This is a genomic window from Sphingobium jiangsuense, assembly GCF_014196495.1.
GTDB lineage: Bacteria > Pseudomonadota > Alphaproteobacteria > Sphingomonadales > Sphingomonadaceae > Sphingobium > Sphingobium jiangsuense.
The window spans coordinates 281,052-491,011 of sequence record NZ_JACIDT010000002.1 but is presented as its reverse complement, the minus strand read 5'-3'; the positions used below and the strand labels follow the sequence as shown (position 1 = coordinate 491,011).

The following is a 209,960-nucleotide window of genomic DNA, read 5'->3' as shown; positions in this document are numbered from 1 at the left end:
CGAAATAGACGCAAAATGTCTCAAACGTCGGAATTTTATTATCGACATTAAAACAGCGGCTTACCCTGAGACGAGACATCGTCTGCAAACATAAGATGAAGCATGTGCTTGGCGTGGCCGTGGCGGCTGCCGTCACGCGGGACCGACTGGACGGCAAAGAACGGGAACCATCCCTCCCGGCGCAGCCCCTCCACGATGTCGATGGTCGGGACATAAACATAGCGCTCCGAACGACTGTCGTGCGCCTCGCGGGCGAAGATGGACGGGACGTGGCGATAGAGCGCTTCGTTATCGAGCGCCTCACGTCCGCTGATCTGGTGGGCGTTGCGGCCGAACCGGGTGGCAAGCTGATGATACATGGCTGAACTCCTTGGGCTTGGGTTTCCGCGCAGCGGAGCGCCGCGCTGAAACCCTGCCCGTCGGCGAGACCGGGGGTGCAACCGGAGTGGGCGGCTTCGCGGGGAACCGGCTGCACGGAACGCGCTCGCGCGAGGAGGAAGCTGGGCGGAAGCCGCTCCGAAGGGCGCTCGGGGCAGCGCCCCAAGAACCTCACAGATGATGCCGGGCCTCTGGACCGTCCGTCTCTCAGGAGCCAGAAGAAGCATGACAAGGCGCCCCCGCTCCGGTGGAGCGGGGGCGCCGTTAGGGGTCAGCGAGACCAGATGAGCGCGTATTCGCCGGCGGTGTCGGTCTCGGACAGAGTGGCGTAGATCGGTGCCGGGAAGGTCGGATCGTCCAGCTTGACCGAGATGTAGTCGCGGCCTTCTCGGCTGGTCTTCTTCCATCCCGCGCCGCATTCGATGGTTCCGACTGCGAGGCGGTAATCGGGCGCCTTGTCGCTCTCCTTGTCGATCGGCCGAAGGGTCGCCTTGGCGTTGAGGGTCAAGGTCTTGATGGTTCCGGTGAAGGAGCCGTTGCCCGCCTGGGTGAAGGTGCCGATGGTTGCCATGTCGAAGTTCCTTTCGTTCTCGGGCCACGACCGCCGCGGCCTCGATGGCGATCGGTGAAGCGGGGATGATCGGACGCGCACCGCTTGCGGCCGGAGCGCAGCGGAGGATGGCGACGCGCGGCTTTTTTGCTTCGCGATGCAAAGCCGAAGGCGGCGGAAAAAAGCTGCGCGGCGGCGTTGCGCCAGGCCGAGCAAGGCGAAGCCGACCCCGGTTAGATCAAGCCAATCGGGAGGCCGCTTGGTCGTGGGCGAAGCGGGGACTGTCGATGACAGCTAACCCGGTGATGATCCACAGAGGCCATGAGCGCCTAGATCGTCAGACGCTCTCAATCGCATCGGTTGTCCGCGTCCGCGCGACGGTGGCGACCGTGTGCAGCTCCGCCAACGCCTGCCGAACGATCTGCCAGCCCCCGGAAATGCCAAGGCCAGCGAGAACCACGGCAACGATGATGTCGGGCCAAGCCGTGCCGGTCCCAAAGACGCCGAGCGCCGCCGCCACCACGGCAATGTTGCCGATCGCGTCGTTGCGAGAGCAGATCCACACCGATCTGCGGTTGGCGTCTCCGTCACGATGTCGCCAGAGCATGACGGCGCAGGTCAAATTGGCGAGCAGCGCGAGCACGCCGATGACGCCCATCGTCTCGGCCTGCGGCAGAGCCCCGGCAAGCGTCATCCAGACCGTGCTTCCAAGCACCCAGAGCGCGAGCAGGAACAGCGATGCCCCCTTCAGCAGCGCGGCCCGCGCACGCCAGCGCAGCGCCAGGCCGGCGACGCCGAGGCTGATCGCGTAGTTGGCGGCATCACCGAGGAAGTCGAGCGCGTCGGCTTTGAGCGATGCCGAGTGGGCGGCGACGCCAGCGACAATCTCGATCGCGAACATGCCGGCGTTGATGGCGAGCGCGATCCATAGCACGCGCCGCCATGCCTCGTCCTTCGCCGGGGGTGTCTCACAACCGCCGCAGCATCCGCCTGCCATATACGTCACCTCGATTCGCTCGATGCGACCGGCTATATGCACCCTGTAGCAACTATAGGGTCAAGGCATGGCGCTCACTATCGGCGAACTGGGCAAGGCGACGGGCACGAAGGTTGAGACGATCCGCTATTACGAACGGATCGGCCTTTTGCCGAATCCGCCACGCACGGGCGGCAACTATCGCGCCTATGGCGAGCCGGAGCTTGGCCGGCTCTCGTTCATCCGCCGCGCGCGCGATCTCGGCTTTCCGCTCGATCAGGTGCGCGCGCTGCTGTCGCTGTCGGACGATCGCGGCCGGGACTGCGCGACGGTTGATGCGCTCGCCCGCGATCATCTTACTGAAGTCGAGCGCAAGATCACCGATCTGACAGCATTGCGCCAAGAGTTGTCCGCGCTCATCACCTCCTGCAAGGGTGGCACGGTCGCGGACTGCCGTATCATCGAGACGCTGGCACCGGCGCCGCATCCCCACGGATAGGGAGCCTATGACCATCACGCCCTTCGCCTATGTCGGTGCGGCCTTAGCCGAGATCGCCGGCTGCTTCTCCTTCTGGGCGTGGCTGCGCCTCGGCAAGACGCCATTGTGGCTCGTGCCGGGCATGATCTCGCTGGCGCTGTTTGCCTGGTTACTGACGTTGGTGGACAGCGAAGCGGCAGGGCGCACCTACGCCGCCTATGGCGGCGTCTACATTGCGGCGTCTTTGGGCTGGCTCTGGGCCGTGGAGGGGCTGCGGCCGGACCGATGGGATGTCATCGGGGCCATTATCTGCCTCGCCGGCGCGGCAATTATTCTGTTTGGCCCTCGCGCCGCTTGAACTCAGGCTTTGACATCGCGCGAATGTGCGAGAGGAGTAGCTTAAAATTACATATCTGCTAATCTGGATATATGGATACCGAGTCGACTATCGCTGTTCTCGGCGCTCTCGCGCAGGCGACACGCCTTGATACGTTCCGGCTGCTGGTGCGGCATGAGCCGGATGGCTTGCCGGCCGGCGAGATCGCGCGTCAGCTCGATGTGCCGCAGAACACGATGTCGGCACATCTCGGCATCCTATCACGCGCGGGGTTGGTGAAGTCGGAGCGGCAAAGCCGGTCGATCATCTACCGTGCCGACCTCGATACGCTGCGGGCGCTCACACTCTTTCTGGTGAAGGACTGCTGCGCCGGAAAGCCGGAGTTGTGCGCGCCTCTCGTCGCCGAACTCGTCCCCTGCTGCTGACGGAGACTGCCATGCCCGCCGATCGCGTGTTCAACGTCCTGTTCCTCTGCACCGGCAATTCGGCGCGCTCGATCTTGGCCGAAAGCGCCATGAACAAGCTGGGCGAAGGCCGCTTTCGCGGCTTCTCGGCCGGGAGTTTTCCAAAGGGCCAGATCAACCCTGTGGCGCTGCGGCTGCTGGAGCGGATCGGCTATCCGACCGAAGGACTGCGCTCCAAAAGCTGGGAGGAGTTCTCCCGGCCCGGCGCGCCGCACATGGATTTCGTGTTCACCGTCTGCGACGACGCGGCGGGTGAAACCTGCCCGATCTGGCCCGGCCATCCGATGACCGCGCATTGGGGGATCGAAGACCCTAGCCATGTGGAAGGAACCGAGATCGAGCGCGAGCGCGCCTTCGTCACGGCGCTGCGCTATCTGGAGAACCGGATCAAGCTGTTCCTCGCGCTACCAATCGGGGCTCTCGAAGCGAAGGCGCTTGGCGCGAAGCTGCATGAGATCGGCCATGCCGAAGGTTCGACCGCGCGGCGCGGAGACGCCGCATGAGGCCGATCGACATCATCATCTATCACAACCCTGAGTGCGGCACGTCGCGCAACGTCCTGGGGCTGATCCGCAACGCGGGTATCGAGCCGCATGTCATCGAATATCTCAAGACGCCGCCGGCTCGCGCGCTGCTGGTCCAACTCATCGAGCGCGCCGGGATCACGCCGCGTGAGCTGCTTCGCGAGAAGGGCACGCCCTATGCCGAACTGGGACTGGGCGACGAAAGCCTGACCGACGACGCTTTGTTGGACGCGATGATGGCGCATCCGATCCTCATCAACCGCCCGCTGGTTGTCTCGCCGCTAGGCGTAAAGCTGTGCCGGCCCTCGGAGGCCGTGCTGGACCTGCTCCCCGCCCCGCAGCGGGGCGCCTTCGCTAAGGAAGACGGGCAGCAAGTCGTCGATGCCACCGGCGCGTTAGTAGTCTGAGCATGGCGACCGTCTCCGCCGACGCTGCGCTGCCGCGTCCCGGCCTGTCCTTTTTCGAGCGGTATCTGAGCCTGTGGGTGGCGTTGTGCATCGTCGCGGGCATCGCGCTCGGCCACGCGCTGCCCAACCTGTTCGGGGCCATCGCCACGGCTGAGGTGGCGCGCGTCAATCTCGTGGTGGCGGTGCTGATCTGGCTGATGATCGTGCCGATGCTGCTCAAGATCGACTTCGGCGCGCTGGGATCGGTGCGCCAGCACTTGCGGGGCGTCGGCGTCACCCTATTCATCAACTGGGCGGTCAAGCCCTTCTCGATGGCCCTGCTCGGCACAATCTTCATCGGCTGGCTGTTCGCTCCGCTGCTGCCGGCAGGCGAAGGTCCGTCCTACATCGCCGGGCTGATCCTGCTCGCCGCCGCGCCCTGCACGGCGATGGTGTTCGTCTGGTCGAACCTCTGCAACGGCGAACCGACCTATACGCTGAGCCAGGTCGCGCTCAACGACATCATCATGGTGTTCCTGTTCGCGCCGCTGGTCGGGCTGCTGCTCGGCGTCGCCTCGGTGACGGTGCCGTGGGACACGCTGCTGATCTCGGTCGGCCTCTACATCGTCGTGCCGGTAATCGTTGCGCAACTGGTGCGGCGGCGCGTGCTGGCCTCGGGTGGGCAGGCCGCGCTCGATCGGCTGCTGGCGCGGCTCGGCCCGGCGTCCCTCGTTGCCCTGCTGACGACGCTGGTGCTGCTGTTCGGCTTCCAGGGCGAGGCGATCGTGGCGCAGCCGCTGGTAATCGCGCTCATCGCCGTGCCGATACTGATCCAGGTCTATTTCAACGCGGGGCTGGCCTATTGGCTGAGCCGCCGGTTCGGCGTGGCGTGGTGCGTGGCCGCGCCCGCCGCCCTTATCGGCGCATCCAATTTCTTCGAGTTGGCCGTTGCGGCCGCCATCAGCCTTTTCGGTCTCAATTCCGGCGCGGCGCTCGCCACGGTGGTCGGCGTGCTGGTCGAGGTGCCGGTAATGCTGTCGGTCGTCGCCATCGTGAAGCGGACACGAGGCTGGTATGAGAAAGGAACAACCGTTTGATCCGTCTCCGCGCGCTGCCCGACCCGACGCATCTACCCGCGCTTGATCTACGCTATGTCCGTGAACGGCCCGCGCTCGGCCTTGGCGGGGGCGATCCGCCGCGTATCCTGTTGCTTTACGGTTCCCTGCGCGAACGGTCCTTCTCGCGCTTCGCGGTCGAGGAAGCCGCAAGGCTGCTCCAACTTTTCGGTGCGGAGACGCGGATTTTTGACCCCTCCGACCTGCCTCTACCCGACCAGGTGAAGGGCGACGATCACCCCGCCGTCCACGAACTGCGTGACCATGCCCTGTGGTCCGAAGGCATGGTGTGGTGCAGCCCGGAGCGGCACGGGCAGATAACCGGCATCATGAAGGCGCAGATCGACCATCTCCCGCTGGAGATGAAGGGGATGCGCCCGACCCAGGGGCGCACGCTCGCCGTCATGCAGGTGTCGGGCGGCTCGCAGTCGTTCAACGCGGTCAACACGCTGCGACTCCTCGGCCGCTGGATGCGGATGTTCACCATCCCCAACCAGTCGAGCGTGGCGATGGCCTGCAAGGAGTTCGACGACGCCGGACGCATGAGGCCATCCAGCTATTACGACCGGATCGTGGATGTGATGGAGGAGCTGGTGCGGTTCACGGTGCTGCTGCGCCCGCACGCCGCACAGCTTGTCGACCGCTATTCCGAGCGAAGGTCGGCTGGCGTGACAGTCGATCCGGCCAACGACCTCTCGGCGATCGCCATCGCGCCGCAATCAAGATAAACCTGTTCCGCGAGCCGGGCAGCGCCCGGCGAGCGACGATTTCTGCTCGCGTGATAAAAGCGGACGCGTCCCGGCACGGGGCGCGTCCGCGATTACCACTCTTCGACGGAAGGCCGGGACCGCTCGCGCGGCCCCGGTCCGATGCCGCTATTCGGCGGCAACGGCGTAGGAGGCTTCCTCGTCCAAGCCCGGCGACTCGGCCGCTTCGGCCTTGGATGCCTGCTCCACGGCCTCGGAGTCCTCGACCGCGACAGTCGCGGTCTGCTCCGCCTCCGGCTGCGCAGTCCGCAGCACAGCGGGAAGCCAGCCGGTCCCGGCCAGAAGCTGCTCGGCGGCTTGCGCCATGTCCGGCTTCTTCATGTCCGCGATACGGCGGGCGGCGTCCTCCGAAACACCTTCGGTTACCGCCTCCACGATACGCGCCTTGGTGACGCGGCCAAGGTAACTGTCCACCGTGGGCGTCCAGTCCTTCGCCACGTCCAGCGCCAGCGCGGTCGCCAGTCTGTCGGCCGTTTGCAGCGTCCGGGGCTTGCGATCCCACGGCAACCGCAGGGCGTTGACGGTGCGGGACGCGCAATGCGCCAGCAGCGCCAGCCGCTTCTCGTCGTCCAGATTGACGATGAAGCCCCACAGGTCCGCCACGTCACGCGGCATCCGCTCGGCCCACGCCTCGCGCGCCTCGCTCGCCCGCGCCGCCAAGGGCGTGTCCTCAATCCCATCCGCATGACTGCCAAGCGGCGTCACAGTCGGACGAACCTCAAGGCAACCGGCCTCCGCATAGCTGTAGAACAGTTGCGCGGTCAGCGTGTGGGTGAGCGCGATCAGAGCCATGTCGGGCTGCTCGCCAAGCGCCACGCGAAGCGCCAGCGTCCGGTGAGCGGACAGGTCGCGGGTGAGGCTGTCGGAAATTGGCTTGCCCGGTTCCTCGTCCTCGAAATCCTGCACGTCCTCATCGCCGTCTTCGGCCTGCTCGTCCTCCCCGGCCTGAGGGTCGGTCGTGCCGGCGTCAGCGTCCGGCTCCGGCTGCGAGTCGGCCAGCGCCTCGTCCTCAGCGCGGACGAAACCGCGCTCGATCCTGACCGTCCCGTCATGGTGAAGCACGACGAACGCGCCGCCACGCGCGATCACGTTGGCGTCGTAGGCGAAGCGCTTCTCGGAAATGGCATCGATCTCGTCGGAAATCGCCTCCAGCTTCTCCGCCACGTCCTCGGGCATCTCGTCATAGGACGAATAGCCTTCGGCAAGCTCGTCATGCTCGGTGGACAGTGCCTCCAACCGCGCCTCGTCATCGTCAGACAAGGTAACGGCCTGCGGATAGAAGCGCCGCATCCCGTGGGCGTGGGGATAGTCGATATGTGCCTCGGCCCATTTCCAGCCCTCGGCCTGAACCTTGCCCGCGATCTCGCGCAGCTTCTCGGTGGCGAGCATATCGAGCAAGCCCGCATCCTCGAAGAACCCGCCCCGGTCCTCGCTGAACAGGTCGCGGATGATGTTGCCGCCCGCCTCGACATAGGCGTCGGCCCCGACGAACACCGCGCGCCGGTCGGTCGCAGGGACGTTGCTCGCGGTCATGTCGCGCCGGATGATCCACGGCTCGCGGTTGTGATGCAGACCCTCGAAAACCTGCTCCTGCCGGGCGTGGTCCTCGGTGATCGCAAAGGCCATAAGCTGGTCCAGCGTAAGGCCATCCTCGCGATAGACCTGCAACAGTTTCGGGCTGACAGCGCCCAAGCGAAGCCGCTGCTTCACCACAGAAGCCGAAACGCCGAACCGCGCCCCGATCTCCTGCGCGCCCCAGCCCTTGCCGTCCGCAAGCTCGCGGAACCGCTCAAACTGGTCGGCGGGGTGCATCGGCGTGCGGGTCACGTTCTCGTCCAGACTGATCTCGGACGGGTCGTTCGCCGTATCCAGCCAGCAGCGCACCGGCTCAGATTTCTTGATCTGCTTGCGCTTGGCCCGCAGCAGCATCGCCAGTCTGCGGCCTTCGCCAGCGGTGACGAGATAATAGCCGGTCGGCGTCCCGTCCTCCTTGATCTCGGGCTCGACGACAAGGTTCTGGATCAGCCCCTTATGCTGGATCGAAGCGGCCAGCGCCTCGATTGCGGCTTCCCCATGCGGCACCTTGCGAGCATTGCGCGGGGACTTCTTGAGCTTGGCGAGCGGCAGGAAGATTTCAACGCCCGACACAGGCGCGGCGGCTGCGGTTTCGGTCACAGCGTTCATCACACTTCTCCTTAAAACCACACTCACCCCGGAATGGGGTGGGCGGCGAAGAAGCGACCGGCAGGCCCGCCGGCGGAGCCGGGCAGCACCCGCAGGGCCGGAACGCAGAGGAGGTAAGCGCGGCACGCGCGTTGCGGCCCGGCGCGGCGGGCCTAGAGGGAAGCGTCGCCCACCCCACCGACGGGGAGAGCTTCAAACGATGCGATCGGGCCGGCGCAGCCCTGGCCCGATCTCCGCAGCTCCGAAGAACTGGACCCGCTCACGGGTTCACCGATCGGCGCGCCAGCGCCGTCCCGCCATGCTGATCGTCACCCGGCAGGGCCGAGACCCGTAGGGGCTCGGTCGGAGCGCAGCGGAGATAGAGCGGCGGTCCCGTAGGGAGGCGCCAACTTGCGTTCCATCACCATCTCGATTATATTTTAATCATACTGATAGAGAGTGCTGCGATGGCCACAGACACGAAAGTTTTGACGGCGCACGTCCCCATCGGACTGGCGGAAAAGGTCGAGGCGATGGCCTCGCGGCTCGAACGCTCGCGCGGCTGGGTGATGAAACAGGCGCTCGCCGCCTGGGTCGATCAGGAGGAGGAGCGTCATCGTATGACGCTCGAAGCCCTGGAGGACGTGGATGCGGGCCGCGTCATCGACCATCAGGCGGTTCAGGCTTGGGCCGATAGCCTCGGCACGGAAAAGCCGCTGCCGCCCCCCTCGGCATGAGGATCAAGTGGACCGGCAAGGCATCCTCCGATCTCGTGCGGCTGCACGAGCATCTGCGGCCGGTCGCCCCGGACCCGGCGACGCGGGTTGTTCAGCAGCTTGCCCGCGCGCCGGATCGCCTACTCGACTATCCCCGGATCGGCGAGAAGCTGGAAGCCTACGAGCCACGCGAGGTCCGGCGGATCACCGTCGGCAATTACGAGCTGCGCTACGAAATCGCGGACGCGACGATCTTCATACTGCGCCTCTGGCACTGCCGCGAGAATCGCAGCTTCGAGTCGGACGAGTGACGATGAGACCGATCACGGCAAACCCTGCGATGCACTACACCGCCGCGCGTTCCTATTTACGCTACGCCGCGACAGAACCTTTGTGCGACGTGCGAACCCACGGCAGCGTGGTGGGATGGCCCTTCCTCGCAAGCTCCGCCGCCGCACGCCTCGTCGCTGGGCCGAATGCCCGGATGACCTGCATGACTACACCAACCGCGTCGCGCCGCGCCGGGCTTCGCCGCGTGAGGATGAGGGGCCGATCGTCGTCACCGATGATTGGCCGGAGCGCGTTCCGATCGGCGACGCGGAATTGCGCGCGATCGAAGGCCACATGCGGCAAGAGCTGGACAAGCTGTTCGGACCATTGCCGTGAAGTGAGGAGTGAAGCGTCATGACCGGCGCCGCCTTGCGACGGAATGAGGATGAGGCGCCGGTCGTGGCGACCGCTCGCGCCGCCCTTTACCTGCGCGTTTCAACCGGCCGACAGGCCGAGAGCGACCTGTCGATTCCCGACCAGCGCCGCCAGATCGAAGGCTATTGCCTGTCGCGCGGCTGGGAGGTCGCGGCCGAGTTCGTCGAGCCGGGTAACACCGCGACGGACGATCGTCGCCCCGCTTTCCAGGCGATGATCGACGCGGCAATGACCAAGCCGCCGACGTTCAACGTCATCCTCGTTCACAGCTTCTCGCGGTTCTTCCGCGACCAGTTCCAGTTCGAGTTCTACGTCAGGAAGCTGGCGAAGAACGGCGTGAAGCTCGTCTCCATAACGCAGGACTTGGGCGACGATCCCATGAGCGTGATGATGCGCCAGATCATGACGCTATTCGACGAATATCAGTCGAAGGAGAACGGCAAGCATACGCTGCGGGCGATGAAGGAGAACGCGCGTCAAGGCTTCTGGAACGGAGCGCGTGCGCCGATCGGCTACCGCGTGGTCGCGGCTGGGGAGCGCGGAGCGAAGATCAAGAAGAAGCTGGAGATCGACCCGATCCAGGCCGAGACGGTGCGGCGCATCTATCGCATGGCGTTGAACGGCGTCGATAACAAAGGGCCGATGGGCCTCAAGTCGATCGCGACCTGGCTCAACGAGAACAACATCCACACCCGCGACGGCGGGCGGTGGGGCTTGGGCGCGGTGCATCAGGTTCTGACCCGCACGACCTATATCGGCCAGCATCGCTTCAACACCCGCGATCACAAGACGAAGACGCCGAAGCCCGAGAGCGAGCACGCCGTCATGGAAGTGCCGGCGATCGTCTCGGAAGCCGAGTTCGAGGCGGTCCAGCGGTCGCTCAAGGCGCGCAGCCCGAAGATGATGCCGCCGATGGCGGTGGGCGGCCCTACGCTGCTCACCGGCATCTGTTTCTGCGCGTGCTGCGGCGGCGCGATGACGCTGCGCACGGGCACCAGCAGCGTCGGGCGGGAATATCGCTATTACACCTGCTCGACGAAGGCGCGGCAGGGTGCGACCGGCTGTCCCGGCGTCACCGTGCCGATGGATCGGCTCAATGAGGCCGTGGTCGATCATCTTGAAGCGCGGCTGCTTGACCCGGCGCGGCTCGAAGCTCTGATGGATCAGATCCTCGAACGGCGCGACGAGTGGGTGAACCAGCGCCGCGAGCATGTCGCCGACCTTGAGCGGCGCGCGACGGAGGCGGAGGCGAAGCTCAAGCGCCTCTATGATGCAATCGAGAACGGAGTCATCGACGTGAGCGATCCGTCGCTCAAGGATCGCATCGCGGAGCTGACCGCGACGCGCGACCAGGCCAAGGGCGACTCCGAGCGTGCCTTGGCGCATATCGCGAAGATCGGTCCGGCGATCACGCCGGAGAGCCTGCGCGCCTTCGCGGCTGCCCTGAAAAAGAAGCTGCGGAACGGCGACGGGACGTTCGCCCGCGATCAGGTTCGCGCGGTCGCGCAGCGGGTTGAAGTGGTGAGCCGGAAGGAGGTCCGCATTCGTGGCCTACGGAGCGAGCTGCTCCGAACGCTAACCGCCGCCTCTGGCGTAGAGGCGGCGGTGCTAGGCGTTCGTGCCTTTGAACCGAAATGGCGCGCCCGGAACGATTCGAACGTCCGACCCTCAGATTCGTAGTCTGATGCTCTATCCAGCTGAGCTACGGGCGCCTGCCCAATTTTCATCGGGGCAGCGCCCCGTGGGTGAGGCGCTGATAGAGGGGGTTGCCGCGTCTGGCAACCCCCTTTTTGCAGAATTATTTCTTCGCCGCGAGCGCCGCCTGCGCGGCCGCCAGACGGGCGATCGGCACGCGGTAGGGCGAGGCCGAGACATAGTCGAGACCGGTCTTTTCACAGAAGGCGATCGAGGCGGGATCGCCGCCATGCTCGCCGCAAATGCCGAGCTTGATGCCCGACCGGGTCTTGCGCCCGCGCTCGGCGGCGATCTCGATCAACTGGCCCACGCCCTCCACATCGAGGCTGACGAACGGGTCGCGGGCGAAGATGCCCTTGTCGACATATTGCGTCAGGAACCGGCCCGCATCGTCGCGGCTGATGCCGATGGTCGTCTGCGTCAGGTCGTTGGTGCCGAAGGAGAAGAATTCGCCCACCTCGGCGATCTCGCCCGCCATCAGCGCCGCGCGCGGCAGTTCGATCATCGTGCCGACCAGATAGTCGATGGTCTTGCCGCGTTCCTCGAACACGGACTTGGCGGTCGCCTCGACCACCGCCTTCATCAGTTCCAGTTCCTTCCTGGTCGCGACGAGCGGGATCATCACCTCCGGAATCGGCGCCTCGCCCGATTTCGCCGCGACGTCCAGCGCCGCCTCGAAGATCGCGCGGGCCTGCATCTCGTAGATTTCGGGATAGGTGACGCCCAGGCGGCAGCCGCGATGGCCGAGCATCGGGTTGAACTCGTGCAGTTCGGCCGCGCGGCGCTTCAGCGTTTCGACGCCGACATCGGCGGCCTTCGCCACTTCCTCGAACTCCGCCTCCTCATGCGGCAGGAATTCGTGCAGCGGCGGATCGAGCAGGCGGATCGTCACCGGCAGGCCCGCCATCACCTCGAAGATCGCGGTGAAGTCGCTGCGCTGTTCAGGCAGCAGCTTGGCCAGCGCCTCGCGCCGCCCCGCCTCGCTGTCGGCCAGGATCATCTGGCGCACGGCGGTGATGCGGCCCGCGTCGAAGAACATATGCTCGGTCCGGCACAGGCCCACGCCTTCGGCGCCGAAATCGCGCGCGGTCTGGCAATCGGCCGGCGTTTCCGCATTGGCGCGCACCTTCAGGCGGCGCACCTTGTCCGCCCAGCCCATCAGCGTGCCGAAATCGCCCGCCAGCTCCGGCTGCACGGTCGGCACCTCGCCCGCCATCACCTCGCCGGTCGCGCCGTCGATGGTGAGGATGTCGCCCTCGGCCAGCTGGCGGTCGCCGATGCGCAGGATCTTCGCCTTGCCGTCGATCGACAGCGAGCCGGCGCCCGACACACAGGGTCGCCCCATGCCGCGCGCGACCACCGCCGCGTGGCTGGTCATGCCGCCGCGGGCAGTCAGGATGCCCTTGGCCGCGTGCATGCCGTGAATATCCTCCGGCGAGGTTTCGACGCGAACGAGGATCACCGCCTCGCCCAGTTCGGCGCGGCGCTCGGCCGTATCGGCGTCGAACACGATGATGCCGCTGGCCGCGCCCGGCGAGGCGGGCAGGCCCTTGGTCAGTACGTCGCGCGGCGCCTTGGGATCGAGCGTCGGGTGGAGAAGCTGGTCGAGCGCGGCGGGATCGACGCGGGCGACGGCCTCTTCCTGCGTGATGAGGCCTTCATTGGCCATGTCCACCGCGATCTTGAGCGCGGCCTTGGCGGTGCGCTTGCCCGACCGGGTCTGGAGCATCCAGAGCTTGCCCTGCTGCACCGTGAACTCGATGTCCTGCATGTCGCGATAATGTTTTTCGAGGATCTCGAACACCCGCGCCAGCTCGGCATAGGTTTCGGGCATCGCCTCTTCCATCGACAGCGGCCTGGCCCCTGCCCGCTCGCGCGCGGCCTTGGTGAGATATTGCGGCGTGCGGATGCCCGCGACCACGTCCTCGCCCTGCGCGTTGATGAGATATTCGCCATAATAGGCGTTCTCGCCGGTCGCCGGGTCGCGGGTGAACGCCACACCCGTCGCCGAAGTGTCGCCCATATTGCCGAACACCATCGCCTGCACGTTGACGGCGGTGCCCCATTCGCCCGGAATGTCGTTGAGGCGGCGATAGACCTTCGCGCGATCCGATTCCCAGCTGCCGAACACGGCGCCGACCGCGCCCCAGAGCTGGTCGTTCACATCCTGCGGGAAGGGCCTGCCCCACAGCTTTTCGACAATGGCCTTATACTCGCCGACCAGCGCCTTCCAATCCTCCGCACCCATCTCGGTATCGAGGTGGAAACCCTTGTCTTCCTTGGCGATTTCCAGCGCTTCCTCGAACGCGCTATGGTCGAGGGCCAGCACGACGTCGGAATACATCTGGATGAAGCGGCGATAGCTGTCCCACGCGAAGCGCGCATCGCCCGAAACGGCGGCCAGCCCCTCGACCGTCGCGTCGTTGAGGCCGAGGTTCAGCACCGTGTCCATCATGCCCGGCATAGAGGTGCGGGCGCCCGAACGCACCGACACCAGCAGCGGGTCGGACGCATCGCCGAATTTCTTGCCCGTGACCGATTCGATATGCGCGATGCCCCGCTTCACCTCGTCATAAAGGCTGTCGGGGAATTTGCCGCCTTCCTGATAATAGCGGGTGCACATTTCGGTGGTGATGGTGAAGCCGGGGGGAACCGGCAGGCCGATCGACGCCATGCCATCCAGATTCGCGCCCTTGCCGCCCAGCAGGTTCTTGTCCCCATTGCCGCCATCATCGACGCCACCGCCGAACCGGTACACATATTTGGTCATTCTATTCTCACCCCTGCACTGATGAAACCCAGGCAATGACACCGCCTGAAACTGAAGGAATTCCCGGATTATCGGGACATGCCCGATTTTTTCGGCATTCCTTTAGCCCGCGATCCTCGAAAAATCAGCAACTTTGTGCACCGCGTCATATATGCGCTGTAGCAAAGCAAGACGGGCCGCCCGCTTTTCCGGTTCGGCCGCATTCACCGTAACGCTGTCGAAAAAGGCGTCGATCGGGGCGCGGAGCGTCGCGAGCGCCACCATCGCGCCTTCATAATCCTCCGCCGCTATTGCTGCATCCGCACGCGGTTCCGCCGCATCGAGCGCGGCGATGAGCGCGGCCTCGGCGGGTTCCCGCTCATAGGCGGAGGGGAAGGCCTCCTCATGGACGCGGATCGCCTCGGCCACGTCTGGATCGTCGAGCGCGGCGCCGGGATCTTCCTCGCCGGTCTGCGACTGGCCGGCCTCGCCCGCCTCCTTCTTCAGGATATTGGCCGCGCGCTTGTACCCGGCGAGCAGATTCGCGCCGTCATCGGTGGTGACGAAATTCTGGAGCGCCTTCACGCGGGCGAGCAGGCGGACCAGATCATCCTCGCCGCCGAGCGCGAACACCGCGTCGATCAGGTCATGACGGACGCCCGCTTCCTTCTGCTGCACCTTGAGGCGGTCGGCGAAGAAATCGAGCAGGTCGCCCTCCGCGACCGGGAAGCGCAGATCGTTTTCGGTGACGATCTGGATCACGCCCAGCGCAGCGCGGCGCAGCGCGAAGGGATCGCGCGAGCCGGTGGGCTTTTCGTCGATGCCGAAGAAGGAGCGCAACGTATCCAGCTTGTCCGCCAGCGAGACGGCGACAGTCACCGGCGCGGTGGGGACGGCGTCGCCCTGCCCGACCGGCTTGTAATGATCGCGGATCGCATCGGCCACCGCGTCGGGCAGTCCTTCCTCACGGGCATAATAACCGCCCATAAGCCCCTGAAGTTCGGGAAATTCCCCGACCATCTCGGTGACGAGATCGGCCTTGGCGAGGCGAGCAGCCTGTTCCGCGAGGTCGGCCAGCGTCTCCCGCGTCATGCCAGCGGAAGCTGGCATCTCAGGCGTGGACGCGCCGGGGCTTGAGACCCCAGCCTGCGCTGGGGTGACGGTGGCGGGGGTGACTATCCCCTCCTCCACCAGCCAGCGGGCCAGCTTCGCCACGCGATCCACCTTGTCGGCGACGGTGCCCAGCTTTTCGTGGAAGGTGATGCGCGCCAGCTTCTTCGCCTGCTCGGCCAGCGGCACCTTCTTGTCCTGTTCCCAGAAGAAGCGCGCGTCGGAAAGGCGGGCGGCCAGCACCTTGCCATTGCCCGCGACGATCGCCGCGCCGCCGTCCACCGCATCGATATTGGCGGTGCAGATGAAGGCGGGCGCCAGCTTGCCCGCGCCATCGCGCAGCACGAAATATTTCTGGTTTATCCGTAGGGTTAGCTGGATAACCTCAGGCGGGACCTCAAGGAAGGCCGGATCGAACCGCCCCAGCAGCGGCACCGGCCATTCGGTCAGCCCCGCATTTTCCGCGACCAGCCCCCTGTCCTCGATCAGTTCGAAACCCGCCTCGGCCGCGAGCGCCCTGGCCCGCGCCTCGATGATCGCCTTGCGCTCTTCCTGATCGACGATCACATGGCAGGCGCGCAGCTTGCCGGCATAATCCTGTGCGCCGCCGATGGTGATTTCGCCCGGATGATGGAAACGATGCCCCAGCGTGCCATAGCCGCTGCGCACGCCCTCAATCTCGATATCGACCAGATCCTCGCCGAAAATGGCGACGATGCCCTGCAACGGACGCACCCAGCGCAGCGACTCGGTCGTCGCCGAAGCGTCGCCCCAGCGCATCGACTTGGGCCAGGGGAAAGCGCGCACGATCGCGGGCACCGCCTCGGCCAGCACGTCGACGGTCGCGCGGCCGGGCTTTTCCACCACCGCGAACCAGACACCATCGCGATCCTCAAGCTGATCCTGCGCCAGGCCCGTCTTGCGCAGGAAGCCTTCCAGCGCCTGCGCGGGCGCGGAGGTGCGCGGCCCCTTATATTCCTCGCTCACCGCCTGCGTCTGCGCGGGCAGGCCATGGGCGATCAGCGCAAGACGTCGCGGCGTCACATAGGAGGTCAGGCGTTCCGCCTTCAGTCCAGCCTCGGCCAGCTTTTCCGCGAACAGGCGCGCCAGATCCTCCGACGCCTTGGCCTGCATCCGCGCCGGGATTTCCTCGCACAGCAATTCCAACAGAAAATCGGCCATCAGAGGCTCCACCCCGGAAATTTCGCTTCCCACTCCGCGCGGTTCTTCTCGATATGCGCCTCGCAGCTGCCCTTGGCGAGGTCGCGAACGCGGCCGATATAGCTCGCCCGTTCCTGAACCGAAATCACACCTCTGGCCTGCAACAGGTTGAAAACATGGCTCGCCTTGATCGCCTGATCATAGGCCGCGAGCGGCACGCCCGCCGCGATGCTCGCCTTGCACTCGGCCTCTGCGTCGCGGAACCAGCGGAACAGCTTCTCGGTGTCGGCGATCTCGAAATTCCATTTCGACATCTGCTGCTCATTGGCGAGGAACACGTCGCCATAGCTCACCGCCGGGCGATCCCCCACCGCGTCGTTGAAGCGCAGGTCGTAGACGCTGTCGACGCCCTGAATATACATCGCAAGCCGCTCCAGCCCGTAGGTCAGCTCGCCCGCGACCGGCTTGCAGTCGAAGCCGCCCATCTGCTGGAAATAGGTGAACTGCGTCACCTCCATGCCGTCGCACCAGACTTCCCAGCCCAGCCCCCAGGCGCCCAGCGTCGGGCTTTCCCAGTCATCCTCGACGAAGCGGATGTCGTGCAGCAGCGGATCGATGCCGATCGCCTTCAGGCTGCCCAGATACAGCTCCTGAAGGTTCGCCGGGGACGGCTTCATGATGACCTGATACTGGTAATAATGCTGGAGGCGATTGGGGTTTTCGCCATAGCGGCCATCCGTGGGTCGGCGGCTGGGCTGGACATAGGCGGCGTTCCACGGCTCCGGGCCGAGGCTGCGCAGCGTCGTCGCCGGGTGGAAGGTGCCCGCGCCGACCTCCATGTCATAGGGTTGCAGGATCACGCAGCCCTGCTTGCCCCAATAGTCGTGCAGGGTCAGGATCAGGTCCTGAAAGCTCAAACTCGCTGCCTTTTCGGCCATCTCGTCCTTCATTGAGCAATGGTGCCGGAATTTCGGCTGCCGCCTTGGCGCATGGCGGCATCAGGGTCAAGTGATTAGCGGACGCGGCGGCGCCCGCGCGGCTTGCGCGCGCGGCCATTAGCGGCCATTAAGCAGGTCATGGAACATAGCTTCACCCATCATGGACAATCGAAACGGCTGAAAAACTGGGCGCGGGCGCTCGCAAACTTTGGCGCAGGGCTCGGCGCGGCCCTCGCGCTGTCGCTGGCGGCCTGCGGCTCCTCGCAGGAAAACAAGGCCGCTGCCTCCGCCTCGCCCACGCAGCTCGCCGGGTCCGCCCGACCTGCCCTGTGGGAATTGAGCGACGAGGATACGACCATCTATCTCTTCGGCACCGTCCACATGCTGAAGCCGGGCATGGAATGGTTCGACGGCGAGGTGAAGGCCGCCTTCGACCGGTCCGACGAGCTGGTGATGGAAGTGGTGGAGCCGGATCCGTCGAAGATGAACAGCATCGTCACCACGCTGGCGCTCAATCCCAACGGCCCCACCATCACCAGCCGCCTGACGCCGGAGGAGAAGGAGCGCTATCTGAAGGCGCTGGCCGACAACGGCCTGCCCGCCGCGACGATGGACCAGCTCGACCCGTGGATGGTGGCGATCACCCTTTCCGTCGCACCGTTGCAGCGGCTGGGCTACGACCAGAATATCGGCGTCGAAAAGACGCTGGAACAAGCCGCGCGCGATGCGGGCAAGACGGTGACCGGCCTCGAAACGGCGGAACAGCAGCTCGGCTATTTCGACACGCTGCCGGAACAGGCGCAGCTCGTCTATCTCAACACCACGGTAGCCGAACTGCCCAAGGTGGAAAGCGAGTTCGACCAGCTGCTGCGCAACTGGGCCGAGGGCAAGCCCGACGCGCTGGCCGAGCAGATGAACGCCTCGCTGGAGGCTACGCCGGAGCTGGCCAAGCTGCTGCTGTTCGACCGCAACGCCCGCTGGGCGGACTGGGTCGCCAAGCGGCTGGAGCAGCCGGGCACCGTGTTCCTCGCGGTGGGCGCGGGCCATCTGGCGGGGAAGAACAGCGTCCTCGACATGCTGAACCAGCGCAAGCTGGCGGCGAAGCGGCTTGTCACCACCGAGGTAGCGCAAAAATAGCGCCCCCCCTACCCCGTTCGGACTGAGCTTGTCGAAGCCCTGTTCTTCTTCTGCCCAGAAGAAAAGCAGCCGTTGACCTTCGGTCGCCCTTAGGATCGACAAGCTCAGCCCGGACGGGCGTTTTGATGTTGACAGCCAATCCAAACCCGCCGGCAGGGCGGTTCGATAGGCAGTTCAGGCGGAGGCGAAAAATGTGCCGTCCGAGCATCGGAGCGCAGCGGACTTGAGGTCCGTGAGCACCGAAGCGCAGGATAGCGCGTTTTGCAGCCCCGCATGGACCGCCTATCGAACCGCCCCTTGCCTTCTCGCGCATTTCTGCTATTGGCCGCCCGTCCGTCATGGTCATCCCTGGAGGCGTGGCGGCATATGTGCACTGTAAAACCTGGAGACATGCAATGAGCGATCAGCTTACGCTGTCGGCCGAGGTACGCGAACGGGCTGGCAAGGGAGCCTCCCGCGCTCTGCGCCGCGAAGGCCGCGTACCCGCCGTCATTTATGGCAATAACGAAGAACCGACCCTGGTCCATGTCGAGGAAAAGCTCCTCAACAAGCTGCTGGGCACCGGCCATTTCTTCAATTCCGTGGTCATGGTGGAAGTGAACGGCAAGGCCGTCCGCACCCTGCCCAAGGACGTCGAATTCCACCCCGTCACCGACCGCCCGCTGCACGCGGACTTCCTGCGCGTCGGCGAGCACACCACGGTCAGCGTCAACGTGCCGGTCGTCTTCGCCAATGAAGCGGCCTCGCCGGGCCTAAAGCGCGGCGGCGTGCTGAACATCGTCCGTCACGAAGTCGAGCTGATCTGCGACGCGGCCGAGATTCCCGACGATCTGGTCGTGGACCTGACCGGCTTCGAAGTCGGCGATTCCATCCACATCAGCGCCGTCAAGCTGCCCAAGGGCGCGAAGACCGCGATCGACGACCGCGACTTCACCCTCGCGACCATCGTCGCTCCGTCCTCGCTGAAGAGCGAAGAAGGCGACACCACCAAGACCGAGGGCGAAGGGGAATAATCCCTTCCCGGTTTTGGCGCGAAAGGCGGGGGAGCGCACATGCAACTCTGGGTTGGCCTCGGCAATCCCGGCACGCACTATGCGCTCCACCGGCACAATGTCGGCTTCATGGCGCTCGACCTGATCGCCGACATGCACCGCTTTTCGCCGTGGAAGAAGCAGTTTCAGGGCTGGGTCGCCGAAGGGCGGCTCGGCCCTGAAAAGATTCTGCTGCTGAAGCCCGCGACCTTCATGAACGAAAGCGGCCGCGCCGTCCGCGCGGCGGTCGATTTCTACAAGCTCGCGCCCGAGGACGTGACCGTCTTTCACGACGAGCTCGACCTCGCGCCGATGAAGGTGAAGGTGAAGCGCGGCGGCGGCACGGCGGGGCATAACGGCCTGCGCTCCACCGACGCGCATATCGGCAAGGAATTCCGCCGGGTACGGATCGGCATCGGCCACCCCGGCCACAAGGACAGGGTCCATGGCCATGTCCTTTCCAATTACCACAAGAGCGAGACAGACGCGCTCACCGACATGCTCGGCGCGATCGGCGCGGAGGCGGAATGGCTCGCCAGAGGCGACGACGCCCGCTTCATGAACGACATCGCTCTTCGCCAGCAAGACGCATAAGGATCAAAGGGATATGGGTTTCAAATGCGGTATCGTCGGCTTGCCCAATGTCGGCAAGTCCACGCTGTTCAACGCGCTCACCGAAACGCAGGCGGCGCAGGCGGCCAATTATCCCTTCTGCACGATCGAGCCGAATGTCGGCAATGTCGCGGTGCCCGATGCGCGGCTGGACAAGCTCGCCGCGATCGCGGGCAGCCAGAAGATCATCCCGACCCAGCTTGCCTTCGTCGATATCGCGGGCCTCGTGCGCGGCGCGTCCAAGGGCGAGGGCCTGGGCAACCAGTTCCTCGGCAATATCCGCGAGGTGGACGCGATCGTCCACGTGCTGCGCTGCTTCGAGAATGACGACATCCAGCATGTCGACAACCGCGTCGATCCCATCGCCGATGCCGAGACGGTCGAGACCGAGTTGATGCTCGCCGACCTCGAATCCCTCGAAAAGCGGGTGCCTGCGGCACAAAAGAAGGCCGCGCAGGGCGACAAGGAAAGCAAGCTCATCGCTTCGGTGCTGGGGCAGGCGCTCGACCTGCTGCGCGAGGGCAAGCCCGCCCGCCTCGTCATCCCCGCCGATGACGAGGAACTGCGCGTGTTCCGTCAAGCGCAACTGCTGACCTCCAAGCCCGTGCTCTATGTCTGCAATGTCGAGGAAGAGAGTGCGGCGACCGGCAACGCCTTCAGCGCGAAGGTGTTCGAGAAGGCCGCCGCCGAGGGCGCGCAGGCCGTCGTCGTTTCCGCAGCGATCGAGGCCGATCTGGTCGGCATGGATGCGGCCGAGCGCATGGAATTCCTCGCCGAACTGGGCCTTGAGGAAACCGGTCTCGCCCGCGTGATCCGCGCAGGATACGAACTGTTGCACCTCATCACCTTCTTCACCGTCGGGCCGAAGGAAGCGCGCGCCTGGACCGTCCACAAGGGCGCCACCGCCCCCAATGCGGCGGGCGAGATCCACAGCGATTTCGAGAAAGGCTTCATCCGCGCCGAAACCATCGCCTATGACGATTATGTCGCGCTGGGCGGCGAGGCCAAGGCGCGCGAGGCGGGCAAGCTGCGCGCCGAGGGCAAGAATTATGTGGTGCAGGACGGCGACGTGATGCACTTCCTGCACAGCTGATCCGCGCGCGCCCCGGCATCATGAGCCTGCGCCCGCAAAGGATCACCGCCAGGCCGCGCTCGCCGTTCGACCGGATCGGCGGGCGGGCGGCCGTCGCTTCCCTCGTCGGGCGCTTTTACGACCGGATGGACGGCAACCCGGCCTATCGCGACTTGCGGGCGATCCATGCCGACGACCTCGACCCGATGCGCGAAAGGCTGACGGATTTTCTGGTCGGCTGGATGGGCGGGCCGCGCGACTGGTTCGATCGCAATCCGGGCGCCTGCATCATGTCGGCCCATGCCGCCATGCCGGGGATCGACCGCCGCACGGCGGAGCAATGGATCGGCTGCATGGAGGAAGCGATGGAGGATGTCGCCGCGCGCGACCCGGCGCTTGCCCGCGCGCTGCTCGACTCAATGCGCTCGATGAGCCTTTCCATGGCCAAAAGAGCCGCCGCCGGGGCGGAACCCGGCCAGCCATGACCGCGCGCCCGCATCCCGCCGATCTGCATCCCATTCGGCCGCCCTCGCCGCGCGCCCCGCGCTTTCCCTTGCCCCACCTTTATGCCATCAGGACCGCATGACACTCTATTTCGACGATCTGGAGATCGGCAAGATCGAACGCTTCGGCCGCTACGAAGTCACCCGCGAGGAAGTGCTGGCCTTTGCCGGGCGCTACGACCCGCAGCCCTTCCACCTCGACGACGAGGCGGCGGCGGCCTCCCTCTTCGGCCGTCTCGCGGCGAGCGGCTGGCACACGGCGGCGATCACCATGCGCCTCATCACCGACCACTGGCAGGCGATCGGCCTCGACAAGGCGAGCCTGGGCGGCATCGGCATGGACGAATTGCGCTGGCTGCGCCCCGTCTACCCCGGCGACGTGCTGAGCGTGGAGACGGAATTGCTGGAAAAAATGCCCTCCCGCAGCAAGCCCGACCGCGGCGTCATCCGCGGGCGCTGGACCACGCTCAACCAGCATGGCGAAGCGGTGATGAGCCAGATTTCCATCGGCATGATGCAACGCCGGCCCTGAAAAACAGGCAGGCGCGCGCGGCCTACAGCCCGCAGATCCAGCGCCCGGAATAGATGCGCTGGCGGCTCTGTCCGGCGGTCACCATCAGATTGGCGGGATAGGAGGAATCCTTGCCCACCGGCGTCAGCGACACCCGGCTCTTGAGCTTTACGGCGACCGAGGCACCCCGCCCATCGAAGCGCATGCCGCTGGCCAGCGCGGTGAAGCCGCCCGCATCGGCGCTGACCAGCCGCTGACGGACGCCCGCATTGCCGACCACCGCCACCGCCTTCGCATCGGCGCGCAGCTCGGCCTTGGCGACAAGGATCGGCTGGTCGGTGCCATCGGTCAGGAAGGTGCAGCCCATCTCCTTCGCGCCGCGCAGCGTGGCCGCGTCCGTTATCGGCTCCAGCGCGATATCCTGATCGGTAAAGGCATCGGCATCCCGCCCCCAGCCGGAGGGCAGCTGTGCGCTCATCAGGTTGACGGGGGCCGGATCGGCGCTGTTCACCACTTCATCGACGGCGCTTTCCGCATCGTCGATGGCGTTCGCCACCACGTTGGACACACTGTTCCCGCCGCCCTCGTTCGCGGACGGCTGCGGGTCGTGCGAGCAGGCCGCGAGCATCAGGGACAGGCCGGACAGCAGAAGGAGAGAACGGACGGTCATGGCCGGGGATTTGTGCAAAGGCAATTATGAAGCTCCGCTGAATTGGGCGGGGGAAGAGCAGGCGGGCGGCATCATTTTCGGCCGAACAGCTTTTCGATGTCGCCATGGGCCAGCTTCACCCAGGTCGGACGGCCATGATTGCACTGGCCGCTATGGGGCGTCACCTCCATTTCCCGCAAGAGCGCGTTCATCTCGGCGACCGACAGCACCCGCCCCGCGCGCACCGAGCCGTGGCAGGCCATGGTCGCCGCGACATGATCCAACCGCTCGCGCAGCGTCAGCGCCTCGTCCGCCTGCGCCAGATCGTCGGCCAGATCGCGCACCAGCCCCTGCGTGTCGCCATTGCCGAGCATCGCCGGGGTCGCCCGCACCAGCATCGCCGAGGGACCGAAGCGCTCCAGCTCCAGCCCGAATTCGCGCAGTTCCTCCAGCCGCGCCTCCAGCCGGTCGCAGGCCGGTTCGTCCAGTTCCACCACCTCCGGCAGCAGCAGCGCCTGCGCGGCGACGCCCGATCCGGCAAGCGCGCGGCGCATCCGCTCCAGCACCAGCCGTTCATGCGCGGCATGCTGGTCGACGATGACGAGGCCGTCCTCGGCCTCCGCGACGATATAGGTCTTGGCGACCTGCCCGCGCGCCACGCCCAGCGGGAACTGCGCCCCGTCGGGCGGCGCGGCTTCGGCGGCCTCCGCGCGCGCGGCGGGGGCGAGCGAGGGCGCGGGCTGCGACAGGTCGCCCGACCAGTAGGACCGCACCGCGTCGGACAGCGACGGCGCCGCCGCCCCGCTCTGCTGCGGCGGGATGCCATAGAAGGAAGGCGGGATCGCCGCCTTCCCCGCTCCCCCGGCAGGCGGCGGCGCGGCGAAATCGAAGATCGGCGTGCGGCCGATCGGCGTCGGAGAAACGGGCTCGGCCCGCCATGCCATCATCGACGCCGCGTCCGGCCGCTGGGCGGAGCGGAACCCGGCATCGTCCAGCGCCCGCTTGATGCCGCTCACCAGCATGCCACGCACCAAGGCGGGATCGCGGAAGCGCACCTCGGTCTTGGCCGGGTGGACGTTCACGTCGACCTCGCCCGGCGGCACGTCGAGGAACAGCGCCAGCACCGGATGCCTGTCCCGCGCGAGCAGGTCCGCATAGGCGGCGCGCACCGCGCCCGTCACCAGCCGATCGCGCACCGGGCGGCCGTTGACGAAGAGGTAGAGATGATCGGCCACGCCCCGGTTGAAGGTCGGCAGGCTCGCCACCCCGGCGAGGCGCAGCCCCTCGCGCTCCAGCGACACGACCACATGATTGTCGGCCAGCGCCCGGTCGATCAGCGCGGCGACGCGATCCTCCCGCCCCTCGCCGCCCTGCACCGCGAGCGTGCGCCGCCCGTCATGCTCCAGCGAGAAGGAGATATCGGGATGCGCCATCGCCAGCCGCCGGACGATGTCGAGGCAGGCGCCATATTCGGACCGGGGCGAGCGCAGGAACTTGCGCCGCGCGGGCACGCGGGCGAACAGGTCCTCCACCCGGATCGCGGTGCCCGGCGGCATCGCATGCGGTCCCTCGCCCGCGAGCTGGCCATTGTCCACGATCCGCCGCCAGCCGTCGGCCCCGCGCACCCGGCTTTCCATCGTCAGCCGGGCGACGCTGGCGATCGACGGCAGCGCTTCACCGCGAAAGCCGAGCGTTTCGACGGCTTCTATGCGCTCGTCGGGCAGCTTGGAGGTCGCATGCCGCTCCAGCGCGAGGGCCATGTCGGCAGGCGCCACGCCGCAGCCGTCATCGACCACCTCGATTCGGTCCAGCCCGCCATTTGCCAGCCTCACCGCTATTCTTTCCGCGCCCGCGTCTATGGCATTTTCGACCAGTTCCTTGAGGGCGCTGGCGGGTCTTTCAACCACTTCGCCCGCGGCGATGCGGTTGATGAGATGTTCGGGCAGACGGCGTATTGACATATGTTCGTGAGTAGCCCAAGCGGACGCTTTCCGCGACCCGGTAACGGACAATTTTTCGCTCGGCATTGTTCGCCTATCGAGGCTGGGAATCACCACACGCACACGCTCCCGCGCGTCGGCAGGGAGCCATCAAAACGGGATATGGCATGGCGGTCTTCTCACGTTTGTTCAAATTCTCCTCGCAGGACATGGCGATCGATCTCGGCACGGCGAACACCGTCGTCTATGTGCGCGGGCGCGGCATCGTCCTCAACGAGCCGTCGGTGGTGGCGGTCGAGACGCTGAACGGCGTCAAGCGGGTGAAGGCCGTGGGCGACGACGCCAAGCTGATGATGGGCAAGACCCCCGACAATATCGAGGCGATCCGCCCGATGCGTGACGGGGTGATCGCCGACATCGACGTCGCCGAGCAGATGATCAAGCACTTCATCGCCAAGGTGCATGGCGGCAAGTCGCGTCCGTGGCGCTTCCCGGAAATCGTGGTGTGCGTGCCGAGCGGCTCGACTTCGGTGGAACGCCGCGCGATTCGCGACGCGGCCAGCAATGCAGGCGCCAGCCAGGTCTATCTGATCGATGAGCCGATGGCCGCCGCGATCGGCGCCGACATGCCGGTGACCGAGCCGATCGGCTCCATGGTCGTCGACATCGGCGGCGGCACCACGGAAGTCGCGGTGCTTTCGCTGCGCGGCCTCGCCTACACCACCTCGGTCCGCGTCGGCGGCGACAAGATGGACGAGGCGATCGTCTCCTTCGTCCGCCGCCATCACAACCTGCTGATCGGCGAAGCCACGGCCGAGCGCATCAAGAAGGAATTCGGCGTCGCCAAGATGCCGGAGGACGGCATCGGCGCGATCATCCACATCAAGGGCCGCGACCTGGTGAACGGCGTGCCCAAGGAAATCACCATCAACCAGGCGCAGATCGCCGAGGCGCTGTCGGAACCGATCAGCACCATCATCGAGGGCGTGCGCATCGCGCTGGAGAATACCGCGCCGGAACTGGCGGCGGACATCGTCGATCAGGGCATCGTGCTGACCGGCGGCGGCGCGCTGCTCAAGGGGCTGGACGATGAGATACGCGACGAGACCGGCCTGCCCGTCACCGTCGCCGAAGATCCGCTGACCTGCGTCGCCGTCGGCACCGGCCGCGCGCTGGAAGACCCGATTTTCCGCGGCGTGCTGCAAACGGCCTGATCCGGCTGAGGGAGAGCTTCTGCGATGGCGCGATCGACGAGCCGCCGTCCCGGAATCAACAGACGGGCTCAATATAGCCTGTTCGCCAGCTATGTGATCGCCATCGCCGGGGCCATAACCGGGCTGGTCGCCCTGGTCCTCGCCAAGGCCGATCCGGCGGGCTTCGCGGTGCTGCGCGCGGGCGCGGCGGAGATCACGCGCCCGGTTTCCGCGACGTTGAGCTCCATGGTCGGCGGCATCGGCTCCATCGACGAGCATGTCCTCGCCTATATCAACGCCGGATCGCAAAATGCCGCGCTGCGCCGTCAGGTCGAGGCCAACCGCGTGAAGATGATCGAGGCGCAGGCGATCGAGCAGGAGAATATCCGCCTCAAGAAGCTGCTGAAGCTGACCCAAAGCACCGATAGCGAGGTGGCGACGGCGCGGCTCATCAGTTCCTCCTCCGCCTCGCTGCGCCGCATCGCCCGCATCAATGCCGGGTCGCGCCAGGGCGTGCAGGCCGGCATGCCGGTGCGCGCGCCCGAAGGGCTGATCGGCCGGGTGCTGGTCGTCGGCCCCAACAGCGCGGACGTGCTGCTGCTGACCGACAGCCAGAACATCGTGCCGGTGCGCCGCGCCAGCGACAATGTCGCCGCCATCTCCACCGGCCTTGACGACGGCACGCTGGAAATCCGTCCGCTGAGCGCGGGAACCAGCCCGTTCAAGCCCGGCGACATCATGGTGACCACCGGCACCGGCGGCCTCTACAGCCCCAATATCCCGGTGGCCGTGGTCGTCGCGCTGAAAGGCGGCTTCGCGATCGGCGTGCCGCTTGCCAGTCCGGCGCGGGTGGAAGCGGTGATGGTAGAGCGGCCCTATGACGCCAACATCCCGCCACCGCCCGCCGCCGACAACGCCGCCGGAGCCACAGCGCCATGAGCGGGGAATCGCTGAACGGCCCGGTGCCGGTTCCCCGCCTGGGCCGCACCCCGTCCCGCCTGCGCATTCACGGCACGCCGGTGCTGTGCGTGATGCTGGGGTCGATGATCCCCGCGCTGCTTCCGCTGATCAGCCAGTCGCCGACGCTGCCGCCGCTCGGCCTGCTTTTCCTGCTGAGCTGGCGCCTGTTGCACCGGGAGATCTGGCCGCTGTGGATCGGCGCGCCGCTGGGCGCATTCGACGACCTGATGAGCGGCAACCCGCTGGGCACGGCGATCTTCCTCTGGTCGGTCATCATCATCGCCATCGAATTCGCCGATGAGCGCCTGTTCTGGCGCGATTACTGGCACGACTGGCTGATCGCCGTCCCCGCCTGCCTGACCTTCCTGGGCGGCAGCTTCCTGATCGCCCGGATGGGCGGCAGCGCCGTCCCTGCATTCCTGCTTCTTCCACAATTGCTCTGGTCGGCTCTCTTCTATCCGCTTATTGTGCGCATCACCGCCGGTATGGACCGATGGCGCATGATGGCATGAAATTTCCAAAGCTGACCCCGAAACATATCACCGAAGCCAGCCTTGCCTTCACCTTCACCCGCCGGGCGATGGTATTGGGCGGGCTGCAGGGCGGCGTCGGCATGCTGCTCGCCGCGCGCATGGGCTGGATCAGCGTGGCGGAGAACGAGAAATATTCGCTGCTGTCGGAAAGCAACCGCGTCAACCTGACGCTCATCCCGCCGCGCCGGGGGTGGATCATCGACCGGCACGGCAAGCCGCTCGCCCGCAACCGCACCGATTTCCGCGTCGACATCATCCCCGACCGGCTGCGCAACAAGGACGCGGTGATCGACACGCTCGCCCGGCTGCTGGCGCTCGGCCCCGACGATGTGGAACGCATCCGCGAGGATCTGGAAAAAGCCGCCGGCTTCCAGCCGGTGCAGGTGTCCGACAAGCTGAGCTACGAGCAATATGCCGCCGTGTCGGTGCGCCTGCCCGACCTGCCCGGCGTCGCCCCGGCGCAGGGCTATTCCCGCGATTATCCAGCGGGGCCGAGCGTCGGCCATCTGCTCGGCTATGTCGGGGTCGCCTCCGCCAAGGATTATGAGGAACGGCGCGATCCCCTGCTCATCACGCCGGGTTTCAAGATCGGCAAGGAAGGGCTGGAGCGCTCGTTCGAGCGCGACCTGACCGGCAGGCCCGGCGCCAAGCGGGTCGAGGTGACGGCGCGCGGCAAGGTGGTGCGCGAGTTGACCACCCGCCCCGACACGCCGGGCAAGACCATCCGCCTCACCATCGATGCGGGGTTGCAGGAATATGCCGGCCGCCGCCTCGCCACGCAGAGCGGATCGGTGGTGGTGATCGACTGCCAGAATGGCGACGTGCTCGCCATGGCGTCGATGCCGAGCTTCGACCCCAACAGCTTTTCCGACGGCATCAGCCATCTGGAATGGAACATGCTGTCGGAAGACGACCATGTGCCGCTGCGCAACAAGACGTTGCAGGGCCTTTACCCCCCCGGCTCCACCGTCAAGCCGATGGTCGCGCTGTCCTTTCTGGAAGCGGGTCTCAGCCCCGACGAGACCGTGCATTGCGGCGGCGCGATCCGCGTCGGCAACGGCCTGTTCCACTGCTGGAAACGCGGCGGCCATGGCGCGGTGAACATGCACCGGGGCATCGCGCAGAGCTGCGACATCTATTTCTATGTGCTCGCCCAGCGCCTCGGCATGCAGGTGATCGCCGACATGGCCCGGCGCCTCGGCCTCGGCCAGAAATTCCCGCTGCCCTACCCTAGCCAGAGCTACGGCACCGTGCCCGACCCGGCGTGGAAGCTGAAGAAATATGGCAAGGAATGGCAGATTTACGACACGGTGAACGCCACCATCGGCCAGGGCTATATGCTGGTGAACCCGACCCAGCTCGCGGTGATGGCCTCGCGCCTCGCATCGGGCAAGATGCTGATGCCGAACCTGCTCTACGGCGCGAAACGGCCCGCCCCCGGCTCGCTCGGCATATCGCAGGAGCATCTCGACATCATCCACAATGCGATGAGCGCGGTGGTGAACGGCGGCGGCACCGGCGGCGCGGCCCGCCTGCCCATTCCCGGCATGCTGATGGCGGGCAAGACCGGCACCGCGCAGGTGCGCCGCATCACCATGGCGGAACGCCGGGGCGGCGTGCGCGGCAATGCCTCGCTGCCGTTCAAGCTGCGCGACCATGCGCTGTTCCTGGGCTATGCCCCCTATGACAATCCCCGCTATGCGATCGCCACCATCATCGAGCATGGCGGCCACACCAACCGCATAGAGGACGCGCCGATGATCTCGGCCGACTGCATCAGCTATCTGGTCGACCCGGTGAAGGCGATGGAGCGGCTGGAAACCTACGAAAAGGGATGGGGTGGCACGCCGCAGCAGCGGCAGAAGGCGCAGATGAACGCCTATCGCCTCGCCAAGGGCCTCGCGCCCACGCTGCCGTCCGTCGACGCGGCGGCCAATGCGTCGGACCCGGCGGCAGAGGGAGCATCCAATGCCGCGGCCGACACCCCGCCTCCTTCGGATGGCGACAACAGCGCGCAAGAGGTGCCGGATTGAGCATCGTCCCCACCACCATCGCCCGCCTGCCCTGGCGCGTCATGCTGATCGTCACGGCGATCGCGACCTTCGGCATCGTCGTGCTCTACAGCGCGGCGAGCGGCAGCATGACGCCATGGGCGATCAACCAGATGGTGCGCTTCGCCGTCTTTTCGGTGATGGCGCTGGTGATATCACGCTTTCCTCCCTCCTTCTTCTCCCAATATGCGCTGCCCGGCTATGTCGCGGTGCTGGTCGCGCTGATCCTGGTGGAGCTGATCGGCGGCGTCGCGGGCGGCAGCCAGCGATGGATCAACCTGGGCTTCATGCAGTTGCAGCCGTCCGAATTCATGAAGCCGGTGATCGTGCTGGCGGTCGCGCGCTTCTACGCGCGCCTGCCGATCAGCGAGATACGGCGCTGGAACGCGATCTGGCCCGCGCTGGTGCTGATCGGCTTCCCCTGGGCGCTGGTGCTGGTACAGCCGGACCTCGGCACCGCGACGATGATCGCGGCGGGCGGCGTCACCGTGATGTTCCTCGCCGGGCTGCCGCTGCGCCTGTTCATCGGATCGGGGCTGGCGCTGGCCGCCGCCATCCCGATCGCGTTCAGTTTCCTCCACGATTATCAGCAGAAGCGGGTGCTGATCTTCCTCGACCCGGAAGCCGACCCGCTGGGTGCGGGCTATCATATCAGCCAGTCGAAGATCGCCATCGGTTCGGGCGGGCTGTTCGGCAAGGGCTTCCTGCGCGGCACGCAGAGCCATCTCGACTATCTGCCCGAAGGCCATACCGATTTCGTGTTCGCGACCATGGCGGAGGAATGGGGGCTGGCGGGCGGCGTCGCGCTGATCGGCGCGTTCCTGCTGCTGTTCCTGTGGGGCATAAAGGTGGCGATCCGCACGCAGGACCGCTTTTCCCGCCTGACCGCCGCCGGCCTCATCACCACGATCTTCTTCTATGTCGCCATCAACCTGATGATGGTGATGGGCCTCGCGCCCGTGGTCGGCATCCCGCTGCCGTTCATGTCCTATGGCGGATCGTCGATGCTGACGGTGATGCTCTGCCTCGGCATCATCATGGCGATCGACCGCGAGAACCGGAAGGGATCGACCGGGAACGGGTGGGGTTGAGGGCTGGCGTTAATCTCACGTCATCCCAGCGCAGGCTGGGATCGTTTGAGGCTGGCTTCCGCGCTATCGAGGAAGATGCCAGCCTTCGCTGGCATGACGGGATGAAGCGACGTCCCCGATCCCCATAGCCAGCGCCGCCGCCTGCCGCTATCACCTCGGCCATGCAGGTCCGTCTCGTCCGGTATTTCCTCGCCCTTGTGAAGGAGCGGCATTTCGCCCGCGCCGCCGATGCGTGCGGCGTGTCGCAGCCTACGTTGTCGGCCGGGATCAACGCGCTGGAGCGGCAATTGGGCAAGCGGCTGGTGCTGCGCGACCGCCGCTTCATCAGCCTGACGCCGGAGGGCGAGGCGCTGCTGCCCTGGGCGCGGCAGATGATCGCCGCGCAGGAAGGGATGACGAGCGCGCTCGCCGCCACCCATGGCGAGGTGAGCGGCCAGTTCCGGCTGGGCGCGATCCCCGCCGCCCTGCCCTTCGCCGGACCCATCGGGCAGGCGCTGCTGGCGAGCCGCCCGGCGCTGGCGCTGTCCGTCCGGTCGCTGACCTCGCGCGAGATCGTCCGCGCGCTAGCCGAATATGAGATAGACGGCGGCATCACCTATCTGGATCATGAGCCGCCCGCCAATGTGCTGAGCGTGCCGCTCTATACCGAGAATTACCGGCTGCTGGTCCGCGCGGGCGGGCAATGGGACGGGCGCGAGACGGTGAGCGTCGCCGAATTGCCGGAGCTGTCGCTGTGCCTGCTGCATCAGGGGATGCAGAACCGGCGCATCCTCGACGCGCGCATGGCCGAGCACGGCATCGCGCTGCACCCGCGCATCACGGCGGATTCCTATGTCGCGCTGTTCTCGATGGTGCAGGCCGGGCCGTTCGCGACGATCATTCCCGAAGGCTATGCCGCGCTGTTCCCGGACCTACGCTGGGCGCGGATGCTGCCGCTGACGGAAAGCGTGGCGGCCAGCCGCGTCGGCCTCGTCGTGCTGGACCGCGCGCCGCTGACCCCGCTCGCCAGCGCGGCGATAGAGGCGGCGCGCGCCCTCTCTTGATAGACAATCTCTATCAAACATGGTGCAGATCGATTTGACCTGCACCGCGCATCGGCGCATTATCGGCCGAATATCATAATTGGAACGGGTTAGATGACACAGGAAGGCGGCATCGCGGAGATAGTCGTGCGCCATCAGGACGGGAAAACCCCGGCGCGCGGCGCTCTGCTCCCCATATTGCACGATATTCAGGCCGAATATGGCCATATCAGCGAGGAGACGGTGCGCGAACTCGCCGCCGCGCTCAACCTCACCCGCGCCGAAGTGCATGGCGTGGTCAGCTTCTATCATGATTTCAACAGCAAGCCCGCGCCCCTGCCCGCGATCAAGCTGTGCCGGGCGGAAGCCTGCAAGGCACGCGGGGTCGAGGCGCTGGTCCCCGATGCCGAGCGCGCCGCCGCCGGGCGGGTGAAGATAGAAACGGTCTATTGCCTCGGCCTCTGCTCGGTCGGCCCCTCGGCGATGGTCGGCAGTGACGTGCATGCCGCCCTCACCCCGGAAAAGCTGAACGCGTTGATCGAGGAGGCGGCATGAGCACCGAAAAGAGCATCGTGCGCATTTCCGACGATGCGCTCGCCCTCGCGCTGGGCGCGGACAAGGTTGCGGCCGCATTCGAGAAGGCTGGCGCGACGGTGCAGCGCGTGTCGAGCTGGGGCATGCACTGGCTGGAGCCGCTGATCGAGATCGACGGCGTGGGCTATGGCAATGCGGCGCCGGGCGATGTCGCGACGATCCTCGCCGGGAGCGCGCCTTCCATCGGCCGGATCGAGGATCACCCGTTCATCGCGGAACAGCAGCGCCTGACCTTCGCCCGTGCAGGGAAAACCCGCCCCTTGAGCCTTGAGGATTATGCCGCAACCGGCGGCTGGATCGGCCTCGACAAGGCGCGGGCGATGAGCGCGCAGGCGATCGTCGAGGAGGTGAAGGCGTCGGGCCTGCGCGGGCGCGGCGGCGCGGGCTTCCCGGCGGGCATCAAGTGGGACACGGTGCGCAATGCGCGCGCGGACCAGAAATATATCGTCTGCAACGCCGACGAGGGCGACAGCGGCACCTTCGCCGACCGCATGGTGATGGAAGGCGATCCCTATATGCTGATCGAGGGCATGGCCATTGCGGGCCTCGCCGTCGGCGCGGACAAGGGCTATGTCTATATCCGCAGCGAATATCCGCATGCGATCGCGAAGATGCGCGCCGCCGTGAAGCATTGCGCGCACATCATCGCGCCTTTCTCCATCGAGATACGCATGGGCGCGGGCGCCTATGTCTGCGGCGAGGAAACGTCCTTGCTCAACAGCCTCGAAGGCCGCCGGGGCGAGGTGCGCGCCAAGCCGCCGCTGCCCGCGATCAAGGGCCTGTTCGGCAAGCCCACGGTCATCAACAACCTGCTCACCCTCGCCGCGATCCCGTGGATCATCGAGCATGGAGGGCAGGCCTATGCCGATTACGGCATGGGCCGGTCGCGCGGCACCATACCGGTGCAGATCGCGGGCAATGTGAAATATGGCGGCCTCTATGAGACGGCATTCGGCATCTCGCTCGGCGATCTGGTCAACCGGATCGGCGGCGGCACGGCGAGCGGCCGCCCGGTCCGCTGCGCGCAGGTCGGCGGGCCGCTGGGCGCCTATGTGCCGGTCGAGCAGTTCCACCTGCCCTTCGACTATGAAGCCTTCGCCGCCGTCGACGCGCTGATCGGCCATGCCGGCATCACCGTGTTCGACGACAGCGTGGACATGGCGCAGATGGCCCGCTTCGCGCTGGAATTCTGCGCGGCGGAAAGCTGCGGCAAATGCACGCCCTGCCGCCTCGGCTCGACGCGCGGGGTCGAGGTGATGGACCAGATCATCGCCGGACGCGATGTGGAGAGGAATCTCGGCCTGATCGAGGATCTGTCCGATACGATGAAATATGGCTCGCTCTGCGCGCTGGGCGGCTTCACGCCCTATCCGGTGATGAGCGCCATCAAATACTTCCCGGAAGATTTCAAAAACCGGGATCTTACGCGCGAGTCAGAACGCGCCGGAGAACACGCATGACCTACCAGCCCCAGGCCGATTTCGGCACGCCCGAAAGCCGCTCCACCGAGCAGGTGACGCTCACCATCGACGGTCGCCCCGTCACCGTTCCCGCCGGAACCAGCGTGATGCGCGCCGCCGCCGAGATCGAATGCTCGATCCCCAAGCTGTGCGCGACCGACAGCCTCGAAAGCTTCGGCTCCTGCCGCCTCTGCCTCGTCGAGATAGACGGGCGGCGCGGCACGCCCGCCAGCTGCACCACGCCGGTCGAGCCGGGCATGGTCGTCCACACCCAGACGCCGCATCTGCAAAAGCTGCGCAAGGGCGTGATGGAGCTTTATATCTCCGACCACCCGCTCGACTGCCTGACCTGCGCGGCCAATGGCGATTGCGAGCTTCAGGACCAGGCGGGCGCGGTCGGCCTGCGCGAGGTGCGCTATCCGGTCGAGGCGACGCATCTGGGGCAGGCCAAGGACCAGTCCAACCCCTATTTCGATTTCGACCCCAGCAAGTGCATCGCCTGTTCCCGCTGCATCCGCGCCTGCGACGAGGTGCAGGGCACGCTGGCGCTGACCATGCAGGGGCGCGGTTTCGATTCGAAGATCAGCGCGGGGCTGGCCTCGGATAATTTCCTCGGCTCGGAATGCGTGTCCTGCGGCGCCTGCGTGCAGGCCTGCCCCACCGCGACGCTGGTGGAGCGCAGCGTGGCGGAGATCGGCACGCCCGACCGCGCGGTCGTCACCACCTGCGCCTATTGCGGCGTCGGCTGCACCTTCCGCGCGGAGATGCGCGGCGAGCAACTCGTCCGCATGGTGCCGTGGAAGGACGGCAAGGCCAATCACGGCCATAGCTGCGTCAAGGGCCGCTTCGCCTGGGGCTATGCCCAGCATGCCGAACGCATTACCGAGCCGATGATCCGCGACAGCATCGACCAGCCCTGGCGCGTGGTGAGCTGGGACGAGGCGCTGGGCTTCGCCGCGACGAAGCTGAACGCGATCAAGGCGCGCTACGGCGCGACCGCGCTGGGCGGCATCACCTCGTCCCGCTGCACCAATGAGGAGACCTTCCTCGTGCAGAAGCTGGTGCGCGCGGGCTTCGGCAGCAACAATGTCGATACCTGCGCCCGCGTCTGCCACTCCCCGACCGGCTATGGCCTCAACAAGACCTTCGGCACCTCGGCGGGCACGCAGGATTTCGACAGCGTGGATGAAAGCGACGTCATCCTCGTCATCGGCGCCAACCCGACCGACGCCCATCCGGTATTCGGCAGCCATATGAAGCGCCGTCTGCGCGGGATCGACGGCCGTCCGCCGGCGAAGCTGATCGTCATCGATCCGCGCCGCATCGATCTCGTCCGCTCGCCCCATATCGAGGCGGATCATCATCTGGCGCTGCGCCCCGGCACCAATGTCGCGGTGCTGACCGCAATGGCGCATGTGATCGTCACCGAGGGGCTGGCCGACGAAGCCTTCATCCGCGAGCGCTGCGACTGGGACGAATATCAGCATTGGGCGGAGTTCGTCTCGCTGCCCACCAACAGCCCGGAGCATCTGGCCGCCGTCACGCAGGTGCCCGCCGAAACGCTCCGCGCCGCCGCGCGGCTCTACGCCACCGGGGGCAATGCGGCGATCTATTACGGCCTCGGCGTCACCGAGCACAGCCAGGGCAGCTCGACCGTGATCGCGATCGCCAACCTCGCCATGGCGACCGGCAATATCGGCCGGCGCGGCGTGGGCGTGAATCCGCTGCGCGGGCAGAACAATGTGCAAGGGTCGTGCGACATGGGCAGCTTCCCACATGAGCTGTCGGGCTATCGCCATATCTCGAACGCCTCCGTCCGCGCGCTGTTCGAGCAGGACTGGGGCGTGGAGCTGCCCCCGGAGCCGGGCCTGCGCATCCCCAACATGCTGGACGCCGCCGTCGAGGGCACCTTCCGGGGCCTTTATGTGCAGGGCGAGGATATCCTCCAGTCCGACCCCAATATCCAGCATGTCGCGGCGGGCCTCGCGGCGATGGACTGCGTGATCGTGCACGACCTGTTCCTCAACGAAACCGCCAATTACGCCCATGTGTTCCTGCCGGGGTCGAGCTTCCTCGAAAAGGACGGCACCTTCACCAATGCGGAACGCCGCATCCAGCTGGTGCGCAAGGTGATGACGCCGCTCAACGGCATGGCCGACTGGGAGGTGACGCAGGCGCTGGCGAACGCGATGGGCCTGGGCTGGAGCTATGCCCACCCTAGCGAGATCATGGACGAGATCGCGCGCCTGACTCCGACCTTCGCCGGGGTCAGCTTCGATCGGCTCGACAAGGAAGGCTCGCTGCAATGGCCGGTCAACGAGGCCCATCCCGACGGCTCGCCGATCATGCATGTCGACGGCTTCGTGCGCGGCAAGGGCCGGTTCGTCGTCACCGACTATATCCCGACCGAGGAAAAGACCGGGCCGCGCTTCCCGCTGCTGCTCACCACCGGGCGCATCCTCAGCCAGTATAATGTCGGCGCGCAGACGCGGCGGACGGAAAACAGCCTGTGGCACGGCGAGGACCAGCTGGAGATCCATCCGGTCGACGCCGAGGATCGCGGCATCCGCACCGGCGACTGGGTGAAGCTGTCGAGCCGCGCGGGCGAAACCACGCTGCGCGCGCTGGTGACGGATCGCGTCGCGCCCGGCGTTGTCTACACCACCTTCCACCACCCGGACACGCAGGCCAATGTCGTCACCACCGACTATTCGGACTGGGCCACCAATTGCCCCGAATATAAGGTGACGGCGGTTCAGGTCGGCGCCTCCAACGGCCCGACCGACTGGCAGCGCGACTATGACGAGCAGGCCCGCCGCTCGCGCCGCATCGCCCCGGTGGAAGCGGAGGCGGCCGAATGAGCGCGGGCGCCGACACCACCGCGACGCTGATCCGCATGGCCAACCAGATCGCGCAGGGCCTCGCGCGTGAGGCCGATCCGGCGGCGGCGGCGGCCGAGCATATCCGCCTCTATTGGGAACCGCGCATGATCAAGGCGTTGCTGGCCACCGGGGGCGCGGGCCTCTCGCCCATCGCCCAGGAAGCCTATGGGCGGCTGGCGGGGGCATGAGCGCGGACGACCGCTCCGCCCCCCTTCCCCAGCGGCCCGCCTCGCTGAAGCGCCTCGACCGGTCCGGCGCCGTCCGGCGGATCGGCCGCGCGATCGCGATCGAGGCGCCCGTCTCCATCGAATATAACGGCATCGCCTATGCGGTGATGATGGCCAGCCCGGCCGATATCGAGGATTTCGTCACCGGCTTTTCCCTTTCCGAAGGGGTGATCGGCTCGCCCGCCGACATAATCGCGCTGGAGGTAGCGGAAATCCCGCTCGGCTGGGTGGCGCGGGTGATCCTGACGCCCGAATGCGGCGACAGGGTGCTGGATCGCGCCCGCAACCGGGTGAGCGAGGGCAGCTGCGGCCTGTGCGGCCTCGAAAATCTGGAGCAGGTGATGCGCCCACTGCCTGCCATCGACACGGTGCCCGCCGCCGACGCGCCGACGCTGTTCCGCGCGCTGGACGGGCTCGCCGGCCATCAGCCGCTGTCGCGATCGACCGGCGCGGTGCACGCCGCCGCCTTCTGCTCGTCCGAAGGCGCGATCCTCATGGCGCGGGAAGATATCGGACGGCATAACGCGCTCGACAAGCTGGTCGGCGCGCTGGCGCGGCAAGGGACCGATCCGCGCACCGGCTTCTTCCTGCTGACCGCCCGCTGTTCCTATGAGCTGGTCGAAAAGACTGTGCTGGCCCGCTGCCCGCTGCTGGTGACGATTTCCGCGCCCTCCAGCCTCGCCATCGACCGTGCCGCCGCCCATGGCCTCACGCTCGTCGCGCTGGCCCGGCCCGACGCGATGCTGGCCGCGCACGATCCGCACGCGCTGTTCGGGTGAACCGGTCCGCCCCGGCGGCGGGGCCCTTCCGGCTTTATTCCCGTTGCCGAAACCTTCCCTTGCTTCATAAGTTGATGGAGAAAGGAGAAGATCATGACCGACGATATTCGCGCTGCGATGTGGAAGGCGATGGCGCAGAGCCCCTTCCTGATGGTGAAGCTGGATACCGGGCACGACCATGCCGAACCGCTCGTCGCCCAGCTCGACGAGGATGTGCACGGCAAATTCTGGTTCTACACCACGCGGGACAACCGCATCGCGCCGGGCGGCCCGGCCATGGCCCAGTTCGCCGCGCGCGATCATCGCCTGTTCTGCTGCATCTCCGGCACGCTGGTCGAGGAAGCCGACCCGGCGGTGATCGAGCGCTACTGGTCGCCGACCATCGACAGCTGGTATGACGGCGGCCGCAGCGACCCGGACCTGCTGATGATGCGCTTCGACCTCAAGGAGGCCGAGATCTGGCAACCCGACAGCACCCTGAAGGGGCTGTTCCGGCTGATGTCCGGCAAGGGCGGCGATCCCCGGAAAATGGGGCAGCATGACGTCGTTTCGCTGGAATAGGTTTCACTGGATAGGGGGCAGGCGCACCCGCCCTGCCCCGTCTGTTATCGGGAGACATATCATGGGATTTCTGGTTCGCCTGGGCCTTCTCGCCGGTGTCGGCACGGTTCTCTACAAGATGTTTCGCCGCGAGTCCGATGGCGCCGACAATGGCGAGGCCGCGCCGGTATTCTCGTCGGGCGTGGTGCGCAATGCCGGGCGCAAGGAACATAAATATGCGGAAGAAGACCGCCCGTGGGACAAGGTGGACGAGCAATCCGACGAATCCTTCCCGGCGAGCGATCCTCCGGCCAATTACTGATCCCGGCCCGCTGCCGCTCCTTCCATCGCCTCAAGGGGCGGGAGGCGGGTCTTGCCCGCTTGCCTTTGCCTGACGCTGCTGGCATTGCCAGCGAGCCGCTCGCACGATGTGGATAATCTTTCCGGGAACGAATGATGGAAGAGGCCGCGCTCTGCTTCCCGCCGGTGGCGGATCGCCGGACGAGGGTGCTCATCCTCGGCAGCCTGCCCGGCGCGCGCTCGCTGGCGCTCAGCCAATATTACGGGCATCCGCGCAACCATTTCTGGCCGATCGCGGCCGGGCTGACCGGCATCGACCTTCCTGCCCTGTCCTATGAGGACCGGCTCGCCGGATTGCTGGCGCGGCGGCTGGGTCTGTGGGACGTGGTGGCCGAGGCGGTCCGTCCGGGTAGCCTCGACCAGCATCTGCGCGCGATCCGTGCCAACAGCCTCGGCGAGTTCGTCGCCGGCCTGCCGGAGCTGCGCGCGATCGGCTTCAACGGCACCACCGCGAGCCGGATCGGCCGCAGGCAGTTGGAGCAGGATGCGGGCTTCGCGGACCGCACCGTCGCGCTGATCGACCTGCCCTCGACCAGCCCCGCCAACACCATGCCGCTTTCGCGCAAGGCCGAGCTGTGGCGGCAATTGGCGGCGTATATCGAATAGGACGGGTTGCATGCGGAACGCCCCGGCAGAAGACGGGTTGCGGGCAATAGCTGACCTGATCCTCCCCGATACGGGGAGGGGACCACCCGCAGGGTGGTGGAGGGGCATGCTCCATCAAGCGTAACTCCAGCGGCCTGTGCCCCTCCACCATGCTCCGCATGGTCCCCCTCCCCCAAAGGGGGAAAGGCTGCCAACCATCCAAAGCAGACGTTCAGTATAGGGTACGGAAACCATGCATCAGCCCAGCCAAAGCGCCCGCAGCCGCCCGCTAAAGCCTTCAGGCTGACACGAGGAAGCGCACCCGCAGGTCCAGACTGAACCCAGGAGCACTGGTCATCGCGAAGCCAAGTGTTTGAAAAGAATGGGGCGATCGACGGGATCCGAACCCGCGACCTCTGGTACCACAAACCAGCGCTCTAACCAACTGAGCTACGATCGCCACATTATCGACCTCCGCCGTGCGGAGAGGGGCCAATTAAGCGCGCCTGTCGGCAGCGTCAAGCATCCTTTTGCAATCGGGATGCCGCTTTTTCATTTTTCATGTCCCTGAGGACGAAAGCAAAAAGAGCGAGGCCGGAACCTCGCTCTTTTCATGCACCGGCGGGGGAATTTCCCCTTGTTGCCGGGCCAAAGCCCCGGCGCATGCCCTTCCGTCACAGGATATGCGCGGAAGGGACGCGCGCGGGTTGCAGGATCAGTTGACGGCGTCCTTCAGACCCTTGCCAGCCTTGAACTTGGGCTGGGTGGAAGCGGCGATGGTCATCGTCTCGCCGGTGCGCGGGTTGCGACCGGTCGACGCCTTGCGCTTCGAAACCGAGAACGTGCCGAAACCGACCAGGCGAACCTCATCCCCCTTCTTCAGGGCGCCGGTGATCGCATCGAACACGCCTTCGACCGCCTTGGTGGCATCAGCCTTGGAAAGACCGCTGCTCTCAGCGACCGCACTGATAAGATCCTGTTTGTTCATGCCTTGGGAACCCCCTTATCTGGCTTCAGTTGGGAATCAGTTGTGAAGGGCGCCATAAAGGCGTGGTTTTTCGCGTCTGTCAAAGGATAAAGCGCAAGAATGCGCCGGATTCAGGGGCATTGCGCCCATATTCCTCCGTCGCACCCGCACGATGCTCAATGCCGCAGCGCAACATCCCCCTCGCCGCCGGATGAGGAAAGCGGCTGGGCGGCCAGATCGTCCTCCTCCGACCAGGCGATCGGCTCCAGCGGGGCGGCGAGCGCCCGCGCCAGCACTTCATCGACATGCGACACCGGCACGATCTCCAGCCCTTCCGTCACATTTGCCGGGATTTCCGCCAGATCCTTCTGGTTGTCCACCGGGATGAGCACGGTCTTGATCCCGCCGCGCAGCGCCGCCAGCAGCTTTTCCTTGAGGCCGCCAATGGGCAGCACCCTGCCCCGCAGAGTCACCTCGCCGGTCATCGCCACGTCTTTTCGCACCGGCACACCGGTCAGCGTGGAAACGATGCTCGTCACCATGCCGATACCGGCCGAAGGACCGTCCTTGGGCACCGCCCCTTCGGGCAGGTGGATGTGGATATCCTTGCGCGCGAACACGCTGGGGCGGATGCCGTAGCCGGGCGAACGCGCCTTCACATAGGAAAAGGCGGCCTGCACCGATTCGGTCATCACCTCGCCCAGCTTGCCGGTGGTGCGGATCTGCCCCTTGCCGGGCACGGTGACCGATTCGATGGTCAGCAGCTCGCCGCCCACCTCGGTCCAGGCGAGACCGGTGACGGCGCCGATCTGGTTCTCCTCCTCCGACACGCCATGGCGATATTTGCGCACGCCCGCGAAGTCGTGGAGGTTTTCCGGCGTGATCGCGACCGCCTGCTCCTTGCCCTCCAGGATCTTGCGCAGCGCCTTGCGGGCGAGGCGCGCGATTTCCCGCTCCAGCGTCCGCACGCCCGCCTCCCGCGTATAATAGCGGATGAGGTCGCGCAGCCCTTCCTCGGTGACGGTGAACTCGCTTTCCTTCAGGCCATGGGCCTCGATCTGCTTGGGCACGAGGTGCCGCTGCGCGATCTCGACCTTCTCATCCTCCGTATAGCCTTCGAGGCGGATGATCTCCATCCGGTCCAGCAAGGGCTGCGGCAGGTTGAGGCTGTTTGCGGTGGTCACGAACATCACGTCGGAAAGATCGACGTCGATCTCCAGATAATGATCCTGGAACCGGCTGTTCTGCTCCGGGTCCAGCACCTCCAGCAGGGCGGAGGCCGGGTCGCCCCGGAAATCCTGCCCCAGCTTGTCGATCTCGTCGAGCAGGAACAGCGGGTTCATCGTGCCCGCCTTCTTGAGGTTGGTCACGATCTTGCCCGGCAGCGAGCCGATATAGGTGCGCCTGTGGCCCCTGATCTCGGCCTCGTCGCGCACGCCGCCCAGCGACTGGCGCACGAACTCGCGTCCGCACGCCTTGGCGATCGACTTGCCAAGCGAGGTCTTGCCCACGCCCGGAGGACCGACGAGGCACAATATCGGCCCCTTCAGCTTGTTGGTGCGCGCCTGCACCGCGAGATATTCGACGATGCGGTCCTTGACCTTCTCCAGCGCGAAATGATCGGCATCGAGGATTTCCTGCGCGCGGACCAGATCGTTCTTGACCTTGCTCTTCTTGCCCCAGGGCAGCCCCAGCAGCACGTCGAGATAGTTGCGCACGACCGTCGCCTCGGCCGACATGGGCTGCATGGTCTTCAGCTTCTTCAACTCGGCATTGGCCTTCGCCTTCGCCTCCTTGGAAAGCCTGGTCTTGTTGATCTTGTCCTGCAGTTCGGCCAGTTCGTCGCCGTCCTCGCCGTCGCCATTGCCCAGTTCGCGCTGGATGGCCTTGAGCTGCTCGTTCAGATAATATTCGCGCTGGGTCTTTTCCATCTGGCGCTTGACGCGGCCACGGATCTTCTTTTCGACCTGCAACACGCCCAGTTCGCCCTCCATGAAGGCGAACACCATCTCCAGCCGCTTGGCCGGGTCGGTTTCGGTCAGCAGCGCCTGCTTGTCCGACACCTTGACGTTGATGTTGGCCGCGACCGCATCGGCGAGCCGGCCCGGCTCCTCGATCTCGCGCAACTGCATCGGCGTTTCGGCGGGCAGCTTCTTGTTGAGCTTGGCGTAATTCTCGAACTGGTCGGCGACCGAGCGCATCAGCGCGGACACCTGCGGGCCGGTGGCGGCCTCTTCGGGCAGCGCATCGACATCGGCCGTGACGAAGCCGTCGGCCGGCGAGGTCGCGATCAGCTTCGCGCGCTGCTTGCCCTCCACCAGCACGCGCACGGTGCCGTCGGGCAGCTTCAGCAATTGCAGCACCGTCGCGATGACGCCCACGTCGTACATGGCGTCGCGATCGGGCTCATCCTCCGCCGGGTCGAGCTGCGAGACGAGGAAGATTTCCTTGTCCGCTTCCATCGCCTTTTCCAGCGCGACGACGCTCTTGTCGCGCCCGACGAACAGGGGAACGATCATATGCGGAAACACGACGATGTCGCGCAACGGCAATAGGGGCAGTTGTGTGTTCAATGCTTTCTCCATCGTGCCGCCGGCAGCGGCATCGGGATCAAATATGTGGTCTGCGCGGCGGCAATCAATGGCGGGGTGCGTTTTGCCGCAAAATCACGCCGGTTCATGGCGCTCCACCGCATGCGGACCGGTGACCGCTCAGAACGGCAGCTTGAAGCCGGGGGGCAGCGGCAGGCTGCTGGTCATCTTGGCCATTTCCGCGCCGCTCACCTCGTCGGCCTTCTTGCGCGCATCGTTGAACGCGGCGACGATCAGGTCCTCCAGGATCGGCTTTTCGGACGGGGAAAGCAGGCTGTCGTCGATGCTGAGGCCGACGATCCGGCCCTTGGCGGTCGCCCGCACCTTCACCACGCCGCCGCCGGAAACGCCCTCGACCTCCAGCTTGTCGAGATTTTCCTGCGCCCTCGTCAGCTCTTCCTGCACGCGATTGGCCATGCCGAGGATTTCATTCAGATCTTTCATGCGCTTGCGCTCCATTTCGCATCGTCATCGATCGGCAGCAGTTCGGCATCGGGAAACGCCTCCATCGCCGCCTTCAACACCGGGGTTTCGAGAATCGCCTTCTTCGCGGCCTCCTCTTCCGCCGCCTTCCGCTCCGCCAGGCTCGGCTGCGCGTCGCCGCCGACGGCGGACAGCTGCCAGCGGGCCTGCGTCACCGCATCGATCGCCTGCTTCATCCGGTCGATGGTTTCGCGGTCCATCGGCCGGACCGGCTGGAAATCCAGCTCCGGTGGCTCATAACGCACTGGGCGGATCAAATGCTCCATCTCGTCGGCGACCAAGGCATGATTGCCGTCCCACAACCGCTTCACCAGCGCCTCGAAGCTGGCGGGCATGGTGGAGGCGGGCGCGGGCGGGGCCGCCGGCGCGCTTTCCGCCGCCGGGGCGGAGGCCGCGCCCGCAAAGCCGCCGCCCTGGCTCAGCATGCGGGCAAGGTCGGAAGGATCGGGCAGGCTCGCCGCATGGACGATGCGCAGCAGCGCCATCTCGGCGGCCTCCATCGGCATGACAGCGCGGGAAACCTCCTCATGTCCCTTGAGCAGCAGTTGCCAGAGGCGATGGAGCGGCGCGAAGCCCAACTGGCTCGCCCAGTCGGCCAGCGCCTCCCGCTCTTCCGCCGACTGGATGGGGTCGTCATGGCGCCGCCCGGCCTTGGCCATGGTGACCGCATGCACGATTTCCATCAGCCCGCGCAGGATCGCCAGCGGCTCGACGCCCAGTTCATGCTGGTCGGCCATCGCCCGCAGCACGTCCTCGCCGCGCCCTTCGAGGATCAGCCCGAACAGACGGCGGATCGCGCCCCGGTCGGACAGGCCCAGCATCTCGCGCACCTGGCCTGCGGTGACGAGCGCACGCTCCCCTTCCCCGCCGCCGCCCAGCTCCGCATGGGCGATCGCCTGGTCGAGGATCGAGAGGCCGTCGCGCGCGGAGCCTTCGGCCGCCTGCGCGATCAGCTTGAGCGCATCGGGCTCGGCCGCGACGCCCTCGGCCTCGATCACATGGGCGAAATGGTCGGCCAGCTTCTCCGCCGAAATCCGCCGCAGATCGAAGCGCTGGCAGCGCGACAGCACGGTGATCGGCACCTTGTTCACCTCGGTCGTGGCGAACAGGAACTTCACATGGGCGGGCGGCTCCTCCAGCGTCTTCAGCAGCGCGTTGAACGCGTTCTTCGACAGCATGTGCACTTCGTCGATGATGTAGATCTTGAAGCGCGCCGACACGGCGGCATAGCGCACCGCCTCGATGATCTCGCGCACATCGTCGACGCCGGTGTGGCTGGCCGCGTCCATCTCGATCACGTCGATATGGCGTCCTTCCGCGATCGCCTTGCACGGCTCGCACACGCCGCAGGGGTCGATGGTGGGGCCGCCCTGCCCGTCCGGCCCGACGCAGTTCAATGCCTTGGCGATGAGGCGCGCGGTCGACGTCTTGCCGACGCCGCGCACGCCGGTCATCAGGAAGGCATGGGCGAGACGGCCGCGCCTGATTGCGTTGCCCAGCGTCTGCACCATCGCATCCTGACCGATCAGCTCGCTGAACGTCTGCGGCCGGTATTTGCGCGCCAGCACGCGATAGGCGGTGTCGGTCCGGGCCGGGGCGCGGGTCTGGGGCGGAGGGGATTCGTCAAACATCGGACCCATCTGTAACGGCTGGCGCGGCGCTTGTCGAAGGATGGATGGGAGGGAAATGATCCATGCGCCGTTTCGGCGGCACCGACGGAAAAGCCGGAAGGAAACGGGCCAGAGGAAAGGAGGTGGGAGCCGGAACGACCCGCAGCAAAATCGTTGTGGCTGCTTCCGTCAGGACCTGACCAGGTTGGCGACGGCTGCGTCCGCCCGACTCCCGCTGGCCATATGGCCGCTGCCGCCGGGAATTGCAAGAGGATGCCCGCCCGGCCTCAATCCCTGAATCCTCATATCCCCTGCAAATTGTGATATTCCCCCGGTATCCGCACCGTCAGCGTCTCCATGTCGCCGGGAATGTCGATCTGGCAGGCAAGGCGGCTGGTGCGCGTCGCGGCGGCGGCGAGGTCGAGCATATCCTCCTCCGCCTCGCTCGCCGGGCGCAGGCGCGCGAAATCCTCGGCGGAGACGATCACATGGCAGGTCGAGCAGGCCATCTGCCCCTCGCAGGTGCCCTCCAGCGGCTGGCCCGCCGCCTGTGCGATGTCGAGCAGATTGTCGCCGGCCGGCGCCTCGACCTCCTGCACCTGCTGACCGTCGGCGCTGATAAAGCGGACGAGCGTCATTCCTTCATAGTCTCCCCGTTATTAGCCCCCTTGCCGCCCCCTTCGACCGGGACGCAGCCCTGTGCGCGGGCCGCCTCTTCCATCTTTTGCGCCGCCGCATCGATTTCGGCAAGGGTGGTATAGCGTCCGAAACCGAGACGGATCGAGGAGCGCGCCTCCCGGTCGGACAGGCCGAGCGCGCGCAGCACATGGCTGGGGCGGCCCGATCCGCTGGCGCAGGCGGACCCCAGCGACAGCGCGACGCCCCGGCAGTCGGACAACAGCCGCGCGGCGTCCAGCCCATCGCGCCGCAGGTTGAGATTGCCGTGATAGCGCGCCTCCGCGCTGCCGTTGAGGGTCCAGCCCGAAAGCCGCTCCCGCGCGCGCTGCCACAGCGCCTCGACATGGGCGGTGTCCTCTTCCCGCCGCGCGCCCATCAGCCGCGCCGCCTCGCCCAGCCCGACGCACAGCGCGGGCGAGAGCGTGCCGGGGCGCAAGCCTTCCTCCTGCCCGCCGCCATGGAGCAGCGGCGGCAGCTCCAGCCCCTCGCGCAGCCAGAGCGCGCCGATGCCCTTGGGGCCGTAGATCTTGTGGCCGCTGATCGCGATCATGTCGGCGCAAGCGGGCAGATCGACCCGGCCGAAGCCCTGCACCGCATCGCACAGGAACAGCGCACCCACTTCATGCGCCAGCCCGGCGAGCGCCTCGGCCGGCTGGATCACCCCGATCTCGTTATTGACCAGCATCACCGCGAGCAGCGCCGCGCGCCCGTCCAGTTGCGCCGCGACGCTCGCCGGGTCCAGCAGCCCGTCCGGCCCGACCGGCAGCAGCACCGGCTCGAACCCCTCCTCGCCCAGCGCCAGCACCGTGTCGCGCACGGCGGAATGTTCGGTATCGGCGGCGAGCACGCGCACGCGCCGGGGGTCCAGCCGCCGCGCCCGCCGCGCCGCGCCCTGTATCGCGATGTTGAGCGCCTCGGTCGCGCCGGAGGTGAAGATGGCGCGCCCCCCTTCCGGCATCAGCGCCGCCACCCGCCCACGCGCGACCTCGACGGCGGCGGCGGCGGCGCGGCCCGGCCTGTGGGCGCTGTGCGGATTGGCGAAGCGCTCGCGCAGCCATGGCTCCATTGCCGCGAACACCTCCGGCGCGAGCGGGGTCGTCGCCTGATAGTCGAGATAGATCGCATCCTTCATGCCGCCGCCTCCACCCCGGCGATCGCCCGCCATTGCTCGATGAAGCGCCGCACCTGCGCCTGCGTGGTGGAACGGCCGAAGCTCACCCGCACCACCTCGTCGGCGGTCTTGTCGTCCCAGCCCATCGCCTTCAATACCGGGCTGGTCTTGAGCGTGCCGGACGAGCAGGCCGACCCCGCCGACACCGCGATGCCCGCCATGTCGAAGCGGATGAGCTGCGCCCGCGCCGCCTGCCCCGGCATGCGATAGCTGGCGATGGTGGGCAGGCGCTCCGCCCCCTCCGCGACGACCTGCCCGCCACTCGCACGGATCGCGTCGTCGAGCATTACCCGCAGCCGCACCGCCTCGGCCAGCCAGTCGCGGCTTTCCTCCAGCGCGGCGGCCATCGCCAGCACGCCGGGCAGATTCTCGGTGCCGCCGCGATAGCCCTGCTCCTGCCCGCCACTCGGGTGCAGCCGCGTCAGGTCGCGCACCAGCAGCGCGCCGACACCGGGCGCGCCGCCGAATTTGCAGGCGCTGATCGCGATCATGTCGGCGGCAAGCGGCAGGTCGATCTTGCCCGCGCCCTGCGCGCAATCGCAGAACAGCAGTCCACCCTGCGCGTGGACGGCCTCGGCCAGATCCGCGATCGGCTGGATCACCCCGGTTTCGCTGTTCACCTGCTGGATCGCGTGGAGCGCCCCCGGCTCGGTCGCCGTCACCCGCCCGTCGGCATCGACCGGCAGGCGATGCGCGTCCTTCGTCACCCGCAGCACCGCGTCATGCTCGACCGGGGAGGTGACGATGCGCACCGCCTTCGACCGGGTGAGCGCGATGGCGATCGCCTCGCTCGCGCCGGAGGTGAAGAGGATAGCCCCGTCCCACCCCAGCGCCGCCGCGATCCGCGTCCGCGCCTCCTCCAGCGCGGCGCGCGCGGCGCGCCCTTCCGCATGGGGGGAGGAAGGGTTGGCCCAGCGCTCCAGCCCCTCGGCCATCGCCCGCCGCGCCGCGCCGCTGACCGGCGCGGTCGCCGCATGATCGAGGTAGATGCGTTCAATTCGGGACAAATTGGCGGGACTGCCCAAGGCGCTGCACTCATTTTATTGCGAAAAGCGGATGCGATCCTATATAGGCGCACAACCGTCTGTCGCCAGCGTCGATCGCGAGGGCAGGCCCGATATTCACATTCCAGCTTTTTGCAGGTGCCATGCCCGACGTAATTTTCCCCGGCCCGGAAGGGCGCCTCGAAGGCCGCTTCAGCCCCCCGCCCCGCCCGCGCGCGCCGGTCGCGATGATCCTCCACCCCCATCCGCAGGGCGGGGGCACGATGAACGACCGCATCACGCAGGCGCTCTACAAGACGTTCCAGAAGCGCGGTTTCGCGACGCTGCGCTTCAACTTTCGCGGCGTGGGCCGCAGCCAGGGCACGTTCGACAACGGCATCGGGGAATTGTCCGACGCCGCCGCCGCGCTCGACTGGGTGCAGAGCTTCCATCCCGAAGCGCAGACGACCTGGATCGCGGGCTTCTCCTTCGGCGCGTGGATCGCGATGCAGCTTTTGATGCGCCGCCCGGAGATACGCGGCTTCATCTCGGTCGCGCCGCCCGCCAACATGTACGACTTCTCGTTCCTCGCGCCCTGCCCGTCCTCCGGCATCATCGTGCAGGGAACGAATGACGAGGTGGTGACGGCCAATGCGGTGCAGAAGCTGGTCGACAAGCTGCGCACGCAGAAGGGCATCACCATCCACCATGACGAGATCAAGGGCGCGAACCATTTCTTCGAGCATGAGCTGGAACAGCTGATGATGTCGGTCGACAATTATCTCGACATGCGCCTGGCGCCCGACAGCCCGATCAAGTGATCCGGTTGCAATGACGGAATGAGGGCCGGTCCTGCGGGATCGGCCTTTTTTTTCTTTGGGCAAGTACCGGCTGGAAGCGGACGCCCCCAACCGTTCGGGCTGAGCTTGTCGAAGCCCTGTTCTTGTTCTTCTCCAACGCAGAAAAAAAGGACAGCCGTTGGGCTTCGCCCGCCCTACGGGTCGACAAGCTCAGGGCGAACGGAGGTGGGTGCCGCTCTCATTTTCCCGTCATGCCAGCGCAGGCTGGCATCTCAGGAGGCGGCGCGCGGCATCGCCTGCGGCCCCAGCCTGCGCTGGGGCGACGGATCGGGGACGCCCGCGCGCGCCCTCCCTAAAGCACCCGGCTGTCATAGGCCCATTGCAGCAGCGCCTGCCTCTGGCGCGCGCGGCAGAAAGGGTTGCCCGGCTCGCAATGTTTCAGCACCTGCGCCTTGTGGCGGCTGAACGCCCGCCAGCGCGCGATCTGGCGGCGGTCTTCCTCCAACATGCGCCTGCCGGAATAATAGCGGCAATACCATTGAAACCAGCCGCGCGGGTCGTCGGGGTGGATCCAGCCCTTCTCCACCCAGACGCGCAGCGGCACGCTCGCCCGCACGCCGAAATGGTTGAGCGTGCAGTCCGCCCGGCCCGCAGCCAGTTTCGCCCGCTCGAACCAGTGCGCGGGAAACTCGTCCCGGCAATCGGTCATATATTTGCCGCAGAACACGCCCAGCTCCAGCATCTCCACCGGGGTCAACTCCGGCTGGAAGGCGGGGTCGAACGCCTCCCCCATCGGCGCTGTCCGCCTATAGCGATAGCCCCGCTGCATCCGGTCGTTGACGATGATCTCGACGGCGTCCTCCATGGCGTCAGGGCCCGACCGGCACCGTCCAGATGGCGACATTGCCGAACATCACCAGCGCGGCGACGATCATCAGCCAGCCCTGCCTGCGGTTGCGGGGCTGCTTCACCAGCACCCACACGCCTCCGGCGGCCAGCATCAGCCCCGCCAGCATCAGCAGCGACAATAGGGTGCCGGACCAGGACGACAATTGCGCAACGCTATTCATGATCTTTCCTTTTCTCCCCGTTCCCCGCATAGTCGCGCAACTGTCAGGTGGCAATTCCACGACAGGGGGCCTAGATAGGCCGCGAATCGAATCACCTCGAATGAAGGTTCGCCTCCACCATGCGCATTGCCATTGCATCCGACCATGCCGCCATAGAGCTAAAGTCGCAGCTCGCCGACTGGCTGCGGGAACAGGGGCATGAGGTCAGCGATCTCGGCCCGGCCGACGCCAGCAGCGTCGACTATCCCGATTATGGCTACAAGCTGGCGCAGGCGATCGCCACCGGCGCGGCGGAGCGCGGCGTCGCGCTGTGCGGATCGGGCATCGGCATCTCCATCGCCGTCAACCGCAACCCGGCCTGCCGCTGCGCGCTGGTGGGCGAGCCCCTGTCCGCCGCCCTCGCGCGCGAGCATAACGACGCCAACATCATCGCGATGGGCGCGCGCCTCACCGGCCCGGACATGGCGAAGGCCTGCCTTTCCGCCTTTCTTTCCACCGATTTTGCCGGCGGGCGGCATCAGCGCCGCGTCGACAAGCTGACTACCCCCGCGCTCTGAGCCAGAAAGGATTTCGCCCATGAGCACCGCCGCCCTCGAAGCCGCAAACGACATCCGCGCCGCCGATTTCTTCAGCGCCGACGTCGCCACGCGCGACCCCGCCGTCGCCGCCGCCATCGGCAAGGAACTGAAGCGTGAGCAAGGCCAGATCGAGCTGATCGCCTCGGAAAATATCGTCAGCAAGGCGGTGCTGGAGGCGCAGGGCTCGGTCTTCACCAACAAATATGCGGAAGGGTATCCGGGCAAGCGCTATTATCAGGGCTGCGAACCGTCCGACGAGGTGGAGCGGCTCGCCATCGACCGCGCGAAGCAGCTGTTCGACTGCGGCTTCGTCAACGTGCAGCCGCATTCGGGCGCGCAGGCCAATGGCGCGGTGATGCTGGCGCTGACGCAGCCGGGCGACACGATCATGGGCCTCAGCCTCGATGCGGGCGGGCACCTGACGCACGGCGCGCGTCCGGCGCTGTCGGGCAAATGGTACAACGCCGTCCAATATGGCGTGCGCGAGGACACCCACCTGATCGATTACGACCAGGTCGAGCGGCTGGCGGTCGAGAGCAAGCCCAAGCTGATCATCACGGGCGGCAGCGCCTATCCGCGCCACATCGAATTCGCCCGCTTCCGCGCGATCGCGGACAAGGTCGGCGCGCTTTTCATGGTGGACATGGCGCATTTCGCGGGTCTGGTCGCGGGCGGCGAGCATCCCACCCCCTTCGGCCATGCGCATATCGTCACCACCACCACGCACAAGACGCTGCGCGGCCCGCGCGGCGGCATGATCCTGACCAATGACGAGGCGATCGCCAAGAAGATCGATTCGGCGGTGTTCCCCGGCCTTCAGGGCGGCCCGCTGATGCATGTGATCGCCGCCAAGGCGGTCGCGTTCGGCGAGGCGCTGCGCCCCGAATTCAAGACCTATGCCAAGGCGGTGATCGCCAATAGCAAGGCCCTGGCCGGGCGGCTCGAACAGCGCGGCCTCGCCGTGGTTTCGGGCGGCACCGACACGCACCTCTCGCTCATCGACCTGCGCCCCTACGGCATCAGCGGCAAGGATGCCGACGAGGCGCTGGAGCGCTGCGGCATCACCTGCAACAAGAACAGCGTGCCAGGCGACCCGCTACCGCCGACCAAGACCAGCGGCATCCGCGTCGGCTCGCCCGCGGGCACGACGCGCGGCTTCGGCATCGCAGAGTTCGAGGCGATCGGCGACATGATCGCCGATGTGCTCGCCGGGGTGCGGGACAAGGGCGAGGCGGGCGACCCCGCCGTCGAGGCCGATGTCCGCGCCCGCGTGCAGGCGCTGACCGCCCGTTTCCCGATCTACGAGGGCTGATCGGCCGTGAAATGTCCCGACTGCAATGGGGAATGGGAGACGTCGCCGTCTTTCTGCTCCCATTGCGGCCGGACCGGCGGCGACACGACGCCCGCGCGGACGCTTTCCGTTTCCGCCCCCTCCCAGTCCCGCCTGTCACCGGAACGCGCCGCCTATAGGGAGCGCCTGCCGGAACGGAAGCCCTTTCCGCTGGAATGGGTCTTCCCGGCAATCCTGCTCGGCTCGCTGGGCGCGCTGATCGGCTGCATCCTGCCCGGCCAGCCGTGGCAGCCGGGCGCGCTGATCGGCTTCCTGCTCGTCGCCCTGCCCAAAAAGAAGTTGAGTTGAACGCTTATGCGATGCCCCTTTTGCGGCCATGAAGACAGCCAGGTAAAAGACAGCCGCCCGACCGAGGACGGATCCGCCATCCGCCGCCGCCGCCAGTGCGAGGCCTGCACCTCCCGCTTCACCACCTTCGAGCGCATCCAACTGCGCGACATCTGGGTGCTGAAAAGCGAGGGACGGCGCGAGCCGTTCGAGCGCGACAAGCTCGCCCGGTCGCTCGACATCGCCTGCCGCAAGCGCCCCATCGACGCCGCGCAGATCGAAAAGCTGGTGTCCAGCATCCAGCGGCGGATCGAGACAAGCGGCGAGAGCGAAGTCACCAGCGCCTATATCGGCGAACTGGTGATGGACGCGCTCAAGGCGCTGGACAGCGTCGCCTATATTCGCTTCGCCAGCGTCTACAAGGATTTCCGCGAGGCCAAGGATTTCGAGGATTTCGCCAGCACGGTGAAGGAAGTCGGCGGTGAGTGACGCCGCCGCTGCCGCCGCCCCCAAGCCGGTCATAGTCCTTGTCCGCCCGCAGCTGGGCGAGAATATCGGCAAGGCGGCGCGGGCGATGCTGAATTTCGGCCTCACCGAAATGCGCCTTGTCACGCCGCGCGACGGCTGGCCCAACCCCGATGCGGGCCCGGCGGCGGCGGGGGCCGACAGCGTGCTGGAACAGGCGCGGGTCTATGAAAGCCTCGCCGAGGCGGTCGCCGACTGCGCCCATGTCTATGCGACCACGGTGCGCAAGCGCGGCGTCACCAAGCCGGTGGTGACGCCGGAGGAAGCCGCGCGCGAAATTCACGCGGCGCAGGGCCGCAGCGCCTATGTGTTCGGGCCGGAACGCTCCGGCCTCGAAACCGACGATGTGGCGCTGGCGCGGAAGATATTGACGGTGCCGATCAACCCGGATTTCGGATCGCTCAACCTCGCGCAGGCGGTGATCCTGTGCGCCTATGAATGGTCCAAGGGCGCATGGTCGAAGGGCGCGGAGCTGGTTTCCCCGACCGAGGAAGAGCTGCTGCCCCCCGCCCCGCAGGAGGAGCTGGAGGGCATGATCACCCAGTTCGAAACGCTGCTGGATGGGGCGGGCTATTTCTTCCCGCCCGACCGCGCGCCCGCGACCAGACGAACGTTGCGCAATCTGCTGACCAAGCCGGGCTGGAACCATCTGGAGGTGCGCACGCTGCGCGGGGTCCTTTCCTCGCTGGCCAATCCGCGCCCGCGCTGAGCGGCTCCGGCCATTGGCCCGGCGCGTCCCGTCCAGCCCGGTTGACAACGTTTCCCTTTTCGCTTGAACAAGGCTCCCTCCCCCGATTAGAGCTCAGGCTCGACAAGAGGAGAGACGCCGATGACGACCCGCCGCGACCTTATGACCGGCGCCCTGCTGGGGGCCATGCTGGGCGCGCCGCTGGTGGCCCCGGTCGCCGGCCTTGCCCAGACCTTCCGCGCCATCCCGCAACGCGCGTCCGCCCGCGTGATCATCGACAATGATTTCGCCGGAGACCCCGACGCGCTGGTCGCGCTCGCGCATCAACTGCTGACGCCCAAGACGCGCACGGTGCTGATCACCGCCTCCGGCCTCGACCAGAAGCTCGCCGGCAAGGCGGTTGCCGGGCGCAGCGCGGCGCTGGGGCGCGATATCGCCATCGACCTGATGAAACGCGCGGGGCTCGTTTCGCCGCCGCCCGTGCTCGCCGGGCCGGAGAGCTTCGGTGCCGGCGATGCGCAGATCACCGATGCGGCGCGGGCCATCGTCGCCGAAGCGATGCGCGAGGACAAGCTGCCGCTCTTCATCACCTGCGGCGGCCCGCTCACCAATGTCGCGGCGGCGCTGCGGCTGGAACCGGCCATCGCGAAGCGGATGACGCTCATATGGATCGGCGGCGGCGCCTATCCCAAGGGCGGCTGGGAATATAATCTCGCCACCGACCCGGACGCGGCGCGCCATGTGATCGAACGAAGCACCCTCCCGCTCTGGCAGATCCCGCAGAACGCCTATCGCCAGATGCAATATTCCGTCGCGGAAATGGCGACGGCCTTGCGGCCGATCTCGCCCTTCTCCGCCTGGCTCTATGACCGCTTCACCTCGCCGCCGGACTTCATCGACGTGAGCGGCGCCTGGCCGCTGGGCGACAGCCCGACCGTGCTGCTATCGGCGCTATCGCCCGAGAGCAGCCGCTTCGAGGATCGCCCGGCGCTGCGCATCGGCCCGGACATGAGCTATGGCGCGCCGGTCGAAGGCCGCATGGTGCGCGTGTTCGAAACGCTCGACGCGCGGCTGACCTTCGCGGATTTCATCGCCCTGCTGCGCCTGCATGCGGACGGCGCGCTGCCCGCCCCGGCCTGAGCGAAGGCGGTTCAGGCCCGGAGGCGGTCGAACTCCGCCATCTCATAGCCGATGGACGCCTCCACCAGTTGCTCCCACAGCGCGGCGATCACCTCGGCGGGCGCGCCCAGCCTCTCCGCCTCGGCCCGCGCATTGGCGATGACCTGCGCCTTGCGCGCCTCGTCGCGGACATGGCCGCGCTCCGGCTTGATCCGGGCGGCGGCGCGCATATGGGCGAAGCGCTCGGCCAGCAACGCAACGAGCCGGCGGTCGATCCCGTCCACCCCGGCGCGCACCTGCTCCATCGTCTGATAGTCTTCCGCGTTCATGCCCGCCGCGTTAAAGCCCTTGTTCCCGCCTGTCGAGGGTTGACATCGGCCTTCCCATTCTTCATAGGCGCGCCTTCGCAATTGGCTCCGCATCCCGGTGAAGCGGTGGCCCTGCCCCTGAAACATGGCAAGCAGGCGATACCGGGGCCATTCACCTTCCCCGAAAAGTGGGAACCGGTTTTCGGATCAGGAAGGTGAACACAAACGTTAGAAGCAATTTGCAAAGGACATGTCATGACGAAGCGCACCAGCGCCAAGTATAAAATCGACCGCCGGATGGGCGAAAACATCTGGGGTCGCCCGAAAAGCCCGGTCAACAAGCGCGAATATGGCCCCGGCCAGCACGGCCAGCGCCGTAAGGGCAAGATGTCCGACTATGGCATTCAGCTGCGCGCCAAGCAGAAGCTGAAGGGCTATTATGGCGACATCACCGAGAAGCAGTTCAAGAAGAACTACACCGAAGCCTCGCGCATGAAGGGCGACACCGGCCAGAACCTGATCGGCCTGCTGGAACGCCGCCTCGACGCGGTCGTCTACCGCGCCAAGTTCGCGCCGACCATCTTCTCGGCGCGCCAACTCGTTTCGCACGGCCACATCTATGTGAACGGCGTGAAGTGCAACATCGCCTCGCGTCTGGTGAAGCCGGGCGACGAGATCACGCTGGGCAAGAAGGCCCGCGAAATGGCGCTGGTGCTGGAGGCGCAGAGCCTGCCGGAACGCGACATCCCCGATTATGTCGCGCCCGACGGCCCGGCCAAGGTCACCTACACCCGCGTTCCGGCGCTGGACGAAGTGCCCTATCCGGTGAAGATGGAACCGAATCTGGTCGTCGAATTCTATTCGCGCTGATCGCTTCGGCATCGAAAAGTTTCAGGAAAGGCGGCCCGCGGGTCGCCTTTTTTATTCACCTCATAAGCAATGCCGATTTTTTTCGCGGCATCGGCCAGCCTTCGATCGAAGGTCCACAGGCGAACGTCCTGGTTCAAAATGGTAGCCGCGAGCAAATTCACATCGACATAGCCGAGTCCAAGGCTGAAAAGCCGCCTTGCCTCGATGAATGAGAGGATTTCCTCCGTTTCGACAGAGGAAACCGAAGGCAAGAGCGACAAGTCTGCCAACGTCCGCCTTCGGTCCGAGATAGAGCCAAGCGCAAGCTCACCAATGATATAGGGATGGATCACCACTTCGGATCGCATGAGGCAATCCACCAGCTTTGGCTCTCCTTGCCTGAAATGCTGAACCCAAACAGACGTATCGGCAAGAATCATCCCTCACCCCGGCGGCGCGGAGCGATTTCCAGATCGGGGCTGCTACCGCCAAGCCTCGCCAGCCTCTTGGCAGCTTCCCTCTCAACCAAAGCCTTTACCCCTTCCCGATAGATGAGCTGTCGGTCTGTGGTACCGAGATAAAGACCGGCTCGACGCAATAAAGCCTCATCAGCCCGATCCTTCTCGATAATTTTTTCCGATACCGGTTGCCCGGCTCGCTCAAACTCTACAGTCTTGCTGCTCAGATCAAGATTCGCGGTTTTCCAACCCGCATCACGCCATGCAGTCGTTTGCGAATGGCCCCTTCCTTCCTGATTTGCCCACCACGCCTGATAGGTATAGGCACTTTTCGGCAAGGGACGCGCCAATATCCTCTCTATTTCCGAGAAACTTGCTTTCCAATGGGTTGAACGGAGATTTTTGAGATGGTTGCGCAAAGGTTCATATATACTCATCGCATTTCCTCCTTTATGATATATAGTGTATATCTTAGTATATATCAGCTCAATATATAAACTCCTCCCCTTGCCCTCCGCCCTTTCCGGTGCGACATTCCCGCTCTCACGAAAAGAGCAAGGGACTTTGTCGTGCGCATCACCACCTCCATATTGGCGCTGGCCCTGCTGGGCGGCGCATCCGGCGCGCAGGCGCAGGACATTTCCGTCGAGACGATGAAGGCCGTCACGCAGGAGCTTTCCTCCGATGCCTTCGAGGGCCGCGCGCCCGGTTCCCCCGGCGAGGAAAGGACCGTGGCCCTGCTGGAGCGCGAATTCGCGAAGGCGGGCCTCCAGCCCGGCAACAGGGGCAGCTGGGTGCAGGACGTGCCGCTGGTCGAGATCACCGCGAAGAACGTCACTCCGCTGATCTTCACCGGCGGCAGGACGCCGCTCTCCCTCGCCTATGGGCCGGAGATGGTCGCCGCGACCTATCGCATCACGCCCCATGTCGCGATCAAGGACAGCCCGGTCGTGTTCGTCGGCTATGGCATCAACGCGCCCGAAAAGGGCTGGAACGACTATGCGGGCCTCGACGTGAAGGGCAAGACCGTCCTCGTCCTCGTCAACGATCCCGACTATGCGATGGAGGGGCTGGACGGCCCGTTCAGCGGCCGGGCGATGACCTATTATGGCCGCTGGACCTATAAATATGAGGAAGCCGCACGGCAGGGCGCGGCCGCCGCGATCATCATCCACGACACCGTTCCCGCCGCCTATGGCTGGAACGTCGTGCAATCGAGCTGGACCGGCCCGCAACATGTCGCCGACGCCGCCAACGGCCATATGGACCAGAGCGAGGCGATCGGCTGGATCACGCTCGACAAGGCGCGCGAACTGATGGCGGGTGCGGGGCAGAATCTCGACGCGCTGATGGCGGCGGCGAAACGGCCCGGCTTCAAGGCCGTCGATCTGGGCGTGAAGGCCTCGCTTTCCTTCGACAACGCGATCGGCAGGCATCGGTCGAAGAACGTCATCGGCCTGCTGCCCGGCAAGGCCCGGCCGGACGAATATGTGCTCTACACTGCCCATTGGGATCATCTGGGCCGCTGCACCCCCGCGCCCGATGGCGACGACATCTGCAACGGCGCCATCGATAACGCGACCGGCACCGCCGCGCTCGTCGCGCTGGCGCAGGCCCATGCGAAGGCGGGCGCGGCCGACCGCAGCATCGTCTTCCTCGCGGTGACGGCGGAGGAATCGGGGCTGCTCGGCTCGGCCTATTATGCGGCGAACCCGGTCTTCCCGCTCGAAAAGACGGCGGGCGGCGTCAATATGGACGCGCTGTCCATGGCCGGCCTCGCCAGGAATGTGACGGTGATCGGCAAGGGCAAATCCGGCCTGGACGCCTATCTGGACCGTGCGCTGGCGAAGCAGAAGCGCGTCGCCAGCGCCGAACCGACACCGGAAAAGGGCTTCTACTACCGCTCCGACCATTTCAGCTTCGCCAAGCTCGGCGTGCCGATGGTCTATTTCGAGGGCGGCGAGGATCTGGTGAAGGGCGGCAAGACGGCGGGCCTGAAGGCCGCCGAGGACTATACCGCCAACCGCTATCACGGCCCGAAGGACGAATATGACCCCGGCTGGGACTGGACCGGCACGATGGCCGACCTGCGCCTCTATTACGACATAGGCCGCGCGCTCGCGACCACGCGGGACTGGCCCAACTGGGCAGAGGGCGACGAATTCCGCGCGATCCGCGACAGCAGCGCGGAGCGGCGGAAATAGGGGCTTTGCTGGCTTGCCCCTATCGTCACCCCAGCGCAGGATGGGGTCGCAGGCCCCGTGGCGCGCCGTCTCGACAGATGCCAGCCTGTGCTGGCATGACGTGACGGGGATGGCGGGAACGGGCCGAAATAAAGCGCCCATCCCGCCATCGCGGGGCTGTTCCGCACGGGCGGATCGGTTATAAGCGCGCCGCCTGCACAACAGCGAACGGAGCCTTCCCATGACCATCCGCATGCCCGCCGAATGGGAACCGCACGATTGGCTGTGGGTCGGCTTCCCGTGGAACGCCGACGAATGGGGCGGCGCGGAAACGCTCGCCCGCGCGCAGGCGCAGCTTGCCGCCTTCGCCGATGCGGTGCGCACCGGAGGCGGGGATGTGGGCAAGGGCGAGGAAGTGCGCCTCGTCTGCAATGACGAGGAAGGCGCCGCGCTAGCCCGCTCGCTGCTCCGCTCCGACGCCACCGTGCTGGTCGAACGGATCGGCGATGTCTGGCTGCGCGACACCGCGCCGCTCGCCGTCGAGCGCGGCGACGGCAGCCGCGCGCTCGCCGATTTCGGTTTCAACGGCTGGGGCGGCAAATATCAAATGCCGGGCGATGAGGATATCGGCGCGCGCCTCGCGGCGACGACCGGCCTCCCCTGCTCCACCATACCGCTGGTCTTCGAAGGCGGCGCGGTCGACACCGACGGCACCGGCCTGTTCGTCACCACCGAGCAATGCCTGCTCAACCCCAATCGCAACCCGACGCTGGAGCGGGAGCAGATCGAAACGCTGCTGGCGGGCAGCCTCGGCCTGTCCGACATGCTGTGGCTGGGCGACGGCCTCGTCAACGATCATACCGACGGCCATGTCGACAACCTCGCCCGCTTCGTCGCGCCGGGCGTTCTCGCCATCCCGCAGGCGACGGCGGCGGACGACCCCAACGCCGCCATCTATGCCGATGCGGCCGAGCGCGCCCGCGCCCATGGGCTGACGGTCGCGCCGATGCCCTCCCCCGGCCGCATAGAGGTCGACGGCGAGGTGATCCCGGCGAGCTATATGAATTTCCTCATCGCCAATGCGGTGGTGGTGGTGCCGGTCTATGGCGCGCCCAATGACGGGGCGATCCTCGATGCGCTGGCGCCCTTTTTCCCCGGCCGCGCCATTGTGCCGCTGGCCTCCGACGCCATATTGGCGGGCGGCGGCAGCTTCCACTGTACCAGCCAGCAAATGCCATCGGCACCGGCCCGGTTATAAGAACCGGACCAATGCCGATCTTCTTTGTTTGTCGTGATTTCCGAGTCAGCAAGGGACACTTGCTTTGAAATCACTCTAGCCGCGGATAAAGCCCATGACCAAAGTCACCGTCGCCGCGCTGCAACTCGCCTTCGGCGAGGACCGCGCCGAGAATATCGAGAAAGTGTCCGACGCCGTGCGCAAGGCCGCCGCGCGCGGGGCGAAGATCATCCTGCCGCCCGAACTGTTCGAAGGCCCGTATTTCTGTACGGTCGAGGACGAGGCGCTGTTCGCCCGCGCCCTGCCGCTCGCCGAGCATCCCGCCGTCGCGGCGATGCAGGAGCTGGCGAAGGACTTGCAGGTCTATATCCCGACCAGCTTCTTCGAGCGCGACGGCCAGCATCATTATAACAGCCTCGCGATGATCGACGACGCGGGCGAAATCATGGGCGTCTATCGCAAGAGCCATATTCCCGACGGGCCGGGCTATGAGGAGAAATATTATTTCCGCCCCGGCAATTCGGGCTTCAAGGTGTGGGAAACGCGCTACGGCACGATCGGCGTCGGCATCTGCTGGGATCAATGGTATCCCGAAACGGCGCGGATCATGGCGCTGATGGGCGCGGAGATGCTGTTCTTCCCGACCGCCATCGGTTCCGAGCCCTATGACGACAGCCTCGACACCAGCCGCATGTGGCGTCGCGCGATGGTCGGCCATGCGGTCAGCAACTGCATGCCCGTGATCGCCGCCAACCGCATCGGCACCGAGGGCGAAGGCGCGAGCGAGCAGAGCTTCTACGGCCACAGCTTCATCACCGACGAATGGGGCGATTTCGTCGCGGAGGTGGAAAACTGGCAGACCGGCGCGCTGGTCGCCACGCTGGATCTCGACCGCGCGCGCAAGCATCGCGCGGGCATGGGCTTCTTCCGCGACCGCCGCCCCGATCTCTACGGCCGTCTGGCGCAGGATATCTGATTGCCCCGTTCCGCGTCCCCGCCGGTCCGCCCGTCTGCCGGCCATGTCTATGCGATCGCGCTCGGCTCCAACCAGCCGCGCTCGCGCAGCCTGACGCCCAGGGCGCTGGTGGAGCAGGCGATGACGACACTGTCCCGCCCGCCCTTCCGCCTGCTCGCCCGCTCCCCAATCATCGAGACGCCGCCGATCGGCCCTTCGCTGCGGCGCTATGCCAATGCGGCGATCCTGATCGAGGCGGACGCCCTTGCGCCCGCCGAGATGCTGGCGTTGCTCAAGCGTATGGAGCGCGCCGCCGGACGCCGCCCCCGCCGCCGCTGGGGCGCCCGGCCGCTCGATCTCGACATAGTGCTGTGGAGCGGCGGCTGCTGGACCGGCCGCCTGCTCACCATCCCCCACCCGGCCTTCCGCGCGCGCGATTTCGTGCTGATCCCGCTCCGCAGCGTTGCGCCGCACTGGCGCGACCCGGTGAGCGGCCGCACGGTGACGCAGTTGCTGGCTCGACTCAAAAAGCCCAAGGCTTTGGAACCGAGGCGCGGCTGAGCCATCCATAACTCCGCAAGCTATCGAAGATGGTGGTGAGCCCTGCTGGATTCGAACCAGCGACCTACTGATTAAAAGTCAGTTGCTCTACCGACTGAGCTAAGGGCCCCTGAGGTCCGCCCGTGCGTACCGTTTCAGGAAGTAGGGTGCACCTAATGAGCATCCTGCGGCGGGTCAACCGGAAAAAGCGCGCGCGAAAAGCGGATATTCCGGCGGCGGTTGCTTCGCGGCACTCATCCGGCGGCTTGTGCGTTGATCGCCATTATCGCCTCCATCCTCCCTCCGGGTCGGGCGGGGACAGGGCGCGGACGAACGGGAGACATGCAGCTATGGCCGGTCCATCCTGGATTACACCGCTTGCCGACGGGCTGTATCTTCCCGGATGCGATGTCTGGATCGATCCGGCGCACGCGGTCGGGCGGGCGCTCGTCACCCATGGCCATGCGGATCATGCACGCGGCGGGCATGGGGAACTGTTCGCCACCCGTGAAACCGCGGCGATCATGGCGCTGCGCTACGGGGCGCCGGCAACCGTACATGAGGTCGCCCTGCGAGAGCCCATCGCGCTGGGCGACGGCGTCACCGCTACCTTCTTCCCGGCAGGGCATGTGCTGGGTTCCGCGCAGATCCTGCTTGAGCGTGGCGGCGAGCGCATCGTCGTCACCGGCGATTACAAGAGGCGCCATGACCCGACCTGCCTGCCGTTCGAACCGGTGGCCTGCGACATATTGATCACCGAGGCGACCTTCGGCCTGCCGGTGTTCGTGCATCCGCCGATCGAGGACGAGTTGGCCCGGTTGCTGGACGCGCGCGCCCGTCATCCCGATCGCTGCGTGCTGGTCGGCGCCTATGCGCTGGGCAAGGCGCAGCGCCTCATCGCCGAGTTGCGTCGCGGCGGATATGACCGCCCCGTCTTCCTGCACGGCGCCCTCACCCGGATGTGCGAGCTGTACGCCGCCTTCGGCGTCGACCTCGGCATGCTGGAAAATGTGGAGGGAAAGAGCAAGGCGGATCTGGCCGGTCAGATCATCCTGTGCCCACCGTCCGCGCTCAAGGACCGGTGGAGCCGGCGCATGCCCGATCCGATCACCGCCATGGCGTCGGGCTGGATGCGGGTGCGCCAGCGGGCGGTGCAGCGCAATGTCGAGCTGCCGCTCGTCATTTCCGATCATGCCGACTGGAAGGAGCTGACCGGCACCATAACCGAGCTGGCCCCTGCGGAAATCTGGGTCACCCATGGCCGCGAGGACGCGCTGGTGCACTGGTGCCGGACGCGGCAATTGCGGGCCCGCGCGCTCGATCTGGTCGGCTATGAGGATGAGGACGATTGAGCATGAAGGCGTTCAGCGCATTGTTGACCAGCTTGATCTACACACGGTCGCGCAACGACAAGATCGACCTGCTCGCGCGCTATCTGCACGACACTCCGGACCCGGACCGGGGATGGGCCCTGGCCGCGCTGACCGGCGGGCTCGATTTCCCCGCCGTCAAATCCGCCGCCATCCGCAAGATGGTGGAGGAGCGCGTCGACCCGGTGCTGTTCGCTCTCTCGCGCGATTATGTCGGCGACACGGCGGAGACGGCCAGCCTGCTGTGGCCCGGAGCTTCCGCGCCGGAGCCCGCGCCGAGCCTGTCGGAGGCGGTGGCGGCGCTCGGCGCGATGACGCGGGCGAGCGTCGGGCAGGACCTCGCCGCATTGCTCGACCGGCTGGATGAGAATGGCCGCTTCGCCCTGCTGAAGATGGCCACCGGCGGCATGCGCATCGGCATATCCGCCCGACTGGCGAAACTGGCTTTCGCCCAGGCTTTCGGCGTCGATATCGGCGAGGTCGAGGAAATGTGGCATGTGTTGACGCCACCCTATGCCGCCCTGTTCGACTGGGCAGCGCGGAACGAGGCGAAGCCGGATACCAACGCCCTGCCCGTCTATCGGCCCTTCATGCTCGCCGTTCCGCTTGAGGGGCGCATGCTGACGCTGGCGGATTTCGCCGTGGAGTGGAAATGGGACGGCATCCGGGTTCAGATCGTCCATGCCGCCGGAGAAACCCGGCTCTACAGCCGGGGCGGCGACGACATCACCCATGGCTTTCCGGAGATCACCGGTGACTTCCACTATCCCGCGGTGCTGGATGGAGAACTGCTGGTCCGCGGCTCGCATCAGGGCGGCGCCGAGGGCGGCGCGGCAAGCTTCAATGCGCTTCAGCAGAGACTGGGGCGCAAGACGGTTCCGGCCCGCATGCTGGAGGACTATCCGGCCTTCGTCCGGCTGTACGACGTGCTGGTGGACGGGGACGAGGATATGCGGCCGCTGCCCTGGGCGGCGCGGCGCCTTCGTCTGGAACAGGTGGTGGAGCGGCTGCCGGCGGACCGCTTCGACCTGTCGGCGCTGATCGAGGCCGAGGATTTCGACGGGTTCGCCCTGTTGCGCGACAGCGCGCGCGACGCGGCGATCGAGGGGCTGATGCTCAAGCGCCGGGATAGCCCCTATGTCGGCGGGCGGCGCACCGGGCTGTGGTATAAATGGAAACGCGATCCGCTCACCGCCGACTGCGTGCTGATGTATGCGCAGCGCGGATCGGGCAAGCGGTCGAGCTTCTATTCCGATTATACCTTCGGCTGCTGGACCGCCCCGCCGGAAGAAGGCGGCGAAATCGTGCCGGTGGGCAAGGCCTATTCGGGCTTTACCGACGAAGAATTGAGGTGGCTCGACAGCTTCGTGCGGAAAAACACGGTCGGCCGCTTCGGGTCCGTCCGCGAAGTCGCAAAGACGCTGGTGCTGGAGGTGGCCTTCGATTCCATCCACGCGAGCAAGCGGCATAAATCGGGGCTGGCCATGCGCTTCCCCCGCATCGCCCGCATCAGAAGGGACAAGCCGGCCAGCGAAGCGACGCAGCTCAGCGAGATGCTGGCGCTGGTGATTTGAGGGGCGGTGCGAGTGCTCTTCCCGGCCGCGCATTTGCTTGGGGAGGACCGAAATCTTTTGCGCAGGCCGGCGGACTGAATGGCGCCATCGGCCCGCACGATTATGAGGCGCTCGACGCCTCCATCGTCAAGACCATCGTGCCCGAAGCCATAGCGGCTGCCTGACCGGCCCCGCCGCATAAGGGGCGGATGCCACAATCTCCGATTGGATTCCTGCGCGATTCGCATTATGAGCGCGCGAGAGCGGGCGCTGACGCGCTTGCTCATGATCGCGCCGGTGCCTCGGAAGAGGCTTAAAACGGGAAGGCGGTGCGGATGGTCCTTTGGGGGATTGTCCAAGTCCGCAGCTGTCCCTGCAACTGTAAGCGGCGAGCGCGATGCACATCGCTTCCCTCCATTGAGGGCGGCAGCCACTGGGCCGGACGCTAAGTCATGCGAGGCCTGGGAAGGCGTGCATCAAGCCCTGACCCGCAAGCCAGGAGACCTGCCGGCGTCATGGTCGCTCTTGCCTGGGTCCAGGGGATGGTCGAGGCACGGTGAACTCCGTCTGAGCGACGAACCGTTGCGGCTGGGGCCGCAGGGTCAGTGCCGCGCGGACGAATTGCGCCCGTCCGCCAGGCTCGGACCGACCGTTCGCTCGCCTGCCCGGCTTCTCGTCGGGCATCGACCCGCCGGTTGCCCCGCTTGCCGCCAGTTGCTCGGCGCCGGGGGAATTTCCTTGAAACAGACAGAAGAACGCGCCGTTGGCGAGCGCCTGCGCGCGACGATCGGGAGAGGCGGCGGCCGGGTCCTGCCCCGGCGCACGGCTTTCGACCGCGCGCCCATTGAAATCGCAGAAGGAGAAGACGCATGAGCAAGGTGCCCACCACCGTCATCACCGGCTTCCTTGGCGCGGGCAAGACCACGCTCATCCGCCATCTGCTCGCTCATGCGAAGGGCCGCCGGCTCGCGCTCGTCATCAACGAATTCGGCGATGTCGGCGTCGATGGAGAGCTGGTGAAGGGCTGCAACGACGCGGCCTGCCCGGAGGAGGATATCGTCGAGCTGGCCAATGGCTGCATCTGCTGCACCGTAGCGGACGACTTCCTGCCAACGATGCAGAAACTGCTCGACCGGCCCAGCCCGCCCGATCACATTATCATCGAGACGAGCGGCCTCGCCTTGCCCAAGCCGCTGGTGAAGGCATTCCAATGGCCCGACATCCGCACCCGCGCGACGGTGGACGGGGTGGTCGCGCTGATCGATGCCGATGCGGTGGCGGCGGGGCGCTTCGCCACCGACGAAGCGGCGCTGGCGGCCGCGCGCGCGGCGGACCCCAATCTCGACCATGACAGCCCGCTGGAGGAATTGTTCGAGGATCAGCTGGCCTGCGCCGACATGGTGGTGCTCAACAAGACCGATCTGGTCGACGCCGCCACGCTGGCGCGGGTCGAGGCGCAGGTCGATGCGGAAACCCGGCCGGGCGTAAAGATCGTGCGCGCCGATCATGGCGCGGTCGATATCGCCGCACTGCTCGGCATCACCGCCGCCGCCGAAGACGATCTCGACGCGCGCCCCTCCCACCATGAGGCGGAGGGCGAGGATCATGACCATGACGATTTCGACAGCTTCGTAGTGAACGGCGCGGAAGCGGCGGACGTGGACGCCCTCGTCTCGCGGCTGGGCGAGCTGATCGCCGCGCATGACGTGCTGCGCGTCAAGGGCATGGTCGCGGTGGCGGGCAAACCCGTCCGCCTCGTCGTGCAGGCGGTCGGCCCGCGCATCCAGCATTTCTATGATCGCGGCTGGCTGGCCGGGGAAGCGCGCCGCACGCAACTGGTGGTGATCGGCCAGAAGGGGCTGGACCGCGCCGCCATCGAGGCCGGGCTGGAAGGCGTCATCGGCTGATGCACCTGCTGTCCGCCACGCCCGGCACCATCTCCAGCGGAGAGGAGGCGATCGACCTCGATCAGCCGCCGGGCGATATCGTCATCCTGACGGTGGCGGACAGCGAGCTGGCCTGCTTCGCCAAGGCGGCGGCGCGGCTGGGCGAAGGCGCGCCCCCAGAAAATACCCCAAGCGTCCGCCTCGCCAACCTGCTCCAGCTTCGCCATCCCTATTCGATCGACCTCTATGTCGAAAAGGTGATCGCGAAGGCGCGGTTCGTCTGCGTCATCCTGCTCGGCGGCAAGAGCTATTGGCCCTATGGCGTGGACGAGATCGCGCGGGTGGCGCGGGAACGGGGCATCGCCTTTGCCGCCATCGCCGACGGGCGGGAGGCGGACCCGGCGCTGGACACCGCCTCCACCGTGGCGGCGGAGGCGCGCGAGCGGCTGCGCGATTATCTGCGGCAGGGGGGCACGGCCAATGCGCTTTCCTTCCTGCGCACCGCCGCGCGGCTGATCGGCACGGATGCGGGCGTGCCCGACGACCCGGTGCCCGTTGCCGATGCGGGCCTCTATCTTTCCGGCGTCGAGCGGCCCGGCCTCGCCGACCTTCGCGCGCGCTGGCGGGACGGCGCGCCGGTGGCGCTGCTGGTCTTTTATCGCGCGTTGATGGTCGCGGGCACGCTCGATGCCGTCGATGCGATGGCGGACGCGCTGGCGGAGCGCGGGTTCAATGTAGCCGCTGTCCATGTCCGCGCGCTGCGGGAGCCGTTCGCGATCGACTGGCTGGGCAGCCTGCTGGGCGGGATCGTGCCGGACGTGATCGTCAACGCGACCAGCTTCGCCGCCTCTTCCTCCGGCGATCCGCGCACGCCCGGCATTTTGGAGCGCGCCGACTGCCCGATCCTTCAGGTCGCCTTCGCGGGCGTGGAGGAGGCCGACTGGCAGGCGGCGGCGCGCGGCCTCGGCCCGCGCGATCTGGCGATGAACGTCGCGCTGCCGGAGGTGGACGGACGACTCTTCACCCGCGCGGTCGCGTTCAAGGCGACGGAGCGCTTCGACGAGGTGACGCAGTGCGGCATCGTCGTGCCGAAGGTCGCGCCGGACCGGGTCGCCTTCGTCGCCACCCTCGCCGCCAATTGGGCAAGACTGCGGCGCACGCCCGCGCGGGAGCGGCGCATCGCGCTGGTCCTCGCCAACTATCCCAATCGCGACGGGCGGATCGGCAATGGCGTCGGCCTCGACACGCCGGAAAGCGCGGCGGCCATCCTCTCGGCACTGAAAGGCGCGGGCTATGATGTCGGCGCGGCGCCGATGGACGGCGCGGGCCTGATGCGCCTGATGACCGGCGGCGTGACCAACGCCCTCGCCTCGCTCGACCGGCCCGGCGAGGTCGCGCTGCCATTGGCCGACTATGAGGCCGCCTTCGCCACCATCCCCGATACCGCCCGCCGCGCGATGCTGGACCGCTGGGGCGAGCCGGGGGGCGATCCCTTCGTGCGCGACGGAGCCTTCCACCTCGCCGTCCATCGCTTCGGCAACATCGCGCTCGCGGTGCAGCCCGCGCGCGGATACAATATCGATCCCAGGCAAAGCTATCACGACCCGGCGCTGCCGCCGCCCCACGCCTACCTCGCCTTCCATATCTGGCTGGAGCGGCATTTCGGCACGCAGGCGCTGGTCCATATCGGCAAGCACGGCAATCTCGAATGGCTGCCGGGCAAGGCGGTGTCGCTGTCGCGGGACTGCTTCCCGGAGATATGCGCGGGGCCGCTGCCCCAGCTCTATCCGTTCATCGTCAACGACCCCGGCGAGGGCACGCAGGCGAAGCGGCGGATCGGCGCGGTGATCATCGACCATCTTACCCCGCCGCTGACGCGCGCCGAAAGCTATGGCCCGCTCAAGCAGCTCGAAGCGCTGGTCGATGAATATTATCTCGCCGCCGGAATGGATCCGCGCCGGATCGAGCGGCTGCGGCGCGACATACTCGACCTCGCGCGCTCGCAGGGGCTGGACAAGGATGCGGGCGCGCTCGGCGATGATGACGACGCCCTCTCCGCCATCGACAATTATCTGTGCGAACTCAAGGAATTGCAGATTCGCGACGGCCTCCACATCTTCACCCGCTCGCCGGAGGGGCGGCTGCGGCGCGACCTGCTCGTCGCGCTGGCGAGGGCGCCGCGCGGGCTGGATCATGACGGGCAGGCCTCGCTGCTGCGGGCGCTGGCCGGGGATCTGGCGCTCGGCTTCGATCCGCTCGATTGCCGCATGGGCGACCCCTGGGACGGGCCAAGGCCGGAGCGACTGGCCACGCTCTCCGCCGATCCGTGGCGCAGCCATGGCGACACGGTCGAGCGGCTGGAACTGCTCGCGGCGGAACTGGTCGACGGCGCCACCCCGCCCGGCCCCAAAAGCGCCGCCGTCCTCGCCGCAATCAGCGACGACCTCGCCCCGCGCATCGACCGCTGCGGCGCGCGGGAGGGGGAAGCCCTGCTCGCCGGGCTGGACGGGCGCTTCGTCCTGCCCGGCCCCTCCGGCGCGCCGACGCGCGGGCGGCCCGACGTGCTGCCCACGGGCCGCAATTTCTATTCGGTCGACACCCGCGCCGTCCCCACCGCCGTCGCATGGGAACTGGGCCGCAAGTCGGCGCAGCTTCTGGTCGACGATTATCTCCAGCGCGAGGGCGACTATCCCAGGGCGGTCGCCCTGTCCGCCTGGGGCACGGCCAACATGCGCACCGGCGGCGACGACATCGCACAGGCGCTGGCGCTGATGGGCGTGCGCCCGCGCTGGGAATGGACCTCCGGGCGCGTGGTCGGCTTCGAGATCATGACCGTCACCGAACTGGGCCGCCCTCGCGTGGACGTGACCTTCCGCGTCTCCGGCTTCTTCCGCGACGCCTTCCCCGAACAGATCGACCTGATCGACAGCGCCGCCCGCGCGGTGATGGCGCTCGATGAGCCGGAGGAGGACAACCCCGCCGCCGCCCGCCATCGCGCCGAGATCGCGAAGCTGGTCGAGGGCGGGGAGGACGCCGCCCTCGCCCGCCGCCGCGCGGGTGCGCGGGTGTTCGGATCGAAGCCGGGGGCCTATGGCGCGGGCTTGCAGGCGATGATCGACGAGCGGATATGGCATGACCGCGCCGACCTCGCGAATGTCTATCTCGACTGGGGCGGCTATGCCTATGGTTCCGGCGTCGAGGGCGATGCCGAGCGCACCCTGTTCGCCGCCCGCCTGACGGACGCCGACGCGGTGATCCAGAACCAGGACAATCGCGAGCACGACCTGCTCGACAGCGACGATTATTATCAGTTCGAGGGCGGCATCGCGGCCGCCGTGGAGCATCTGAAGGGCAAGGCCCCGCGCAGCTATCACAACGACCACAGCCGCCCGGAACGCCCCGTCATCCGCACGCTGGAGGACGAGATCGGCCGCATCGTGCGCGGGCGCGTCACCAACCCCAAATGGATCGCGGGCGTGATGCGCCACGGCTACAAGGGCGCGTTCGAGATCGCCGCCTCGGTCGATTATCTCTTCGCCTTCGCCGCCACCACCCATGCGGTGAAGGACCATCATTTCGACGCCGTCCACGCCGCCTTCATCGAGGACGAGGCAGTGCGCGCCTTCATGGCCCGCGCCAACCCCGCCGCGCTGCGTGAAACCGCCGCGCGCCTCGCCGAGGCGCTGGAGCGCGGGCTGTGGAAACCCCGATCGAACAGCGCGGGCCTGTTGCTCGCCCAACTTGCGGAGAAGGACTGATGGCCGAACGGACCGACGAACAGCATAATGAGAAGATGAAGAAGAAGCAGGCCGCGCATGAGAAGATCATGGCGAACAAGACGATCGAGAAGGGCCTGCTGATCGTCCACACCGGCAAGGGCAAGGGCAAGACCACCGCCGCGCTCGGCATGGTGGTGCGCGCCATCGGCCATGGCAGGAAGGTCGGCGTCGTCCAGTTCGTCAAGGGCGCGATGACCACCGGCGAGAAGGCGGTGTTCGACGCCTTCCCCGCCAATGTCGAGTTCCGGCCGATGGGCGAGGGCTTCACCTGGGACACGCAGGATCGCGCCCGCGACATCGCCCTCGCCCGCACGGCGTGGGAGGAGGTGAAGCGGATGATCGCCGACCCGTCCTACGACATGGTGCTGGCCGACGAGCTCAACATCGTGCTGCGCTACGACTATCTGCCGGTCGACGAGGTGGTGGAGGCGCTGACCGCCCGCGCGCCGATGAAGCATGTGATCGTCACCGGCCGCAACGCCCCTGACGCGCTGGTCGAGGCCGCCGATCTCGTCACCGAGATGACGCTGATCAAGCACCCGTTCCGTTCGGGGGTCAAGGCGCAGGCGGGGATCGAGTTTTGACGACGATCCGATTGACGCGATGCAGCATGCGCATTATCCGGTGTGCAGCGACAGGTTCCCCCTGACCGGGGATTAAAACGGGAACGGGGTTCGAGACCCCGGCTGCCCCTGCAACTGTGAGCGGATAGCCTCGTGCCACATGCCATTGGGATCATCGCAATCCCGAGAAGGCGGCACCAACCGGCGATGACCCGCGAGCCAGGAGACCTGCCTTTCGCCGTCGTCCTTCGCGCGGACAGGGTGTGCCGGGCGGACGGGGGTGAACCCGCGTGACGACAGGTCCGGGCCTCGCGCATCGTGCGCGAAGCGTGTCGTCGCGCCTTTCCGGCACGGCGTCCCGCTTCCGCAAGAGCGCAAGCCCTTGTCGTGAGGTGTTCGCTTGGTGTTGCCCAGATATGGTTCCGCATTCCTCTCCCTTCTCCTCTGTCCTCCCGCATTCGCGTCCGACGATGCCGATGCCGAAGCGGGCGCCGGGGCGGATACCGCCGCGATCCTCGTGACGGCCACGCGCGTGGCCACGCCCGTCGATCAGGTGCCCGCGTCGGTGACGGTGCTCGACAGGAGCGCCATCGACCGCGCGCAGGACATCGGCATGACCGAATTGCTGCTGCGCACGCCGGGCGTCAGCATGAGCCGCAACGGCGGTTACGGCACGGCGACGTCGCTGCGGATTCGCGGCGCGGAAGCCGGGCAGACGGTGGTGGTGATCGACGGCGTGAAGCTCAACGATCCCTCCAACGCGGACGGCAGCTATAATTTCGCGAACCTGCTGGTCGGCGATGCCGCGACGGTCGAGGTGCTGCGCGGCCCGCAGTCGATCCTCTGGGGCAGTCAGGCGATAGGCGGCGTGGTCAATGTCGTGACGGCACGACCGGCGCGCGCCCTCGAAGGCAGCTTCGATGTCGAGGCCGGTTCACGCCAGACCGTCAGCGCCCGCGCGGCGCTGGGTGGCAGGAGCGGCCCGGTGACATGGCGTCTCGGCGCGCAGAGTTTCACGACCGACAGCATTTCCGCGATCAGCCCCGCCTTTAATGGGAAGGAGGCGGACGGCTATCGAAACCGCGCCGCGCAGGGCCGGGTGGAAATCGCCCTTGCGAGCAATATCGCCGCCGATTTTCACGCCTATTATTCCCGCGCCCGCACGGAGTTCGACGATACCACCGCGGACAGCCCGGCCTATGCGTTGAACCGGGAATTCGTCGGCTATGCCGGGTTGACGGCGGATTTGCTCGACGGGCGGTTCCGCAACCGCTTCGGCTATGGCTATACCGAAACCGACCGCGACAATTACGATCCCCGTCGCGCCCGCGCGCAGACATTCGATGCCAATGGCCGGAACGAGCGCCTCGAATATCAGGGCAGTTTCGCGATCTCGGACAGGGTGACGGCGCTGTTCGGAGCCGAAAACGAAAAGTCCCGCTTCCGCAGCGTCTCGCCATCGGGTTCGCTGTCGACACCGATCCCGGCGCCCGCGCGCGGCGAAGCCGAACTGACCGGCTTCTACGCGCAGTTGAGCGTGCGGCCGCTCTCCGGCCTGACGCTCAATGGCGGGGTGCGCCATGACGATCATAACCGCTATGGCGGTAAGACGCTGTTCTCGGCGGGCGGCGTCTGGACCCTGCCGACCGGAACCGCGATCCGCGCCAGCTATGGCGAAGGGTTCAAGGCGCCGACGCTCTACCAGCTGTTCAGCGAATACGGCAATACGACGCTGGAGCCGGAACGCGCCCATGGCTGGGAAGCCGGTCTGGAACAGCAGCTGTTCGACCGCCGCTTCGCCATGGGCGCGGCATGGTTCGAGCGGACAACGACACAACAGATCGTTTACAATCCATGCTCGTCCGCGCCGGATCCCATGCTCTGCCTGCAACCGGGGACGACTATCGCCCGCGCGGGCTATTACGCCAATGTCGCGCGGGCTGAAGCTCATGGCGTCGAAGCGCGCGCGGCCCTGTCATTGGGCGCGCTGACAGTGGACGGCAACTATAGCTGGACCGTCGCGGAGGACCGTTCCGCCGGCAGCGCGACATTCGGCAAATGGCTGCCCCGCCGCCCGCGCCACATGGCGAACGGTTCGATCGGCTATGCATTGCCTATCGGCCTCGATCTGGGCGCGGCGGTTCGCTGGTCCGGCGCAGCCTATGACAATGCCTCCAACTCCATCCGCCTCGCGCCCTATACGCTGGTCGACTTGCGCGCCGAATACAGGGCCGGACCGCAGATGCGGCTGTTCGCGCGCGTCGAGAACCTGTTCGACAAGGAATATATGACCGCCTGGCGCTACGGCACGCCCGGCCGCAGCATCCATGCCGGCATCCGGGGGAGATTCTGATGGACGCACATGATCATCGCTTCGTTCGTGAGGAGGCCCGATGCTCACGCCTGTAAGCAATGGTCCCGCCGTGGTCGCGTGCAGCACCTGCCGCCATTCGGCGGAAGCGCGCGACGATGCGGAGGGGATGCGCGGCGGCGCGCGGCTTGCCGAGGCGCTGCGCACCGTGCGGGAAACGGACCCGCGCTATGCGGCCATCGCGGTGCAGGAGATGCCCTGCCTCTTCGCCTGCAAGGACTTCTGCACCGTGCATCTACGCGCGCCCGGCAAGGTCAGCTATGTGCTCGGCCGCTTCACGCCGGATGAGGAGGCGGCACGCGCGATCCTCGATTATGCAGCCCATTATACCGCCAGCAAATTTGGCCGGGTGCCTTTCTCCGACTGGCCGGAAGGCGTGAAGGGCCACTTCATCACCCGATCGCCGCCGGAAGGATTTGTCGCCACATGAGCTTTGCCACCATTGCCGATTTCGACGCCGCGCTGGCCGACCTGTCCCGCCCCGACGAAGCGGCGACCGCCGCCGCGCGGGCACGGCAGGCGGTGCTGACCAAGCCCGCCGGGTCGCTGGGGCGGCTGGAGGACATCGCGCTGTTCCTCGCCGGGTGGCAGAGGCGCAAGCGTCCGGTGCTGGACCGGGCGCGCGCAGTCGTCTTTGCCGGGAACCACGGCATCGCGACACGGGGCGTCAGCGCCTTTCCGGCGGATGTCACCGCCCAGATGGTGGCGAACTTCGCGAACGGCGGCGCGGCCATCAATGCGCTGGCTGACGCGGCGGGTCTGGACCTGCATGTCGTGCCGCTCGATCTGGACCGGCCGACGCAGGATTTCACGCAAGGCCCGGCAATGAGCGAGGCCGACTGTCTGGCGGCGCTCTCAGCCGGGGCAGAGACGGTCGAACCCGGCCTTGACCTGTTCGTTCCCGGCGAGATGGGCATCGGCAACAGCACGGCGGCGGCGGCGCTCTGCGCGCGGTCGTTCGGCGGCACCGTCGCCGATTGGGTCGGCCCCGGCACCGGGCTGGATGCGGCCGGTGTCCGGCACAAGCTGGCAGTGATCGAAACGGCGCTGGCCTTTCACGCCGATGCGCCGCTTACCCCGTTCGAGACGCTGCGCCGCCTCGGCGGGCGGGAGATCGCCGCCATGGCCGGCGCGATCCTGCGCGCCCGGCAGCTGCGGGTGCCGGTGGTGCTCGACGGCTTCATCTGTTGCGCGGCGATCGCTCCGCTGGCGGCGGCGATACCGGCGATCACCGATCACTGCCTTGCCGGGCATTGCTCGGCCGAGCCGGGGCATGTCCGGCTGCTGGAGCGGCTCGGCCTCGATCCGTTGCTGCGCCTCGGCATGCGGCTGGGCGAAGGCAGCGGCGCGACGGTGGCCGTGCAGATCGTCCGTGCAGCGCTGGCAACGCACAACGGCATGGCAACCTTTGCCGAAGCCGGGGTGAGCGGCGGCGCATGAGCGGCTTCCTGCTCCACTTGCTGCGCCATGGCGCACCGGAACAGCCGGGCCTGCTGATGGGCCGCACGGATGGTGCGCCCTGCCCCACGGGCATAGCCGCCTGCGTGGAACAGGTGGCGGAGATACCCTTCGCCGCCATCGTGGCGTCGGACCTCGGCCGCGCCTCGGCGGCGGCGCAAGCAATCGGCGCGCAACGGGCCTTGCCCGTTACGGTCGATCCGCGCTGGCGGGAACTGGATTTCGGCGCATGGGATGGGCTGGCCCCGGCGGCGATCGACAACGACGCCATGGGACGCTTCTGGAACGATCCCGACGCCTGCCCACCGCCTCAGGGGGAGCGCTGGTCGGCGCTCACCGCGCGGGTGTCGGACGCGCTCGACACCCTGCCCGCGCGCGACACGCTGATCGTCACCCATGGCGGGGCGATCCGCGCCGCGCTGGCGGTGCTGTTTGGCTTCGACCAGCGCCACCTCTGGGCGTTCGACCTGCCCTATGGCGCGCTGCTTTCCCTGCGCGTCTGGCGCGGCACGCCGCGTTCCGCGCAGATCATGGGGCTATGGCCATGAAAGGGCTTGTCGTCGCGCTCCAGTTCCTCACCCGCCTGCCGACGCCGCGCATCGCCGTATCCTCCGACGAATTCGCCGCATCGATGCGCTGGTTCCCGGCGGCGGGCGCGATCGTCGGCCTGATCGTCGCGGGCGGCGGCTGGCTGGGCGGGCGGACCGATCCATGGATCGGCGCGCTCATCGCGCTGCTGCTGTGGACCGGCGTCACCGGTGCACTCCACCTCGACGGGCTGGCCGACATCGCCGACGCCAGCGGCGCCGCGCACAAGGACCGGGAACGACTGCTCGCCGTGCTGGCCGACCCGCATGTCGGCAGTTTCGGCGCGGTTGCAGTGGCCCTGCAACTGCTCGCCAAGCTGGTGCTGCTGCACGCGGCGATCGATCAGGGACAGGTCGCGGCGATCGCCTGCATTCCCTTCGCCGCGCGGATCGGCCCATTGGTCTGGAGCCGCTGGCTGCCGCCGCTGCATGAAGGGCTCGGCGCCCGCTTTCGGGGCGCGGTCCGCCCGATCGACCTCGCGCTGTGGGCCGCCGCACTGCTGGTCGCGGCGTGGTTCTTTCCAACTTTTCTCGTCGTCCTCCTGTTCTTCGCCTTATGGGGCTGGTGGATTTTACGGCGGATCGGCGGCATTTCGGGCGACGGCCATGGCGCGGGAATCGAGATCGGCGAAACCCTGCTGCTGCTGGCGCTGACCGCAAGCGGAAGCACCGCATGAAGCCGCGCTGGACATGGCATGGCGGCGGCGTTGCTGCGGCACGGGCGCATTTCGGCGGACAGGACTGGCTCGATCTTTCGACCGGGATCAATCCCTATTCCTGGCCGGGTGCATCCAGTGTGGAAGTGAACTGGCGCCGCCTGCCCGAAGAGGACGATCTGCGCACGCTGGAGGCCACCGCCGCCGCCCATTTCGGCGCGGACCCGGATCATGTCTGCGCACTGCCCGGCACAGAAATCGGACTGCGCCTGATCGGCGACCTGCTTCCCGGCCCGGCGCGCCACCTCGCCCCCGGCTACCGCACCCATGGCGAAGTGATGGAAGGCGGCATGCCGGTCGCCCGTGCGCAGTTGGCCGACGCCGACGGCGCAACGTTGATTCTCGCCAACCCGAACAATCCCGATGGCCGCCTGCTGACGCGCGCCACGCTGCTCGACCTGCTCGACCGGCGCGGCGCGACAGGCTGGCTGGTGGTGGACGAGGCCTTTGCCGACTGCCACCCCGCGCACAGCCTTGCCGCAGAGGTGGCGGAAGACCGGCGCCTGCTGATCTTCCGCTCGTTCGGCAAATTCTTCGGGCTGGCGGGGGTGCGGCTCGGCTTCCTGATCGGCCCGCGCGCCATGGTGGCGCGGCTGCGCGAGCGGCTGGGCGCCTGGCCGGTCTCCGCCGCCGCCATCGCCATCGGCACGGCGGCCTATCGCGACGAGGCATGGATCGCCGCGACCCGCGCGCGGCTGGCCTGCGAAGCGGAAACGCTCGACCGCGTCCTCATCCGCCACGGCCATCGGCTCGCCGGGGCCTGCCCGCTGTTCCGGCTGATCGAGACAGATGACGCGATGGCGCTCTTCGAACAGCTGGCGCGGCAGGCGATCCTCACCCGCCCCTTCGAGGACAATCCCGGCTGGCTGCGTATCGGCCTGCCCGGCGGCGAGGCGGCGCTGGCGCGGCTGGAAGAGGCGCTCGACCATGGCTGAGCCGGTGGCGCTGGCGGCATTGATGCTGGATGCGGCATTCGGTTGGCCCCGCGCGCTACACGCCCGCATCGGCCACCCGGTCGGCCTGTTCGCGCGCGTGATCGAAGGCTGCGAGCGGCGCTGGAACCGTCCGGCCCTCCCCGCCGCCGCCCGCCGCCTGCTGGGCATCGCCACCGTGGCGATCCTGCTCGGCGTGGCGGGCGGCAGCGGCTGGCTGCTCGCGCGCGGCGCCGACACGCTCGGCTGGTTCGCGACCGCCCTGCTCGCCTGGCCCGCGCTGGCCCAGCGCAGCCTGTACGATCATGTCCGCCCGGTCGCCGATTGCCTGCGCCGGGACGATCTGACGGGCGCGCGGCAGGCCGTAGCGATGATCGTCGGGCGCGATATCGAAGAACTCGACGAAAGCGGGGTCGCCCGCGCGGCGATAGAAAGCCTTGCCGAAAGCTTCTGCGACGGGGTGACCGCGCCGCTGTTCTGGCTGCTGGCGGGCGGCCTGCCCGGCATCTGGGTCTATAAGGCGGTCAACACCGCCGACAGCCTGATCGGCCATCGCGAGGAGCGCTGGCGCGCTTTCGGCTGGACGGCGGCGCGGCTCGACGATCTGATGAACCTTATCCCGGCGCGGATCGGCGGCGCGCTGATCTGCCTCGCCGGGCGCGGCGGCTGGCGCGTGATGTGGCGCGATGCGCGGCGGCACGCCTCGCCCAATGCGGGCTGGACCGAGGCGGCGATGGCGGGCGCGCTCGGCCTTCGCCTCGCCGGGCCGATCGCCTATGACGGGGTGATGCAGGACAAGGAGTGGATCGGCGAGGGCCGCGCCACAGCGACCGCCGGCGACATAGACCGCGCGCTGCGGATCTATGTCGGGGTCTGCCTGCTGCTATGGCTGACTGCGGGGGGAGTGGCGATATGGGCGCGCTGATGCTGCAAGGCACCGGGTCGGATGTCGGCAAGTCGGTGCTGGTCGCCGGGCTGTGCCGCGCCTTCGCCAATCGCGGGCTTTCGGTGCGTCCGTTCAAGCCGCAGAACATGTCGAACAACGCCGCCGTCACCGTCGACGGCGGCGAAATCGGCCGGGCGCAGGCGTTGCAGGCGCTCGCCTGCCGGGTGGAACCGCATACCGACATGAACCCGGTGCTGCTGAAGCCGCAGGCCGACCACACTTCGCAGCTCATCGTGCACGGCCATGTGCGGGGCACGCTCGGCGGCGGCAATTTCCGCGAGAAGCGCGGCTCGCTCCTGCCCGAAGTGCTGGAAAGCTGGCGGCGCCTGCGCGCGCACTGCGACATCGTGGTGGTCGAGGGCGCCGGCTCCCCCGCCGAGATCAACCTGCGCGCGGGAGACATCGCCAATATGGGGTTCGCCCGCGCCGCCGATGTGCCGGTCGTGCTGGTCGGCGATATCGACCGGGGCGGCGTCATCGCCGCGCTGGCGGGAACGCGCGCGGTGCTCGACCCCGCCGACGCCGCGATGATCCGGGGCTTCGTCATCAACAAGTTCCGGGGCGATCCGGCCCTGTTCGCGGACGGCTATCGCCAGATCGAGGCGCTGTCGGGCTGGCGCGGCTTCGGCGTCGTGCCCTGGCTTCCCCCCGCCGCGCGCCTGCCCAGCGAGGACGCGGTGGTGCTGGAACGCCCGGCCCATGACAACGCGGGGAAACTGAAGATCGCCTGCCCGATCCTGCCACGCATCGCCAATTTCGACGATCTCGATCCGCTCAAGGCGGAAAGCGCGGTCGAACTGGCGATGGTGCCGCCGGGCCAGCCGATTCCGGCCGATTGCGCGCTGATCGTCCTGCCCGGTTCCAAGGCGACGATCGCCGACATGGCCGCGCTGCGCGATCAGGGGTGGGATATCGACATCCTCGCGCATCATCGGCGTGGGGGCAGGATCCTCGGCATATGCGGCGGCTACCAGATGCTGGGCCGGCGCATATCCGACCCGCACGGCATCGAGGGGCCGCCGGGCGAGGTAGCGGGTCTGGGGCTGCTCGATTGCGAGACGGTGCTGACGCCGCGCAAGGCGCTGCGGCGGGTCGAAGGCGTGGCGCTCGGCCGGCGCTTCGCCGGTTTCGAAATGCATATGGGAGAGACGTCGGGCGCCGACTGCGCCCGTCCGTTCGCCATGCTGGCGGATTCGCATCCCGATGGCGCGCTGAGCGCCGACGGCCGCGTGATGGGCAGCTATGTCCATGGCGCATTTTCCGGCACCGGCCTGCGCGCGGCGCTGCTGGAGACGCTGGGCGGCCGGTCCGATGGCCATGACCACGCGGTAACGGTCGATGCCGCTCTCGACGCCATCGCCGCCGAACTCGAAACCCATCTCGATATGGACGGCCTGCTCCGGCTCGCCAGGGGAGAAAATCATGCCTAGCCTGTTCGTGATCGGCGGCGCGCGCTCCGGCAAGAGCCGCTATGCGCAGGAACGGGCCGAAACGACCGGCCTTTCCCCGATGTTCATCGCGACGGCACAGGCCTATGACGATGAGATGCGCGAGCGCATCGCCCGGCATCAGGCCGATCGCGGCCCGGAATGGCAAACGGTCGAAGCCCCGCTCGATCTCGCCCAGACCATCAAGGCGCACGGCGCGCCCGACCGGGTGGTGCTGGTCGATTGCCTGACCTTGTGGGTCAGCAACCTGATGCTGGCCGAGCGGGACATTGCGGCCGCGACCGGAGATTTGGCCGAGGCGCTGGGCGGCGCCAAAGGCCCGGTCATTCTCGTCGCCAATGAGGTCGGGCTGGGCATCGTGCCCGACAATGCGCTGGCCCGCCGGTTTCGGGACGCGGCCGGGATCGTCAACCAGAAGGTCGCGGCGCTTGCCGACGAAGTGCAATTCCTCGCGGCGGGCCTTCCCCTCACCCTGAAGCAGAATCGATAATCGGGACGCGGCTTGCAATCGGCGGCGCTTGGGCCTAAGGGCGGCAGGTCCGTCGTGCATGCGCGCGGCGGGCATGATCGCGCCGGTGCCTCGGAAGAGGCTTAAAACGGGAAGGCGGTGCGGATGGTCCTTTGGGGGATTGTCCAAGTCCGCAGCTGTCCCTGCAACTGTAAGCGGCGAGCGCGATGCACATCGCTTCCCTCCATCGAGGGCGGCAGCCACTGGGCCGGACGCTAAGTCATGCGAGGCCTGGGAAGGCGTGCATCAAGCCCTGACCCGCAAGCCAGGAGACCTGCCGGCGTCATGGTCGCTCTTGCCTGGGTCCAGGGGATGGTCGAGGCACGGTGAACTCCGTCTGAGCGGCGAACGAGCGGCAAGGCCGCAGCGACGGGATTCCGTCGGCCGCGTTCGCGTGTCCGGCCTCCTTTCGCTGCAACCGGCTGGCGGTCCCGCCTCCGGTCCCCAAGCCGTTCGTATTGGCAGTCGAGCCCGGTCGCCTCGCAGCGGTCCGGGCTGCGATAACGAACGGAGAAATGAAGATAATGACTGGTAAGAATCACGTCCTTTCATTGGGATGCGGCCTGCTGACGCTGGCGGCCGCGCAGGCGGCGATGGCGCAGCAGACCTCGTCCGTCACCACGGTCGAGGATCGCGACACCATCTTGGTGACGGGCCAGCGGGAAGCGGGCATAAGCCTGGAAACGCCGTCCACCGCGGGCACCCGGCTCGGCCTGACCGCGCTGGAAACGCCCGCCAGCGTCGCCGTGCTGTCGGGCGACATGATCCGCGATTTCGGCTATCAGACGGTCGCCGACGCGACCAGCCGCGCGCCGGGCATCTCGGCCGTTCCCTTTCCGGGCACCGGCAACAACGCGCTCAGCACGCGCGGCTTCTACGGCGTCAATTCGATCACCCAGACCTATGACGGCATGCAGCTCTACAATGCGGGCGGCGTCATCACCTTCCCCTTCGATCCATGGAATGTGGAGCGGATCGAGATCCTCTACGGCCCGGCCTCGGTGCTCTACGGCGCGGGCGCGATCGGCGGCGCGGTCAATGTGGTGTCGAAAAAGCCCGACCCGGAACATAGCCGGATGCAGGCGCAGCTTTCCTATGGATCGTGGAACACCACCCGCGCGGCCTTCGACGTGACCGGCCCGGTCAGCGATCGCCTCTCCTACCGCCTCAACGCCAGCTACAACCAGTCGGACGGCTGGATGGATCGCGGCCGCTCCCGCAGCTTCGCGGCATCGGCCGCGCTGCGGTTCCAGGCGACCGATACGCTGGCGATCAGCCTGGTGGACGATTATGGCGACATCCGCCCCAGCACCTATGAAGGCACGCCGCTGGTCAACGGCAGGATCGACGAGCGCCTGCGCCGCCAGAACTACAATGTCGCGGACGCCCGCATCCGCTTCGAGGAGAACCGGGCGCGGATCAACGTCGAATGGTCGCCGTCGGAGAATTTCACCTTCCGCAACGACGCCTATATGATCCACCAGTATCGCGAATATTTCGAGAACTACACCTACACCTATCTGCCCGCCACCGGCGCGCTGCCGGAACGGGTGCGGCAATCGCAATATCGCGATATCGTCGCGTGGCAGCATCAATATGGCGACCATGGCTTCGCGACGATCGACAGCCGGATCGGCGGCGCGGAAAATTCGCTGGCGGTCGGTTTCGACGTCAACCATAACCGCTACAACCGGCACGACAACGGCACCTATACCGGGTCCACCACCGTTCCCGCGCTGGATTTCGATCCGGGCGTCTATGCGCAGGCCCCCGGCGCCACCTATCGCCGCCCGCAATATATCGCCACCGTCGACCAGATCGGCTTCTTCGCACAGGACCGGCTGAAGCTGGGCGAGCAGCTGTCGCTCGTGGCGGGCGTGCGCTGGGACCGCTATCGCATGAAGCGCCGCAGCCAGCCCGCTTCGGCCAACGACCCCGCGCCCAACAGCATCAACGGCGCGGGCTGGAACGCGGGCATCGTCTACAACCCGCTGCCCACCATTTCGCTCTACGCGCAATATGCGACCGCCAACGATCCGGTGACGTCGCTCGCCAGCATCTCCGCCTCGCAGATCCTGTTCGACCTCTCGCCCGGCCGCCAATATGAGGCGGGCGCCAAGGGGTCGCATCTGGGCGGGCGGATCGAATGGACGCTTGCGGCCTACAAGATCGTCAAGAAGGACCTGCTGGTGCCGGTGCTCGGCAATCTCAGCCAGAGCGAGCAGGTCGGCCGCCAGTCGTCGCGGGGCGTCGAAGCCTCGCTGACGGTCACGCCGCTGCCCGGCTGGTCGCTGGTGGCGAACGGCACCGTCCTTGATTCGCGGTTCGACGATTTCTTCGCCACGGTCGGCGGCGTGCGCACGTCGCTGAAGGGCAATCGCCCGCAATTCGTGCCGGAAAAGACGGCCAATGTCCGCACCAGCCTCGACGTGACGCCGACGGTGCAGCTGCGCGCGGAATGGCAATATGTCGGCAAGCGCTACACCGACAACACCAACCTCTACGTGCTGCCCGCCTATGACGTGACGGCGGTGGGCGCGCGCTGGCTGGTGACGCCCGCGCTCAAGCTCGACTTCCGCGTCGATAATCTGTTCGACGAGATCTACGCCGTGTCGAGCTATGCGGGCAACGGCACGCAGCAGATACTGGGCGCGCCGCGCAGCTACACCGGCACGCTCAGCATGGTGTTCTGAACCATCGGGGGCGGAGCGGCGCGCCCGCTCCGCTCCGTTTCCCGCGAGGCGGTTCATGAAACCTTGGCATTTCGGTCCGGTCCTGATCGTGCTGGCCCTGCTGCTTGCGGGCGGCCTGCTGCTGCGCGGCGGCGTGTCCTCCGCTCCCGTGGCGGCGACGGGGAATTTCGAGTTTCGCGACGATCTGGGCCGGTCCGTCACGGTCGGCAAGCCGCTGCGCCGGGTCGCGATCTTCAACCGCTATGATGTGGAGTTCGTGCGCGCCATCGCGGGGACGCAGGTGATAGCCGGGGTGGACGCGGGCACCGCGAAGGAACGCGCCTATTGGCCCGGCCTCGAAAAGACGGCGATCATCGGGCAGGGCCAGTCCAACCCCAATTATGACGCGATCGCCGCGCTCCGCCCCGACCTCGTCCTCATCCCCCGCAACGGCAGCTGGGCCGAGGCCGAGCGCGTCCTCCAGCCGCTGGGCATTCCGGTGGCCGTCCTCACCGCCTGGGACGTGCTGAAGCATGAGGAGAACGTCACCCTGCTCGGCCGCCTGTTCGAGCGGCCGGAGGAAGCGGCGGAGCTCAACCGCTTCTATCGCCATTGGCGCGACCTGCTGGAAGAGCGGCTGAAGGGCGTGCGGCGCAAGCGCGTCTATATGGAGGAGGTCGCGGATTACCGCACCCTGCTGCCGGGGTCGGGCTGGCACGACATGATCGAGACGGGCGGCGGCCTCAACATCTTCCGCGATGTCATGATCACCGGCGAGAACAAGGCGCGGGGCAATGTGCAGGGCTTCACCGTCGACCCGGAACAGGTGATCGCCCGGTCGCCGGAGGTCATCGTGAAATTGCAGCCCGGCCAATATGCGCCCCATCCGCGCGACTTTTCCCGCGCCGTGCTGACCGGCATCGCCACCCGCCCCGGCTTCGCCACCCTCCCGGCGGTGCGGGACGGACAGGTCTATCACATGTCCTATTATCTCGCGGGCGGCTGTTCCAAGATCATCGGGGCGCTGCAAATCGCCAAATGGCTCTATCCCGACCGGTTCCGCGATGTCGATCCCGAAGCGGTGATGGCGCAATGGCTGATCCGGTTCCAGCATGTCCCGGCGCAGAGCGGCTACAGCGCCCGGCTGACGGACGGTGCATCATGAAGGTGGGGCGGCAGGCGTGGCTGATCGGCGGTACGGCGCTGCTGCTGATCGTGCTTGCGCTGTTCACGACGATGCAGGGCGTGACGCGGATCGGCCTGGGCGAGGTGTTGCGGGCGCTGGTTGCGCCTTCTTCGCGCGGCGGCCTTGGGGAGCAGGATATCGCAATCCTCACCGGCCTGCGCCTGCCGCGCACGTTGCTGGCGATCATCGCGGGCGCCGCGCTGGCGAGCGCCGGGGTCGCGATGCAGGGCATCACCCGCAACCCGCTGGTCAGCCCCTATACGCTCGGCATTTCGCCTGCCGCCAGCTTCGGCGCGTCGATCGCGATCCTGACGCTGGGCGATCATGGGGCGGTGCTGGTCGGGGCGGCGTTCCTCTCCGCGCTGCTCTGCGCCGCGATCGTGCTGGGGCTGGCGACGCTGCGCGGGATCAGCGGCACGGTGCTGGTGCTGGCCGGGGTCGGGCTGTCCTATCTGTTCGGCGCGCTCACCGCGACCTTGCAGTTCGTCGCCACCGAGCAGCAGCTGGCGGTCATCATCCACTGGGCGTTCGGATCGGTCAACGGCGCCAGCTGGAACGCGGTGCTGGTCGCGGGATCGGTGCTCCTCGCCACCTTTCCGCTGCTATGGGGGCAGGCATGGGCGCTCAACGCCTTCGCCGCCGGGGGCGACGAGGTCGCCGCTTCGCTGGGCTTCCGGGTGATGCGCGTGCGGGTGATGGTGACGCTGGCCTCGGTGCTGATGACCGCCGCGATCGTCAGCTTCGCGGGGGTGATCGGCTTCGTCGGGCTGATCGCGCCGCATGTCGGGCGGCTGCTGATCGGCGGGGATCACCGGCTGCTGCTGCCCTTTTCCGCGCTTGCCGGGGCGCTGCTGCTGCTGCTCGCCGACCTTGCCGGGCGGACGCTGTTCGCGCCGGTGACGGTGCCGGTGGGGATCGTCGTCGCCTATCTCGGTGTGCCGCTGTTCCTGCATCTGCTGCTGGGCCGCAGGAGGAGGACGGCATGACGCTGACGGCCCGATCCCTGCGCCTGCAACGCGGCGGGCGTACCCTGCTGGACGGGATCGACCTCGCCCTTGCGCCCGGCGAGCTGCTGTGCCTGCTCGGCCCCAACGGCGCGGGCAAGAGCAGCCTCATCCGCTGCCTCGACGGCATATGGAAGCCGGGCGGCGGCACGGTCGAGGTGGACGGCCACCCCCTCTCCCGCCTCCCGCGCGAGGCTCTGGCCCGCGCCATCGCCTATGTCCCGCAACAGGGCGGCGAGACGCTGGGCCTCAGCGTGGCGGAGATGGTGACGCTGGGCCGGGCCGCGCATCGCCACCGGGAAAGCGCCGCCGAACGCCGCGCCATCGTCCGGTCGGTGCTGGCGCGCTTCGGCCTTGAGCCTTTCGCCCTGCGCCCCTTCGACGCGCTGAGCGGCGGCGAGCGGCAGCGCGTGCTGATCGCCCGCGCGGTGGCGCAGGACGCGCGCTACATGCTGCTGGACGAGCCGACCAGCGCGCTCGACCTGCGCCACCAGATCGACGCGCTGCGGCAGGTGCGCGAACTGGTCGACGCCAGCGGGATCGGCGCGTTGATGGCGATCCACGACCTTGGCGCGGCGGCGCGCTTCGCCGACCGGATCGCGCTGATGAGCGAAGGGCGGCTGGTCGCGGTCGGCGACTGGCGCGCCGTCCTGACGCCCGACCGGCTGCGCGAGGTGTTCGGCGTCGCCGCGCATGTCGGCGAGATCGAGGGCATACCCTATATCCTGCCTGCGGAGGTCCGATGATCGCCCTGTCCTGTCTCGACCAGTCGCCCGCCGTCGAGGGCCGGTGCCATGCGGAAACCATCCGCGACACGGTGCGCTTCGCGTCGCTGTGCGAGGAACTGGGCTTCCGCCGCTATTGGCTGGCCGAGCATCATAACAGCCCGGCCAATATCGGCTCCGCGCCGGAGATACTGGCCGCCGCCATCGCCATGGCGACGCAGGACATCCGCGTCGGCAGCGCGGGCGTGCTGCTGTCGCATTATGCGCCGTTCAAGGTGGCGGAGCAGTTCCGCGTGCTGGAGGCGCTGGCCCCCGGCCGTATCGACCTCGGCCTCGGCCGCTCGCCCGGCGGCAGCCTGGAGGCCGCCGGCGCGCTGCGCCGGGGCGATCCGGCGGATTTCAACAGCATGGATTTCGACGAGTCCGTCCGCGAGCTGCTCGGCTGGCTGGCCGATCGCCCGCCCGCCGCCCACGCCGCCGTGCGCGCCTTCCCCGCGACGCCGGGACAGCCGGAACCGTGGATACTCAGCAGCTCGCCCAGAGGCGCGGCGCTCGCGGCCTCGCTCGGTCTGCCCTATTGCTTCAACATCTCCCACGACCAGAATCATCATCTGGCCCGCGAGGCGGTGGAGCTTTACCGCAAGCGCTTCCGGCCCGGCGACCGCTTTCCCCGGCCGGTGCTGGCGCTGTCGGTCTGGGCCCTCGCGGCGGACAGCGCGGAGGAAGCGCGCTATCTCTATGGCCCCCGCGCGCATTGGCGCATACAGCTCGACCGCAGGGAACGCTCCGGCATGCTCTCGCCGGAAGCGGCGGCCGCCATCCGTTACAGCCCCGCCGAGCGAGAGCGGATCGAACGGACGCTGGACTATAGCTTCGTCGGATCGGCCAGCGACATAGGCGAAAGGCTGGCCGCGCTGGCCGCAGACCATCACGCCGACGAAATCGTCATGACCTGCTGGACGCACGATCCCGCCGACCGCCTGCGCTGTTTCAAGCTGATTGCCGACCGGCTCGGCGTGGAGAAAAGAGGATGAACGAGAACCCCCTGCCCACGGCGCTGCTGCTGGCGCGCTCGGCCATCGCCGCCGCGCCGCTGGCGGAAATGCGGCAGCTCGCCGACAGGGTGATGGCGCAGGGCCGGGTGGCGGCCGCGCATATCGCCTTTTCCGAACAGGGCGAACCGGCGCTGCGCGATGTGCTTCTGGCATTGGTGGGGGAAGGCGCAGCCTCGATCCTGATCGTTCCGGTCATGCTGCCCGCAGAGCCGAGCTATCGCGCCTGGCTCGCCCGCTCGATCACGCGCTGGCGGAGTGAGGACGGCCGGGCCTGGCCCGACATCCGCATCGGTCCGACGCTGGGCAGCCTGCCGGAAATGGCGGGCCTGCTCGCGGCGGCGATACGCGGCGCAAGCGAGCAGCAACCGGAAGCGCCCCTTCCCCCGAAGGCCCGCGAAGGGTCGATCGTGCCCGCACAGAAACGTCGCGTGCTCGTCTGCCATGGCGGCCCCTGCACGGCGGCGGGCGCACCTCTCGTCTGGGGGCATCTGCGCAACGAACAGGCCCGCCTCTCTCTGCGCACGGAAGGAGACGGGATGATGAGCGCCAAGGCGAGTTGCCTCGGCCCGTGCAATCTCGCCCCGGTCGTTCAGGTCTGCCCGGAGAACGTCTATTATGGCGGCGTCGACGAGCAGGCGATCGACGCCATCATCCAGTCCCATATCCTGAACGGGACGGTCGCACCGGATCATGCCTATGCCGCCGACGGGCGGAAGCAGTTCCTGCGCTGAGCGGCGATCAGCCGGCCGGTCGCTTATCCCGGCCCGGCATTACCCTTTCGAGGCTGCTCATGAACGCGTCGACGATCGGCGGCTTGGGCGCGCGGACGCGGGTTGCGACGATCAGGGGGCGCGTCCACGGCTCCGCGTCGACGTCTATCTTCACGATCCGTCCGGCGCGCAGATCGCGCGCCATCAGCATTTCCGGCAGGATCGCCAGATGCATCCCTGCGTCCAGCATGGCGACCGTGAAGATGACAGAGGTGGTCTCGATCTCCGGCCGGGGGCGCGGGACGCCCGCCGCGCGGAAACTGGCCTCGATCGCCTGCTCCACCGCGCCGATATTGGCCCCGGCCAGCCATTTCGCGCCGCTCAGGTCCGTCAACGACAGCCGGCCCCGCCCTGCAAGCGGATGTTCGGCCCCGGCAAGCACGACATAATGTATATCGCCCAGGGCTTCCTCGCGGATCAGCGGATCGGGCCGGTCCACCTGACGGACCGCGACGATCACGTCCAGCTTGCCCAGCAGAAGATCGCTGACCATCATCTCGTAAATGCCCGCCATCACGCTCAGCCGCACGTCCGGCCGCTCGACCGTCAGCATGCGGACGGCGCCGGCGACGACATCGGCCGCCGCGCTCGGCCCCACGCCGATGCGCAACCGCCCCTGCCGTCCGCCCAGCATATCGCCCAGATCGGCGCGGAAGCGGTCCGTTTCCGCCGCGATGGTGCGGGCATGGGGCAGGAACAGTTCGGCATAGGCGGTCGGGCGGACGCGCCGCCCGTCCCGTTCGAACAGACGCACGCCCAGTTGCGCCTCCAGCCGCAGGATGCTCTTGCTGATCGCCTGCTGGCTCAACCCCAGCGCCTGCGCGGCGGAGGCAAAGCTGCCCATGTCATAGGCGGCAAGGAAATGGCGGACCTGACGTGATTCCATTTCGCAGCGATACACAACCAATGGTTGCTGAAAAAGATAATTAGTTGTTGGATCGCCCTCCCCTTCCTGCGTCATGATCGGCGCACAAGGAAAGAGGGACCGATGCAGATAATTACCGAAAAGCAGCCGATCGTCGCCGATCAGGCCGGTGTGTGGGAAGGCGAATATGTCCACCTCGACGCCGATCACAGGATCATCGACCGCCACAAGTCCCGGCTTGTCTGCCGCCTGATGGACGGCCCGGACGGCGAGGCGAAGCTCAGCCAGACCAATATCTACAGCTGGGACGACGGCACACAGGAAATCCGCTATTTCGACGGCACCTTCCGGGGCGATCGCATCTGGATCAACAACGACCTGATCGACGGCTTCGTCGGCGCGCTGAACTATGACGAGACGAACCGCACCATCATGGTCGGCTGGACGCGGACGCACGAACCCGATTTCCGCTATTATGAGATGATCACCGTCGCGCAGGACGGCAACGCCAAGAACCGGACATGGCACTGGTATCGCAAGGGCCGCCTGTTCCAGCGCACCGTGATCAACGAGAACAGGGTTTCCCGCGACTGGAAAGCCTATGACGACCCGAGCTATTACAGCTATCGCCCGAGGGCACTGTGAGCCGGGCGGCGCTTTCCCGCAGGGCGATGCTGGGTGCAGCGGGGGGCCTCGGCCTCTCCGCCACGCTCGGCGTTTCCGGCAATGCCCTGGCGGCGGGCGCCGCCGGACCCGGCGCCGATGTGTCGATCCCGCCGGACGGGCGCTATCCGGTGGTGCCGCTGGCGAAGGAAAGCTGGACGCTGGGCGTGGCGCAGGCGCGCTCCATGCCGGTGGACCTCGCTCGGGTGGACGCAAGCCGCCGCGACAATCTCAACCACATGCTCGGCCTGATCGATGCCGCCTTCGCCTTCGGTGCGGGGCCGGACCTGCTGTTCTTCCACGAATTCCCGATCACCGGCTTCGGCGCGGGGTGGACCCGCAAGGACGTGCTGCGCCTCGCCATCGAAATCCCCGGCGAGGAAACCGAGGCGATCGCGAAAAAGGCCCGGCAGCACGGCATCTATATCGTCTTCGGTTCCTATGCCCGCGATCCCGACTGGCCGGGCCATGCGCTGTCGATCACCACGATCATCGGCCCGGACGGAAAGATCCTCGCGCGCGACTGGAAGGCCCGCAACATCAAGGGCGTGTTCGGCGGAGAGATAGAGCTGTTCACGACGACGATCTACGACGTGCTGGACCGCTTCGTCGAAATGTACGGGCGCGACGCGATCCTGCCTGTCACCCGCACGCCGATCGGCAATCTGGCAACCAGTTCGGTCCAGCGGGAGCCGGAGCTGTTCCGCGCGATGGCGATCAAGGGGGCGGAGGTGATACTGCGCACCGCAACCGGCGGCTTCGTGCCTGCCGATATCGCGGCGACCTCGCTCTACAACGGCGTCTATACGGCGGTCTGCAACAATGCGATCTCGCCCGGATCGCCCTTTTTCGAGGACACCAACGCGGGCGGCTCTGCGATCTACGGGCCGGATGGCGAGGCGATGGCGATGGCCAGATCGCCCAATGAGACGCTGGTGAGCGGGCGCATCCCGATCGGCGCCTTCCGCGCGCGGCACCGGCAGCCAACCATCCATCCTCAGCTCTATCTGGATGTGCTCGGCGGCTACACGCCCCGCTTCCCGCCCAATCTGTTCGACAGCTATCAGCCCGCCGACCTGAAGGACGCCGGGCGCTATCTGCGCGACAAGGGCGTGTGGAAATGACCGGCATCGTCCGCAGCATCGCCGGAACGATCCTCTACACCAGCACCATGGCCGGGCGTGATGGGCAGGAGCGCGGCCGGGAGCATTTCCGCATCGACATCCACAAGGACGGCTGCCGCACCATCGCCGCCCATGGCGAGATCGACGACGCCCCCGCCGTGGTGCGCGACGTCAACCTGCGCGTCGACCGCGAGGGCCGCCCGCAGGAAAGCTTCGTGCGGATCGCGGTGGGCGGCGCATTCCGGGGATCGGGCTGGTTCCGCTTTTCGGACCGGCTGGCCGAATGCGAGGCGATGACGGCCGTCGAGGGCCGCGTGTCGCAGCAGATCGACCTGCAATCGCCGCTCGCCGCTTTCGGCAATCATGCGATGATCAACGACGGCTTCCTGCTCAACCTCTACGACCTGTCGCGGGGGCCGGGCGTGCAGATGTTCCGCGACATCCTGCTGTCCTCGCCCGATCATCGCGGCGCGACCGGGCCGATGCTCTTCCCGATCGACCTCGCGATCGAATTTGTCGGGCGGCAGCGGCTGAGCGTCGCGGCCGGGGATTTCGACGCGCTGCATTTCCGCTTCACCGACATTCCGGGCCTGTTGCAGGAACATCCGCCCTATGACCTGTGGAGCACGGACGATGGCGACTATGTGCTGCTGAAGGCAACGGTCGGCGGCTATATGCAGACGGCTTATGAACTGGCCACCTATGAGCCGGCAGTCCATGAACCGACCGGCCATGAACCGGCCCCCGGCGACCGGACGGAGGCGGGGCTGTGATCGCCGCCTGGCTGCTCGTCGCGCATATCGCGGTGCTCGGCTACTGGCTCGGTTCCGAGTTCGTGATCAACAGCACCTATCGCTATGTCTCCTACAGCGGCGCCATGCCCTTCGCGGAACGGGCGCGGCTGATGGACCATGTGATGGAGGTCGACCAGCATGTCCGCTATGCGCTGGTGTTGCAGGCGAGCCTCGGCCCTGCCATCGCCGCGCTTTACGGCTATATCCCCGGTGGTGAAGCGGCCGCGATCGGCTTCGGCCTGTTCGGCGCCCTGTGGTTCGCCTTTGTCGAGCTGGTGCACCGGCTGCGGCACAGGCCCGTCGGCAGGACGCTCGGCGCGATTGATCGCGGGTCGCGCTATGTGCTGATGGCGGTTCTGGTGGCGATCGCGGCGGGGCTGGTCGGCGGCGCATGGCCGATGCCGCCATGGCTGCGCTGGAAGCTGGCGCTGTTCGCCTGCGTCATGCTGTGCGGCGTGGGCATCCGCCTCGCCCTGATCGCGCATTTCCGCACCTGGGCCGTCATGGCGCGCGAGGGGCCGACCGAGGAGACGAACGCGATCATCCGGCGCACCTATGTGCGGGCAACGTCCATTCTGCTGCTGCTCTGGGCGTTCATCGCCGCGATCACCGTGCTGAGCATCTGGAAACCGGCATGAGCGACCGCGCGCTGATCGAAGCGCTGACCGCCCGCCTCGGCGCCGAAGCCGTCCGCATCGACGAGGAGGCGCTCGCCCTCGCCTCCAGCGACCTGCATGTCACCGGCGAGCGGCCGGCCGCCATGGTCGTTCCCACCGATGCGGCGCAGGTGGCCGGGGCCATCGAGGCCGCCGCCGCGCTCGGCTATGCGGTCGTCCCGCGCGGTGGCGGACTGAGCTATACCGGCGGCTATGCCTCGCCGCATGCGAAGGCGATCACCGTCGATATGCGCGCGATGAACCGCATCCTCGACATTGCCGAAGACGATCTGACGATCACCGTTCAGGCGGGGGTGACGTGGAAGCAGATATATGACGCGCTGAAACCGCGCGGGCTGCGCCTGCCCTTTTTCGGGACCTTTTCCGGCGCCGGAGCGACGGTCGGCGGCGGGCTGAGCCATGGCGCGCTGTTCTTCGGTTCGGCGCGCCACGGATCGGCGGCCGATATCGTCCTCGGCATGGAAATCGCGCTGGCCGACGGCACCCTGTTGCGTACCGGGCGGGGCGCGCTGTCCCGTCCCGCCCGGCCGTTGTTGCGCGGCTTCGGCCCCGATCTGACCGGCCTCTTCACCCATGACGGCGGCATGCTGGGCATCAAGACCGAGGCGAGCTTCCGCATGATCCGCACGCCCGCCGGGCAGGACCATGCGAGCTTCGCCTTCGCCACGCTGGAGGAGGCGGCGGACGCGCTTTCGGAAATCGCCCGCGCCGATCTCGCGGAGGAAGTCTATATTCTCGATCCCGGCGCGGTCGACGCGCTTCCGGCGGATGCCACGGCCATGGCAAAGACCGCGCTGTCGGTGGCGCGGGAGGCAGGCGGCACGCTGAAGGCGGCGAAGGCGCTGGCATCGCTTGCGAAGGGCGGCACCGGCTTCATCCCGGCGGGGCATTTCTCGCTGCACCTGACCGTGGCAGGCCGCATTCCCGCAGCGGTCCGGGCCGATCTCGACGCCGCGACGCGCATCGCCACCGAGCGGGGCGGCGTTCCCGTCGCGCCGACCATCCCGCGCGTCGCCCGCGCCGCCATCTTCGCCGATCTCAATGGCGTGATCGGGCCGAAGGGCGGACGCTGGGTCGCGCTCAATGCCAAGGTCGCCCATTCGGAGGCGCGCGGGCTGATCGCCGCCTTCGAGGCGCTGATCGCCCCTCATGCCGGGGAGATGGCCGCCCATGAGGTGCACGTCACCCGGCTCGTCTCCGCGCTCGGCACGGGCTGCTTCAGCTTCGAAGCGGTGTTTCACTGGCGGGACAGCTGGCTGCCCCTGCATCGCGCAGCGGCCGAACCCCGGCATCTGGCGGGTTTCGGGGAAATGCCGCCCGCCGATCCGGCCGCGCGGGCGCTGGTCGACCGGCTGCGCCGGGAAACCGTGGAGATGTTTCGCGAACGAGGCGCGATCTCCAGCCAGATTGGACGCACCTATCCCTTTCGCGAGGCGCTGTCGCCCGCACCGGAGCGCCTGCTCGCCGGTATCAAGGAGATATTGGACCCAAGGGGCCTCATGAATCCGGGGGTTCTGGGCTTTGCCTGAATTCCGTCGAGAGAAGAACGAGATGAAAACCACCTCCATCACCACCCTTGTTTTTGGCGCCATGATACTGGCCGGATGCGGCGGCAACGGCGGGAATGGCACCGCGCCTGCCCGAACCAATCCGGTCGCCGCCTGCCTGACCTGCCACAGCTTCACCAAGGGGGTGAAGCGGCCCACCGCGCCCAATCTGCATGATATCGTCGGCAAGCCGGCGGGCAGCGAACCCGGCTTCCGATATTCCGATGCCCTGAAAAACAGCGGGATCGTCTGGACCCGCGAGAAGCTGGACGCCTATCTCGCCGATCCCCGCGCGCTCGTGCCCGGCACCCGCATGATCTACGCCGGGGAGCCTGACGCGGCGAGGCGCCAGGCCATGATCGATTATATGCAGAATGGAGAAGGCGACCAGGCACAGTAGAAAATTTGTCCGGACATATTGAAAATGGATGGAAGTGCGCTAGCCTTTTCCCGGACCTAAAAAGGGGAAGAACATGATCAGAAGCTGTTTCCTTGCCATGAGCGGCCTTGCGCTGGTCGCGGCCGTGCCCGCCGCCGCGCGGACGCTCGATCCGGACAGGCCCGAAGATGCGGTCGAGATCATGAAGCGCGCCCAATGCGGCGCGAAGGACGGCGAACCCGCCGTCTATTACTGGACCGGCAGGGTCTATTCCCGCGTGACGGGCGAGCCGGACCGGCTGCTCTTCACCGGCGAAGGCATGAACATCCGCCAGTGCGCGACCGTTACCGACGCGAAGCGCGGCAAGGGCTATCGTCAGGTAAGCCGTGAGGTGATGCTGTTCACCGATCCCAGAACGGGCGAGATCGTCCGCCAATGGACCAACCCGTGGACCGGCGAAACCGTCGAGGTGATGCAGATCGCCAATGATCCGGTGAACGTCCCCGCCGCCTTCCCCTATGCCGCCGACGGCAAGCCGTTCCGGCTGACCCACAAGCGCATGGGCCAGTGGCTGGCGATGCCGATCGAGGTGCCGCTCTTCTATCACAACGTCCTCGCCGGGGAGTATCAGGATTATGTCGGCGGCAAATATCATGCGATGGAGATTTTCGACTTCGTCGCCCGCGCCGACGAAATTCTGGACACGAAGAGCCAGACGGTGTCGCCGTCCGTCTCATGGGTGCGCATTTCCGACTGGATGCCGTGGATGAAGATGCGCGGGCGTCAGGGCCAGCTCGTCTTCAACGCGGTCGGGACGAAGCTCGCCAGCTTCGACGCGCTGCCCAAGGTGCTGAAGGACGAGATCGCGGCCAATTATCCCGCCTACAGGCAAGCGCCGCCGACCGACGACACCCGGCCCAACGAAACGACATGGACGGCCTTCCGCAAATGGATCGAGGAACGGCGCAAGGCCGATCCCGATAGCGGCAAACAGGCCCATTGAGATGGCGGTGACGCGACGCCAGACCCTCCTGACCGGAGGCGCCGCGCTGCTCGCGGGCGCTGCCCCCCGCGCCGCCTGGGGGCGCACGGAGGCCGATGTCCTCATCATCGGCGCCGGGCTGGCCGGGCTTCACGCCGCGTCCCTGCTGGAGGCGCAGGGCGTGCGGGTGATCGTGATCGAGGGCGAACGCCGGGTGGGCGGGTGCATGCACACGCTCGACGATCTGCCCGGCGCGCCCGAAGCGGGCGGCGTGCAGATCGGCAGCGGCTATCACCGCATCATCGGCCTGACGAAGCGGCACGGGATTCCGCTGGAACCGGCGCCCTCGATCGACCGGAACGTGCTGTATCATATCGGCGGCCGTTCCGTGACCATGGCGGACTGGCCCGGATCGGACGCCAACCGCCTGCCCGCGCCGGAACGCGCCATCCCGCCCGGCGCGCTCGGCCCGGCCTTCGGCGCACGCATGGCCGCGCTGCCGACACCACAGAGCTGGATGGAGCCGAACGCCGCCGCGCTCGACATATCCTATGCCGCGGCGCTGGCGCAGGCCGGGGCCAGCGCGGAGGCGATCCGGCTGATCGACGCCAATCTCAACGGCAACAGCGTCCATTCCCTCTCGGCGCTGCATGTCGCGCGCACGGCGGCGATATTTCGCGCAAGCCCCGGTCCGCTGCTGATGATCGGCGGCGGATCGCAGCGCCTGCCCGAAGCGATGGCGGCGACGCTGGCGACCCCGCCCCGGCTGGGGCAACAGGTCGCCGCGATCGCCGAAAGCCCCGAAAACGTCACCGTAACGCTGACGAACGGCAAGACGATCACCGCGCGCCATGCACTTTGCACCATCCCTTTCGCGGCGTTGCGGACGATCCCCATCGAGGCGCCGATCAGCCGCGATCTTGCCGCGCTGATCGCGGGCCTGCCCTATAGCCGCGCAAGCTTCGCCTATTTGGCCGCAAGCGACGCATTCTGGAAATCGGACGGCCTGCCCGAAACGCTGTGGAGCGACGATCCGCTGATCGGGCGGGTGTTCGCGCTGGGCGAGGACCCGCCGATGCTCAAGGTCTGGCTGTCCGGCCCGAATGCCGGCCGGCTCGACCGGATGCCCCGCGACGTCGCGGCCGGCGCGATCATCGCGCGGATCGAGGCCGCCCGCCCGGCGGCGCGCGGCAAGCTGCGGCTGGCAAGGCTCTTCAGCTGGCAGCGCAGCCCGATGGCGCGCGGCATCTATCATCATATCGCCCCCGGCCAGGCGGCGACGCTGGCGGCCGGATGCCGCGCGCGGGGGAACCGCCTTCACTTCGCCGGGGAGCATCTGGCACAGGGCAGCTCCGGCATGGAAGGCTCGCTCGAATCCGCGGAACAGGCGGTCGCGACGATGCTGGGACGGCTGGGGACATGACCATGTAGCGCAGCGGCGAACCGCTCCGTCTCGCACCATGATTTCGGACATCGCTATGGCGATCCGTCCGCCATATTTTGGCACCTTTATATTCGGTATCCATTTGGTTTTACTTTGTAAAATCAGAAAAATATTTCGAATTCATCGCGAATATTTGTCTGGACAAATTTTTCCGCAACGACAATGCTGCCAGGCAAGAGAACAACGAACACGCATTAACGGGGAAGGGAAACAGGGAATGAGAAGAACGGGATTTTCCGCCTATAGGGGCACGCTCGCGCTTTCCGTGGCGGCCATGGCTCTGGCGGGGACGACAGCGGCCGCCCAGACCGGCGCGGGGGCGGCGGATGCCGGGGCAGGTACCGGAGCAGGCAGCGGCGACGCGATCATCGTCACCGCGCGCAAGCAGGCCGAAACCCTGTTCGAGGTGCCGATCGCGGTCAGCGCGTTCAACAGCGCCTCGATCCAGGACAAGATGGCGCAGGACATCACCGATCTGGCCGAGTTCACGCCCGGCTTCCAGATTCAGGAAGCCTTCGGCCGCGACGGCGACCGCCCGGTGATGCGCGGCGCGTCCAACATCCTGTTCAGCGACGGCAAGGTGGGCATCTTCCTCGACGGCGCCCCCTATTTCGGTGATTTCTCGTCGCTCGACCTCGCGAATATCGAGCGGGTCGAGGTCATCAAGGGGCCGCAATCCGCGGTGTTCGGGCGCGGCACGCTCAGCGGCGCGATCAATGTGGTGCTCAGGCGGCCGACATCGGAGTTCGAGGGCCGCATCGCGGGCACCATCGGCAATTTCGACCGGCGGGAGATAAGCGCGTCCCTTTCCGGGCCGATCACCGGCGGCATCGGTTTTCAGGTCGGCGCGAAGCTGTTCGACATTGACGGCCAGTGGCGCAACGCCGCCGTCGCCGGCGAAAGGCTGGGCGACCAGAGCACCCGCCAATATACCGCCGGCCTGTTCCTCGACCCGACCGAGGACCTGAGCGCCTCGGTGCGCTGGCTGCACCAGAAGGACGATGACGGCCATTTCGCGATCGGCCTCCAGCAATCCGGCGCCAATAATTGCTACCTTGCCACCCGTTCCTATTATTGCGGCGTGGTGCAGCCGATGAACAGTTTCGGCATCAACACCGACCGCCTCGTCCGCCCCGGCCTCTACCGCAACGCGGACCGCTTCATCGGCGACATTTCGTGGGACATCGGCGGTTCGGGCTACGAAGCCTCGTTCCAGGCCGGCTACAGCGACCTTGTCGAGGTGATCGGCGTCGACCAGACCTATGACCCGCGCGGCTTCTACTTCCTGCCGCAGGCGATGTGCGGCCAGTCCTTCTATGCGCTGCCCAATCAGGATTGCCGCAAGTCGAGCTTCGAGGCGACCACCGGGACGCGCCGCAAGACGCAGACCTATGAAGGGCGCCTGTCCTCGCCCGTCACCGATCCGTTCCGCTGGCGCGTCGGCATGTTCCACAGCATCGACAAGCAGCGCGGCATGCGGGACTATCTCGAACTCAACGAAGTCGGCCCGGAACTGCTCGACGATACGCGCCGGGTCCGGAACCTCGCCTTCTTCGGCGGCATCGATTTCGACGTCACCAGCGAACTGACGATCGGCGCGGAGCTGCGTCACCAGATCGACAAGGTCCGCAACGTCACGCCCACCTATCGCGTGGGTGATGTGTTCGACGCGGCCTATCTGGCGACCGTCACCCTGCCCAACCCCAACCAGACGGTGGGCGTCGCGGCGACGCGTTCGGCGACCTTCAAGGCGACCCTGCCGCGCATCACGATCAACTGGAAGCCGCAGCCCGACCTGTCCTTCTACGCCCAATATTCGCAGGGCAATTCGCCGGGCGGCTTCAACAAGGTGACGGCGCCCGAACCCATTTACGACGAGGAAAAGCTGATCAACTACGAGATCGGCATGAAGACGGCGAAATTCGGCTTCGATTATCTCAACGTCTCGGCCTTCTGGCAGGATTACAAGAACCAGGTGCTGACCAACACCTATGTCGCCAACAATGTGGTCGATTCCTACAGCGTCAACATCGGCCGCACCCGCATTCGCGGCGTCGAGCTGGAAGGGCAGCTGCCGCTGGTGGGCAGGATATTGAAGCTGCAGTTCACCTATACCTTCCTCGATGCGGAAATCCGCAAGGGCGTGGAGCCGGAAAGGGCGCTGCAACTGCTGGGCACGGCCTGCAAGACCGGCACGGCGATCAATCTCGACCGGCCCGGCTGCCGCGAGGCGGCCTCAATCGCGGGCAATCGTCCGCCGCTGGTGGCGAAGCATACCGGCACGGTCGGCCTACGCTTCGAGCATGAGGCCGCCAATGGGTGGACGGTGTTCTCAGGGGCGGACCTCATCTACCGCAGCAGCTATTTCGCCCAGACCCTCAATCTGGCGCGGAGCGGCAATTCGACCAAGCTCAACCTGCAACTGGGCGTCAGCGACGAACGGGGCCTGCGCATCTCCGTCTATGGCCGCAACGTGCTGGGCGACGAAACGCCGGTCGGCATATTGCGCTATCTGGACTTTCCGGCGGCGCGCACGCCCACCGGCGATTATGCCCGCGCATTCGGCATCACGCCCGCGCGCAAGCCCGAATATGGCCTGACCGTCAGCAAGTCGTTCTGACGCCGCGTCATCACCGACCGGGGACAGGCCACTCCGCAGACGGCCTGTCCCCTTCCCTCTTGCCAGCCGGAGCAAAGCCGTGCCTGCCTATATGATCGTCACCGCGACAATTTCGGACCGCGACGCCTTCCTCTCCGGCTATGGCGCGAAAGCCGCCGCGCTGGTCGAGCAATTCGGCGGCAAATATCTGATACGCGCGCCCGGCGCGCAGGCGCTGGAAGGCGATTTCGGCGACGGCGGGTCGATCGTCATTTCCGAATGGCCGAGCCGCGAGGCCGCGCTCGCCTTCTGGAACTCGCCCGAATATGGCGAGGCGAAAGCGTTGCGCGAAGGCATCGCCCGTTGCCAGGTCCTGCTGATCGAAGCCCCGGCCCTTGCCGGATGATCCCGGAGAGAAAGGAACATCATGTCCGGATTTTATGCCATCATCACCCATGACAAGCCCGGCGCCACCGCGACGCGGATGGAAAAGCTGAAGGAGCATCTCTCCCATATCGAGGCGGGGCTGGACCGGCTCGCCGTCGCCGGACCGCTGCGCGATGCGCAGGGCAATTTCACCGGCTCGCTGCTCGTGGTAAAGGCGGAGAGCGAGGCCGACGCCCGCGCGCTGCTGGAGCAGGACCCCTATTACAAGGCGCAGATCTGGTCCGACATAGAGATCCGCGCGTTCAACGCGGCGGCAGGCGACTGGGTCGGCGGCAAGAGCTGGTGAGGAGCGAAACGATGGTGCGCGTTGCAAGGATAGAGACGACCGGCGGACCGGAGGTCATCCGCTTTCACGATGTGGACCTGCCCGCCCCCGGCGCCGGAGAAGTCCGCGTGCGCAACACGGCGGTGGGGCTGAACTTCATCGATACCTATCACCGGCGCGGCATTTACCCCGTCACCCTGCCCGCCGAGCTGGGCGTCGAGGGCGTCGGCGTGGTCGAGGCGGTGGGGGACGGCGTTACCGGTTTCACCCCCGGCCAGCGCGTCGGCTATTTCGGGCCGGAGCGCGGCGCCTACGCCACCCATCGCCGCATCACCGCCGCCTCTCTCTTCCCCCTGCCCGACGATATCGACGACGAGACGGCGGCGGCCGCCCTGCTGAAGGGATGCACCGCCGAATTCCTCGTCGAGCGCTGCGCGAAGGTGGAGCCGGGCTGGCCGGTGCTGGTCCATGCGGCGGCGGGCGGAGTCGGCCTCATCCTCGTCCAGTGGCTGAAGGCGGTGGGCGCGACCGTGATCGGCACCGTCAGCACCGAGGACAAGGCCGCGACGGCGCGCGCGGCGGGCGCGGACCATATCGTCTTCTACCGGAACGAGGACACCGCCGCCCGCGTGCGCGAACTGACCGGCGGCGCGGGCGTGCGCGTGGTGTTCGACGGCGTGGGCATGTCGACCTGGGAGTCCTCGCTCGACAGCTGCGGCATAAGGGGCCTCATCGTCAATTACGGCAATGCCGACGCACCGGTGGGCGGCGTCAATCTGGGCATATTGGCGCTCAAAGGCTCGCTCTACAATTCACGGCCGATGCTCTACCATTATTATGCAGAGCCTGAGGAACGTGCCGCAGGAGTGGCGCGCCTGTGGGAAATGCTGCGCAGCGGCAAGGTGAAGATCACCATCGGCCAGCGCTACCGGCTGGAGGACGTCGCGCAGGCGCATATCGATCTGGAAGGCCGCCGGACGACAGGATCGACCCTGCTGCTGCCCTGAATCCTGTCATTCTGACATCGGACATTCCGGCCAGGAAAAACCGTTCGGCTGAGCCTGTCGAAGCCCTGTTCTTTCTTGGAGTGAAGAGGAAAGCAGCCGTTGGGCTTCGCCCGCCCTACGGGTAGACAAGCTCAGGGCGAACGGAAGGGAAACATAGCCGCTCTCTTCCCAAGGGAAATTTTCGCAGCCCGCCTCACTCCCACTTTCACCCCCCGATTTCGATCAGTTCTATCAACTCCCCGGCCACGCCGCGCACCGTCGCCGTTCTTCGGCCGCCGTAGAGCGCGCCCTCGCGCCGGACGGGCGGGGCGATGAAGGGGGCGTCCAGCGCGTCGAGATCGTCGACCGCGAGGGTGATCATCGCGTTGCCGGGCGGCAGCATCTCCGGATCGCCCGGCCGCGCCGTCGCGGCGGCGGGATAATCGTCCACCTCGACGATCGGCAGCCGTCCCTTCTGCACCATGGTGATGGTCGTGCGATAGTCGGCGTCCAGCCCGAACGCCTTGTTGATCATCGAATAGGCGAGCGTGTAGCTCGACGAGATATCGAGCTTCAGCGCCCGTTCGAACCATGCAAGGCTCGCTTCCCGGTCGGGCGTGGCGAGGATGACGATGAAGATATGATCGGTGAGCGACCGCGCTTTCGGCAGGTCGGATGTCGGCGTATCCTCCGCCACCTCGTTGAGGTAGAGCATCTCGCGGCCCCGCCCCGTCACCTGCATCGGGATGAAATAAGGCAGCCCTTCCAGCGCCTTGGGCGGCCCCACTATGTCGAAGCCGCTGCCGCTCAGGCGGTCGGGCCAGCCGAACACATCCTGCACCGTGAACTCATAGGCGGCCCAGCCATAGCTGCGGGTCGGGCGGAAATCCTTGGGCAGCGGCGCCTCGACCAGCCGGATGAAGCAATGCGCCCCGCTCTGCGGTTGCAGGGTCGCGAAGCGCGCGCCCGCGCTTTTCGGGCATCCCCAGCTTGCGGCGAGATCGGCGTCGATCGTGCCCCGCTCGACCGGTACCAGCCCCAGACAGCCCTGGTAATCGGCCAGCGCGGCGTCGAGATCGGGGGTCGACACCACGCCTCCGGCGATCCGCCCATGCGTCAGATAGCCGCCGCTCATCGAAACCGGGCCTTGCGCTTTTCGAGAAAGGCTGCGACGCCCTCGGCGAAATCCTCGCCGCTGAAGGCCGCGTCGAACAGCGCCCGCGTTTCGGCATCGTCGTCGCTCTGCCCGTCGAGAATGCGGCGGACCATCTTCTTGGTGTTGCGCACGCTGAAGGACGAGGCCGTGGCAACCGTCCCGGCCAGCGCCTCCGCCGCCGCGACGGGATCCTCGTCCACTATCTCTATGAGGCCGATGCGCTGTGCCTCCTCCGCGCCCAGCAGCTGCGCGGTGAACAGGATGCGCTTCGCCTGCGCCGGGCCGACCAGATCGACCAGCAGCTTTGTATCGTGCAGCGAATAGACGAGGCCGAGCTTCGCCGGAGTGATGCCGAAACGCGCGCGCGGCGAGGCGACGCGCAGGTCGCAGGCGATCGCCAGCCCGCAGCCTCCGCCGACGCAATCGCCGTCTACGGCAGCAATCACCGGTTTATCGGCGCGCGCCAGTTCATGTTGCGCGCGGCGGATCGCCTCCTGATTTTTCGCGCGCCATTCCGGATCCAGCGCGCCCGCGCCGAATTCCGCGATATCCGCGCCCGCGCTGAAGGCGCCGCCCTCGGCGGAACGGAGGATCACCACCCTGACCGCCTCGTCCGCCATCGCCTCGCCGAGCCGCTCCGGCAGCGCTTCCCACATCGCCTGGGTGAACGCATTGCGCTTCGCCGCCCGGTCGATCAGCAAATGGGCGACCGCCCCCCGTTTTTCCAGATGAAGGCTCATGCCGGATCCACCTTTGCCAGATGCTGCGCGATCGCGTGGCGGGTGGTGATCCACACATCCTTCTTCGCCGTCGCGTGGCGGAAAAATTCCTCCAGCGCCCAGATGCGCCCCGGCCGGCCGATGATGCGCAGATGCAGGCCCAGCGACATCATCTTCGGATTGCCCGCCTCCCCTTCGCGATAGAGCTGGTCGAAGCAGTGCTTCGCATAGTCCAGCCATTGCGCCGGCGTCATCGCCGGGTCGGTCCACATTTTCATATCGTTGGAATCGAGCTGATAGGGGACGATGGCGATCGGCCTGCCCGGCACCGTTTCCCGGTCCCAGAAAGGCACGTCGCCCGAATAGTCGTCCATATGATAGGCGAAGCCTTCCTCGATCAGCAGGCGGCGCGTGTTGTCGGTGTGGAAATAGCGGCTCAGCCAGCCATAAGGCCGCACGCCCACGGTCTTTTCGATCGAGGCGACCGCCTTGCGGATGAAGTCGCGTTCCTCGTCCTCGCTCATCTTGAACTGATGCACCCAGCGCCAGCCATGGCTGACCGGCTCATGCCCCAGTTCCGCTATGGCCCGCGCAATTTCGGGATGATTTTCGAGGCTGAGCGCCGCCACCGTCCAGCTGGCGCGGATATCATAATCGCGCAGCAGCTTCACGACGCGCGGGGCGCCCGCCTTGATCCCGTAGAGATAGTTGGATTCATTGCCATAATTGCGGATGGCCGATTTGATGTGGATGCCCAGCTCGTCGACCGGCTCCATGCCGCGGTCGCCGCGCGCCACGGTCATCTCGGACCCTTCCTCGACATTGACCACGACCGACAGGGCGAGCTTCGCGCCGTCGGGCCAGTCGATCCGTTCCTCTTTCATCAATGCATCTCCTCGCCGCCAGAGACGTTGAGCGCCTCGCCGGTCACATACACCGCGTCGTCGGAAGCCAGCCAGGCGCAGGCGGCGGCGGTGTCGCTGCCCAACCCCGGCCGCCCCATCGGGTTCTTCCGCTTCATATTGTCGAGATAGGCTTCCACGCTGTCGAAGCCGAGCAGCTTCGAGAAATATTCGTTCTGCCGCGCGCCGAGGCCAGTGGTGACATGGTTGGGGCAGACCGCGTTGACGGTGATGCCATATTGCCCCAGCTCGATCGCGTTGGAACGCGTCAGGCCGACCATCCCGTGCTTGGAACTGGTATAGGGCGCCATGTGGGGAAAGCCCGATTTCGCCGCCTGGCTGGCGATGTTGATGATGCGGCCGCCCCGCCCCCCGGCGATCATCGCCTTCGCCGCCGCCTTGGTGCCGTAGAAGGCGCCGGAAAGATTGACGCCGATCACCGCCTCCCATTCGCTGGCGGTCGTTTCCAGCAACGGTTTCATGATATAGCCGATGCCCGCATTATTGACCCATATGTCGAGCGAGCCAAACGTCTCGACAGCCGCCGCCGCGAGCCTCTCGCATGACGGCTCCGAGCGCACGTCGCAGGGCACTACCGCCGCCCGCGCGCCGCGCCGGCGCAGTTCGCCGGCCACCGCCTCCATCTCGTCGGTGGTGCCGATATCGCCCGCGCCCATATGCTCGGCGGGCTTACCGAGGTCGGACACGATGCAGTTCGCGCCTTCATCGGCGAAGCGTTGCAGGATCGCCTGCCCCAACCCCTTTTCGCGGCCCGATCCGGTGACGACGATGGTTTTTCCCTCGAACCGGCGCATCAGAGCGTCTCGGTCAGCAGGAATTGCGGATCGTCGGCGAAGCGGCGGAATTCGGCGGCGACCTTCTGCACCGCTTCGCTCGCCGCGTCGGCGCCGAACGCCTCCATGCCGGTGATGTCGATCACCTCGACATAGGCATAGGGCGGCGGCGCGTCGCTGCTCAGCAGGCCGGTCGCGCGATGCACCTGAAAATCCCGGACGGAGGGCAGCGCGTTGACGCCCGGAATATCGGTGGCGCGCGCCCATTCTTCATAGGCGGCCGGATCGGCATCGGCTTTCAGGTTGAACAATACGATGATGCGCATGGGATATTCCTCCTTGCTCCTCACATCAGGGGGGACGGCGTGTAACCGGCAAGACCGGCGTCGAGGCGGCGGGCAAGCGCGATCAGCGCGGCCTCGCCCCGTTCGGGTCCGACCAGCTGGACCGAGACGGGCAACCCATGCTCGTCCAGCCCGGCAGGCAGGCTGATGGCGGGCAGCCCCGCGATATTGGCGAGGCCGGTGAACGCCGACTGCGTGACCGGCGGGCGTCCCCCATGCGGGAAGGCGGCCTGCGGCGTGGTCGGCATCAGCAGCGCGCCATCGCGCCCGACCGCCGCGCGCACGGCCTCGCGCGTGCGGGAGAGGATCGCGCGGGCGCGCTCGACCTCCTCGTCCGGGCGGCCTTCGGCATAATCCAGCATGAAGCGCAGTTCCTCGGACAGCTTGTCCGGAGCTTCCGCGCGCGCGTCGCCCAGATGGCCGATCAACTCGCGCGCGGCGATGACGAAGCCGGCAAAGCGAATATCGGCGGCGCCGTCTTCCAGCGCCAGCATCCGGCGCGGCAGGGCATCCAGCAGCGCCAGCGCGCGCGCATGGGCGTCGAGCACCGCCGGATCGCAGGCGATGTCGTCGAAATTCTCCAGCAGCACGAGATGACCGGGCGCTGGCCCAGCTTCCACGGCATCGCACAACACGCACAGCAGCTCTTCCAGATCGTCGAGCGAATGGGCGATCGGTCCGATGACGTCGAGCCATTCGCTCAGCGGCGCCAGCCCGGCATCGGATATGGCGCCATGGGTGGGCTTGAGGCCGTACAGGCCGTTATAGGCCGCCGGAATGCGTATCGAGCCGAGCGTGTCGGTGCCCAGCGCGGCCACGCACAGCCCCGCCGCGACCGCCGCGCCGCTGCCGCCCGACGATCCGCCGGGGGTATGGCCGATGCGGTGCGGGTTCATGGTGCGGCCGAACCACGGATTGTCGGTCGTCGCGCCCAGCGCGGCCTCATGCATGTTGAGCGTGCCGAGGATGATCGCCCCGGCAGCGCGCAACCGCCGCACCGCCTCGGCGTCCTCGCTCGCCACCATGCCCCGCCGCAGCGCCATGCCGGCATTCCATTCCAGCCCCCGCACCGCGATGTTCGCTTTAACCGCGATCGGCACGCCCTCCAGCGGACGCGCGCGCGCTTCGCCGATCAGACGGCCGCTTTCCGCCGCCGCCGCGCGCGCGCCTTCGCGATCCACCTCGACATAGGCCCGGATCTGCGGATCATGGGCGTCGATCCGCGCCAGATAATGGTCGACAACCTGCGCGGGCGTGGCCGTGCCCGCCGCATAGGCCGCGCGCAGCCCGGCTATGTCGAGCCGGTGGAGGTCGCTCACAGCTTGCGCTCGTCGATCAGGCGGATCGGCTTCTGCCGCACGTCGATCTGCGTCGCGGCGGCCGTTTCGCCCGGCCCGACCAGCTTCACCCCGACCTCCACGCTCAGCCCCTGACGCAGCACCGCCGCCAGTTGCGCCATGTCGGTGCCGCCATGGCTCTCGATCGTCACCATCATCTCGTCCCGGCCGGAGGCGTCGCGGGAGACATGGCACACATATTCGCCGGTCAGGTCGGAACGGTTCTCGATCAACGCGCCGATCGCGTGCGGGAACACGTTGATGCCGCGCAGCTTCACCATATTGTCGCTGCGCCCCCGGAAACCGGCGATGCGCTTGAACACCATCCCGGTCTGGTTCGCGCCCGTCAGCTCATGGGTGATGTCATGGGTGTTGAAGCGGATGCAGGGGGCGATATCGTCCTTGAACAGGCAGGTGACGACCATGTCGCCGGTCTGCCCCGTTTCCACCGGCGCGCCGCCATCGATATCGAGCAGTTCGAGATATTGCGCGTCCTCCCACACATAGAGGCCGTCGCGCTCCGGCCCCTCGCCCGCGATGGAGCCGGTATCGCCGACCCCGTACCAGTCATAGGCCTTCGCGCCGCCCCACGCCTTTTCGACGCTGGCGCGGTCCTCCGTGCCGAGATGGCCGCAGATCATCCGGATGTTGATCCGGTCCAGCAGCCCTTCGGCCTCGGCCACCTCGGCCAGCTTGCGGATATAGTCGATGAAGCCGACCAGCACGGAGACGTTGAAATCCGCCATCAGCCCGATCTGGTTGGTGGAGCGCGTCTCTATGCCGGTTCCGGCGGAAAGGAAGATCGAGTTGGTGAAGTGGATCACCGCCTCGCGGATATAATGGCCGCCGTTGATCATCCCGTGGCCATAGACGGACTGGACCACATCGTCAGGGCGCAGGCCCTGCCAGCGATACATGCGCCCGACCAGCAAATTGGTGATCTCGCGTCCCTTGGGACCGAACAGCAGCGCCTGCGGCCGTCCGGTGGTGCCCGATGTGGTATGGAAGATCACCGGCGAGCGATCCCCGCCGCTCCCCACTCCGCCGAAGTCGCCATAGGGCGGATGGTCGGCGATCGAGGCCATCAGGTCGCTCTTGTCGTAGACGGGCAGCTTGACGATATCCTCGATGCTCCGGATATCGCCCGGCTCTATTCCCTTCGCACCCCACAGCCTCTGGTAGAAGGGGATTTCCCAGCCGCGTTTCATCAGCTTGAGGAACCGCCGGTCCTGAAGCGCGTGAAGCTCGTCCCGGCTCATCGCGGTGTAGCGCGAGACGAAGGCGTCGCCCACCGGATAATCCTCAAGCATCTGCTTGGCGTCGAAGGCTTCGAAATAGGTCGGAAAGGTCATAGTGGCTCCGGACAGGTGAAATAGGCAAGAGGATCGGAAAAGAGACGCGGATCAGGCTCGCCCGCCGCCAGCTCCCGCGCCAGACCGCGCTTCGCCGCGGTCTGTTCCGCCGTCATCGGCGCATGCGGATGGCCCAGCGTATGCGGGATGGCGCGTTCCACGACGGTGCCGTCGGTGCGCGTCACCACCAGCCGCTGCGGCGACAGCGCATTGGGATCGTCATTGCCGTCGAGCGTGACGGCCAGCCTGCCCGCCAGCGCCGCGATCGCGGGGTCGGTGAAGGTCGCGGGCACGAAGCGGCGCGGGTCGATGCGCCCTTCGCCCAGCATCAGCGCGACGAGCAGCGGCAGGCACAGCCGCGCATAGGCCGGGGTCATGTCGGGCCGGAGCGGGCGGCCGACCAGCCGCTCGATCAACGGCGGGACGAAAGCCTCCACCTTCGCGACGGAGGCGGCGTCGATCGCCCCTTCGCGCAGCAAGGCATCGAGCGTCGCCAGCACCCCATGGCTGGCGCGCCCGGACGGAAAGGGCTTGATGCTGACCTCGGCAATACGCCAGAGGCTTCCCAGCCCGGCGACATAGGGCGCCAGATCGCCCTCATCGAACAGGCTGAAATAGCCGAACGGCCCTTCCAGCGCGTCGTGCGGCCCGGTAAGGCCCGCCTTGACCAGATCAACCGCGCCGATCGCCGCGCGGGCCGCGCCCGCTATCTGCAACGGCAGCGCGATCGAGCCTTCGACATGTGCCTGCATCGTGCCCGCGCATTGCGAATAGGCGAGGCCGAGCACATCCTCCATCCGGTCCACGCCGTCGATGCGCGCCACGGCCAGCGCCGCGCCGATGCATCCCGCCGTCGCGGGACGGAAGAAGCGCAGGGGCGACGTCGCCGCCAGCCCAAGGCCGCTCGCCACATCGACGCCGACCGCCAGCGCGACGAGCGCCTCTTCCGGATCGCATCCGCCGCGCCGGTCGATCGCCGCCAGCACGGCGGCAGTGACGGTGGACAGCGCATGCACGACCGCCGGTTCGTGCACCGCATCCCATTCGAGGCAATGGATCTGAAAGGCGTTGACGAACGCCGCGCCCGCCGCCGGCAGCCTGCCGGAACGCGCGATCAGCCGGGCGTCGGTCCCCTGCCCCCAACCGCCCGCCGCCGCCAGCACGCCCTCGGCGCCGGGCGCGGTCGACCCCGCCGCCCCGGTGGCGAGCGTATCGCCGAGCAGGTGCAGCGCGGCGTCCCGCACCGGCGGCGGGAGCCGGTGCGGCGCGCGAGCGAAATCGAGAATATGGCGGGTCGCGCTCACAGCCATTCCTCCATGATCCGCCGGATATCGGCCAGGCTGTCGCCTTCCAGCACCGCCGCGATCATCGCTTCGGCCTGCGCGCCGTCGACGCCGCCCCAGTCCATCAGCGCCCGCGCTTTCCCGACGACGCCGCTTTCGGGGAGCGGCCGTTCCGGGTCGCCCCGCGCATCCGCCAGCGTCACCTGCCCCTGCGCGCTCGCCACCGATGCACCGAAATGGACGGGATAGGCATCGGTAAAGACCGGGCTCTCGACGACGCGCACCCGTGCGCGCGCCTCGGCCAGCGCGGCGATTGCGTCCGGTTCGAAGTCGGCGAGCTGCGGCACGCCGCGCTCCGCCACGATCGCCACCGCATGCTGGAGCGAGAATTTCGCCTCCATCACGGTGGCGGGATCGGGCCGGTCGCAAAAGACGAGCGCGTCGCGATAGGTGGAGACGGTCACGTCGCCGGTCAGCTTCCCCTGCGCCTTGAGGTCCAGCGCCGCGTCGATCGCCGGATGGGCATGGCGGCAGGCGCCCCATGGCTTGAAGCTCACCTCGTCGATCCGCCAGCCGTCCACCAGACGCAGCGGCCGGGGCGCGTCGCAGGTCGCCGCGAACAGCCCCTGCGGCCCTTCCAACACGAAACGCGGGCCGGTGATGCCCGCCATCGCATGGCGCGCGGCGGCCTTCCCTGTCGCCATCGCATGGGCGAGATGCCATTGCTTGGCCATCACCGGCTCGTGCCGCATCTGCCACAGCCCGCCCGTTACCGATCCGGCCAGGCCCAGCGCCGAAACGAGCTGCGCGTCATCCGCGCCGCCATGGCACGCGGCAGCGGCGGCAGCGCCGAACGCGCCCGCCGTCGCGGTGTTGTGCCAGAAGGCATAATGCCGCCCGTCGAACATCGCACCGATGCCTATCATCGCCTCATAACCGCGCACGCCCGCGTCCAGCGCCTGATCCAGCGTCCCTCCGCTCTTGCCGAGCAGGGTCGGCCAGATTACAGGGCCGGGGTGGAGAATCGCCGTGCGGTGCACATCATCCATTTCAAGCACATTGCCCAGCCAGACCGCCCGGTCCGCGACGCCCGCGCCCGGCAGCGCGGCGACGATGCGCGCGACGTCCGTCCGCCGCGCTCCGGCGGCGCACCCGATCCAGTCCAGCAGGTGGAGCCGCGCCTTTGTCCGGACAATTTTATCGACGGGACGCCGCAAATGCTGTGCAATCCGTTCAATCAGGCTATGATCGGTTGCATTCACAGAACGAACTCCGAAACGAAACGATTTGGCAGAGGATTGCAGACTTGTCGGCCACAGTTGGGAAAATAGCGCAAAAAGGCAGCAAAAAACCGCGATATCAGGAGCTTGCCGAGGATTTGCGGGCGGAGATACTGAGCGGCGAATATCCCGATCCGACGCAATTCCCGACCGAAAGCGCGCTGTGCGCCCGCTACGGCGTCAGCCGCTTCACCGTGCGGGAGGCGCTGCGTTCGCTCCAGACCGAGGGGCTGATCCAGCGGCGGCGCGGTTCGGGCACGGTCATCCAGCCCGCCTCGGCGCGAGGCGGCGCGCTGCATCAGCCGCTGTCCAATGTCGGCGAAATCCTGCAATATGCGCGCGACAGCAAATATCTCTTCACGCCGATGGGCAAGGCCCTGCTGCCCAAGAAGTTCGCCGTGCATATCGGCGAGGTGGCGAGCGGGCGCTGGCATCATTTTCGCGGGCTGCGCGTCCGGCAGGGCCAGTCCGGCCCCATCGCGCTGACCGACGCCTATATCCACCCCGATCTGGAAGCCGCCGCGAGCCAGATCAAGCCCAATGAGGATACGATCTTCCGCCAGATCGAGCGCCTTTCCGGCATCCGCATCGCGCGCGTGACGCAGGACATTCAGGCCGTTCCCGCCAGCAGCACGGTGGCGGCCGAACTGGGCGTCCCGCGCCGCAGCCCCTGCCTGCGCATCCTGCGCTGCTATCTCGACGCCACCGGGCGCATTCTGGAAATCTCCGCCAGCCATCATCCCGGCGACCGCTTCGCCTATACCATGCATATCGAGGTCGAGGGATAGGGGATCAGCCATCGGTGTCCAGTTCCGGCACGCCCAGTTCCGGCGCTGGCGTGGGAGCCCATGCCGCTTCCCCGGCGAAGCGGATCGGCGGCGCGATCTGGTGCGCGCCGTCCGCCTCCACCAGCAGGCCGCGCCCGGCGACCTGCGGGTCCCGGAAGACCTCGCGGAAATCGAGCACCGGAGAGAAAGCCACGTCCTTGTCGGCGAACCATGCGACCCATTGGTCGCGGGTGCGGGCGCGGAAGCTTTCGCGCAGGAAGGCGACCAGCGGCGCCTGCGCCTCGCCGGGCGGTTCCGCCCCCAGCGGCGCGAGATCGGGCCGCCCCAGCGCGTCGAGCAGATTGGCGACGAATTTGAGTTCCCGCCCGCCCAGCACGACATGCCGCCCATCCGCCGTTTCATAGACATTGTAGAAGGCGGCCCCGCCCAGCGAACGCTGCGTCGCGGAACGAGGCGGCTCGCCGCCTGCGATCGCGTCACCCACGATATGCGCGCACCAGGGCAGCATCGCGTCGAACATCGCGATGTCGACATAATCGCCCCGCCCGCTCTTCTCCCGCCCGATCAGCGCCATCAGCACCGCCGACAGGCCGGTGAGACCGGCGGCCATGTCGGCGGCAGGCACGCCCGGCACGACCGGCGCGCCGTCGGGGCCGTCATTCACCGAGAGGAAGCCCGCCATCGCCTGTACCGCCATGTCATGGGCGGCATGATGCGCGCGCGCGCCGCTCTGGCCGAAGGCGGAGATCGAGCAATAGACGATGCGCGGGTTGCGCGCGGCGACGGCCTCATACCCGAAGCCCAGCCGCGCGATCACGCCCGGCCGGAAGGATTCGAGGAACACGTCCGCCCCGTCGATCAGCGCCCAGAGCGCCTCGCGCCCCGCCTCGCTCTTGAGGTCGAGCACGACGCTCTGCTTGCCGCGATTGAGGTTGCGGAACCAGATCGACTGCCCCTGCTCGAAAGGCGGCTGGTCGCGCGCGGGGTCGCCCGCGGGCGGCTCCACCTTCACGACCTGCGCGCCCTGATCGGCCATCATCATCGACAGCATCGGCCCCGGCAGGAATTGCGACAGGTCCACGACCTTTATGCCCGAAAGCTTGCCCATCGGATCAGACGACGCCCTTTTCCCTGAAACCCTCGATATCCGCCGCGCTGAAACCGGCCTCCGCCAGCACCGCGTCGGTATCCGCGCCCAGCAGCGGCGCGGCGCGATTGGGCAGCCGCTCCCCGTCGAGCCGGATCGGATTGGCCAGCACCCGCATATCCGCACGATCGGGATGGGGCGCGGTGTCGATCATCCCCGTTTCCCGGAGGAACGGATTGTCCAGCGCCTGATCGAGCGCATAGACCGGCGACACCGGCATATGTCCCGACAACAGGTCGACCCAGTGCGCGACCGGCTTTTCGCTGAAGATGCCGTCGAAAATGGCGGTCAGCGCATCGCGGTGCGCCAGCCGGTCGGCGGGGGTGCGGAAACGGGCGTCCTCGCCCAGTTCCGGGTGGCCGATCCGGTCCAGCAGCACGTTCCAGAATTTGGGAAGCTGCGCCATCACGAACACCCATCCGTCCGCCGCGCGGAACAGCTGGCTCGGCGTCACCGACGGATGGGCGGAGCGTTCCGCCCGGCCGGTCACATCGCCCGCGTTGAGATACCACATCGCCGGATAGCTGGTCTGGTGGATGGCGGCGGAGAGCAGGTCGACATCGACATCCCGCCCCTTGCCGGACCGCTGCGCATCGAGCAGCGCGCCCAGCAGGCCGATGGTCATGATCGTGCCGGTCATGAAATCGACCAGCGACAGCCCCGCCCGCGTGGGCGGCGCGTCCGGCTCGCCGGTCAGCGAGAGCCAGCCCGCCTCGGCCTGCATCAGATAATCATATCCCGGCCACCGCGCCCTCTCATTGTCGCGGCCATAGGCGGAAAGATGCGCGCAGACGATCGCCGGATTGACGTCCTTCAACTGCGCATGGGTCAGGCCCATCCGCTCCGGCAGGTCGCCGCGCAGATTGTTGACGACCGCATGCGCGGATCCCGCCAGCCGGTGGAGGATCGCCTTCCCTTCCTCCGTGTTGAGGTCGAGCGTCAGCGACCGCTTGTTGAGGTTGAAGGTCTGGAAGAAGAGGCTCTCCCCGTCCCGCAGATAATGCGGCCCCACCGCGCGGGCGGTATCGCCGCCGCGCGGGGGTTCGATCTTGATGACGTCCGCCCCCATCTGCGCCAGGAACATGGTGCCATAGGGACCGGCGCCATATTGCTCGGCGGACAGGATGCGGAAGCCGGCCAGAGGAAGATCGGCCATTATACCGGGTTCCTTTTCAGCCATTGCTTGGCGATGATCATCCGCTGCATCTCGTTGGTGCCCTCGCCGATGCACATCAGCAGGGCGTCGCGATAGAAGCGCTCGATCTCATATTCCTTGGAATAGCTGTAGCCGCCGAAGATGCGCATCGCCTCTTCCGAATTGCGGACCGCCGCTTCGGAGGCGAAGAATTTGGCCATGCCCGCTTCCATGTCGCAGCGCTCGCCGCGATCATAGGCGCGCGCGGCCTGCTCGACGAGCAGGCGCGCCGCCTCGGCCCGCGTCACCATTTCGCCGAGCTTGAGCTGGATCGCCTGATGCTGCGCGATCGGCTTGCCCATAGTCTTGCGGATCTGCGCATATTCGGTGGCGAGGCGCAGCGCCCCTTCGGCAAGGCCCACGCCCCGCGCCGCGACATTGATGCGCCCCAGCTCCAGCCCGCCGGTGGCCTGGAAGAAGCCCTCGCCCTCGACGCCGCCGATCAGGTTTTCGGCCGGGACGCGGTAATTGTCGAACACCAGCTCGGCGCTGTCTATGCCCTTATAGCCCAGCTTGTCGAACTTCTTGCTGACCGAAAAGCCCTCCCCCTTGGGCGCGATGAAGAAGCTCATCCCCTTGTAGCGCGGCTCGGCCCTGGGGTCGGTCTTTACCAGCAGCGCGAAGCAACTGCCGTTCACGCCGTTGGAAATCCACGTCTTGGTGCCGTTGATCACATAATCGTCGCCGTCGCGCACCGCGAGCGTGCGGATGGCCTGTAGGTCGGTGCCCGCATCGGGCTCCGTCAGCGCGAGACCGCCCCGGATCTCGCCGCTGGCGAATTTGGGCAGCCATGTGCGCTTCTGCTCCTCGGTGCCGAAGCGCTCGACCGCCGCGGCCATGATGAGGTGCGAATTGACGATGCCGGTTATCGCCATCCAGTAGGAGGACACGCGCGTGATGATCTTGGCATAGGTGGTCGCGGGCAGGCCCAGACCGCCATATTCCTGACCGATGGTCGCGCCGAAAAGCCCCATTTCCGTCATCTGCTCCACCAGCGCGGCGGGCCAGATGTCGTTATGGTCGTGGTGCATGACCACGGGCCGGACGTCCCGCTCGATCCAGCGATCGATCGTCTCCAGCAGCGCGGCTTCATCATCTGCGTCGATGTGCCGCTGAATATGTTCGGACATGGTTTCTTTCCTCAATCGTCCGCCGGGCCGAAACCGCGCTTCCAGATCAGCATGGTCCGGTTGAAGGTGCACACCACCGTGCCGTGCTGGTTCTTGCCGATCGTCTTGACGGTGACGATGCCCTGTTCCGGACGGGAACTGGACTCGCGCTTTTCGATCACCTCGCTCTCGGCATAGAGGGTGTCGCCGGGGAACATCGGGTGGGTCATCTTGATATTGTCCCAGCCCAGATTGGCGACCGCCTTCTGGCTGAGGTCCGAAACGCTCATGCCGACCATCAGCGCCACGGTCAGCGGCGAACAGATCAGCGGCTTTTCGAATTCGGTCTTCTTGGCGAATTCATAGTCGAAATGCGCCGGATGCGTGTTCATCGTCAGCAGCGTGAACCACACATTGTCGGTGTCGGTGATGGTCCGTCCGGGGCGGTGCTCATAGATATGGCCCACCACGAAATCCTCATAGTAGCGCCCGAATGTCTCACGGAAGCGTCCGGGGCTGACTTCGATCACACCTTCACGCATGTTGATTGCCCTGCATTGCCAATATCCTCTGATATCGCCGCATGATCGGTGCTTCGAGCATGCGGCCGTTGAAACGAACCGCGGCGCCGCCGGCCGCGTCGAAAACCTTTTGCGCCTCCAGCGCCTCGGCGATCTGCTCCGGCGTCGGTCGGAACACCGCGTTGATGACCGCCACTTGCGCCGGATGGATCGCGGCCTTGGCGGCGAAGCCCAGCGCTTTTGCCGCCTCCGCCTCCGTCTTCAGCCCTTCGGCGTCGTCGAGCTGGATGAACGGCACGTCGATCGCCGGAATGCCCGCCCCGGCGCAGGCCATCACGAACGCGCCCCGTGCGGACCGCAACGGCTCCCACGCCAGCGCGACGCCAAGCTCCGCCGCGAAGTCGCCGCCGCCGAACATCATCGCGGCGACGCCGGGGGCGGAGGCGATCTCCGCCGCCGCGTCCAGGCCCTTCACCGTCTCGATGAGCGGCACGATGCCCGGCGCGCGGTTTCCCAGCACGCCGAGGATCACGCCGACCTCGGCCGCGCTTTCGACCATCGGGACGAACAGCAGCGACGGCAGCGCCGCCGCATCGGCCAGAGCGATCAGGTCCTCCAGACCCGCCCGCGTCCTGACGCCGTTGATACGCAGGACCAGCCGCTGGCCGTTCCCCTCGCCCCCCCCCTCACCAATCGCCGCGACGGCGGCCGCGCGGGCCTCCGCCTTGGCCGACTCGGGAACCGAGTCCTCCAGGTCGATGCACACCGCGTCCGCCCCCGCGTCCAGCGCCTTGGCATAGCGTTCCGGCTTCGATCCGGGCACGAACAGCATTGATGAAAGTCCGATGGCCGCGTTCACTCTGGCATCCCCTGCTTTGCTGCGCCTAAGAATTTGTCCGGACAAATTATAAGTCAAGTACAAAAGCTGAAAGCCGCATTTTTTCGCTCAGAACGGTTTGACTGCGCCCAGATAGGAGGTCGCGATCAGCAACGCGTAGACGATGAAAACCCAGATGCGGGTGCGGTCCATGGTGCGGCGGAGCGGAATCTCGGTGGCGTCGCTCGACCCTTCCTTCAGCAGCCGCCCGAGCTGCGGCCCCACCGGCTTGAAGGCGACGTCGATCATGATCGCGGCGACGAAGATCAGGCCGAACAGCAGCGCCTTGGTCGCCAGCCATTGCTCGGCGAGCGGCGCGCCTGTCGCCAGCGACACCGCGCCCAGCGCCAGATAGCCGAGGGTGATCGCGTTCTTCAGCCAGAATTCTATCCGCCGGTTGCGCGCAGCGCGCGGCGTCATGTCATGGAAATGCGCGTCCCAGACCAGCCACAGCCATGCAAGGCCCGCGACCCAGGCGCCCGCCAGAATGAAGCCGGGCACCGCCCAGAAGCCGCCCATGGTCACCACCGAAAGCGACACCGGCACCATCAGCGCCCAGGCGGTGCGCGGGGTCATGTCGATCAGCACCAGCAGCTTCAGCAGCGCGATTCGCTGGTCCAGCGTGTAGAGGTCGCGCTTGCGGAAATGCTGCCCCGCGAGGAACACGCCGACGTCGCCGCCCAGCCACAGCACGAACAGGAACAGATGGAAATAGACCATGCTCGGATAAGCCAGATCGGCGAGTGTCATCTTTTTTTCTCCCCATGCGGATCAGAGTCGCTTGACAGGCACCTGCTTACATGAAAATTTGTCCGGACAAATAAAAAATTATGTCCGCAGGCAGAATGCCCGAGTGGGATTATAGAAAGGGAGAATGACATGAAGCTTCATGCGCTTGTCGCGACTACCGCCCTGTCCGCCGGCCTCGTGTCGGCGCCGGTTTTGGCACAGACCGCTGCGACCGAAACGGCTTCGGCCGAAAGAGCCAATGGCATCGAGGACATCGTCGTGACGGCGCAGCGCCGCACAGAGAGCCTTCAGGATGTCCCCATCGCGATATCGGCCTTTTCCGCCGACCAGCTTCGCAATCAGGGCGTTTCCAACACGCTGGAACTGGGCCGCTTCGTTCCGAATCTGGTTTCGATGAACAATACCGGCGTGGGCACGGCCAACGCCTTCTACCTGCGCGGGCTGGGCAATACCGAAACCATCCCGACCTTCGATCCGCCGGTCGGCACCTATGTCGACGACATTTACCTCAGCCGCCAGAACGCCAATAATATCAATCTGTTCGACGTAGAACGGGTCGAGGTGCTGCGCGGCCCGCAGGGCACGCTGTTCGGCCGCAACACGACCGGGGGCGCGGTCAGCGTGATCCTGCGCGAGCCGGGCGACCGGCTGGGCGGCTTCGCCGAGGTCGGCTATGGCCGCTTCGACAAGAAGCTGGCGCGCGCGTCGCTGGATATCCCGCTGGCCGACAGCCTGGCGATCAAGCTGAGCGGCTATTGGCAGGACGACGACGGCTATACCAAGAACGTCACCACCGGCGATCGCATCAACGACGATGACGGCTGGGGCGTCCGGCTGGGCATTCGCGGCGAACTCAGCCCCTCGGTGCGCTGGAACGGCTCCTATGCGCATATCGTCGCCAATGGCGAGAACATCCTGAATTTCCAGTGCAATCCGGGCAATCCCAATGACTGCAAGGGCCGATTCGCCACCACCGGCATTCCTTCGGGCAAGAGCGCGGCCGATTCGCCCTTCGCCTCGCTGGCGATCAGCGGCCGGAAGAAGAATTTCCTGCTCGGCAACTACACCACGACCAACCTCGTCACCTCGAATCTGGAATTCGATCTGGGCGACAAGATGACGCTGAACCTGATCACCGGCTTCGTCAGTCAGGATCAGCAATATGCGCTGGATTTCTACGACGGGCGAAGCGGTCCCTCGCTCTCCAGCCCCAACCCGCCGGTCATGGGCTATGTGCGGGGCGGCTTCTCCATTCTCAACGACGGCGAGCATGACCAGTTCAGCCAGGAAGTGAAGATCAACGGCAGCGTCGGCGACGGTATGCTCGATTATGTCGCGGGCGCCTTCTATCTGGTCGAGAACAACCGCACCGACTTCGCCGACACCTTCACCCTGTCGCCCGCCGCCACGCTGGTCCTTGCCGACCGGATGCTGCGCAACCGGACGGAGGCGCTGGCGGGCTATGCGCAGCTCGATTTCAACGTCACCGAACGGATCAAGCTGACCGCGGGCATACGCTATACCGACGAAACCAAGACGGTGAGCCTGCATGACAACCGCGCCAGCTGCAATGACGGCACGGTCGAGGCGACCTGCATGGATACGATCAACCTGATCGGACCTTCGGGCCTGCGCGTTCCGGACAAGCTGAAAGCGAAGCTGTGGACGCCGCGTTTCGCGGTCAATTTCAAGGCGACCGACGATATATTGCTGTTCGCTTCGGCGACGCGCGGGTTCAAGTCGGGCGGATGGAACGCGCGGGCGACCGCCGCCAACTCCTTCCTGCCCTTCGGCCCGGAAAAGGTGTGGAGCTATGAAGCGGGGGTCAAATCCGACTGGCTCGACCGCCGGGTGCGCGCGAACGTGACCTTCTTCTACACCGACGTCACAGACCTCCAGACCCCGTCCGCGCTGGTCAATCCCAATGGGTCGGCCACCTTCATCACCCGCAATTTCGCAGACATGCGGAACAAGGGCATCGAGGCCGAGCTTGCGGTCGTGCCGGTCGACGGCCTCAACCTCTATGTCAATGCGGGCTATCAGGACGCGAAGTACAAGATCGACCGGAACGCGCCCGATTTCGACGAATATGGCATCCAGTCGGTCTATGCGCAGCAGCGCGCCTGCCAGGCGCTGATCGCCGCCGGCGCCATTCCCGGCGGAACCGGCACGACGGCGGCCTGCGGCGCGGGCATCGTCACCCCGTCCGGAGAGATCGCCGACCCGACTCGCACGCCCAAATGGACGATCGCGATGGGCGGCAGCTATGAAATGCCGCTGGGCGGCAGCGGCATGGCGCTGGTTCCCTCGGTCAACGCCAGCTATCGCGGCAAGCAGGAAACCAATGCCGCGAACTACACCATCTATTCGGGCGCGATCACCGGCACCAACGGCACCTATCCGGCCAATCCCTATGGCGGGGAGATCCTGACCGGGTCGTTCGCGCCCTCGGTATGGTTCGTCAACGCCAGCCTCGCGCTCAACGGGCCGGAAAAGGCGTGGCAGCTTTCCGTCGCCTGCACCAACTGCTTCAACGAGACGGCGGCCAACACCTCGCTGGTGAACACGCGCTATATCGACCCGCCCATGACCTGGACGGTTCGCGCGCGCTATAATTTCTAGAAACGGAAACGGGCGGAACGGCAGGGTCGCGCCGTTCCGCCCCATAAGGCAGGTATGCTTTCACGATGTCGCGATATGATAGTGCTCTGGACGGGAACGGCCTCCACATGACGATGGCAACGGGCGAACGCTCGGAATTCAGACTGGGCGCGAAACCGCTCGCGGCGGCACTGGTCGGCGTGGCCTGCGGGGCCTCGCCCATTCCCTTCAACGTCCTGCCCCTCGTCATGGGCCCGATCAGCATGGAATTCGGCTGGGATTTCGCCGCCATCAGCGCGGGGGTGACTGTCTTCGGCATCATCGCCGCGCTGCTCGCCCCGGTCTATGGCGGCCTGTCCGACCGATTCGGCGTGCGCCCGGTCGCGCTCTGGTCGCTGTTCCTGTTCGGCGTGATCTTCGGCTCCTTCTATTTCCTGCCCGCATCCAAGATCGGCTATCTGCTGTTCTGGGCGGTGCTCGGCGCGATCGGCATCGGTTCCACCCCGGTGACGTGGAGCCGGGCGATCAGCATGTGGTTCAACCGCCATCGCGGGCTCGCGCTCGGCATCATGCTGCTGGGCACCAGCCTCGCCGCGATGGTCGTGCCGCAGATCGCGCAAAAGGCAATCTCGGCGGGCGGCTGGCGCATGGCCTTCCCGGTGGTGGCGCTGCTGCCGCTGTTCATCGCGATTCCGCTCGGCTTCCTCTGGTTCCGCGAGCCGCGCCCCGACGAATGCCCCGAAGGCGTGGCCGACGCCAGCGGCGCAATCATCGGCATCACCTTGCGGGAGGCGGTCGGCGGCTATCGCTTCTGGGTGCTGCTCTCCTCGATCCTGCTGACCGCCTTCGCCTATGGCGGTGCCCATATCCACATCGCGCAGATCGTCGGCATGCACGGCTTTTCGGCGGAAGTGGCGGCAAGCGTGCTGGGCGTGGTCGCCATCGGCATCCTGACCGGGCGGCTGCTCGTCGGCTTCCTGTTCGACCGCTTCTGGGCACCCGGCGTCGCCTTTCCCGCACTGCTGCTGCCCGCGCTGGCCTGCTGGCTGCTGATGGGCACGCAGGCCGATTTGAGCCACGTTATCGTCGGCGGCTTCCTGCTCGGCTTTGCAGCGGGCACGGAATCGGACGTCATCGCTTATCTTGCCGCCAAATATTTCGGCATGGCGCATTATGGCCGCATCTATGGCGTGCTCTATATGCCCTTCGCCATCGGCTCGGCCATTTCGCCGATCATCTACGGCATGGTCCGCGACTCGACCGGCAACTACGACCTCATCCTCTCCGTCGCGATGGTGACGTTCCTGGCCGGCGGCGCGCTGCTGCTGGCGCTGGGCCGCTATCCCGACCTCAAGGCACTTCGTTCAGGGAATTGACATGACCACCCTTGCTTCCGCGCCCGATACCCTGCTTTCCACGATATCGGCGGCCGTCGGCACCGCCGCGCTGATCACCGACGCGGCCGAGCTGCGCTATTATGCGCAGGATGTTTTCAGCAACGGTCCCGATCTGCTGGCGGTGTTCCGCCCGTCCGACACGGAAATGCTGGCGCGCGGCGTGGCCGCCGCCACCGCCGCGGGCGTCGCCATCGTTCCGCGCGGCGGCGGCATGAGCTATACCAGCGGCTATCTGCCGGGCGAGGCGGGCGCGCTGCTGATCGACACCGGCGCGATGAACCGCATTCTCACCATTAACGAAGAGGACATGACCGCCACGGTCGAGGCCGGCTGCACCTGGGACAAGCTCCAGCGCGCGCTGAAACCGAAGGGCCTGCGCGCGCTGGCATGGGGCACGTTGTCGGGCATCAACGCCACCGTGGGCGGGGGGATGAGCCAGAACGGCGTGTTCTGGGGCGCGGCGGGCGGCACGGTGGTGGACGCCGCGCTGCGGTTCGAGGTGGTGCTGGCCGACGGCTCGATCCTGTCGACGGGCAGCGATTTCTTCCGCCCGTTCGGCCCCGACATCACCGGCCTGTTCGCCGCCGATTGCGGCGCGCTGGGCGTCAAGGCTACGGTCACGCTGAAACTGGTGCGCGAAGGCACGGCCTTTGCCTACGGCTCCTTCTCCTTCCCCGACGCCACCGCCTATTTCGGCGCGATGAGCGAGATCGCGCGCGAAGGGCTGGCGACCGAGAGTTTCGGCTTCGATCCCTATCTTCAGGCGCAGCGGATGAAGCGGGAAAGCCTGACGAAGGACGCCAAGTCGCTGGTCAACATGATGAAGGCGCAGGGCTCCGTCTTCAAGGCGCTGAAGGAAGGCGCGAAGGTGGTCGCGGCGGGCCGGTCCTTCCTCGATGATGTGCCCTTCTCCCTCCACCTGATCTGCGAGGGGCGCCATCAGGGCGCGGTGGATGCCGACATGAAGGCGATAGAGGCGATCGCCGTGAAGCATGGCGGCAAGACGATCGAGAACAGCATCCCCAAGATATTGCGCGCCAACCCCTTCCCGCCGGTCAATTCGATGGTGGGTCCGGACGGCGAGCGCTGGGTGCCGGTCCACGGCTTCCTGCCCCACAGCCGCCTGGTCGAGGGGTGGAACCGCATTCAGGCGCTGTTCGACGCCAATCGCGCAGAGATGGAGGCCCATGGCGTCGCGGCCGGGGCGATGCTGGCCGCCGTCAGCCGTTCCACCTGCCTGATCGAGCCGGTGTTTTTCTGGCCCGACGCGCTGGAGGATATTCATTGCCGGTCGCTGGAGGCCGACCATCTCGCCAAACTGAACCGCTTCCCGGCCAATGCTGCCTCGCGCGCGGTGGTGGACCGGCTGCGCGGCGAGATCATCCGCATCTTCCGCGATCTGGACGCCACCCATTTGCAGATCGCCCGCGCCTATCCGCTGAAGGAAGCGAGCGATCCGCGCGCCTGGGCGATCTTGCAGGCGGTGAAGCGGGCGGTCGATCCGAAGGGGCTGATGAACCCCGGCAGCCTGGGGCTGTAGGCGATGACCGCGATCAAGCCCTATGCCGCGCTCGCGCTCCAGATAGCCGCCCGATCGGTGGAGAGCCTGCCCGACCGCGCGGCGGCGAGCGCGCAGATGCTCGCGATGATCGGCGAGATCGGCCCGAAACTGCGCGCATCCTCCATCTTCATCCAGCAATATGGAGGCAGTCCGGTGCGCCTCGCCGTGCTGCCGGAATATTTCCTGACCAGCTATCCCGGCCGCATCTCCATCCCCGATTTTGCCGAAAAGGCGGCGCTGGACATGGACGGGCCGGAATATGAGGCGCTGGGCGAGGTCGCCGCCGCGCAGAATCTCTATCTGGCGGGCAATGCCTATGAGCGCGACCCGCATTTTCCCCGCCTCTATTTCCAGACGAGCTTCGTCGTCGCGCCTTCGGGCAAGGTCGTGCTGCGCTATCGCCGGCTGAATTCGATGTTCGCGCCGACGCCGCATGACGTCTGGTCGAAATATCTGGACATTTACGGGCTGGACGGCGTTTTCCCGGTGGCGCGGACGGAGATCGGCAATCTGGCCGCCATCGCTTCGGAGGAGATCCTCTATCCGGAGATCGCGCGGGCGCACGCGCTGCGCGGGGCGGAGATATTCGTCCACTCCTCTTCGGAAATCGGATCGCCCCTCGCGACGCCGAAGCAGATCGCCAGGCGCGCCCGCGCGTTCGAGAATATCGCCTATGTCGTCTCCGCCAACACCGCGGGGATAGAGGGCACGGCGATGCCGCTCGCCTCGGCGGACGGCCATTCGGTGGTGATCGACTATAAGGGCGTTCCACTGGCGGAGGCCGGCCCCGGCGAGACCTTCACCGCCTTCGCCGATCTTGACGTCAGCGCCTTGCGGGCGCAGCGTCGCAAGCCGGGCATGACCAATTTCCTCGCGCGCCAGCGGCTGGAACTGTTCGCGCCGGTCTATGGCGGCCCCTCGCCCCAACCGGCCGACAGCCTGATCGCCGACGGGGCGCTCGTCACGCCGGATCGCGACCATTTCCTCAGAGTGCAGGAACAGGTGATCGACCGTCTTTCCAAGGAGGGACTGATATGAAACAGGATGTACCCCCGCCCTATACCGCCGTCGCCCGTCATGCGGTGTTTCCGACGCCGAGCCATGACGAGGCCGCGCGCTATAATTTCCTGACCGCGTTCAACAAATATCTGGCGGGCACGATCGGCATCGGCAACAAAATCGCCTATGACAGCCGCGTCCTTCCGGCCTTTCGCGAGGAGCATGGCCGCGACCCGGCCGACCGCTTCGAAATCCGCGACGCGATGAACGAGGACCCGTGGCACCGATACTGGTCGGCGCTCAAGCGCAATTCGATGGAGATGCGCCAGCAGAACGGCCGCTCCATCACGCTGCGCCAGATCGACGAGCTTTCGGCGAAGGTGCGCCAGTTCAACGAAGGGCGCGACACGCTCCAGCTCGACCCCGGCCTGCCGGCACCGCATTATATGGACGCGGCCGACATCCATTGCATGCCCGGCAACTATCAGGGCGAGGAACGGCCCGGCGACATGTCTGCGGGCGCCAATTACGACAGCGGCCTGTTCGCCACCACCGGCGGCGGGCTGGGCGCGCTGTCCGACGGCGGCGGGCAGGCGCTGGTCGAATGGATACGCAGGGAGCGGCCCGGCTGGACGCCCCGTCGCATCCTCGATCTGGGCTGCACGGTCGGCCATAATATCGTGCCGCTCGCCCTCGCCTTCCCCGATGCGGAGGTGATCGCGATCGACACCGCCGCCGCCGTGCTGCGCTATGCCCATGCGCGCGCGCAGGCGCTGGGCGCGACCAACATCACCTTCATCCAGATGAACGCGGAGGATATGAGCCGCTTTCCCGACGGCCATTTCGACTGGGTGCAGACGACGATGTTCCTGCACGAGCTGTCCGGCAAGGCGCTGCCGCAGGTCATCCGCGAAAGCGCGCGCGTGCTGGCGCCGGGCGGGCTGATGTTCCATCTGGAACAGCCGCAATATAGCGACGACATGCCGCTGTACGAACAGTTCATCCGGGATTGGGACGCGTTCAACAACAACGAGCCTTTCTGGTCGGCGATGCACGCGCTCGATCTGAAGAAGGTGATGGAGGAAGCGGGCTTCCCGCCTGACAGCCAGTTCACCGCCCGCGTGCTGGCGGTGGTGGACCGCACCATCTTCCCGCAGGCCGCCGAAGGCGCGCAGGAAGATCATGGCCGCGCCGCCGCGTGGAACGCCTATGGAGCATGGAAGCCGGAAGCATGACCGAGGAAAGCATAGACTGGATCGCCCGCGCGGGCAGGCGCGCCAAGGGCAGGCGCCCCGATACGCTGCACGATTATAATGCGGAAAGGACGCTCTCGATCCTGCTCGCGGTGGCGGCGGAGGTGTCCGTCCTCAAGGAGCGGCTGGACACGGTCGAGCGGCTGCTCGATACGAAAGGGACGATCAGTCGCGCCGATATCGAAGCCTATCAGCCGGCCGGCGAGGCCGCCTATGAACGCGCCGTGGCCACGAAGGAATATGTCGCCCGCATCATGCGCGGCATGCAGCAGGAAATGGAAGCGATGCAGGCCGCGCCGGAACGGCCGATGGCGGAAATCAGCGCGGAACTGAGGGACAGCTGATGCGGCACCGGACGATCAGCGGCCGCATCGCCTATACGTCGAAAAAGCCGGAGATGCTGGACCGGCCGCGCGGGCAGGAATGGTTCAGCTTCACCCATCATGGCGACGGCAGCACCATATTCCGCGCGCGCTGCGAGATAGAGGAACCCGCGCCGACCGTGCTGCGCGATATCGTCTATGCGCTGGACAGCGAGGGGCGGCCACGGGATCTGCACGTCCATCTGACGGTCGGCGACGCCTATATGGGGTCGGGCTGGATGCATCACAGTCCGGGCGAGCAAGGCGGGCTGATCGAATGCGAGAGCTTCGGCCCCTCGATCGGGCGGCTGTCGCAGAAAATGCCCTATAGCGGCGCGATCGACGGTTTCGGCACGCATCCGATCGCGGGCGACGGCTATACGACGCGCTGCATGGATATATCCAAGGGCCCGCACCGCCGCCCGATCCGCGTGTTCCTGCCCTCCCCCGACCATCGCGGCGCAACGCCGCCGATGATCGCGGAGGTCGGCATCGGCCTCGAATATGTCGGGGACGAACGGGTTACGGTCGCGGCGGGCAGTTTCGATTGCCGCCATTTCCGCTTCGTCGACGATGAAGGCCCCGGCATGGGCGGCATGCCCCACCCGCATTACGACATGTGGGTGACGGCCGACGCGGACTCGATCTTCGTGCAGGGCGGCGTCGGCGGCTATATGCAGACATGGTACGAACTGGTCGAGCTGGAGCGCTGACGGCCATCCGCCTTATTCGAGCAACTGGTTCATCTCGATCAGCGTGCCGTCCGGGTCGAAGAAGTTGCAGCCCTTGAGGCGGATTGGCGGCGCGCCGTTGCGGCCGGGATAGATCTGCATGCGGGGCGGCGCGGTCATGGTGACGCCCTGCAGTTTCGCCGCCGCCGCGCAGCGCCCCTCGACATCGTCGGTATTCATCACGATGACATGCCCGCCAATCCCCATGCGCCGGGGATAAGGCCCCGGATCGGCCAGCGGCGGATCAATCCACTGCATCAGCCCGATCCATCCCATCCACGCATCATTGCCGTTGAGCAGCACCAGCCGCGCCTTCGCGCCCGGCTCCCCTGCGGGTAGCGCAACGCCCGATGTCTCGACGATGGCGTCATAATTGACCTTCAGCCCGGCAACGTCGCGATAGAGGCGGAGCGACGCCTCGATATCGCGGACGATCAGGGTGACGCGGCGCACATCGGTCGGCACCGGCTCAGCGGGCGCGGCCACGCCCGGCGATGTGTTCGCCGTCCGGGCGGCAGCGGGCGTAGCGGCCAGCACCAGCGCCAGCGCAATGGCCCACGGCCAGACCCTAGCCACCCAGCGCTTCCTCCGAATAGGCGGCGAGCGGCAATGCGTTTCCGCTCTGGCGGATGATCGCCTGCTTGCGGAAGAAGCGCAGCAGGCCACTCTCGCCCATGCGCGAGGGGCCCAGGCCGCTTTTGCCGAAGCTCGATTTCTCCGCTTCCCACACAAGGCCGGTCAGCGACCCGTCGTTGATCGACACGCCGCCGGCATTCAGACGCACCGCCACAGCCTCGGCTTCCGCGGCACTGCCTGCCAGCACGGCGGCGGACAGGCCGAAAATGCCGCTGTTCGCCTGCTCCACCGCCTCATCGACCGTGTCGAACGGTGTCACCGGCAGCACGGGGCCGAAGCTCTCCTCGGTCATGATCGCCATGTCCGGCGTCACGTCGACCAGCACCGTGGGCCGCAGATAATAGCCGCCGCCCAGCACCTCCACCTGCCCGCCCGCGAGCAGGCGCGCACCCTTCGCCACCGCCTCGTCGATCTGCGCCTGCACGATCTGCGCCTGCCGCGCGAAGATGAACGGTCCGATATCCCCCACATGGATATCGGGATAGTTGAGCCGCGCTTGCCCCGCCTTACGGACCAGCGCTTCGAGAAACGGCCCGGCGATCGCGCGGGCGACATAGATGCGCTCGATCGACTGGCATGCCTGCCCGGTGTTGAGCACCGAGGCGCGCAGCGCGGTGTCCGCCGCCTTTTCCGGATCGGCGCTGGCAAGGACGATCATCGGGTCCTTGCCGCCCAGTTCGAGGCTGGCCGGGATGAAGGCGCGCGCGGCGGCCTCCCCCACCTTGCGTCCGGTCGCCACCGATCCGGTGAAGGCCACGAAATCGACATGCTCGATCAGCGCCGCGCCGGTGGCGCCGTCGCCTTCGATCAGGGCCAGAACCGCGGCCAGTTCCGGCACTTCGGCGATCGCCGCCATCAGCGGGCGGATGAAGCGCGGCGTCACCTCCGACGGCTTGATGACGACCGCGCATCCGGCGGCGAGCGCCGGAATTGCGTCGATCAGCGCCAGCGTCAGCGGGAAATTCCACGGGCTGATGACGCCGACCAGCGCATAGGGCACCAGCCGGGTGGAGGTGGTGATGGACGGAATGCCGGTCGGCTGGTCCTTCACCTGCGCCCTCGCGATGATCGCCGGGGCGCTGTCGGCCCAGCGGAGCAGCGTCTTCGTCATCGCATCGACCTCGATACGGGAGATCGCCGCGCGGCCGGTATCGGCGGCCAGCGCGTCGGTCAGCGCCGCCTTGTGCCGCTCCATCGCCCCGGCGAGCGCCCGCAGCGCCTCCGCGCGGGCTTCGGGCGGGCAGGCGCCCCAACCGGCCTGCCCCCGGCGCAAGGTCGCGGCAAGCCGTCCCACCGCCGCCCCGTCGAGCGGCTCTATGCTGTAATCCGCCTCGCCGGTGCGGGGGTTGACGACATCCAGCCTCATTGCTGCCCCTCCCAGGCGGATATGATTTCCTCGCCTGTCGCGAACCATGCCTCGGGCCGGGCGGCAAGCGCGCGCAACAGCCCCTCGAACGCACCGATGCGATAGGGCAGCGCCATGATATAGGGCGTGATATGCAGCGGCAGCACGCGCCCGCCATGATCGGCGGCTTCGGCGGCGAGCCAGTCGAACGCGTCGATCATCTGTTCGGCATAGCTGTCCGCCGACTGCTGCTGCACGGTGATGATCTGCCGGTCGGACAGCTCATGGTTGAGCGGCAGGTTGACGAGGCCGTTGGCGAAGCGCCACGGCAGTTCGTCGTTCACCCAGTCGCAGCAATAGCGCAGCCCGGCCTCGGCGAGCAGCTTCGGCGTGTTCCAGCTTTGCGAACGCGCGATCGAGAGCCACCCCGCCGGACGCCGCCCCGAAACGCTTTCCAGCGCCTCCAGCGACCGCGCGATCAGCGCCCGCTCCTCCTCTTCCGGCAGGTTGCTGTCTATGGTGCCGTTCATGTCGGTCGAATGGGCGATGATCTCATGCCCCTCGGCAAGGATATCCGCGATGACCGAGGGATAGCGCTCGGCTATCGCGCCGTTGGTCGCGACCGACGCCTTCACCCCCGCTTTCCGGAACGCGTCGAGCAGCCGATAGAAGCCCACGCGCGTGCCATATTCCCGCGCCGTATAGTGGCGATAATCGGGATAGCTCGTCTGCATATGCCCCGGCGCGCGGAACGGCGTGTCGGATGGCGTCATCGGGAACCATTCGAGACTGACGCACAGCCAGACCGCGACGGATTTCCCATCCGGCCAGCGCACCAGCTTGCGGTCGAAGATCGACGACCATGGGTAGAGATCATGGTCATAGCCCTCGCGGCGGCGAGGATAGTCGAGATAGGCGGGATCAAGCGCCATGGGCGGCCTCCGCATAATGATGCTGGTAATAATGATCGGCGATTTCGCCCGCGCGCGCGATCCATGCGCGCCCGTCCTGCGCGATATGGCGCAGCACCTCACCGAACGGGCCGATGCGGTGCGGCTGGCCGATCAGATAGGCGTGCAGCGGAATGCACATGACGGTGCCGGACGTCTCGCCCTCCTCCGCCAGCCGCTCATATTGGCGGATCAGCGTGTCGGCATAGTCGCGCGGCGACATGTTGTAGACGAAGAAGCCGTAATGGTCGTTCACCTCCAGGCTGTAGGGCATGGAGATCAGCCTGCCGCTCTTCACCTTCACCGGCTGCGGCTGGTCGTCATGATAGAGGTCGCAGGTATAGTCGAGGCCATATTCGGCGATCAGGTCGAGCGTGCGTGGCGTGTGGGTCAGCGCGGGCGCGAGCCAGCCGCGAATGGTCTGCCCGGTCGCCTCGCGCACGGTGCGGATCGAATCCTCGATGATCGCGCGTTCCTGCGCCTCGTCCATGCCGTAGGCGTAGCGGGTGTTGTAGATGCCGTGGCTGAAGAACTCCCAGCCGCGCTCATTGGCGTCGCGCACCACTTCGGGATGATGCTGGCACAGCGCAACCGACAGCGAAACCGAGCCGGGAAAGCCGTATTTCGACATCATCTCCGCCATCCTCCAATGGGACACGCGGTTGCTGTGATCGCGGTGGCTGTATCCGACCACGTCCGGATGCGGCTTCGTCCAGCTCTTGCGATGCGGATTGGCCGGCGGGTCGATCTCATAATATTCGAGATTGGGCGCCACCCACACCGCGACCTTCCTGCCGCCAGGCCAGACGATCTTCGGCCGGTCGCGATAAGGGGCGAAATCGTAAAGGCCGGGGTCGGCTTTCTGAATGTCGCCCATCAGCGCGCCTCCAGCCAGTCGATCACCGCCTGCACCGGCTCGACATCGGCATATTTGAGCTGCAGGTCGGTGAGATTGGCGAAATGATAGCTTTCATGCTTGTCCGCGCAGGTCTCGATCGGCACGATGGTGCGGAAGCCGTAGGACAGCGCATCGACGGCCGTGGCGCGCACGCAGCCCGACGTGCTGCCGCCGGTCACCACCACGGTGTCGACCTTGTGCCAGCGCAGATAGCTGTTCAGCGGTGTTTCGAAAAAGGCCGACGGCATCCGCTTGGTATAGTGCAGGTCATTCGGATCGATCTCGCAACGCGGGTCGAAGGCGTGCCGATCGCTGCCATATTTGATGTTCTGGAGCGAATCGGGCGTATCGGTGCGCGTGCCCCACACGCCCGCATCCCCTGCATCCTCCTTGTAGCCGACCCGGCTCCAGATCACCGGCATGCCCTTCGCCCGCGCCAGCCGGGAAATATGGTTCACATGGTCGATCTGGCGCGGGTCCGTCTCATAGGCGGTCCTGAACAGGTCGATCCGCGTATAGGCCTGCTGGAAATCGACGTTCACGATCGCCAGCTTCTCCCCGAATCCGAATTTGTTGCGCGCCGGATTCGCCATGACTTCCTCGAAAATCTGGCGCGCGGTACGCCCATCGCAGACCATTTGCGTTCCGATCGTCGTCATCATCAAGCTCCCATAAAATCGCGATTCCCACACTAATGCGCAAAAAAGACTTGTCGAGATCAATTTGTCCGGACAAATTAGAAAGCATGACGATCACCCGCCACTTCATCCGCGTCGGCAAGCGCCGTGTCCATTACCGCAAGGCCGGTGCGGGACCGACCCTGCTGATGGTGCACCAGAGCCCGCGCAGCTCCGCCGAATATGAGCCGCTGATGCGCAAATGGGCGCCGCATTTCACCTGCATCGCGCCGGATACGCCCGGTTTCGGCCAATCCGACCCGCTGCCCGGCGACCCGGACATAGAGGCTTTCTCCACCGCGCTGATCGAGTTGATGGACGCGCTGGGCATCGAGCGGACGGCCGCCTACGGCTTTCATTCGGGTGGCATCATATTGGTCGGCGCGGTGAAACGGCACCCGGACCGCTTCACCGCGCTGGCGACAGGCGGCTATGCCGTCTGGACGCCGGAGGAACGGGCGATCTTCGACAAGGACTATCTGCCCCCGTTCCGGCCGAGCGCCTATGGCGAGCATCTGACCTGGCTGTGGAACCGCATATTGGAGCAGACATGGTTCTTCCCGTGGTTCGATGTGCGCGACGGCGCGCGGATCAGCGTGGCCCATGACGATCCGGCAAGGGTCGATGCGGTCGTGCGCGAAATGCTCGACAGCGGAGACGCCTATCGCGCCGGCTATGGCGCGGTGCTGCGGGCGCCGCGCGACATCCCGCCGGCCGACGCGCCGACCGTGCCGGTGCTGATCGCCGCCTATGACGGCGACCCGCTGCAAGCGCATATCGCCCGCCTCGGCCCACTGCCGCCGAGCTGGCGCGCGGAGGCGGTGGCGACCCCCGCCGATCTGGAAGAAGCGAGCCTCACCCATCTGCTCGCGGCCCCGGCCCTGCCCTGCCCGCCAATTGCGGAGAGCGGCGACGGCGGTTTCCTTCCCGTCACCGGCAACGGCTTCGACGGGCTGATCCACTGGCAGGGCAACAGGAATGCCGACACCGTCCTGATCCACGCCCCCGGTCGCTCGGCGGAACTGCTGCGGATCGAGGACGCGCTGGCGATCGACCTGCCCGGCCATGGTCTTTCGGATGATTGGCGCCAAGACTTCACCCCCGGTCTGGACGACTGGTGCGCGATCGTCACGGCGGCGATCGCCGGACTTTGCGGCGCACATGCGCCGGCCATCATCGGGGAAGGCCATTGCGCGCTGCTCGCCGCCGCCGTCGCCCGGCAGGCCGGGGCCTCCGGCTGGGGGGCGGTCGATGCCCACCTGCCCCTGCCCGGACAGGACCGGCACTGGGCGGAACGCGCGATCCCCGACCTGACGCCCGACCGGCACGGCAGCCATCTCAACGCCGCATGGGGCGCAGTGCGGGCGGGCCATTTCTTCTGGCCATGGTTCGAGGCGAAGGCCGCCAACGCCATTCCCTTCACGCCATCGGCGGCCGCACCCGAAGCGCTCGCCAGGGAGCATCGCAGCCTGATCCGCGCCCGCGCCGGCCGCGCGCTGCTCGGCACGCTGGCCGCGGCAGACCGCGACGCGCTGATCGCCGCCGCCCCTCCACTGACCCGATGGCACCGGGCCGAATGGGCGAGGAAGCGGAGCGACATCTGGTCCCCGAAAAATATTCAGGAAGGAGAATGATATGGGTATTCGCGAGGAAATGCCGCTGCTGGCCCGCCATGAAGGCGTGTGGGACGGCGTCTACAGCTATTACAATGCGGCGGGCGAGAAGATCGACGAGCACAAGTCGCGCCTCTTCTGCCGCTTTCCCGAAGGCGGGGAATTTCCCTATCACCAGACCAACCATTACACCTGGGCCGACGGCCGCACCGAAGTGCGCGACTTCCCGGCCAGCTATCGCGACAATCGCGTCTGGTGGGACAATGATCTGATCAAGGGCTGGGCCGCCGAGGTCGGGCTGGACGAATATAACCGCACCGTGATGCTCTACTGGCAGCGTCAGGGCGACCCCAGCCTCTATCTCTACGAGATGATCCAGCTGTCGGACGATGGCCGGTCACGCTGCCGGACATGGCACTGGATTCGCGACGGGCAGCTCGAAACGCGCACCGCGATTCAGGAAAAGCTGGTCAGCCGCGACTGGGCGGCGGTCGAAAAGGACATGGAGGCCACGCCTGTCTGAACCACAGACCCTGTTCGGGAAGATCTGGGACAGGCACGTCGTCGCGACGCTGCCCGGCGGGTCGGACCTGCTCGCCATCGACCGGATTTTCCTGCACGAGCGCACCGGCGCCGCCGCTCTCAACAGCCTGAGGGCGGCGGGCCGTCCGGTCGCCGATCCGGCGCGGACATTCTGCGTGATGGATCATATCGTCGACACCCGACCCGGCCGGGGCGACCAGACGCTGATGCCGGGCGGACAGGCGTTCATCACCGAAACGCGCAGCGCCGCGCGGGAAGCGGGCATCACCCTGTTCGACGTCACCGATCCCGATCAGGGCATTGTCCATGTGATATCGCCGGAACTCGGCATCGTCCTGCCCGGCTGCACGCTGATCGCGCCGGACAGCCACAGCTGCACGCAGGGCGCGTTCGGCGCGCTGGCATGGGGCATAGGCTCGTCCGAGGCGGAGCATGCGATGGCGACCGGCACGCTGCGCATGGTCCGCCCCCGGACGATGCGCGTGCGCTTCACCGGCATGCCGGGTCCGGGCGTCACGCCCAAGGACATGATCCTGACGCTGATCGCCCGTTACGGCGCGGGCGGCGGCAAGGGCTATGCGGTGGAATTCACCGGCGAGGCGATCGACGCGCTCGACATGGAGGGGCGGATGACGCTCTGCAACATGGCGACCGAATTTTCGGCGATGACCGGCATGATCGCGCCCGACGAAAAGACTTTCCGGTGGCTGCGCGGCCGCCGTTACGCCCCGCGCGGCGCAATGCTGGAACGCGCGCTGGCCGACTGGAGGACGCTGGCATCCGACCCCGGCGCCCGGTTCGACAGCGAGGTGGAGATCGACGCGGCCACCATCGAGCCGATGGTGAGCTGGGGCACCTCGCCCGAACATAGCGTCGGCATTTCCGGACAGGTGCCGGACGATCCGCCCGAACGGCCGATCCGCTATATGGGCGTACAGCCGGGCCAGAAACTCGCAGGGATACCGATCGACGCCGCCTTCATCGGCAGCTGCACCAATGGCCGCCTGTCCGACCTGCGCCGCGCCGCCGCGCTGCTGAAGGGCCGTCATGTCGCGCCGGGCGTCAGGGCGCTGGCCGTTCCCGGCTCCATGGCGGTGCGCCGCGCCGCCGAGGCGGAAGGGCTGGACGCTATCTTCACCGATGCGGGCTTCGAATGGCGGATGAGCGGCTGCTCGATGTGCTTCTATGCGGGCGGGGAAAGCTTCCCGGCGGGATCGCGGGTCATCTCCTCGACCAACCGCAATTTCGAGGGGCGGCAGGGACCCGCTATCCGCACCCATATCGCCAGCCCGGAAACCGTCGCCGCCAGCGCCATCGCCGGGCACATCGCCGATCCGAGGGAGTTGGCGCAATGAAGCCCTTCACCACGCTGACCGCATTGCCCGCGCCGCTGTTGCTCGACAATATCGACACCGACACGATCATCCCCTCGCGCGAGATGAAGAGCACCGGCAAGACGGGGCTGGCCGGCGGGCTGTTCGCGCCGTGGCGCTATCGCACGCCGGGCGGGCGCGATCCGGACCCGGACTTCGTGCTCAACCGCCCCGATCATGCGGATGCGCAAATCCTGCTGGGCGGCGGCAATTTCGGCTGCGGGTCGAGCCGCGAACATGCGGTATGGGCGCTGGCCGAATATGGCATCCGCGCGATCATCGCGCCCGGCTTCGCGCCGATCTTCGCCAGCAACTGCACCCGGAACGGCATCGTCCCCGTCACGCTCGATCGCGCGACGATCGAGGAAATCGCCGCCTCGCATGCGCCGGTGACGATCGACCTCGCCGCGCAGACCGTCCGTCAGGAGGGCGGCGCCTGCTGGCCGTTCGACATCGGCGCGGAGGCCAAAGCGATGCTGCTGGAAGGGCTGGACGCTATCGACCTCACCCTCAAGAACCGGGCGGAGATAGCGGCCTTCCAGCAGGCGGACCAGGCCAGCCGACCGTGGATCTACCTTGGAGACATCGGACAATGACGCGCATCCACATCAGCGAGGTCGGCCCCCGCGACGGCTTGCAGAGCATCGGCCGGGTCGCGCCGCTCGAGGCCAAGAAGGCGTGGATCGCGGCGGAAGCGGCGGCGGGCGTGCCGGAAATAGAGGTAGGCAGCTTCGTGCCCCCTTCCCTGTTGCCGCAGATGGCGGACACGGCGGAACTGGTCGCCTTCGCCCGGCAGATAGAAGGACTTGCCGTCGCCGTGCTGGTGCCCAACCTCAAGGGCGCGGAGCGCGCGATCGCGGCCGGGGCGCAGAAAATGTCGCTGCCCTTTTCCATGTCGGAAACGCACAGCCTGAAAAATGTGCGCAAGGATCATGCGGCGATGATCGCCGAGATCGGCGCTATCGCCGATCTGGTCGCGGCCCGGCCGGAAGCGGCGCGGCCGCATTTCGAGGTCGGCCTCGCCACCGCCTTCGGCTGCACGATCGAAGGGCCGGTGGACGAGGACAAGGTCGTCCGTCTCGCCGCCGCCGCGATCGAGGCCGGCGCGGCGGAGGTCGGCCTGTCCGACACCACCGGCTATGCCAACCCGACGCAGGTCAAGCGCCTCGTCCGCCGGGTGAAGGCGGAAATCGGCGCGGACCGGCTCAACACGTTGCACCTTCACAACACACGGGGCCTCGGCCTCGCCAATGCGCTCGCGGGGCTGGAGGAGGGCATCACCACGCTGGACGCATCGCTGGGTGGCCTCGGCGGCTGCCCCTTCGCGCCGGGGGCGTCCGGCAACATCGTCACGGAGGATCTGGTCTTCATGCTGGAAGCCATGGGATATGAAACGGGCATCGATCTCGAAAAACTGATGCAGGTGCGCGCGATCATCGCCGGCGCGCTGCCGGGGGAACCGCTTTACGGCTTCGTCCCCGATGCGGGCCTGCCGCTCGGCTTCGCACAGGTGGCGGCATGAACGCGCCCGCGCCGCTGGCAGGCCTCAAGGTCGTCGAGTTCACCCATATGGTGATGGGTCCGGCGGCGGGCGCGATCCTCGCCTCGCTGGGGGCGGAGGTGGTGCGCGTCGAACCGGCAGAGGGGGACAAGACCCGCACCCTGCTGGGATCGGGCGCGGGCTATTTCCCGATGTACAACCGCCACAAGAAAAGCATCAGCCTCGACCTCAAGTCCGACGAGGGGCTGGCGACGGCCAGGGCGCTGGCGGCGGAGGCCGACATAGTGGTCGAGAATTTCCGCCCCGGCGCGCTGGACAAGCTCGGCCTCGGCTATGAGGCACTGGCGGAGGCGAACCCGCGCCTCATCTATTGCTCGGCCAAGGGATTCCTGCCCGGCCCCTATGAGAAGCGCACGGCGCTCGACGAGGTGGCGCAGATGATGGGCGGGCTTGCCTATATGACCGGCCCGCCCGGCCGCCCGCTGCGCGCCGGGTCGAGCGTCATCGACGTGACCGGCGGCATGTTCGGGGTGATCGGCATCCTCGCCGCGCTGGAGGAACGCCATCGCACCGGGCGGGGCAGGCTGGTGCAGGCGTCGCTGTTCGAAACGACCGTCTATCTTGTGGGCCAGCATATGGCCCAGTTGGCGGTGACGGGTCAGGCGGCCAGCCCGATGCCCGCGCGCATTTCCGCATGGGCGATCTACGACGTGTTCGAAACGAAGGACCATCCGGTGTTCATCGGCGTCGTCACCGACTCGCTGTGGGAGAAATTCTGCGCAATCTTCGGGCTGGACGAATTGTGGGCCGACGAAAGCCTGCGCCGGAACAATGAGCGGGTGCTGCAACGCGACCGGATTCTGCCGCGCATCCGCGACCTGATTGCCGGGTTCAGCCGCGCCGAGGTGATCGAGCGGCTGGAAGGCAGCGGCCTTCCCTTCGCGCCGATCGGCAAGCCGGAGGACATGTTCGACGACCCGCACCTCAACGCCATCGGCGCACTGGAGCCGGTGACCCTGCCGGACGGGCGCGTCACCCGGCTGCCGACCGTGCCGATCGCGTTCGACGGCCAACTCGTCGCCCGCGCTTCGGCCCTGCCCTTGCCCGATGCCGATGGGGAAGAGGTGCGCTCCGGCCTCTCCTCCGCCGCCGCCAGTGCTGCCACCCGGTAGCGGAACGGCCCGACCTCGTTTTCAGCGCAGGTTCACCATCGCCATGCTATGGGGGAAAGGATCCCATCCCCATTTCCGGTGACGACCATGAAACCAAGATTCGCCCTTCTCGCCCTGCCCCTGGCCCTTGCCCTGACCCCCGCCAATGCCGGCGCGGCGGACCGCACGCCGGAGGCGCGGCTGGCCGAGCATCTCAAGGGATATGAGCCGTCGGGGCCACCGACCCGGTGCATCCCGCTGCGCAATATCCGTTCCAGCCAGATTTTCGACCGCACCGCCATCGTCTACGACATGGGCGGCGGCCTGCGCTATCTCAACCGCCCCAGCAGCGGGGAAAGCTCCCTGCGCCGGGGCGACGTGATGGTGACGGATACCCGCTCGCCCGACCTGTGCAGCATCGATATCGTGCGGATGTACGATTCCGCCTCGCGCATGCAGACCGGCTTCGTCGGGCTGGGCGAGTTCATCCCCTATCGCAAGGCCAAGGCCCCGAAATAGGTCGGAGCCGGTTGCGGCGGGCGATCGCGGCTAGACCTCCGCGCGGGGCGGGGCTTCGCCTTGCCTGAAGGGGGCAGGATCGACGCTGCAAGGCTGGTCCTGCAAATTGTGGAAGCGTTACCCGACCGACAGGCGCGGGTCCTCCTTTATCAGGCGGTGCGGACGGACGACACCAGCTGCCGCAGCGCCAGGGTGGCGACCAGCACGCCGAGCGCACCGCCATAGACAATCTTCATCATGAGGGCCATGGCCCAGCCGATGGCCGGAAAGGCAGCCATGCCGATCGAAAAGGCGAGGAAGCCGCCCAGAACGGCGCCAGCCAGAGCGAATAATGCGGCACGGATCAGGATAGGCCGCAGCGCCGGCGCATTACCGAGCCGCTTGCGCGCAATCAGCGCCGGGACCAGCGCGCTCATCAGCGCGACCGCGATACTCTGCGGCACGAAATCCAGCGCCAGATTGTCGGGCGCCATCCAGCCGAGCGGACGCGGCGCGGTTCCGAAGACGCCGAGGAAGAAGGCCAGGCTCAGCACGCCGTTGATGACGAAACTGATAGCCGCTTCCCGACGGATGGAAACAGCCGGGGTCATTGCGCCGAACCCTTGCCCAAAAGCCCGCGCATCTCCATCCAGGACAGGAATTGCGGCAGCAGGCCCATGGTCGTGGTGCCGGGCTTGCCCATGCCGAAGCCGTGGTCGCCGCGCTCATAGGCATGGAGCTCCACCGGCACATGCGCCCGCCGCCAGCTTTCGACCAGCGCGTAGGAGGGAGCGGCGAACAGGCTGTCGTCATTGGCGATGGCGGCGAACATCGGCGGCGCGTCGGACGGCACCTCGCGCGCCAGCATCGGGCCATAGACATAGCCGATAAAGGACGGGCGATCGGCCCCCTTGCCTTCCAGCGCTGCATTGAGCGTGGTCATCGCGCCGGCGGAAAAGCCGATCATGCCGACCCGCCGCGGATCGACGCCCCATTTGCCCGCGCCGTCGCGCACCAGCTTGAGCGCGGCCAGCGCGTCGAGCGTGGCGCGCGGTTCGGTGATGCCCGGCGCGGCGGCCGGATCGCGCAGCGACTCCGCCATGCGCTTGCCCATATAGGCGGAAGCTTCGGCGGTATCGGCCGGGGTCGGGTTCAGCCGATATTTGAGGACGAAGGCGGCAACGCCATGATCCGCCAGCCAGCGCGCGACGTTCCAGCCCTCATGATCCATCGCCAGCAGCATGAAGGCACCGCCGGGCGCGACGACGACCGCCGCGCCGGTCGCCCTGGCGGGATCGGGCAGAACCGGGGTGACGGTCGGCACCGTGACGTTGCGGACAGCCAGATCCTTGCCGAAGCGCACCCATTTTTCGGTCGATTCCCTGGGCACCTTCATCTTCGGATAGAGCGGAATGGCATCGGGTTCGGCCGGCGCCTGGGCGGGGACCGGGACGGGCATCTGCGCAGCCGCCGGAGCGGCCATCAGCAGCGCGGCGGCAAGAACGAAGCGTGTCATGGCAAACCCTCCCCTACAGCGCGTTGCGGCGGGCGATCGCGGCATAGACCTCCGCGCTGGGCTTCGCCTTGCGCGCGAAGGTTGCGGGGTCGACGCTGTGCAGGCCGAAGCGCACCTTGTAGCCGAAGATCCACTCGAAATTGTCGAGTAGCGACCAGTGGCAATAGCCGAGCACCGGCACGCCGTCGTCCATCGCCTGCTTGAGCTCGGCCAGCGCGGCGGGGATGAACTTCGCGCGGATGGCGTCGTCATCGGTGCCCACGCCATGTTCGGACACGAGGATGGGCACGCCGGTCGCCTCATGCGCATAGCGCACCGCCCCGGCGAGCGAGGGCGCCCACACCTCGGTGCCGCCCCAGTTGACCACAGATCCCTTGGGCGCGGGCAGGCGGCCCTTGTCCGTCCACAATGCGCGTTCATAATTCTGCACGCCCAGGAAATCGTCGGACCTGGCGACATCCAGCCACGCCCCGTACATGTCCCGTCGCATCGCATCGCGCAGCGAGTTGCGGCCCACCGCCTGATCGTCCATCATCGCCAGCGACAGGCCGACCGGCAGGTCGCCGCGCGCCGCCTTGATCGCCGCCCTGGCCAGCGGATGCGCGGCCAGCATGCCGCGCTGGATATCGGGCAGGTCCTCGACGCCCGCGACATTGGCGCTGACGAAGCGCGGCACGCCCAGCCGCTTCGCCGCCGTTTCCAGCGTCAGGCGCTGAAGGTCCCACACCTTGGGCGGCAGCATCGGCTTCAGCAGCAGCAGGATGTTCGGCTCGTTGAAGGTAATCGCGCTGTGAAGGCCCGGCGCCAGCGCGCGGGCGGCCTTGTCGCAAAAGCGGGCGAACAGGTCGGGCGCTTCCGCACTGGTCCATCCCCCCTGCGCGCTGAACCAGCGCGGCGCGGTGAAATGGCTGAAGGTCGCGACCGGCTGGAGCCCGCGCGCATGGCAGCCATCGACGATGCGCCGGTAATGATCGAGCATCGCCTGCGAGAACAGCCCCTTTTCCGGCTCGATCCGCGCCCATTCGATGCCGAAGCGATAGGCGTTGAGGCCCAGTGCCTTCACCAGATCGAGGTCGGTTTCCCACAGGTCGAAGCTGTTGCACGCATCGCGCGACGGTTCGGCGAACACGGTCGGCTGCTGGTTTTCCAGAAACCAGAGGTCGCTTGCGATATTATTGCCCTCGATCTGGTGCGGCGCGGTGGCGACGCCCCAGAGGAAGCCCTTCGGAAAATCCGGGCTCGCGGCGGCCGCTTTCCCCTTCGCCGCCAGCGCGGGGGCGGCCATCATCGCCGCGCTCGCGGCAAGCAAGGTCCTTCGATCGAGCATTTGTTCCTCCCTCGGTTTTATACGTGATCGCGCAGGAAAGCGCGGATTTCGTCGGCCAGCCGCCGATCGCGGGTGCCCAGATGCGTGGCCATGCTGTAATGGTTGTGGCCGGACATTATGGCGCCGCGCGGCATGGTGCCGTGACGCTCCAGCCTGTCCCGCATCAGGCCGAGAAATTCCGCCTGAAAGCGCGGCGGGTCATATTCCGCGCAGGCGACGAACAGCGGCAGCGCCGTTCCCGCCACCGCCTCCAGCGGCTTGCGGTCCGCATAGTCCGCCCGGTCCCCGTAATAGAGCGTATCCCGCTCATCGAGCGGCGTGTAGCCATAGAGGCCGGAAAGCAGCACGGCCCCGCGAAGGTCGCGCGCCGCCCTCTCCCCCGCGAGCCGGAGATAGCCCGCGACATGCACCGCCCCGGCGGACGTGCCCATCAGCACGATCCGATCCGGGTCGCCGCCATGGGCCGCCACATTCGCCTTCAGCCAGTCCACGACCGCCGCGACGTCCTCCGAACCCGAGGGCCAGATATTGTCGGGCGCGAGGCGATAGTTGATGACGCAGCCCATGAAACCGGAGGCGGCGGCCCAGCGCCCGACATGGGCATTGATCCAGCTTTCCGCGCCGCCCTTGTCCCCCATCAGGAAGCCACCCCCATGGACGAACACCAGCACCGGTAGCGGAGCGTCGGCACCTTCCGGGCGGTAGAGGTCCAGCCGGTGACGCTCATGCGCGCCATAGGCGATATCGACCGCATGGGGCGACGTGGCGGCGGCGAGCGCCTGCTGCTCTTCCTCATACAGGCGGCGAACGGCATCCAGCACGCCGGGGTTGAGCACCGTCCCCAGCGCGGCGATCGCCTCGCGCCGGGCATCGGGAAGAATATGGTCCTGCGTCGTCATCATCGGCACCCCACGTCAAAGCTTTGCAGATCGCGCGCCAGATCGACCGGCCCGGCAAAATGCCGCCCGATTCCTTCCCGCAACGCCGGTTCGGAGTCGGACAGCGCGCCCGGCACCGCGAAATGGGTCAGCACGACGCGGCCCACCTTCGCGCTCGCCGCCATGGCGCCGATGTCGGACGGCGGCAGGTGATGGGTGGCGAGATGCTTCTGCATCGAGGCCAGCATGTCGGCCGACGCATCGACGCGCCGCGCGGCGATATCCCGCACCAGCCGGTCGAGATCGATCACCTCGCTCACCAGCATGTCGCTTCCCTCGGCCAGACGCGTCACCGCCGGGCTGGGGCCGGTGTCGCCGGTATAGGTGATGCTGCGCCGCCCCAGCGAGAAACGGTAGCTGAGCGAGATATTCGCCCGGTCCGCCTTGCCGTCATGGTCGAAATGGCTGTTGGCCACGGCGTGCACGCGCAGGCCGCCGTCCAGATTCAGCACCTGCCCGTCGCTTATCTCGACCGCGCGCACCGAACCGGCGGGGTCGGGCGGCGGCACGCCCAGCCCGAAGCCGATGCGCGCGGGCGGCGCCATGGAGGCGACGATGCCGTCCACCACGGCCTTGATGCCGGGCGGGCCGTAGACGGTGAGCTGCCCCGGAAACTGGTTCATCCAGCGCAGGCCGATGACGGCGGCCAGTCCGCCGCTATGGTCGAGATGCAGATGGCTGATGAAAACGGTGCGGATCGTCCGCATGTCCAGCCCGATCCGCGCCAGCTGGCCGACCGTGCCGTCCCCGGTATCGACCAATATCGGCCGATTCCCCGCGAGCAGCAGGTTGGCGGGTTCCGAGCGGTCCGGCGTCGGCACCGGGCCGCCCGCCGTGCCCAGCGTCGTCCAGCGCAGCGCCGGGCACCGGTCGCCCGTCTGGGCAGGGGCAGCGACCGGCGCTATCGCCAGCAGCGCCGCCACGGCGATCATCGGCCCCGCATATCGGGCAGGCCATGCTTTCATCCGATCCTCCTCCTGTCGGTTGTTGACGGCGGGGGCATTGGCTGTCCCTTCGCCTTCCCTGCACGGGAATAAGGGGCCGGGCAAGCCATTCGCCGCCCGGCCCCGCCGGATCAGAATTGCAGCTGCGCCGACACGCCCACGGTGCGGCGGCCTTCGCGCGTCAACCAGTTCACATAACCGCCTGCGTCCGAGAAGGGCAGCGTGATGACGGCGGCGTGGAAGCGCTGGTCCAGCAGGTTGCGCACGAACGCGCCGATCCGCCAGTTGCCGTCCGGGTGGCCGATCCCGGCGTTGAGGCCGATTGTGCCATAGCCCTTCTGATAGGCATAGGCTTCCGCCACCGCATATTGCACCCGGCTGCGGTAATAGAAGTTGGCGGACCAGTCGACCATCAGCCTGTCATTGATCGGCAGGCGCACGTCGGCCCCGGCCGTCGCGCTGTATTTGGGCGCGCCCGACAGCGGCTCTCCGGCGGCCTGCAATAGCGAGGTCACGCCGTCGGCGGCGAGGTAGCAGCTGTACCCGGCCTTCACGACCTTCGGGCAGGCGGTCACATAATCGGTGAATTTCGTCTTCGAATAGGTGAAGCCGCCGGTCAGAGTCAGCTCGGGGCTGACCTTCCACGCCAGATCGGTTTCGAAGCCCTTGGCGGTGAAGCCGCCCGCATTCTCCGTCACGAACTCCACGCCGTCGAACACCGAGGTCTGGAGGTTGTTATACTTGTCGAAGAAGATGTTGGCGTTGAACGTCACCGCGCGGTCGAACATCTGCGACTTCATGCCGATGGTGATGTCGCGCACCGTCTGCGGCGCCACCTGCGTCCGCCGCCCGGTCAGGCCGGTGAAGGTGACCGTCGGCCCCAGATAGCCGCGCGCGATGGTGCCGAAGAACATGAGGTCGGGATTGACCTTGAACTCCGCACCCGCGCGGCCGGACCAGTCGCCCTTCTTCACGTCGCCATATTGCGTCGCGGTCGGAGTGTAGGGCGCGACGAAGCTGCCCCCGACGACCGTGCCCGACGGATAATTGGGATCCTCGATCGAGAAGAAGGACGCCTTCACCCAGTCATATTGATAGCGGAAGCCGCCGATCAGGCTGAACTGCTCGCTCAGCCGGTATTTGCCGTCGAAGAAGGCGGCAAGCGAGTCCGAGCGGGTCTGCGTGTTGCTCTGGCCGCCGGAAATGCTGACGATCGGGCCGCCGAAGGGCGCGCCGGGACGGAGTTGGGCGCGGCTATAGTCATTGCCGTCGCCCACCTTGCGCTTGGAGCCGTAAACGCCTGCGGTGAATTCCAGCGCGCTGCCGGAGGGGGAGCTGAGGCGCAGTTCCTGCGACAGGAAGGACTGGTCGACGCCTTCCTGCTGCGCAGTGAACACGCTGGTGCTGCTGCCGTCGATGGCGAAGACCTGATCGCCTTCGTTGAGGCGGCGCCAGGCGGTGATCGAGGTCAGCTGATATTCGCCCAGGCCGATATTGACCTCCAGCGACGCGCCGTAATTCTCTTCCGAGGTATAGCCGTCATAATCCTCGACCGACTGCATATTGTCGATGCCCGGCGTCACGCCCAGCGCGGCGAGATTGCCGAAGCGGGCGGCCATCAGCGGATTGGCGAAGCTCGGCAGGCGGTTGAGCGTCCAGAGCTGGCCGGGGCCGGTGCGCTTGATCTTCGAATAGTCGCCGATCAGGTAGATGCTGAGGCCGTCGCTCGCTTCCAGCAGATATTTGGCGCGCGCGCCATAGCTCTTTTCCCCGCCCCACTTCTTGTCGAGCACGACATTCTTCAGGAAACCGTCATTGCTGCGATAGAAGCCGAACACCGCCAGCGCGCTGTTCTGGCTGACCGGCAGGTTGACGCTGCCGTTGACGTTCCATTCGTCCAGCTCGCCATAGCTGGCGAAGGCCTTGCCGCTGAACGCGCCGATATCCGGCTTTTTGGTGGTGATGTTTACCACGCCCGAAGAGGCGTTCTTGCCGAACTGGGTGCCCTGCGGCCCCTTCAGCACCTCGACCCGCTCCAGATCGCCCAGGCTGTTGACCGGGTTGCCGAAGGGGACGACGACATTGTCGACGACCGTGCCGACATTCTGCTCCGACGAGCTGGTGAAGCCCCCCGCGCTGCCCACACCACGCAGGCGGAAGCCGGAGTCATTGGGTGAGGAACCGAACTGGACGCCCGAAAACTGATACTGGATGTCGGCCAGCTTCTGGAAGCCGCCCTCGGCCAGCTGCTCGCCGCTGACGGCGGACACCGCGATCGGAACATCCTGCAACCGCTCCGCGCGGCGGGTGGCGGTGACGATGATGTCCACGCCGTCGGACGACGCATCGGCCTGCGGCACCTGCGCCCCGCCGCTCTGCGCCAATGCGGGCGCGGAGAGCGCGATGATGCCGACGCCCGTCAGCATGGCGATGGAAAGACTGGAAACACGCATGATTTTCCTCCCCTTATTATACCGTGAAATCAGGATATTACTGTTCATCTATCACTCGGTTCGTCAGAATGCCGATATTGCCGATCTCGACTTCGACCTTGTCGCCCGCCTTCATGTAGAGCGGCGGCGTGCGCTTATCGCCGACGCCGCCGGGCGTGCCGGTGGCGATGACGTCGCCGGGGGCGAGCGGGGTGAAGGCGGAGATATATTCGATGACGGTGCCGATATCCCAGATCATGTCCGCGATCGGCTGGTCCTGCACCAGCTGGCCGTTGAGGCGGGTCTGGACGCGCAGCGCGCCCAGATCCCCGATCTCATCCGGCGTCACCAGCGCGGGGCCGAAGCCGCCGGTGCCGGGAAAGGTCTTGCCGGGCGTGAACTGGATATTGTGCCGCTGCCAGTCGCGCGCCGAACCGTCGTTGAACGGGGCGTAACCCGCGATATAGGCGTGCGCATCGGCGCGCTTGACCTTGTGGCAGGGCTTGCCGATGACGACCGCCAGTTCGCCTTCATAATCGAAACGATCGGTAACGGCGGGCTTCACCAGCGGCTGGCCATGGGCGACGAGGCTGTCGGCATAGCGCACGAAGATCGCCGGATGCTCCTTCTGCTCGCGCCCGGTTTCCTTCACATGGTCGGCATAGTTGAGGCCGACGCAGAGGATTTTCGCCGGGTCGGGAATGACGGGCAGCAGTACGATATCAGCAGCAGCGAAGCGCGCGCCGTCCTTCAACGCCGCCAGAGTGCCCTCGGCCAGCGCGGCCTTCAGGCTTTGCGGGCCGCCCGCAGCCGCCAGCTCGACAATCTCCCCGCCATCGAGGCGCCCGAAGCCGGGGGCGCCATCCGGGCGGCGGAAGCTTACATATTTCGTCACGATCCTGTCTCCTGCGCCGCGCTTTGCGGCGGTACTTTCCGATGGTCCAAGCAGCGCGCCCGCCCCCATGGCGGCAAGCGCCGTGCGGCGATCAAACTTCAAGGGAAGCGGCTTCCCAGTCCCGGCGATGGCGGAACATCTCCTCGGCCTTGCGCAGACCGTCGAAATCCTTGTCCGACATGCCCCACTGGTCGATGCGGTTCGGCGGCCAGGTCCAGTCCTCCGGCGCGCCGGGCGCATAATCCTCCGGCACCTTCTCGACGGCGGTGGAAAACTCGATCACCGGGCCGAAGGGGGCGATGAAATAGGCGAAGACATTGGCGCCCGGCCCATGGCGGCCCGGCCCCCAGGCCGGGACCATGCCATGGTCGCGCAGCCGCCCGATGCCGCGCATCACCGCATCCATATCCTCCATCTCGAACGCGATATGGTTGAGCGAGGAAAAGCCCGCGCGGGCGAAGGCGGTCGAATGATGGGATTCGTTGCAGCGCACGAACACCATGCCCTTCGTGCGGTCGGACACGCGAAAGCCCAGCGCCTGCTCGACCAGATGGCCGGTCGCCTCGGCATCGGCGGAATTGAACACCACATGGGTCAGCTTGACCGGCAGGTCGCGGCCCTCGATCGGTTCGACCTCCTCCGCCCCGGCGAGGAAGCGCAGCACCTCGCCCTCGGCCAGCTCGACAAGGATACCCTCGCCGCCACCCGGATCGTTGGAGAGGACCGGCCGCGCGGCGAGGCCCGCCGCCGCGACCGAGCGCTTCAGTTCCTCCAGCCGCTCGCCCGAACAGACGAAGGTGGTCGAGCGCAGGAACGGCTCGGCCGCTTCCTCCAGCGCGACGAGATAGGGAAAACCGCCTGACCCGCGCAGATAATGGGTGCCGCCGCGCACCTCCGCCGGGGCCATGCCCCATATGTCGGTGAGGAAGGCGGCGGCCTCCGCCGCGCCGGTCAGCGCGAGTTCGACGCTGCGTAGCTTCATGACTGCACTCCATGGGAAAGACCGGCGGCGGCGATGCCCGCGCAGGCGCAGGCTTCGTCCATCTCGCCGGTGTCGCCGCTGATCCCGACGGCGCCGATCACCGTTCCTCCCGAGATACGAATGAGGACGCCGCCGGGGGACAGAGCGAGCTGACCGCCGGTGACGGCAACGACGCTCTGAAAGAAAGCGGGATTGTTGGCCGCGCGCTGGGCGATGACGCAGGTGTCGGCGCCCATGCCGAGCGCGCCCGTCGCCTTGGCCCGCGCGATATCGAAGCGGAACAGGCTGGCGCCGTCCTCGCGGGCGAAGGCGACCGGATGGCCGCCCGCGTCGAGCACGACGACGGCGAGCGGCTGCGCGCCCTCTTCCCGGCCCTTGGCGAGCGCGGCGTCGATGATGGTGCGGGCCTGAGCAAGCGTCAATGTCATGCGGCGATCTCCTGATCCAGCGACGTGCGGGCGATCAGCGCGTCGCGCTGGCGGATCAGGCCGGCGCCGTCCCCCTTCGCCGTGCCGAACACATAATGATCGGGCCGCACCAGCACCGCCTCGGCGCCATGGGCGTCGAGCCATGCGGCGATCGCGCCGCCATCCTCCAGCCGGTCGAGCACCACGGCGGTCACGCCGCCTGCACCCTCGACCGCGGGCCGACGCGCGAACAGCCGCCAGCCGCCCCCGGTCACATCGTCGAGCAGCCGGCCGCCGACGCGCGGTTGGATGAAGCGCTCGCCCGCGCCCGGCGTCCCCACAGCGACGATGCCGGTCGAAATGGCGGGGATGAGGTCCGCCGCCGTGCCATGCTCGCTGTCCTTCGCCGCCTCGCGCATCCGCGCGTCGCGCCGGGCGGCTTCCTCCGGGTCGAGCATGCAGATATAGCGCCCCACCTCGACCGCCGCCGAGATGACGGCGCGGACATGGGGATCGCGCTCCGGCTGATAGCTGTCGAGCAGCGCGTCGGGCGCGCGGCCCTTCAGCACCAACTCCAGCTTCCACGCCAGATTGGCGATGTCGCGCAGGCCGTGGCACATGCCCTGCCCGAAAAAGGGCGGCGTCTGGTGCGCGGCGTCGCCCGCCAGGAACATGTTGCCGATCCGCCATTGCTCGGCGATCAACCCGTGGAAGCGGTAGGTCGCCGCGCGCACGATCCGGTGCGGCACGCCTTCCAGCCATGGCTCGACCAGCGCCGCCACCGCTTCGGGCGCCATCATCGCCTGATCGTCCTCGCCGGGCAGCAGCATGAATTCCCAGCGGCGATGGTTGCCGCGCCCCGGTACGGCGGTCGCGGGCCGCTTCGGGTCGCACATCATGATGGAGAGCTTTTGCAGATCGGTGCCTTCGGGCACGCCCCACAGGTCCGGCACCCGGATCGGCCCGTCGGCCTCCACGTCCACCACCAGCCACGGCTCCTCGAAATCGAGGTCGTCGAGGCGGATATCCAGCGCCTTGCGCACGGCGCTGCGCGATCCGTCGCAGGCGATCGCATAGCGGGCACGAACCTGCTCCGTCCCCGCGTCCGTCTCCAGGCGCAACGTCACGCCCTCCCGGTCCTGCTCCAGCCCTTCGAACGCGGCGCCCAGCCGCAGCGTCACATTGGGATAGACCGCCAGCGCATCGCGCAGATGATCCTCCAGTTCCGGCTGATAGAAGAAATAATCGTTCGCCCAGCTATAGGGGCGCGGGCGGCCCGCCGTGCCCATATAGCGGATCACGCCATGATCGGCGCCGACATGCAGATGCCCTTCGGTGTCTCGCATGTCCGGCGCGACCCGGTCGATCACGCCCGCCGACTGGAATAGGCGCATCATCTCATGGTCGAGATGGACCGCGCGCGGCAGCGGATAGGGGCGCGCCTCCTTTTCGATCACCAGCACCGAAAGGCCGGTCTTGCCAAGAAGATTGGCCGCAAAGGCCCCTACCGGCCCGCAGCCGATAATCGCTACATCAAACATTTTCTGGCTCTTTATTCTATGATTTTCAGGCGATTACGCCTTGATATGCAGGCGCCTTGTAAAGATCGCCGCCCTTCATGATCATTCGGATGCGGTCCTTGTCCTGAAGGATTGCGATATCCTGCACCGGGTCGCCGTCGATCAGTAGCAGGTCGGCGAGCCAGCCCTCGCGCACCTGCCCGACATCGATGCCCATCAGCTCGCCGCCCAGCCCGGTCGCCGCATGCAGCGCCTCGGCGGGGGTGTAGCCGTAATGGGCGACGAAATGCTCCAGATCGCGGGCGTTGCGGCCATTGGGGTTGAACGGGAAGCCATAATCGCCGCCGATCAGCACGCGCACGCCGCGCCGCTTCAGCTCCGGCACCAGCTTCGCCTCCAGCTCCAGCCGTTCGGCGGCGCTCGCCTTCATCGCGCTCATGTCGATGTGCGGCGGCGGATTGGCCTCCAGCGCGCCGACCGACACGCCGGGGCCGGGCGCGTAGAAAATCTCGTCCTTCTTCGCCGCCATCGCCTCGATCGCGGCTTCGTCGGCGAAGGAGCAATGATAGAGGATGCGCGCGCCCGCCTCCAGCGCGAGGGCGATGGCGCGGGGGCTATAGGCATGGGTGGCGATCCACAGCCCCTGCTCCCGCGCGGCCTCGCCCGCCGCGATCATTTCCTCGTCGGTGTAGAGAATGTCCTGCGCGGAACCGGGCTTCAGCGCATCCTCGCCGGACACGACCAGCTTCACCGAGCGGACGCCCTCGTCCTTGCAATAGGCCATGAAGGCGCGGATCGCCTCCGGCCCCCGGCCGTTGAACACGTCGCCGGTCTCGACGCCCTCGGCCCCTTCGGGGCTGCGCTCCAGCGTGGAGGGGACGAGGCGCGGACCCGGCGTTTCCCCCGCCTCGATCACACGCGCCAGTTCCGGCTCGATCCGGTCGCCGAGCGCGCCCGCCGAATAGGCGCTGGTAAAGCCATGGTCCAGCAGCACGCGGGCATTGCGCCACGCCGCGACCTTCAGTTCCTCAGGCGGCAGGATGAACTGATGATAGATTTTCTCGACCGAAGAGCCCCAGGTCAGATGGGTATGGGAATCGACCATGCCGGGCATCAGTGTGCCGCCCTCGCCGTCGATCACCCGGTCGGCCGCGACCTGCGCGATGGCGGTTTCGTCATGCAGCACCGCGGCGATCCGGTCGCCTTCGACCAGCACCGCGCCGGGAACGGAGGGCGCCCCGGTGCCGTCGAATATCGTCACGTTGCGGATAAGGACGCGCACTTCAGTCTCTCCCCGGTCATGCTGTTGTGGGGATGGTATGCCTCCGTTAGCGATGAAAGAAAAATAATGATTTTTGGCAACGTCATAGCTTGGAGCTATGGACAAGAATGTCGAAAAGCTGCTGGCCGAGGCGCGAAAGTCGCGCGCCCTTCACCTTGCGCACGCCGACGCTGCGCTGGAAAACCGCCTCGCGGATGGAGACGGCGCGCAACACGCCGATGGAAAGCTCGGCCGCCGCGACCTGCATCGGCAGGATCGTCATGCGGTTGCTGCCGCGCACGATCGCCTTTGTCGTCAGCAGGGAATCGCAACGGATGCAATCCTGCGGCACGGCCACGCCCGCCGCCATGAACAGCGCGTCGATCTGCCGCCGGAAGGCACCGATGGCCTCGGGCAGCACCCATTGCATCGCCATCACGTCGCGCAGCGACACTTCGGCGGGCAGATGGTCGTTGGCGCGCCCGACGATCAGCGCGAACGCATCGCGGGAGAACATATGCTCTTCCAGCTCCTCCGGCGGCTCCTCCAGCCCGGTGGTGACGAAGGCAAGCTCTATCTCCCCGCGCAGCAGCAGCGCGGCCAGTTCATGGTCGGGCTTTTCCACCACATGCAGCGCGAACCGCCCGACCTTCTCCTCCAGCAGGCGGATGGTGCGGGGCAACAGGCTGACCAGCGCGCCCGGCGTGCCGCCGACGCGCAGCGGCCCGGCCAGCCCGTTGCGGGCGAGGCGCAGTTCCTCCTCCGTATCGCGCAGCAGGCCGTCCATCGCCTCGGCGCGGCGGAACAGCACCTGCCCTTCCGCCGTCAGCGCGATGCCGGTGCGCGACCGTTCGAACAGATGCACGCCCAGCGACTGCTCCAGCTGCGCGATGGCGTTGGACACCGACGGCTGCGAGATGTTGAGCAGTCGCGCGCCGCCGCTGATGGAGTTGGCGCGGCACACGGCGAGGAAGGTCTTCAGCGCTCTGGGGTCGATCATGCCCCCTGCCTAAAGCGATTTGGCGCGGGAGGAAACATCCGACGGCGTTCAGTTGGCCAGGCTGTTGCCATAGCCTATCACCACCGTCGCCAGCACCAGCAGGGCGATGCCGCTCCACACCGTCGCGCGCACCGACCGTCCGGCATCCTTCCATTCGCGGAAGGCGAAGCCCCATAGCGTGCCGAAGATGATGATCGAGGCCATGTGCAGCGTCCAGCTCGAAAAGCCGAAGCGGCCCATCTGGCTTTCGCCCATGGTGTAGAAGAAGAACTGGAAATACCAGCTGATCCCCGCCAGCGCGCAGAGCAGATAGTTGACCAGCATCGGCGGACGTTCGCCGGTCTGCGGGTCCGCCCGGCCCAGCCATTGCGCGGCGGATTTGTTGCGCCGGATCAGCCACAGGCACCACACGCCGTTGGTGACGAGCCCGCCGAACATCACGAGGCAGAGCGTGGGCAGGCCCGTCCACAGCGGCCCGGTGCCCGCCGCCGCGCTCAGCGCCTTGATCGGCTCACCCGCGGCAAGGCCATAGGCGAAGCAGGAGGACATGATGCCGGAGAAGATCGCGACCACCAGCCCCTTGCGGAAATCGAATTCCGCCACGCTCTGCGCCTTCTGTTCGGGCGAGAGCATCGCGTCCTTGCGCGCGCCCGCGACCGCGACGGTAACGATGCCCGCCAGCGTGATCGCAAGGCCCAGCAGCACGATCCGCCCGGATGTGGCGGCGAGGATGTCGCTGGCGAAATGCCCCTGCACGATGGGCGGGATCAGCGTGCCGAACAGGGTGCTGAGCCCCAGCACCACCGCCATGCCGAGCGAGAGGCCGAGATAGCGCATGGTAAGGCCGTAGGTCAGCCCGCCAAAGCCCCAGAGGAAGCCGAACAGCATGCACAGGCCAACGGTGCCGACCGGCACCCGCGCCATCACGCCGGGCAGGTCCTCCGTCTGCACCCAGGCGAAGAACCACGGCGCCAGCAGCCAGGAGAAGATGCCGCCGGTCAGCCAGAAAATCTCCCAGTTCCAGCGCTTCACGCCGCGATAGGGAACGTAGAAGCTGGCCGAGGCGAGGCCGCCGAGCCAGTGATAGAAGACGCCGAGCAGGGGATTGGGGGTCATAGCGCAAGTCCCAGACGATAGAGGCGGTTGGCGTTGCCGGCGAACAGCGCGCGGCGGTCGGCTTCGGGGAAATCGGCGGTGATCGCGTGATAGGCTTCCATATAGCGGTCGATCGGGCCGAACAGCTTGTCGGTCGGCGCGTCGCTGGCGAACAGGCAGCGGTCGACGCCGAACAGGTCGATCGTCTCGCGCACCAGCGGCTCGATCGTCTCGCGCGTCCAGTCGCGGCGTATGAAGCCCATGCCCGACAGCTTGACCGCGACATGCGGGATCGCCGCCAGCGCCTTCATGCCCCGGCGCCAGTCGCCCAGCCCGTCGGCATCGCCCGGCACCGGCATGCCCATATGGTTGACGATGACCGGAATATCGGGGTGGGCGGCGATCAGCCCGGCCAACCCCGGCATCTGCGCGGGATAGCATTGCAGGTCGAAGGAGAGGCCGTGCTTCGCGAGCAGCCCATAGCCCTTGCGCCATTGCGGATCGACGGTCAGGTCGACCGGCCCATAGGTGCGGTTTGGGTCGCGATGCCAGTTGACGATATGGCGGATGCCCTTCACCCGGCTGTGCGCTGCCTGCCTGCCCAGCAGCGTATCGACATCGGGATCGTTGAGCGCGGCGAAGGCGACGAAGCCGGTGGGCAGCCCCTCCGCCTCGGCAAGGCCGTCGAGCCACACCGTTTCCTCCAGCGCGCTCGCCGCCGCCGCGCCCGCATCGACATGCACCGCGCCCACGACATTCCAGCGCGCAAGGTCCGCGCGATAGTCCGCCACGCCATAATCGCGGGCGATGGCCTCGACATTGCCGTTCGGCCCGGCGTCGGAAAAGGGCGGCGTCAGCCAGTCATAGCGCAGGCGTGCAAGATCCCACAGATGGATATGGGCATCGACAAAGGGGATCATGGTCCTCTCCGCAAGATGGGGCGCGGGCCGGCTCTGAGGGCCGGTCCCGCAAGCCCGTGACGATCAGAAGGTGGTGCGCCCGCCCGATGTGTCGAAGGTGGACGCGGTGGTGAAACTGCATTCCTCCGACGCCATGAAGCAGATCATCGCCGCCGATTCCTCGACCAGCCCCAGCCGCCCCATCGGGATTTTCGACCGCATATAATCGACCTGGCTCTGCGGCAGCTGGTTGAGGATCGGGCTTTCGAACGTCGCGGGGGTCAGCGCGTTGGCGATCACGCCCCTGCCCGCCAGTTCCTTGCCGAGGCTCTTGGTGAAGCCGATCACCCCGGCCTTGCTCGCCGAATAGGCGGACGCATTGGGGTTGCCCTCCTTGCCTGCGACCGACGCCACGTTGACGATACGGCCATAGCCGTTGGCCAGCAACAGCGGCACGATCGCGCGATTGCAGTAAAACAGGCCGTTGAGGTTGATGTCGATCACCCGCTGCCAGCTGTCGATCGGGAAATCCTGCACCGGCACGGTCGCGCCGGTGATGCCCGCCGAGCAGACAAGAATATCTATCTTTCCAAGCCTTGCATGCGTTTCCTGCGCGGCGGCCTCAACCGCTGCCGGGTCGGACACGTCGAGCGCGACGCTGTGCGCCGCGCCGGTTTCCCGCACCGCCTCGGCCAGCGCTTCGGCGTTGAGATCCCACAGCGCCACCGTGCCGCCCTCCGCGACGACGCGCCGCGCGACCTCCTTGCCCAGCCCGGACGCGCCGCCGGTGATGACCGCGCAGCGCCCGGCATAGCGACCCGCGAACAGGCTCATCCCAGCACCTCATCGCCGAGGTGCCGCCATTCCACCACCTGCTGCCGCTGGGTGCCGAGCTTTTCGATGCCCAGCTGCATCACGTCGCCGGCTTTCAGGAAGATCGGGTCGGGTTTCTTGCCCTCGCCCACGCCCGGCGGCGTGCCGGTGATCAACAGGTCGCCGGGGTAAAGCGTCACATAATCGCTGACATAGGAAATGAGCTGCGCGACGGTGAAGATCATCGTCCGGGTGTTGCCGGTCTGCATCCGCTCGCCGTTGAGGTCGAGATGCATGTCGAGATCCTGCGGGTCGCCCACCTCATCGGGCGTCACCAGCCAGGGGCCGACCGGGCAGAAGGTGTCATGCCCCTTGCCCTTGCTCCACTGGGTGCCGCGCTGCTTCTGGTTGAAGCGCTCCGACACGTCGTTGACCAGCACATAGCCCGCGACCTTCGACAGCGCCTCTTCCTCGGAGACGTTGCGGCAGGTCTTGCCGATGATCACGCCCAGCTCGACCTCCCAGTCGCCATGGGTGGAGCCCTTGGGCAGCATCACCTCGTCATCCGGGCCGGTCAGCGAGGACAGCGCCTTCATGAACATCACCGGCTCGGTCGGGATCGGCAGGTTGGATTCGATCGCATGATCCTCATAGTTGAGGCCGATGGCGACGATCTTGCCGATGCCCTTCAGCGGCACGCCACGGCGCGGCGCGCCCTCCACCACCGGCAGCGCGGCGGCGTCCGCGGCAAGGGCGGCGGGCAGCGTCTCGATGCTGAGGTCGGCGACGACGCCCGACAGGTCGCGGATAGTGCCGTCCGCATCGACAAGGCCGGGCCTTTCCTGCCCCCGCGGGCCAAAACGACATAATTTCATGGGGATGCTCTCTCTTCTTCAGATCAATGGGTATAAGGGCGATGCATCGCGATATCGCGGTTGAGTTCGACGCCGAAGCCGGGCGCATCGAGCGCGCTCGCCTTGATACGGCCCTTTTCCGGCACCGGCTCGCCGATCAGCTGCGGGTGGAACATCGGCACCACCTCGGTCGGGCCGGGGTGCATCATCAGGAATTCGGCGAAGGGCGAGTTGTGGCGGGTGATGACGAAATGATAGCTGTAGACTGACGAGCCATGCGGCACGACCATCTTGCCGTGCGCGTCGGCCAGCGCGCTGATCTTGAGGAGTTCCGTGACGCCGCCGCACCAGCCGACGTCGGGCTGAATGATGTCGCAGCACTCCATTTCCAGCAGCATGCGAAAGCCCCAGCGGGTCGCCTCATGCTCGCCGGTCGTCACCAGCATGCCCTTGGGCACGTTGCGCTTGAGCGCGGCATAGCCCCAATAATCGTCGGGGCTGATCGCCTCCTCGATCCATTTGAGGCCGAGGTCGTGCGCGGCGATGGCGAGGCGGGTCGCATAATCGACGTCGAGCGCCATCCAGCAATCCCACATCAGCCAGAAATCCGGCCCGACGCGTGACCGCATCTCGGCCAGTTCCTCGATATTCCTGCGAAAGCCCTCCGGCCCTTCCGCCGGGCCATGATGCAGCGGCAGCTTGCCGCCGATGAAGCCCAGTTCCTTCGCCACATCGGGCCGCGCGCCGGTCGCGTAGAAATGCAGTTCGTCGCGCACCGCGCCGCCGAGCAGATGATAGACCGGCTCCTGCCGCAGCTTGCCGAGCAGGTCCCACAGCGCGAGGTCGACGCCGGAAATGGCGTTCACGACGAGGCCCTTGCGGCCATAATATTGCGTCGAGAAATACATCTGGTCCCAGATTTTCTCATAATCGGTGGGGCTGCGCCCTTCGAGGAAGCGGGCCAGATGCTTTTCGACGATGAACGCGGCCGGTTCGCCGCCGGTCGTCACCGCAAAGCCGATGGTGCCGTCCTCCGCCTCAATCTCCACCACCAGCGTGCCGAGCACGTTGATGCCGAAGCTCTGGCGCGACCGGCGATATTCGGGATAGCGCGCCATTGGCGTCGCGATGTGATCGTCGATCCAGTGGCCCTCGCCCTGATCATGATAGTCGGCGCCGCCGCCGCGAAGCGTGAAGGCGCGGACATGCTTGATTTTCGGCAGAGTGACGATCGGCACGCAGAAACTCCCTCTTCTCGCCTCCGCCCAATATGTGGGACCAGGAAGCAAAAACTTTCACAATATGGTCTATTCGCGCATAATGTCGGACGGACAAAGGATCGGCAGCATCGCAAAGAATCACGGCTGGCCCTCTTCACCCTTGTTTTTCTCATTTTGTGGGATAGAGTATTAGTAGATGAGACATAATTCGTCAAACCCGGAATCGACCGACCGCGAGGAAAAGTCCAAGGTGCAGGGCAGCCAGACATTGCAGCGCGGGCTGGACATGCTCGATCAGGTCGTGGACGGGCCGGTCAAGCTGGCCGAACTGACCGGGCGCATGGGCCTCACCCGGTCGACCACCCACCGCCTCGCCAATGCATTGGTGGAGCGGGGTTTCCTCGTCTTCCTGCCGCGCGAGGGCTATCAGCTGGGGCCCAAGCTGCTGCAACTCGGCTTCCTCGCGCAGAGCCAGGCGGACGTGGTGCAGATCGCCCGCCCGTATCTGGAGGCGCTGGCCGCCGCGAGCGAGGATGTGGTGCATCTGGGGCGGCTCGATCATGATTCCGCGCTCTATCTCGACAAGATACCGGGCCGCCGCCGCGTCGAGATATCGAGCCGCATCGGCGACCGGCAGCCGCTGACCTCGACCGGCCTCGGCAAGGCGCTGCTGCTGGACGATGCGGAAAGCAACTGGCGGCGGCTGTTCGATATCGATCAGGCGGCGGGCACCCATCCCGTCGACTATGATGTCTGGCTGGCGCGGATGAAGGATTATGCCGCGCAGGGCCGCGCATTCGACCTTGAGGAAAACGAGGATCAGATACGCTGCGTCGCCGCGCCGGTGCGCGATGCCTCCGGCGCGATCGTCGCGGCGATCAGCCTGTCGAGCGCGGCGCAATATATGGACGATGCGCGCATGAACGCGCTCAGCGACGATGTGCGCGACACCGCGCGCAAGATCAGCGCCGACCTGGGCTGGACGCCCGGCGCCAGACCACCCCGCCGCCCCGCGCGGCGATAGCCTCCCCATCGAAAGGAACCCGCGTGAAGCTGCTTGAAGGCAAGACCGTCCTCATCACCGGCGCATCGACCGGCATCGGCCGCGCCGCCGCCATCGGCGCGGCCCGCCACGGCGCCGATGTCGCCCTCAACTACGCCCATAGCGACGGCCCGGCGCAAAGCTGTGTCGCGGAGATAGAGGCGCTGGGCCGGCGCGCGCTGGCGGTGAAGGGGGACGTCGCCGATCCGGAAACCGCGCGGGATTTCGTGGCGAAGGCGGTGGACGCGTTCGGCAAGGTCGATGTGATGGTCAGCAATGCAGGCATCTGCCCGTTCCACAGCTTCCTCGACATGCCGGCAGAGGTGGTCGAGCGCACCTTCCGCGTCAACCTGCACGGGGCCTATTATATGGTGCAGGCCGCCGCCCGGCAGATGGTGGAGCAGGGCCATGGCGGCGCGATCGTCGCGGTGTCGTCCATCTCCGCGCTGGTGGGCGGAGAGTTTCAGACCCATTACACGCCGACCAAGGCGGGCGTGCATTCGCTGATGCAGTCGACGGCGATAGCGCTAGGGAAATATGGCATTCGCTGCAACAGCGTGCTGCCCGGCACCATCCTGACCGAGATCAACAGGGACGATCTCGCCGACGTTGAAAAGCGTCGCTATATGGAGGCGCGCACGCCGCTGGGGCGCCTCGGCCAGCCGGAGGATCTGGCCGGGCCGATCGTCTTCCTCGCTTCCGACATGGCCGCCTATGTCACCGGCGCGGCGCTGCTGGTCGATGGCGGCATGTATGTGAACCTGCAATAGCGCCATGAACGAAAGCACCCCTTCCCGCCGCGTCGCGCTGTTCGTGACCTGCCTCGTCGACCTGATGCGCCCGCGCATCGGCTTCGCCGCGATCCGCGCGCTGGAGGCAGCCGGGTGCGAGGTGATCGTGCCGGAAGGACAGACCTGCTGCGGCCAGCCGGCGCTCAACAGCGGCGATCGCGACCATGCCGCCGCCCTCGCCCGGCGGACCATCGAAGCGCTGGAGGGCTATGACCATATCGTCATCCCTTCCGGCTCCTGCGCGGGGACGATCCGCTGCCATTATCCGGAGATATTGGCGGATGACGCGCATTGGTTGCCCCGCGCGCAAGCCGTCGCGGAGCGGACATGGGAGATCATGGCCTTTCTCGACGAGGTCTGCGGCTGGCGGCCCGAAGCGGCACGGTGCGAGGGCCACGCGACCTATCATGACAGCTGCTCCGGCCTGCGCGAACTGGGGGTGAAGGCGCAGCCGCGCCGCCTGCTCAAGGCCGTCGAGGGCCTCACCCTCACCCCGCTTGCGGGCGAGGAGACATGCTGCGGCTTCGGCGGCACCTTCTGCGTCAAATATCCCGCCATCTCCAACGCCATCGTGGCGGAGAAAGCCGCCGCCATCGAGGCGACCGGAGCCGGGCTGCTGCTGGCGGGCGACCTCGGTTGCCTGATGAACATGGCGGGCAAGCTCCACCGCGACGGATCGAAGGTGCGCGCCTTCCACGCGATAGAGCTGATCGCGGGCATGGGCGACGGCCCCGCCATCGGGGAGGATGCATGACCGGCTTCAAGACCCGCGCCGACGCCGCGCTGGCCGACCCCGTGCTCAAGCTGGCGGTCGAGCGCACCGCGGGCACGGCGGAGGCGAAGCGCGCGCTCGCCGTCGAGGCTTTCCCCGATTTCGAGCGCGCGCGCGACCGGGCGGCGGCGATCAAGGATCATGTGATCACCCATCTGGGCCATTATCTCGAACGGTTCGAAGCCAATGCGATCGCCGCCGGGGCGCAGGTGCATTGGGCGCGCACGGCGGACGAGGCGTGCAGGATCGTCATCGGCATCTGCAAGGCGGCCGGTGCAAGGACCGTCGCCCGTTCCAAATCGATGCTGGGCGAGGAGATCGGCCTGCCCCATGCGCTGGCCGAGGCCGGGATCGGCCGGATCGAAACCGACCTTGCCGAGCATATCATCCAGCTGGCCGACGAGCGCCCCTCGCACATCATCTGGCCCGCGATGCACAAGACGCGCGAGCAGGTCTCCGCGCTGTTCCGGGCGAAGCATCGCGCGCCGCATGAGGAAGAGAGCATCGCCGCCATGGCCGAAAGCGCCCGGCGCGAGCTGCGATCCCGCATGCTGGGCGCGGATGTCGGCATATCCGGCGCGAATTTCCTGATCGCCGACACCGGCGCCGTCTGCACCGTCACCAATGAAGGCAATGCCGAGCTCTCGCTGGTGCCGCCGCGCGTGCATGTCGTGACGGCGGGAATAGAGAAGATCGTGCCCTCCATGGGCCATGCGATCCCGCTGCTGCGCCTGCTGGCGCGCTCCGCCACCGGGGCGGCGCTGACCCAATATACGACCTTCTACACCGGCCCGAAGCGCCCCGGCGACCGCGACGGGCCGGAGGAGATGCATATCGTGCTGGTGGACAATGGCCGCACCGCGATGCGCGAGGAAGGGCTGGCGGAGATGCTGCGCTGCATCCGCTGCGGCGCGTGCATGAACCATTGCGTCGTCTTTCGCCAGATCGGCGGCCATGCCTATGGCGGCACCTATCCGGGGCCGATGGGTGCGGTACTGACACCGGCGCTCGACGGGCTGGAACGCAGCCGCGACCTGCCCCATGCCTGCACGCTCAACGGCAAATGCCAGGAGGTCTGCCCGGTGCGCATCCCGCTGCCCACGCTGCTGCGCGGCTGGCGGGAGAGAAGCTGGCGCGAGGGGCTGGAGCCCGTGTCGGCCCGCTGGGGCGTGGGGCTGTGGGCCTCTATCGCGCGGCGGCCGCGCCTCTATCGCGTAGTGGCGGCGCTGGCGGCGGGGTCGCTGCGCCTGCTCGGTAATCGGGGCTGGATCGCCCGCCTGCCGCTGGGCGGCGGCTGGACGCGCCATCGCGACATGCCCCGCCCGGAAGGCCGCACCTTCATGGCCCAATATCGCAAGGAGAAGCGCCGATGAGCGCGCGGGACGCGATTCTTGCCCGGCTGAAGGGCGCGTCCTCCCCCTCGCTGCGCGCGGAGGCGGACGCGCTGCTGGTCGCGCCGGAGCGCCCCGCCGTCGATGCCGCCGCGCTGGAGGCGGAGTTCCTCGCCCGGCTCGCATTGCCGAGCGTCAGCGCCACCCATGACGCGATCGAGGACCTGTCCGCCCTGCCCGATGCCGTCGCCCGCTATCTCGCCGCACAGGACGAGCCTCCCGCGCTCTGCCTGCCGCCCGACCCGCGCCTCGCGGCCTGCGACTGGAGCGGCTTCACGCTGCACGAGCGGCCCGCGTCCGACGGAGCCGCCGTCCTCGCCGTCGCCCGGCGCGGCATCGCCGAAACCGGATCGCTGATATTCGAGACGGGTCCGCAGGCCCCGATGCTGCCCAATTTCCTCGCGCTGCATCATATCGTGCTGCTGCCGGTCGAGGCGATCCACCCTTATCTGGAGGACGCGCCGCTCGCCGGGCCACAGCCGCGCGCGCATTACTGGATCACCGGCGTGTCGGGCACCACCGATATCGAGGGCACCTATGTGCGCGGCGCCCACGGCCCGCGCTTCCTGCATGTGATCCTGCTGCGGGGGTGCTGAGCGGTGGTCTTTAGGGTTTGCGTTCTCGGCCAATCCATCCATTCCTGTCGCGTCATGCCAGCGCAGGCTGGCATCTCAGGAGGCGATGCGCGACATTGCCCGTGACCCGGCCTGCGCTGGAGTGAACGGCAGAGGTGAAGGTCGCCTGACCATCACTGGCGCCTAGTGGGCCATCCCCGATGGCGTCCCTGTCCTCTGCGCATCCGACTGCACCGGGAAAGGCGGCATCGCCTTCGCATCTCCCTCGACGCGATCCGGCGGCATCAGGTCGGCGCACTGGTAGAACAGCGGATCATAATAGCCGGCGGGCGCGAAATACCGGCTCAGCCATTCGAACAGCCACCCGGAGGACAGCATATCTCTTCTCCTCTCCCCCGCTTTTGCGAAGTGTTATGGGGATGATCCTATCACCATCCCGCGCAAGATAAAGAAGAGAAATGCAGGCGATGGAGACGATCCGCGCCCGCCGTCCCGCACCCCTGCCCGACCGGAAGCACGCAACGCCCCCGCCCGCCTTCAGCAGGCCGAAAGGCCGCTTTCCAGCCCGGCGATCAGATCCCGCTCCGCCTCCAGCCCGACCGACAGGCGCAGCAGCCCGTCGCCGATCCCGGCGACCGCCCGCGCCTCTTCCCCCATGTCCGCATGGGTCATGGTCGCGGGATGCGCGACGAGGCTTTCGACCCCGCCCAGCGACTCGGCCAGCGTGAACACCCGCACCGCGGCGATGAAGCGCTTCGCGGCCTCGGCCCCTCCGACAAGGTCGAAGCTCAGCATCGCGCCGAAGCCGCGCTGCTGGCGGGCGGCGACCGCATGCCCCGCATGGGAAGGCAGGCCCGGATAATGGACGGCGGCGACCGCCGGATGCGCCTCCAGATGCCGCGCGATCGCCATCGCATTGGCCTGCTGCATCTCCATCCGCGCGAACAGCGTGCGCAAGCCGCGCAGCGTGAGCCACGCATCGAACGGCGCGCCGCCGCAGCCGACGACATTGGCCCACTGGCGCAGCTGCGCCGCCTGATCCGCATCGGCGGAGATCACCGCGCCGCCGATCACGTCGGAATGGCCGTTGATATATTTGGTGGTCGAATGGATCACATGATCGGCCCCCAGCGCCAGCGGCTGCTGCAAGGCGGGCGACAGGAAGGTGTTGTCCACCGCGACGGCAGCCCCGGCGGCCTTAGCCCGCGCGGCCAGCGCGGCGATATCGACGACCCGCATCAGTGGGTTGCTGGGCGTTTCGATCAGCACCAGCGCCGCTCCCTCGGCCAGCGCGGCGGCATAGGCGGCCTCATCCCCCTGATCGACGAGGCGCAGGCGGATATGCCCGCGCTCCGCCCGCGCCTTCAGCAGGCGCATCGTGCCGCCATAGCAGTCATGCGGTGCGACCACGAGGTCGGTGGGGCGCAGCCGCCCGACCAGCAGGTCGATCGCCGCCATGCCGCTGGAGGTGACGACCGCCCCCGCCCCGCCTTCCAGCTGCGCCAGCGCCTCGACCAGCAGGTCGCGGGTCGGGTTGGCGAGGCGGCCATAATCATAGGCGCGCGGCTGCTCATATCCCGCGAATTCATAGGTGCTCGACATGTAGAGCGGGGGCGCCACCGCGCCGAAGGCAGGATCGCTCGCGACCCCATGGGCGGCTGCGATGCTTTGGGGTTCCAGACCTGTCCTGTCCTGCTCGCTCACGCGGTCACACTCCTTTTGCTGTTCGCCTTTTGTCGTTCGTCTGTCCGTCGCCGCCTCCCCCCAAATCCGGCGCAGGCACCATAGCCCTGTTGCGCGCCTTGGGTAAGGGCCGTTTCCCGCCCTGCCCCAAATGCGCATCCCGGCCATGGGAAGCGCGCAGGGGCGCCCCCATGGCCGGGCGATTCATTCAGCGCGGCGCGGCGTCAGGCCGCCAGCAGCTCATCGGCCGGTCCGAAGAATTCATAATGGATCCGGTCGGACGGCACGCCCGCCAGCGACAGGCTGGAAACCGCGGCGCGCAGGAACGGGCGCGGGCCGCAGATATAATAATCCGCCTGCGCCACCGGCGTATTGTCGATCAGCCAGCCGTCGGTGATGATGCCCGCATGGTCGTAATCCTGCCCGGCCACCTCGTCGGCGAGCGGCGTCTGGTGGAAATCGACGACGGTGATCGCCTTGCCGCGCGCCGCCTGCGCCCGCACATGGTCGCGCATCGCGTGGGTATGGCGGTCGTGGGTGCCGTGGACATACCAGGTCGGCAGGTCCGGGTGCCGCGCGGCGATGGTTTCCAGCATCGCGACCATCGGGGTCAGGCCGACGCCGCCGGACAGCAGCACGACCGGGCGCTCCGGGTGCTCGTGCAGGAAGAATTCGCCGGCGGGCGGGGCGACCTTCAGCACCGTGCCGACACCGGCCTGCTCGTGCAGCCAGCCCGAAACCAGCCCCTGCGGCTCGCGCTTGACGGAGATGCGGTAGGTCTGGCCGTTGGCGGCGGCGGAGATCGAATAGTTGCGCTTGATCGGCGGGTGGCCGGATATTTCGAGCCAGAACGTCAGATACTGGCCCGGCTTGTGATCCATCACGCCCTGCCCGTCGACCGGACGCAGCACGAAGGACTTGATGACGCTGCTTTCCTCGACCACTTCCTCGATGCGGAAATCGCGCCAGCCGTTCCAGCCGCCGGTCGCGTCCTTCTGCTCGTCATAGATACGCTCTTCGCGGGCGATCAGGATGTTGGCGAGGAACCAGTAGGCCTCCCCCCAGGCACCCAGTATCTCGTCCGTCGCCGCGTCGCCCAGCACGGCCTTGATCGCGCCGAGCAGCGCGTCGGCGACATAGGGATAATGTTCGGGCAGGATCTGCAGGCCGACATGCTTCTGCGCGATCCGCTCCACCGCCGGGGCCAGCGCGCCCAGATTGTCGATATTGCTGGCATAGGCGAGGATCGCCGCCGTCAACGCGCGCGGCTGCGACCCCGCGTCGCCGTGGTGCGACTGGTTGAACAGGTCGCGGATCTCCGGGTTCTGGAACATGCGCGAATACATTTCCCGCACGATGTCCAGCCCGTGCGCTTCCAGCGCGGGCACCGTGGCTTTGACGAGCGTAATGGTCTGCTCGCTGAGTGTCTGTGACATCAACTTCTCCTGTAGGTGAACGAAATAGAAAGGAATCAGATGGTTGGAAGCCGTCCGGCGCTCAGCCGTCCGGGGGCTGGTTGTAGAAATCGACCTGCATCGTCATGGCGCCGACCGGGGTGACGAAATGGGGTTGCCGGGGCTGGATCACCATCGGGCATCCGGGGTCGAGGAGCGTTTCGGAAAACGGCTCCAGACAGGTATAGCGCAACCGCCCCTCCACCACCCGGATCACGCCCCAGACGCCGTCCTTGGTCGAATGGCGGTTGCGGAGCGCTTGCGGAAGGCTGTCCTGATCGAATATCGGGGTGGAGCGATAGGGAACCGGCCGGGTCATTGCCGCGCACTCTCCTTCGCGGAAACGACATGGGCCTTCGCGGAAACGACATGGGCCTTCGCGGATACGGCATGGGGGACGGGACAGCGCCCCGGCGCGGGGCCGAGGCGGAAGAACATCGCCAGTTGCAGGCTCTCGGCGATCCGCGCCGCCTTGGCCTGCAACGCCGCGGCGACATCAGGCGCCATCATCTCGTCGGTGGTGGCCTGCCACAGCGCCAGCCAGCGGTCGAACAGCTGCGGCGTGATGCGGTCGCGATGCTTGAGATGGGCGGGCACCGGCTGCCCCTTGTAGCGGCCGCTGGTCAGCATGACGGAGGACCAGAAGGCGGTCAGCTTGTCCAGATGCTCCGGCCAGTCGGCTATGGCGTCGTTGAAGATCGGCCCCAGTTCGGCGTCGGCGCGCACGCGGGCGTAGAAGGCATCGACCAGCCTTCCCAACCCCTCTTCCGTCATCCCCAAGCCGGCCATCGCCGCGACTCCAAATCATGTATTACGGATACATCTATACGCATGGACAAAAACATGCAATCATTATACATGATTTAAACGGGCATAGGTGAGACAGGAAACGGAATGCGCCTCACGCGCTATACTGATTATGCGATGCGTGTGCTGCTCTATCTGGGCGCGCGGCCGGGGCGGCTGTGCTCCATCGCCGAAATCGCCCGGTCCTACGACATATCGCAGAACCATCTGATGAAGGTCGTCAACGATCTGGTGAACGCGGGCTATCTGCACAGCGTGCGCGGCCGCAATGGCGGCATCGCCCTTTCCCGTCCGCCGCAGGACATCAATGTGGGGCAGGTCGTCCGCCATACCGAGGACGGATTCGACCTCGTCGATTGCGGGTCCTGCGTCATCGCCCCGGCCTGCGGCCTCACCGCCGCGCTGCACAAGGCGCTGGCGGCCTTTCTGGCGGTGCTGGACGACTACAGCCTCGCTGACCTGCTCGACAAGCGCGACATGATGGAAAGCCTGCTGGCCAGCTGGTCCGCCCCGCCGGGGCAGGCGGCCTAGGGTCGATCGATATTCAGCCCATGCGGGCCTGCAAATCGCGCTTTTCTGCGCTTCGGTGCTCACGGACCTTAAGTCCGCTGCGCTCCGATGCTCGAAAATCACGATTTTGACCTACGGTCGCCTTCGGTTTCGGCTCCACCTGAACTAAATATCGATCGACCCTAGTTTCTGCCAGCCCGCATATTCCTGGGCATCCAACCGGTTAAGGCCCACATTTGCACCGGATATAATCGCCCCGATTTTGCGGCTGGACGCGGCAGCGGCTCTATGACAGTTTGCCGCCCATGGCGCGTACCCCTTTTCTGCTGCTGGGCCTGATGACGATGACGGCATGCAGCGTCGGTCCCGATTATCGTCCCAAAAGCGCGGCGGAGCTGGGGGTGCCGGATACATGGTCCGTCACGGCGGAGACGGAGGCGGAGGACCTCAACCGCTGGTGGACCCGCTTCGACGATCCGCTGCTCAGCCAGCTGGTCGAGCAGGCCGCCAGGGCCAATCTGGATATCGCGCAGGCCATAGCCCGGCTGCGGCAGGCGCGCGAGGCGCTCGTCGCCAGCCGGGCGGACCTGTTCCCCTCGCTCAGCGGCTCTGCGGGCTATAACCGGACGGAGCCCGTACGGGGCGGCGGCGCCACCGTCACCCTGCCGGACGGCACCGTAACCACCACCGGCGGCCAGGGGCGGGACAGCTTCTCGGCGGGCCTCGACGCCAGCTATCAGCTCGACCTGTTCGGCGAGGTGCGCCGCTCGGTCGAGGCCAGCCGCGCGCAATATGAGGCGAGCGGCTTCGATTACGCCACCGTCCTGCTGTCGGTGCAGGGCGAGGTCGCGCGCAACTATGTGCTCGCCCGCGCCTATCAGGCCCAGCTCGACAATGCGCGGGCCAGCCTCGCCATTCAGGACGACAATCTGGAGATAGCGGGCTTTCGCGTGCAGGCGGGCCTCGTCTCCTCGGTCGATCAGGAACAGGCGCGCGCCAGCCGGGCGCAGAGCGCGGCGAACATTCCCCAGATCGAGCAGCAATATAACGCCGCCGTATCGCGCATCGCGGTGCTGACCGGGCAGGCGCCAGGCGCGCTGAAGCCGGCGCTGGCAGAGGCGCGTCCGATCCCCACCGGCCCGCAGGCCGTCGGCATCGGCATCCCCGCCGACCTGCTGCGCCGCCGCCCGGATATCCGCGCGGCCGAGCGCGCGCTGGCGGCGGCGACCGCGCAGATCGGCGTATCGAAGGCGCAGCTTTTCCCCCGCCTGACGATCAGCGGCAGCCTCGACGCCAATTCCTCCGATTTCAATTCGCTGTTCGACACCATCACCGGCGGCCTGTTCGCGGGCATCAGCCAGACGATCTTCAACGCCGGGCGCCTGAGCGCGCAGGTGCGGTCGAGCCGGGCGGCCGCCGACGGCGCGTTCGCCGCCTATCGGTCCGCTATCCTGACCGCTCTGGAGGACACCGAGAACGCCAGCGTCGCGTTGCGCGCCGCGACGCAGCGGGAGGCGCTGTTCGCCATCGCCTATGACGCCGCGCTCAATTCCGCGTTGCTCGCCCGCAGCCAGTATCGCTCCGGCCTTACCGATTTCACCACGCTCAACACGCAGGAAGCGGCGCTCGTCTCCGCGCGCAACGGCCTTGTCCAGGCGCGCGCGGACAAGGCGGCGGCGCTGATCGCCCTTTATGCCGCATTGGGCGGCGGCTGGGATGCCTCCGTCACCCCCACCGCGCCGCCCAGAGACGATTGACACAGGAACAGGCCGACCATGGCAGATCAGGACATCGAAGAATTTCTGGGCGTGAAGCCTCAGCCCGCATGGCGTCGCTACCTCAAATGGGGAATAGCGGCGCTCGTCCTCATCCTGCTGCTGGTCCTGCTGATGCGCTATTTCGGTGGGTCGGGAACGCCCAATTACGCGACCGCGAAGGTGGAGCGCGGGCAGCTCGTCACCACGGTTTCGGCCACCGGCAAGCTGGCGCCGACCAGCCAGGTCACGGTCGGCTCGCAGCTTTCCGGCCTCGTGACGCGAGTGCTGGTCGATGTGAATGATCGCGTCGTCGCGGGGCAGGCCCTTGCCGAAATCGACCCGGAACAGATCGAGGACCAGATCCGCCAGAGCCGCGCGCAGCTCGCCGCCAATCAGGCGCAGGTGGAGCAGGCCCGCGCCACGCTGGCCGAGGCGCAGGCCCAGCTCGCCCGGCTGGAGGAGGTGCGCAAGCTGTCGGGCGGACGCGTGCCGTCCGACACCGAATTGCAGGCCGGGCGCGCCGATGTGCAGCGCGCCAATGCCGCGCTGAAGGTGGCGCAGGCCAATGTGCTCGCCAGTCAGGCGTCCCTCTCGCAGAACCAGACGCAGCGGTCGCGCGCGATCATCCGCTCGCCCGTATCCGGCGTCGTTCTGGCGCGGCAGGTCGACCCCGGCCAGACCGTCGCGGCCTCGTTCAACACCCCCACCCTCTTCGTCATCGCCGAGGATCTCAGCAAGATGAAGCTGGAGGTCGCGATCGACGAGGCCGATGTCGGCGCGGTGAAGGAAGGGCAGAATGCGACCTTCACCGTCGACGCCTTTCCCGGCCGCACCTTCCCGGCGACCATCACCCGCGTCGAGATAGGGTCGAACCTGTCGGCGCAGGCGGCGTCCTCCTCTTCCTCCTCGACCAGCGGCACCTCGTCCAGCACCGGGCAGGTCGTGTCCTACGCCGCCGACCTTTCGGTCGCCAATCCTGAGCTGCAATTGCGGCCGGGGATGACCGCCACGGCGGACATCGTGACGTCCGACAAGAAGGCGACGCTCCTCATCCCCAACGCCGCCCTGCGCTTCACCCCGCAGGAAGGGGACGCCGCCGCGCCGCAGAGTTCGGGCGGCATCACCGACGCGATCAGCTTCCGCCCGCCGCGCCGGGGCAACCGGGGCACGCGCAGCGCGACGATCGGCCGGGGCGCGACCCAGACGGTGTGGATCAAGGGGGCGGACGGCAAGCCGCAGGCGCTGGAAATCGTCACCGGCGATACCAACGGATCGCAGACCGAGGTGCTGTCGGACAATCTCAAGCCCGGCATGGAGGTCATCACCGGCCAGCTCGAAGGGTCGGAAACGCCCGCGAGCCAGGGGAACCGGCGCGGTGGCTGATCCGGCGCTCATCAGCCTGCGCGGGATCACCAAGGTCTATGGCGAGGACCCGACCGCCTTTCAGGCGCTCAAGGGCATCGACCTCGATATCGAGAAGGGCGATTTCGTCGCGGTGATGGGACCATCCGGGTCGGGCAAGTCGACGATGATGAACATCCTCGGCTGTCTCGACGTGCCGTCGGCGGGCGCGTTCCTGTTTCGCGGCGTCCATGTCGAAAATCTGGACCGCGACCAGCGCGCGCTGCTGCGGCGGAAATATTTCGGCTTCGTCTTTCAGGGGTTCAACCTGCTCGCCCGCACCTCGGCGCTGGAAAATGTGGAGCTGCCGCTGCTCTATCGCGGCGATGCGAAGGCGGCGCGGCGGGACGCGGCGATGGCCGCGCTGGGCAAGGTCGGGCTGGCGGACTGGCACCACCACACGCCCGGCGAGCTTTCCGGCGGCCAGCAGCAGCGCGTCGCGATCGCCCGCGCGATCGTCACCAATCCGGAGGTGCTGCTGGCCGACGAGCCCACGGGCAATCTCGACACCGAGCGGTCGATCGAGATCATGGAGCTGCTCGCCGACCTCAACCGCACGTCCGGCGTGACCATCTTGATGGTGACGCACGAGCCGGAAATGGCCCGGTTCGCGCGCACCATCGTCCATTTCCGCGACGGCCTGATCGATCGGGTGGAAACGGGCGGCGCGGCGGTGGCGGCAGGCTGATGTTCGGCACCATCCTCCTCCTCGCGCTGCGGTCGATCCGGCGGCATGTGCTGCGCTCCTTCCTCACCATATTGGGCATCGTCATCGGCGTCGGCGCGGTCGTCACCATGGTGACGCTGGGCAAGGCGACCACGGCGGCGGTGCAGCAGCAGATCGCCGCGCTGGGCACCAACATCCTCCAGATCCGGCCCGGTCAGGGCTTCGGCCGCGGCGGCGGCGGGCCGCGCCCCAAGGATTTCGACCCGGCCGACATCACCGCGATAGAACAGCAGATCGCGGGCGTGCTGGCCGTCGCCCCGCAGGCCCAGTCCACCGCGACGGCGATCTATGAGGGCGCGAACTGGTCCACCACGATCAACGGCACGACCTCCGCCTATTTTCAGGTGCAGCCCTGGCCGCTCGCCTCCGGGCGGCTGTTCACCCCGGCGGAGGAAGAGGCGGGCAAGTCCGTCTGCATCATCGGATCGACGGTGGAGAGGAACCTCTTCCGCAGCGCCCCCGCGCTCGGCAGGCGCTTCCGCATCGGCGAGGTCAGCTGCGACGTGATCGGCACCCTCACCTCGCGCGGGCAGGCCGGTTTCGGCGGCGATCAGGACGATGTCGTCATCATGCCGATCAAGGCGGTGCAGCGGCGCTTCACCGGATCGACCGACATCCGCATGATCCTGGTCGGCGTGGACGAAGCCTATTCGACCGAGCAGGTGCAAAGCGCGCTCACCAATTTGCTGCGCGAAAGGCGGCGGATCGGCGGCAGCAAGGAAGATGATTTCAACATCTTCGACACCAAGCAGATTTCCGAGACGCTGACCGGCACCACCACGTTGCTGACGCGGATCGTCGCGGCGGTGGCGGCGATCAGCCTCGTCGTGGGCGGCATCGGCATCATGAACATCATGCTGGTGTCGGTGACGGAGCGCACGCGGGAAATCGGCATCCGCCTCGCCATCGGCGCGGTCGCGCGCGAGGTGCTGATGCAGTTTCTGGTCGAATCGGTGGTGTTGTCCTGCCTCGGCGGCATCATCGGCCTGCTGCTGGCGCAGGTCGCGATCGCCATCGCCACGCCGCTGATGCAGGTGCCGTGGACCTTCGACCTCCAGATCAACCTCGTCGCCTTCCTGATATCCGGCCTGATCGGCATCGTGTTCGGCTATTTCCCGGCGCGCCGGGCGGCCAGCCTCAACCCGATCGACGCGCTGCGCCACGAATAGCGGGCGCCACGAATAGCGGGCGCCACGAATAGCGGGCGCCACGAACAGCAGCCGGCGACGCGGCTCAGGCGCAGGTGGCCGGCGTCACGCCGTTTGCCGAATGGATGCCGCTCAGGTCGCGCTCGTCGCGCACGCGGAACGCCGCGAACTCTGTCACATCCTGCAAGGACAGCGGCAACAGGCCGATGATCGGGCGGTAGCGATAGGATATCTCGACGAACATCACCGCGCTGCCCGCGTCCGCCGTGACCCGCCAGCTGGGCGGCCCCATGCCGGTGATGGTCGTGCCGTTATTGCCATCGCCTTCCCGGCCGAACACCGGATCATGCGCCTTTGTGCCGAAGCAGCGTTGCCAGTGGATCCACTGGTGCCCGTCGCTCTTGCGTTCCAGGCTCGACAGGATGATGCGGCTGCTCTGCGGCAGGTCGATCTGGTTCCCCGCCTGCAACACCGCGCCTTCGAACAGGTCCTGAATCTCCGCCTCGGTGATCGGCTTGTTGCTGAGCACGGACTGGTCGCCCATGCGCGAGGCGTTATCCGCCAGCAGCGCGGCGATCTCGCTGATCTTCTTCCGGGTGAGGACATAATTGGTATATTCGATGCCCAGCGTCATCAGCAGAAGCAGCAAAGGCAGCGAAAGCGCGAACTCCACCGCCGCCACCCCCGCCCGGTCGCGGCACAGCGCGCGAAGGGAGCGCCGCCTGATCATGGACAGGTCCTCAGGACGGAGGCCGGCTGGTCGGCGAAGGGCTGGTTGCGCAGCGTCGTTCTGGACTGCACCTCCATCGTTGCGGGCCAACCCAGCAGCGGCGCCATCGGGAACAGGCGCGGCACGCTGACATGCGCGGTATAGACCACCACGTCGCGCGCATTGCCCTGGCTGTTGCGCGCACCATCCTCATCCTGCACGTGGTTGCCGTTCCAGTCGTCATAGGTTTCGCCATTGTCGCACACGCCATTGTCATTGGCGTCGATATAAGGCTCCTCCGCGGCCTGCACCTGATCGTAGGAACGGAACGCCCGCCGGGTGAAGTGCACCGTGCCGCCGGTCCCCACATTCAGCACCTGGCTGCGGACCCGCTGGTCGATCACCGCCTGTTTCGTCGCTATCGCGGCGCTTTCCAGCGTGGAGGACCGCCCGGCGCGCTGCATCTCGCCGTCCAGAACCGACTGGATATATAGGCGGTGGCCGATGTCGAACACACCCATCAACAGCAGCAGCAGCACCGGCGCGACGGCCGCGAACTCGATGAGCGCCGCCCCGCGTTCGTCGGCGCGCAGGCGCCCGTGGAAAGCCCGCGCCACCATCAGTCGGTGATCCGCAGCTGCGCGATCTTGCTGGCGATCTGCGCGAAGGTGGCGTTGAGCTCCGCCGCGTTGGTCGCTTCATAGGCGCGGCCGGGCGTGGCGCAATCGCTCAGCATTTCGGTCAGTTCGGTGCCGAAGGCGATGACCCACAGGGTGATGCCCTTGCTCTTCGCCGCCGTGCAGATCGCCTCGGTCCGGGCCGCCACCGTCGCATCCTGCTGGTCCTTGGTCTGCAAGCCCGCCGAACGCCGCCGGTCCAGCGCGGGCCAGCCATAGGCGTCATAATGGTTGACCTCGGTGTCGGTCTGCCCGTCGGTCATGAAGATCATATGGCGCGAGATGCTCCCGCCATTGCTGGCGACCGCGTTCTCGCTCGCGAAGATGCCGGTCGGCGAAAGCAGCCGCGCGCCCCAGATCAGGCCGATGTCGTGATAGGTCTGGCCCGACGGAGTCAGCTTGCCCAGATAGGTGTTCAGCGCGCTCCGCGTCGTGATGGTGCCCAGCTTGGAGGCGGTCCAGGGGCAGACGCCGTAGGTACCGGACATATAATCGCCGACATTCTGATAGTTGGATGTCGTGCGGACCTCCGGCAGCGAGTAGGCGGTCATCGAGGTACGCGCATACACCAGCTTCGGCATGGCCGGGCGCCACTGGGTGCGGGGATCGCTCGGGTTCGGCACCAGATCGATATCCATGTCGAGCGCGCCGGTATAATCCGTGCCCGTCACCGTGTCCCGCTCCTCGATGCAGCCCGTCCAGGCCACCGTCCGCGAGGCGTGATTGTTGTTGAGGGTGGCCGTGATGCTGCCGCCTTTCATGAGGCCGTTGGCAAGATCGCCCTTCAGCGGCCGGACATCGAACGTAACCGGCTTGTACTTCCACCAATAGTTGGTGGTGTCGCCGGTGGTGGTCGTCACCGGTTCCGGGATGGTAACGACCGTCCACGTATCGATGTACATATTGTATCGGGTTTCGGTCAGCACGCATTTGCCGCCGGATATGGAAACGGAATAGGTGCTGCCGTTGCGCGTGCGCTTCTTGTCCTGCTCCGTCTGCTCGCCGGTCACGCCCTGCGAATTGGTGTAGGGCGTTTTACGGACCGAGCCGACATTGACGGTGGTGTTGATCGTCATCGCATTGGCCGGCGCAACGCAATCCTCCAGCGGCAAATTGCTCTTGATCGTCTCGATCGTGCCGGATTGCCAGACCACGGCCGTGTTGTATGTCTGCGTCGGGCTGGTGGTGCTCTTGCCCGGCGTGATGGTGGTGCCGTCGGGTTCGCGGGACTGGTAGGTCCAATAATCGACCATCCAGTCCCGCTTCAGCAGCAGGCCGACATTCACGCTTTCCGAATAGGGCACGAAGCCATAGCGCACGACGGCACCGGACGTTCGCGCATTTTCCAGCGTATCGAAGAAGGAGAGCACCGCCGCGCGCATGGCGACGATGCGGCTGTCCGCGTCGCCGGGATTGGGGTCGGCCATGGAGCCGGTGGTGTCCAGCACGAACATCACGTCCGTATTGGGCAGTTGCAGCTCCGCCTTGCAGGTGACGTTCAGCGGCATCTGGGTAAAGCCGAAGACGCGCATCAGCGTCATCGGGATCGATCCGCTGGCGGTGGCGACGACGCTGCCGTCGCTCTGCCCGTTCAGTGCGACATCGATATTCTGCGTGCCATATTTGCCGGAAGGGAAATTGGTATGGAAGAATTCCAGCCCCTTCTGCTGGTTCTCCGTCTTCCACTGGATGCCGCTCATGGAACCGCGCGCGGCGAGCACGGCGGCGTCGCAGGCCTGCTGCATGCGGGACTTGGCGATATAGACGCGCCCGATATCCAGCCCGCCGCCCAGAATACCGATGATCGGCAGCATGGCGGCGGCGGCCATCACCATGGTATTGCCCGCCTGATCCCGCGCCAGCCGCCTGAGGCTGATATTTCCTCTCTCTTTCGAGAACATACGAACCACCCCCCGTCTTCGGGTTTTCACCCAAATTCAAGGATCTGTTAGAATAGTCTGGTTAATTTGAAGTAAACCTCAATGATGCGCATCCGCGCGGCAAAAAACCGGCCGCCGTAATTCATTCGGCTCAGGCCAATCGCGGCACCGGAAAAGGCGCATCGGCGCGGCGGGATCTATCCCTTTCGCGGTCCGTCTCCCGCTACCGGGATGATGAGGATGAAGTCCCTTCCGCTCAGGCGCAGGCAGGATCGAGCTTGCCCCGGCCCTCTCAGTAGCGCCCGACCTGCGCGACAAGGCTGCGCGCCGCCTGCACATAGGCGGGGCCGCCGCAGACCGTCCACGCCTGCGGCAGGCGGATGCGCGGAATATCCTTCAACGCGGGATGGTGCAGCATCTCTGTGCCCTGGTCGCCCACCTGGTCGGTCGCGCTGTCGACGATGATGAAATCGGGCCGCGCGGCGACCAGTTCCTCTATCGACAGGCGGGAAAGCGGCGGCTTGCCCAGCCTGCCCGCCAGATTGACCAGCCCCGCGCGCCGCATCAGGTCGTCGATCAGCGTACCGGTGCCGGTCAGGAAACCGCGCCGCTGATAATAGGCGGCGACCCGCCCCTTGCCGGGCGCGGGCAAGGCATCCAGTTCGCGCTGCATATGCGCGACCAGCGCCTCGCCGCGCGCGGGATTTCCGACGGCGGCGGCGACCTTGCGGGTCTGCTCGACAATATCCGCGAAGCTTTCCGCCGTCCGCAGGTCGAGCGAGCGATAGCCCCGGTTGCGCAGCGGAACCATCACCGCGCTGCGCCGGGCGGGCATGCCGACGACCAGATCGGGGTCGATCGCCAGAACTTCCTCGGCGGACTGGCCGAGTATCCGCAGGCCCCGCGCCTGCGCCGCCGCCGCCGACATTTCGGGCTTGTCCGCATTGTGGGTGAGACCGGCAATCTGCCCGCGATCGGCCAGCGCCAGCAGATACTGGTCGGCGCACAGGTTGAGCGACACGATCCTGCGCGGCGGCTCTTCCGCCCGCGCGGCGGGCATGGCCCGGCCATGGGCCAGCATCGCCGCCGGCGGAGCACCCGCCAGCAGTAGGGGCAAGGCGAAAGCGTAGGGGAAAGGCTTTATCTGCGGCATCGGGCCGCATTCTTTAGCAGTGCGCCTGCGGGACACAAGGGCGACGGACGGTCGGGCCTCGCGTCCCCGGCCCCTAAAGATCCCGCACCAATCTTATCGCGTTTCGCACGATAGCGTCGGCCAGATCCTCGGAGGCCGGATCGATGATCTCGTTGTCGGGCTGGATCATCGCGCGGGAGCGCAGCAGCGCGAACCCGTATATGGCGGACCAGAGGGTGGCGATCATCACCCCGATATCCTCATCCTTCCGCCCTCCCCGGTACTCCACCACGGCCTGGCGGATAAGCTCATAGCCCTTGCGCTGGGCAACCTATCTAATCGTTGATTAGTTATCATTGGTTTTGCAGCGGCAGGCTGTTTCCCGTAGTCCCTAACCTGTTCGCGACATTTGACCATCTACCCAATGCGGGCCTCCTCATCCCTGCGGTGGTCACTATGCCGTCCATCTGCGCCGCCGCGATGGTGATCGGCTGGCGCGCCGCCGAACTCATCCGGCAGGACTGGCAGGGCCGCTGATCCCGGCACGCGCGGAGCCGGGGTCAGAACCCGTAGCGCAATGTCAGGCGCACATTGCGCGGCTCGCCGTAAATTGAGAATTATTCGCATCCCGTTGCCGCGCCTTCTCGAAACGATGCGTGCGGGGCGTGCCGCGATGACGCAGCATCGCGGCAACCGATGGCCGGCAGTGTCACTTTCCTGGCTGAAATGTGGCTGGGGCGGCAGGATTCGAACCTGCGCATGGCGGTACCAAAAACCGCTGCCTTACCGCTTGGCTACGCCCCAATATGGGTGCCGGACCGGCGCCGTCCGCCCTTGCCCGACCCTATGTCTGCCAGCGCATATAGCGGCTATCGCGCGAAAGGGAATATGGGTTTTGCAATATTCTGCCCTCGCTGTTCGCTCCCTTCCCCGGCCCGCTTTTTCGCGGAAAGCGGATGATCGGCAAGCATTCGCAGGGCCATGTCCCGCCCCGGCATGGTTCGCGCCGCCTTCCCGCTTGCCAATTCCGGCGAAAGCGGCCAACAACAACCTCCCATGACTGGCACCGGTTCGACAGCATCCCCCCTCTTTCTGCGCGAGGATGAAATCCGCCGCGGGATAGAATTGCTCTATTTCGGGCATAGCCATCTGACGCGCTCGGTCGATGCCATCCTTGCCGAACAGGATCTGGGACGGGCGCACCAGCGCGCGCTCTATTTCATCGCGCGCCAGCCCGACCTGATGGTCAGCGAATTGCTGGCGCTGCTCGCCATCACCAAGCAATCGCTGGGCCGCGTGCTCAATGAGCTGGTGGAGCGCCAGCTTGTCGAAACCCGCCCCGGCAAGCAGGACCGGCGGCAGAAGCTGCTGCACCTCACCATCGAGGGCGCGAAGCTGGAAGCCCGCCTGTTCGAGGCGCTGCGCGCAAAAATGGCCTCCGCCTATGTGCAGGCGGGGCAAGGGTCGGTGTCCGGCTTCTGGCATGTGCTGGAAGGCCTGATCCCCGAACAGGACAGGCAGATGGTCGCCGCCCTGCGCGACCACTAAAGCGTTTTCAAGTCAGATGGCACATCTGACGGCTCGGAAAACGTGGGAAACAAGGAATTTCCAGTTTCTGTCCGGTTCAATCTGAACAGGACAGAGTCTAGGAGCGGTCTCTGTTCAGCCCATGCGGGCCTGCAAACCGCGCTATCCTGCGCGTCGGTGCTCACGACCCTTTAGGTCGCTGCGCTCCGGTAGCTCGGATAGCATGTTTCTCGGCTCCGCCTGAACTGACTGTAGACCGATCCTGAAATATATCAGCCCGCCGAAAGCCGCTCCAGTTCCTCGCCCCGGTCGCGCGCGGCGCTCAGCGTGTCGCGGATGAGCGCGTCGAGGCGGCGGTCCTTGTCCATCACGTCCAGCCCCTCGCGCGTCATGCCGCCCTTGCTGGCGACACGGTCCGCCAGCGTGCCGGGGTCCGTGTCGGCCTGCGCCGCCAGCGCCGACGCGCCTTCCACCATCGCGGTGGCGAAACGCAGCGCCTGCCCCTCTTCCAGCCCCAGATCGCGGGCGCCCCTCGCCAGCGCGTCGATGAAGCGGAAGAGGAAGGCCGGGCCGCAGCCGGTCAGCGCCGTCACCAGATTGAACTGCTCTTCCCCGGCGATCCATTCGGCCAGCCCCAGCGGCACCATCAACGCCTGCACCGCCTCCCGCCGCGCGGCATCGAGCGCCGGGTCGGCGTAGAGCGCGCACACTCCCTTGCCCAGCGCCACCGGCGTGTTGGGCATCACCCGCACGACCGCCTCGCGCGGGGCGACGGCCTCCGCCAGGCGCCCCACCGATACCCCCGCCAGCAGCGACACCAGAATCAGGTCCTCGCGCCAGCGCGCCTTCAGGTCCGGCGCGACGGCCGCCAGTTGCTGCGGCTTCATCCCCAGCACCACCAGCGCCTCTTCGGGCAGGCGGTCGGGAAAGGAGGAGATCACGCGGACGCCGTTGCCCACCGGCTTGCCGCTGGGCCGCAGTACCGTGACATGGGCGGGCGCAAGGCCGCTTTCCAGCCAGCGGGACAGCATGGACCCGGCCATATTGCCGCATCCGACCAGAAACAGCGGCCGATCAAAGCGTTCGAGCATCGTTGCAACCTTTCTGCTTTCGGGCGTCTTGGGCAGCACGCGACGGAGCCCCCCCCCCCCCGGCCTGCGCCGGGATGACGGGAGCGCCCCTACGCCTCCCCGCGCGTCTCGATCATGCTCGCGATGATCGCTTCGGCCGGGGTTTTCCCGCCCCACAGCACGAACTGGAACACCGGGTAGAAGCGTTCGCATTCGTCCAGCGCCGCCTCGACCAGCAATTGCGCCTGATCGAGCGTCAGCGTCTCGCTGCTGCCGAGCAGCGCGCCGTGACGGAACAGGACGACGCCGGTGGACGACCACAACTCGAAATGCCCCAGCCAGAGCTGTTCGTTGATCAGGCCGATCGTCTCGTAGATCGTGCCGCGCTTGTCTTCCGGCACCCGGATGTCGGGCATGGCGAGAAGCTGGAGCACCTGATCTTCCTGCCGCCAGATGGCGCGGATTTCATATTGCGCCCAGCTGCCCGGAATCTTGGCGGAAATCTCGTCTTCGCCATTTTGCTGGAAGGTCCAGCCGTTCGCCTCGAAATAGCTGGCAAGCATGTCCAGCGGCTCGGCCTCCTGGCCATCCTGCTCGAATTCGTCGTTCCCCATCATGCAATTTCTGTTTTTCTGCGCCTTGTCGCGGTGTCCGGCGCATCATCTATCATCTTGCGATGCCCGTTGATACCGCAAAAAGGTGGAAAAACCTGTGGATAGTCTGTCGATAAGTCGCACGCGCCGTAGCCGGGCGCCACGGCAGATGGGGGCGGGCAGTCTCAGTCGCCCTTGCCCTTCGCCTCCAGCGCGTCGAGGCGGGCCTTCAGCGCCTCCACCTCCTCACGCGCGGCGGCGGCCATCGCCTTGACCGCGTCGAATTCCTCGCGGCTGACGAAATCGAGTCCGGCCACCCAATGCTTCGCCTTTTCGCGGGCATTGGCCTCGATCTCGCGGCCCATCCCGGCCAGCGTCCCGGCGGCGCCGTTGATCACCCGGCCCAAATCGTCGAAGAAACGGTTCTCGCTTTGCATGACAGCCTCGGAAAAATGCGGTTAAGCGGCCATCATATACGGGTTTTGAGGGCGGGAACAACAAAACTCGACGCGTCGGGGTTCAACCTGTCGATCGAATGGTTCAGCACGCCGGCGAACACCAGCCAGGCGAGATAGGGCAGCATCAGCACGGCGGCGATCGTGCGAATGCGCGCGAACAGGGCCGTCGTGACGATGGACAGCGCAAGAATGAAGAGCAGCAGCCAGAAGGCCTCCGTCACCATATGGGCGCGGAAGAAGAGCGGCGACCAGGCATAGTTGGCGGCAAGCTGGACCAGGAAGGTGCCGATCGCCGCGCCGCGCAGCCGCGCGCCGCGCGCATGCAGGATGACCGCCAGCGCCAGCCCCATCAGTATGTAGAGCAGCGTCCACGCCACACCGAACGCCCAGCCGGGCGGCATGAAATCGGGCTTCGCGAGCGAGGCGAACCAGCGATTGCCGTAGCCGCTGTCCGCTATCCTGCCGGACAGCATCCCCAGAAACACGATCGCCGGAACCGTGAACAGCGCCCATCGCACATAGGACATGCGCAACTGGGCCTGCGACGCGATTTCATTCATTCCTGCCCTTCCGCTCGCCGGTGCCGCCGGGGAAAGGAAAGCGCCGCAACTGCCGCGCAGTGCCTCGAATCCCCATCACCTGTTACGAATGTGGGCAGATTCGCGTTGCACCGCAAGATATTTGTCGGATCCCGCAAAGAGACAGGAAAGGCGCGGTTGTGGCCATGCTTATCTCGTCATGCCAGCGAAGGCTGGCATCTGTGGAGATGGCGCGCGACAAGGCCTGAGACCCCGGCCTGCGCCGGGGTGACGGTAAGGGTGAACCACCTCAAGCGCCGGGGCGGTGCGCCGCGATCAGGAATTCGACATTGCCCTCCGGCCCGGTGATCGGGCTGGGCGCTACGCCTTCCACCGCCCAGCCCTGCCCTTCCAGCCAGCCGCGCACCTGCGCGCAGACCCGTTCGTGCACGGCAGAATCGCGTACCACGCCGCCCTTGCCCACTTCCTCGCGGCCCGCCTCGAACTGCGGCTTGATCAGCGCCATCAGCCGCGCGCCGGGCGCGGCGAAGTGCATCGGGCGCTCCAGCACCTTGGCCAGCGCGATAAAGCTCGCGTCGCAGACGATCAGGCCGATCGGTTCGGGGATATGCTCCGCCGTCAGGATGCGCGCGCTGGTCTGCTCGTGCACGATAACGCGCGGGTCGGTACGCAGCTTCCAGGCGATCTGGTTGGTGCCGCTGTCGACCGCATAGACCCGCGCCGCGCCCTTGGTCAGCAGCACGTCGGTGAAGCCGCCGGTAGAGCTGCCCACGTCCATCGCCACCGCGCCGGCTACGTCCCAGCCGAAATGGTCGAGGCCATGGGCGAGCTTGATGCCGCCGCGCGACACCCAGGGATGGTCGCGCCCGCGCACCTCCAGCGCACTGTCGGCGGCGAGCTGCTGCCCCGCCTTGTCGATCTTGCGCTCGCCGCTGAACACCAGCCCGGCGAGGATCAGCGCCTGCGCTCTGGTGCGGCTTTCGGCAAGGCCGCGATCCACCAGCAACTGGTCCGCCCGCGCCTTCCTGCTCATGCGCCCGCCCCTTCGGCCAGCCCGGTGAGCAGCGCGGGCGTCAATATCTGCGGCAGCTCGCGCGCTTCCCCGCCGCCCGCCGGATACCAGAGATAGAGCGGCACGCCGGAGCGGCCATGCTGCTCCAGAAAGCGGGTGATCGCAGGGTCGCCTCTGGTCCAGTCGCCGACGATCAGGCGCACGCCCGCCTTGTCGAACGCCCGGCGCACCTCGGCGCGGTCGATCGCGGCGGCTTCGTTGACCTTGCAGCTGAGGCACCAGTCGGCGGTGAAATAGAGGAACACCGGCCCGCCGCCCGCCCGTGCCTGCCGCAGCGCCTCGGCGCTGAACGCATCGCCCGGCACGTCGCCGTCCGGACGGGCAAGCCCTTCGCGCGCGAGCAGGCCGACCGCGCCGCTGCCCGCGACGACCGCCAGCGCGCAGGCGGCGGCGATCGCCAGGCCACTGGTGTGGCGCCCGCCCCGCTGCCGCCGCCCCAGCCACCAGAGCAGCGCCGCCACCAGCGCCGCCGGCACCACGCCCAGCGCCAGCCCGGCCCCGCCCGCCTGCCGCCAGAGCAGCCAGAGCAGCGCGAGGGCGGTCGCGAACATCGGGATGGAAAGCCAGCGCTGCACCCGCTTCATCCACGGGCCGGGGCGCGGCAGGCGCGCGCGCAACGCCGGAATATAGGCGAGCAGCAGGAAGGGCAGCGCGATGCCGAGGCCCAGCCCGGCAAAGACCGCCATCGCCACCCCGGCGGGCAGCACCAGCGCCGTCCCCAGCGCCGTCGCCATGAACGGGCCGGTGCAGGGCGTCGCGACGAAAGCGACCAGCACGCCGCTCCAGAAATCGCCCGTCAGGCCGCGCCGGGTCGTCAGCGCGCCGTCGACCTGCACCGGCGCCAGCTCGAACAGTCCGGCAAGGTTGAGCGCGATCGCCACGCACAGCGCCAGCAGCGCGACGATCACCGCCGGGCTTTGCAGCTGGAACGCCCAGCCGACGCTCTCGCCGCTCGCCCGCAACGCCAGCACCGCCACGCCCAGCGCCACGCAGGTCAGCGCCACGCCAGCCGTATAGGCCCATGCCTCGCGCCGGGCATGGGCGGGCGACGCGCCGCTGCGCAGCAGGCTCATCGCCTTGAGGCTCAATATCGGAAACACACAGGGCATGATGTTGAGCAGCAGCCCACCCAGCACCGCGCCGCCAAAGGCGAGCAGCGCCAGCCGCCAGACGCCGCCATCGCTCCCGGCAATTGCGGGAACCGGTCCCGGCGTGGCGCGGATCGCGATGCCCTGATCCGCGCCGATGCGCAGCACGCCTTCCAGCGCCGCCTTGGGCGCCGCGAAACCGTCGAGCGCGATCACGAGGCGATCACCCTCCCGCCCGATCCTCTGCGGCGCGGCATAGCTTTGCGCGCCGCTGGTCAGCGGGAAGAAATGCGCGTCCTTCACCGCCGCGTCGCGCGGAAAAGGGATGCCCAGGCGCAGGCCACCCGCGCCGTCGCCCTCGAACCGGGCCTCTCCGCCCAGCGGACGCGGCAGGGCGCGGCGATACGCATCGAACGCCGCCCGGTGCACGGCCTCTTCCTGCCCCGGCCTGCCCACCGTCAGGTCGAGCGCCAGATCACCCTGTTCCGGCACGCACACCGTATCGGAGCAGACCAGCCAGCTGCCCCGCGCCCGGATCGGCAGCGTCGCGCCGGGCTTCAGCGTCGCGGGCAGCTTCAGGTCCATCAGGATCGCATAGCGCCCCTTGTAGACATGGTTCATCAGCCCGGACACCAGCAGCACATCGGGCACCGGATAGCGCATCGGCCCCACGGAAACGCCCGGCGGCAGGGTCCATTTCAGCTCGGTCGGCACGCCCGCATCGCCGGGGTTTTCCCAATAGCCGTGCCAGCCCGCCTCCGGCTGCATCACGAGGGCGAGCGTCACCGTCCCGCCCGGCGCGGGGGTCGGATTTTCCGCTTCCAGATGCCCGGCCATATGCGGGCCGCCGCCCGGCAGCAGGAGCTGGGATGGGGACTGGGCCCGCGCACCCGTGCCGCCAGCCAGCAGTGCCGCCGCGATGATCGTCAGGAAGAAAGAGAAAATCCGCATCATGCCTGTCTTCAGCGGCTAGGCCGGTCGGCCCGTCCAGTCAACTTATAGCGACCAATGCCGGGCCCAGCCGCTCCTTGAGGCTATCCACCAGCAGGCGCACCTTGGGCATCAGGTGCCGCCGTTCGGGGTAGACCGCCCAGATCGGCTCCTCGCGGCGGCGATAATCGGGCAGCACCTCGACCAGCGCGCCTGAGGCGAGATGGCGCAGCACATAGAATTCCGGCAGTTGGCAGATGCCGATGCCCGCCAGCGCCGCCCGCGCCACCGCCTCGCCGCTGTTGCAGCGCCAGCGCCCCTTGGGCCGGAACACCCGATCCGCGCCGCCGACCTCGAAATGCCAGTTGGCCGAGCTGCCGATCAGGCAGTTATGCCCCTCCAGATCCTCGATCTCCTGCGGGGTGCCCGATGCGGCGAGATAGCCCGGCGAGGCGCAGCTGTAGAGGCGCCGGGCCGCGATGCGGGTGCGGACCATGCGGGAATCGCTGAGGTCGCCGGTGCGGATCGCGAGGTCATAGCCCTCCGCGATCAGATCCACGATGCGGTTGCTGAGGTCCAGCGTCACGCTCAGCTGCGGCCAAGCGAGGCAGAAATCCTGCACGATCGGCGCGACGAAGCCCTCGCCCAGCGCGGTCGAGCAGGTGATGCGCAGCTCGCCGCCCGGCTCGCCGGTGGCGCTCAGCGCCGCGAACGCTTCCTCCCGCTCGGCGATGATGCGGCGGCAATGGTCGACGAACACGCGGCCATTCTCGGTCAGCACCACCTTGCGCGTGGTGCGGTAGAACAGCTGCGCGCGCACCTGCGCCTCCAGCCGGGCGACGGCGCGGCTGACGGTGGAGGTCGGCATTTGCAGCATCTTGGCCGCGTTGGCGAAGCTGCCGGTAGTGGCCACCGCCACGAATTCGTCTATACCATGCCAGCGATTGGACATTATTCCATTTCCGCAACAGTGAATTGCCTGTACGCGTCTTTATTGCACTCGGCCCCCTCTCGTAAAGACAGCCGCAAAGAGGAGTCACACAGATCATGAAAACCCGTGCAGCCGTAGCTTTCGAAGCCAAAAAACCGCTGGAAATCGTCGAACTCGACCTCGAAGGGCCGAAGCCCGGCGAGGTACTGGTCGAAATCATGGCGACCGGCATCTGCCATACCGACGCCTATACGCTCGACGGTTTCGACAGCGAGGGCATATTCCCCTCCGTGCTCGGCCATGAAGGCGCGGGCGTGGTGCGCGAAGTCGGCGCGGGCGTCACCTCGGTCAAGCCGGGCGACCATGTGATCCCACTCTACACGCCGGAATGCCGCCAGTGCAAAAGCTGCCTTTCGGGCAAGACCAACCTGTGCACCGCGATCCGCGCGACGCAGGGCAAGGGCCTGATGCCGGACGGCACCACCCGCTTTTCCTACAAGGGCCAGCCGATCTTTCATTATATGGGCTGCTCGACTTTCTCCAACTTCACCGTGCTGCCGGAAATCGCCGTCGCGAAGATCCCCGAGGACGCGCCGTTCCAGTCGAGCTGCTATATCGGCTGCGGCGTCACCACCGGCGTCGGCGCGGTCGTCAACACCGCCAAGGTGCAGGTGGGCGACAATGTCGTCGTCTTCGGCCTGGGCGGCATCGGCCTCAACGTCATCCAGGGCGCGCGCCTCGCCGGCGCGAACAGGATCATCGGCGTCGACATCAACCCCGACCGCGAGGAATGGGGCCGCCGCTTCGGCATGACCGACTTCCTCAACTCGAAGGGCCTGTCGCGCGAGGAGACCGTCGCGAAGATCGTCGAGCTGACCGATGGCGGCGCCGACTACACCTTCGACGCCACCGGCAATACCGAGGTGATGCGTACCGCGCTGGAGGCCTGCCATCGCGGCTGGGGCACCTCGATCATCATCGGCGTCGCGGAAGCGGGCAAGGAGATCAGCACCCGCCCGTTCCAGCTCGTCACCGGGCGCAACTGGCGCGGCACCGCGTTCGGCGGCGCCAAGGGCCGCACCGATGTGCCCAAGATCGTCGACATGTACATGACCGGCAAGATCGAGATCGACCCGATGATCACGCACGTCATGGGCCTTGAGGAAATCAACACCGCGTTCGACCTGATGCACGCGGGCAAGAGCATCCGCTCCGTCGTGGTGTTCTGATCGGAAACAGGAAGGGGACGCCCCATGTTCAGCCATGTCTATTTCGGCTCCAACGATATCGAGAAGTCGAAGAAATTCTACGACGCGGCGCTGGGCGCGCTCGGCTATGCCGCGGCGCCCTATCCCACGGGCGTGATCTATCCTTCCGAAAGCGGGGCGATCATCATCGCCCCGCCCGCCAATGGCGAGGCGGCCAGCTTCGGCAACGGCCACACGCTCGGCCTGAAGGCGAGAAGCTATGCGGAGGTGGATGCGTTCCACGCAGGCGGCGTCGCGGCGGGCGGCACGTCGGAGGGCGAGCCGGGCTTCCGCCCGAAATCGCCGGGCAATATGTACGGCGCCTATCTGCGCGATCCCGACGGCAACAAGATCTGCGCCTTCGCCCCCAATGTCGGCCCCAGGGAATGAGCGGCATGGAAACCATCTCCACCAACAGGAGCTTCAGCGGCACGCAGGGCGTCTACAAGCATGCGTCCAGCGCGACGGGAACGGAGATGACCTTCTCCGTCTTCGTGCCGGATCATGCGCCGGGGGCGAAGCTGCCGGTGCTCTGGTATCTGTCCGGCCTCACCTGCACCCATGCCAATGTGACGGAAAAGGGCGAGTTCCGCGCTGCCTGCACGGACGCCGGGATCATCTTCGTCGCGCCCGACACCTCGCCGCGTGGTGAAGGCGTGCCCGATGACCCTGAGGGCGCCTATGATTTCGGCCTCGGCGCGGGCTTCTACGTCAATGCGACGCAGGCGCCCTTCTCCACCCATTATCATATGCGCGACTATATCGAGACGGAACTGCCCGCCCTCATCGCCGCGCAATTCCCCGCCGACATGGACCGGCAGGGCATCACCGGCCACAGCATGGGCGGCCATGGCGCACTCACCATATCCTTGCGCAATCCCGGCCGTTTCCGCTCGACCTCGGCCTTCGCGCCGATCGTCTCGCCGCTCAACTGCCCCTGGGGCCACAAGGCGCTGGGCGGATATCTGGGCGAGGATCGCGCGGCCTGGACGGACTATGACGCCTGCGCGCTGATCGACGGCGGCGCGCGCCTGCCCGACCTGCTGGTCGATCAGGGCGAGGCCGACAGCTTCCTTGCCGAGCAGCTCAAGACCCATTTGCTGCGCGAGGCGTGCGACCGGGCGGGGCAGCGCGCGACCATCCGCATGCAGCCGGGCTATGACCACAGCTATTATTTCATCTCAACCTTCATGGCCGAGCATGTCCGCTGGCACGCCGGGCGGCTGAAGGGATAAGGCGCGCCCTGTAATCGACAGGCACTGGCGGCGGCGGCTTGCCGTAACGCAACGATGCGCTATCCTCCCTTTCCGTAGCGACAGGCCAATGAAGGCAGGGAGGATAGCGCGATGTGCGACGAATATAGCGAAGCCGAAAATGCGCGATGGCTGACCGCGCGTCAGGGGATCGACCGGCGCCAGTTCGGCCTGGCGGGCGCCAGCGCCGCCGCGCTGGCCCTGTTCCCCGGCTGCGCGTCCGGCGCGGACAAGCGAGCGGAGTTGGAAACGGCATCCCGCACCGTGAAGATCCCGACGCCCCATGGCACCGCCGACGCCTTTTTCGCCTACCCCGTGCAGGGCAAACGCCCCGCCGTCATCATGTGGCCGGACATCGCCGGGCTGCGCGAAGCCTATGAAGTGATGGGCAGGCGGCTCGCCGCCGCGGGCTATGCGGTGCTCGTCGTCAACCAATATTATCGCTCCGCCCCCGCTCCGATCCTCAAGGATTTTGCCGAATGGCGCAGCGAGGCGGGACAGGCGCGGCTGAAGCCGATGATCGCGGCGATCGACCCGGCGGCGACCGTCAGCGACGCGGGCGCTTTCGTCGACTGGCTCGACCGGCAGGCGGAGGTCGATACCGGGCACAAGATCGGCAGCTGCGGCTATTGCATGGGCGGCCCCTTCACCATCCGCACTGCGCTGGCACGGCCTGATCGCGTCGGCGCGGCGGCCTCCTTCCACGGCGCGAACATGGTGAACGACACGCCGGACAGCCCGCACAAGCAGTTCGCGAAGATAAAGGCCGCGCTGCTCATCGCCATCGCGCAGAATGACGACGAGCGCCAGCCCGACGCCAAGAACGTGCTCAAGGCCTCCGCGCAGGCCGCGGGCCTCCCCGCCGAGATAGAGGTCTATCCCGCCCAGCATGGCTGGTGCACGATCGATTCCCCGGTCTACGACCCGGTGCAGGCGGAAAAGGCCTGGGCGCGCATGCTCGCGACCTATGAGGCCAATCTCTGAGGCGAAGCGGGCGGCGGGACGGTTTGCATTCAGCCGTTTGAGGCAAGGAGCAGACGCTCATCTTTACCGTCACCCCAGCGCAGGCTGGGGTCGCAGGCCATGTCGCGCGCCGCCTCCTGAGATGCCAGCCTGCGCTGGCATGACGGGAATAAATGGCGGGTTTTAGGTGGTTATGCGACATTAGCCCTTCCCCTTCAGGGGAGGGGAGGATCAAGTCAGCTCTTAACCCGCAAACCGCCCGTCCCTCAATCGACCCGGCGCAACCCCGCCGCGAACGCCTTCGCCTTGGCGACATAGGCCGCCGCGCTTTCCCGCAGTTGGGCGATGTTGCTTTCATCCAGCTTGCGCACCGCCTTGGCCGGCACGCCGACGATCAGGCTGCCCGGCTCGAATATCTTGCCCTCGGTCACCAGCGCCCCGGCGCCGACGACGCAATTTTCGGGGATGACCGCGCGGTTGAGGATCGTCGCACCCATGCCGACCAGGCTGTTGTCGCCGATCGTGCAGCCGTGCAGCATCGCATGATGCCCGATCGTCACCCCTTCGCCGACGGTGCAGGGAACGCCCTCGTCGCTGTGCATCACCACCTGTTCCTGCACATTGCTGCGCGCGCCGATGGTGATGGGGGTGTTGTCCGCGCGGATGACGACGCCGAACCAGATGCTCGCCTCCGCGCCCAGCCGCACGTCCCCGACAAGATCGGCGGAAGGCGCGACCCAGGCCGAACCGTCCTCGGGCAGAACCGGCGAATGTCCGTTGAACTCGTAAAGCGGCATCGCGCCTACCCTCTTCCTGTTGCGGCCGGAACCGGCCGGCTTGTCGAGGTCCGTTTACCCGGCGGCCCCTGCTTTAACAAGATCGGGCCCCCGTTTTAACGGGGCGGTGACGGCGGGAGAGCCTGACCCGCCGCCACCGCCCCATCGCTCCACCGGCAGCACCGGCCCAAGGCCCGCCGCCGGTAGCGCCTGTCCGCTCAGAAGGCGTAGGAGAGGGAAAGCTGGAGCACCGGATAGACCTTGTACTGGTCGATATCCCGCTCGATCTCGCGCTGTTCGTCGGCGATGCTGTTGAGGAAAGCCGGGTCGCTCGCCAGCCCGCCGGTCGCCTTCAGGTCGCGGATGCGCGGCGTGCCGTGGAACATCACGCCGCCGTCGACGCCGAACTTCACGCCCTGGCTGACGCCCCCGCCATAGCCGAGGGTCAGCATCGGCGCGAATTCCTTCGCCTTCACATGGCCCGACAGCGTGCCGATCTGCGCCGGGGTGTAAAGGTCGCCGCCGATCTCGACCGCCTGCGTCGGGCTGGCCTTCAGGCGAATCTTGTTCTTGTCGATGCGGAAACCGGCGCTGAGGCGGAAACCGCCCTCGAACGGATAGACGTCCGCCATCAGGCCATAGGAGGCCAGCTTCAGCTTGCCGTCATAGGTGATGTCGCTGCCGTCGACCGAGTGGCTGACGCCGAGGAAGGTCGCGCTGCCGCGCACGCCGAACATCGGCGACAGGCGTGCGCCGACCTCCGGCCCGATGCCGAGCGTGCCGCCGGTGATGCCGATCGAATAGCTCGAATCCTGCGCCTGCGCCGTGCCGGCCTCAAGCATCGCAAGAGCCCCGGCGGCCCAGAAAATCCCCTTTTTCATGATGATAGCTCCCTTATTTGTGATTGAGCGCGCTGCTGATATTCTGCCCGTCAGAGCGAATCATCCTCAAATCTGATGAAAAGATTGGGAATTGATGAAGGGCGAGAGGGTGGGACGATCTGCATGAGCCATGGCGATCTGTACGACGCCATCTTCGATGACGAGGCCTATTCGCAATTGCCCGCGATGGTCGCGGCGGTGGCGGGCGGACGTTCCTGCACCCTCTATCATTTCCATCCGCAAAACCCGCTTCCCGATCTCCAGTTCTCCTATTTCTCCCGCTCGTTGATCGACGATTTCATGTCCGATATTTCCGACGACATCTGGATGAACGCCGGAATGGCGACGGGGATCGTCAACAAGGCGATCGCGCTGGACAGCTTCGTGCCGGAACCGGTCTATCGCGCGTCCTGGCTTTGGAACGACCTGTTCCGGGCCCATGGCGACGACACCGGCCACAGCCTCGGCATCGTCCACAAGATGGACGGCATGGTGATGTGCAGCGCGATCCAGCGCTCCTTTTCCTCCGGCGCCTTCGATCGGGAGGAGGTGGCAAAGCTGGACCGGCTGGCGACCGACCTGCACCGCGTCTATCGCGCCCGGCATGTGATGCGCCGCCAGAGCGAGCGCCTCTCCCACCTCGCCGAGCTGCTGCACAGCGGGGGCGAGAAGCTGCTGCTGGTCGACGGCGAGTTGCGGGTGATCGAGGGAAGCCCGGCGGCGCTGCGCCTGATCGAGCGGAAGGACGGCATCGACATTCAGGAAGGCAGGCTCTGCCTCGCCGACCCGCACCTGACGCTGGCGATCCGCAAGGCGGCGGAGGACACCATCCATCGCCGCCCCACGCAGCGGGCGACCTTCCTCTGCCTGCGCCCATCCGGCGCGTTCCCGCTGCACCTGCTGGTGCTGCCCGCCATGCACGCCGCGCGCTCCTCCTGCGTCATCGTCATCAACGACGGCCAGATGCGGGAGGACAGGCTGCAACTCTGGCTGCACCAGCATTACGGCATCACCCCCGCCGAAGCATCGGTGGCGCTGGCCCTGCTGGCGGGCCGCTCCCCCGAAGAGATCGGCGAGACCCGCCAGGTAAGCGTCGCCACCGTGCGCAGCCAGATCAGGCAGTTGCTGGAAAAAACGGGCACCAACAGCGTGACCCAGTTCATCATCCTGCTGAACGCGATAGGCTGAAATGCTCTCGCCGGGGGGGCACGTGGCCCGGCACGATATAAGCCGGTCGGTTGGCTGGTGAAAATCGAACAGGAGGCAGATACGAAGCCGCTTTCCTTCGGTGAGGGCAGTCGATCCCAAAGGATCGCACCACGCCGACCACGCTGATGCGAGTGGCCGTCAAGGGAACCGGCAGGTTCGCGATAAATGTTGGGAAATGGTGGAGCCGAGGGGGATCGAACCCCTGACCTCGTCATTGCGAACGACGCGCTCTCCCAGCTGAGCTACGGCCCCGATGCGCCCGCCTATAAGCGAGCAATTTAATGGTGGCAACGCCCTTTTTTACAAAAAGGCGAGAGAATTTTTCATGCAGGCTGCGTGGCGAAACCGATGGTGAGGAAAGCGGGAACCGGGCCATTCCACGCGCCGTCCTCCAGCGTGCCGTCGACATCGGGATGACGACCGCGAGAGCGGCCTTCTTCCTCGCCGCGCCGCCCGCTCTCCGATCGGCGGCCTTCCGCGCGCCTGCCCCCGGCCTGCCTGCCTTCCGCCTGCTTGCCCTCGCCCTGCCTGCCTTCGCCCTGCCTGCCTTCGGACCTGCGCGGTTCCGCCTTGTCCTGCGGATCGCGGCGGTCGCTCCGCCCCTTGCGGCGCTTCCGGTCGGCGGGCGCGGCGTCCTCGGCGAAATCCTGCGCCGAATCGGCTTCGCCTTCCCCACCGGACGCATATTCGATCGCCGTGCCGATCAGCTTCTGGATATTGTCGATCGCCTCGGCATCGTCCTTCGTCACGAAGGTATAGGCGGCGCCCTTCGCTCCGGCGCGGCCGGTGCGGCCGATGCGGTGGACATAATCGTCCGGGTGCCAGGGCGCGTCGAAGTTGAACACATGGCTCACGCCCTTGATGTCGAGGCCGCGCGCGGCGACGTCCGACGCCACCAGGATGTTGACCTCGCCGCTCTTGAACCGCTCCAGCTCGGCGATACGCGCGTTCTGGTCGATATCGCCGTGAATCTCGCCGCTGGCGAAGCCATGGCTCCTGAGGCTCTTGTTCAGTTCGCGCACGGTGGACTTGCGGTTGCAGAAGACGATCGCGTTGGTGACGTTCCCGTCCCGCAGCAGGCTGCGCAGCTTTTCCCGCTTCTTGCGCGCATCCACCTTCACCAGCCATTGGGTGATGTTGGCCGAAGCCGTCGCCGGGCGCGCCACCTCGACATATTTGGGATTGGTGAGGAACTTGTCCGACAGCTTCTTGATCGGCGGCGGCATGGTCGCGGAAAAGAGCAGCGTCTGCCGGTTGGCGGGCAGCTTGGTGCAGATGTTCTCGATATCGGGAATGAACCCCATGTCGAGCATCCGGTCGGCCTCGTCGATCACCAGCAGGCCGCAGCCGGTCAGCAGGATATTGCCCCGCTCGAACAGGTCCATCAGGCGGCCCGGCGTCGCGATCAGCACGTCGACGCCCTTTTCCAGCGCCTTCACCTGATCCCCCATCGACACGCCGCCGATGAGGAGCGCCATGCTCAGCTTGTGATATTTGCCGTATTTCTCGAAATTCTCGGCCACCTGCGCGGCCAGTTCCCGCGTCGGTTCGAGAATCAGGGAACGTGGCATGCGCGCGCGGCTGCGCCCATGGGCGAGGATGTCGATCATCGGCAGGACGAAGCTGGCCGTCTTGCCGGTGCCGGTCTGGGCGATGCCGATCAGGTCCCGCATCATCAGGACGGGGGGGATCGCCTGCGCCTGAATGGGCGTGGGCGTATCGTATCCGGCCTCCGTTACGGCCTTCAACAATTCTTCAGAAAGGCCGAGATCGGCAAAATTCATCCAGTTTTCCCGGAATCCGAAACGCCAGGCACCATGCCCCGCTATAATCGCGGGCCATTGTCAAAAAAGGCGATATTGTCAAGAAAATCCATGCGGGAGAGGTGAAGAAAACGTCCCCCTACTTGTCCGGCACCAGCCGCTTGAATTCCGTGATCGTGCAATTGGCGCCGCTGCGCGCCAGCAGACGGTCGCGCCCGGCGCAGAGCGAACCATCGTCATCGGGCTGGATGTAGAAGCCGGAATAGAGCGCCTCCGGCCGGCATTCACGGCTGAGATGTGCCCGCAGGCGGCTTGCGTCGCGCAGCATCAGATCGACGCCGCGCGACGATGTGATCGCCGCCGCCCGCAGCTGGGCGAGCTGCACGCATTTCGGGCCCTTGCGCTCCTCCCACTTCATCGCCTGCGGCGGCGCGGGCGCGGGCGGCAGCGGGTCGCCGCGGCGGCGCGGGCGCTGCATGTCCGGCGGCGGCAGGCCCGGCCGCACCATCGGCACGCGGATGATGACGCGCTGCTCGATCGTCATCTGCGCCAGCTCGACCGGCGGCATCGCAGCAGCTGGGACAGCAGCAGGAGCACGGGCAACGGCGGGCGGGAAACCGGAGTCGCGGGCCCCTGCCCCGCCTTCCGTCACGGATGCAACGGCGGGGATCGAAACGGACAGCAGCAGAAAAGGCACCAAGATCACGATCACCCTTTTTCGCGTCTACAGGTCGCGACGACACACCCCATTAAAGCGATTTCGCAAGTGGAAACAATGCCGCCCAAAAATCACGGAAAACGCAGAATCCATCCGGGCATAGACAAGCGCTGTTGAACAGCAGGTGAATTGCGACAATATGCCGGCCATGAGCAATCCCTCCTCCCCGGCAATCCCCCTCGAACGGTTACACGCCATTCTCGGCCCCAAGGGCCTCATCACCGACGCCGACGCCATCGCGCCCTGGCTGACCGACTGGCGCGGACGCTTCCATGGGCAGAGCCCCGCGATCCTCGCCCCCGCCACCACGCGGGAGGTCGCCGCCGTCGTCGCGCTGGCGCAGGAGCAGGCAATTCCGCTGGTGCCGCAAGGCGGCAACACGTCGATGGTCGGCGGCGCCACCCCGCCGGCCAATGGGCGCGCGCTCATCCTGTCGCTGCGCCGCATGAACGCGATCCGCTCGCTCAGCGCGGAGCATAACCGCGCGGTGTGCGAGGCAGGCGTGATCCTTTCCACCCTGCACGAGGCCGCCGAAGCGGCCGGACGCCGCTTCCCGCTCAGCCTCGGCGCCAAGGGCTCGGCGACCATCGGCGGGCTGGTTTCCACCAATGCGGGAGGCACGCAGGTGCTGCGCCACGGCACGATGCGCGGGCTGGTCGAAGGGCTGGAGGCGGTGCTGCCCAATGGCGAGGTCTATGAGGGGCTGGAGCCGCTCAAGAAAGACAATCGCGGCTATGACATCCGCCACCTGCTGATCGGCGCGGAGGGGACGCTGGGCGTCGTCACGGCGGCGACGCTGCGCCTCGTCCCCGCGCTCACCCGCACCGCGACGGCCTGGGTCGGGGTCGAAAGGCCGCATGACGCGCTCGCGCTGCTGCGGTTGCTGGAACGGCGCTTCGGCCAGACGATCGAGGGGTTCGAGGTGATCGCGGGCGACTGCCTCGGCCATGTGCTCTCCCACATTCCCGGCACGCGCTCGCCGATCGGGACGCCCTCGCCCTGGCATGTGCTGATCGAGTTCGACCTGAGCGAGGCCGCTGACGGCGCGCAGGGGGAACAGCGAATCCTGTCGGCGCTGAGCGAATTTCTGGAAAGCGGGCGCGGCCTCGACGCCACGCTCGCGCAGAACGAGGCGCAGGCGCAATCCTTCTGGCGGCTGCGCGAATCGATATCGGAGGCGGAGCGCGCGCAGGGCCCGGCGCTGCAATTCGACATCAGCGTGCCGGTGGAGGCGATGCCCGACTATATGGTGGAAACCGCGAAAGCCGCGCAGGCACGCTTCCCCGGAACCACCGCTTCCTCCTTCGGCCATCTGGGCGACGGCAACGTCCATTTCCATGTCCGCGCGCCCAAGGGCACCGCCGACGGCCCGGCGTGGATCGCCCGGCAGGGCAAGGAGATCAGCCGCTTCGTCCATGACGCGGTGGAGGCCGCGGGCGGCTCCATCTCCGCCGAGCACGGCATCGGCCAGATGAAGCGGGCGGAGCTCGGCCGCCTCGCCTCGCCCGCGCGACTGTGGGCGATGCGCGCGATCAAGCAGGCGTTCGATCCGCGCGGCATCATGAACCCGGAAAAGCTCATCCCGCTTGCATCGGAAGGCTGAGGCATTTATCGCCAGCCCCTGACGGTCGCAAGCGAGCCTTCCCGGCGCCCGCGAGCGACAGGCGGGCACCCCGTTCAACATCGTGGCCCGTTCAGCATCATGGAGACGATTATGGCCAGCGCGCCGAATGCCAATCTGCCGATTTTCTATAACGACCTCGTGCCGCTCAACAGCAACGAGCATGCGAACCACCGCATCCGGCCGATCGACGCCGCGCCCTTCCTGAAGGATCAGCACGCGGTCCCGCTGACCATCGACGAGTTCGTTTCCGCCCAGCGCTTCGTGCCGATCATCTTCTCGGCGGGCGAGGATCCGGTGCCGCTGGCGCTGATGGGTCTGAACGAAGGGGTCAACACCTTCCTCGACGAGGAAGGCAAGCTGCGCGGCCCGGCCTATGTGCCTGCCTATGTGCGCCGCTATCCGTGGATGCTGGCGAAGCTGCGCCCCGACAATGACGAGCTGTCGCTCTGCTTCGACCCCAGCGTCGACTGGATCGGCGAGTTCGAGGACGGCGAGCCGCTGCTCGACGAGAACAAGCAGCCGACCGAGATCACCAAGGGCATCCTCAAATTCTGCGAGGAATTCGAGCAGGCCGCCCAGCGCACCTCTATGTTCATGAAGGACCTGAAGGAACTGGGCCTCATCATGGACGGCGAAGTGGCGATCCAGATGCCGAACAACGACCAGCCGTTCGTCTATCGCGGCTTCGGCATGGTGAACGAGGAAAAGCTGCGCGAACTGCGCGGCGACCAGCTGCGCAAGATCAACCAGAACGGCATGCTGCCGCTGATCCATACGCACCTCTTCTCGCTTCAGCTGATGCGCGAGATTTTCCAGCAGCAGGTCGAGCAGGGCAAGCTGCCCAACGTCCCGGCCCCCGCGCCCGCCGCCTGACCGCCCACGCCCGGAGTCGCCCGGCCGGATTCGGATGATCCGGCCCGAAAAAGGCGTCGCCGGGGCACCGGGCCTTCAGTTCAGCGAATTTAATACGCCCCCGATCGGTTCGGGGGCGTATTTTTTCATATGTTAAAAAAGAGCGGTTTTCCGCCATTTCAAGAATATAGGCCCTGTCATTTCCACGGATGGACAGAAAAAAACGGGGCGGGCTGCGTCGATAGTCGGCCAAGAGTGGTTGAAAAATCACGCCACCTCCCTTAATTAAACACTGTGCTGGTGCCTGTTCCCCTTTCGGGCACAGCATGGACGCCTTCTCTTGAGGGCGTCTCCTCCCTGAACCTGGCCACCCTATGCTTGCATAGGGTGGTTCTTTGTTTTGTGGTGGATGTACTGGAAAATCCCGGCTTTTTCGGCCTTCCCGCCACAGCCCGGCATCACCCGCCCCGACGGCCTCGCACCCCCGCGCATCTGGCGCGTCACTCGTCCCGCTATTCGGCGGCTTCGGACCAGCGGTCGCGACTCAGCTCGCGCTCCAGCGCCTCGACCAGCCGCGTCAGCGCCCCGCGCATCCGCGCCAGCCCGGCGCCCGGTTCCTCCAGCGCCCCGTCCAGATAGAGGTCGCGGGATATCTCGATTTGCAGCGCATGCCGCCCACGCCCCGGCTGCCCGTGCCGCTCGATCAGATAGGACCCGGCATAGGGATGGTTGAGCGCGACCCGCAGCCCCTCCGCCCGCAGCACGGACCCGGCCATTTCGGAGAGGCGCGCGGAGGCCGACGCGCCGAACCGGTCGCCGATCACCACGTCCGCCCGCTCCCCGTTCCGCCCGGAGGGAAGCAGCGGCGGCATGGAGTGCACGTCGACCAGCAGCGCCTGCCCATGATGGCGGCAGAGGCGGTCCAGCGACCGCTCCAGCTCGCCATGATAGGCCCGGTGCATCTGCGCGATGCGGCTGCTCGCCTCGTCCCAGCCCATGGCGCCGCGCCACAGGTCGCCCGATCGCGGCAGGCTGCGCGGAAAGAGGCCCAGCCCCCCGCGCTGCTTGGCGCTCTGGATCAGCGGCTCGCCATGCGGGATGCCGTGAACCAGCACCGGGTCGATATCGCGCGGATCGCGGTTGAGGTCGATCACCGCGCGCGGCACCCGCGCCACCAGCGCGCGACAGCCGCGCGCCGCCAGATCCTCGATCAGCAGGTCGGCATGGCGGTCCTCCAGCCGTTGCAGGTGCGAGAGGCCCATGCGGCTGCGGGCGAGGACAGCCGGAGCGTAAGCCCGCCCGGCATGGGGAACGGACAGCAGCACGGGCCCCGCCGCGCCCTCGCCCGGCCCCGCCCCGCGCCATTCGAACAGAGGACCGGCGGCCCACGGCTCCATGCTGCCTGTCACATTCCTCACCGCGCCTGCTTCTCGCCTGGTCCCATCCGTTTTTCCGCGTTTCGTCCCGCCATGTTAAGCGCTTATCCACAAATGCAAAGCATAAGCTGACGTGCATTGACAGGGTGCATGTCGGCTGGCAGCACTCGTGGCAAAGGAAAAAGAGGTGCAAGGGTCGATGATCCGTATTTTGCTGGCGGAAGACGATGACGCGATGCGGCAATATCTGGCGCGCGCGCTGGAACGGGCGGGCTATGACGTCAGCCCCGTCGACCGGGGCACGGCCGCGCTGCCGCTGCTGGAAGCCGAATCGTTCGACCTGCTGCTGACCGACATCGTGATGCCGGAAATGGACGGCATCGAACTGGCCCAGCATGCCGCGCGGGTCGCACCCGACATGCGTGTGATGTTCATCACCGGCTTTGCCGCCGTCACGCTGAAGGCGGGCAATGCGGTGCCGCAGGCCAAGGTCCTGTCCAAGCCCTTCCATTTGCGCGATCTGGTGCTGGAGGTCGACCGCATCTTCGGCCTCGAAAGCGCCAAGGGCCTTTAAGCGCCCTCCCTCCGGCGCAGGGTCGATCGACATTCAGTTCAGGTGGAGCCGAAGCCGAAGGCGACCGTAGGTCAAAATTGTGATTTTCGAGCATCGGAGCGCAGCGGACTTAAAGGTCCGTGAGCACCGAAGCGCAGAAAAGCGCGATTTGCAGGCCCGCATGGGCTGAATGTCGATCGACCCTAATCTTCGATAATCGCTTCCATATTCTCCGTCACCGGCATCGGATGGCCGCGCATCGCCGCGTCCAGCCGCTGGCGGTCGAGCTTGCCCTCCCACGCCGACACCACCACCGTCGCCACCGCATTGCCGACGAAATTGGTGAGGCTGCGGCATTCGCTCATGAAGCGGTCGACGCCGAGGATCAGCGTCATCCCGGCGACGGGCACCGAAGGCACGATCGCCAGCGTCGCCGCCAGCGTGATGAAGCCCGCCCCCGTCACCCCGGCCGCGCCCTTGGAACTGATCATCGCGATCAGCAGCAGCGCGACCTGCTGCCCAAGGCTCAGCTCGACATTGGTGGCCTGCGCGATGAACAGCGCCGCCAGCGTCATATAGATGTTGGTGCCGTCGAGATTGAAGCTGTAGCCGGTCGGCACCACCAGCCCGACCACGCCCTTCTCGCACCCGGCTCGCTCCATCTTCTCGATCAGGCTGGGCAGCGCCGCCTCGGACGACGAGGTGCCCAGCACCAGCAGCAGTTCTGACCGCAGATAGACGATGAGCCGCCACACCGAAAAGCCCGCCATCCGCGCGATCACGCCCAGCACGATCAGCACGAACAGCAGCGAGGTGAGGTAGAAGGTTGCGACCAGCCCGGCCAGATGGGCCAGCGCGCCGAGGCCGTATTTGCCGATGGTGAAGGCCATCGCGCCGAAGGCGCCGACCGGCGCGGCCTTCATCAATATCGCCACCAGCCGGAACACCGCATGGCTGGCCGAATCGAACAGCTCCATCAGCGGCCGCGCCTTCTCGCCGATCATCGTCAGCGCAATGCCGAACAATATCGCGACGAACAGCACCTGAAGGATATGCCCGTCGGCCACCGCCGCGACCAGCGTCGCCGGGATGATATCGAGCAGGAAGGCGACAAGGCTGTTTTCATGCGCCTTCTCGGCATATTGGGCGATGCGCGACGCATCCAGCGAGGCCGGATCGATGTTCATCCCCGCGCCCGGCTGCGTCACATTGGCGACGATCAGGCCGACCACCAGCGCCAGCGTCGATACGGTGATGAAATAGAAGAACGCCTTGCCCGCGACCCGGCCGACGCCGGACAGCTCGGTCATCCCGCCGATGCCGGTGACGACCGTCAGGAAGATGACCGGGGCGATGATCATCTTCACCAGCTTGATGAACGCATCGCCCAACGGTTGCAGCGCCTCCCCCGTCGCGGGCGCGAGGACGCCGACGAGCACGCCCGCCGCGATGGCGATCAGCACCTGCACGTAAAGATGGCCGTACCAGCGGACCGGCGCCTGTGGCGGGCCGTCCCTCGTGATCGCCATATTCACCATTTCCGCGCCCCCGTCCTGCATTTTCCATCGCGACAATCCATCGCCGTTCCGCCCCTAAAAAAAATGCCGCAAGACTTCAATCAGGGCTTGCGCAAACAGCCGATCGAGGCTAACTGCGCGTCTCCCGGTGAGGGCGTGTAGCTCAGTGGTAGAGCACTATGTTGACATCGTAGGGGTCGCAAGTTCAATCCTTGCCACGCCCACCATGAAAGGCCCGCAAGTCCAAGGACTTAGCGGGCTTTTTCACGCCCGAAGCACGGCAATATTCTCATGTCCTTGCGTGAGTTTTGCGTGAAGCGCCGGGCCGACCTTCTTGGTGAGGTCGCTCACAACGTCCTCGATGCCGTCGCGGATGGTGCTGAGATAGTCAGGATCGAAGATCGCATAGCGGCTGGACGTCTTGCCCAAAGGGCGGTGCCCCAGCGCGATTTCCAGCTCTATGAGGTCGACGCGTCGGTTTGCGAGGATCGTCGCCATGCTGTGGCGCAGTAGCTTCGGCCCCCAGCCGTCGGGGATGCCAAGCTTCTCGCGAGCGCCCAGCCACCCCTTCTTGACGCTGGCGACCTTGTATTGCTCGATCAGGTCGATCTGCTGGTCCGGGTCGAAGGTTGTCCGCTCGCCACACACCAGCCATTCATCGGTCGCGCTAAGCCATGAATGCAGCAGGTCGACCACCGGCATGACCGGGCGGACCTTCTTGGTCTGAAGACGCCCTTCCGGGTTAAGCGCGAACCGGCGCTCGTTCTGCATCCATTGGCCTCGTTCGCGGGCGACGCCCATGTCCAGAACCGCGTCGGGCCGGGCCAGAGTCGTGATCGCGCCAATGAGATAGCGACGCAGCGGCAGCAACCTATCGGCGTGCCCGTTGTAATTGCCCGCCCCTCGGATGGAATAATCCAGCAGCTCAGCGATCGCGTCGACCGAGAGGCGATAGGTCCGCTCCGGCGTCACCTGATCGCGGGTCTTGTGCTTGAGGGGTGGCACATAGCGCAGGCGGCGAGAATTGAACGCGTGGTTGAGCGCCGCCTTGAGCTGGATGATACTTTCCTCGACCGTGGATGCAGAGCGCTTGCGGCGCTTCCCCTCGATCCAGTTTCCACTTTCGTCCTTCTTCCGGGCGATGATCGGATCGGCCAGCGCCCATTCCCGGAAGCGCTCAAGGAAGCGATCGTCCAGATGGTCGGGCAGGAACGGATCTATCAGACGCCCGGCGTCTGCTTCCGCGTCGAGGAAGCGGGACATGAGCTTGAGCCGGGCCTTGATCGGATCGGCGCTGATCTGCTTGCTGCCATGTTCCAGCCAATAATCGGCCATCGCCTCGGGAACGCTATAGCAATCCTGTTCGGCGGTCGTGGGCCGGTGGACCGCCAGATAATGCTCGTCCAGCTTATCGCAGGCTAATCGAACATCTGCCGTGCCCGTGCTCTTGCGCTGGTTGCGCCCGGCTGCGGCGTCGTACCACCAGATATACCAGTTTGCGGAAGAGGGCTTGCCGCCCGCGCCTCTGACGTAATCGAGCCAGAATTCGCCCCGCTGGTAGATGCCACCTTTTTCCGTCGCCATTGCGCTTGTTCCTTGAGGATTTGGGCCTTCGCTTCCGCAAGCCGCTCGATCATCCCCAGATCGGCCAGCAGATCGAGCTGCCCTGGCGAGAGGGTGATGCCGCGACCGCATTGAAGCGCCCGTGAAACCTTGCGATCAAGGTCGATCACCGATTCGGTGCGAGTTCGTTCAATCGCCATGGCAGACTCCCCCAGCCGCCGGATCGGGGCAACCCCCATTCGAGGTTAACGAACCGTCCCGTTTTGACTCGATTTCCGGCTCGTGCGCCGCAACACCCAAGAGCGCCTGCCGTGCGTGGTGCCCACGATCATCCATTGCGGGCGTCACGCCCGCGCCTCCACGAGCCGCAGACGCCCCTGCCCTTTGCGCTCCGCAACATAGGCGTCGATCGCCGCCCGCCCGCCTTCGCTCAGCCAGCGCCGGGCGACCGCCTCGACATAGACCAGCACCTTGCATGAGCCATGCGGCGTCCGGTGAGGCAAATATCCGCGATCCTCATGGTAGCGGCGAATGCGGCTGGTGATGAACTGGATCAGCCCACGCGGGCGCTTCCCCTTCGTGTATCCGGCCATTTCGGCAATCTCCAGCGCGCTGACGCCCTCGATCAACTTGCGGCGGTCGGACATCAGGCGCTCGCTGACCATGCGTTCCAGCATCGGTTCGACAAGCGCTGGCAACGCCTCCTGCAATTCGGCGTGCGTGACCCGCTTCACGATCCCGCCCAGCGTCGAACGGGCGGCTGGCGCGAAACTGGTAACGGTCCCGTCTGAGGTATAGGAGCCTGTCCTGATAACCGATGGCAGGACTTCCTCGAACATCCACCGCTCCATGCGCTCGGCTTCCGGCAATGCGCTGGTGGCGATAAGTCGAAGCACGTCCGGTATGAACAGGATGCGTGTCGGCTGCATCCGCCCAAGGCTATCCTTGATGGGGTGGCGTTTCACCACCCCACGACAATGCTGCTTCATCGCGTTGGTCGTGTCCGCATAGCCAAGCCTTTGGCAAACATCCTTGCCGACGAACCCCGGCTCCCCATCCATGATGACGGAGCGAATTGGCGAGCCTTCAAAACTCAAATCAATGACAGCGTTCATACCCGCGCCTCCTTCGCGCTGGTGCGCCGCTCGCGCTTCCGGCGCGGCGGGATTGTCTTGATGGTCGCGGCGTACTCCGCGAACAGGATGATGATGTTCTGAGCGAGGCCGGGACTCAGGCGACTGAACAGGAAAAGTTCTGCCAGATTGAAGGCGAGGCACTGCCACAGGAGAAAACGGACCCAGCCGCGAGACCGGACTTCGCGATCAGGAAACCATGCGGCGCTTGTGAATGCCCCGAGTACGCCCAGCCAGACGAATGCGACCCATGCCCAACCAATCTCCGGTGCGAAGTACGCAGCATAGCAGAAGGCGAAAAACCAGAGCGCACGATGCACCGCGTATTGCGTCTGGCGCATGATCTGGCAGGCGAGGATGATCGGCGGGTGAAACAGCGTTTTACCTAGCCAGACATCAAGGCGGGAAAGGAGCATCATTGCTGCACCCCTTCGTCCTCATACGCCATCAGCAAGGCGTCTTTCATTCGTAATGCCCGTTCTTCCGCGCCTTTGACCTTCTCGATGTAGCTGGCCCAATATCGCTGATCCCCTTTCAGCAGCGCCGAAAAGAGCCTGTCGGGGTCGAAGTCCTCGGGTGGCTGGATCATGATCTTGGTCAGGGCTGTGAACATGCTGGCGCCTGCCCAAAGAACCTCATCGGGGAAAGCCTCCGCAATCGTCTGCAAGGCATAGGCGCAGGGCTTCGGCCCGTGCTTGCGCAGAACCCTTGCGATAGACGCGGTGAAAGCCACCTCGCCCGGCAGCCAGCTTTGCGAACCGGTGCGGCGCGAAACCGTGAAGCCTGCGGCCTCGACCAGATCGCGAATTTCTATCGCCTCAGCGTCGCCGCTGGCGATTGCCGCGTGGAAGTCGTCCAGCCGGTTCATGGGCTTGCGGGACCGGTTCATGGCGACGAACATCGCCGCCTCGTCGGCTACCGTGCCATATACGCCGACACAGCAGGGCAGGAAGGGAATATCCCCGCGCATGAGCGCAGCGGCCAGCCGGTGCTGCCCGTCGATCACCCATAGCGAACCGTCGTCCCGCTTCGATACGACAAGCGGCAGGCACATGCGCCAGTCCCAGCCGTGCGCGATCTTCTTGATCAGCGCCTGGCTGGCGCTGTTCTCGGTGGACCGCTGGTAGCTGTCATCAAGGTTCAGTTCGGACGGGTTCCTGTTCTCGATAGAAGGCGGCATGCCTTTTGCCGTGGGCCACTTTTTCGGGGTGCTGCTCGCTGAGCTTACCGGCAGGGCGCGAACGGCTGATTTCTGCGGTTTTTGGGTGCTGCTGGCCGCTTTGCCGGCGGGGTTACCGGCGGCGGTGATGGCCGAGTACGAATCACCCCTCAAAAGTGCGGATTTCTGCGGCTTTTGACCGGTGACGGGACCATTTTGCGCGTTTCCGAATCGACCCCCCTCTATGCTTGCTTGAAGGTGCCGGATACGGTGGGTGATGTCGTCCGTATCGTCCTCGCGCGGGGCTACGTCAGCCTCGGCCTGCGAACCCGCACTGCTCTTCGGAAGGAGCGCGTATGCCTTGGCGTCCTTCTCGTCCAGTTCCTCAAGCAATCCCCGTGCCTCGGCGGGCGGACGAGTAAAGAGAACACCTTTGCGCTCGATCACGATATAGCCGACCAGCACGCGCGCCTGCACCTTGTCAGTGCCGGCACGGCTGTGGATCAGAAACGTACCGTTGGGTTCACGCTTATTGACCATCTTGGGCTTGATCCATTCGGGGATGGTATTCGCGCCCTTGTTGATCCATGACTGAACGGCGACGGCCTCAATCGTCATCGCGCGCGCCTCCCCGTTGAGCCGGGCGGCTGGGGGACAGGGTTGCCGCCCGGCTCTGCTGATCGCCGGGGGCTTGGCGATCAGGGTGGGGAACAGTGATGCGCGCGATTTCCTCGAACACATAGAAGGCGGTGCCGGGACGCTTTATGCTCTCCTGCATGGCGGCGGCGCGCGCCTCGTCCTCGGTCTGGTGACGGAAACGCGGCATGCGCGCCCCGGCCCGGCAAACGGCATAGGGATAGGCTGTGCCGTTTCTGATGACCGCCCTGGACATCAGCGGCTCACCGTCGCGACTGCATCGCGCAGGCGACGCTCCGCCTCATAGAGAAGATGCGAGCAAAGGTTCGCGTCCTCCCCGGTAGAGTGATCGAAGCCGCCGATTTCTATAATTCCACGGATCATCGCCAGCGCGACATATGCCGCTTCGTGCAACTGATCACGGCCCCTGCGGACATCGCTGTCGACCGGTTCACGACCACCCAAGGCGATCTGGGCGGCACGGAATTTATTGCCGACCTCTACAGCGGCGGCAAGACGATCGGCAAACGAGCTATGGGGATCGCTGACCAGCGCGTCATGCGCGCGAAGGGCAGTCAGATAGGCTTCGTATGCCTGCGTTCCCGCCTGTTCATCGTTCGTGGACATGATCGTATCTCCTTCAGGCCGCCACAGGGGCGGGCTGGACAGGGAATAGGTTCCGAATATTCTCGCGATGGGAGGGCGTATGGTCCCGACCATCGCGCCGCCCGCCGCCATCATTGCCGTCGCCGGGTTCCCACATCGCGCACGACCGCGTTGCATGGGTCGGCGGCTGGACGGAAATGACCGCGCCATCGCGCCCGATCTGGACATCGGGCGACATGACTTCGCAGACACCCGTGTCCGCGTCGCTGTCGTCAGGAACCGGGATAAGGGCGTTGGGCGATGCCCCAGCGCGCCAGAAAGCGCAGGTACGGCAGATGCTATCTTTCATCGCACACCCCGCACAGCATAAGCCTTGTCGATAAAGCCGCCCCGACCGCAAACCATCGTCGCATTCACCCATGTTACGCGACCGGGCGCGAGGCGACGGATATGACCCCGGCGAAGATGTGCTCGGGGGCTGGTGCCAGTACCAGTGGCGCCAGCCTCGCCTTCGCCTGTCCCGTCGATGGTCAGGACATGGAAGTCCTTGAGCGGCATTTGCCCCCGAGCGATTCGCCGACGGTTATGCTCCGGGGAGGCGGGTTGTCGTTCCGCACGGACGTTCCGGCAGGCCAGCACATTGCACAGATCAAGATAGGCGTTCACCTCATCCTGAAGATCCGCGCTGATGTGATCGAGTGTTACCGCCATCCCCAGCTTGGCATGAGACGCCGCGATTGCCTCAGGCAGCAGGGCAACCGTTCGGGCTTCCGGTTTGGGCGCGGCGGCCAGCTTCGCGGAGACACGACCCTGAGCGATCATTTCCGCCCGAAACGGCGACGGCCTGCTATCTGGCCGATATTCCGTTTCGTATGGGATGAACATCGCCGCCGCTGTCGGCATCCACATCTGCTGGTTATCGAAGAAGGATATTGAGACCACTGCCACGCCGGGTTGGTTGCCTAGGTTCGACCATCCCGCGAGAGCCGGAGGAAGATCGTCCATCCAATCCCATGCAAGCGCGATCCGGCGCGAGGCCTTCACCGCCGTGTATATGCTGTTGCCCCAATCCTTGCTGTTAGCCTCATACTCCAGAGCGACAACCGGGAACGGCGGCTTGAACAGCACGCCCGGAACTTCAGGCCGAGGCTTCGAGCGGTCCAGCAGTTCGCCGCTGTCGCCCAGCACGAACACCTCTGCCTGCTGCAATTTCCGGGCGAGATATTGCATTCCCGCATAGGCACCGGGTGCGTCGGGACAAGGGAAATCCAGCAATTGCTGGATCGCCTTGGGCGTGTAGTTAAGCGCCTGCATTTGCGCCTCCATCCAAGGGCACAAGATTGAACCCCTTCCCGCGCCGCGCGCCTTCGGACAGGACGGCGATCGCTTCCTTGAAAATCGCGTCGCCATCCGCACCAGCAAGAAGGCCGTCGTCGCAAATCCCCGACAGCCGCAGCTTTTCGAGGCAGTCCGACATATTGCGGGCCGGGAGAGCCAAGATGGCGTAGACCGCATCGCACCATCGTTCGAGCGTTTCGCAGGCGCGCTCCTCGTCGCCGCTCCGCAGGGCTTCTTCGTTGGCGCAGTTGGCTTTTTCTTCCAGCGCATAGGCATGCTCCCAGATCGCGTCCAAAGGATGCGGCTGGTCGATGATGATGCAGGTCATGGGCGGGCCTCCATCGCTTCGAGGCTCTTGATGGCAGTCCAGATCGTGAGGGCGTCCGTGCCCTCCATCTCCATCATCTCGTCGATGTCAGGAACCGAGGCGCCAAACGCCGCAGCGATCGTGCCGATGGTGTCGACCTTGCAAAAGAGAGCGTAGCGAAGCTTCAAAGCAACGCCCATCGGCGTCTGAGCAATCGAACGATCCAGGATACCACCATCCGCAGGATCAGCGGGGGACACGCTCGCAAGCCCTTCCGCGCCCGCGTCCAGAAAAAGGCGAGCCATCCTCGAAAATGCCGCGATGATTTCGGCGTCTGCATTGGCGGTCGACGGGCCGCGCCCTCCCCCGCCGGACAGGCGTTCGATGTCGCTACGGATCGGCTGGGTAAAGGACGGCTTACTCATGTTCGCCATTCCTCTTTTCTTCCATCATGATGGCGGCCGCATTGATAAGCGACTGGATGCCGAAAAGAGCATCGCACAGCATTTTGCCGGACATCGAGGTCAGTTCGGTGTTCGGGTATTTGGAATTGAGGGAGTTATCCTCATATGCATTCGCGAGGCATTCCAGCATCGCGGAGGCCCAGTTAAGGGGCGTCGTCGGGCATTCATGGAAGTGCGCGTAAAGGGAGGTTTTAGCCATGACGCAGCGCCTCCATGTCGGCGCGCCGGATTTCCGTCGCCATCACGTCGCGCTGGATGCTGCGGCCGAGGTCGCCCCAAAGGAGACCGATCGCCTCGGTACAACCCGGCGAACGGCGGGCCAAAACTCCGGTGATCGTGATCAGGGCGGCATATATGCTCTTTGCGAGCCTTTGGGCATGCGCATCTTGTTGCGCAATATCCTCAAGTTGCTCCGCGTACATAGACGTGAAACCCGCGAGAATGACCAAATCCCGATCATCTTCCGGGATCATATCGAACATCGGCCAAGCGCTGTCACAGAATGCCGTGTAGGTAATGTCGTGGACAGCTCGGAAAGCTGACTGCTTCCGCATGTGATAAAGGCGATCCGCCAAACAGAAGGTTTCTTCAACTTCGCCGATCAGGCTGGCGAACGCGGCGATCGGGGTTTCCTGCTTCTCCGCAGGATGCAATTCTTCATCTCGCGAAGCGGCATCGCTCCGCGCCGGGGTGGCGTCGGCCATATCGGGGTCTCCTGTTCAGAATGACAGGGGTAGCCCGTGCGGACACCCTGCCTGCATCACCGTCTTCGGCCCGTGGGCGATCAGGTGATGAGGCATCAATACATTAAGGATTGACTAAGTCAATACACTTTGGATTGCCTTATTGCATTTGTCCGATCCACACGATGCGCCCTCGAATCAGTAGGCCGTCGCGTGGCAAATCGTGCGATCGGCCGCCCACCGCGTCAGAATATACCGACACACGATCGTTCGGCAGCGCCAGCAGCCTTCTTATCATTGCCGTCCCGCCCAATGAGATAAGCCAGATGGCGTCCTGAATATCGATGTCCTTTGATCCAGTATCTACCAGAAGCAGCGCCCCCTCCTTGATCGTTGGCGCCATAGAGGAATCTGGCGCATTAATTGAGCACACCAAGTCGCGCTCTACCTTGGCGACCTCCGCAATGAGAGACAAACTAAACGCCTTAAACCAGAAATCCTGATTTGCATTATGGAACAGAGGAAGGTCGGTAAAAGTTACATCAAAATCTTTTATGGAGTAATGATGAACCAATATCTGACCAGTTTCTTCAAATAATCTGTCCTGAAAATCACGGAGATCAGAATCCAATTCATCCGGCTTGTTCATATGCGCAATCATCTTTTCGCTATCATCCATGTCTGGATTTTTTTCCAGCCCAAGCAACCAGCCAGCAGATACCCCAAAAGCTCTTCCGTATGCCTTGGCGTGGTCTTTCCCAAATCCTCGCGTTCCATTCTCATGGTGGCGATAGGTTGACACGTTCCATCCAAACGCCTCCGCCGCTGCTGCGGCAGACTTAAATTGGGCGGATCTCCTGGCTGCGCGCAGCCGATCATTTTGCTCTGTGCTCATAACCCCTCACATAATGGATCGGACAATACATTAGGGATTGATGTTTAACGATCCATTGCGTATTGTTTTCGGATGTCTTGTATTGATGATATTTTTTCCGTCTGGCCCAGTGCGGCGGCGATGGCCCGCGACATCGGCGTCCCTGATGTAACGGTCCGGCAATGGCGAAACCGCAGCAGATCAATTCCGGTTCGCTATTGGGCAGCGATAATTGACGCCGCCAAGGACCGAGGGGTGGCTCTCAGTTATCAGGACTTTATCCCACCCGCCGAAGCGGAGTGAGGGGAGTGGCCCGCGAGCGATTCCGAAATCGCACCTCGCCCCGGTATGAAGCAGCTATCGCGGCTGCCGAAGAGGCGCGTCTGCGGCACAACCTGTCCGAGGTCGCAGGGCGACATACGGTCCTGCGAAAGCGGGGACCGCGCGAAATGGTGGGCCTGTGCCCGTTCCATTCGGAGCGGACGCCCAGCTTCGAGGTGAACGACGCCAAGGGCACATACCATTGCTTTGCTGGCGAGACTGGCGTCATCACCTATGACGGCACGTTTCCAATAAGGGATCTAGCGGGGGGTTGGCATCGCCTGCTGACAACCGGCGGCAAATGGGTTTACGCGCCGATCCGCTCGTTCGGTCGCCAGCGACTCTGGCGGATCGAACTTACGCGCAACGGTGTTTCTAAAACCATTCGCGCGACCGATGGCCATGAATGGCTGATCAGGGACCGCGCGTCGAAGGTTCGGACGGACCAATTGTTGCCCGGCGCCCGACTTCAGGCCGTATTTCCTGCAAGGCGGTCAATCGAGGTCGACCCGGAAGGTGTGCGGCATGGCATCGTTTTCGGAGACGGAACATTAACGCCCGACTGCGCTGTCGTTGATCTCCACGGCGAGAAGATAGACGATTTGCTGCGTTGGTTTCCAAACCACCCGACATGGACCGGCACACGCGCTGAGGGGCAACCTTATATCAAAGTGCGCGGCCTCTGCCCGCTCATGAAAAGCCTGCCGGTTGCAACGGCAAGCCCTGCTTATCTGGCTGGCTTCATTGCAGGGTATCTCGCCACTGACGGGCATATAGCCAAAGACGGTTCGGTAACGCTAGACTGCAAGGAAGCTGAGACGTTGGAAGGCGTTCGGACGATATGTCATAAGCTTGGGATCGGCACCTACGGCGTTCGCCAGCATATGCGGCTCGGCTATGGCGAAAAGCCATCAGCGATCTGCCGCATTAACTTCCCGGCCGGCGCTGTATGTTCCAAATTGTTATTGCGTCCAACCGCGCTCGCGCGTCTCGCTAGCTCGACAAAAAGGTTCGCGCGCTTGCGCTGGCAGGTCGTTTCCGTCGAGCCAACTGACGATATCGAAGAGGTGTTCTGTGCCAACGTGATCGGCACCCACGCCTTCGCAATCGAGGACAACATACTCACGGGAAATTGTCACGGCTGCGGTGCTGGCGGCGATGCCATCCGGTTCCTGATGGACAAGGAGAGCATGCGCTTCACCGAAGCGGTGGAATGGCTGCTGGGCGATAGCTTGCCGGTGATATCGGACGAAGAGCGGACCCGGCGCCGGGAGCAGAGCGCGGCCGATCTGGCGGCACGCGTCGAGCTGGCCCGGTCGATCTGGGCAAGGTCGGTGCCTGCGGCCGGGACGCCCGCCGAGGTCTATGCCCGATCGCGCGGGATCACCATGCCCCTGCCCTCGACCGTTCGCTTCGTGATGACCCCACGCTGGCGCAATGAGGAGACGGGCGAAGTCGGCCGGGATTCCCCGGCCATGGCCTGCGCCCTCCAGGACGCCACCGGGCGGTTGGTGGGCGTCCAATGCATCTTCCTCGCGGAAGGCGGCCGCCGCAAATATGAGCGGGTCCGCGCTGATGGATCGAAGGCGAAGGCGAAACTGACCTTCGGCGTGGTCGTTGGGTCGACATTCAGGATCGGCCCCGATGTCGATCATATTCTGCTGTGCGAGGGACCGGAGGATGGCCTGACCCTGCGGCAGCAGGCCCCGGACAAGACGGTATGGGTATCTTGCGGTACGGCCATGCTCTCACAGGTCGGGCTTCCATCGCACATCGAGAGCATCACGTTAGCCGGGGACAATGGGGCTGCTGGTCGCAAGGCCGTCGATGACGCGACAGCCGCTTATCTCAAGCTGGGTCTATCCGTGAATTCCATCTTCCCCGATGACGGGTTCAAGGACTGGAACGATCAGCTTCGCGGGGTGCGGGGCTGATGATCGACATCGAGGACAAGATCAGGGATTCGGAATATGCTCGGCCCGAACCCCTCCCGCTTACTGGCGAAGTCATTCCACCGCAGGATTTCCCGGTCAGCTCTCTTGGCCGGGTGATAGGCGGTGCCGTCACCGCCATATCAAGGAAAGTGCAAGTTCCCGTCGCGCTGGCGGCCAATTCGGTGCTCAGCGCCTGCTCGCTAGCGGTCCAGCCTCATGCAAATGTGATCTTGCCGACGGGGCAGGATCGCCCGATCAGCCTGTTCCTCGTGACGGTCGCCAATAGTGGCGACCGCAAATCGACGGCTGACGAAATTGCGACCGATGAGATTGCGCGGTTCCAGCGCGAGTTGCAGGAAGAGCATGCCGGGCGCGAAGTGGAATTGTTCGCGAAAAAGTTGGCATGGGATACCGCGAAAGCGGAGGCTCTAACGCATTCCAAGAAAAAGGGTCGTGACGCTGTAGAGCAAGCCCTGCTTGATCTTGGGCCGCGCCCGTCCGATCCCATGACGCCAGTGATGACCGTGCGAGTCGGCACGACGCAGGGCCTCATTAAGCAATTCGAAACGGCGCGGCCCTCGCTCGGTCTGATGTCGGACGAGGGCGGCTCATGGCTGGGCGGTTATGGCCTATCCGAAGACAATCGCCTGTTCACGGTGTCAACCCTGAGCGACCTTTGGGATGGAAAGCCAGTTCAACGCCTCACCGGCAGCGAAGGCGTGACATCCCTCTACGGTCGCCGCCTGACCTTTCACATGATGATCCAGCCTGTCCTTGCAGGCCGCCTCCTTGGCGATATCGAATTTAAGGGGCAAGGGTTCCTGAGCCGCCTGCTGGTGACGCAGCCCATAAGCCTCGCAGGGACGCGCTTTGTCGATCCGACCGCCCCGGTTGATCCAACAATCGCTGAAGATATCGCGGCATTCAATCAGCGCCTCGCCAATGTCATTCGCGCGCCGTTGCCAATAGATCAGGACACGAGGGCGCTAAGGCCGAAGCGGCTGCCCTTGTCGCACAATGCTCAGCAGCTCTGGTGGTCGTTCGCGAACGAGATGGAGGAGCGCATCGCCGACGGCAAGGACCTTGAGGACGTGCGAGGGTTCGCGACCAAGCTGCCTGAACAGGCAGCGCGCATCGCGGCAGTGCTGGCAGTGTTCCAGTTCGGCCTACGAACGGAAGCGATCGAAGACGATTTCATGGCCTGCGGCATATCCGTCGCGCGTTATTACCTGTCTGAGGCCGTGCGACTGATCGGCGTGGCATCGCCCAACCCGATACTGGTCGACGCCCAGATCGTTTCCGATTGGCTTCGCAAGAGCTGGACTGAGAACCTGATATCCATCGGAGCCATTCAGCGGCTCGGTCCCGCACCGATGCGCAAAAGAAGTGCGGATCAGGTTCGCGACATCATCGCAGCGTTGGTGCGGCACGATCACCTGTCAGATAGGCTGCCGAATGGCGGGATGGTGTCAGGGAAAAAGGTCCGTGAAGCATGGAGAGTGCAGGTTCGCCATGCCTAAAATCGCAGTCTCGCAATCTATCGCAAATCGCCCTGCTATAGTTTCGGCAGTCCGCGGCCGGTTGAAAGCCGCAGAAATAGGCCACTTTTTTGCCAGCCGACTTCGCAAAGTGCCAACTATCGCAACTTTCGCAGCTATCGCAGGGGGTGAGACTGATATTCTTTCACCAGCGTCGAGGAGGCGATCGAACGATCATCCACATTCCGGTCCATAACTATCGCAACCTCGCTGCTATAGTGCTGCGATAGTTTTCATTTTTAGCCTTAAAAATCGCATATCCTTATGGATATGGGAAACGGTATCCTATTGTTTTATATATATAAATAGGGAATATATTATGAATATGGACAGGGAAAATGACACCGATCGCAAGGGGTCTGCGATAGTTGCGAAAGTTGCGATAGAACCGACACCATTCCAGTTTCGCCCCTATATTCCTCAGAAGTTCGCCCACCTGCATCGCTGGGGACCTTGGCTGCTCGACGCAGAGCGCCTTGTTCTGTGCCTCTGCCGGGATCACGATGAACCTCTACGTTCGCGCTATGAGGTTGATATTGAGAGGATCGAGACGGCCGAGGATTTGTTGTTTTGGATCAGCCACATTGCAATGAAAAACTAGGGCGATGCGGAGACTGTCGGCACCCTCGCGCTGGCGCTCGATGCTCTTTTCTGTCCCCGCCACCGCCTTTACGGCGGCCGGCGACACCCTGCACGCGATCTGCTGAAGCTGACGATTGAAGGGGAATGGCAATGACCGAAGTCTTGCAAACGCTCGGCGATTTGTGGCGGCAACGTGATCCGCTGCGCCACAACCTTCCCGATGCAGAGCGGCATGACATCGGGCGACGGGCAACCGAAATCGGGCACAGTCTCAACGCGGCAGGCGGCTACGCGCTGATGCGGAAAACTTTCGATCAGTTCGAGCGCGCCCATGGCGAAAATGCTGGAGGGTGGCTCGCGCTCCGCTGGGACGGGATTGGCGGGTTTTACGCATGATCGCTCACCGGGACATCGAGGACATGATCGCCCGGTTCAAGACCGCTCTGCCCGGCTGGTGGTACACGCTGGGCGAGTGCGAGCGGTCCTGCGATGCCTCATGCGCCCCGACGCGGGACAGCGCCGATCTGGCGCTGATCCCGTTCGATGAGCGGTTCAATTCCGGGTTCCATTGTGACCTGCCCCAGCCGTCCACGCTGGCGGACGCGCTAGAGGCGGTGATGAGTGCTGCGCTGTCGGCAAAGGCAGTTGCCCGGAAGGAGGTCCGCCCATGAAATCCCAGCGCCCGACCCCGGCCGATATCGCCGCGTCGCTGATGGCGGTGAAGCTGCTCATCAAGGGCATGAACGGCGCTATGCCCACCTTGCAGGCCGAGATGCGTCGGGAGGCCTGCGAGCGAATTGACGACGTGATTACCGATCTGGGGAGCCTGCTGCGGTGACGGACAAGGGAAGGAGATTCGAGGTGGTCAACCGCGACGGCGAGGTCTTCGAAGGAACGACGATGGCCGAGGCGCGGGCGAAGATGATCGCTGCAGCCCGCGACGAGATGGCGCGGCGCCATGCCGCAAACCCCGATGCCGTGCCGCAGTTCAACCTGCGCATGGCGCGCCTCGCTGCCGCGCGCAAGCGGGAGCAGCAACGGTTCGACCATCTCGTGATGGGCAAGCCGCGCCCGGTCGAGCGCGTCACCGAGGGCCGGAAAAGCGGGCGGCGACGCCCCAAGACGGTCGAGCGGCCGGTGCGGCTGGAACCCGGCATCGAGGAGGCGGTGCAGCTTCGCGAGGCGTGGGATCACAAGGTCTACGGCACGCCGGAGACTCATGAGCGCGCCAGCCGCACGCATAGCGGCGCCCTCGCCCAGCTCAACCGCAACGGCACGATCACGAACGACCAACTGGAATGGGCCGCGCAGATCGCCAACGTCTATCGGAGCCTTGAGGCTGATGTGGCCGTGAAGGTGGCGAGCCTTGAAGCGCGCGTCGACCAGTCGCGTCGATCCGGGGATGCCGCCGAAAGCGTTTATCGGGTCCGCATGCACCTGGCCTATGGCTATTGGCGCGACATGATCCCGGTGCCCAAGCAACTGGTACTCGACATGATCGTCGGCGACGCCATCGGGTACACGATCGCGGCGCGAATCTACCGGGTCCACAATCGCCGCGCCAAGCGCCTGTTGCTTGAGGCGCTGGACCGCTGGCCTCGCTGTGTGGCGCATGCGTTTTCGATGGTCGATCATGCGACGGCCGACGCGATGAACCATGGGCGGACGGTTGATCCTGTGTGGCTGGACGGCCCCAGCAAAGCCTATTGGGGGCAGGTTGACCCAACCGCGCCGCCCACGACCGGACAACCGGCCATCATCGGGATTGACCTTGCCAGCCGTCCCGATTTGTCCGGGCCTGTGCAGACACTCGATCCCGCCTTTCTCGACGAGCGCGGGCTTCTGCGAGAATGGTCGGAAATAGCGGAGATCATCCGGGCAAGGCTGGTGGAATAGATGGCGATAATTTCACGAATCGATTACCATGATTTCTCAACTTATGGAGAAACTATGAAGGTACATGTCTTTCAATCCGGTGCGGGTGTCTACGGATTTACACAAGATCGCGAGGGAGCAAACCTCCCGCAGCAAGCCAAGCCGTGGTCGCATTTCAAGGAAACTGTGCTTAGAGCAGGAATTATTGGTGTGAACCCCGAAGAGGCAATCGCTCAGATCCAGTCTAAGGGATATTACATCACCAAGGCGGGCGTCCAATTTAGAGAGGTCCAAGCATAGCGCTGAGCAAAAACTGCTTGCAAGCGGCCACGAAAAATGCCAAAAACGGCCTTGGATTAATCCGCCCGAAGCAGTTCGTGGCGGATTTTTTATTGCCATTTCCGGCTGATTTCCGTGGTTTCCCGCTCTGGCTGGTTTCTCCCGGTGCATGCGCCGTCCCAGCTATCGGGCTTGTGGCCCCGCCTACTTCGGTTGGCGGGGCTTTTGCGTTGGAGGTGACCATGGCCCAGATCGACGCCATCACCCTTCATGTTCGCAGGCGATGGTTCTTCCGCCCTGCCCTGTACGTCCTGATGGCTGCCGCTGCCGTGCGGCTGCCCTGCGACCAGAGGCGCGCGGGGCGATGGCTGGCGGATCATGCTATCGTGATTGAGGTGGTGTGATGGCTGGCGCCATGTCTGCCCGCCAGTATCGTTTCAGTCAGGCGGCAGAGATCATCGGGATATCGAGAGCCGCCCTCCGCAACTGGATGACGCGCAACCAGCTAGACCTGTTCGATGAGCGTCCGGCCAATGGCTGGCGTTCATTCAGCGAAAATGACGTGATGATTCTCGCCCTCGCGGCAAAGCTTGTGGCGTTCGGCGCATCGGTCGATGATGCAGTAATGGCTGCCAAGGGCGTGCTGACCAATATGGGTGGGCATCCTATGTATTATTGGGCGGCGCCGTCCAGGTTCGGCGGCTGGATCATTTCTGACGAGGATGCCGTTGTGCAGGACGCAGCAATCGGCGGTGCTGTCATCCGTGTGACCTTCACCTAAGGGCTTGATGCTGATGCCCAGCCGTCCGCCGACTGACCGCGCCCGGCCTCGCGAGCGCGTCGAGAGACTGCGCGGGCGCAAAGCGGTCG

General features: G+C 66.4%; 212 protein-coding genes, 6 tRNA genes, 1 other RNA gene, 2 pseudogenes and 3 riboswitches. Of the genes and pseudogenes, 121 read left to right on the top strand and 100 right to left on the bottom strand.

Translation table 11 applies throughout. From position 1 onward, the window contains the following. Positions 1–74 precede the first annotated feature (74 nt). The 3 genes and pseudogenes from GGR43_RS04885 to GGR43_RS04875 all read right to left on the bottom strand — a co-directional run. Positions 75–359 (bottom strand): annotated as a pseudogene (locus GGR43_RS04885) (DUF932 domain-containing protein); the annotation flags it as partial. 290 nt (positions 360–649) lie between these two features. Beyond that, a complete protein-coding gene (locus GGR43_RS04880; RefSeq protein WP_188070800.1) occupies positions 650–949 on the bottom strand; it encodes a DUF736 domain-containing protein in 300 nt (99 codons plus the stop codon). A 316-nt stretch (positions 950–1,265) separates the two neighbouring features. Further along, entirely contained in the window at positions 1,266–1,925 is a 660-nt protein-coding gene (locus GGR43_RS04875) for a cation efflux transmembrane domain-containing protein (RefSeq protein ID WP_188070799.1), read from the bottom strand. 67 nt (positions 1,926–1,992) lie between these two features. On the opposite strand from GGR43_RS04875, the gene GGR43_RS04870 reads away from it, so the two are divergent. The 7 genes from GGR43_RS04870 to arsH all read left to right on the top strand — a co-directional run bounded on the left by GGR43_RS04870 (position 1,993) and on the right by arsH (position 5,936). Continuing rightward, complete coding sequence (locus GGR43_RS04870) at positions 1,993–2,403, top strand: MerR family transcriptional regulator (RefSeq protein WP_188070798.1); 411 nt, start codon at positions 1,993–1,995, stop codon at positions 2,401–2,403. Between the two features lie 7 nt (positions 2,404–2,410). Next, positions 2,411–2,740, top strand: a complete 330-nt coding sequence (locus tag GGR43_RS04865; protein WP_188070797.1) for a YnfA family protein — start codon at positions 2,411–2,413, stop codon at positions 2,738–2,740. Between the two features lie 71 nt (positions 2,741–2,811). Then, the gene (locus GGR43_RS04860) at positions 2,812–3,144 is read left to right on the top strand and encodes an ArsR/SmtB family transcription factor (protein ID WP_188070796.1); all 333 of its coding nucleotides are present in this window, start codon (positions 2,812–2,814) and stop codon (positions 3,142–3,144) included. An 11-nt stretch (positions 3,145–3,155) separates the two neighbouring features. Continuing rightward, entirely contained in the window at positions 3,156–3,686 is a 531-nt protein-coding gene (locus GGR43_RS04855; RefSeq protein ID WP_188070795.1) for an arsenate reductase ArsC, read from the top strand. Beyond that, entirely contained in the window at positions 3,683–4,114 is a 432-nt protein-coding gene (arsC, locus tag GGR43_RS04850) for an arsenate reductase (glutaredoxin) (RefSeq protein ID WP_188070794.1), read from the top strand. Before GGR43_RS04855 ends, arsC begins: the two co-directional genes overlap by 4 nt. A 2-nt stretch (positions 4,115–4,116) precedes the next feature. Beyond that, positions 4,117–5,190 carry an ACR3 family arsenite efflux transporter gene (gene arsB, locus GGR43_RS04845; RefSeq protein WP_188070793.1) on the top strand — a complete coding sequence of 358 codons (1,074 nt, stop codon included), beginning with the start codon at positions 4,117–4,119 and terminating at the stop codon, positions 5,188–5,190. Further along, positions 5,190–5,936 carry an arsenical resistance protein ArsH gene (arsH, locus tag GGR43_RS04840; protein ID WP_188070850.1) on the top strand — a complete coding sequence of 249 codons (747 nt, stop codon included), beginning with the start codon at positions 5,190–5,192 and terminating at the stop codon, positions 5,934–5,936. The genes arsB and arsH overlap by 1 nt, the downstream gene beginning before the upstream one ends. A gap of 147 nt (positions 5,937–6,083) precedes the next feature. Here the strand turns inward: arsH and GGR43_RS04835 are convergent, their stop codons facing one another. Beyond that, positions 6,084–8,159 carry a ParB/RepB/Spo0J family partition protein gene (locus GGR43_RS04835; RefSeq protein ID WP_188070792.1) on the bottom strand — a complete coding sequence of 692 codons (2,076 nt, stop codon included), beginning with the start codon at positions 8,157–8,159 and terminating at the stop codon, positions 6,084–6,086. Between the two features lie 446 nt (positions 8,160–8,605). Between GGR43_RS04835 and GGR43_RS04830 the strand changes: the two genes are divergently transcribed. From GGR43_RS04830 to GGR43_RS04815, 4 genes are all read left to right on the top strand, one after another. Then, the gene (locus GGR43_RS04830; protein ID WP_188070791.1) at positions 8,606–8,875 is read left to right on the top strand and encodes a CopG family ribbon-helix-helix protein; all 270 of its coding nucleotides are present in this window, start codon (positions 8,606–8,608) and stop codon (positions 8,873–8,875) included. Then, positions 8,872–9,165 (top strand): type II toxin-antitoxin system RelE/ParE family toxin, encoded by a 294-nt coding sequence (locus tag GGR43_RS04825; RefSeq protein WP_188070790.1) that lies wholly within the window; start codon positions 8,872–8,874, stop codon positions 9,163–9,165. The genes GGR43_RS04830 and GGR43_RS04825 overlap by 4 nt, the downstream gene beginning before the upstream one ends. Before the next feature lie 115 nt (positions 9,166–9,280). Then, the gene (locus GGR43_RS04820; protein WP_188070789.1) at positions 9,281–9,520 is read left to right on the top strand and encodes a hypothetical protein; all 240 of its coding nucleotides are present in this window, start codon (positions 9,281–9,283) and stop codon (positions 9,518–9,520) included. An 18-nt stretch (positions 9,521–9,538) separates the two neighbouring features. Then, complete coding sequence (locus GGR43_RS04815; RefSeq protein WP_188070849.1) at positions 9,539–11,239, top strand: recombinase family protein; 1,701 nt, start codon at positions 9,539–9,541, stop codon at positions 11,237–11,239. Here GGR43_RS04815 and GGR43_RS04810 read toward each other — a convergent pair. The 4 genes from GGR43_RS04810 to GGR43_RS04795 form a co-directional block, all read right to left on the bottom strand. Further along, positions 11,195–11,271, bottom strand: a tRNA-Arg gene (locus tag GGR43_RS04810). The genes GGR43_RS04815 and GGR43_RS04810 overlap by 45 nt on opposite strands. A gap of 86 nt (positions 11,272–11,357) precedes the next feature. Next, the gene (gene ppdK / locus GGR43_RS04805; protein ID WP_188070788.1) at positions 11,358–14,024 is read right to left on the bottom strand and encodes a pyruvate, phosphate dikinase; all 2,667 of its coding nucleotides are present in this window, start codon (positions 14,022–14,024) and stop codon (positions 11,358–11,360) included. Positions 14,025–14,126: 102 nt separating this feature from the next. Then, a complete protein-coding gene (gene glyS / locus GGR43_RS04800) occupies positions 14,127–16,295 on the bottom strand; it encodes a glycine--tRNA ligase subunit beta (RefSeq protein ID WP_188070787.1) in 2,169 nt (722 codons plus the stop codon). Then, a complete protein-coding gene (locus tag GGR43_RS04795) occupies positions 16,295–17,212 on the bottom strand; it encodes a glycine--tRNA ligase subunit alpha (protein WP_188070848.1) in 918 nt (305 codons plus the stop codon). The genes glyS and GGR43_RS04795 overlap by 1 nt, the downstream gene beginning before the upstream one ends. A 138-nt stretch (positions 17,213–17,350) precedes the next feature. Here GGR43_RS04795 and GGR43_RS04790 point away from each other — a divergent pair, with 138 nt between their 5' ends. The 6 genes from GGR43_RS04790 to GGR43_RS04765 all read left to right on the top strand — a co-directional run bounded on the left by GGR43_RS04790 (position 17,351) and on the right by GGR43_RS04765 (position 22,099). Further along, the gene (locus GGR43_RS04790) at positions 17,351–18,349 is read left to right on the top strand and encodes a TraB/GumN family protein (RefSeq protein WP_188070786.1); all 999 of its coding nucleotides are present in this window, start codon (positions 17,351–17,353) and stop codon (positions 18,347–18,349) included. Between the two features lie 395 nt (positions 18,350–18,744). After that, positions 18,745–19,362: a 50S ribosomal protein L25/general stress protein Ctc gene (locus GGR43_RS04785; protein ID WP_188070785.1), complete on the top strand. Its 618-nt coding sequence runs from the start codon at positions 18,745–18,747 to the stop codon at positions 19,360–19,362. Positions 19,363–19,401: 39 nt separating this feature from the next. Beyond that, complete coding sequence (pth, locus tag GGR43_RS04780; protein ID WP_188070784.1) at positions 19,402–19,974, top strand: aminoacyl-tRNA hydrolase; 573 nt, start codon at positions 19,402–19,404, stop codon at positions 19,972–19,974. Between the two features lie 13 nt (positions 19,975–19,987). Then, a complete protein-coding gene (ychF, locus tag GGR43_RS04775; protein WP_188070783.1) occupies positions 19,988–21,085 on the top strand; it encodes a redox-regulated ATPase YchF in 1,098 nt (365 codons plus the stop codon). A 20-nt stretch (positions 21,086–21,105) separates the two neighbouring features. Then, positions 21,106–21,549, top strand: coding sequence for a group II truncated hemoglobin (locus GGR43_RS04770; protein ID WP_188070782.1), 444 nt, complete (start codon positions 21,106–21,108; stop codon positions 21,547–21,549). A gap of 97 nt (positions 21,550–21,646) precedes the next feature. After that, positions 21,647–22,099 (top strand): MaoC family dehydratase, encoded by a 453-nt coding sequence (locus GGR43_RS04765; protein WP_188070781.1) that lies wholly within the window; start codon positions 21,647–21,649, stop codon positions 22,097–22,099. Positions 22,100–22,121: 22 nt separating this feature from the next. On the opposite strand, the gene GGR43_RS04760 is transcribed toward GGR43_RS04765, so the two are convergent. After that, entirely contained in the window at positions 22,122–22,748 is a 627-nt protein-coding gene (locus GGR43_RS04760) for a hypothetical protein (protein WP_188070780.1), read from the bottom strand. A gap of 71 nt (positions 22,749–22,819) precedes the next feature. After that, entirely contained in the window at positions 22,820–24,688 is a 1,869-nt protein-coding gene (gene mutL / locus GGR43_RS04755) for a DNA mismatch repair endonuclease MutL (protein ID WP_188070779.1), read from the bottom strand. Positions 24,689–24,834: 146 nt separating this feature from the next. Here mutL and GGR43_RS04750 point away from each other — a divergent pair, with 146 nt between their 5' ends. From GGR43_RS04750 to GGR43_RS04685, 14 genes are all read left to right on the top strand, one after another. After that, positions 24,835–25,881: a rod shape-determining protein gene (locus GGR43_RS04750; protein WP_188070778.1), complete on the top strand. Its 1,047-nt coding sequence runs from the start codon at positions 24,835–24,837 to the stop codon at positions 25,879–25,881. A gap of 24 nt (positions 25,882–25,905) precedes the next feature. Then, entirely contained in the window at positions 25,906–26,799 is an 894-nt protein-coding gene (gene mreC / locus GGR43_RS04745; RefSeq protein ID WP_188070777.1) for a rod shape-determining protein MreC, read from the top strand. Beyond that, positions 26,796–27,332: a rod shape-determining protein MreD gene (mreD, locus tag GGR43_RS04740; RefSeq protein WP_188070776.1), complete on the top strand. Its 537-nt coding sequence runs from the start codon at positions 26,796–26,798 to the stop codon at positions 27,330–27,332. The genes mreC and mreD overlap by 4 nt, the downstream gene beginning before the upstream one ends. Continuing rightward, a complete protein-coding gene (mrdA, locus tag GGR43_RS04735; protein ID WP_188070775.1) occupies positions 27,329–29,386 on the top strand; it encodes a penicillin-binding protein 2 in 2,058 nt (685 codons plus the stop codon). Before mreD ends, mrdA begins: the two co-directional genes overlap by 4 nt. Continuing rightward, on the top strand, positions 29,383–30,495 hold the full coding sequence (gene rodA, locus GGR43_RS04730; RefSeq protein WP_188070774.1) for a rod shape-determining protein RodA: 1,113 nt from the start codon (positions 29,383–29,385) through the stop codon (positions 30,493–30,495). Before mrdA ends, rodA begins: the two co-directional genes overlap by 4 nt. 161 nt (positions 30,496–30,656) lie before the next feature. Continuing rightward, the gene (locus GGR43_RS04725) at positions 30,657–31,538 is read left to right on the top strand and encodes a LysR family transcriptional regulator (protein ID WP_188070773.1); all 882 of its coding nucleotides are present in this window, start codon (positions 30,657–30,659) and stop codon (positions 31,536–31,538) included. Positions 31,539–31,631: 93 nt separating this feature from the next. Continuing rightward, positions 31,632–32,072 (top strand): NAD(P)H-dependent oxidoreductase subunit E, encoded by a 441-nt coding sequence (locus GGR43_RS04720; protein WP_188070772.1) that lies wholly within the window; start codon positions 31,632–31,634, stop codon positions 32,070–32,072. Further along, on the top strand, positions 32,069–33,571 hold the full coding sequence (locus GGR43_RS04715; RefSeq protein WP_188070771.1) for an NADH-ubiquinone oxidoreductase-F iron-sulfur binding region domain-containing protein: 1,503 nt from the start codon (positions 32,069–32,071) through the stop codon (positions 33,569–33,571). Before GGR43_RS04720 ends, GGR43_RS04715 begins: the two co-directional genes overlap by 4 nt. Further along, positions 33,568–36,432: a formate dehydrogenase subunit alpha gene (gene fdhF, locus GGR43_RS04710; RefSeq protein WP_188070770.1), complete on the top strand. Its 2,865-nt coding sequence runs from the start codon at positions 33,568–33,570 to the stop codon at positions 36,430–36,432. Before GGR43_RS04715 ends, fdhF begins: the two co-directional genes overlap by 4 nt. Continuing rightward, positions 36,429–36,641: a formate dehydrogenase subunit delta gene (locus GGR43_RS04705; RefSeq protein ID WP_188070769.1), complete on the top strand. Its 213-nt coding sequence runs from the start codon at positions 36,429–36,431 to the stop codon at positions 36,639–36,641. Before fdhF ends, GGR43_RS04705 begins: the two co-directional genes overlap by 4 nt. Continuing rightward, positions 36,638–37,459 (top strand): formate dehydrogenase accessory sulfurtransferase FdhD, encoded by an 822-nt coding sequence (fdhD, locus tag GGR43_RS04700; RefSeq protein ID WP_188070768.1) that lies wholly within the window; start codon positions 36,638–36,640, stop codon positions 37,457–37,459. Before GGR43_RS04705 ends, fdhD begins: the two co-directional genes overlap by 4 nt. A gap of 93 nt (positions 37,460–37,552) precedes the next feature. Then, complete coding sequence (locus GGR43_RS04695; RefSeq protein WP_188070767.1) at positions 37,553–38,020, top strand: pyridoxamine 5'-phosphate oxidase family protein; 468 nt, start codon at positions 37,553–37,555, stop codon at positions 38,018–38,020. 61 nt (positions 38,021–38,081) lie between these two features. Continuing rightward, entirely contained in the window at positions 38,082–38,321 is a 240-nt protein-coding gene (locus GGR43_RS04690) for a hypothetical protein (protein ID WP_188070766.1), read from the top strand. 131 nt (positions 38,322–38,452) lie between these two features. Next, entirely contained in the window at positions 38,453–38,965 is a 513-nt protein-coding gene (locus GGR43_RS04685) for a DNA-deoxyinosine glycosylase (protein WP_246343321.1), read from the top strand. 362 nt (positions 38,966–39,327) lie between these two features. On the opposite strand, the gene GGR43_RS04680 is transcribed toward GGR43_RS04685, so the two are convergent. From GGR43_RS04680 to GGR43_RS04640, 9 genes are all read right to left on the bottom strand, one after another. Then, a tRNA-His gene (locus GGR43_RS04680) sits at positions 39,328–39,404 on the bottom strand. A 255-nt stretch (positions 39,405–39,659) separates the two neighbouring features. Next, positions 39,660–39,932, bottom strand: a complete 273-nt coding sequence (locus GGR43_RS04675) for an HU family DNA-binding protein (RefSeq protein WP_188070765.1) — start codon at positions 39,930–39,932, stop codon at positions 39,660–39,662. A 155-nt stretch (positions 39,933–40,087) separates the two neighbouring features. Further along, entirely contained in the window at positions 40,088–42,484 is a 2,397-nt protein-coding gene (lon, locus tag GGR43_RS04670) for an endopeptidase La (RefSeq protein ID WP_188070764.1), read from the bottom strand. Positions 42,485–42,622: 138 nt separating this feature from the next. Next, on the bottom strand, positions 42,623–42,946 hold the full coding sequence (locus tag GGR43_RS04665) for a YbaB/EbfC family nucleoid-associated protein (protein ID WP_188070763.1): 324 nt from the start codon (positions 42,944–42,946) through the stop codon (positions 42,623–42,625). Beyond that, positions 42,943–44,616 (bottom strand): DNA polymerase III subunit gamma/tau, encoded by a 1,674-nt coding sequence (locus GGR43_RS04660; RefSeq protein ID WP_188070762.1) that lies wholly within the window; start codon positions 44,614–44,616, stop codon positions 42,943–42,945. Before GGR43_RS04660 ends, GGR43_RS04665 begins: the two co-directional genes overlap by 4 nt. Positions 44,617–44,734: 118 nt before the next feature. Further along, positions 44,735–44,832: signal recognition particle sRNA small type (ffs, locus tag GGR43_RS04655), an RNA gene on the bottom strand. A gap of 65 nt (positions 44,833–44,897) precedes the next feature. Then, positions 44,898–45,233 (bottom strand): 2Fe-2S iron-sulfur cluster-binding protein, encoded by a 336-nt coding sequence (locus GGR43_RS04650; protein WP_188070761.1) that lies wholly within the window; start codon positions 45,231–45,233, stop codon positions 44,898–44,900. Then, positions 45,230–46,405 carry a cysteine desulfurase family protein gene (locus tag GGR43_RS04645; protein ID WP_246343320.1) on the bottom strand — a complete coding sequence of 392 codons (1,176 nt, stop codon included), beginning with the start codon at positions 46,403–46,405 and terminating at the stop codon, positions 45,230–45,232. The genes GGR43_RS04650 and GGR43_RS04645 overlap by 4 nt, the downstream gene beginning before the upstream one ends. After that, positions 46,402–47,451: a cysteine desulfurase family protein gene (locus GGR43_RS04640; protein WP_223177280.1), complete on the bottom strand. Its 1,050-nt coding sequence runs from the start codon at positions 47,449–47,451 to the stop codon at positions 46,402–46,404. Before GGR43_RS04640 ends, GGR43_RS04645 begins: the two co-directional genes overlap by 4 nt. 140 nt (positions 47,452–47,591) lie before the next feature. Here GGR43_RS04640 and GGR43_RS04635 point away from each other — a divergent pair, with 140 nt between their 5' ends. Further along, entirely contained in the window at positions 47,592–48,248 is a 657-nt protein-coding gene (locus tag GGR43_RS04635) for an alpha/beta hydrolase (protein WP_188070759.1), read from the top strand. A 331-nt stretch (positions 48,249–48,579) separates the two neighbouring features. On the opposite strand, the gene GGR43_RS04630 is transcribed toward GGR43_RS04635, so the two are convergent. Then, complete coding sequence (locus GGR43_RS04630; RefSeq protein ID WP_223177279.1) at positions 48,580–49,092, bottom strand: hypothetical protein; 513 nt, start codon at positions 49,090–49,092, stop codon at positions 48,580–48,582. A gap of 4 nt (positions 49,093–49,096) precedes the next feature. Continuing rightward, a complete protein-coding gene (locus tag GGR43_RS04625; RefSeq protein WP_188070758.1) occupies positions 49,097–49,297 on the bottom strand; it encodes a hypothetical protein in 201 nt (66 codons plus the stop codon). Between the two features lie 119 nt (positions 49,298–49,416). On the opposite strand from GGR43_RS04625, the gene rpiB reads away from it, so the two are divergent. The 6 genes and pseudogenes from rpiB to GGR43_RS04595 all read left to right on the top strand — a co-directional run bounded on the left by rpiB (position 49,417) and on the right by GGR43_RS04595 (position 53,846). Next, positions 49,417–49,854: a ribose 5-phosphate isomerase B gene (gene rpiB, locus GGR43_RS04620; RefSeq protein WP_188070757.1), complete on the top strand. Its 438-nt coding sequence runs from the start codon at positions 49,417–49,419 to the stop codon at positions 49,852–49,854. 19 nt (positions 49,855–49,873) lie between these two features. After that, positions 49,874–51,187, top strand: a complete 1,314-nt coding sequence (glyA, locus tag GGR43_RS04615; protein ID WP_188070756.1) for a serine hydroxymethyltransferase — start codon at positions 49,874–49,876, stop codon at positions 51,185–51,187. A gap of 6 nt (positions 51,188–51,193) precedes the next feature. Then, positions 51,194–51,514: a hypothetical protein gene (locus GGR43_RS04610; protein ID WP_188070755.1), complete on the top strand. Its 321-nt coding sequence runs from the start codon at positions 51,194–51,196 to the stop codon at positions 51,512–51,514. Positions 51,515–51,520: 6 nt separating this feature from the next. After that, positions 51,521–51,982: a transcriptional regulator NrdR gene (gene nrdR / locus GGR43_RS04605; protein WP_188070754.1), complete on the top strand. Its 462-nt coding sequence runs from the start codon at positions 51,521–51,523 to the stop codon at positions 51,980–51,982. Positions 51,983–51,998: 16 nt separating this feature from the next. Further along, positions 51,999–52,727 (top strand): annotated as a pseudogene (locus tag GGR43_RS04600) (RNA methyltransferase); the annotation flags it as partial. A 120-nt stretch (positions 52,728–52,847) separates the two neighbouring features. Next, a complete protein-coding gene (locus tag GGR43_RS04595) occupies positions 52,848–53,846 on the top strand; it encodes a nucleoside hydrolase (RefSeq protein ID WP_246343319.1) in 999 nt (332 codons plus the stop codon). An 11-nt stretch (positions 53,847–53,857) separates the two neighbouring features. Here GGR43_RS04595 and GGR43_RS04590 read toward each other — a convergent pair whose 3' ends face one another. Continuing rightward, positions 53,858–54,154 carry a chorismate mutase gene (locus GGR43_RS04590; protein WP_188070752.1) on the bottom strand — a complete coding sequence of 99 codons (297 nt, stop codon included), beginning with the start codon at positions 54,152–54,154 and terminating at the stop codon, positions 53,858–53,860. A gap of 234 nt (positions 54,155–54,388) precedes the next feature. On the opposite strand from GGR43_RS04590, the gene rpsD reads away from it, so the two are divergent. Further along, positions 54,389–55,003 carry a 30S ribosomal protein S4 gene (gene rpsD / locus GGR43_RS04585; RefSeq protein ID WP_188070751.1) on the top strand — a complete coding sequence of 205 codons (615 nt, stop codon included), beginning with the start codon at positions 54,389–54,391 and terminating at the stop codon, positions 55,001–55,003. On the opposite strand, the gene GGR43_RS04580 is transcribed toward rpsD, so the two are convergent. Together GGR43_RS04580 and GGR43_RS23495 are read right to left on the bottom strand one after the other, a co-directional pair. Beyond that, positions 54,991–55,422 carry a PIN domain-containing protein gene (locus GGR43_RS04580; RefSeq protein ID WP_188070750.1) on the bottom strand — a complete coding sequence of 144 codons (432 nt, stop codon included), beginning with the start codon at positions 55,420–55,422 and terminating at the stop codon, positions 54,991–54,993. The genes rpsD and GGR43_RS04580 overlap by 13 nt on opposite strands. Then, positions 55,419–55,877, bottom strand: coding sequence for a DUF7662 domain-containing protein (locus GGR43_RS23495; RefSeq protein WP_246343318.1), 459 nt, complete (start codon positions 55,875–55,877; stop codon positions 55,419–55,421). The genes GGR43_RS04580 and GGR43_RS23495 overlap by 4 nt, the downstream gene beginning before the upstream one ends. A 150-nt stretch (positions 55,878–56,027) precedes the next feature. Here GGR43_RS23495 and GGR43_RS04570 point away from each other — a divergent pair, with 150 nt between their 5' ends. The 4 genes from GGR43_RS04570 (at position 56,028) to folK (ending at position 60,376) form a co-directional block, all read left to right on the top strand. Then, positions 56,028–57,644, top strand: a complete 1,617-nt coding sequence (locus GGR43_RS04570) for a M28 family peptidase (RefSeq protein ID WP_284278565.1) — start codon at positions 56,028–56,030, stop codon at positions 57,642–57,644. A gap of 220 nt (positions 57,645–57,864) precedes the next feature. After that, on the top strand, positions 57,865–58,881 hold the full coding sequence (locus GGR43_RS04565) for an agmatine deiminase family protein (protein ID WP_188070749.1): 1,017 nt from the start codon (positions 57,865–57,867) through the stop codon (positions 58,879–58,881). Between the two features lie 94 nt (positions 58,882–58,975). Next, on the top strand, positions 58,976–59,836 hold the full coding sequence (gene aguB, locus GGR43_RS04560; RefSeq protein ID WP_188070748.1) for an N-carbamoylputrescine amidase: 861 nt from the start codon (positions 58,976–58,978) through the stop codon (positions 59,834–59,836). Beyond that, positions 59,837–60,376 (top strand): 2-amino-4-hydroxy-6-hydroxymethyldihydropteridine diphosphokinase, encoded by a 540-nt coding sequence (gene folK, locus GGR43_RS04555; RefSeq protein ID WP_188070747.1) that lies wholly within the window; start codon positions 59,837–59,839, stop codon positions 60,374–60,376. Positions 60,377–60,409: 33 nt separating this feature from the next. Here the strand turns inward: folK and GGR43_RS04550 are convergent. Further along, a tRNA-Lys gene (locus tag GGR43_RS04550) sits at positions 60,410–60,485 on the bottom strand. Between the two features lie 220 nt (positions 60,486–60,705). Between GGR43_RS04550 and GGR43_RS04545 the strand changes: the two genes are divergently transcribed. The 20 genes from GGR43_RS04545 (at position 60,706) to GGR43_RS04450 (ending at position 85,845) form a co-directional block, all read left to right on the top strand. Further along, positions 60,706–61,707 carry a ligase-associated DNA damage response exonuclease gene (locus GGR43_RS04545; RefSeq protein ID WP_188070746.1) on the top strand — a complete coding sequence of 334 codons (1,002 nt, stop codon included), beginning with the start codon at positions 60,706–60,708 and terminating at the stop codon, positions 61,705–61,707. 2 nt (positions 61,708–61,709) lie between these two features. Continuing rightward, positions 61,710–63,299 (top strand): cisplatin damage response ATP-dependent DNA ligase, encoded by a 1,590-nt coding sequence (locus tag GGR43_RS04540; protein WP_188070745.1) that lies wholly within the window; start codon positions 61,710–61,712, stop codon positions 63,297–63,299. Positions 63,300–63,556: 257 nt separating this feature from the next. Then, positions 63,557–63,804, top strand: a riboswitch (cobalamin riboswitch). A gap of 343 nt (positions 63,805–64,147) precedes the next feature. Next, complete coding sequence (cobW, locus tag GGR43_RS04535) at positions 64,148–65,185, top strand: cobalamin biosynthesis protein CobW (RefSeq protein WP_188070744.1); 1,038 nt, start codon at positions 64,148–64,150, stop codon at positions 65,183–65,185. Then, on the top strand, positions 65,185–68,922 hold the full coding sequence (gene cobN / locus GGR43_RS04530) for a cobaltochelatase subunit CobN (RefSeq protein ID WP_188070743.1): 3,738 nt from the start codon (positions 65,185–65,187) through the stop codon (positions 68,920–68,922). The genes cobW and cobN overlap by 1 nt, the downstream gene beginning before the upstream one ends. Continuing rightward, entirely contained in the window at positions 68,922–69,527 is a 606-nt protein-coding gene (cobO, locus tag GGR43_RS04525; RefSeq protein WP_188070742.1) for a cob(I)yrinic acid a,c-diamide adenosyltransferase, read from the top strand. Before cobN ends, cobO begins: the two co-directional genes overlap by 1 nt. A gap of 35 nt (positions 69,528–69,562) precedes the next feature. Then, a riboswitch (cobalamin riboswitch) is annotated at positions 69,563–69,756 on the top strand. 153 nt (positions 69,757–69,909) lie between these two features. Then, positions 69,910–71,859: a TonB-dependent receptor gene (locus tag GGR43_RS04520; RefSeq protein ID WP_284278852.1), complete on the top strand. Its 1,950-nt coding sequence runs from the start codon at positions 69,910–69,912 to the stop codon at positions 71,857–71,859. A gap of 40 nt (positions 71,860–71,899) precedes the next feature. Next, complete coding sequence (locus GGR43_RS04515) at positions 71,900–72,307, top strand: DUF1636 domain-containing protein (protein ID WP_188070740.1); 408 nt, start codon at positions 71,900–71,902, stop codon at positions 72,305–72,307. Then, positions 72,304–73,317: a nicotinate-nucleotide--dimethylbenzimidazole phosphoribosyltransferase gene (cobT, locus tag GGR43_RS04510; protein ID WP_188070739.1), complete on the top strand. Its 1,014-nt coding sequence runs from the start codon at positions 72,304–72,306 to the stop codon at positions 73,315–73,317. The genes GGR43_RS04515 and cobT overlap by 4 nt, the downstream gene beginning before the upstream one ends. Continuing rightward, positions 73,314–73,883 (top strand): histidine phosphatase family protein, encoded by a 570-nt coding sequence (locus GGR43_RS04505; RefSeq protein WP_188070738.1) that lies wholly within the window; start codon positions 73,314–73,316, stop codon positions 73,881–73,883. Before cobT ends, GGR43_RS04505 begins: the two co-directional genes overlap by 4 nt. Further along, positions 73,880–74,599, top strand: a complete 720-nt coding sequence (gene cobS / locus GGR43_RS04500; RefSeq protein ID WP_188070737.1) for an adenosylcobinamide-GDP ribazoletransferase — start codon at positions 73,880–73,882, stop codon at positions 74,597–74,599. The genes GGR43_RS04505 and cobS overlap by 4 nt, the downstream gene beginning before the upstream one ends. Continuing rightward, positions 74,596–75,573 carry a threonine-phosphate decarboxylase CobD gene (gene cobD / locus GGR43_RS04495; protein ID WP_188070736.1) on the top strand — a complete coding sequence of 326 codons (978 nt, stop codon included), beginning with the start codon at positions 74,596–74,598 and terminating at the stop codon, positions 75,571–75,573. Before cobS ends, cobD begins: the two co-directional genes overlap by 4 nt. Next, positions 75,566–76,495, top strand: a complete 930-nt coding sequence (cbiB, locus tag GGR43_RS04490; RefSeq protein WP_188070735.1) for an adenosylcobinamide-phosphate synthase CbiB — start codon at positions 75,566–75,568, stop codon at positions 76,493–76,495. The genes cobD and cbiB overlap by 8 nt, the downstream gene beginning before the upstream one ends. Further along, complete coding sequence (locus GGR43_RS04485) at positions 76,483–77,946, top strand: cobyric acid synthase (RefSeq protein ID WP_188070734.1); 1,464 nt, start codon at positions 76,483–76,485, stop codon at positions 77,944–77,946. The genes cbiB and GGR43_RS04485 overlap by 13 nt, the downstream gene beginning before the upstream one ends. Next, positions 77,939–78,454, top strand: coding sequence for a bifunctional adenosylcobinamide kinase/adenosylcobinamide-phosphate guanylyltransferase (cobU, locus tag GGR43_RS04480; protein WP_188070733.1), 516 nt, complete (start codon positions 77,939–77,941; stop codon positions 78,452–78,454). Before GGR43_RS04485 ends, cobU begins: the two co-directional genes overlap by 8 nt. Before the next feature lie 66 nt (positions 78,455–78,520). Next, positions 78,521–78,768: riboswitch (cobalamin riboswitch) on the top strand. A gap of 228 nt (positions 78,769–78,996) precedes the next feature. Then, on the top strand, positions 78,997–81,165 hold the full coding sequence (locus GGR43_RS04475) for a TonB-dependent receptor (RefSeq protein WP_188070732.1): 2,169 nt from the start codon (positions 78,997–78,999) through the stop codon (positions 81,163–81,165). 55 nt (positions 81,166–81,220) lie between these two features. Continuing rightward, positions 81,221–82,309: an ABC transporter substrate-binding protein gene (locus GGR43_RS04470; RefSeq protein ID WP_188070731.1), complete on the top strand. Its 1,089-nt coding sequence runs from the start codon at positions 81,221–81,223 to the stop codon at positions 82,307–82,309. After that, a complete protein-coding gene (locus tag GGR43_RS04465; RefSeq protein ID WP_188070730.1) occupies positions 82,306–83,316 on the top strand; it encodes a FecCD family ABC transporter permease in 1,011 nt (336 codons plus the stop codon). The genes GGR43_RS04470 and GGR43_RS04465 overlap by 4 nt, the downstream gene beginning before the upstream one ends. Continuing rightward, positions 83,313–84,080 (top strand): ABC transporter ATP-binding protein, encoded by a 768-nt coding sequence (locus tag GGR43_RS04460; protein ID WP_188070729.1) that lies wholly within the window; start codon positions 83,313–83,315, stop codon positions 84,078–84,080. Before GGR43_RS04465 ends, GGR43_RS04460 begins: the two co-directional genes overlap by 4 nt. Continuing rightward, complete coding sequence (locus GGR43_RS04455) at positions 84,077–85,093, top strand: LLM class flavin-dependent oxidoreductase (RefSeq protein ID WP_188070728.1); 1,017 nt, start codon at positions 84,077–84,079, stop codon at positions 85,091–85,093. Before GGR43_RS04460 ends, GGR43_RS04455 begins: the two co-directional genes overlap by 4 nt. Continuing rightward, positions 85,090–85,845: a (2Fe-2S) ferredoxin domain-containing protein gene (locus GGR43_RS04450; RefSeq protein ID WP_188070727.1), complete on the top strand. Its 756-nt coding sequence runs from the start codon at positions 85,090–85,092 to the stop codon at positions 85,843–85,845. Before GGR43_RS04455 ends, GGR43_RS04450 begins: the two co-directional genes overlap by 4 nt. A gap of 7 nt (positions 85,846–85,852) precedes the next feature. Here the strand turns inward: GGR43_RS04450 and GGR43_RS04445 are convergent, their stop codons facing one another. Beyond that, positions 85,853–86,770, bottom strand: a complete 918-nt coding sequence (locus GGR43_RS04445) for a LysR family transcriptional regulator (protein ID WP_188070726.1) — start codon at positions 86,768–86,770, stop codon at positions 85,853–85,855. Between the two features lie 102 nt (positions 86,771–86,872). Here GGR43_RS04445 and GGR43_RS04440 point away from each other — a divergent pair, with 102 nt between their 5' ends. From GGR43_RS04440 to GGR43_RS04385, 12 genes are all read left to right on the top strand, one after another. Then, positions 86,873–87,394 carry a DUF3598 domain-containing protein gene (locus GGR43_RS04440; RefSeq protein ID WP_188070725.1) on the top strand — a complete coding sequence of 174 codons (522 nt, stop codon included), beginning with the start codon at positions 86,873–86,875 and terminating at the stop codon, positions 87,392–87,394. Further along, complete coding sequence (locus tag GGR43_RS04435; RefSeq protein WP_188070724.1) at positions 87,391–88,536, top strand: nitrilase-related carbon-nitrogen hydrolase; 1,146 nt, start codon at positions 87,391–87,393, stop codon at positions 88,534–88,536. The genes GGR43_RS04440 and GGR43_RS04435 overlap by 4 nt, the downstream gene beginning before the upstream one ends. Then, positions 88,533–89,309, top strand: a complete 777-nt coding sequence (locus GGR43_RS04430; protein ID WP_223177278.1) for a hypothetical protein — start codon at positions 88,533–88,535, stop codon at positions 89,307–89,309. Before GGR43_RS04435 ends, GGR43_RS04430 begins: the two co-directional genes overlap by 4 nt. After that, the gene (locus tag GGR43_RS04425; RefSeq protein WP_188070723.1) at positions 89,306–89,968 is read left to right on the top strand and encodes a hypothetical protein; all 663 of its coding nucleotides are present in this window, start codon (positions 89,306–89,308) and stop codon (positions 89,966–89,968) included. Before GGR43_RS04430 ends, GGR43_RS04425 begins: the two co-directional genes overlap by 4 nt. After that, positions 89,965–91,536 carry an FAD-binding oxidoreductase gene (locus GGR43_RS04420; RefSeq protein WP_188070722.1) on the top strand — a complete coding sequence of 524 codons (1,572 nt, stop codon included), beginning with the start codon at positions 89,965–89,967 and terminating at the stop codon, positions 91,534–91,536. The genes GGR43_RS04425 and GGR43_RS04420 overlap by 4 nt, the downstream gene beginning before the upstream one ends. A gap of 22 nt (positions 91,537–91,558) precedes the next feature. Beyond that, complete coding sequence (locus GGR43_RS04415) at positions 91,559–91,954, top strand: c-type cytochrome (RefSeq protein ID WP_188070721.1); 396 nt, start codon at positions 91,559–91,561, stop codon at positions 91,952–91,954. Between the two features lie 73 nt (positions 91,955–92,027). Further along, on the top strand, positions 92,028–92,936 hold the full coding sequence (locus GGR43_RS04410) for a DUF1838 family protein (RefSeq protein ID WP_223177277.1): 909 nt from the start codon (positions 92,028–92,030) through the stop codon (positions 92,934–92,936). Positions 92,937–92,943: 7 nt separating this feature from the next. After that, positions 92,944–94,338: a flavin monoamine oxidase family protein gene (locus GGR43_RS04405; RefSeq protein ID WP_188070719.1), complete on the top strand. Its 1,395-nt coding sequence runs from the start codon at positions 92,944–92,946 to the stop codon at positions 94,336–94,338. 238 nt (positions 94,339–94,576) lie between these two features. Further along, on the top strand, positions 94,577–96,979 hold the full coding sequence (locus GGR43_RS04400) for a TonB-dependent receptor (protein ID WP_188070718.1): 2,403 nt from the start codon (positions 94,577–94,579) through the stop codon (positions 96,977–96,979). A gap of 79 nt (positions 96,980–97,058) precedes the next feature. Continuing rightward, a complete protein-coding gene (locus tag GGR43_RS04395) occupies positions 97,059–97,364 on the top strand; it encodes a DUF1330 domain-containing protein (protein WP_188070717.1) in 306 nt (101 codons plus the stop codon). A gap of 21 nt (positions 97,365–97,385) precedes the next feature. Continuing rightward, positions 97,386–97,691 carry a YciI family protein gene (locus tag GGR43_RS04390; protein ID WP_188070716.1) on the top strand — a complete coding sequence of 102 codons (306 nt, stop codon included), beginning with the start codon at positions 97,386–97,388 and terminating at the stop codon, positions 97,689–97,691. 11 nt (positions 97,692–97,702) lie between these two features. After that, complete coding sequence (locus tag GGR43_RS04385; protein WP_188070715.1) at positions 97,703–98,677, top strand: quinone oxidoreductase family protein; 975 nt, start codon at positions 97,703–97,705, stop codon at positions 98,675–98,677. A gap of 205 nt (positions 98,678–98,882) precedes the next feature. Here GGR43_RS04385 and GGR43_RS04380 read toward each other — a convergent pair whose 3' ends face one another. The 9 genes from GGR43_RS04380 to GGR43_RS04340 are packed head-to-tail and all read right to left on the bottom strand — an operon-like array spanning position 98,883 to position 107,760. After that, entirely contained in the window at positions 98,883–99,791 is a 909-nt protein-coding gene (locus GGR43_RS04380) for a VOC family protein (RefSeq protein ID WP_188070714.1), read from the bottom strand. Then, positions 99,788–100,552, bottom strand: a complete 765-nt coding sequence (locus tag GGR43_RS04375) for an enoyl-CoA hydratase/isomerase family protein (RefSeq protein ID WP_188070713.1) — start codon at positions 100,550–100,552, stop codon at positions 99,788–99,790. The genes GGR43_RS04380 and GGR43_RS04375 overlap by 4 nt, the downstream gene beginning before the upstream one ends. Next, positions 100,549–101,415: a polysaccharide deacetylase family protein gene (locus tag GGR43_RS04370; RefSeq protein ID WP_188070712.1), complete on the bottom strand. Its 867-nt coding sequence runs from the start codon at positions 101,413–101,415 to the stop codon at positions 100,549–100,551. The genes GGR43_RS04375 and GGR43_RS04370 overlap by 4 nt, the downstream gene beginning before the upstream one ends. Further along, entirely contained in the window at positions 101,415–102,248 is an 834-nt protein-coding gene (locus tag GGR43_RS04365; RefSeq protein WP_188070711.1) for an SDR family NAD(P)-dependent oxidoreductase, read from the bottom strand. Before GGR43_RS04365 ends, GGR43_RS04370 begins: the two co-directional genes overlap by 1 nt. Next, positions 102,248–102,553 (bottom strand): REDY-like protein HapK, encoded by a 306-nt coding sequence (locus GGR43_RS04360; RefSeq protein WP_188070710.1) that lies wholly within the window; start codon positions 102,551–102,553, stop codon positions 102,248–102,250. Before GGR43_RS04360 ends, GGR43_RS04365 begins: the two co-directional genes overlap by 1 nt. Positions 102,554–102,573: 20 nt before the next feature. Beyond that, positions 102,574–103,890 carry an amidase gene (locus GGR43_RS04355; RefSeq protein WP_188070709.1) on the bottom strand — a complete coding sequence of 439 codons (1,317 nt, stop codon included), beginning with the start codon at positions 103,888–103,890 and terminating at the stop codon, positions 102,574–102,576. Further along, the gene (locus GGR43_RS04350; RefSeq protein ID WP_188070708.1) at positions 103,887–105,260 is read right to left on the bottom strand and encodes a phenylacetate--CoA ligase family protein; all 1,374 of its coding nucleotides are present in this window, start codon (positions 105,258–105,260) and stop codon (positions 103,887–103,889) included. The genes GGR43_RS04355 and GGR43_RS04350 overlap by 4 nt, the downstream gene beginning before the upstream one ends. Beyond that, positions 105,257–106,564, bottom strand: coding sequence for an MmgE/PrpD family protein (locus GGR43_RS04345; RefSeq protein WP_188070707.1), 1,308 nt, complete (start codon positions 106,562–106,564; stop codon positions 105,257–105,259). Before GGR43_RS04345 ends, GGR43_RS04350 begins: the two co-directional genes overlap by 4 nt. Next, positions 106,561–107,760: an MmgE/PrpD family protein gene (locus GGR43_RS04340; protein ID WP_188070706.1), complete on the bottom strand. Its 1,200-nt coding sequence runs from the start codon at positions 107,758–107,760 to the stop codon at positions 106,561–106,563. Before GGR43_RS04340 ends, GGR43_RS04345 begins: the two co-directional genes overlap by 4 nt. 89 nt (positions 107,761–107,849) lie before the next feature. On the opposite strand from GGR43_RS04340, the gene GGR43_RS04335 reads away from it, so the two are divergent. Continuing rightward, the gene (locus GGR43_RS04335; RefSeq protein ID WP_223177275.1) at positions 107,850–108,611 is read left to right on the top strand and encodes a GntR family transcriptional regulator; all 762 of its coding nucleotides are present in this window, start codon (positions 107,850–107,852) and stop codon (positions 108,609–108,611) included. Positions 108,612–108,615: 4 nt separating this feature from the next. Here GGR43_RS04335 and GGR43_RS04330 read toward each other — a convergent pair whose 3' ends face one another. The 6 genes from GGR43_RS04330 to GGR43_RS04305 form a co-directional block, all read right to left on the bottom strand. Continuing rightward, positions 108,616–109,719, bottom strand: coding sequence for a CaiB/BaiF CoA transferase family protein (locus GGR43_RS04330; protein ID WP_188070705.1), 1,104 nt, complete (start codon positions 109,717–109,719; stop codon positions 108,616–108,618). Between the two features lie 4 nt (positions 109,720–109,723). Next, the gene (locus GGR43_RS04325) at positions 109,724–110,914 is read right to left on the bottom strand and encodes a CaiB/BaiF CoA transferase family protein (protein WP_188070704.1); all 1,191 of its coding nucleotides are present in this window, start codon (positions 110,912–110,914) and stop codon (positions 109,724–109,726) included. Next, positions 110,914–112,083 (bottom strand): acyl-CoA dehydrogenase family protein, encoded by a 1,170-nt coding sequence (locus GGR43_RS04320; RefSeq protein ID WP_188070703.1) that lies wholly within the window; start codon positions 112,081–112,083, stop codon positions 110,914–110,916. Before GGR43_RS04320 ends, GGR43_RS04325 begins: the two co-directional genes overlap by 1 nt. An 11-nt stretch (positions 112,084–112,094) precedes the next feature. Further along, entirely contained in the window at positions 112,095–112,604 is a 510-nt protein-coding gene (locus tag GGR43_RS04315; protein WP_188070702.1) for a MaoC family dehydratase, read from the bottom strand. After that, positions 112,597–113,442 carry an HpcH/HpaI aldolase/citrate lyase family protein gene (locus GGR43_RS04310; RefSeq protein WP_284276862.1) on the bottom strand — a complete coding sequence of 282 codons (846 nt, stop codon included), beginning with the start codon at positions 113,440–113,442 and terminating at the stop codon, positions 112,597–112,599. Before GGR43_RS04310 ends, GGR43_RS04315 begins: the two co-directional genes overlap by 8 nt. 87 nt (positions 113,443–113,529) lie before the next feature. Beyond that, complete coding sequence (locus GGR43_RS04305) at positions 113,530–114,210, bottom strand: hypothetical protein (protein ID WP_188070701.1); 681 nt, start codon at positions 114,208–114,210, stop codon at positions 113,530–113,532. 129 nt (positions 114,211–114,339) lie between these two features. On the opposite strand from GGR43_RS04305, the gene GGR43_RS04300 reads away from it, so the two are divergent. From GGR43_RS04300 to GGR43_RS04270, 7 genes are all read left to right on the top strand, one after another. After that, entirely contained in the window at positions 114,340–116,832 is a 2,493-nt protein-coding gene (locus tag GGR43_RS04300) for a TonB-dependent receptor (RefSeq protein WP_188070700.1), read from the top strand. A 107-nt stretch (positions 116,833–116,939) separates the two neighbouring features. Then, positions 116,940–118,187, top strand: coding sequence for an MFS transporter (locus GGR43_RS04295; protein WP_223177273.1), 1,248 nt, complete (start codon positions 116,940–116,942; stop codon positions 118,185–118,187). A 1-nt stretch (position 118,188) separates the two neighbouring features. Continuing rightward, complete coding sequence (locus GGR43_RS04290; RefSeq protein WP_188070699.1) at positions 118,189–119,748, top strand: FAD-binding oxidoreductase; 1,560 nt, start codon at positions 118,189–118,191, stop codon at positions 119,746–119,748. Between the two features lie 3 nt (positions 119,749–119,751). After that, complete coding sequence (locus tag GGR43_RS04285) at positions 119,752–120,807, top strand: nitrilase-related carbon-nitrogen hydrolase (protein ID WP_188070698.1); 1,056 nt, start codon at positions 119,752–119,754, stop codon at positions 120,805–120,807. Further along, positions 120,804–122,003 carry a class I SAM-dependent methyltransferase gene (locus tag GGR43_RS04280; protein ID WP_188070697.1) on the top strand — a complete coding sequence of 400 codons (1,200 nt, stop codon included), beginning with the start codon at positions 120,804–120,806 and terminating at the stop codon, positions 122,001–122,003. The genes GGR43_RS04285 and GGR43_RS04280 overlap by 4 nt, the downstream gene beginning before the upstream one ends. Further along, entirely contained in the window at positions 122,000–122,365 is a 366-nt protein-coding gene (locus tag GGR43_RS04275) for a hypothetical protein (RefSeq protein WP_223177272.1), read from the top strand. Before GGR43_RS04280 ends, GGR43_RS04275 begins: the two co-directional genes overlap by 4 nt. Further along, positions 122,365–123,096 carry a hypothetical protein gene (locus tag GGR43_RS04270; RefSeq protein ID WP_188070695.1) on the top strand — a complete coding sequence of 244 codons (732 nt, stop codon included), beginning with the start codon at positions 122,365–122,367 and terminating at the stop codon, positions 123,094–123,096. Before GGR43_RS04275 ends, GGR43_RS04270 begins: the two co-directional genes overlap by 1 nt. Before the next feature lie 12 nt (positions 123,097–123,108). Here GGR43_RS04270 and GGR43_RS04265 read toward each other — a convergent pair whose 3' ends face one another. From GGR43_RS04265 to GGR43_RS04245, 5 genes are read right to left on the bottom strand one after another with little or no spacing between them, the layout of a single operon-like run. Next, the gene (locus GGR43_RS04265) at positions 123,109–123,690 is read right to left on the bottom strand and encodes a VOC family protein (RefSeq protein WP_188070694.1); all 582 of its coding nucleotides are present in this window, start codon (positions 123,688–123,690) and stop codon (positions 123,109–123,111) included. After that, positions 123,683–125,116: an aldehyde dehydrogenase family protein gene (locus GGR43_RS04260; protein ID WP_188070693.1), complete on the bottom strand. Its 1,434-nt coding sequence runs from the start codon at positions 125,114–125,116 to the stop codon at positions 123,683–123,685. The genes GGR43_RS04265 and GGR43_RS04260 overlap by 8 nt, the downstream gene beginning before the upstream one ends. After that, positions 125,113–126,027: a polysaccharide deacetylase family protein gene (locus tag GGR43_RS04255; protein WP_188070692.1), complete on the bottom strand. Its 915-nt coding sequence runs from the start codon at positions 126,025–126,027 to the stop codon at positions 125,113–125,115. Before GGR43_RS04255 ends, GGR43_RS04260 begins: the two co-directional genes overlap by 4 nt. Further along, complete coding sequence (locus GGR43_RS04250; protein ID WP_188070691.1) at positions 126,017–126,922, bottom strand: polysaccharide deacetylase family protein; 906 nt, start codon at positions 126,920–126,922, stop codon at positions 126,017–126,019. The genes GGR43_RS04255 and GGR43_RS04250 overlap by 11 nt, the downstream gene beginning before the upstream one ends. After that, complete coding sequence (locus GGR43_RS04245) at positions 126,922–127,602, bottom strand: isochorismatase family protein (RefSeq protein WP_188070838.1); 681 nt, start codon at positions 127,600–127,602, stop codon at positions 126,922–126,924. The genes GGR43_RS04250 and GGR43_RS04245 overlap by 1 nt, the downstream gene beginning before the upstream one ends. An 86-nt stretch (positions 127,603–127,688) precedes the next feature. Between GGR43_RS04245 and GGR43_RS04240 the strand changes: the two genes are divergently transcribed. The 7 genes from GGR43_RS04240 to GGR43_RS04210 all read left to right on the top strand — a co-directional run bounded on the left by GGR43_RS04240 (position 127,689) and on the right by GGR43_RS04210 (position 134,320). Then, positions 127,689–129,254, top strand: coding sequence for an alpha/beta hydrolase (locus tag GGR43_RS04240; RefSeq protein ID WP_188070690.1), 1,566 nt, complete (start codon positions 127,689–127,691; stop codon positions 129,252–129,254). Position 129,255: 1 nt separating this feature from the next. Continuing rightward, a complete protein-coding gene (locus GGR43_RS04235) occupies positions 129,256–129,756 on the top strand; it encodes a DUF3598 domain-containing protein (protein WP_188070689.1) in 501 nt (166 codons plus the stop codon). Then, positions 129,749–131,131, top strand: a complete 1,383-nt coding sequence (locus GGR43_RS04230) for a 3-isopropylmalate dehydratase large subunit (RefSeq protein ID WP_223177297.1) — start codon at positions 129,749–129,751, stop codon at positions 131,129–131,131. The genes GGR43_RS04235 and GGR43_RS04230 overlap by 8 nt, the downstream gene beginning before the upstream one ends. Beyond that, entirely contained in the window at positions 131,128–131,745 is a 618-nt protein-coding gene (gene leuD, locus GGR43_RS04225) for a 3-isopropylmalate dehydratase small subunit (protein WP_188070688.1), read from the top strand. The genes GGR43_RS04230 and leuD overlap by 4 nt, the downstream gene beginning before the upstream one ends. Beyond that, positions 131,742–132,671, top strand: a complete 930-nt coding sequence (locus GGR43_RS04220; RefSeq protein WP_188070687.1) for a hydroxymethylglutaryl-CoA lyase — start codon at positions 131,742–131,744, stop codon at positions 132,669–132,671. The genes leuD and GGR43_RS04220 overlap by 4 nt, the downstream gene beginning before the upstream one ends. Further along, the gene (locus GGR43_RS04215; RefSeq protein WP_188070686.1) at positions 132,668–133,822 is read left to right on the top strand and encodes a CaiB/BaiF CoA transferase family protein; all 1,155 of its coding nucleotides are present in this window, start codon (positions 132,668–132,670) and stop codon (positions 133,820–133,822) included. Before GGR43_RS04220 ends, GGR43_RS04215 begins: the two co-directional genes overlap by 4 nt. An 87-nt stretch (positions 133,823–133,909) precedes the next feature. Then, positions 133,910–134,320, top strand: a complete 411-nt coding sequence (locus GGR43_RS04210) for a hypothetical protein (protein ID WP_188070685.1) — start codon at positions 133,910–133,912, stop codon at positions 134,318–134,320. 149 nt (positions 134,321–134,469) lie between these two features. Here GGR43_RS04210 and GGR43_RS04205 read toward each other — a convergent pair whose 3' ends face one another. The 17 genes from GGR43_RS04205 to rhmD form a co-directional block, all read right to left on the bottom strand. Then, a complete protein-coding gene (locus tag GGR43_RS04205) occupies positions 134,470–134,910 on the bottom strand; it encodes a hypothetical protein (protein WP_188070684.1) in 441 nt (146 codons plus the stop codon). Continuing rightward, entirely contained in the window at positions 134,907–135,815 is a 909-nt protein-coding gene (locus tag GGR43_RS04200; protein WP_188070683.1) for an alpha/beta hydrolase, read from the bottom strand. Before GGR43_RS04200 ends, GGR43_RS04205 begins: the two co-directional genes overlap by 4 nt. A 13-nt stretch (positions 135,816–135,828) precedes the next feature. Then, positions 135,829–137,142, bottom strand: a complete 1,314-nt coding sequence (locus GGR43_RS04195; RefSeq protein ID WP_188070682.1) for a family 1 glycosylhydrolase — start codon at positions 137,140–137,142, stop codon at positions 135,829–135,831. Between the two features lie 17 nt (positions 137,143–137,159). Further along, positions 137,160–138,044 (bottom strand): alpha/beta hydrolase, encoded by an 885-nt coding sequence (locus tag GGR43_RS04190; protein WP_246343316.1) that lies wholly within the window; start codon positions 138,042–138,044, stop codon positions 137,160–137,162. Next, positions 138,041–139,045 carry an MBL fold metallo-hydrolase gene (locus tag GGR43_RS04185; RefSeq protein WP_188070681.1) on the bottom strand — a complete coding sequence of 335 codons (1,005 nt, stop codon included), beginning with the start codon at positions 139,043–139,045 and terminating at the stop codon, positions 138,041–138,043. Before GGR43_RS04185 ends, GGR43_RS04190 begins: the two co-directional genes overlap by 4 nt. A 110-nt stretch (positions 139,046–139,155) precedes the next feature. Next, entirely contained in the window at positions 139,156–141,477 is a 2,322-nt protein-coding gene (locus GGR43_RS04180) for a TonB-dependent receptor (protein WP_188070680.1), read from the bottom strand. Positions 141,478–141,514: 37 nt separating this feature from the next. Next, a complete protein-coding gene (locus tag GGR43_RS04175) occupies positions 141,515–142,351 on the bottom strand; it encodes a fumarylacetoacetate hydrolase family protein (protein ID WP_284276865.1) in 837 nt (278 codons plus the stop codon). Positions 142,352–142,442: 91 nt separating this feature from the next. Then, positions 142,443–143,333 carry a VOC family protein gene (locus GGR43_RS04170; protein WP_188070679.1) on the bottom strand — a complete coding sequence of 297 codons (891 nt, stop codon included), beginning with the start codon at positions 143,331–143,333 and terminating at the stop codon, positions 142,443–142,445. Then, entirely contained in the window at positions 143,330–143,761 is a 432-nt protein-coding gene (locus GGR43_RS04165) for a GlcG/HbpS family heme-binding protein (RefSeq protein ID WP_188070678.1), read from the bottom strand. Before GGR43_RS04165 ends, GGR43_RS04170 begins: the two co-directional genes overlap by 4 nt. Beyond that, positions 143,758–145,281 (bottom strand): bifunctional 3-(3-hydroxy-phenyl)propionate/3-hydroxycinnamic acid hydroxylase, encoded by a 1,524-nt coding sequence (locus GGR43_RS04160; RefSeq protein ID WP_188070677.1) that lies wholly within the window; start codon positions 145,279–145,281, stop codon positions 143,758–143,760. The genes GGR43_RS04165 and GGR43_RS04160 overlap by 4 nt, the downstream gene beginning before the upstream one ends. Before the next feature lie 25 nt (positions 145,282–145,306). After that, positions 145,307–146,542 (bottom strand): amidohydrolase family protein, encoded by a 1,236-nt coding sequence (locus tag GGR43_RS04155; RefSeq protein ID WP_188070676.1) that lies wholly within the window; start codon positions 146,540–146,542, stop codon positions 145,307–145,309. 82 nt (positions 146,543–146,624) lie between these two features. After that, positions 146,625–147,521 carry a LysR family transcriptional regulator gene (locus tag GGR43_RS04150; RefSeq protein WP_188070675.1) on the bottom strand — a complete coding sequence of 299 codons (897 nt, stop codon included), beginning with the start codon at positions 147,519–147,521 and terminating at the stop codon, positions 146,625–146,627. Positions 147,522–147,569: 48 nt separating this feature from the next. Beyond that, entirely contained in the window at positions 147,570–148,637 is a 1,068-nt protein-coding gene (gene rhaT, locus GGR43_RS04145) for an L-rhamnose/proton symporter RhaT (RefSeq protein WP_188070674.1), read from the bottom strand. Continuing rightward, positions 148,634–149,536 carry an amidohydrolase family protein gene (locus GGR43_RS04140; protein ID WP_188070673.1) on the bottom strand — a complete coding sequence of 301 codons (903 nt, stop codon included), beginning with the start codon at positions 149,534–149,536 and terminating at the stop codon, positions 148,634–148,636. The genes rhaT and GGR43_RS04140 overlap by 4 nt, the downstream gene beginning before the upstream one ends. Before the next feature lie 63 nt (positions 149,537–149,599). Beyond that, on the bottom strand, positions 149,600–150,349 hold the full coding sequence (locus GGR43_RS04135) for an SDR family NAD(P)-dependent oxidoreductase (protein WP_188070672.1): 750 nt from the start codon (positions 150,347–150,349) through the stop codon (positions 149,600–149,602). Next, positions 150,346–151,203 (bottom strand): 2,4-didehydro-3-deoxy-L-rhamnonate hydrolase, encoded by an 858-nt coding sequence (locus GGR43_RS04130; RefSeq protein WP_188070671.1) that lies wholly within the window; start codon positions 151,201–151,203, stop codon positions 150,346–150,348. The genes GGR43_RS04135 and GGR43_RS04130 overlap by 4 nt, the downstream gene beginning before the upstream one ends. 23 nt (positions 151,204–151,226) lie before the next feature. Next, a complete protein-coding gene (gene rhmD, locus GGR43_RS04125) occupies positions 151,227–152,420 on the bottom strand; it encodes an L-rhamnonate dehydratase (protein WP_188070670.1) in 1,194 nt (397 codons plus the stop codon). Between the two features lie 178 nt (positions 152,421–152,598). Here rhmD and GGR43_RS04120 point away from each other — a divergent pair, with 178 nt between their 5' ends. The 5 genes from GGR43_RS04120 to GGR43_RS04100 are packed head-to-tail and all read left to right on the top strand — an operon-like array spanning position 152,599 to position 156,994. Then, the gene (locus tag GGR43_RS04120) at positions 152,599–153,426 is read left to right on the top strand and encodes an IclR family transcriptional regulator (RefSeq protein WP_188070669.1); all 828 of its coding nucleotides are present in this window, start codon (positions 152,599–152,601) and stop codon (positions 153,424–153,426) included. Between the two features lie 23 nt (positions 153,427–153,449). Continuing rightward, entirely contained in the window at positions 153,450–154,214 is a 765-nt protein-coding gene (lra1, locus tag GGR43_RS04115) for an L-rhamnose 1-dehydrogenase Lra1 (protein WP_188070668.1), read from the top strand. Between the two features lie 4 nt (positions 154,215–154,218). Further along, a complete protein-coding gene (locus tag GGR43_RS04110; RefSeq protein ID WP_188070667.1) occupies positions 154,219–154,989 on the top strand; it encodes a (Fe-S)-binding protein in 771 nt (256 codons plus the stop codon). Further along, positions 154,986–156,380 carry a lactate utilization protein B gene (locus tag GGR43_RS04105; RefSeq protein ID WP_188070666.1) on the top strand — a complete coding sequence of 465 codons (1,395 nt, stop codon included), beginning with the start codon at positions 154,986–154,988 and terminating at the stop codon, positions 156,378–156,380. Before GGR43_RS04110 ends, GGR43_RS04105 begins: the two co-directional genes overlap by 4 nt. After that, complete coding sequence (locus tag GGR43_RS04100) at positions 156,377–156,994, top strand: LutC/YkgG family protein (protein WP_188070665.1); 618 nt, start codon at positions 156,377–156,379, stop codon at positions 156,992–156,994. Before GGR43_RS04105 ends, GGR43_RS04100 begins: the two co-directional genes overlap by 4 nt. Positions 156,995–157,156: 162 nt before the next feature. On the opposite strand, the gene GGR43_RS04095 is transcribed toward GGR43_RS04100, so the two are convergent. The 5 genes from GGR43_RS04095 to GGR43_RS04075 form a co-directional block, all read right to left on the bottom strand. Continuing rightward, a complete protein-coding gene (locus GGR43_RS04095; RefSeq protein WP_188070664.1) occupies positions 157,157–157,351 on the bottom strand; it encodes a hypothetical protein in 195 nt (64 codons plus the stop codon). Between the two features lie 159 nt (positions 157,352–157,510). After that, a complete protein-coding gene (gene metB / locus GGR43_RS04090; RefSeq protein WP_284276866.1) occupies positions 157,511–158,677 on the bottom strand; it encodes a cystathionine gamma-synthase in 1,167 nt (388 codons plus the stop codon). A gap of 203 nt (positions 158,678–158,880) precedes the next feature. Beyond that, a complete protein-coding gene (gene hmpA / locus GGR43_RS04085; protein ID WP_188070663.1) occupies positions 158,881–160,092 on the bottom strand; it encodes an NO-inducible flavohemoprotein in 1,212 nt (403 codons plus the stop codon). 61 nt (positions 160,093–160,153) lie between these two features. Next, entirely contained in the window at positions 160,154–160,429 is a 276-nt protein-coding gene (locus tag GGR43_RS04080; protein WP_188070662.1) for a TehB family protein, read from the bottom strand. Further along, on the bottom strand, positions 160,426–160,899 hold the full coding sequence (locus GGR43_RS04075) for a group III truncated hemoglobin (protein ID WP_246343315.1): 474 nt from the start codon (positions 160,897–160,899) through the stop codon (positions 160,426–160,428). Before GGR43_RS04075 ends, GGR43_RS04080 begins: the two co-directional genes overlap by 4 nt. A gap of 105 nt (positions 160,900–161,004) precedes the next feature. On the opposite strand from GGR43_RS04075, the gene GGR43_RS04070 reads away from it, so the two are divergent. The 5 genes from GGR43_RS04070 to GGR43_RS04050 all read left to right on the top strand — a co-directional run bounded on the left by GGR43_RS04070 (position 161,005) and on the right by GGR43_RS04050 (position 166,481). Further along, the gene (locus tag GGR43_RS04070) at positions 161,005–161,448 is read left to right on the top strand and encodes an Rrf2 family transcriptional regulator (protein ID WP_188070661.1); all 444 of its coding nucleotides are present in this window, start codon (positions 161,005–161,007) and stop codon (positions 161,446–161,448) included. A 284-nt stretch (positions 161,449–161,732) separates the two neighbouring features. Beyond that, positions 161,733–163,184 carry an efflux transporter outer membrane subunit gene (locus GGR43_RS04065; RefSeq protein ID WP_188070660.1) on the top strand — a complete coding sequence of 484 codons (1,452 nt, stop codon included), beginning with the start codon at positions 161,733–161,735 and terminating at the stop codon, positions 163,182–163,184. A gap of 18 nt (positions 163,185–163,202) precedes the next feature. After that, positions 163,203–164,567 carry an efflux RND transporter periplasmic adaptor subunit gene (locus GGR43_RS04060; RefSeq protein ID WP_188070659.1) on the top strand — a complete coding sequence of 455 codons (1,365 nt, stop codon included), beginning with the start codon at positions 163,203–163,205 and terminating at the stop codon, positions 164,565–164,567. Continuing rightward, positions 164,560–165,273, top strand: a complete 714-nt coding sequence (locus tag GGR43_RS04055) for an ABC transporter ATP-binding protein (RefSeq protein ID WP_188070658.1) — start codon at positions 164,560–164,562, stop codon at positions 165,271–165,273. Before GGR43_RS04060 ends, GGR43_RS04055 begins: the two co-directional genes overlap by 8 nt. Continuing rightward, complete coding sequence (locus GGR43_RS04050; RefSeq protein WP_188070657.1) at positions 165,273–166,481, top strand: ABC transporter permease; 1,209 nt, start codon at positions 165,273–165,275, stop codon at positions 166,479–166,481. The genes GGR43_RS04055 and GGR43_RS04050 overlap by 1 nt, the downstream gene beginning before the upstream one ends. Positions 166,482–166,545: 64 nt before the next feature. Here GGR43_RS04050 and GGR43_RS04045 read toward each other — a convergent pair whose 3' ends face one another. The 6 genes from GGR43_RS04045 to GGR43_RS04020 form a co-directional block, all read right to left on the bottom strand. Next, positions 166,546–167,190 (bottom strand): TadE/TadG family type IV pilus assembly protein, encoded by a 645-nt coding sequence (locus GGR43_RS04045; protein WP_188070656.1) that lies wholly within the window; start codon positions 167,188–167,190, stop codon positions 166,546–166,548. Continuing rightward, on the bottom strand, positions 167,187–167,789 hold the full coding sequence (locus GGR43_RS04040) for a TadE/TadG family type IV pilus assembly protein (RefSeq protein ID WP_188070655.1): 603 nt from the start codon (positions 167,787–167,789) through the stop codon (positions 167,187–167,189). Before GGR43_RS04040 ends, GGR43_RS04045 begins: the two co-directional genes overlap by 4 nt. Beyond that, positions 167,789–169,747 carry a pilus assembly protein TadG-related protein gene (locus tag GGR43_RS04035; protein WP_188070654.1) on the bottom strand — a complete coding sequence of 653 codons (1,959 nt, stop codon included), beginning with the start codon at positions 169,745–169,747 and terminating at the stop codon, positions 167,789–167,791. The genes GGR43_RS04040 and GGR43_RS04035 overlap by 1 nt, the downstream gene beginning before the upstream one ends. 271 nt (positions 169,748–170,018) lie before the next feature. Next, a complete protein-coding gene (locus GGR43_RS04030; RefSeq protein WP_188070833.1) occupies positions 170,019–170,807 on the bottom strand; it encodes an ABC transporter substrate-binding protein in 789 nt (262 codons plus the stop codon). A 145-nt stretch (positions 170,808–170,952) separates the two neighbouring features. Further along, complete coding sequence (locus tag GGR43_RS04025; protein WP_188070653.1) at positions 170,953–171,108, bottom strand: hypothetical protein; 156 nt, start codon at positions 171,106–171,108, stop codon at positions 170,953–170,955. 479 nt (positions 171,109–171,587) lie between these two features. Continuing rightward, positions 171,588–171,662 (bottom strand) — tRNA-Gln (locus GGR43_RS04020). 252 nt (positions 171,663–171,914) lie between these two features. Between GGR43_RS04020 and GGR43_RS04015 the strand changes: the two genes are divergently transcribed. Beyond that, a complete protein-coding gene (locus GGR43_RS04015; protein WP_188070652.1) occupies positions 171,915–172,406 on the top strand; it encodes a MarR family winged helix-turn-helix transcriptional regulator in 492 nt (163 codons plus the stop codon). Between the two features lie 251 nt (positions 172,407–172,657). Here GGR43_RS04015 and GGR43_RS04010 read toward each other — a convergent pair whose 3' ends face one another. The 7 genes from GGR43_RS04010 to GGR43_RS03980 all read right to left on the bottom strand — a co-directional run bounded on the left by GGR43_RS04010 (position 172,658) and on the right by GGR43_RS03980 (position 179,087). Continuing rightward, entirely contained in the window at positions 172,658–173,476 is an 819-nt protein-coding gene (locus GGR43_RS04010) for a pyrroline-5-carboxylate reductase family protein (RefSeq protein WP_188070651.1), read from the bottom strand. Between the two features lie 89 nt (positions 173,477–173,565). Continuing rightward, complete coding sequence (locus GGR43_RS04005; protein WP_188070650.1) at positions 173,566–174,072, bottom strand: type III secretion system chaperone family protein; 507 nt, start codon at positions 174,070–174,072, stop codon at positions 173,566–173,568. Positions 174,073–174,233: 161 nt separating this feature from the next. Further along, positions 174,234–174,485 (bottom strand): accessory factor UbiK family protein, encoded by a 252-nt coding sequence (locus GGR43_RS04000; protein WP_188070649.1) that lies wholly within the window; start codon positions 174,483–174,485, stop codon positions 174,234–174,236. A gap of 32 nt (positions 174,486–174,517) precedes the next feature. Next, positions 174,518–175,066 (bottom strand): TspO/MBR family protein, encoded by a 549-nt coding sequence (locus GGR43_RS03995; RefSeq protein WP_188070648.1) that lies wholly within the window; start codon positions 175,064–175,066, stop codon positions 174,518–174,520. 268 nt (positions 175,067–175,334) lie between these two features. Next, entirely contained in the window at positions 175,335–176,078 is a 744-nt protein-coding gene (locus tag GGR43_RS03990) for a TlyA family RNA methyltransferase (RefSeq protein WP_188070647.1), read from the bottom strand. Next, complete coding sequence (locus tag GGR43_RS03985; protein WP_188070832.1) at positions 176,075–178,156, bottom strand: protein-disulfide reductase DsbD family protein; 2,082 nt, start codon at positions 178,154–178,156, stop codon at positions 176,075–176,077. The genes GGR43_RS03990 and GGR43_RS03985 overlap by 4 nt, the downstream gene beginning before the upstream one ends. Before the next feature lie 40 nt (positions 178,157–178,196). Next, positions 178,197–179,087, bottom strand: a complete 891-nt coding sequence (locus tag GGR43_RS03980) for a LysR substrate-binding domain-containing protein (protein WP_188070646.1) — start codon at positions 179,085–179,087, stop codon at positions 178,197–178,199. A 95-nt stretch (positions 179,088–179,182) separates the two neighbouring features. Between GGR43_RS03980 and GGR43_RS03975 the strand changes: the two genes are divergently transcribed. The 4 genes from GGR43_RS03975 (at position 179,183) to GGR43_RS03960 (ending at position 182,550) form a co-directional block, all read left to right on the top strand. Next, positions 179,183–180,295: an S-(hydroxymethyl)glutathione dehydrogenase/class III alcohol dehydrogenase gene (locus GGR43_RS03975; protein ID WP_188070645.1), complete on the top strand. Its 1,113-nt coding sequence runs from the start codon at positions 179,183–179,185 to the stop codon at positions 180,293–180,295. A gap of 24 nt (positions 180,296–180,319) precedes the next feature. After that, positions 180,320–180,703 carry a VOC family protein gene (locus GGR43_RS03970; RefSeq protein WP_188070644.1) on the top strand — a complete coding sequence of 128 codons (384 nt, stop codon included), beginning with the start codon at positions 180,320–180,322 and terminating at the stop codon, positions 180,701–180,703. A gap of 5 nt (positions 180,704–180,708) precedes the next feature. Continuing rightward, complete coding sequence (gene fghA, locus GGR43_RS03965; RefSeq protein ID WP_188070643.1) at positions 180,709–181,548, top strand: S-formylglutathione hydrolase; 840 nt, start codon at positions 180,709–180,711, stop codon at positions 181,546–181,548. A gap of 111 nt (positions 181,549–181,659) precedes the next feature. Then, on the top strand, positions 181,660–182,550 hold the full coding sequence (locus GGR43_RS03960; protein WP_188070642.1) for a dienelactone hydrolase family protein: 891 nt from the start codon (positions 181,660–181,662) through the stop codon (positions 182,548–182,550). Between the two features lie 245 nt (positions 182,551–182,795). Here the strand turns inward: GGR43_RS03960 and GGR43_RS03955 are convergent, their stop codons facing one another. Together GGR43_RS03955 and GGR43_RS03950 are read right to left on the bottom strand one after the other, a co-directional pair. Beyond that, on the bottom strand, positions 182,796–183,326 hold the full coding sequence (locus GGR43_RS03955) for a gamma carbonic anhydrase family protein (protein WP_188070641.1): 531 nt from the start codon (positions 183,324–183,326) through the stop codon (positions 182,796–182,798). A 197-nt stretch (positions 183,327–183,523) separates the two neighbouring features. Continuing rightward, on the bottom strand, positions 183,524–184,186 hold the full coding sequence (locus tag GGR43_RS03950; protein ID WP_188070640.1) for a hypothetical protein: 663 nt from the start codon (positions 184,184–184,186) through the stop codon (positions 183,524–183,526). Between the two features lie 123 nt (positions 184,187–184,309). On the opposite strand from GGR43_RS03950, the gene GGR43_RS03945 reads away from it, so the two are divergent. Further along, positions 184,310–185,374 (top strand): helix-turn-helix transcriptional regulator, encoded by a 1,065-nt coding sequence (locus GGR43_RS03945; RefSeq protein WP_188070639.1) that lies wholly within the window; start codon positions 184,310–184,312, stop codon positions 185,372–185,374. Between the two features lie 197 nt (positions 185,375–185,571). On the opposite strand, the gene GGR43_RS03940 is transcribed toward GGR43_RS03945, so the two are convergent. The 3 genes from GGR43_RS03940 to GGR43_RS03930 form a co-directional block, all read right to left on the bottom strand. Beyond that, positions 185,572–185,647 (bottom strand) — tRNA-Ala (locus GGR43_RS03940). 71 nt (positions 185,648–185,718) lie between these two features. Beyond that, a complete protein-coding gene (locus tag GGR43_RS03935) occupies positions 185,719–187,179 on the bottom strand; it encodes a DEAD/DEAH box helicase (RefSeq protein WP_188070638.1) in 1,461 nt (486 codons plus the stop codon). Between the two features lie 118 nt (positions 187,180–187,297). Continuing rightward, entirely contained in the window at positions 187,298–187,864 is a 567-nt protein-coding gene (locus tag GGR43_RS03930) for a hypothetical protein (protein ID WP_343054423.1), read from the bottom strand. Between the two features lie 160 nt (positions 187,865–188,024). Here GGR43_RS03930 and GGR43_RS03925 point away from each other — a divergent pair, with 160 nt between their 5' ends. Beyond that, the gene (locus GGR43_RS03925; RefSeq protein ID WP_188070637.1) at positions 188,025–189,479 is read left to right on the top strand and encodes an FAD-binding oxidoreductase; all 1,455 of its coding nucleotides are present in this window, start codon (positions 188,025–188,027) and stop codon (positions 189,477–189,479) included. Between the two features lie 111 nt (positions 189,480–189,590). After that, positions 189,591–190,373: a SapC family protein gene (locus GGR43_RS03920; protein WP_188070636.1), complete on the top strand. Its 783-nt coding sequence runs from the start codon at positions 189,591–189,593 to the stop codon at positions 190,371–190,373. Between the two features lie 491 nt (positions 190,374–190,864). Here the strand turns inward: GGR43_RS03920 and GGR43_RS03915 are convergent, their stop codons facing one another. Beyond that, positions 190,865–191,770, bottom strand: a complete 906-nt coding sequence (locus GGR43_RS03915) for an N-formylglutamate amidohydrolase (protein ID WP_223177269.1) — start codon at positions 191,768–191,770, stop codon at positions 190,865–190,867. Positions 191,771–191,927: 157 nt separating this feature from the next. Between GGR43_RS03915 and cpdR the strand changes: the two genes are divergently transcribed. Further along, positions 191,928–192,302, top strand: coding sequence for a cell cycle two-component system response regulator CpdR (cpdR, locus tag GGR43_RS03910; protein ID WP_188070635.1), 375 nt, complete (start codon positions 191,928–191,930; stop codon positions 192,300–192,302). A 182-nt stretch (positions 192,303–192,484) separates the two neighbouring features. Here cpdR and GGR43_RS03905 read toward each other — a convergent pair whose 3' ends face one another. Beyond that, positions 192,485–193,810 (bottom strand): dicarboxylate/amino acid:cation symporter, encoded by a 1,326-nt coding sequence (locus GGR43_RS03905; RefSeq protein WP_188070634.1) that lies wholly within the window; start codon positions 193,808–193,810, stop codon positions 192,485–192,487. Positions 193,811–193,950: 140 nt separating this feature from the next. On the opposite strand from GGR43_RS03905, the gene GGR43_RS03900 reads away from it, so the two are divergent. Next, positions 193,951–194,025: transfer RNA gene (locus GGR43_RS03900), tRNA-Val, on the top strand. A gap of 37 nt (positions 194,026–194,062) precedes the next feature. Here GGR43_RS03900 and GGR43_RS03895 read toward each other — a convergent pair. The 12 genes from GGR43_RS03895 to GGR43_RS03840 all read right to left on the bottom strand — a co-directional run bounded on the left by GGR43_RS03895 (position 194,063) and on the right by GGR43_RS03840 (position 202,582). Next, positions 194,063–195,382, bottom strand: coding sequence for a tyrosine-type recombinase/integrase (locus GGR43_RS03895; protein WP_188070633.1), 1,320 nt, complete (start codon positions 195,380–195,382; stop codon positions 194,063–194,065). Between the two features lie 323 nt (positions 195,383–195,705). Continuing rightward, on the bottom strand, positions 195,706–196,476 hold the full coding sequence (locus tag GGR43_RS03890; RefSeq protein ID WP_188070632.1) for a BRO-N domain-containing protein: 771 nt from the start codon (positions 196,474–196,476) through the stop codon (positions 195,706–195,708). Continuing rightward, a complete protein-coding gene (locus GGR43_RS03885) occupies positions 196,473–196,913 on the bottom strand; it encodes a hypothetical protein (RefSeq protein ID WP_188070631.1) in 441 nt (146 codons plus the stop codon). Before GGR43_RS03885 ends, GGR43_RS03890 begins: the two co-directional genes overlap by 4 nt. Continuing rightward, the gene (locus tag GGR43_RS03880) at positions 196,910–198,271 is read right to left on the bottom strand and encodes a DUF6551 family protein (RefSeq protein WP_188070630.1); all 1,362 of its coding nucleotides are present in this window, start codon (positions 198,269–198,271) and stop codon (positions 196,910–196,912) included. The genes GGR43_RS03885 and GGR43_RS03880 overlap by 4 nt, the downstream gene beginning before the upstream one ends. Further along, a complete protein-coding gene (locus GGR43_RS03875) occupies positions 198,261–198,545 on the bottom strand; it encodes a hypothetical protein (protein WP_188070629.1) in 285 nt (94 codons plus the stop codon). Before GGR43_RS03875 ends, GGR43_RS03880 begins: the two co-directional genes overlap by 11 nt. Then, entirely contained in the window at positions 198,545–198,916 is a 372-nt protein-coding gene (locus GGR43_RS03870) for a hypothetical protein (RefSeq protein WP_188070628.1), read from the bottom strand. Before GGR43_RS03870 ends, GGR43_RS03875 begins: the two co-directional genes overlap by 1 nt. A gap of 324 nt (positions 198,917–199,240) precedes the next feature. Beyond that, positions 199,241–200,209, bottom strand: coding sequence for a hypothetical protein (locus GGR43_RS03865; protein ID WP_188070627.1), 969 nt, complete (start codon positions 200,207–200,209; stop codon positions 199,241–199,243). Continuing rightward, positions 200,196–200,561, bottom strand: coding sequence for a hypothetical protein (locus tag GGR43_RS03860; RefSeq protein ID WP_188070626.1), 366 nt, complete (start codon positions 200,559–200,561; stop codon positions 200,196–200,198). Before GGR43_RS03860 ends, GGR43_RS03865 begins: the two co-directional genes overlap by 14 nt. Then, positions 200,558–200,965, bottom strand: coding sequence for a hypothetical protein (locus GGR43_RS03855; protein ID WP_188070625.1), 408 nt, complete (start codon positions 200,963–200,965; stop codon positions 200,558–200,560). Before GGR43_RS03855 ends, GGR43_RS03860 begins: the two co-directional genes overlap by 4 nt. Next, on the bottom strand, positions 200,958–201,203 hold the full coding sequence (locus GGR43_RS03850) for a hypothetical protein (RefSeq protein WP_188070624.1): 246 nt from the start codon (positions 201,201–201,203) through the stop codon (positions 200,958–200,960). Before GGR43_RS03850 ends, GGR43_RS03855 begins: the two co-directional genes overlap by 8 nt. Then, a complete protein-coding gene (locus GGR43_RS03845) occupies positions 201,196–201,708 on the bottom strand; it encodes a hypothetical protein (RefSeq protein WP_188070623.1) in 513 nt (170 codons plus the stop codon). Before GGR43_RS03845 ends, GGR43_RS03850 begins: the two co-directional genes overlap by 8 nt. 139 nt (positions 201,709–201,847) lie before the next feature. Beyond that, a complete protein-coding gene (locus GGR43_RS03840) occupies positions 201,848–202,582 on the bottom strand; it encodes a S24 family peptidase (RefSeq protein WP_188070622.1) in 735 nt (244 codons plus the stop codon). Between the two features lie 72 nt (positions 202,583–202,654). Here GGR43_RS03840 and GGR43_RS23940 point away from each other — a divergent pair, with 72 nt between their 5' ends. The 11 genes from GGR43_RS23940 (at position 202,655) to GGR43_RS03785 (ending at position 209,871) form a co-directional block, all read left to right on the top strand. Beyond that, positions 202,655–202,864 (top strand): carph-isopro domain-containing protein, encoded by a 210-nt coding sequence (locus tag GGR43_RS23940; protein WP_425502149.1) that lies wholly within the window; start codon positions 202,655–202,657, stop codon positions 202,862–202,864. Positions 202,865–202,920: 56 nt separating this feature from the next. Further along, positions 202,921–204,816 (top strand): CHC2 zinc finger domain-containing protein, encoded by a 1,896-nt coding sequence (locus GGR43_RS03830; RefSeq protein ID WP_343054441.1) that lies wholly within the window; start codon positions 202,921–202,923, stop codon positions 204,814–204,816. Continuing rightward, positions 204,816–206,336, top strand: coding sequence for a YfjI family protein (locus GGR43_RS03825; RefSeq protein WP_188070619.1), 1,521 nt, complete (start codon positions 204,816–204,818; stop codon positions 206,334–206,336). Before GGR43_RS03830 ends, GGR43_RS03825 begins: the two co-directional genes overlap by 1 nt. Before the next feature lie 337 nt (positions 206,337–206,673). Further along, on the top strand, positions 206,674–206,955 hold the full coding sequence (locus tag GGR43_RS03820) for a hypothetical protein (protein ID WP_188070618.1): 282 nt from the start codon (positions 206,674–206,676) through the stop codon (positions 206,953–206,955). A gap of 131 nt (positions 206,956–207,086) precedes the next feature. Then, a complete protein-coding gene (locus GGR43_RS03815; protein ID WP_188070617.1) occupies positions 207,087–207,332 on the top strand; it encodes a hypothetical protein in 246 nt (81 codons plus the stop codon). Beyond that, positions 207,329–207,607, top strand: a complete 279-nt coding sequence (locus GGR43_RS03810) for a hypothetical protein (RefSeq protein WP_188070616.1) — start codon at positions 207,329–207,331, stop codon at positions 207,605–207,607. The genes GGR43_RS03815 and GGR43_RS03810 overlap by 4 nt, the downstream gene beginning before the upstream one ends. Further along, entirely contained in the window at positions 207,604–207,774 is a 171-nt protein-coding gene (locus GGR43_RS03805; protein WP_188070615.1) for a hypothetical protein, read from the top strand. Before GGR43_RS03810 ends, GGR43_RS03805 begins: the two co-directional genes overlap by 4 nt. After that, positions 207,771–208,832 (top strand): hypothetical protein, encoded by a 1,062-nt coding sequence (locus tag GGR43_RS03800; RefSeq protein ID WP_284277397.1) that lies wholly within the window; start codon positions 207,771–207,773, stop codon positions 208,830–208,832. The genes GGR43_RS03805 and GGR43_RS03800 overlap by 4 nt, the downstream gene beginning before the upstream one ends. Before the next feature lie 54 nt (positions 208,833–208,886). Continuing rightward, entirely contained in the window at positions 208,887–209,111 is a 225-nt protein-coding gene (locus GGR43_RS03795) for a hypothetical protein (RefSeq protein ID WP_188070614.1), read from the top strand. A 17-nt stretch (positions 209,112–209,128) separates the two neighbouring features. Continuing rightward, positions 209,129–209,494 (top strand): hypothetical protein, encoded by a 366-nt coding sequence (locus GGR43_RS03790; protein WP_188070613.1) that lies wholly within the window; start codon positions 209,129–209,131, stop codon positions 209,492–209,494. Beyond that, on the top strand, positions 209,494–209,871 hold the full coding sequence (locus GGR43_RS03785; protein ID WP_188070612.1) for a MerR family transcriptional regulator: 378 nt from the start codon (positions 209,494–209,496) through the stop codon (positions 209,869–209,871). Before GGR43_RS03790 ends, GGR43_RS03785 begins: the two co-directional genes overlap by 1 nt. Positions 209,872–209,960 lie beyond the last annotated feature (89 nt).

Bases quoted from the DNA above. Each gene is read 5' to 3' on its own strand.
- GGR43_RS04165 (WP_188070678.1), bottom strand. From the start codon at position 143,761: ATGACATTGACGCTTGCTCAGGCCCGCACCATCATCGACGCCGCGCTC.
- mreC (WP_188070777.1), top strand. From the start codon at position 25,906: ATGGCGCGATCGACGAGCCGCCGTCCCGGAATCAACAGACGGGCTCAA.
- GGR43_RS04000 (WP_188070649.1), bottom strand. From the start codon at position 174,485: ATGCAAAGCGAGAACCGTTTCTTCGACGATTTGGGCCGGGTGATCAAC.
- GGR43_RS04210 (WP_188070685.1), top strand. From the start codon at position 133,910: ATGAAACCAAGATTCGCCCTTCTCGCCCTGCCCCTGGCCCTTGCCCTG.
- GGR43_RS04240 (WP_188070690.1), top strand. From the start codon at position 127,689: ATGACGATCACCCGCCACTTCATCCGCGTCGGCAAGCGCCGTGTCCAT.
- GGR43_RS03870 (WP_188070628.1), bottom strand. From the start codon at position 198,916: ATGTCCACGAACGATGAACAGGCGGGAACGCAGGCATACGAAGCCTAT.
- GGR43_RS04625 (WP_188070758.1), bottom strand. From the start codon at position 49,297: ATGAATAGCGTTGCGCAATTGTCGTCCTGGTCCGGCACCCTATTGTCG.
- GGR43_RS04565 (WP_188070749.1), top strand. From the start codon at position 57,865: ATGACCATCCGCATGCCCGCCGAATGGGAACCGCACGATTGGCTGTGG.
- GGR43_RS04270 (WP_188070695.1), top strand. From the start codon at position 122,365: ATGCGGCACCGGACGATCAGCGGCCGCATCGCCTATACGTCGAAAAAG.
- GGR43_RS03810 (WP_188070616.1), top strand. From the start codon at position 207,329: ATGATCGCTCACCGGGACATCGAGGACATGATCGCCCGGTTCAAGACC.
- arsB (WP_188070793.1), top strand. From the start codon at position 4,117: ATGGCGACCGTCTCCGCCGACGCTGCGCTGCCGCGTCCCGGCCTGTCC.
- GGR43_RS04400 (WP_188070718.1), top strand. From the start codon at position 94,577: ATGAGAAGAACGGGATTTTCCGCCTATAGGGGCACGCTCGCGCTTTCC.
- GGR43_RS04215 (WP_188070686.1), top strand. From the start codon at position 132,668: ATGAACGCGCCCGCGCCGCTGGCAGGCCTCAAGGTCGTCGAGTTCACC.
- GGR43_RS04860 (WP_188070796.1), top strand. From the start codon at position 2,812: ATGGATACCGAGTCGACTATCGCTGTTCTCGGCGCTCTCGCGCAGGCG.
- cobW (WP_188070744.1), top strand. From the start codon at position 64,148: ATGAGCAAGGTGCCCACCACCGTCATCACCGGCTTCCTTGGCGCGGGC.
- GGR43_RS04325 (WP_188070704.1), bottom strand. From the start codon at position 110,914: ATGGCCGATCTTCCTCTGGCCGGCTTCCGCATCCTGTCCGCCGAGCAA.
- GGR43_RS04120 (WP_188070669.1), top strand. From the start codon at position 152,599: ATGAGACATAATTCGTCAAACCCGGAATCGACCGACCGCGAGGAAAAG.
- GGR43_RS04290 (WP_188070699.1), top strand. From the start codon at position 118,189: ATGACCACCCTTGCTTCCGCGCCCGATACCCTGCTTTCCACGATATCG.
- GGR43_RS04315 (WP_188070702.1), bottom strand. From the start codon at position 112,604: ATGCGTGAAGGTGTGATCGAAGTCAGCCCCGGACGCTTCCGTGAGACA.
- GGR43_RS04705 (WP_188070769.1), top strand. From the start codon at position 36,429: ATGAGCGCGGGCGCCGACACCACCGCGACGCTGATCCGCATGGCCAAC.
- cobS (WP_188070737.1), top strand. From the start codon at position 73,880: ATGAAAGGGCTTGTCGTCGCGCTCCAGTTCCTCACCCGCCTGCCGACG.
- arsC (WP_188070794.1), top strand. From the start codon at position 3,683: ATGAGGCCGATCGACATCATCATCTATCACAACCCTGAGTGCGGCACG.
- GGR43_RS04075 (WP_246343315.1), bottom strand. From the start codon at position 160,899: ATGGCCGGCTTGGGGATGACGGAAGAGGGGTTGGGAAGGCTGGTCGAT.
- GGR43_RS04685 (WP_246343321.1), top strand. From the start codon at position 38,453: ATGATGGAAGAGGCCGCGCTCTGCTTCCCGCCGGTGGCGGATCGCCGG.
- GGR43_RS03785 (WP_188070612.1), top strand. From the start codon at position 209,494: ATGGCTGGCGCCATGTCTGCCCGCCAGTATCGTTTCAGTCAGGCGGCA.
- GGR43_RS04515 (WP_188070740.1), top strand. From the start codon at position 71,900: ATGCTCACGCCTGTAAGCAATGGTCCCGCCGTGGTCGCGTGCAGCACC.
- GGR43_RS04015 (WP_188070652.1), top strand. From the start codon at position 171,915: ATGACTGGCACCGGTTCGACAGCATCCCCCCTCTTTCTGCGCGAGGAT.
- GGR43_RS03920 (WP_188070636.1), top strand. From the start codon at position 189,591: ATGGCCAGCGCGCCGAATGCCAATCTGCCGATTTTCTATAACGACCTC.
- GGR43_RS04295 (WP_223177273.1), top strand. From the start codon at position 116,940: ATGACGATGGCAACGGGCGAACGCTCGGAATTCAGACTGGGCGCGAAA.
- GGR43_RS04580 (WP_188070750.1), bottom strand. From the start codon at position 55,422: ATGATTCTTGCCGATACGTCTGTTTGGGTTCAGCATTTCAGGCAAGGA.
- GGR43_RS04305 (WP_188070701.1), bottom strand. From the start codon at position 114,210: ATGACACTCGCCGATCTGGCTTATCCGAGCATGGTCTATTTCCATCTG.
- GGR43_RS04030 (WP_188070833.1), bottom strand. From the start codon at position 170,807: ATGCTGGCCCATGGCCGGGCCATGCCCGCCGCGCGGGCGGAAGAGCCG.
- fdhF (WP_188070770.1), top strand. From the start codon at position 33,568: ATGACCTACCAGCCCCAGGCCGATTTCGGCACGCCCGAAAGCCGCTCC.
- GGR43_RS04260 (WP_188070693.1), bottom strand. From the start codon at position 125,116: ATGAGGCTGGATGTCGTCAACCCCCGCACCGGCGAGGCGGATTACAGC.
- GGR43_RS04200 (WP_188070683.1), bottom strand. From the start codon at position 135,815: ATGACACGCTTCGTTCTTGCCGCCGCGCTGCTGATGGCCGCTCCGGCG.
- hmpA (WP_188070663.1), bottom strand. From the start codon at position 160,092: ATGTCACAGACACTCAGCGAGCAGACCATTACGCTCGTCAAAGCCACG.
- GGR43_RS04450 (WP_188070727.1), top strand. From the start codon at position 85,090: ATGAACGAGAACCCCCTGCCCACGGCGCTGCTGCTGGCGCGCTCGGCC.
- GGR43_RS03975 (WP_188070645.1), top strand. From the start codon at position 179,183: ATGAAAACCCGTGCAGCCGTAGCTTTCGAAGCCAAAAAACCGCTGGAA.
- GGR43_RS04695 (WP_188070767.1), top strand. From the start codon at position 37,553: ATGACCGACGATATTCGCGCTGCGATGTGGAAGGCGATGGCGCAGAGC.
- GGR43_RS04855 (WP_188070795.1), top strand. From the start codon at position 3,156: ATGCCCGCCGATCGCGTGTTCAACGTCCTGTTCCTCTGCACCGGCAAT.
- cobN (WP_188070743.1), top strand. From the start codon at position 65,185: ATGCACCTGCTGTCCGCCACGCCCGGCACCATCTCCAGCGGAGAGGAG.
- mrdA (WP_188070775.1), top strand. From the start codon at position 27,329: ATGAAATTTCCAAAGCTGACCCCGAAACATATCACCGAAGCCAGCCTT.
- GGR43_RS03805 (WP_188070615.1), top strand. From the start codon at position 207,604: ATGAAATCCCAGCGCCCGACCCCGGCCGATATCGCCGCGTCGCTGATG.
- GGR43_RS04430 (WP_223177278.1), top strand. From the start codon at position 88,533: ATGACCGGCATCGTCCGCAGCATCGCCGGAACGATCCTCTACACCAGC.
- GGR43_RS04140 (WP_188070673.1), bottom strand. From the start codon at position 149,536: ATGATCCCCTTTGTCGATGCCCATATCCATCTGTGGGATCTTGCACGC.
- GGR43_RS23940 (WP_425502149.1), top strand. From the start codon at position 202,655: ATGTCTTGTATTGATGATATTTTTTCCGTCTGGCCCAGTGCGGCGGCG.
- GGR43_RS04820 (WP_188070789.1), top strand. From the start codon at position 9,281: ATGGCCCTTCCTCGCAAGCTCCGCCGCCGCACGCCTCGTCGCTGGGCC.
- GGR43_RS03905 (WP_188070634.1), bottom strand. From the start codon at position 193,810: ATGGCGATCACGAGGGACGGCCCGCCACAGGCGCCGGTCCGCTGGTAC.
- GGR43_RS04185 (WP_188070681.1), bottom strand. From the start codon at position 139,045: ATGAAAGCATGGCCTGCCCGATATGCGGGGCCGATGATCGCCGTGGCG.
- GGR43_RS04205 (WP_188070684.1), bottom strand. From the start codon at position 134,910: ATGACCCCGGCTGTTTCCATCCGTCGGGAAGCGGCTATCAGTTTCGTC.
- GGR43_RS04595 (WP_246343319.1), top strand. From the start codon at position 52,848: ATGACGACCCGCCGCGACCTTATGACCGGCGCCCTGCTGGGGGCCATG.
- GGR43_RS03885 (WP_188070631.1), bottom strand. From the start codon at position 196,913: ATGATGCTCCTTTCCCGCCTTGATGTCTGGCTAGGTAAAACGCTGTTT.
- pth (WP_188070784.1), top strand. From the start codon at position 19,402: ATGCAACTCTGGGTTGGCCTCGGCAATCCCGGCACGCACTATGCGCTC.
- GGR43_RS04130 (WP_188070671.1), bottom strand. From the start codon at position 151,203: ATGAAATTATGTCGTTTTGGCCCGCGGGGGCAGGAAAGGCCCGGCCTT.
- aguB (WP_188070748.1), top strand. From the start codon at position 58,976: ATGACCAAAGTCACCGTCGCCGCGCTGCAACTCGCCTTCGGCGAGGAC.
- GGR43_RS04715 (WP_188070771.1), top strand. From the start codon at position 32,069: ATGAGCACCGAAAAGAGCATCGTGCGCATTTCCGACGATGCGCTCGCC.
- GGR43_RS04250 (WP_188070691.1), bottom strand. From the start codon at position 126,922: ATGGGCGACATTCAGAAAGCCGACCCCGGCCTTTACGATTTCGCCCCT.
- GGR43_RS04635 (WP_188070759.1), top strand. From the start codon at position 47,592: ATGCCCGACGTAATTTTCCCCGGCCCGGAAGGGCGCCTCGAAGGCCGC.
- cobT (WP_188070739.1), top strand. From the start codon at position 72,304: ATGAGCTTTGCCACCATTGCCGATTTCGACGCCGCGCTGGCCGACCTG.
- GGR43_RS04830 (WP_188070791.1), top strand. From the start codon at position 8,606: ATGGCCACAGACACGAAAGTTTTGACGGCGCACGTCCCCATCGGACTG.
- GGR43_RS04675 (WP_188070765.1), bottom strand. From the start codon at position 39,932: ATGAACAAACAGGATCTTATCAGTGCGGTCGCTGAGAGCAGCGGTCTT.
- GGR43_RS04100 (WP_188070665.1), top strand. From the start codon at position 156,377: ATGAGCGCGCGGGACGCGATTCTTGCCCGGCTGAAGGGCGCGTCCTCC.
- GGR43_RS04235 (WP_188070689.1), top strand. From the start codon at position 129,256: ATGGGTATTCGCGAGGAAATGCCGCTGCTGGCCCGCCATGAAGGCGTG.
- GGR43_RS04105 (WP_188070666.1), top strand. From the start codon at position 154,986: ATGACCGGCTTCAAGACCCGCGCCGACGCCGCGCTGGCCGACCCCGTG.
- nrdR (WP_188070754.1), top strand. From the start codon at position 51,521: ATGCGATGCCCCTTTTGCGGCCATGAAGACAGCCAGGTAAAAGACAGC.
- rpsD (WP_188070751.1), top strand. From the start codon at position 54,389: ATGACGAAGCGCACCAGCGCCAAGTATAAAATCGACCGCCGGATGGGC.
- GGR43_RS03840 (WP_188070622.1), bottom strand. From the start codon at position 202,582: ATGAGCACAGAGCAAAATGATCGGCTGCGCGCAGCCAGGAGATCCGCC.
- GGR43_RS03890 (WP_188070632.1), bottom strand. From the start codon at position 196,476: ATGAACGCTGTCATTGATTTGAGTTTTGAAGGCTCGCCAATTCGCTCC.
- GGR43_RS04220 (WP_188070687.1), top strand. From the start codon at position 131,742: ATGACGCGCATCCACATCAGCGAGGTCGGCCCCCGCGACGGCTTGCAG.
- GGR43_RS03945 (WP_188070639.1), top strand. From the start codon at position 184,310: ATGAGCCATGGCGATCTGTACGACGCCATCTTCGATGACGAGGCCTAT.
- GGR43_RS03895 (WP_188070633.1), bottom strand. From the start codon at position 195,382: ATGGCGACGGAAAAAGGTGGCATCTACCAGCGGGGCGAATTCTGGCTC.
- ppdK (WP_188070788.1), bottom strand. From the start codon at position 14,024: ATGACCAAATATGTGTACCGGTTCGGCGGTGGCGTCGATGATGGCGGC.
- GGR43_RS04465 (WP_188070730.1), top strand. From the start codon at position 82,306: ATGAAGGTGGGGCGGCAGGCGTGGCTGATCGGCGGTACGGCGCTGCTG.
- GGR43_RS04470 (WP_188070731.1), top strand. From the start codon at position 81,221: ATGAAACCTTGGCATTTCGGTCCGGTCCTGATCGTGCTGGCCCTGCTG.
- GGR43_RS03970 (WP_188070644.1), top strand. From the start codon at position 180,320: ATGTTCAGCCATGTCTATTTCGGCTCCAACGATATCGAGAAGTCGAAG.
- GGR43_RS04070 (WP_188070661.1), top strand. From the start codon at position 161,005: ATGCGCCTCACGCGCTATACTGATTATGCGATGCGTGTGCTGCTCTAT.
- glyA (WP_188070756.1), top strand. From the start codon at position 49,874: ATGAGCACCGCCGCCCTCGAAGCCGCAAACGACATCCGCGCCGCCGAT.
- GGR43_RS04720 (WP_188070772.1), top strand. From the start codon at position 31,632: ATGACACAGGAAGGCGGCATCGCGGAGATAGTCGTGCGCCATCAGGAC.
- GGR43_RS04360 (WP_188070710.1), bottom strand. From the start codon at position 102,553: ATGCGCATCATCGTATTGTTCAACCTGAAAGCCGATGCCGATCCGGCC.
- GGR43_RS03935 (WP_188070638.1), bottom strand. From the start codon at position 187,179: ATGAATTTTGCCGATCTCGGCCTTTCTGAAGAATTGTTGAAGGCCGTA.
- GGR43_RS04475 (WP_188070732.1), top strand. From the start codon at position 78,997: ATGACTGGTAAGAATCACGTCCTTTCATTGGGATGCGGCCTGCTGACG.
- fghA (WP_188070643.1), top strand. From the start codon at position 180,709: ATGGAAACCATCTCCACCAACAGGAGCTTCAGCGGCACGCAGGGCGTC.
- GGR43_RS04180 (WP_188070680.1), bottom strand. From the start codon at position 141,477: ATGCGTGTTTCCAGTCTTTCCATCGCCATGCTGACGGGCGTCGGCATC.
- GGR43_RS04540 (WP_188070745.1), top strand. From the start codon at position 61,710: ATGAAGGCGTTCAGCGCATTGTTGACCAGCTTGATCTACACACGGTCG.
- GGR43_RS04460 (WP_188070729.1), top strand. From the start codon at position 83,313: ATGACGCTGACGGCCCGATCCCTGCGCCTGCAACGCGGCGGGCGTACC.
- GGR43_RS04300 (WP_188070700.1), top strand. From the start codon at position 114,340: ATGAAGCTTCATGCGCTTGTCGCGACTACCGCCCTGTCCGCCGGCCTC.
- GGR43_RS04365 (WP_188070711.1), bottom strand. From the start codon at position 102,248: ATGCGCCGGTTCGAGGGAAAAACCATCGTCGTCACCGGATCGGGCCGC.
- GGR43_RS03875 (WP_188070629.1), bottom strand. From the start codon at position 198,545: ATGTCCAGGGCGGTCATCAGAAACGGCACAGCCTATCCCTATGCCGTT.
- GGR43_RS03820 (WP_188070618.1), top strand. From the start codon at position 206,674: ATGAATATGGACAGGGAAAATGACACCGATCGCAAGGGGTCTGCGATA.
- cpdR (WP_188070635.1), top strand. From the start codon at position 191,928: ATGATCCGTATTTTGCTGGCGGAAGACGATGACGCGATGCGGCAATAT.
- cobU (WP_188070733.1), top strand. From the start codon at position 77,939: ATGCCTAGCCTGTTCGTGATCGGCGGCGCGCGCTCCGGCAAGAGCCGC.
- GGR43_RS04545 (WP_188070746.1), top strand. From the start codon at position 60,706: ATGGCCGGTCCATCCTGGATTACACCGCTTGCCGACGGGCTGTATCTT.
- GGR43_RS04380 (WP_188070714.1), bottom strand. From the start codon at position 99,791: ATGAGCGGCGGCTATCTGACGCATGGGCGGATCGCCGGAGGCGTGGTG.
- GGR43_RS03990 (WP_188070647.1), bottom strand. From the start codon at position 176,078: ATGAGCAGGAAGGCGCGGGCGGACCAGTTGCTGGTGGATCGCGGCCTT.
- GGR43_RS04865 (WP_188070797.1), top strand. From the start codon at position 2,411: ATGACCATCACGCCCTTCGCCTATGTCGGTGCGGCCTTAGCCGAGATC.
- GGR43_RS03960 (WP_188070642.1), top strand. From the start codon at position 181,660: ATGTGCGACGAATATAGCGAAGCCGAAAATGCGCGATGGCTGACCGCG.
- GGR43_RS04110 (WP_188070667.1), top strand. From the start codon at position 154,219: ATGAACGAAAGCACCCCTTCCCGCCGCGTCGCGCTGTTCGTGACCTGC.
- GGR43_RS04880 (WP_188070800.1), bottom strand. From the start codon at position 949: ATGGCAACCATCGGCACCTTCACCCAGGCGGGCAACGGCTCCTTCACC.
- glyS (WP_188070787.1), bottom strand. From the start codon at position 16,295: ATGGCCGATTTTCTGTTGGAATTGCTGTGCGAGGAAATCCCGGCGCGG.
- GGR43_RS04725 (WP_188070773.1), top strand. From the start codon at position 30,657: ATGCAGGTCCGTCTCGTCCGGTATTTCCTCGCCCTTGTGAAGGAGCGG.
- GGR43_RS04095 (WP_188070664.1), bottom strand. From the start codon at position 157,351: ATGCTGTCCTCCGGGTGGCTGTTCGAATGGCTGAGCCGGTATTTCGCG.
- GGR43_RS04415 (WP_188070721.1), top strand. From the start codon at position 91,559: ATGAAAACCACCTCCATCACCACCCTTGTTTTTGGCGCCATGATACTG.
- GGR43_RS03955 (WP_188070641.1), bottom strand. From the start codon at position 183,326: ATGCCGCTTTACGAGTTCAACGGACATTCGCCGGTTCTGCCCGAGGAC.
- GGR43_RS04825 (WP_188070790.1), top strand. From the start codon at position 8,872: ATGAGGATCAAGTGGACCGGCAAGGCATCCTCCGATCTCGTGCGGCTG.
- GGR43_RS23495 (WP_246343318.1), bottom strand. From the start codon at position 55,877: ATGAGTATATATGAACCTTTGCGCAACCATCTCAAAAATCTCCGTTCA.
- GGR43_RS04045 (WP_188070656.1), bottom strand. From the start codon at position 167,190: ATGATCAGGCGGCGCTCCCTTCGCGCGCTGTGCCGCGACCGGGCGGGG.
- GGR43_RS04790 (WP_188070786.1), top strand. From the start codon at position 17,351: ATGGAACATAGCTTCACCCATCATGGACAATCGAAACGGCTGAAAAAC.
- GGR43_RS03950 (WP_188070640.1), bottom strand. From the start codon at position 184,186: ATGAAAAAGGGGATTTTCTGGGCCGCCGGGGCTCTTGCGATGCTTGAG.
- GGR43_RS03980 (WP_188070646.1), bottom strand. From the start codon at position 179,087: ATGTCCAATCGCTGGCATGGTATAGACGAATTCGTGGCGGTGGCCACT.
- GGR43_RS04050 (WP_188070657.1), top strand. From the start codon at position 165,273: ATGTTCGGCACCATCCTCCTCCTCGCGCTGCGGTCGATCCGGCGGCAT.
- GGR43_RS04330 (WP_188070705.1), bottom strand. From the start codon at position 109,719: ATGGGCAAGCTTTCGGGCATAAAGGTCGTGGACCTGTCGCAATTCCTG.
- GGR43_RS04445 (WP_188070726.1), bottom strand. From the start codon at position 86,770: ATGGAATCACGTCAGGTCCGCCATTTCCTTGCCGCCTATGACATGGGC.
- GGR43_RS04645 (WP_246343320.1), bottom strand. From the start codon at position 46,405: ATGAAGGATGCGATCTATCTCGACTATCAGGCGACGACCCCGCTCGCG.
- mreD (WP_188070776.1), top strand. From the start codon at position 26,796: ATGAGCGGGGAATCGCTGAACGGCCCGGTGCCGGTTCCCCGCCTGGGC.
- GGR43_RS04160 (WP_188070677.1), bottom strand. From the start codon at position 145,281: ATGTTTGATGTAGCGATTATCGGCTGCGGGCCGGTAGGGGCCTTTGCG.
- GGR43_RS03815 (WP_188070617.1), top strand. From the start codon at position 207,087: ATGACCGAAGTCTTGCAAACGCTCGGCGATTTGTGGCGGCAACGTGAT.
- GGR43_RS04320 (WP_188070703.1), bottom strand. From the start codon at position 112,083: ATGTCCGAACATATTCAGCGGCACATCGACGCAGATGATGAAGCCGCG.
- GGR43_RS04660 (WP_188070762.1), bottom strand. From the start codon at position 44,616: ATGTTTGACGAATCCCCTCCGCCCCAGACCCGCGCCCCGGCCCGGACC.
- GGR43_RS04245 (WP_188070838.1), bottom strand. From the start codon at position 127,602: ATGACGACGATCGGAACGCAAATGGTCTGCGATGGGCGTACCGCGCGC.
- GGR43_RS03845 (WP_188070623.1), bottom strand. From the start codon at position 201,708: ATGGCCGACGCCACCCCGGCGCGGAGCGATGCCGCTTCGCGAGATGAA.
- cbiB (WP_188070735.1), top strand. From the start codon at position 75,566: ATGGCTGAGCCGGTGGCGCTGGCGGCATTGATGCTGGATGCGGCATTC.
- GGR43_RS04690 (WP_188070766.1), top strand. From the start codon at position 38,082: ATGGGATTTCTGGTTCGCCTGGGCCTTCTCGCCGGTGTCGGCACGGTT.
- GGR43_RS04280 (WP_188070697.1), top strand. From the start codon at position 120,804: ATGAAACAGGATGTACCCCCGCCCTATACCGCCGTCGCCCGTCATGCG.
- GGR43_RS04750 (WP_188070778.1), top strand. From the start codon at position 24,835: ATGGCGGTCTTCTCACGTTTGTTCAAATTCTCCTCGCAGGACATGGCG.
- GGR43_RS04390 (WP_188070716.1), top strand. From the start codon at position 97,386: ATGTCCGGATTTTATGCCATCATCACCCATGACAAGCCCGGCGCCACC.
- GGR43_RS03995 (WP_188070648.1), bottom strand. From the start codon at position 175,066: ATGAATGAAATCGCGTCGCAGGCCCAGTTGCGCATGTCCTATGTGCGA.
- GGR43_RS04440 (WP_188070725.1), top strand. From the start codon at position 86,873: ATGCAGATAATTACCGAAAAGCAGCCGATCGTCGCCGATCAGGCCGGT.
- GGR43_RS04350 (WP_188070708.1), bottom strand. From the start codon at position 105,260: ATGACCTTTCCGACCTATTTCGAAGCCTTCGACGCCAAGCAGATGCTT.
- GGR43_RS04455 (WP_188070728.1), top strand. From the start codon at position 84,077: ATGATCGCCCTGTCCTGTCTCGACCAGTCGCCCGCCGTCGAGGGCCGG.
- GGR43_RS04765 (WP_188070781.1), top strand. From the start codon at position 21,647: ATGACACTCTATTTCGACGATCTGGAGATCGGCAAGATCGAACGCTTC.
- mutL (WP_188070779.1), bottom strand. From the start codon at position 24,688: ATGTCAATACGCCGTCTGCCCGAACATCTCATCAACCGCATCGCCGCG.
- GGR43_RS04275 (WP_223177272.1), top strand. From the start codon at position 122,000: ATGACCGAGGAAAGCATAGACTGGATCGCCCGCGCGGGCAGGCGCGCC.
- GGR43_RS04010 (WP_188070651.1), bottom strand. From the start codon at position 173,476: ATGCTCGAACGCTTTGATCGGCCGCTGTTTCTGGTCGGATGCGGCAAT.
- leuD (WP_188070688.1), top strand. From the start codon at position 131,128: ATGAAGCCCTTCACCACGCTGACCGCATTGCCCGCGCCGCTGTTGCTC.
- GGR43_RS04505 (WP_188070738.1), top strand. From the start codon at position 73,314: ATGAGCGGCTTCCTGCTCCACTTGCTGCGCCATGGCGCACCGGAACAG.
- GGR43_RS04410 (WP_223177277.1), top strand. From the start codon at position 92,028: ATGATCAGAAGCTGTTTCCTTGCCATGAGCGGCCTTGCGCTGGTCGCG.
- GGR43_RS03855 (WP_188070625.1), bottom strand. From the start codon at position 200,965: ATGAGTAAGCCGTCCTTTACCCAGCCGATCCGTAGCGACATCGAACGC.
- GGR43_RS04485 (WP_188070734.1), top strand. From the start codon at position 76,483: ATGGGCGCGCTGATGCTGCAAGGCACCGGGTCGGATGTCGGCAAGTCG.
- GGR43_RS04420 (WP_188070722.1), top strand. From the start codon at position 89,965: ATGAGCGACCGCGCGCTGATCGAAGCGCTGACCGCCCGCCTCGGCGCC.
- fdhD (WP_188070768.1), top strand. From the start codon at position 36,638: ATGAGCGCGGACGACCGCTCCGCCCCCCTTCCCCAGCGGCCCGCCTCG.
- GGR43_RS03985 (WP_188070832.1), bottom strand. From the start codon at position 178,156: ATGCGGATTTTCTCTTTCTTCCTGACGATCATCGCGGCGGCACTGCTG.
- GGR43_RS04875 (WP_188070799.1), bottom strand. From the start codon at position 1,925: ATGGCAGGCGGATGCTGCGGCGGTTGTGAGACACCCCCGGCGAAGGAC.
- GGR43_RS04080 (WP_188070662.1), bottom strand. From the start codon at position 160,429: ATGACCCGGCCGGTTCCCTATCGCTCCACCCCGATATTCGATCAGGAC.
- GGR43_RS04815 (WP_188070849.1), top strand. From the start codon at position 9,539: ATGACCGGCGCCGCCTTGCGACGGAATGAGGATGAGGCGCCGGTCGTG.
- GGR43_RS03850 (WP_188070624.1), bottom strand. From the start codon at position 201,203: ATGGCTAAAACCTCCCTTTACGCGCACTTCCATGAATGCCCGACGACG.
- GGR43_RS04170 (WP_188070679.1), bottom strand. From the start codon at position 143,333: ATGAAGCTACGCAGCGTCGAACTCGCGCTGACCGGCGCGGCGGAGGCC.
- GGR43_RS04135 (WP_188070672.1), bottom strand. From the start codon at position 150,349: ATGAGCCTGTTCGCGGGTCGCTATGCCGGGCGCTGCGCGGTCATCACC.
- GGR43_RS04665 (WP_188070763.1), bottom strand. From the start codon at position 42,946: ATGAAAGATCTGAATGAAATCCTCGGCATGGCCAATCGCGTGCAGGAA.
- GGR43_RS04040 (WP_188070655.1), bottom strand. From the start codon at position 167,789: ATGGTGGCGCGGGCTTTCCACGGGCGCCTGCGCGCCGACGAACGCGGG.
- GGR43_RS04630 (WP_223177279.1), bottom strand. From the start codon at position 49,092: ATGGAGGACGCCGTCGAGATCATCGTCAACGACCGGATGCAGCGGGGC.
- rhaT (WP_188070674.1), bottom strand. From the start codon at position 148,637: ATGACCCCCAATCCCCTGCTCGGCGTCTTCTATCACTGGCTCGGCGGC.
- GGR43_RS04060 (WP_188070659.1), top strand. From the start codon at position 163,203: ATGGCAGATCAGGACATCGAAGAATTTCTGGGCGTGAAGCCTCAGCCC.
- ychF (WP_188070783.1), top strand. From the start codon at position 19,988: ATGGGTTTCAAATGCGGTATCGTCGGCTTGCCCAATGTCGGCAAGTCC.
- rpiB (WP_188070757.1), top strand. From the start codon at position 49,417: ATGCGCATTGCCATTGCATCCGACCATGCCGCCATAGAGCTAAAGTCG.
- GGR43_RS03880 (WP_188070630.1), bottom strand. From the start codon at position 198,271: ATGACGATTGAGGCCGTCGCCGTTCAGTCATGGATCAACAAGGGCGCG.
- GGR43_RS04190 (WP_246343316.1), bottom strand. From the start codon at position 138,044: ATGATGACGACGCAGGACCATATTCTTCCCGATGCCCGGCGCGAGGCG.
- GGR43_RS04785 (WP_188070785.1), top strand. From the start codon at position 18,745: ATGAGCGATCAGCTTACGCTGTCGGCCGAGGTACGCGAACGGGCTGGC.
- cobD (WP_188070736.1), top strand. From the start codon at position 74,596: ATGAAGCCGCGCTGGACATGGCATGGCGGCGGCGTTGCTGCGGCACGG.
- cobO (WP_188070742.1), top strand. From the start codon at position 68,922: ATGGCCGAACGGACCGACGAACAGCATAATGAGAAGATGAAGAAGAAG.
- GGR43_RS04005 (WP_188070650.1), bottom strand. From the start codon at position 174,072: ATGATGGGGAACGACGAATTCGAGCAGGATGGCCAGGAGGCCGAGCCG.
- GGR43_RS03925 (WP_188070637.1), top strand. From the start codon at position 188,025: ATGAGCAATCCCTCCTCCCCGGCAATCCCCCTCGAACGGTTACACGCC.
- GGR43_RS04650 (WP_188070761.1), bottom strand. From the start codon at position 45,233: ATGACGCTCGTCCGCTTTATCAGCGCCGACGGTCAGCAGGTGCAGGAG.
- GGR43_RS03860 (WP_188070626.1), bottom strand. From the start codon at position 200,561: ATGACCTGCATCATCATCGACCAGCCGCATCCTTTGGACGCGATCTGG.
- GGR43_RS04285 (WP_188070698.1), top strand. From the start codon at position 119,752: ATGACCGCGATCAAGCCCTATGCCGCGCTCGCGCTCCAGATAGCCGCC.
- GGR43_RS04590 (WP_188070752.1), bottom strand. From the start codon at position 54,154: ATGAACGCGGAAGACTATCAGACGATGGAGCAGGTGCGCGCCGGGGTG.
- GGR43_RS04195 (WP_188070682.1), bottom strand. From the start codon at position 137,142: ATGCTCGATCGAAGGACCTTGCTTGCCGCGAGCGCGGCGATGATGGCC.
- GGR43_RS04375 (WP_188070713.1), bottom strand. From the start codon at position 100,552: ATGAGCCTTCATCTGGAAAAACGGGGGGCGGTCGCCCATTTGCTGATC.
- GGR43_RS04035 (WP_188070654.1), bottom strand. From the start codon at position 169,747: ATGTTCTCGAAAGAGAGAGGAAATATCAGCCTCAGGCGGCTGGCGCGG.
- GGR43_RS04385 (WP_188070715.1), top strand. From the start codon at position 97,703: ATGGTGCGCGTTGCAAGGATAGAGACGACCGGCGGACCGGAGGTCATC.
- GGR43_RS04255 (WP_188070692.1), bottom strand. From the start codon at position 126,027: ATGGCGCTTGATCCCGCCTATCTCGACTATCCTCGCCGCCGCGAGGGC.
- GGR43_RS03795 (WP_188070614.1), top strand. From the start codon at position 208,887: ATGAAGGTACATGTCTTTCAATCCGGTGCGGGTGTCTACGGATTTACA.
- GGR43_RS04795 (WP_188070848.1), bottom strand. From the start codon at position 17,212: ATGGCCGAAAAGGCAGCGAGTTTGAGCTTTCAGGACCTGATCCTGACC.
- GGR43_RS04770 (WP_188070782.1), top strand. From the start codon at position 21,106: ATGAGCCTGCGCCCGCAAAGGATCACCGCCAGGCCGCGCTCGCCGTTC.
- GGR43_RS04150 (WP_188070675.1), bottom strand. From the start codon at position 147,521: ATGATCGACCCCAGAGCGCTGAAGACCTTCCTCGCCGTGTGCCGCGCC.
- GGR43_RS04065 (WP_188070660.1), top strand. From the start codon at position 161,733: ATGGCGCGTACCCCTTTTCTGCTGCTGGGCCTGATGACGATGACGGCA.
- GGR43_RS04370 (WP_188070712.1), bottom strand. From the start codon at position 101,415: ATGAAAGAGGAACGGATCGACTGGCCCGACGGCGCGAAGCTCGCCCTG.
- GGR43_RS03865 (WP_188070627.1), bottom strand. From the start codon at position 200,209: ATGCAGGCGCTTAACTACACGCCCAAGGCGATCCAGCAATTGCTGGAT.
- GGR43_RS04760 (WP_188070780.1), bottom strand. From the start codon at position 22,748: ATGACCGTCCGTTCTCTCCTTCTGCTGTCCGGCCTGTCCCTGATGCTC.
- GGR43_RS04870 (WP_188070798.1), top strand. From the start codon at position 1,993: ATGGCGCTCACTATCGGCGAACTGGGCAAGGCGACGGGCACGAAGGTT.
- GGR43_RS04835 (WP_188070792.1), bottom strand. From the start codon at position 8,159: ATGAACGCTGTGACCGAAACCGCAGCCGCCGCGCCTGTGTCGGGCGTT.
- GGR43_RS03825 (WP_188070619.1), top strand. From the start codon at position 204,816: ATGATCGACATCGAGGACAAGATCAGGGATTCGGAATATGCTCGGCCC.